The sequence below is a fragment of the Tenacibaculum aquaeponti genome, assembly GCF_057221555.1.
In genome coordinates this window covers 1,228,527-1,459,212 of record NZ_CM170147.1, presented here as the reverse complement: position 1 = coordinate 1,459,212, position 230,686 = coordinate 1,228,527, and the positions used below count along the sequence as shown (strand labels likewise).

Below are 230,686 nucleotides of genomic sequence, written 5' to 3'. Positions count from 1 at the left end.
CTAAAACGTGGGCAGATGAATGCCAAAATGCTTTTTTACCCTCAGGAGAGTCAAAAGTATATAGTGTAAGATTACCATCGGTTGTTAAAGGTGTGGTAGTTTCAATAGTATTGTTATTAAAGCTAGCTGAAATAATATTTCTAGCCAACCCTTCACTAATGCTCTTAGCAACTTCAATAGGAGTTGTGTTTTGTTTGTACTCCCTAATACTTCCGTCAGGTAATGTGATTTTTATCATTTTTATTTAATATTATGTTATGATTTTCCTACAAGTGAAAATCTTAATGCGCAAATATATTGTAAATCGATTTTTAATACAATATATAGTATGTTATTGTTTGTGTTTTTTCAAACATTGATTAAGAGGTGAAAAAGTCAAAATCACAAATGATTGATTATTTACTTTTTATAGAAAACTTTCAAAAAAGTGTAATTTTTTTGGTTTAAAAGTTTGTGTAGATTAAAAAGAGTGTGTAGTTTTGCCCCCGCAAACGGAGAAACGCAGTTTAGAAGTTTGCAGAAGTTCATAAACAGATTGTAAATAAAGAGTAAAATTAAGGTTAAAAAATAATTAAAATTTTACTTGCGGAATTAGAATTAAAGTTTCTATATTTGCAGTCCGTTTTTGAGGCGTGAGTTCATTGATTTTTTGGTGCAAGATTAGGTTTAAAATTAATCGAAAAAAATTTCAAAAAAAGTTTTGTCAGATTAAAAAAAGGTTATAGTTTTGCATCCGCTTTCGGAAATGAAAGCAACGATCACAGAGATTTTGGAATAACAAATAATAGTGTTAATCAGTTCGATTCTGGTGTCTTTACAAAGATTAGATTAGTTGAAGTTTCGGTTGAAACAGATTGAGTGCTGAGATTAATTAAGTTCATTGATAATATTGAAATTGACAGCGTAAATATAGAGAGTAAAGTAACATAGCTTTAACAAAGTTAAATTCTTTTGAAACTTATTCATAAATAATATTAAAGATTATACAATGAAGAGTTTGATCCTGGCTCAGGATGAACGCTAGCGGCAGGCTTAACACATGCAAGTCGAGGGGCAGCATCAATTGCTTGCAATTGGATGGCGACCGGCGCACGGGTGCGTAACGCGTATAGAATCTGCCTTGTACAGGAGGATAGCCTTTAGAAATGAAGATTAATACTCCATAATACTGGTGAGTGGCATCGCTTATTAGTTAAAGATTTATCGGTACAAGATGACTATGCGTCCTATTAGCTAGATGGTAAGGTAACGGCTTACCATGGCTACGATAGGTAGGGGGTCTGAGAGGATTATCCCCCACACTGGTACTGAGACACGGACCAGACTCCTACGGGAGGCAGCAGTGAGGAATATTGGTCAATGGGCGCAAGCCTGAACCAGCCATGCCGCGTGTAGGAAGACTGCCCTATGGGTTGTAAACTACTTTTATATGGGAAGAAACCCCTCTACGTGTAGAGGCTTGACGGTACCATAAGAATAAGCACCGGCTAACTCCGTGCCAGCAGCCGCGGTAATACGGAGGGTGCAAGCGTTATCCGGAATCATTGGGTTTAAAGGGTCCGCAGGCGGTTAATTAAGTCAGAGGTGAAATCCTACAGCTTAACTGTAGAACTGCCTTTGATACTGGTTGACTTGAGTTATACGGAAGTAGGTAGAATAAGTAGTGTAGCGGTGAAATGCATAGATATTACTTAGAATACCGATTGCGAAGGCAGCCTACTACGTGTATACTGACGCTCATGGACGAAAGCGTGGGGAGCGAACAGGATTAGATACCCTGGTAGTCCACGCCGTAAACGATGGACACTAGTTGTTGGATTATTTCAGTGACTAAGCGAAAGTAATAAGTGTCCCACCTGGGGAGTACGATCGCAAGATTGAAACTCAAAGGAATTGACGGGGGCCCGCACAAGCGGTGGAGCATGTGGTTTAATTCGATGATACGCGAGGAACCTTACCAGGGCTTAAATGTAGAGTGACAGGTCTAGAGATAGATTTTTCTTCGGACACTTTACAAGGTGCTGCATGGTTGTCGTCAGCTCGTGCCGTGAGGTGTCAGGTTAAGTCCTATAACGAGCGCAACCCCTATCGTTAGTTGCTAGCAGGTAATGCTGAGGACTCTAGCGAGACTGCCGGTGCAAACCGTGAGGAAGGTGGGGATGACGTCAAATCATCACGGCCCTTACGTCCTGGGCTACACACGTGCTACAATGGTATGGACAATGAGCAGCCACTATGCGAATAGGAGCGAATCTATAAACCATATCACAGTTCGGATCGGAGTCTGCAACTCGACTCCGTGAAGCTGGAATCGCTAGTAATCGGATATCAGCCATGATCCGGTGAATACGTTCCCGGGCCTTGTACACACCGCCCGTCAAGCCATGGAAGCTGGGGGTGCCTGAAGTCGGTGACCGCAAGGAGCTGCCTAGGGTAAAACTGGTAACTAGGGCTAAGTCGTAACAAGGTAGCCGTACCGGAAGGTGCGGCTGGAACACCTCCTTTCTAGAGAAAGATGGTGAGTTACAAGAGTAATTGTGTGTTATTTTACTACTCTGCTGTTAATTTTATACTAAAGACTAAGATCTTAAAATAGTCTCGTAGCTCAGCTGGTTAGAGCGCTACACTGATAATGTAGAGGTCGGCAGTTCGAGTCTGCCCGAGACTACTATTTAAAGATTAGGAAATTCTAGAAGTTGAGGATGTAGTTGTTAGAAACTACTAACTGCTATGTACTAACTACTAGTATATGGGGGATTAGCTCAGCTGGCTAGAGCGCTTGCCTTGCACGCAAGAGGTCACCGGTTCGACTCCGGTATTCTCCACAAAGAGTTATATAGGTTTAGTTTCCTGTGATGACTCATAACAAGTTCATTGACATATTGGTAAAATGATATCGTAAAGAATCAAGATAGAGAGTTAGAGGTTATACTCTAACAAAAATATTTTTATAAAGAATTATAAAGAGCTCGTTTTGACGCAAGTCAAAGCAAAAAGTACAATAAGCTAAATAAGGGCGTATGGCGGATGCCTAGGCTTTCAGAGGCGATGAAGGACGTGATAAGCTGCGATAAGCTACGGGGAGGGGCACATACCTTATAATCCGTAGATTTCCGAATGGGGCAACCCACTATACTGAAGGTATAGTACCGAAAGGGGCAAACCCGGTGAACTGAAACATCTAAGTAACCGGAGGAAGAGAAAACAATAGTGATTCCGTTAGTAGTGGCGAGCGAACGCGGATTAGCCCAAACCAATGTTGTTACGGCAATATTGGGGTTGTAGGGCTGCGACATTAGAATCTTAGTGAACTAGAATCGTTTGGAAAGACGAACCATAGAGAGTGATAGTCTCGTATAGGTAAGCGAAGATGATATAGCAGTACCCTGAGTAGTGCGGGACACGTGTAATCCTGTATGAATCTACCGGGACCATCCGGTAAGGCTAAATACTCCTGAAAGACCGATAGTGAACTAGTACCGTGAGGGAAAGGTGAAAAGAACCCTAAGTAAGGGAGTGAAATAGAACCTGAAACCGTACGCCTACAAGCGGTCGGAGCCCATTAACTGGGTGACGGCGTGCCTTTTGCATAATGAGCCTACGAGTTACTGTTGCTAGCAAGGTTAAGGATTTAAGGTCCGGAGCCGAAGCGAAAGCGAGTCTGAATAGGGCGTATAGTTAGTAGTAGTAGACGCGAAACCGAGTGATCTATCCATGGGCAGGTTGAAGCTGTGGTAACACATAGTGGAGGACCGAACCAGTTGACGTTGAAAAGTCTTTGGATGACCTGTGGATAGGGGTGAAAGGCCAATCAAACTCGGAAATAGCTCGTACTCCCCGAAATGCATTTAGGTGCAGCGTTGAGTAAAAGTTTTATAGAGGTAGAGCTACTGATTGGATGCGGGGGCTTCACCGCCTACCAATTCCTGACAAACTCCGAATGCTATAAAATGTTTCTCAGCAGTGAGGGCATGGGTGCTAAGGTCCATGTCCGAGAGGGAAAGAACCCAGACCATCAGCTAAGGTCCCCAAATGTATACTAAGTTGAATAAACGAGGTGAAACTGCTTAGACAGCTAGGATGTTGGCTTGGAAGCAGCCATTCATTTAAAGAGTGCGTAACAGCTCACTAGTCGAGCGGTTTTGCATGGATAATAATCGGGCATAAGTATACTACCGAAGCTATGGACGAGAGTGGTAGGGGAGCATTCTATATGTGTTGAAGGTGTGCTGTGAGGCATGCTGGAACGTATAGAAAAGAAAATGTAGGCATAAGTAACGATAAAGGGGGCGAGAAACCCCCTCACCGAAAGACTAAGGTTTCCTCAGCGATGCTAATCAGCTGAGGGTTAGTCGGGACCTAAGGCGAACCCGAAAGGGGTAGTCGATGGACAACAGGTTAATATTCCTGTACCTGCTCACATTAAAAGTGACGGATCTCCCAGGTGCTTACGGGGTGACGGAAGTCCCCGTTGAGCCTAGGCTTCGGCTAAAGCGAAAGCAAGTAAGAGGTTCCAAGAAAAGCGAGTGAAGCAGCCCGTACCGTAAACCGACACAGGTAGTTGGGATGAGAATTCTAAGGTGCTCGAGAGATTCATGGCTAAGGAACTAGGCAAAATCGACCTGTAACTTCGGGAGAAAGGTCGCCTACTTCGGTAGGCCGCAGTGAAAAGATCCAGGCGACTGTTTATCAAAAACACAGGGCTTTGCTAAATTGAAAGATGATGTATAAGGCCTGACACCTGCCCGGTGCTGGAAGGTTAAGTGGAGGGTTTAGCTTCGGCGAAGATCTAAAATGAAGCCCCAGTAAACGGCGGCCGTAACTATAACGGTCCTAAGGTAGCGAAATTCCTTGTCGGGTAAGTTCCGACCTGCACGAATGGTGCAACGATCTGGATACTGTCTCAGCCATGAGCTCGGTGAAATTGTAGTATCGGTGAAGATGCCGATTACCCGCAGCGGGACGAAAAGACCCCGTGAACCTTTACTATAGCTTCGTATTGACTTTGGATAAGTAATGTGTAGGATAGGTCGGAGACTTTGAAGCAGTGTCGCTAGGCGCTGTGGAGTCAACCTTGAAATACGACCCTTTGCTTATCTAGAGCCTAACTCAGCGATGAGAACAGTGCGTGGTGGGTAGTTTGACTGGGGTGGTCGCCTCCAAAAGAGTAACGGAGGCTTCTAAAGGTTCCCTCAGCACGCTTGGTAACCGTGCGTAGAGTGCAATGGCATAAGGGAGCTTGACTGAGAGACATACAGGTCGATCAGGTACGAAAGTAGAGCATAGTGATCCGGTGGTTCCGCATGGAAGGGCCATCGCTCAAAGGATAAAAGGTACTCCGGGGATAACAGGCTGATCTCCCCCAAGAGCTCACATCGACGGGGGGGTTTGGCACCTCGATGTCGGCTCGTCACATCCTGGGGCTGGAGAAGGTCCCAAGGGTTGGGCTGTTCGCCCATTAAAGTGGCACGCGAGCTGGGTTCAGAACGTCGTGAGACAGTTCGGTCTCTATCTGCTGTGGGCGTTAGAAATTTGAGTGGATCTGACTTTAGTACGAGAGGACCGAGTTGGACGAACCTCTAGTGTATCTGTTGTCTCGCCAGGGGCACTGCAGAGTAGCTACGTTCGGAAGGGATAAGCGCTGAAAGCATATAAGCGCGAAACCCACCACAAGATGAGATTTCTTTAAAGGGTCGTTGAAGATGACAACGTTGATAGGCTATAAGTGTAAGTGCAGTAATGTATGTAGCTGAGTAGTACTAATAACCCATAGGCTTATGTACGTACTTCCCCTCTTAATGAGGGGAAGACAACTCTTTTGATTATTTAAAATACCATTTTACTAATATGTTAACTTATACAGTTGAAATATACTGAAACAACTTAAGGTGATTATAGCAATGGGGCTCACCTCTTACCATTCCGAACAGAGAAGTTAAGCCCATTAGCGCCGATGGTACTGCCACTGGTGGGAGAGTAGGTCGTCGCCTTTCTTTTAAACAAAAATCCGATTAGTTTTTTACTAATCGGATTTTTTGTTTTTTAATATTTATTATAAATATTAAAATAGATATTATCCTTTTAAATTAATTACTTACCTGAAGGCTTTATAAACAGTAATTTAACGAAATCGTTATATTACCTTATTTTTAATATTCAAGGTTAATAATCGTATTCGTATTGTTAAATTGATAATTTTAATAGCTTTTTTTTAATATTAATTTCATTCTTTTTTTTGAGCTATTCACTAACTTTATAAGTGAACTTTTAATGCCTCCATAATGAAAATACTTCATACAAGTTTTGAATGTTATCCAATAGCTAAAGTAGGTGGTCTTGCAGATGTAGTTGGAGCTCTGCCTAAATATCAGAGAGATCTTAAAGCTGATTCTATTGTTGCCATGCCGTATTACAAGAATTCTTTCGTACAAAAGCAAAAGTTAAAAGAAATTAGTAATGGTAAAATAGAGCTTAACGATAAAAGTTATGATTATAGCATACTAAAGTTTAGTTCTAAGGAAATAGTTTTTGAGTTGTATGTTATTCAAATTGATAACCTGTTAGATACTGAAGCTGTTTATGGATATCAAGATGAAACTCAAAGATATATTGGGTTTCAATTAGCATTATTAGATTGGATTATAAATAAAGAATTAGAATTTGATGTTATTCATTGCCATGATCATCATACTTCTTTAATTCCTTTTTTTATTAATTATTGTAATAGTTTTAAATCATTAGAAAAAATTCCTACAGTATTAACTATTCATAATGCGCAATATCAAGGTAGCTTTTCCCATGATAGATTAAATCTTTTCCCTGAATTTGATTTTTCTAATGTTGGTTTATTAGATTGGTATGGATCAGTTAACCCATTAGCGGCAGGCATTAAATGTGCTTCAAGAGTAAATACTGTATCACCATCTTATATGGAGGAGCTTAAAGAACAAGCAAATGGATTAGAAGGTCTATTAAGAAGTGAAAGTGAAAAGTGTGTTGGGATTTTAAATGGAATAGACACTGAAATATGGAATCCTGAAACTGACAAAATATTAAAGAAGAATTATAAATCTACAAATGCTGTTTCTGGAAAAAAAGCTAATAAAAAAGAGATTTGTGATAAATACGGATTTGATATCAATTTACCTCTATTTGGCTTTATAGGAAGACTCGTTGGAGAGAAATCAGCAGATTTACTTCCGCAAGTAATAAATGAGGCTATTGAAGAACATGGAGATATTAATATTTTCGTTTTAGGCTCAGGTCACGAACACATAGAACAAGAATTAATAGAGTTAAAAGAATTTTATAAAGGTAATTTTAATGCTCATATAGGATATGACGAAGAATTATCTCATTTGGTTTATGCAGGTTCAGATTTCTTATTAATGCCTTCTAGAGTTGAACCTTGTGGATTAAATCAAATGTATTCCTTGAGATATGGAACCATTCCAATAGTAAGAAGAACTGGTGGATTAAAAGATACAGTAATTGATATTGGAGATGGTGGTTTTGGAATTTGTCATGATCAAGCTTCAGTATGGGATATATGTTATTCTATCAAAAGAGCAGTAGAATTGTTCAACGACACTAAAACATTCAGAAAAATTCAGAAACAAATAATGAAAATAGATCATTCTTGGACTAAATCTGCTCAAGAGTATTTAGATCTTTATAAATCAATTTAACCTACCTACATGATTAACAAAAAAGTTCTCGCAATTATTTTAGGAGGAGGACAAGGAACCAGATTATCTCCTCTTACAGACAGACGTTCAAAACCAGCAGTATCAATAGCTGGAAAATATAGATTAGTAGATATTCCAATATCCAATTGCCTACATTGTGATATTAAGAGAATGTTTGTTCTTACTCAGTTTAATTCTGCTTCATTAAACAGACATATTAAAAACACTTATACTTTTAGCACTTTTAGCGAGGCTTTTGTTGATATAATGGCTGCAGAGCAAACTCCAGAAAATAAAACTTGGTTCCAAGGTACAGCAGATGCTGTACGTCAATCAATGCATCATATTTTAAATCATGAATTTGAATATGTATTAATTTTATCTGGAGATCAATTATATCAAATGGATTTCGATGATATGTTAGAAAAACATATCAGTAAGAAAGCAGAAATTAGTATAGCAACTTTACCTGTTAATGCTAAAGATGCTACTGGTTTTGGTATCTTAAAAACAGATGAAGAAGATTATATAACTTCATTCGTAGAGAAACCTTCAGCAGATGCACTTCCAGGTTGGGAATCTGAAGTAGATGAAGAAATGAAGAATGAAGACAGATATTATTTAGCTTCTATGGGAATTTATATTTTCAATAGAGATTTATTAGTAGAGTTAATGTCTAATCAAGATACAATTGATTTTGGAAAAGAAATTATTCCAGACTCAATAGGAAAAAATACAGTATTAGCATATCAATATAAAGGATATTGGACAGATATTGGAACGATTGCTTCTTTCTTTGAAGCGAATATTGGACTTACAGATGAAGTTCCAAAATTTGATTTATTTAATACTTCAAAAAACGTATTAACTCGCCCGAGAATATTACCACCGTCTAAAATTTATGGAACCAGATTGAATAAAGCCATGATTGCTGATGGTTGTATTATTAACGCAAATACAATTGAAAATTCTGTAATAGGAATCCGTTCAAGAATAGGAAAAGGAAGTGAAATTAATAATACCTATATGATTGGAGCTAACCTTTATCAAGATATTGAAGAAATAGAGAAAGATAAAAAAGAAGGTATTCCATACATTGGAGTAGGTGATAATTGTACAATTGAAAATGCAATTATTGATAAAGATGCTAGAATTGGAAATAACGTAGTAATAAAAGGAGGAAAACATCTTAAAGATGTAACAGAAGATGCTTATGTAATTAAAGATGGAATTGTAGTGATTCGTAGAAGAGCTGTAATCCCTCACGGATTTAAATTATAATAAGTTTTAGGACATCATATTTTATGAGTAAAGTTATAGCGTATAGTTTATTTTCAGATTTTGATATCAATTTATTTAAAGTAGGTAAACATTTCCGATTGTATGAGAAATTAGGTTCTCATATTATCGAAGTAGATGGAGTAGAAGGAACATATTTTGCTGTTTGGGCTCCATCGGCTAAATCTGTTTCAGTAGTTGGAGATTTTAATTACTGGACAGATCAAGAATATGTTTTAAATGTTCGTTGGGATGCTTCTGGTATTTGGGAAGGTTTTATACCTAAAGTTGGAAAAGGGAATTTATATAAGTATAAAATCCATTCTCATAACGATGGAATTGTTACAGAGAAAGCAGATCCTTATGCTAGAAGATGCGAACATCCACCTAAAACCGCTTCAGTAGTTTGGGATAATCCTTATACATGGGAGGATACCAAATGGATGAAGAAAAGAAAAAAGCATAACGCAGTCAACGCTCCATATTCTGTTTATGAAGTTCATTTAGGTTCTTGGAAAAAAAAGTTTAACGATAATAATAGATCATTATCTTATGTAGAATTGGCCGATGAATTAGTAAACTACGTGAAAGAAATGCAATTTACGCATGTCGAGTTAATGCCTGTTATGGAATATCCATACGATCCTTCATGGGGATATCAAATCACTGGATATTTTGCGCCAACTTCACGATTCGGTTATCCAGAAGATTTTAAGTTTCTAATAGATAAATTTCATCAGAATGATATTGGTGTAATTTTAGATTGGGTTCCTTCGCATTTTCCAGAAGATGATCACGGATTAGGTTTTTTCGATGGTTCTCATTTATATGAACATCCAGATCGAAGAAAAGGATATCACCCTGATTGGAAAAGTTTAATTTTCAATTACGGAAGAAACGAAGTCAAAAGTTTCTTGATTAGTAATGCTATCTTTTGGTTAGATCAATACCATGTAGATGGTTTACGCGTAGATGCTGTTGCCTCTATGATTTTCTTAGATTATTCTAGAAATTATGGAGAATGGGAACCTAATATGTTTGGTGGAAACGAATATTTAGAAGCCATAGATTTTTTAAAAGAATTGAATGAAGAAGTTTATGCTAGTTTTCCAGATGTACAAACGATTGCTGAAGAATCTACCGCATTTCCAAAAATATCAAGACCAACATATCTTGGCGGATTAGGTTTTGGTATGAAATGGATGATGGGATGGATGCACGATTCACTTAAATATTTCAAAAAAGAACCAATCTATAGAAAACATCATCAAAACGATTTAACGTTTAGTATGACTTATGCTTTTACTGAAAACTTTATGTTGCCATTGTCTCACGATGAAGTTGTTTATGGAAAACAAAGTATAATTGGTAGAATGCCAGGTGATGAATGGCAAAAGTTTGCAAATCTAAGATTACTGTATAGTTACATGTACACACATCCAGGAAGTAAATTGTTATTTATGGGTGGAGAATTTGGTCAGCATACAGAATGGAATTTCGAAGGAAGTTTAGATTGGTATATATTAGAATACGATTTTCATAAAGGAGCGCAAGATTTAGTTCGAGATTTAAATATTCTATATAAAAAATATCCGGCTTTACATGAAAAGCAGTTTGAACATGATGGCTTTGAATGGATAGCACACGACGATCACGAAAATTCAGTTTTAAGTTATATCAGAAAAGGAAAGTCAGCTGAGGATATTTTAATTACAGTATGTAATATGACTCCTATTCCTAGAGAAAATTATAGAATTGGATTACCTAAAAAAGGAAAACTAGTTCAAGTTTTTAATAGTGATTATAAAAAATATGGAGGTAGTGGTATTTCCAACAAAAAAAGTATAAAAATCGAGCAATTAAATTGGAATAGCAGAGAGCATTCTTGCGAAATTACAGTTCCTCCATTAGCGACTGTAATTTTTAAAATTGAAGCCTAATTTTAATCAATCGATTTCGTGAAAAAAGTAATACGATAAGTTCTTTAATTCAGGTATAAGTCGTTTTTTTATAACAGAATACAAGTACAACCCATCAAAATTGAAGTATTATGATTATTAATACAGAATTAGAAAACAAAGGAAATCTTTTCCCCGGAAAAATAAATTCATTCTCTCAAGATGTAGACAAAATCTACTTCAAAACAGAAAACGGAGTAATACTTCAAGTTACCGTAATTCGTGGAAGTGTAATTCGGTTTAGATATGCTACAGATAATAATTTCGAGAATGATTTCTCTTATGCAATTAGTGAAGATGCGGTTAGAGGTTACAGTAAATTAGAAGTTGAAGAACACGATACTTGTTATAAAATTATTACCATCAAGGTAATTATTCAGATAGATAAAGAAAGTTTAAATACATCAATATACGATATTCATGGAAACGTAATCTGTAAAGATGATTGGGGTTTCCATTGGGAACAAAGCTATGAGTATGGTGGAAATATTGTAAAAATGAGTAAATCTGCTCCACAAGGAGAATGTTATTATGGTTTAGGAGATAAACCCATGCATTTAAACTTGAAAGGAAAAAGAATTGAAAATTGGGCAACAGATCAATATGCTTTTGGTAAAGACCAAGATCCGCTATACAAAAGTGTTCCTTTTTATTTAGGAATGTACGAAGAAAGGGCGTATGGAATTTTCTTCGACAACACGTTCAAAACATTTTTTGACTTTTGTCACGAACGTAGAAATGTAACTAGCTTTTGGGCACATGGAGGAGAAATGAATTATTATTTCTTTTATGGACCAGATATGCAAGATGTCATTACTCGTTATACAGATTTAACAGGAAAACCAGAATTACCACCCTTATGGGCTTTAGGATATCATCAATGTAAATGGAGTTATTATCCAGAAGCAAAAGTTAAAGAAGTTACTAGTAAATTCAGAGAGTTAAGAATTCCATGTGATGGTATTTATTTAGATATCGATTATATGGATGGTTTCAGATGTTTTACTTGGAACAGAGAATATTTTCCAGATCCGAAACGTATGGTTACTGAACTTGCAGAAGACGGATTTAAAACGATTGTAATTATAGATCCAGGAATTAAAATTGATGACGATTATTGGGTATATAAAGAGGCCATGAAAAATGATTATTTCTGTAAACGAGCAGATGGTCCTTATATGCGAGGTAAAGTTTGGCCAGGAGAATGTTTCTTTCCAGATTTTACAAATCCGAAAGTAAGAACTTGGTGGGCAGGACTTTTTAAAGAATTAATTGATGAAATCGGAGTAAAAGGTGTTTGGAATGATATGAACGAACCAGCAGTAATGGAAGTTCCAGGAAAAACATTCCCGAATGATGTTCGTCATAATTACGATGGAAATCATTGTAGCCATAGAAAAGCACACAATATTTACGGAACACAAATGGCTCGAGCAACCTACGAAGGTGTAAAAAAATATGCATATCCAAAACGTCCGTTTATCATAACACGTTCTGCTTATTCTGGTGCACAACGTTTTACTTCTTCTTGGACAGGAGATAATATCGCTACTTGGGAACATTTATGGATTGCCAATATTCAAGCACAACGAATGAGTATGAGTGGTATGTCGTTCACAGGAAGTGATATTGGTGGTTTTGCTGAGCATCCAACAGGAGAATTATATGCACGTTGGATTCAATTAGGAGTTTTCCATCCGTTTTGTAGAACACACTCTTCAGGAGACCATGGAAATCAAGAACCTTGGACTTTTGGTGAAGAAGTGATTGATGTTACTCGTAAATATGTAGAATTACGATACCAACTATTACCATATTTATATACTATGTTTTGGGAGTATGCTGAGTTCGGAATTCCAATGTTAAAGTCATTGGTGTTATTCGATCAGTATGATCCACAGACACATTATAGAACTGATGAATTCGTTTTTGGAAATCAAATTTTAGTTTGTCCTATTCAAGAGCCAAATGCTAAGGGAAGAAGAATGTATATTCCTCGTGGGCATTGGTATAATTACTGGACTAGAGAATATGTTACTGGTGGATTAGAAAAATGGGTTGATGCCGATTTAGATATTATTCCAATTTTTATCAAAGAAGGCGCTATAATTCCAAAATATCCAGTGCAACAATATGTTGGTGAAAAAACTATAGATGAACTAAAACTTGAAGTGTATTTTAAACTAGGAGAAAAAGAAGTTTCTAAAGTTTACGAAGATGCTCAAGATGGTTACGATTACACTAAAGGGCGTTATAGTTTACGAACATTTACATTTACAGGTAAAGAGAATGAAGTAATTATTCAACAGCATGTAGATGGAACTTTTGTTACGGAATATGAAACTATGGAGTTCGAAATTATTGGTTTACCTTTTGAAATTAAAGAAGTAGAAATCGATAATGTAGATATAGATTTGAAAAAGGTATTGAGTAAAACAAAACCAAATACATTAATGATTCCAAAGAACTTTGCTGAAATACATATCGAAGGATAAAAGCTGACATTTAACAGCTTGCTTTATTAAATTTAGACTAATTTTGCCCAAAATTAGAATATGAATAAAGCTATTTATATCGCTGCAAGTGGAGCGAATTCAGGAAAATCGATGCTAAGTTTAGGTTTAATGCAACTGTTGTTGCGCAATAAACCTAAGGTCGGATATTTTCGTCCGATAATTGATAATCCTGTCGATGGTAAAAAAGATAATCATGTAAATACAATTGTTAATTATTTCAATTTAAAATGTGATTATGAAGATACCTACGCTTTCACAAGATCTGAGTTATTAGATTTATTAAATGATGATAAAGAAGATGAAGTCATTAATTTAATTCTTCGCAAGTATAAAAAACTAGAAGAAAAAAATGACTTCGTTATTGTAGAAGGAACTGATTTTTCAGATCACGGTGCGATAATAGAAATGGATTTAAATGTATTAATCGCTAAAAACCTAGGAATTCCTGTAATCATAGTTTCTGGTGGAATAGATAAATCACTAGAAGAATTTATTCAAGGTTTACGATTAACTTACGATTCTTTCAGTAATAAAGAAGTAGAAGTAATTGCAGTAATTGCTAATAAAGTTCAAGAGAAAAATGTAGATTTAATTATTGAAGGAATAGGAGAAAACTTACCTAAATCGTTATTAATTAACGCGATTCCAATCAATAGTAAATTAAATAATCCAACGATTTACGAAATTTCAAAAGCATTAGATGCAGAAGTTGTTTTCGGTGAAGAATTGTTAGATGCTACAACTGGTGAAATAAAAGTAGGAGCAATGCAATTGGCTCACTTTTTAAATCACTTAACAGATGAATGTGTTGTAATTACACCTTCAGATCGTTCCGATATTTTATTAGGTACATTACAAGCAAATATTTCAAATAGATATCCGTCAATCTCAGGAATTATTCTTACAGGAGATATAGAATTAAGTCCATCAGTAATAGAATTAATTACAGGTTTAGAGAGAATTGTTCCGATTTTGAAAGTAAAAGGAGGAACTTTTGGAATTGCATCTAGATTAGGAGCAGTTCGTTCTCACATCTATGCAGAAAATAAAAACAAGATTAAATTATCGATTAATACTTTTGAAAAGTATGTTGATGTAGAAGCATTAAGTGATAAATTAATCACTTACAAAGGAACAAATGTATTAACACCAAGAATGTTCCAATACAATTTATTCAAAAGAGCTAAGCAAGTTAAAAAACATATTGTTTTACCAGAAGGAAATGATGATAGAATTTTAACAGCAGCTGCACAGTTACAAAAATTAGATATTGTTGATTTAACCATTTTAGGAAAACGAGTTAATGTAGAAGCAGCTGTAAAGCGTTTACAACTTTCTTTTGATTTTGATAAAACACAAATTATAAATCCAAGTACTTCAGAATATTTCGATGATTTTGCAAGTACACTATACGAATTAAGAAAACACAAAGGCTTAAGTCCGGCTATGGCAGAAGATTTAATGGCTGATGTTTCTTATTTCGGAACAATGATGGTGTATAAAGGTTTAGCAGACGGAATGGTTTCTGGAGCTGCTCACACGACACAGCATACAATTAAACCATCGTTACAGTTCGTAAAAACTAAACCAGGTTTTTCTGTAGTATCTTCAATTTTCTTTATGTGTTTAGAAGATCGTGTTTCTGTATTTGGAGACTGTGCTATTAATCCGAATCCAACTTCAGAACAGTTAGCAGAAATAGCAATTTCATCAGCAGATTCAAGTATAGCTTTTGGAATTGACCCGAAAATAGCAATGCTTTCATATTCTTCAGGAAGTTCAGGAAAAGGAGAAGATGTTGATACCGTTAGAGAGGCTACAGAAATTGTAAAGCGTAAGCGACCAGATTTAAAAGTAGAAGGTCCAATTCAATATGATGCAGCTGTAGATCCTACCGTTGGAAAGAAGAAATTACCAAATTCTGAAGTAGCGGGACAAGCAAACGTACTAATTTTTCCAGATTTAAATACAGGAAATAATACATACAAAGCAGTCCAACGTGAAACTGGAGCTTTGGCAATCGGACCAATGTTACAGGGTTTAAATAAACCAGTTAACGATTTAAGTAGAGGATGTACAATCGAAGATATTTATAACACAATTATCCTAACAGCGATACAAGCTCAAGAATAGATTAAAAACAGCACATGAAAGTATTAGTTATCAATTCAGGAAGTTCATCAATTAAGTATCAACTTTTTGATATGCCGGAAGAAAAAGTAATTTGTTCAGGATTAATTGAAAGAATAGGATTAGAAGAAGGAGCAGTTCATTACGAATCTGAAGAGAATTCAATTAAAGAAACGATAAAAATTGAAAATCATAAAGTTGGTTTAGAGAAAGTAGTTTCGTTATTGCTAGATGCTAACGTAGGTGTGATTTCTTCTACAGATGAAATTGAAGTTGTTGGTCATAGAGTTGTACATGGAGGAAGTTCCTTTACTAAAACTACTGAAGTAACTCTAGAAGTAAAAAAAGAAATAGAAAACTTATTTTCTTTAGCTCCTCAGCATAATCCTGCAAATCTAGAAGGAATTAATGTTGCTGAAGCAATTTTTACGAAAGCAAAACAAGTTGCAGTTTTTGATACAGCTTTTCATCAAACTATTCCAGAAAAAGCATTCACGTATGCAATTCCAAAGCAGTTTTTAACAGACAATAAAATTCGTTTGTATGGTTTTCATGGAACAAGTCATAAATATGTTTCAGAAAAAGCTAATGCATATTTACAAACATCAAATTCTAAATTAATCACAGTTCATTTAGGAAATGGTTGTAGTATTTCTGCAGTAGAAAACGGAAAAAGTATCGATCATAGTTTAGGTTTTGGTCCGGTTACAGGTTTAGTCATGGGAACACGAAGTGGAGATATTGATCATACTTTAATTTTCTATTTGGTAAATACTTTAGGTTACGATATAAACGAAGTAAATACTTTGTTACAGAAAGAAAGTGGAATGTTCGGTTTAACAGGTTATAGTGATTTGCGTGATATTGAAGCTGAAGCTGAAAAAGGAAATATAGCTTGTCAACTAGCATTAGAGATTAATACTTATCGTATTAAAAAATACATCGGCTCATACATTGCTGCAATGAATGGCGTTGATGCTATTGTATTTACAGCAGGAATTGGAGAGAATTCTTCATTAATTAGAGAAAAAGTTTGTACTGACTTAGAGTTCTTCGGAATACAAATAGACACAGAGAAGAATAATATCAGAGCTAAAAAACTTACTGAAATTCATACTGATAATTCTAAAGTGAAATTATTAGTAATTCCTACAAATGAAGAAGTTGAAATAGCGAAGCAATCGTATGAATTGTAAATGATTTATAGAGTTTGATAAATCAATTTTAACATAGCTTTTTCATTGAGTTTATTTGTGTTAAATATAACTTGTATGTAAATTAGCTATGCAATATTTAAAAGTGAAAAATAAATTTTAAAACTATGAAAATGAGAGAAAAAGTACTTTTTCTATTATGCACTATTTTGTGTTTTTCTAAAATTCAATCTCAAACAAATTGGGAGTTGTTAAATCCTAAGCCTACAGTAAATAGAGGAAAAGTTGTTGAGTTCGTAACTCCTGATATAGGATTCATTATTACTGCTAATGAGCTGTTAGAAACTACAGATGCAGGAAATACTTGGTTGAAGAAACAGAATATTTCTAGTGGAAATGATATGAGTTTCTACAATGGAATAGGGTATATTGTTGGTAGTGGCGGATATGTATTAAAATCTAATGATAATGGAGCATCTTGGAGTGAAATATCTACAGGAGTTTATGGTAATTTTAATGCTGTTAGTATTATCGATAATAATAATATTATCTTATCAACATCAAATAGTATATTAAGTACTGATGATGGAGGAGTTACATGGAAAAATTTTAGTATTCCTAACTCTTCAGTTAATAAAACTTTCTTTACAAGTCATTTAATTGGACATGCTATTACAAATAATGGTTTTATTCTTAAAACAATAGATGGAGGACAAAACTGGTATGCTACAAAAGATGATAGTAATACCATGCCTTCTAATTTTTATACTATTGATTTTGTAAATGAGAATGTAGGTTTTGTAACGCAAGCTCATGATGATATTTACAAAACAACTGATGCAGGAGAAACTTGGATAGAAATGTCTACAAGAACCCAAACTATTTTTGATTTTCATTTTTTAGATGAGAATAATGGTTTTGCCACTGGTGAATATGGTGCAACATACAAAACAAATGATGGAGGTAATTCATGGAACCAAATCTTTTTTCAAAGTGGATTTTTTGAAGGTACTTCAATGTATAGTATCTATTTTCAAGACAATAACATAGGTTATGCAACTGGGGAAAGAGGTAGAATTATTAAAACTACTGATGGAGGTAACACATGGAGTTCTCATTCTGAAAATTACAATAGTTTTAGTGATTTAAAAATATTTGATAGTGGAACTGGGTTTGTTAGGTCAGGTGGTAACTACTATAAAACAACTGATTTTGGAGACAATTGGTCTTATATATCTTCAGTTAATCATTTTAGTTATTGTAGTGGTTCATATTTTGTTAGTGAAAATTTAGGGTATTCAATTGGTGGAGGCATAGGAGATGTTTTCAAAACTACTGATGGTGGAGTGTCATGGGATAAATTAGATATTAATGTTGACGAAGGGTTAAGGTCTATCTTTTTTATAAATAATAATGTAGGATTTATATCAGGAGGATTTAATCAAAAGAAAGTAATGAAAACGACTAATGGAGGTAACACATGGAGTCAAGTTTCAGATCAGTTGTTTGGTAATATTCAGTTTACAAGTGATTTAGTTGGTTATGGAAATAGAAAAGGCAATTCTTACGGAGCTATATATAAAACTATTGATGGAGGTAATACATGGAGAATAAGTGTTGAGCTAGAAGGAGAAGACATCAATGACTTTCATTTTGTTGATGAAAATAATGGCTATTTTGTAGGGGATCAAGGTTTAATTTATAAGACGAATGATGGAGGAACTAATTGGGAAAAATTGAAAATTCCATATGAATGGTATACTCAAGTTAAATTTTATTCAAAGAATATTGGTTATGTAGCAGATGAAGATGGGTTATTATATAAAACTCAGAATGGAGGGATTAGTTGGGAATATGTAACAAATCAATATAAAATCAATTCGATAGAAGTTGTTAATGATAAAATTTATACAGCAGGAACCAATGGTAAAATTTATAGGAGTGATATTGAATATGAAACAATTATTTTAATTATAAATTCTATTGAAAATGTTTCAAATTCTTCTGTTAAATTAACAGGTAATATTACTTCTAATGGAGCACCAGTTTCTAATATTCAATTTGAATATTACTCTAATAGTTCTAATACAAATGTTATTCCAGTAACACCAGCTAATATTAATTCTAATGAATCTTTAAATGTTGCTATTGATTTATCAGAATTAAAATCTAATACTACTTATTATTTTAACTTATCAGGAGTACAAAATTCAAATATTAGTTATAGTCAAACTTTAAGTTTTACAACGCTGCCCGACTATGAAATAAATACTAATTTTCCTGATAGTTATTCTGCAGTTTCAGCAGAAGTATCTAGTAATATAGTATCTAATGAGCATGATATTACCAATATAGTATTTGAATATGGTTTAAGTTCTGATGACTTAACTAATACAGTAGTTGGAATACCAGATTCAGTAAAAGGAAAGACAAGTGAAACTATAACTGGAAGTTTAGTTAATCTGCAACCATTAACAAAATATTTTTACAGAATTAAAGCTCAACATGAAGGTGAAAATATTTATGGAGAAATAAAATCTTTTACAACCTATCCAGAATATATCATAAATCTTTATGATGCATATATAGATGGAACAAACGTTACATTTTCTGCACATTTATTATCTTATAATGAAAGTATAGAAGATATTGTATTTGAATATGGAACTATTGATTATGAAAATAGTATTGAAGCTAATCCATCAGAAATTAATGCTTTTAGGTATTCATTGATTAATACTACTATAACCGATTTAGATTCAAGTTTAAATTACTATTACAGATTAAAAGCTACTCATAACGGAGAAACTATTTACAGTGAAGAAAAAGTTTTTAATTTTTCAGGAGATATAATCATGGTTAGTGGTTCAATAGAAGAAACACAAACAAATTCATTAGAATTAAAAGGTTTAATAAACAGTAGAGGTGCCTATTTAACAGATATTTATTTTGAATATGGTCTTACCGATAGTTTTGGGGAAACAGTAGATGGATCACCAAATTATGTTTTAGGAAATAGGACAAATTCGATAAAAGGAGTTGTTGATAACCCGTTACCAAATCAAACATATTATTATAGATTAGTTGCTACTAACAATGGGAATAAAATATATTCAGAGACTTATAATTATAGGATGTCTGATAATACATTAAGTTCAAATGAGTTTGATTTTAAAAATAATATCTCGATATATCCTAATCCAACTAAAGATTTTGTAAATATAAAATCTAATACACCTGAAAAAGTTAAATCTATTCATTTGTATAATTCTTTAGGGCAAGAAATATATTACAAAAAGATTGATAATAACGTTGATATGCAAATTGATTTATCAAGTTATGGAACTGGGTTATATTTTGTCAAAGTGAATTTTGAAAATTCCAAAAAAAAGATATCTAAATTAATTTTAAAATAATTTAATAATCTTTTTATTTTGAAATAACCAATAGAAGTTATTTTACCTATAGCAGTAACTAAATAAATCTTTTTGTTAATTCGAAAAAGAGTTTGCGCTAAAATTAGAAATTCTTCATAATGGAAAGGCTGTTTAATGATTATATCTAGGTTAAACAGCTTTTTTTATTTTACTTCAAGAATAATATGTAACATTTTTTTATTCCTGTATCTAAAGGGAAATCAAAAATTTTTAAAAATGAAAAATGTTATTTTATTATGTATTACATTCGTGTTTTCTGTATCAATTTTTGCACAGCATAAACCTATACATGTAAAAGTCACAGGAAAAGGGAATCCTATTATATTGATCCCTGGTTTTACAGTTCCGGGAGATATTTGGAATTCTTTAGTGACCAAGCTAGAAAATAATTATGAATGTCATACTGTAACGTTAGCTGGTTTTGGAGGAAAAGCGCCTATTGAATTTCCTTGGTTACCAAAAGTTAATCAATCGCTTAAAAATTATATAGTCAAAAATGATTTACAAAATACGACTATAATTGGTCATAGTTTAGGTGGTACAATTGCTACTTGGCTTGCTGCACAAAAAGAAATAAAACTTTCTAAAATTATAATTGTTGATGCACTTCCTGCTTCTGGCGCACTAATGATTCCTAATTTTAATCCTGAAAACTTAGTGTACGAGAGCCCATATAATAAACAGCAATTATCAATGGACGATACTGCTTTTGCACAATTAGCTGCTGGAATGTCAAAAGGAATGAGTCTTAAAATTTCAGCTCAAGAACAAATTAAGAATTGGATTTTACAAGCAGACCGAAAAACTTATGTATACGGATATACTGATTATCTTAAACTAGATCTTAGAGAAGATTTAAAAAACATTTCAATACCGGTTTCTATAATAGCAGCTTCAAAACCTTATGGCGCAGAAATGGTGAAGCAAACGTATAAGAATCAATATAAAAAATTAAAAAGCTATAATTTTATTTTAGCTGAAAATAGCGCCCATTTTATAATGCTAGATCAGCCATCTTGGTTTTTAGAACAAGTACAAATGATTTTATCATCTAAATAAATGAATACAGAACAAGAGTTTACCAAAACCTATAATGAATTCGCTCCGAAAGTACATCGGTTATGCTTGGGCTATGCTTCAGGTAATAAAGGACTTGCAAATGAGTGGTTGCAAGAAACTTTTATAAAGGTTTGGAAATATAGAAAAACATTTAAAGGTAAATCTTCTATTGATACTTGGATATATCGCATTGCAGTAAATGTATGTTTAGGAGATTTGCGAAAAATCAATAAAAATATTCCTATAAATGAAAACGTATTATCTGATCATACCAACGATGATAACACTAATAATACTGAAAAACATATTAAACAAATGTATCATTGTATTGATTTACTCAATGAACAAAATAGAGCACTAATATTGTTAGAACTCGAAAATATACCACAAGCTACAATTGCAGAAACTGTAGGTTTAGCTCACGGAACATTACGAACACGTCTGAGCCGTATTAGAAAATCACTTTTAAAATGTATCAAAAATGGAAAATGATAACTTAGATAAATTATGGGAGGTTCAAGCTGATAATAGCTCAAATATTACTCCTCAAAATATAATAGCAAAAGCAAAAAAACAACGTAACGGACAATACATTAACATTACAGTAATGTCTTTAACGGTTATAGTATTAATAACCTACGCTTTTTATTATGCATTTTATCAATGGAATACTTTTAATTTAGGTTTAGTTCTCATGATAGGTAGTCTTATCTTTCGAGTTGTTTTAGAGTTTTTCTCGCTATATCGTAAAGAAAAACAATTGATTTCAATGCCTCAAAAATCATATTATATTTATTTGAAAAAGTATTATAAAACTAGATTGTTAGTAAACTATATCGTAACGCCTATTTGTATTGCAGTATATATATTCGGTTTTTATTTATTATTACCATACTTTAAGCAAAAATTTTCTAGTGCTTTTTATAATTACATTTTAATTTCTGGTATTTTTTCTCTTACTGTTGTCATAATTATTATTGTGAAATACGTTATTAAAGAACAGCAGTTTTTAAAACAATTACAAACAAAATAAAAAGAAAGTATTTTTATGCTAAAAAATATTTTAAGTTTCATTTTCATCATATGCTTAATACAAACAATAAAAAGTCAAGCTTGTGGAGTTTATAAATTGAAATATGTAGGTAAAATCAAATCGAAAGAGACCTCAAAAATTAAAATAAAATTGCCGAATACATTTTTCTATCATGCATATAGTGAGAAGATTAATGTGGAAGAATATTGGAGTTTTAATTTTTTCACGATTAAAAACGAGAAAATAGATTTTACAATCATTTCTCATTTAGGATCATTATATACATCAAAAAAATTAATTGAATTATATAAAAAGAGTAGAGATTTTATTCCAATTTTAATTATTTCTATTAACGAAAAAGGTAAAGAGGAGAGGTTTATAAAAAAAGTATCATATGATCAGTTAAGGTTTTCAGGAAAAGATAATTTAAGTGAGCCAACACTTATTATAATTGATTTAGGAGAAATTAATTATCCTTAAACTTTTCTTTGAAAATTACTATAGATATGTTTTTTATAAAAAATTAAAAAGAAATAGGTGGTTTTAAATAATTTAAAAAACCACCTATTTATGAACGTTTAAAAAGACTTTTTAAATGTCAAATCGATCTAGATTCATTACTTTATTCCAAGCTTTCACAAAGTCTTTTACAAATTTCTCTTTTACATCTTCACTAGCATAAACTTCAGAGATCGCTCTTAATTCTGAATTTGATCCGAAGATTAAATCAGCTCTAGTGGCAGTCCACTTTACTTCGTTTGTAGCTCTATCTTTAATATTGAAAAGATCTTTTTTGTCTGAAGTAGCTTCCCATTTGTATTGCATACTTAATAAATTCACAAAGAATTCATTAGTTAATGTTCCAGGAGTTGAGGTCATAATTCCAATATTAGAACCATTATAATTTGCATTTAAAGCTCTCATTCCTCCTAATAAAACGGTCATTTCTGGAGCAGATAAAGTTAATAGTTGTGCTTTGTCTACTAATAATTGTTCAGCAGATAAAGTATAATCTGTTTTCTGATAATTTCTAAATCCATCAGCCATTGGTTCTAAAACAGCCATTCCTTCAACATTAGTTTGCTCTTGTGTTGCGTCAGCTCTTCCTGGTGTAAAAGGAACTTTAATAGTAACTCCTGCTTTTTTTGCTGCATTTTCAATGGCAACATTACCACCTAATACAATTAAATCTGCAATAGAAACTTTTTTATTTCCTTTATTAAATTCTTGTTGAATTTTCTCATAAACTCCTAATACTCTTTTTAATTGAGCAGGATTATTAGATTCCCAGTTAACTTGTGGTTCTAAACGAATTCTTGCTCCGTTTGCACCACCACGTCTATCAGAATTTCTATAAGTTGAAGCAGAAGCCCAAGCAGTAGAAACTAATTCGCCAGTTGTTAATCCAGAAGCTTCAATTTTAGATTTTAAATTGTTAAGGTCAGCAGTTGTGATCGTTGAAGAATTTTCAGTTGAAATAGGATCTTGCCATACAAAATCTTCTTTTGGAATTTCCGGACCTAAATATGTTGATTTTGGTCCCATATCTCTGTGTGTTAATTTAAACCAAGCACGAGCAAAAGCCTCATCAAATTCCTTTGGATTTTCATAAAAACGACGAGAGATTTTTTCGTAAACAGGATCTTTAATTAAAGCAACATCTGTAACTAACATTGTTGGATTGTGGAATTTAGTTTTATCAAATGCATCTGGAAATTTAATTACAGAATTCTTTGCTTCAAACTGATGTGCTCCACCTGGACTTTTAGATAACACCCATTCGTTTTCAAATAATGTTTTGAAATATCCTTGACTCCATTTATCTGGTGTTACAGTCCAAATCACCTCTAATCCAGATGTAATGGCATCTTTACCTTTTCCAGATTTATAATTACTTTTCCAGCCTAAACCTTGTTCTTCAATCCCTGCACCTTCTGGAGAAGCAGCTAAATGATCACCACCAGCTTGTCCGTGAGTTTTACCTAATGTATGTCCACCAGCTATTAAAGCTACAGTTTCTTCATCGTTCATTCCCATTCTTCCGAAAGTAACACGAATATCTTTTGCAGAAGCAATCGGATCTGGATTTCCATTTGGTCCTTCAGGATTCACATAAATTAATCCCATTTGAACAGCTGCTAAAGGTTTTTCTAATTCTCCGTCTTTATAACGTTCATCATTAGCTAACCATTCTGTTTCAGAACCAAAATACACATTTGTTTGAGGTTCCCAAGTATCTTCTCTACCACCAGCAAAACCAATAGTTCTAAATCCAGATTTTTCTAAAGCAACATTTCCTGCTAAAATCATTAAATCTGCCCAAGAAATTTTCTGACCGTATTTTTGTTTTACTGGCCAAAGTAATCTTCTTGCTTTATCTAAGTTAGCATTGTCTGGCCAACTGTTTTGTGGAGCAAAACGTTGTCTACCTTCTCTTGTTCCACCTCTTCCATCACCAGTTCTGTAAGTACCAGCACTATGCCAAGCCATACGAATGAATAAACCACCGTATGTACCATAATCTGCCGGCCACCAATCTTTAGAATCTTTTAAAGTTTTAGCAATGTCTTCTTTTAAAGCGAAGTAATCTAAGCTTTCAAATTCTTTTTTATAATCAAAGTCTCCTAATGGATTTGATAATGAAGAATTTTGTCTTAAAACAGTTAAGTCTAAATTGTTTCGCCACCAATCTTTGGTTGTTTTTCCTTCTCCTTTAATGGTTATGCCTGTGGATGGAGTTTTACCAAATCCGAAAGGACAACTTCCGCCTTCTTTAGTTGTTTCTTTATTGTCGTTAGCTGTATTACAAGAGACTAAAAACATAAGGAACATTCCTGTAAAAAAATGTAGTTTCATATTTACTCGATTAATTAAGAGGTTACAAAGTAAGAGGATCATTTTTATTTATAAAAACGATATTTGTGTATATAATATCTACAATGTAAATATTGTGTTATATTTGCTTCATTATGAATATACAACAATTTCAGTATGTATTAGCTGTGGTCGATTTAAAAAATTTTGAAGCCGCAGCGGAGAAATGTTTTGTAACTCAATCTACGTTGAGTACCATGATTGGAAGGTTTGAAAAGGAAATCGGAATTAAGATTTTTAATAGAAAAACTAAACCTGTTTCGATTACAGTAGAAGGAGAAGAAATTATAAAACGATTACGAATTTTAGCAAGTGAAGTTGATGCTTTAAATAATTTAATTCAGGAATTAAAAGGTGAAATGATTGGAGAATTAAAGATTGGAATTATTCCAACTGTTGCTCCGTATTTACTTCCCTTATTTTTAACAAATTTTGCTGAAGCTTTTCCTAAAGTAAAAATTATCGTTCGTGAAATGACAACAAGTGAAATTCAAAAAGCTTTAAAAATAAGAAGTATAGATGTTGGAGTTTTAGCGCTTCCTTTAGAAGATGATATGCTGAATGAAGTAGATTTATATTCTGAACCTTTTGTTTTATATGATTGTAGTGAAGGAGATATTACAAATAAGATTTCTGTGAATGATATTGATTATTCTAAGCTTTGCCTTTTACAAGAAGGACACTGTTTAAGAACACAAGTACAACGAATTTGTGATTTGTCTGATCAGTATACAAATCGAGATGAAAACTTTGAGTTTGAATCTGGTTCTATGGATAGCTTATTGAGAATAACAAGAGCCAGAAAAGGAATGACAATTCTCCCATATTTAGCAACTACAGATTTGTCTCCTGATATAAAACAAAGATTGGTTGAATTTGATAAACCGATTCCTGTTCGAAAAGTAGGTTTAGTTACGCATAAGTTTTTTGTAAAAAAGAAATTATTATCAGAGTTAAAATTACTGATTCAGAATTCTGTAATTGAACACTTACCGCAAAAAGAGAGTGAATATAAAATTTTAAAACCCTTGTAAAAGAACACAAGGGTTTATATTATTTTAAGCTAAGCTCGATAAAAATATTCCAACACTTTTACCAAACTCAAAGTTGTAGTTTTGTTTTTGTAAAGCAGATTCTATAGCGCTCAATGTGGCAACAATATCGCTTTTAGTAATAGCGCCCATATGACCAATTCTAAAGTATTTGGTTTTAATTTCAGTATGTAAACCACCAGCTAAAACTACTCCGTATTCAGAAATATCTTTTCTAAATAAATTTCCATCAATTCCTTTAGGGTAATAAATAGCAGTCATTGTATTAGCGGCAATATCATTAGTTTTAGGAACTAACTGTAAACCGATAGCTTGCACAGCTTTTCTAAATGCTTTTGCATATGTAATATGCGTTGCTACTCTATTTTCTATTCCTTCTTTGTTGATTAAATCTAAACTTACTTCTAAAGCACGAATTAAATTTACCGGAGGTGTACCAAAATAAGAAGGTTTCCTTTCTTCGTAAGCTTGCATAATTGGCAACCAATTTGTAAAACTTCCATAATAGTTTTGTACTGGAGTTGTTCTATTTTTCCAAACGTTCATTGCTTTTTCAGAAGCAACTAATAAAGCCAAACCAGGAGGAACTCCAATAGCTTTTTGGGAACCAGTTAATACTACATCGATTCCCCAAGTTTCTTGTTGTGTTTCTTCTCCAGCTGTTGCACAAACTCCATCTACAATGCTTAATGTATTATATTTTTGAGCTAATGCAGCAATCGCTTTGGGATCTGTTAAAACTCCGGTTGAGGTATCAACATGAGTAATAGTTAATAATTTGTAATCTTTGGAAGATAATTCTGCTTCAATTTTATCTAAAGAAATCGTTTCACCAATTTCAGCCTGAAGTACAGTTACGTTTGCACCATATGTTGCTAAAATATTTTTATAACGTTCTCCAAAATATCCTGTTGAAATTACTAATGCATTATCACCAGATTCGATAAGATTACTTACAGCCATATCCATAGCTAAAGTTCCGCTACCAGCAATAATAAATGGCTGACCTTTTGGAGCTAACCAAATTTTACGCATTAACTCTAGTGAGTTTCCAAAACTTTCTATAAAATTAGGAGCAATATGACTGGTAGTCACTTCTCCCATAGCTCTTAATACTGCAGGATCTATTTCGATTGGTCCTGGTATCATTAATAGTTTTCTATTTTTCATGAAAAAATGATATAGTAATTACAACGATTTCGTTGTAAGTTACATAATAGTTTTAAGCTGTAAGAAAGAATGAAAAATTTTACGAATTTTATATAAAACAAGTTTGTGTTTTTCATTTTAGTTAAAATGAGAGTATATATATTGTTATATAAATAAAATAAAAATATTTTAAAGATAAATACAAGCAAAGAGTATATGTATTAATATGTTCAACATTTTAAAAATAGTAACTTTGGCGTATGAATTATAATTACGCGTATTTAGTACGTTTTCAATATTTAGGATTTCGATTTCATGGATGGCAAAAACAGCCAAATTTGAAAACTGTACACTGGGCTTTAGATAAAACTCTAAAGTTTGTTTGTAAAGGAATTCGTTGTAAAACAATAGGAGTGGGGAGAACAGATGCTAAAGTTTCTTCTACAAATTATGCGTATCAATTATTCATAGATGAAAAGTTAGATGAAGATGTTTTTATAGAAACTTTTAATATAAACTCTCCTTCTGACATTAGGGTAGCAAAAATTGAAAGAATAGAAGACGAAAGTTTTAATATAATTCAACATCCAAAACAAAAAGAATATCGTTATTATTTTTCATTTGGAGAGAAAAATCATCCGTATTGTGCACCTTTTCTTGTTGGTTATTTAGATCATTTGAATATTGATTTAATGATAAAAGGAGCCAAATTATTTGAAGGATTTCATAATTTCAAACATTATTGTACAAAACCTTCAGAAGAAACAAAAGTCGAACGTAGTATTGACTCTTGTGAGATTATTGAGAATACAGAATTAACAGCTTCTTTTTTTCCTGAAAAGAGTTATGTTTTAATTATAAAAGGACAAGGTTTTTTAAGAAATCAAATCCGATTAATTATGGGGGCATTAGCCGAGTTAGGTAAAGGAAATTATGATTTGGATTTTATTAAACAAAGTTTAGATGAAAGTTCTAATCTTGAATTTCTTAAAACTATTGCGCCGGCTTCTGGTTTACATTTGCATGAAGTAAACTTTAAGTAGTGCTAATTTTTTATATAATGTCTCCAATACATAAAATCTAAAGTAGTGTAACCTAATTTTTTGTAAAGTTGAATTGCGCCTTCATTAATTTCTAGGACATGTAAAATTGGTTTTTTCCCTTTTCGTAAAACTTCCTCAGAAGTATAAGCAACTAATTGTTTTGCATATCCTTTTCTAACGTGATCAGGATGAGTAACAACACCACTAACTTCAATAAATTCATCACCTTGAATACGTTCGCCTGTAGCAGCTACTAACTCATCACCATCAAAAATTCCATAATAATCGCCAATATCGAAAGATTTTTTACGATAAGTCCCAGGCATAACAAGCATTATTAAATTATAAAGTTGCTGTTCGTGAGCCTTTGTTAATTTCACTATAGTTGAAGTATATTTTGGAATTTTAAAATCTTCTTGAGATAATATCATTTGTAAACAACGATATTCTCCTTTTAAGGTTAAACTTTTTGGATATGTTGGAGCTTCTTGACAAACAATAAAAAAATCAGAAGTTAGCTCAGCATAAGATTTCATGGCTTTTACAATATCTTTAGAATCGTTGAAGCTTCCAAACGGACAATAATCTGGATGATAAAACTTTGCATTTTTATAATTGATGAGATATTCTTTATGTGTTTCTTCTAAAGCAGACCAAACTGGATTTTTAAATTTTTTCTTTTCTATCATTAAGTAAAAATAAAAAAGACAATTCATCTATAGAACAAATTCTACATCAAATTACAGATGTATTTAGGTTTGAATTAATAACAAAAATTTTATAGTTTGAATCAAGGGTAAAACACTGAATATTATATTCTTCACTTTTATTTTTGAAATTATTATGTTATATTTAAGGTGTATGGCCTTAGGAGTAAATAAAGATTTATAAAATCTATTAATTTAAATATGATAAATGTATCATTATTTACCCCCGTTAAATTTACTTTATGCAAACAGCAAGTATTCCTAAGAATGAAGAAGAAAGAATACAGAGGTTAAAAAGCTATAGTATTCTAGATACGCTTCCAGAAGAAGATTACGATAATATAACTAAAATAGCTGCAGAAATTTGTAATACTCCTATAGCTTTAGTTTCTTTAGTTGATCCAGAAAGACAATGGTTTAAATCAGCATATGGTATTGATGCTACAGAAACTCCAAGAGAATATGCATTTTGTTCTCATACGATTCTAGATCCTGATGAATTGTTTATTGTACCCGATGCTACAAAAGATATACGTTTTAGAGATAACCCGTTAACACTTAGTGAGCCTAATGTAGTATTTTATGCAGGTGCTCCTTTAAAAACAAAAGACGGCTTTGCCCTTGGAACTTTATGTGTTATAGATAGTGAGCCTCGAATGTCACTCACAGAAGGACAAAAAGAATCTTTAAAAGCATTATCTCAACAAGTAATGAGTTTGTTAGAATTAAGAAAGCAAAATTTAAAATTACAAGAAGCAAATAATGAAATTTCAAGGTTAAATAACGAATTAAACCAATTTACACATAGATTAACGCATGATTTAAAAACTCCCGTTCGTGGTATTAATTCATTAGCTCTATTTATAAAAGAAGATATAAAAGATTCAAAAGAAAACTTAAAAACGATAGAGTTTTTAGATCTTATCTCTTCCAGAGCAACGTATATGGAATCTATGATTAATCAATTATTACTTTATTCTAAGGTTACAAATACAGATGTTTATTTAGAAAAATTTAATTTAAAAATACTTTTAAATGATGTTATAAAAAATTGTGATCTTCAAAATAAATTGACAGTTAATTTAGAAGAATTAGATGAAGAAATTTATCACTCTAAAATTTGCTTTATTCAAATTTTTCAAAATTTATTAACGAATTCATACAAGTTTAATGATAAAGAGATGTGTGAAGTGTTTTTGAGTTATAATAAAAAAGATAATATTTTAGAGTTTGTTTATGAAGATAACGGACCTGGGATTCCTGAAAAATACTATAATAAAGTTTTTTTAATGTTCGAAACTTTAGGAGAAACTAATTTTAAAAATACAGGAATTGGTTTAGCTACGATAAAATCAATAATAACTAGGTTAAATGGTACTATTAATTTAAGTAAAAGGAAAGATAACAAACAAGGTGTTCGGTTTACATTTTCAATACCTAAAATGAATTCATAGAAAATTAAAATAGAATTACCTTAAGAGTAAATATTATTTATTTTGTGAAGGATTTCTTTACGCATATCTTTTGTGTCGATAACTTCTGTTTTACTGTATGAATCAAGAATTTTATCTTCTAAATTATAAAAGAAAATTTCATGAGTAAATGTTAAGTTGTTACATTTTTTAGGGCAAAACTCACCATTAGCAAAATTATTTTCAATTTGCTTCCAATTAGCATGATTATCGGAAGAAAAGTTTTCAGAAATTTTTAAAAATTCTACAATAATAAATTCATTGGTTATTTCATGACGCATAAAGTGTTCTTTATGTAAAACATATTTTGATTTTGAAAATATTTTCTTTAAAACCTTTTTGGAAATAGACGTTTTACCGAGGTTAAAATAATAACCAGATTCTATATGAAGACCATAATTAAAATGAACTTTTATTATGTCATCTAAAATGTATTTGTAAAATCTATTATCAGATTCACAAATTAGTTTTATAGTATAAGTAAAGTCTTCTTGATCTTCTTCATTCGGAATTTGTTTTACGAGTAGATTACCATCTTTTTTTATAGAATTAATTATTTCATCTCTATTAATAACATTTTCAAAAGCATAGTTTTTATCTACTTCATAAAAAATTGTTTTAGTATTAGCACTGGAATCACTTTTTATATAATCTTCATATTCATTAAATAGTTTTATTTGATTTAAAATTGAGTTCGGGTAATAAACTTCAAATTTATTCAAATCATTTTGTTGAATTTCTATTTGATATCCTCTCTTAAATTCTTTAGATTCTCTATTCTTATATCTAAAATTATCTTGTTTTTCAATATCAAAAATTATTCGACCATTCCAATTTGGGGTTAACTTCATTTGAGATCGTTTTATTATCTAAAATAAAAAAAACCTGTTCATTTTGAACAGGTTTTTTCAGGTAAATTTATGTAGAAATATTATTCTTTGATTAAACTTCTAGATATTACAATCTTTTGAATTTCAGAAGTTCCTTCGTAAATCTGAGTAATTTTTGCATCACGCATTAAACGTTCAACGTGATATTCTTTTACAAATCCATTTCCACCATGAATTTGTACAGCTTCAACAGTTTGCTCCATGGCAACTTTAGAAGCATATAATTTAGCCATAGCTCCAGAGCGAGTATAATCGTTTCCGTTATCTTTATCACAAGCAGCTTGCATTACTAAATGACGTGCAGCTGTAATTTCAGTATACATATCAGCTAATTTAAAAGCAATAGCTTGATGGTTGCAAATTTCAGTACCAAAAGCTTTACGTTCTTTAGAATACTTTAAAGCTAGTTCATAAGCTCCAGCAGCAATACCTAATGCTTGAGAAGCAATTCCGATACGACCACCAGATAATGTTTTCATAGCAAATTTAAAACCAAAACCATCTTCACCGATTCTATTTTCCTTTGGAACTTTAACATCGTTAAATTGTAATGTATGAGTATCAGAACCACGGATTCCTAGTTTGTCTTCTTTGGGACCAATATGGAATCCTTCCATCCCTTTTTCAACGATAAAAGCATTAATACCTCTGTGTCCTTTTGCCCTATCTGTTTGAGCAATTACTAAATATACATCAGAACGTCCACCATTAGTAATCCAGTTTTTAGTCCCATTTAATAAATAATAATCACCTTTGTCTTCAGCAGTTGTTGCTTGTGAAGTTGCATCAGATCCTGCTTCAGGTTCACTTAAACAAAAAGCACCGATTTGTTCACCAGTTGCTAGTTTTGTTAAGTATTTTTGTTTTTGTTCTTCAGTACCGTAAGCTTCTAAACCATAACAAACAAGTGAATTATTAACAGAAACCATTACAGAAGCAGAAGCATCTATTTTAGATAATTCTTCCATAATTAATACATAAGAAATAGTATCCATTCCACTACCTCCGTATTTTGGATCAACCATTACTCCCATAAAGCCAAGTTCACCCATTTTTCTCACTAGTTCATCAGGAAATTGTTGTTTTTCATCTCTTTCAATAACACCTGGTAATAATTCATTTTGAGCAAAATCACGAGCTGCGTCTCGAATCATTAAATGCTCCTCTGTAAGATTAAAATCCATACTAAATCGTTATAGTTATATTAAATTTGTATAAAACGAGCCCAAAGATACCTTTTTAATATTATTTTTTCAATAGCTTTTATATTTTTACCTTATGCAGAATGAGTTTAGATACGCAATAGGATTAATGTCGGGGACTTCCTTAGACGGTTTGGATTTAGTTTACGTGAAATTCAACAACTTCGACTACAAAGATTTTAAAATTATACATGCTGAAACTAAGGCATACAATACTAATTTGAAATCTATTTTGTCAAATGCTATAACATTAAATAAAGATGAACTCCAAGAAGTTAATGATGATTATGGAGTTTATTTAGGGAAATGTGTAAATGATTTTATAGAAAAGTTTAATATTGAAACTGTAGATTTTATAGCTTCTCACGGTCATACAGTTTTTCATCAACCAGATAAGGGGATAACATTACAGATTGGTAATGGTGAAAAAATAGCCGAAGAAACTAATAAACAGGTCGTTTATGATTTTAGAACACAAGATGTTAATCTAGGAGGACAAGGTGCTCCTTTAGTTCCTATTGGAGATAAATTACTATTTGAGGAATATGATTTTTGTGTGAACTTAGGTGGTTTTGCAAATGTTTCTTTTGAGAATGATAAAGAAAGAATAGCTTTTGATATTTGTCCTGTTAATATCGTGCTTAATTTTTATGTAAGAAAATTAGGTTTCGAGTATGATGATAATGGTATAATTGCATCTAAAGGTAATATAAACTTAGATTTATTGAATAAACTAAATGCTCTAGATTTTTATAAAAAAGTACCACCAAAATCTTTAGGTTTAGAATGGGTTCAAGAAAAAGTTTTTCCGCTAATCAATGATTTAGAAAAAGATATTCCTACAATTTTAAAAACATTTGTAAGACATAGTGCGATGCAAATAAGTAAAGTTATTAAGAATTCTAAAAGAGTGTTGATAACAGGCGGAGGTGTTTACAATACTTTTCTAATTCAAGAAATTGAAAATATCACACAAACAAAAATTCATTTAGTTTCAAAAAACTTGATTGAATATAAGGAGGCACTCATTTTTGCTTTTTTAGGTTTATTAAAGTTAAACGGAGAAGTAAATTGTTTAAAATCAGTAACTGGTGCTAATAGAGATCATTCGTCAGGCGTTATTTACAAAAATGAGTAAACTTTTTACACTCTAAAAAAAATGTTAAAAGAAAAAGAAACTACGGAAACTTTTTTTGTATCAAAAGTTTCTTTGCTAAATTGCTACGATCTTCAAATACCATTATATATTTTATAGAAAGTGTTAATAACTAGAAGATTTTTATAAATAATGTGTGGGTATTTGTGCTATAAAAAATCTATTTTTTTGGTAAGTTTGCGAGATAAGTTAAACTAATTTTTTAAAAAGAATACAATGACACAACTTTAGCTTACATGATTTAATAATAAAAACAAAAGAAATTTCAACAAACAACAATCTTATTAATTATTTAAATCATGAAAGAATTATTAAAAAAATACGAAGAAAAGCAACCAGAAGTAGTTTTTAATTGGAAAGATCCAGAAACAGAAGCAGAAGGATGGACGGTAATAAACTCTTTAAGAGGAGGAGCAGCTGGTGGAGGTACTAGAATGCGACAAGGATTAGATAAATACGAAGTGATGTCACTTGCTAAAACTATGGAAGTGAAATTTACGGTTTCTGGTCCTTCTATTGGAGGAGCAAAATCTGGTATAAACTTCGATCCTAGAGATCCTAGAAAAGAAGGTGTGTTAAGAAGATGGTACAAAGCTGTAGCACCCTTATTAAAGAATTATTATGGAACAGGAGGAGATTTAAATGTAGATGAAATTCACGAGGTAATTCCAATTACTGAAGATTGTGGTGTTTGGCATCCACAAGAAGGAGTTTTCAACGGGCATTTTAAACCAACAGAAGCGGATAAAATAAATAGAATAGGTCAACTACGTCACGGTGTAATTAAAGTTATAGAGAGCGAAGATTTTTCTCCTAATATAACTAAGAAATATACGGTGGCTGATATGATTACAGGTTACGGTGTTGCTGAAGCAGTTAAGCATTACTATGATATTTATGGTGGAGATGTAAAGGGGAAAAGAGCAGTAGTTCAAGGATTTGGTAACGTTGGATCTGCTGCTGCATATTATTTAGCCCAAATGGGAGCTAAAGTAGTAGGTATTATTGATAGAGTTGGTGGAGTAATTAATGAAGAAGGGTTTACGTTTGAAGAAATTAAAGAGTTATTCTTGAATAAAGATGGAAATACTTTAGTAGCTGAAAATATGATTCCATTTGAAGAAATGAATGCTAGAGTGTGGAATTTACCTTGTGAGATTTTTGCTCCTTGTGCTGCTTCAAGATTAATTACTCAAAAACAAATTGATCAAATGATTAATACTGGTTTAGAAGTTATTTCATGTGGTGCAAATGTTCCGTTTGCAGATAAAGAAATTTTCTTCGGACCAATAATGGAGAATACAGATAAAAAAGTAAGTTTAATTCCAGATTTTATTTCAAACTGTGGAATGGCAAGAGTGTTTGCTTACTTTATGGAAAAAAGAGTTGCAATGAATGATGAATCAATTTTTAATGATACATCAGAAATTATAAAAAATGCTTTAGTAAAAGCACATGCTAATAATCCCTCTAAAACAAATATTAGCGAAACGGCGTTTGAAATCGCCCTAAAGGAATTAATTTAATCAAATAAGTACAATTATGTTAAAATACTTTTTAGGAAATAGTCCAAAATGGTTTAAAATGACCATGATTGGTTTTATAGTTTTTAATATCTTTTCCTATTTCGTTCTTGGTAAAACAATCACAGCTTGGTTATTTATAGGTGAGTTTATTTTTACATTAGCAATGGCATTAAAATGTTATCCTCTACAATCAGGAGGTTTGTTAGCTATAGAAGCTATAGCGTTGGGGTTAACAACACCTAAAAATGCTTACCATGAAGTAGATCAAAATTTAGAGGTAGTTCTACTTTTAGTGTTTATGGTAGCTGGGATTTATTTTATGAAACCTTTATTAATGTATATTTTTAGTAAAGTGTTTACTAAAATTAAATCAAAACTTATTCTATCACTTTTATTTGTTTTCCTAGCAGCAGTATTATCTGCGTTTTTAGATGCATTGACAGTTACTGCTGTTTTAATAAGTGTGGCAGTAGGTTTTTATGGTGTTTATCATAGAATATCATCAAGTTCTGCAGATCATGATAAAGATGGAATTTTAGATCGTAAAGAATTAAGTGGAGATACATTAGAGCAATTTAGAAGTTTCCTAAGAAGTTTAATTATGCATGGGGTTGTTGGTACAGCTCTTGGTGGGGTTTGTACTTTAGTTGGTGAGCCTCAAAATTTATTAATAGGGGAAAGATTAGGATGGGATTTTATAGATTTTTTCTTACAAATGGCACCTATAACAATTCCTGTATTACTAGCAGGCTTATTAACTACAGTTGTACTTGAAACCACAGGTTGGTTTGGTTTTGGAGCTAAATTACCAGAAGTAGCTGCCGAAATTATTGAAAATTATACTATAGAAGAAGATAATAAAAGAACTGATGGCGAAAAGTACGGTTTAATTGTACAAGGAGTTTCTGCAATTTTGTTAATAGCAGGTTTGGCTTTACATATTGCGCCAGTAGGTTTTATTGGTTTAGCATTAATTATTGTTCAAACTGCCTTTATGGGTATTATTGATGAGCATAAATTAGGACATGCTTTTGAAGAAGCTTTACCTTTTACAGGTTTATTGGTGGTATTCTTTGTAATTGTAGCAATGATTCACGATCAGCATTTATTTAGTCCTATTATTGCTTGGGCTCTTAAGCAAGATCCTGCATCTCAACCAGGATTATTTTACATTGCTAATGGGTTTTTATCTGCAATTAGTGATAATGTTTTCGTAGCAACAGTATATATTGGAGAAGTAGAAAATGCCTTTAAAAGTGGTGCAATCACTAGAGAACATTTTGAAAAATTAGCTGTAGCAATTAATACAGGAACAAATTTACCAAGTGTAGCTACTCCAAACGGACAAGCAGCTTTCTTATTCTTATTAACATCTTCTTTAGCGCCGTTGATTAATTTATCTTACGGGAAGATGGTGAAAATGGCACTTCCTTATACTATTGTTTTAGGTGTATTAGGTTATGTTTTAGTAAAAGTTATGCTGTAAGAAAATATAGTATTCTTTATAGAAAATCCTGAATTTTTAAAATTCAGGATTTTTTTTAGCTTTATAAGATATAATCCTTTAAATACGTTTTTAGTTAAAAATGAATTGTTTACTGTTATTTTTTTTATGAGTGATGGTAGGTTTTGTTTTATAAAGTGCTTCCCTTTTTAACTCTTCAAAACTGATGTAGAAAATCTCATTTTGTTGAATGCTATATAAAATTCTATTTCTTTTTAGCTTAGTTTTTTTAGATCAAGAACTCAACATGGGAAAAATAATTTCTATTTGTAACCAAAAAGGAGGCGTAGGGAAAACTACAACTTGTGTTAATTTGTCTGCGGCACTTGGTGTCTTAGAAAAGAAAGTTCTGATAATTGACACAGATCCTCAAGCTAATGCTTCTGTATCTTTTGGTTTTGGAGCAGATCAACTTAATAATTCAGCTCTCGAGTATATGGATTTTACATCAGTTATTAAAAATAACATCATAAAAACAAATGCTCCAAATGTTTGTTTATTTCCTTTTTTCGAAGATTTAAATTTTTTTGAGAAGCCTTCCGTAGTATCAAAATTTCAAAAAGCATTACATAAAATAAAATATTCTTATGATTATATTCTAATTGATTGTGTTCCTTTTTTTAAAGCGAAAAATTTAGAAATATTAGCTGCTTCAGATGCTGTTCTTATTCCTGTTCAATGTGATTATTATGCATTAGAAGGTTTACACAAGTTTTTGAAAACTGTACGTTTTGTACAAAAGAAAATGAATGAAAAGTTACATGTAGAAGGTTTTCTACTTACAATGTATGATAAACGATTAAATCTTTCTAATAAAGTTGTTGATTATGTGCGTAGTTATTTTAAAGATCTTGTTTTTAATACGTTGATAGAGCGTAATTCTAAAATTACTCAAGCGCCAAGTTTTGGTCAAAGTGTTATTGAATTTGATGTTGCTTGTGTTGGAGCGCAATGTTATTTACAGTTAGCTAGTGAAATTTTAGTAAGAAATAAAGATGTTAAAGAAGAGGTAGTAATAAATCATGAAGTAGAAACAACATTTAATTCAAGAACGTTTGGTGGTGTTTCTTCCGAAGAAACTAGAGGTGATGTTTTATATGAGAAAATTTTAGATAATTTTAAAAATTCCTCTGAATACCAATCATTTTCTTTTTTTAATAATTTTGATGATTTACTAAGTCTGAGTAAGAAAACCGTTGAAAATATTATGGGTTCATGTTATAAAAATCACTTTGGTAATACTTGGGTGTATAAGATTAATAACTCGAATTTTTTTAAGAAGAAGTTTCTTCATATCCATTTCGATAACGGAATTGTATCTAACTATACAACGAAATGGTTTAGCCGTTAAATTTTTAATTTCATTGTAAAAGACAACTTATTATTCAATCTATAATGAATATATTTGTTTATGTTGTACATAAGGTGGTATGACTTAAATAAAGTGGATTTTGGAAGTGTAACGTTGTTGTTATTTTTCTTTTAAAAAGTTAAAAAAAAGATAATACGTTTAATTTTAAAATCCTATGTTGAAATTTTCAAGCAAACAATTCGTTTAAATATTTAAAAGTAAGAATAGTATATGTTATTATTTATTCAGGAAACTGCTGAGCAAGTATTAGAAGAAGCATCACAAGAAAAAACATTATCAATTATTCAGTTAATAAAAGATGGAGGATTAGGAGGTCAGATTATAATCGCTATTCTTTTTGTCTTGTTAGGAGTTGCACTTTACATTTATTTTGAACGTTTTTTTGCTATAAAATCTGCTTCTAAAGAAGATAGTAATTTCATGAATCAGATTAGAGATTTTGTTTTAAATGGGAATCTAGATTCTGCTAAAGCATTATGCGAAAGTACAAACACGCCATCTTCTAGATTGGTTGGGAAAGGAATTTCTAGAATAGGAAAACCTTTAGATGATATCAATACAGCAATAGAAAATGCAGGTAAGTTAGAAGTATATAAATTAGAAAAAAATGTATCTGTATTAGCAACAATTGCTGGTGCAGCACCTATGATAGGTTTTTTAGGAACTGTAATAGGGATGATTGTAGCGATTCACGAGATTGCAAATTCAGGAGGTCAGATAGACATTAAAATGTTATCAGATGGTTTATATACAGCCATGACAACTACAGTAGCAGGTTTAATAGTTGGTATTGTGGCTTATATAGCATATAATCATTTGGTTGTAAGAACAGATAAAGTGGTGTACCAAATGGAGGCTAAGTCTGTAGAGTTTTTAGATTTATTAAATGAGCCAGTGTAATGAATTTAAGAGGGAGAAATAAAGTAAATCCGAACTTTAATATGTCTTCAATGACAGACATAGTTTTTCTACTGTTAATATTTTTTATGTTAACGTCTACATTAGTAACTGTAAGTGCTATAGATGTATTATTGCCAAAAGCAGGTGGAAAAACAGAGAACCAAACTTCAGTAGCAGTTACCATTACAAAAGATTCAGATTTTTATATAGATAAATCAAAAGTTTCTTCAAACAGTTTGGAGCAAGAATTGTTAAATAAAGTAGGTGTAAATAAAGAAAAAACAGTTGTAATCAGAGGAGATCAAAATGTTCCATATAAAAATGTAATGCAGGTAATTGATATTGCAAACAGGAATAAATTGAAGATGATCTTAGCTGTTAAAGGAAGATAAATGCAAGTATTTGATACAATACATAAAAGAAAGTCTGCTATAATTACAGCAATACTTTTACTATTAATACTTCTAATGATGTATGGTTTTGGTATGCGCTATATGGATCCTCCTGTTGAATATGGAGTTTCTATTAATTATGGAGATTCTAAGGTTGGAAGTGGAGAACTTGTTGAAAAAGTAAAAGCTACGCAACCTAAAGCCGAAGAAGTTCAAGAGGAAGAGGTTGAAGAGCAAATCGAAAAAGTTGAAGAGCAACCTAAAGAAGAAGTCGCTGAAGAGGTAATAACAGATGATACAACTAAAGAAGACGTTCCTGTTGTAGAAAAAAATGAAGAAAAAAAGGAACCTGTTAAAGAAGTTAAGGAGGTTAAAGAAGAAAAACCTAAAGAGAAGCCAAAACCAAAACCATCTAAAGCTGCAACAGATGCTTTAAATAGTTTATTAAAAGGAAGTTCACCAGATGGAGAAGTGAAAAAAGGAGAAGGGGATGATGCTCAAACTGGAGTAAAAGGTGATAAAAAAGGTGATCCTGATTCTAATAAATATTATGGAGAAGCTGGAGGAGGTTCTGGAGGTAATTATAATTTAGCAGGAAGAAAAGCTTTGTCTAAACCCGTGCAAAAACCAGATTGTGAAGAAGAAGGTACTGTAGTGGTAAGTATAGAGGTTAATAAAGATGGAAGTGTAATTAAAGCTTCACCTGGAGCAAGAGGAACAACTAATTCTGCTCCATGTTTATTTAAAGCGGCTAAAGAAGCAGCGTTAAAAACTAAATGGAACCCTGATGGGAATGCTCCAAATAAACAAAGAGGAACCATTATTTACAAATTCTCATTATCAAAGTAGTCTATAATTAATATGACATATCAAGAAACGGTTAATTGGATGTTTAACCAATTACCGATGTATCAGAGTCAGGGAAAAACTGCCTACAAAGAAGATTTATCTAACATTATTAAATTGTCTAATCATTTAGGTAATCCAGAAAATAAGTTTAAGTCGATTCATGTAGGAGGAACTAATGGAAAAGGCTCTACGAGTCATATGATTGCTTCAATTTTACAGGAAGCGGGTTATAAAGTTGGATTATACACTTCTCCTCATTTAAAAAGTTTTACTGAAAGAATTAGAATTAATGGGAAAGAGATTCAAGAAGATAATGTTGTCGATTTTATAACAAAGAACAAAAGTTTTTTTGAAGAAAATCACTTGTCTTTTTTTGAAATGACAGTAGGAATGGCTTTCGAATATTTTTCTAAAGAAAATGTTGATATCGCTGTTATTGAAGTTGGGCTAGGTGGACGTTTAGATTCTACAAATATCATAACTCCTGAAGTTTCTGTAATCACCAATATAGGATTAGATCATGTACAGATTTTAGGAGATACAGTTCAGAAAATAGCTGTAGAGAAAGCAGGAATCATTAAAAAAGGAATTCCTGTAGTTATTGGAGAGCGAGATGAAGATACAGAAAGCATTTTTAAAAATAAAGCACAAGAGTTATCTTCTGAAATTGTATTTGCTTCAGATAATAAAGGAATTAGTTTTGAAACCGATTTACTAGGGTCATATCAACAGAAAAATATAAAAACAGCAGTTACAGCAATTACTAAACTTTCTAGTTTTAGAGTAAATGAAGAACATATACAAAAAGGGTTAAGTAATGTAGTTTGTAACACAAATCTAAAAGGAAGATGGCAGATTTTACAAGAATCTCCAAAAGTAATTTGTGATACTGCACATAATAAAGAAGGTCTTCAATATGTGTTAAAACAACTTCAAGAAGAAGATTATGAAACATTACATATTGTTTTAGGAGTTGTTTCAGATAAAAATTTAGAAGAGATTTTACCAATGTTTCCTACTCAAGCAACATATTATTTTTGTAAACCAAATATTCCAAGAGGACTTTCAGAAAAAAAATTAAGTGAAGAAGCAAAAAAATATAATTTAGAAGGAAATGTTTTTGATTCTGTTCAAAAGGCTTACAATGAGTCTCTTATTTTGTCTTCAGTTAAAGATTTGATATATGTAGGCGGAAGTACTTTTACTGTGGCAGAAATTTTATAGTAAAAAAATGAAAAAAAATATTGCTATTATGAAAAACAGTGTTATATTTGCACCCGCAATAACGATTTAGGGCGCGTAGCTCAGTTGGTTCAGAGCACTTGGTTTACACCCAAGGGGTCAGGGGTTCGAATCCCTTCGCGCCCACAAAACTTAAAAGTTATTAGGGCGAATAGCTCAGTTGGTTCAGAGCACTTGGTTTACACCCAAGGGGTCGGGGGTTCGAATCCCTCTTCGCCCACAAACAAAACCTCAATCTATATAGATTGAGGTTTTTTGTTTTCTTACCCTGAATTAAATATGCTTTTTGTAGGTTTGTTAATTCAAACAAACGGTTTTAATTTTTTGAAAAATCCAATAAATTATTTTGCTCATGAAACTGCTGTAATTGATCAGGGTTCTCAGATAGGAAAGGGGACTAAGATTTGGCATTTCTCACATATTATGTCTGATAGTAAAATCGGAGAGTTTTGTAATTTAGGGCAAAATGTAGTTGTTTCACCAAAAGTGATTCTAGGAAATAATGTAAAAGTTCAAAATAACGTTTCTATATATACAGGTGTTGTTTGTGAAGATGATGTTTTTCTAGGGCCTTCCATGGTTTTTACAAATGTGATTAACCCAAGGAGTTCAATAAATAGAAAATTAGAGTTTAAAAAAACGTTAGTCAAAAAAGGAGCGACAATTGGTGCGAATGCTACAATAATTTGTGGAAACACTATAGGAGAATATGCATTTGTTGGTGCTGGAACCGTTGTAACAAAAAATATAAAACCTTTTGCTTTGGTTATAGGTAATCCTTCGGTTCAGACAGGTTGGGTAAGTGAATATGGCCATAAGTTAAATTTTAATAATGAAGGTATGGCTGTTTGTAAAGAAAGTGGTCAATTGTATAGATTGATTAATGAAAATGTCGAGAAGGTAAATTAATATTTGCGAATAGAAGCTAAATGAAAAACTTTGCAGTTATAGGTGTTGCTGGTTATATTGCAGAAAGGCATTTAAGAGCAATTAAAGATACAGGAAATAATCTAATAGCGTCATTAGATAAAAATGATAGTGTCGGTATTTTAGATAGTTATTTTCCTAAATCAAGTTTTTTTGTTGAGTTTGAAAGGTTTGATCGTTACATAGAAAAGTTAAAGAGACAAGAAAACGTTCAGTTGGATTATGTGAGTGTTTGTACTCCGAATTATCTTCATGATTCGCATATTAGAATGGCTTTGAGAAGAGGAGCAGATGCTATATGTGAAAAACCTTTGGTATTAAACCCTTGGAATATTGATGCTTTAGAGGCTATTGAGGCTGAGGGTGAGAATAGTATTAATGCTGTTTTGCAATTAAGATTACATTCGAGTGTAATAGCGCTTAAGGATAAAATTATAAGTCAAAAAAAGACGAGTAAATACGAAATAGATCTAACTTATATAACTTCTAGAGGAAATTGGTATGGAATTTCTTGGAAAGGAGATGAAAGTAAATCAGGAGGGATAATTACCAATATCGGAATACATTTTTTTGATATGTTAACTTGGATTTTTGGTAAAGAGCAAGAAAGTGATGTGTATTTAAGAGAGTTTAATAAAGCTAGTGGTTATTTGGAACTCGAAAATGCAAGGGTAAGATGGTTTTTGTCTATTGATGAATGTGATTTGCCAAATGAAATCATTACATCAGGGAAGAGAACTTATAGGTCCATTGTAGTTGATGGAGAGGAACTTGAGTTTAGTGATGGATTTACAGATCTTCATACTAAAACATATCAGGAGATTTTAAGCGGGAAAGGATTTTCTTTACAAGAAGCTAGAGCTTCAATAGAAACCGTTTATAATATCAGAAATACGAAAATTATAAATAAAGGATTTAAACATCCTTATTTGTGTAAATAAAGAGAATTAAATTAATATAGTTTTGGAAATAAATTCAAGTACAATTCAAAATAAAAAAATATTAGTTACTGGCGGAGCAGGTTTTATAGGTTCTAACTTATGTGATAAACTTATTCAATTAGATAACGAAGTGGTTTGTCTAGATAATTTTGCAACAGGTAAAAAAAGTAATATAGAGCACTTATTAAATCATCCTAAATTTACGCTCATAGAAGGAGATATTCGAAATTTAGAAGATTGTAATAAAGCTGTAAAAGGAGTTGATTATGTTTTACATCAAGCGGCTTTAGGTTCGGTTCCAAGATCGATAAAAGATCCTATTACTTCTAATGATGTGAATGTTGGAGGTTTTTTGAATATGTTAGTAGCTTCTAGAGATGCAGGTGTTAAGCGTTTTGTTTATGCAGCTAGTTCATCCACTTACGGTGATTCTGAAGCTTTGCCTAAAGTTGAAGATAAAATTGGTAAACCATTATCTCCTTATGCGATCACAAAATATGTGAATGAATTGTATGCTGATGTTTTTTCAAAAACATATGGTATAGAAACTATTGGGTTAAGGTACTTTAATGTCTTCGGAAGAAGGCAAGATCCTAATGGGGCTTATGCTGCTGTAATTCCTAAGTTTGTTAAATTATTGATGGATAATGAGTCTCCAGTTATTAATGGTGATGGTACTTACTCTAGAGATTTTACTTATATTGATAACGTCATAGAAGCAAATCTTTTATCTCTAGTTGCAAATAAAGAAGAAGCTGTAAATACAGTTTATAATGTAGCCTTTGGAGAAAGAAATACATTACTTGATCTTGTTGGGTATTTAAAAGAATATTTGTCAGTTTTTGATAAGTCAATTGAGAAGATAGAAGTAAAACATGGTCCTAACAGACAAGGAGATATTCCTCATTCTTTGGCAAATATAGATAAAGGTAGAGAGTTGTTAGGTTATGATCCAAAATTCTCGCTTCAAGAGGGGTTAAAAGAATCTGTAAAATGGTATTGGGAAAATTTATAAAGTAATGAGTCAACCAAAAATAGGAATTATAGGATTAGGATATGTAGGTTTACCTTTGGCTAGGTTATTCGCTACTAAATATTCAGTTGTTGGATTTGATATAAATAAAGAAAGAATAGCGGAATTAAAATCGGGTGTGGATTCAACTTTAGAAGTCGATAACGAGGTGTTGAATTCTGTTATAGTTGATGAGAATACTAGTTCAAAAGGTTTGTATTGTTCTTTTGATATAAATGATTTAAAAGATTGTACCATTTTTGTTGTAACAGTACCTACACCAACAGATAAAAATAATCGTCCAGTTTTAACACCTTTAATAAAAGCTAGTGAAACAGTTGGTGGAGTTTTAAAGAAAGACGATATAGTAATTTATGAGTCTACAGTTTATCCAGGAGCTACAGAGGAAGATTGTGTGCCTGTTTTAGAGAAAGTTTCCGGTATGAAATTCAATCAAGATTTCTTTGTTGGATATTCACCTGAAAGAATAAATCCTGGGGATAAATTACATACGGTAGATAAGATTTTAAAAGTAACTTCTGGATCAACTCCTGAAATTGGAAAAGTAGTAGATGATCTTTATAAATCAGTAATTTCTGCTGGAACACATTTAGCTCCAACAATTAAAGTAGCAGAAGCAGCAAAGGTAATAGAGAATTCTCAAAGGGATATAAATATTGCTTTTGTTAATGAGTTGGCTAAAATCTTTAATTTAATGGGGATAAACACTCATGATGTACTAGAAGCTGCAGGGACAAAGTGGAATTTTTTACCTTTTAAACCTGGGTTAGTAGGAGGGCATTGCATTGGTGTAGATCCATATTATTTAGCGCAAAAGGCACAAGAATTTGGTTATCATCCTGAGATTATTTTGGCAGGAAGAAGATTAAATGATAGCATGGGGCAGTATGTAGCGTCAGAGGTTATAAAACTAATGATTGGTAACGATTTAAGAATTAAAGATGCTAAAGTTTTAATTCTAGGAGTTACGTTTAAAGAAAACTGTCCAGACGTTAGAAATACTAAAGTGGTAGATGTAGTTCGTGCTTTAAAAGAATATGGGTTAAATGTAGATATTTATGATCCTTGGGCAAATGAAGAAGAAGTGTTTTTAGAATATGGATTAAAATCAACGCAAGAAATTCCAAAAGAAAAATATGATGCTATAATCTTAGCAGTAGCTCATAAGGAATTTATGAATGTTGATTTAAGTATTTTAAAGAAAGATAAAGCAGTTGTTTATGATGTAAAAAATACTTTAGGGGTACATTTAAAAGATAAAACACTTTAAATTATTTGCTTATAGATGAATTAATCGTTAATTAAGAGCAAAAAGGCTTTTCAAAATAAATTAACTTAATATATTTGTTTATTAAAAGAAACAGAAATTATGAAAGTAGGTATAACTTTTAGTGCCTTTGATTTGCTACATGCAGGTCATATAAAAATGTTAGAAGAAGCTAAACGTCAGTGCGATTACCTAATCTGTGGACTTCAAACAGATCCTACATTAGATAGACCTGAGAAAAATAAACCTGTACAATCTGTAGTAGAGAGGTATATTCAATTAAGAGGGTGTAAATATGTAGATGAGATTGTACCTTATGCTACAGAACAAGATTTAGAAGATGTTTTAAGGTCTTTTCATATTGATGTTCGAATTATAGGAGATGAATATGCAAGTAAAATGTTTACGGGAAGAGATTATTGTGAAAAAAAAGGAATTAAATTATATTTTAATAAAAGAGAGCATAGATTTTCTAGTAGTGGCTTAAGAAAAGAAGTGGCTGAAAAGGAGAGTTTAAAAGCTAAGGATAAATAATATATGAATATTGCTGTTATAGGTACAGGTTATGTTGGATTAGTTTCTGGAACCTGTTTTTCTGAAATGGGTAACAAGGTTACCTGTGTAGATATAGATCAAAATAAAATTAATAACCTTCATAAAGGTATAATACCAATTTACGAACCAGGTTTAGAAAAAATGGTTCTTAAAAACGTAGATAAAAAGACACTGTTCTTTACTACAAATTTAGAGGAGTCAATTAAAGATGCAGAAGTGGTTTTTATTGCTGTTGGTACTCCAATGGGAGATGATGGTTCTGCCGATTTACAATATGTTTTGTCAGTAGCAAAAGAAATAGGAGAGAAAATGACAAAATCTCTTATTGTAGTTGATAAATCTACAGTTCCTGTTGGTACTGCTGATAAGGTTAAAGAAACGATAGTAAAAGAGTTAGATAAAAGAGGTTTAGATATAAGTTTCGATGTCGTTTCAAATCCAGAATTCTTAAAAGAAGGAGATGCGATCAATGATTTTATGAAACCAGATCGTGTTGTTATAGGGGCAGAATCGGATAAAGCCTTTAAGAAAATGAAGGAATTGTATAGTCCTTTTTTTAGAACACATGATCGTTTTGTAACTATGGATGTTCGCTCTGCTGAAATGACAAAGTATGCAGCGAATGCAATGTTGGCAACTAAGATTTCATTTATGAATGAAATGGCAAATATTTGTGAAAGAGTAGGTGCTGATGTTGATAATGTTAGATTAGGTATAGGATCAGATTCTAGAATCGGATATAGTTTTATTTACCCAGGTTGCGGTTATGGAGGGTCTTGTTTTCCTAAAGATGTAAAGGCGTTAAAGAAAATAGCAGAAGAACACAATTATAGAGCTCAACTTATAGAGTCTGTTGAGGAAGTTAATAATAGGCAAAAGTTTGTTATAGCTGAAAAAATTGTAAAGCGTCACGGAGAAGATTTAACAGGAAAAACGTTTGCTATATGGGGACTTTCTTTTAAACCGGGAACAGACGATATGCGTGAAGCTCCTTCAATATACGTGATAAAAGAATTAGTGAAAAGAGGAGCTAAGGTTAAAACTTACGATCCTAAAGCAATGGAAGAAGCTCAGCATTTTTACTTAAAAGGGGTGGAAAATGTTGAGTATTTTGATAAAAAATATGATGTTTTAAATAATGCTGAATCTTTAATTTTATTAACTGAATGGAAAGAGTTTAGATCTCCTGATTTTGAGGAAATAAAAAAAGAATTAAATCAGCCAATTATTTTTGATGGAAGAAATCAGTATATGGCTTATAATCTAGAAGAAAAAGGCTTTGAGTATTTTAGAATAGGGAAGTAATTCGTTTCAAAACAACCAGAAAATGAAAAAAGTATTAATTACAGGAGGGGCAGGTTTTATTGGTTCTCATGTAGTGAGGTTGTTAGTTAATAAATATGAAAATTATCATATTTTCAATCTTGATGCACTAACTTATGCTGGTAATTTAGAGAATTTAAAAGATATAGAAGATAAACCTAATTATACTTTTATAAAAGAGAATTTAATAAATGAGAATGCTATAAATGAACTCTTTAAATTGTATGAATTTGATGGAGTAATTCATTTAGCTGCAGAATCACATGTAGATCGCTCTATTCTTGATCCTTTATCTTTTGCAAAAACTAATATTTTAGGAACATTAAATTTACTTAATGCTTTTAAAAATACTCATCAAGCAGATTTTGTAGGTAAAAGATTTTACCATATAAGTACAGACGAAGTTTATGGGGCTTTAGGCGATGAAGGTTTTTTTACGGAAGAAACTTCATATAGCCCAAATTCTCCATATTCAGCATCAAAAGCAAGTTCAGATCATTTCGTAAGAGCTTATGGAGAAACTTATAAATTACCATTTGTAATCACTAATTGTTCTAATAATTATGGGCCTAATCATTTTCCTGAAAAATTAATACCACTATGTATTAATAATATTATCAATAAAAAAAGTTTACCTATTTATGGAGATGGAAAATTTACTAGAGATTGGTTATATGTAATTGATCATGCAAGAGCTATAGATTTAGTTTTTCATGAAGGAAAAAATGCTGAAACATATAATATAGGAGGTTTTAATGAATGGAAAAATATCGATCTTGTAAAAGAATTGTGTAAGCAAATGGATGAAGTTCTAGGAAGAGATGAAGGAGAAAGTGAGAAATTAATAACATTTGTTAAAGACAGACCAGGACATGATTTAAGGTATGCTATAGATGCTTCAAAAATAAATAAAGAATTAGGTTGGAAACCATCAGTTACTTTTAAAGAAGGTTTGGCCAAAACTATTGCATGGTATATGGATAATCAACAATGGTTAAATAATATTACATCTGGAGATTACCAAGAATATTATAAAGCTCAATATAGAAAATAAATACTATGAAGATAGAGGAAACTCACTTGAAAGGTTGTTATATAATAGAACCCAAAAAGTTTGAAGATGATAGAGGTTATTTTTTTGAAAGTTTTAACAATAAAATATTTAAAGATGTAACTAACCTAGATGTTAATTTTGTTCAAGACAATCAATCCTTTTCATATAAAGGAGTAGTAAGAGGATTACATGCACAGAAAGGAGAAAACGCTCAAGCAAAATTAGTAAGGGTTTTGAAAGGAGAAGTAATTGATGTAGCAGTTGATGCTAGACCAAATTCTTCAACTTTTGGTCAACATGTAGCAGTTAAATTATCTGCAGAAAATAATTTGCAACTTTTTGTTCCTAGAGGCTTTTTGCACGGGTTTTCTGTTCTTTCTGAAGAGGCAGTGTTTTTTTATAAATGTGATAATTATTATAACAAAGAATCTGAGCAAGGTGTTAGATATGATGATCCTTTTTTAAATATTAATTGGGGGGTAAACAAAGAAAATATAAAGGTATCAGACAAAGATTTAATTTTGCCTAATTTTAATGAGATCTTCAGAAAATAAAATACTTGTAACGGGTAGTAATGGACAGTTAGGTTCAGAATTGAGAGATTTAGAGAAAGAGTTTAATAACTTTGAATTTGTATTTGTAAATAGAAGTTTAATGCCTCTAAATGATTCATATTCAGTATTGAAGGTGTTAAGTAAAGAAAAGCCAAACTACATAATTAACGCTGCAGCTTACACAGCAGTTGACAAAGCTGAAGATGAAAAAGAGATTGCGTTTTTAATAAATGATAAAGCTGTAGATACTATTAGTAAGTGGTGTGCATTAAATAAATCTCGATTAATTCATATTTCAACAGATTATGTTTTTGATGGGACAAGCAGTTTGCCAGTCAAGGAAGACGATATAACAAACCCAATTAATACTTATGGAGCTTCAAAACTAGCAGGAGAGAAAAAGGTAATACAGAACTGTAATGAGTATATGATTTTTAGAACATCTTGGGTTTATTCTCGTTATGGGAATAATTTTGTAAAAACAATGTGCAAACTTATGGAGAGTAGAGATGAAATTTCTGTAGTTTCAGATCAAATAGGAAGTTCGACATATGCAAAAGATTTAGCTGAAATTATTTTACAAATTATAGCATTTAAAAAATGGAAGTCAGGAATTTATAATTATTCTAATGAAGGACAAATATCTTGGTATGATTTTGCTGTTGAAATACAGAAAATTATGAAATTCGATTGTAAAGTGAATAAGATTTTAACTAAAGATTTCCCAGCTAAAGCTAAGCGTCCTAGTTTTTCTTTATTAAACAAAAACAAAATTAAAGAAACATTTGATATTGAAATACCAAACTGGGGTGATAGTTTGAGAAAAATGCTTAATAAAAACATATAAAATGAAAGGAATAATTTTAGCAGGAGGTTCAGGAACAAGGCTTCACCCTTTAACTTTAGTTATAAGCAAACAGTTAATGCCTATTTATGACAAACCCATGATATATTATCCTTTGTCTACATTAATGTTGGCAGGAATTAAAGAGATTTTAATAATTTCAACGCCACATGATCTACCTCATTTTGAAAGATTATTAGGAGATGGTAGTAAAATAGGATGTAAATTTTCATATGCAGTTCAAGAAAAACCAAATGGTTTAGCTCAAGCATTTGTTATTGGCGAAGAGTTTATAGGTGATGATAAAGTAGCTTTGATATTAGGCGATAATATTTTTTATGGAAGTGGAATGTCTAAATTACTTCAGAATTCTACAAAAGAAAAAGGAGGTGTTATTTTTGCATATCAAGTTCATGATCCTGAAAGATATGGAGTGGTAGAATTTGATGATGATAATAATGTGATTTCGATTGAAGAGAAACCAGAGAATCCGAAATCGAATTATGCAGTTCCAGGATTGTATTTTTATGATAATGATGTAGTAGAAATAGCAAAGAATATAATGCCTTCAGCTCGAGGTGAATATGAAATTACAGATATTAATAAAGAGTATTTAAAGAGAGACAAGTTAAAAGTAGGAGTGTTCGACAGAGGAACAGCCTGGTTAGATACAGGAACTTTCACTTCGTTAATGCAAGCAGGTCAATTTGTTCAAGTTATTGAAGAAAGACAAGGATTAAAGATAGGTGTAATTGAAGAAGTAGCTTATAGAATGGGATATATTACCAAAGAACAATTAAATGAAATTGCTGAACCCTTATGTAAAAGTGGATATGGGAGTTATTTAAAAAGAATAAAATGATAGTAATTATTCAAATAATATTCATGCAATAGAGAAAGAGGGAAAATTTATGAGGATAAATAAAATAGAAGAATATTCACAACAGAAATTACATAAAATTAAAGCGATTAGAAGTAATCAGTTTTATGTAAAAACAATTTTAAATAAAGCTTATTAATAAAAATAAAGATGTCATTATTAAAGAATAAAGCTTTAGGTTTAATTTTAGTCCAAGTTACGTCTAAAATTTTTGGAATTTTAAGAGAGATAATTATGGCTAATTTTTTTGGTAGTTCTGTTATTTTTGCAGATTATTTGAAATTAATGAGCTACAGTCAGATTATTTCTATCTTTTATTCTGAAGGAGGGTTAAGTGCGAATTTAATGAGGAAATTTTCCATAATAAATAAAAGGGATTACTCTTTTAAAGAAATTAAGAAACAGGGATTGTATCTTTCATTTATTATATTCGCTGCTGTTTTAATAATTCAGTTTTTAGCCCAAAAATATATTATTAAATCAGATTATGATTTTAATTTAATCATTCTTCTTTGTGCAATAACATCTGGTATAGTTTTCTTTTTTAACATAGGTCAAATTGTTTTAGTTTCTAAAGCAGAATACAAATATTTATATAGATCAACTTTCTTTAGGTCATTTACTTACTTAGTGTTATTATATCCTTTAATTTTTGTCTTTAATATTTTAGGAGCAGTTTTAGATAGATTATTTTCTGTGTTAACTCAATATTTTAACACTTGGTTGATTATTAATAAAATAGAAAAAAATAAGGAAAGGAAATCTAAGTTAAAATTATCAGCTTTAGATTTTAATATTTGGATTTTCTTAACTAATAATAATATTTTTCTATTATACACTCTTTTTAGGGTTTTATATTCTTTCTTTCCTGGAAAAGAAATAATTTATCTTACATATGGATTTATTCTTTCTTTAGCATTTGATGGAGTAATAATAAAGTCTTTATCTTTATATATTTTAGAACGATCAGTTAATAGTACGATTAACTTAATTAATGTTTTGAAAAAAATAACAATGATTGGTTTAGCTTCTTTATTAGCAATAATATTTTTAGCCCGACCAATAATAGATATTGTTTTTAATTTAAATAAGAAATTTTCAGAAGTTGATGTAAATAATATTCATTATTATTTAATAGTTATATTTATTCTAGTATTTTTTAATGGATTATTAAATTTACTTTTTCAAAGAGTTTTTTCTGAAAAAAGAAATACTCAATTTTTTTATTCAAAAAGATATGTTATTTCAATCTTAACCTCAATAATTATCACTTCGTTTATCTCATTTGTATTTACTTTTGACTTTTTTTCAAATTTACTTTACCCTTTGTCAATTATGGTTTTTGGAATAGTACTGGTGAATATATATTTTATGAATAAGTTAATAAAGTTGATTAGATAATGTTCAGAAGAGAAAACTTAATGGGCTTTTTAATAGTCCCAATTTTTGTAATAGGTAGCTTTTATGATAGTAGATTGGCTATTGGAAATTTTAATCTTACAATTTTATTGTCTTTTTTGTTTTTCCTAGGAGTATTACTTTCTCTAAGAAAAGGATTAAATAAAACAATGTTTTTAAGTTGGTTAAGTTTTTCTACTTTTATTATTGTAGTAGCTGCTATAAATTCAATTTTTTGGGGGATAAATGAACATAATGATTATTCAGTTAGTAAATTCATAACTTTCACTTTTCTAACCTTTTCAGTAGGAGTTTATGTAAGTAGTCTTAAAAGTCAAGAACAAATAAATATATTTTTGAATCAAATAGCAGTGGTGCCTTTCTTTCTGTTTCTTTTAGGTTTAATAACACTTTTGAGAAATGGTTTTGGTCAAGATCGTTTAGCTGTTTTAGGTGGTGGCCCCATAGTATTTAGTAGATGGATGGGGTATTTGTTTCTGATTCTATTTTTTCAATCAAAATTTAAAAATATAATAAAAATACCCATAATGATTTTGTGTGTTTTATTAATGCTTTCTTCAGGAAGTAAAGGCCCAATATCGTTTTTATTATTACTAATTATATTAGTAGGTATTAAGAACAGAAAAATTATCTTTAGTTTTTTTGTTATTTTCATAATCGCTTTATTTAATGCAAACTATCTATTAGGTAAGATCGATGATTATCCAATAATAAAAAGAGTTTTTGGAATAGGTGATTCAGCAAGTTATACAGGAGGTTCTTCTACATCTGCAAGACTAAAATTATTAAATGATGCAATAGAATCTATATTCGCAAATCCTTTTGGATACGGTTTAGGAAATTATTCTGTTTACAGTGACTTTAAAAAGATTAACGGATTATCAGGTTACCCACATAATTTGTTTGTAGAAATATGGTTAGAGCATGGTATATTAATACTTTTGTTGTTTGTTATAATTTTTATAAAATGTTTAAGAATTGTTAAATCAGTTTTAATAGGTAAAAAAAGAGGTGCAGATAATCGTCAATTAGCGGCAGCAATTTGGTTTTTTTATTTGTTGAACTCTATGGTAAGTGGAGATTTTAATGATAATAGATTATTATTAGTTTTTACACTCTTGCTAATTTTAAGTAATAAAATATATAAAAAAAAGAATGAAGATATTATACATACATCAATACTTTAGAACTCCTCTGGAACCAGGAGGAACTAGATCTTATTGGATAGCACAAGAATTGATAAAAGAAGGTCATTCAGTAACTATGTTAACTACTAGTAGTACCATAGAAAATAAGATAGAAAGAAAAATAATTGATGGTATAAATGTTATTTATTTAAGGGTACCATATAATCAGAAAATGTCTATTTTTCAAAGATTGATCTCTTTCTTTAGTTTTATGATGAAGTCTTCATACTATTCATTAAGAGAGAAAAACGTAGATTTGGTCATAGCAACATCCACTCCTTTAACGATTGGTTTTCCAGCTTTAGTATTAAAGAAACTTAAAAGAATACCATATCTTTTTGAAGTTAGAGATTTATGGCCAGAAGTACCTATTCAAATGGGAGCTTTAAAGAATAAAGTTGTTAGAAACTTAGCAATTTGGTTCGAAAAAACGATTTATAAAAATGCAAAACATATTGTAGCGCTTTCACCAGGAATGGAGAATGGAGTTTTAAAGTTTGAAAAACAAGAAAAAGTATCGATGATTCCCAATATGGCAAAAATAGATGCTTTCTTTCCAAGACCTAAAAATATAGAACTAGTTGAAAAGTTAGGGCTAAAAAAAGACTCGTTTAAATTAATACATTTTGGAGCCTTAGGTATCGCAAATGGAATCGATACTATAATAGAATCAGCTACTTTATTAAAAGATGATGATTCAATAGAGTTTATTTTTATAGGAGGAGGTTCTACTGAAGAAGCTATGAAAAATAAGTGTGAAAAAAATGGACTTACAAATGTGCATTTTCTAGGTAGATATGCAATGCAAGAAACATCAGAGATAGTTAATTTTTGTGATGTATCAATAGTTAGTTTTTTAGATTTACCTATTTTATATACAAATTCACCTAATAAATTATTCGACTCGTTATCTGCTGGGAAACCTTTAATAGTAAACTCAGCTGGTTGGACTAAAGATTTGGTAGAGAAATATGAATGTGGGTATTATGCTAATCCAAAAGATCCTAATGAGTTAGTTGTTATTATAAAAGAACTTCAAAATGATTTAGAAAAATTGAAGTTAATGGGAGAGAGTTCTAGAAAATTAGCAGAAAATGAGTACGATAAAAGTATTTTGTGTGCTAAATTTGCTAATGTTGTTTCTAAAATAAATTAAATTGGAAAGTTATTTTTTTGTTCCAGGTACACGTTTACATAAAATTAAAGATGTAATTAAACTTGGTGTTTCAGAAATCATTATTGATTTGGAAGACGCAGTAAAGTTTTCTGAAAGATTAGTTTTACTTGAAGAGTTGATTAAAGATGAATCTTTAAAACAGTTTTACGTTAGAGTTCCATTATATGATGATAAAGAAAAATTAGATTTAACATTATTAAATAAACTCATCCTTTCTGGTTTCTCTAAGTTTATTTTTCCTAAAATAGAGAATAAAAAAGATTTTAAGAAAATTATAAAAGATTTAAATAGTAATCAAATACAAATTATTCTTTTAATTGAAACTTCAAATCTCTTTATTGATGTGAAAGATATACTTTTTAAGTATAAAGACTTTTTCACTGGTATAAGTATTGGAAGTCATGATTTAATGGGAGAAATAGGAGGTGTACATGATTTACAGAATTTAGAGTTTTTAAGACAACAATTATTACTTTATGCTAGATCAATAGATGTTCTAGCTATAGATATAGCCTCTATGGAGTTGAAAAATGAAAGCGAATTTAAAAATGAAATTTTAGATGGAGTAAGAAAAGGTTATGATGCAAAATTTTATATACACCCATGGCAAATATCTATGTTGAAAGAACTCAATCTTTATTCTGAAAAAGAGTTTCTTTGGGCAAGGAAAATAAAAGAAGAATTAAATAAGGTTTTAAATGAAAAAGAATTTTCTCCAACTGTTATTGATGGACAAATTATAGAAAGACCACATTTAAAAAAAATGAATAAAATTTTAAGATATTATGAAAGCAAGTAATTTGGGGAATTATTTTGAAGATTTTAATGTAGGAGAAACAATTCAACACTCTTTAACAAAAACTATCTTCGAAAGTGATAATAACTTTTTTAGTTTACTAACGATGAATCATCATCCAGTACATTTGAGTTTAGAACATGTTAAAGATCATCAACATGGACAAATACTTGTTGTAGGAACTTTAGTTTTTAGTTTGGTAGTAGGAATGACAGTTCCTGATATTAGCGGTAAAGCTATAGCAAATTTAGAATACGAAAGTGTTAATCATTTAGGGCCAGTTTTTGTGAATGATACTATATCAGCTAAAACTACTGTATTAGATAAAAGAGAGTCAAAGTCAAAAAATGATAGAGGCATAGTTTATGTTGAAACTGTTGCTTACAACCAAAAAAACAATCCAGTTTTAAGTTTTAGAAGAAAAGTCTTAATACCAAAGAAATAAAATTTCATGAAAGATTATTTAATGAGAAGCTTGATGTTCGTTCCAGCTCACTCAGATAAACTATTAGAAAGTGCGTCGAAAGTAAAAGCTGATGTTCTATTATTTGATATAGAAGATTCTGTTCAACCTGAAAGAAATAAACAAATAGCTAGAGACAAACTATTAGAAAAGATTAAAGAAAAGAAATATGAAGGACGAACCATATTTCCTAGGATAAATGATAGAGAGAGCGGTCAGTTACTGAAGGATGTTTTACAATTAACAGTTCCAGAAGTTGATGGTTTTATGTATCCTAAAGCAAAAAGAGGAGAGGATATATATTTTTTCGATAAATTATTGGAAACAATTGAATTTGAAAAGGGATATGAAATAGGTACTTTTAAAATAATTCCTTTAATAGAAACTGCTTCAGCCGTAATGAATGTTCAAGAAATATGTAGCGCTTCAAAAAGAGTTGTAGCAATAGCTTATGGGTCTGAAGATTTTATCACGGATTTACAAGGAATTCACGATGAGGAACATCAAAGTTTATTTACTCCAAGAGCAATGATTGCAATGGCTGCTAGAGCTCATGATATTATTCCTATAGATACAGTACATGTAAGGGTTAAAGATTTAGAAGATTTAGAAGTAAATTTAAAAGTATCTAAAAACTTAGGATTTGAAGGAATGTTAGTATTAAATCCAATTGAATTAGATTTAGTTCATAAATATTATTCTCCATCGGAAGAAGAATTAATACATTCTAGAGAAATACTGAAATTAGATAAAGAAGCTAGGGAAAATAATCAAGGTGTAGCAATTATGAAAGGGAAATTTGTTGGGCCTCCTTTTGTAGCTAAAGCTAAAAGAATCTTAAATAAGCAACTTAAAATAGAGCAAAATAATGGGTAAAAAGATAATTATTATTGGAGGTATTGGTACTGCGGTTAACATAGCAGAACAAATACAAGATGCAGTTGATAATTATGATTATGAAGATGAGTTTATTGGTTTTGCTTTTGATGATGAATCGTTTGGTAAAGAAATAAATGGTTTTCCTATATTAAGTAAAACAAGAGAAGTGTATGATAAATATGAAAAATACGATGATGTGTTTTTTATTTATCAATTATACAGACCAGATAAGTTAAAGGAAAGAGCTTCATGGTTACCTCAATTTAAAATTCCTTTAGAAAGATATGGTAACTTTATCCATCCTACCGTAACTGTATGTAGAAGTTTTAAAATGGGTTATGGAAACGTAATTCAAGCTGGCTCAGTAATAAGCTCTAATACAGTAATGGGAAACCATAATACATTTAATTCAATGTGTTTATTTGGTCATGATACAATAATGGGAGATCATAATTTTTTTGCAGCTCATAGTTTAATAGGAAGTAATATAAAAATGGGAAGTTACATTTTTATGGGATTAAACTCTTCTTTAAATAATAAAATTGAAGTTGGAGACAATATTATGGTTGCTATGGGAAGTAATGTGATAAAAAGTATTGAAGATAATCAGGTAATAATGGGAAATCCTGCTAAATTTGCTAAAAACTTATAAATACAATCAATGTACAAAATATTTTTAAAAAGGTTATTAGATCTGTTTCTAGCATTTTTTGTATTAATCATACTATTACCTTTCTATATTATAATAACAATAGTACTTACATTTTTAAATTCTGGTAAACCTTTTTTCACTCAAAAAAGAGTAGGGCTTAATAATAAAATTTTTAAACTGATAAAATTTAAGTCGATGAATGATAAAAAAGGAAAGGATGGGGTATTGTTAAAAGACACTGAAAGATTAACCCCTTTTGGTAAGTTTATAAGAAAAGCTTCATTAGATGAATTACCTCAGGTTTTTAATGTTATAAAAGGAGATATGAGCTTTGTAGGACCAAGGCCACTTTTGATAGAGTATTTACCTTATTATAATGATTATCATATTCAAAGACACAACGTAAAACCAGGTATCACAGGATTAGCACAAGTATCAGGAAGGAATAACTTGAAATTTAGCGAAAGATTTAATTTAGATGTAGAATATGTAAAGAAACAATCATTATTTCTTGATATAAAAATATTATGGGGTACCTTTTTAAAAGTTTTTAAATCTAGTGATATTCAGCTTGGTAGACCAATGTCTGAAGTAGACGATATAGGTATAAGTAAAGGATTAAGTAAAAACTATTTTAATCCCGAGAAAAAAAATGATAAATAAAGAGTTTGGTTCAGATTTTCATTCTTGTAATCAAGAGTTTTTTTTAGATAAAAATCAGAAAAATTTTTTCGAAGATGAAAACTTTTCTTTTTTTCTATCAGGAAGATCTGCTTTATATGCATTACTTCAACAAGGGATAAAAAATAATGGATGGAATAAAGTTTATATCCCATCATATTATTGCCAAGATGTAATTGAAAATTTATCAGATTTAAATATTCAAGTTATAGTATTTCAGTCTAATCCAAATAATTTGATATTGGATTATGAATTTTTTGAAGATGAAGTAACCAATGTTTTTATAAATGTAAATTATTTTGGTGTAAGAGATTTTAATACTCAATTATTCAAAAAAATTGTAGTGATTGATGATTTAACACATAATATTAATGCGATAAAAAAAAGTAATGCAAATTATGTTTTCGGATCATTAAGAAAACAATTACCAATACCTTTAGGAGGTTTTTTATATTCTCCGAATAAATTTCAGCTTCCAAAAGGTAAGGAAAGTATTATAGCAGATCAAGCAGCAGAGAACAAAACATTAGGAATGTTTTTAAAAAAAGAATACTTACAAAATAGATTTTCAAACAAAGATTTATATAGAAGTTATTATTCTAAGGCTGAAGAACAATTAACCAAACTTTATAAAGATTATAAATTACCTGTTTTAGCAGAAAATATTTTAGAAAAATTAAATATTCAAGAGATTTTAAAAAAGAAAGAATCTAATATTAAATTGGCTTTAAAGTATCTTAAAGATTATTTAAATTATGTTTTTAGCGTAGATGAAAATTCATTAGGATTATTACTTTTTTTTGACTCAAATATTCAAAGAGATTTTGTTCGAAACAAATTAATAAAGTCCAGTATCTATCCTGCTATTTTATGGCCAAACCAGAAAGAAGATAGTGATATTAGGTATCAAAATAGATTTCTGTTTTTACATACAGATTATCGATATTCCAAAGAAGATATTATTTACATAACCACAGTATTAAAAAATTCAATTCAAGAATGTCAGAAACAAAAATTATAAGACCAACAGAAGAATCTTGGAAAGAGTATGTTAACGAATCATTTGTTCATGATTTTTACCATACTTCATCTTATAATAAACTAGAAAAAGAAGGTGAGCCAATATTGTTTGTATATCAAGAAGATAATAATTTTATAGCTTTACCATTAATTATTAGAGAAATACCAGATACAGATTTATTTGATTGTACTTCAGTTTATGGTTATGCAGGTGCTATATCTAATCTCGATATTAATACAATTTCCGAAAAGTTAAAAATTACTTTTCAAAATAAGCTAAATGAATTTTTTGCTGAGAAGAAAATAATATCTGTATTTTCAAGATTACATCCTATTTTAGAAAATGACAAAATAGTAGAAGGACTTGGAGAAATAGTTAGTTTAAATAAAACAATTGCGGTTAATTTAACAATTAGCCCCGAAGAACAAAGAAGACAATATAGAAAATCTAATAAATACGAAATAAATAAATTAAAGAAGAATAATTTTGAAGTTGTTGAAGCAACTACAAAAGAAGAACAAGATGAATTTATTGAAATTTATTATGAGACAATGAAAAAAGTAGAAGCAAATGATTATTACTTTTTTCCAAAAGAATATTTCTATCAGTTTTTAAATAATAATTGTTTTGAAACAAAACTGTTACTAGCAAAAAAAGAAGGAGAAATTACAGCAGGAGCAATTTTTACAATTACTAATAAAATTATTCAATATCATTTAGCAGGAACTAAACAAGCTTTTGCAAGAGACACACCAATGAAGTTAATACTAGATGAAGCTAGGTTATTAGGAAATGATTTAAATGCTGAATTTTTACACTTAGGAGGTGGAGTAGGAGGTAGCGATGAAGATCCATTATTTAGATTTAAATCTGGATTTTCTAAAGAGAATTTCCAATTTAAAATATGGAAGTATATAGTTAATAAAGAAAAATATGATGAACTAGTTAGAGAAAAAGGTGTTTCGACTGATAATAGTTCATTTTTCCCATTATATAGAGCTTAAAAACATGGAAGAAAAAATCTGGTTATCATCTCCTCATATGGGAGGTGGAGAACAAAAGTATGTTCAAGAAGCATTTGATACTAATTGGGTTGCACCTTTAGGTCCTAATGTAAATGGCTTTGAGAATGATTTAGAAAATTATATTAAAGAAAATACTAAAGTAGCCTGTTTAGCATCTGGTACTTCTGCTTTACATTTAGCATTAATTTTAGCAGGAGTATCATATGGTGATGAAGTTATTTGTCAAAGTATGACATTTTCAGCTTCTGCTAATCCAATTGTATATCAAGGAGGGGTTCCTATTTTTGTAGATAGCGAAAAGGAAACTTGGAATATGTGTCCTGATGCTTTAAAAAAGGCCATAGAAGATAGAATCGCTAAAGGAAAAAAGCCAAAAGCAATTATTGTAGTGCATTTATATGGAATGCCAGCTAAAATTGATAAAATAAAAGAGATAGCAAATCACTACGATATAAAATTAATAGAAGATGCAGCTGAAGCTCTTGGTTCAACTTTTAAAGGTCAAAAATGTGGTACTTTTGGAGATTTTGGTGTGCTTTCTTTTAATGGAAACAAAATTATAACTACTTCTGGAGGAGGGGCTTTGGTTTGTAAGACTGAAGAGAATAAACAAAAAGCGATTTTTTTAGCAACACAAGCAAGAGATAATGCTCCCCATTATCAGCATTCTGAAATTGGTTATAATTATAGAATGAGTAATATAACTGCAGGAATAGGTAGAGGTCAAATGGAGGTCTTAGACAAACATATTCAGCTCAGAAGAAATAATAATTCTTTTTATAGAGAATTATTTAAAAATATAGACGGTATAGATCTTTTCATTGAACCTACATCAGATTATTTTTCTAATCATTGGTTGTCATCAATATTAATTGATCAAAACAAAGTTGGATTTTCTCGAGAAGATTTAAGACTTGCAATGTTAGAGGATAATATAGAATCTAGGCCATTATGGAAACCAATGCATTTACAACCGATTTTTAAAAATTGTAAATTTTATGGTAATAATGTATCAGAAATTTTATTCGATAATGGTTTATGTCTTCCATCTGGTTCAAATTTGTCAGATAAAGACAGAGAAAGAATTAAGGAGTCAGTACTTAAGTTACTATAAATAAAAAAGGTGTCTAAATTAGACACCTTTTTTATTTATAGTAACTGTCTCGTCCTGAAATAGCGTTACACAAATTTGTAACCTTATGAACGACAACATTTACCGCAAACGTACTCAGAAAGATTATACGATGAGTTTTAAACTTTCGGTTGTATCGGAAGTAGAAAAAGGCGAATTAACCTACAAACAAGCTCAACTTAAATATGGGATTCAAGGAAGAAGTACTGTTTTAGTATGGTTGAGAAAATATGGTAACTTTGATTGGACTGATCAAACACCATCTAATATGCCAAAATCACCAGAACAAAAATTATTAGAGTTAGAGCAAAAATTACGTCAATTAGAAAAGCAAAACAATCGTTTAAAAGCTCAAGCAGCAGCATCAGAGAAGAAAGCGATACTGTTTGATATGATGATTGATTTAGCTGAGAAAGAGTATAATATTCCTATTAGAAAAAACTCCAAAACCGAGTAATTGATATGTTTGTTTTACAAAAGAAAGAAAGTATTTCTTCTACCTGTAAATTACTTGGGTTTAGCAGACAGGTCTATTATCGAGCTAACTATAGAGTTAAGAAATCTCAATCAATAGCCAATAAGGTTGTTGAATTGGTTAAGCGTGTAAGAATGGAACAACCAAGTATTGGGACAAGAAAACTGTATTATCTTCTTTCGGAGGAATTAAGCAGTTTAGCTGTTGGAAGAGATCGATTATTTGATATTTTACGAGCTAATAAACTATTGATAAAACGACAAAAGAGTTATCACATTACAACCAACTCTCATCATCGTTTTAGAAAACATACTAATCTTATTGAAAATCTGGAAATAAATAGACCAGAACAAGTATGGGTAGCAGATATTACATATTTAGGCAATCGTAAGAACCCTATGTATTTATCATTAATTACAGATGCATATTCTAAGAAAATCATAGGATATCATTTGGATAAAACTTTAGAAGTAAGCTCAACGGTAAAAGCCTTGGAGATAGCTATGAAAAATAGAGTATATCCAGAGAAGGAACTTATCCATCATTCAGATAGAGGATTGCAGTACTGTAGTAACATCTATCAAAATATTTTATCAAAACATAATATTAAATGTAGTATGACAGAATCATACGATCCATATCAAAATGCGATAGCTGAACGGGTTAATGGAATCTTAAAACAAGAGTTCTTTATTGCTACCACAAATCTAGATATTAAGATAATGAAGAAAATAGTAAAGCAATCAATAACTATTTATAACTCTAAAAGACCGCATTGGTCATGTCATTTTAAAACTCCTAACCAGGCACATCAACAAAATAAAATGAAGATAAAATCATATCGAAAAAAAACATCATCTAAAGCTATAGCTTTAGATGATGTTTAATATATTTAATCAATAAATAACTGTAACGGTTATTTAGGACTAGTCAAACTTAGTTAAATTATTTATTTAATTCTTTCTAAAGTTAAATCTGAATTGTATTTTACAATGAATAACCCTTTGTTATATATACTTCCAAAAAGTTTTTTGTCAAACTCAAATTTATTTTCTAAACGAATTGAAGCTCCTTGTTTATAAGTGTCTAAAAGTTTCTCTCCTGAAGCTAAACGCATTAAAGTATCAAAAGTGATGTCGAAACCTCGAACAGCATATTCTGTAGGTATATCGTTATTTTTATTTTTATAACTATTTATAAATCTTTGTAAGTGCAGATCTTCATAGTTAGCATAACTATCAGTTACATAAGTGAAACCAATTCTAGCTAAAGTATTATTATCTACATTTTCATAAGATCTACCATTTTTCTCAATTGCAAATACTTGAGCAGAAATACCTTCAGGTAATACAATCATGCTATTAATAGCATTAGCTACCACTGCAGTTTGATCAGAAGCTATTATTAGCCAATTATGAGAATTAGGCTTCATTTTATCTGTAAAACGTTCTTTTTTAATAAAATTATTTTCTGGTTTTAATACAAAAACATTTTTAATAGAGTCATTACTTTTTAATATTTTTGTTATTTCCTTAGCTTGAGAATCTGAAGATCCTGTTCCGTCTGAAACAATAAAAATATTTTCTCCATTATAAATCTTACTTAAGTAATTTCCTAAAGTTTGACTTCTAGTGATTTTATCTGGAGCAGATTTTACAATTTTTGAAGAAGAAAATTGATCTTGATTTCTTGAGAAATGAGGAAAAATTACAGGGGCATCTGATGCTTTAGCAACTTCCTTAACTTTGTCTGAATAAAATGGGCCAATAATAGCATTCATATTATTCAAAAGTTTTTTCTCTAAAATACCTTTTATATTTTTTCCTCTATTTCCAGTATCAAATACAGAAACATCTACTTTTATTCCTAAACTCTTAATGGAATCGATAGCGATTTCAGAACCCATATAAAAATCTGTAACTAAGTTAGCAAGATTTGCACTTCCTCTTTTTCCTTTAGAAGTATCGAAAATATTTTCATATGAAATACTGTCGTATTCTTTCGCTCTAAATGGTAAAAGTAAAGCTAGTTTTATGTTTTCATTTATTTCAGCAATACTGTCAATAAACATTTCGGAAGAATATCTTTCTATATTATCAGCAATATTTCGAATTCTTAATACCTGACCAACTTGTAAATTATTATCCTCAATCTCTGGGTATTCAGGATTCAAATTCATTAAATCTTCTTTAGTAATATTATAGAATCTTGTTAAACTATAAACAGTTTCTTTTGATTTTACCGTATGAGTTATATGATTTTTTAAATCATCTTCTCTAGATAAATAAACTATTTTCTTTTGTTCTATTTTAACTTTTAGTACCTGACCAACATCCAAGTAATTTTCTTTTAATCTTGGGTATTGCGGGTTAAGATTAATTAATTCATCTTTTGAAATGTTATAATCTTTTGTAATTCTGTAAACAGTTTCTCCTGGTTTTACCGTATGTTTTTTATATTCAATAACAGTTCTAACAATTTGAGTAGAATCAGGTTGTTTTACAGTATTATTTTTATCTTCAGTAGTAACTTCATTTTCAGAAGAAGATTCATCAGTGTTTTCATCTTTATTTTCCTCAGACTGTTTGTCACCTTTTGGTTCTTGTATTAAAGGAATTGATTTTTTATACTCTGGATTAGGTATAATAATAACACTATTTGTCGATGGGGTTTCACCTACATCTGGGTTTAAACGAACTAAATCTTCCGTTTTAACATCGATACGATTTGCGATATCTCGCATAGTTTCCCCTTCTTTTACTTTATAAGAGATATATCTTTTTTGTTGACTACAAGAAGATACTAGTATAGTTACTATTAAAGTAAAAGACCAAATTTTAATCTTATTCATATAATTCAATTACTGCTTAGTATGATTATTCCCATTCTATTGTTGCAGGTGGTTTAGAACTAATATCGTAAACAACTCTATTTACACCTTTAACATTATTAATTATTTTATTCGATATATTTTGTAAGAACTCATAAGGTAAATTTACCCAATCTGCTGTCATACCATCAGTACTTTCAACAGCTCTTAAGGCTACTACTTTTTCATAAGTTCTTTCATCTCCCATTACTCCAACAGAGTTAACTGGTAATAAGATTGCACCAGCTTGCCAAACCTTATCATATAATCCATACTCTTTTAATCCATTTATAAAAATGGCATCAACATCTTGCAAAATACGAACTTTTTCTGAAGTAATATCTCCTAAGATTCTAATAGCTAAGCCTGGTCCTGGGAAAGGATGTCTTCCTAATAGTTCTTTATCAATTCCCATAGAAGCTCCAACACGTCTAACTTCATCTTTAAAAATCATTCGTAAAGGCTCAACAACTTGTAATTTCATAAAATCTGGTAATCCACCAACATTATGATGACTTTTTATTGTTGCTGAAGGACCTCCATTTACAGAAACAGATTCGATCACATCTGGATAAATAGTTCCTTGTGCAAGCCATTTTGCATTTTCAACTTTAGCTGCTTCGTCATCAAAAACTTCAATAAATACTCTACCAATTGTTTTTCTTTTAGTTTCAGGATCACTAATTCCCGCTAAGGCATTTAAAAATCTTTCAGAAGCATCTACACCTTTAACGTTTAATCCCATGCCTTCGTATTGCTGAAGTACACTTTTAAACTCATCTTTTCTTAATAATCCATTATTTACGAAAATACAGTGTAAATTATCACCAATTGCTTTATGTAATAAAACTCCCGCAACTGTAGAATCTACACCTCCAGATAGTCCTAATATTACTTTATCATTTCCAATTTTCTCTTTCAAATCAGAAACTGTTGATTCAACAAAAGAGTTTGGCGTCCAATTTTGTTCAATGTTAGCAATATCAACCAAGAAATTTTTTAATAATAATGTACCATCTGTCGAATGGTATACTTCTGGGTGAAATTGAATAGCAAATGTAGTTTCACCTTCAATTTTATAGGCAGCATTTTCTACGTCTTTAGTACTTGCTAATAAAACAGCGTTTTCAGGTAATTCCTTAATGGTGTCAGAATGACTCATCCAAACTTGGCTTCCTTCAGAAATACCGTTTAAAAATTGCTCTTCATTTTTTATGAATGATAAATTTGCTCTACCATACTCTCTTGTATTTGATGGAGCGACTAAACCACCAGAAAAATGAGCTAAATACTGTGCGCCATAGCATACAGCTAATAAAGGTTTTTTACCTCTAATTTCTGATAAATCTGGATGTGGTGCTTCATCTGAACGAACAGAAGAAGGACTTCCTGATAAGATTACAGCTTTAAAATCGTTTAAGTTTTGTGGAATTTTATTGTAAGGATGAATTTCACAGTAAATATTCAACTCTCTTACTCTACGCGCAATTAACTGAGTGTATTGCGAACCAAAATCTAATATTAATACGTTGTGTTGTTGCATCCGCAAAAATAATAGTTTGATTTTTATTTTTGCATGAATTTTTCACTTTTTAATAACGATATACTATTGCATTGATATTCATACCCGCACCAACAGAAGCTAAAATGAAAATATCTCCTTTTTGTAAGTTATGTCCCTCAATTTTTCCTTTAAGAACTAAATCTAGTAATGTAGGAACTGTAGCTACTGAACTATTACCAAGTTTGTGGATACTCATTGGCATAATATCTTTTGGAACAGGTTTTTTATAAAGTCGATAAAAACGTTTGATAATAGCCTCATCCATTTTTTCATTTGCTTGATGGATAAAAACTTTTTTCACTTCATCAATATCTATATTACTTTTATCTAAAGCAACTTTCATCGCTTGAGGAACGTTCGTTAAAGCAAATTCATAAATTTTTCTTCCATGCATTTTAATGTATCGTACATTTTCATCTTCATTTTTATTATAAGAATTACCAAAAAATAAATGATAAGCTTCGTCTTTAGAAAATGTTTGAGTTGCATGACCTAAAATTCCAGTTTCTATATCAGTTTCTACGCTTTCTACAATACAAGCGCCAGCACCATCACTGTATATCATAGAATCTCTATCATGTTTGTCAATAACTCTTGATAAAGTTTCTGTTCCAATCACTAATACTTTTTTTGCGATATTAGCTTTAATAAAAGCTTGAGCTTGTATGACACCTTCTACCCAACCAGGACATCCAAATAAAATATCATAAGCAACACAATTTGGATTTTTAATTTGTAGCAAATGTTTTATTCTGGTAGCTAAACTAGGGATAATATCACTTTGTATTCCAGTTTTTTTTACATCTCCAAAATTATGAGCTACAATAATGTAATCTATACTTTCTGCGTTTATTCTTGCATTTTCTATTGCTTTTTTACTAGCAAAATAACCTAAATCAGATGCAGTGTAATCATTTTTAGCATATCTTCTTTCTACAATTCCAGTTATTGATTTGAATTTTTCAATGATTTCTGTATTAAAGGAATTAAAAGCGGTGCCATCTGAATTTAAGAATTTATTGGAAATAAATTTATTATTCTCTTTTTTTACTTTTGGAATATAGCATCCTGTACCTGTTATTACTGCCTTCATTGTAAAAATATATTTAGGGAGATAACAAATAAACAGGTTTTGCTCTTGTAAACCTATTTTATTTTAAAATGAATATTTATTTTTGTTAGATTCTTATTATAAATCTATTATTTTTTAAATATGATAATTTGATTGATATATAAGTGAATATTTAATAAAGGTTTTTTTGTTGATTTTTTTGTTTTTTTTATTTTTTATTATGAAAACAATAAAAACTTAACCTAAGTTAACAAAAAATCACAAGTATGAACTGTCAAAAGAAAAAGGAAGTAAAGAGACTAAAGATTCTGTTTTAACTATTTTTCCTATTTCACCCATAAATATAACTTCATATGGAGCTTTTTGATTGATTTCGTATTCAAGTAAAGTTTGTCTACATGCTCCACAAGGGCCAACAGGTTGATCTACTTTTGTATTTTCAGAAGATGCTACTATAGCCAGTTTTTTTATTTTCATGTTAGGGTATTCAGAACCAGCTTTCCATATGGCAACTCGTTCTGCACACATGCCGGATGGATAGGCTGCATTTTCTTGATTATTACCATGAATTACAACACCATTTTCTAGTAATAATGCAGCTCCTACATTAAATTTTGAATAGGGAGCATAAGATTTACTTTTAGCTATGTTGGCTTCCTCTATAAGTTTTTGATCTTCTATGTTTAATTCTGAAAAATTATCATAAATAATTGCTTCAGAAGAAATATTGATTTTTTTCATGAATATGGTTCTATGCTAGCTAAAAAAAGCAGTCGTAAGACTGCTTTTTTAATGTTTTATAATGGAAAGATACTAATAATCTTCGTAAATTTCTCCTAAATCAAATGATATTGAAAAGCGTAGTGTATTTTCTAAAGGATTGTTCACATCTGAAACGTTCACTAAATAAGATAAATCTACGTTAAAAGCATTAGCTGTAAAACCAGCACCTAAAGTGAAAAATTTTCTATTTCCCTTTTCTTCACTTTCATTAAAGTATCCAGCCCTTACTGCAAAAGCGTTATTGTATAAATATTCGGCACCTAATGACCAATTTACTTCCTGTAATTCTTCGCTAAAACTACGATCTACCAAAGATGTAAACATTCCTTCAAACCAACCTCTTTCTGATCTAGATCCACTAGAAGGAACTAATAATTTTCTAAATTCTACATTAAGACCTAATGTGTTGTAATCATCAAAAATGAAATCGAAACCACCACCTAATTTAGCAATAGTTGGAATAAAGTCTTCATTTCCTGGGGTATATTCAACTTTAGGTCCAATATTGGCTACATTTAATCCGATTCTGTATCGTCCATTAAAAGTGCCATAATTTTGTTCATCAGATTGATAGTAAGCGGCAACATCAACAGCAAATGAATTTACTGCTTCTAAAGTACTGTCTACATCTAAATTAGAGTTAATATATTTTAAACCAACAGCCATAGATAGCTTCTCACTTAATTTTAAAGAATAATATCCTGAGATAGCTAGTTCAGTTGGGTTAATACTTCCGTTACTTGAACCATCAGTACTAGTTAAATCGATTCTACCTAAAGAGAATAATTTTAAGTCTGCTCCCCAAGCACTATTCTCGCTAAATCTATTAATTACAGATAGATTTCCTGCGAAAATATCATCTGTTAAGTTTCTTAACCAAGGAACATAACTAGCTCCAATACTTAGTTTGTTACTGTTAAAAGCAATTTTTGCAGGGTTATGATATAAAGAGAATGCATCGGATGAAGTTGCTACACCAATGTCTCCCATACCTCCAGCTCTTGCATCGGAGTTTATCTGTAAAAATGGAACTGCGGTAGTAAGTGCTTTAGCGTCTAGCTGAGCATTTAGCTTAATACCTGTAATAGAAATAGCTAAGGTTAGTAATAGTATTTTTTTCATTTTGATTTTAACATTATTTTGACAAATATATGATTTTATTATAGGATAACTAATTTCTCATACTTCTCTGATGATAAATTATTAACAGATGAAGTTACTTTAATTTTATATATATAAACACCTTTACCTATTTTATTACCAAAATCATCTAAACCATTCCAATTTATAGATCTAGATAACGCTCCATTCGTTTGTACAGTTTGATTAATCGTTTTTACTATCTTACCTGAAACTGTAAAGATTTGTATCTGAACTTCTAATGGTTCATTGGGTTTGTTGTGGTTAAACCAAAATTCAGTGTAATTGGTAAATGGATTAGGGTAGTTTAATACATTTTCTAATGAGAGTTTAGTGTCACTTATAACTTCAAAAGTTAACGTGATTTCTGATGAATTATTATAAGTATCCCAAGCTTTTATTTTTAAAGTGTGTGTGCCTATAGATAAATTTCTAAATTTAAAGTTTACTTCTCCTTTGGTAAAATCATTTAGTTCAGTTTCATAGAAATCATTTAAAATAAATGGTTCAGATTCATTTCCATCAAGAATAGCAACAATATCATGATCTACAGCAGTTATGGAAGTGTTAATTCCACTAATATCAGATAATTTTATAATTAAATTTGGAGATGAGTTTGTTGTTCCTCCATCTATAAATGATTCATCGTTCATAAAAGCTTTTAACTCAGGGCCAGTATTGTCTTCGGTTGCATTTTCATTTATTCCGCCTACTGTTATGTCGAAATTAACTCCACCTTTATCTTCATTTTCATTTTGAGCATACAAGCTAATTTTTCCTTTACCATTAGCGATTTTTATATCTTTAGGAACTATAAATTCAAATTCGAAACGACCATTTTCAACAGAAGATTTACCTCTGAAAATTTTACTATCCTGAGAATCGAAAGTATTAATAATACCAAAGCCATCATTATCTAATGTAGTTTTATCAATTGGTTTATCAAAAATTGTAGTAAATACGACACCATTAAAATCGGTTAAAGGATTTCCTACATTATCACTAACGATACCTTCTAGTTTAATTTTAGATAAAGCTTTTAATGTATCAATCGGTTGAGAAATATCAACATCATTTACTTTTGTGATTCTTACATCTGGTTTTGGAATTGCTAATTTCATAGCTGGATCTCCAAAAAAGAATATGAAAAAGCGTTGATTACTTGAGGTTTCATTTTTAGTTTTTATAAGATTAGCAGCAATACTGTCATCAGAATTATCAAAATCAAAAACATATTTAGCTAATTCTTTATTAAATGCCTCTCCTAAAAAAATAAAAACATCTCTTGTTGTTGTTATCATACTAACAGCTCCTCCGTTAGGATTTAAGAATAACTGCTCACCTGCTGTATCTCTTAGTGGGTTGTCAAATCTTGAAAACTCGCAAGTAACTGTTATAAATAAGGGTAAGGTGTTAAGGTTATTGAATCCTTGAATTTGTGGTACTTCTAAAATACGTTCTAAAGCTAGTCCATCTTCACCACCATGACCAAAATAATCAAAAGCAAGTACTCCTTTTTCCATTGCATTTGTAATAGCGTTTTTTACATCAGGATAACGCTCACCTCCAGAAGAGTTTTCTTGTTTAAAAGCATCTGCATAAATTTTATTAATATTTAAAACGGGTTTATATTTTTTTATACTATCAGCAACTTCTTCTAATCCAGACTGAAGAGTTCGATCTGAATTTTCATCTATATCGTCGGCTATTAAGGCAATATTATTTCTCCAATCACCAAAAGCATCAGTTTTATAGTAACTTAGTATTTTATCAATAACATTACTAGCTTCTTGAACAGTAGTAACAGGAATTCTACCAGAAACAATGTCTATGTCATCAGTTGCTAACATGCGACCATCATTATCATCTACCATTACATAAAAATCATCAGTAACATAAGAAGCAACTAAATCAAAACTTTCTTCAGCATGAAAAGTTGGAACTATATTGTTATTACCAGTAAGTCTATTTTTAAAATCATAAGAAGAGTCACCAAAAAAACATACATACTTTAATTTTTGGGAGCTAGTATCATGTAAATATTTAATAAAATCACGTATTCCAACTATATCAGGTGAGCCTGAAGAAAATTCATTGTATATGTCTGAAACATTTACAACTTTAGTGTTTAAATTTGAATTTTTTTGATGATAATCTGCTAAACGTTGTGCTTGGTTCTTTAATTCATCATTAGTTATTACTAAATATTCAATATCAGTTAAACTTTGTAAGTTTTGATTTTTAACTACAGAAACAGCGATTTTTTCTGGAGAAAAATAATCGTTTTCATTTAAAACTACATATTCTTTTAAATTTCCGCCTAAGGCTTTAAAAGAAAAGATGTTAGAATCTGGAGTTTCATTTATAATTATTGAAGGATTTAAAGGGTCTGTTATATCCCATAATTGAGAAATACTATTTGAATTTTGAACTTGATAAGATACAATATTTGTGTTTTTAGCTTGGTCAAAACTTCTGAAATTAAATTGTTTATCTCCAGCAATTAATTGTTTTTTTCCTATTATTTCAATATAATCTAAGAAAGCATTAGCAGATGGATTCCCGTTATTGTTGTAATTAATGTTAATGGAAATATCATTAGCAGCATTTATATTTCCTGAACTAACACCGTATCTTGCTAGTCCTGAAGATGTAGAGTTGGAAACTGGGGGGAAACTTATAGTTGGAATATTATTTCCATTTACAGTAATATTCATGTTTGAAGTAGTTGTAGATTGGGTAACGGCTGTTACCCTAACTAAAAGATCGGAACCAGTAACAGCGTTTTCAAAAGATAAATTGAAATCCTGATTAGAATTAATACTAAAGTTTTCACCAAACCACAATCTACCAACAGCTAAAATATTTGTTTCTTCTTTTTCATGAAATATGAAGTCGTCAAATTCACTAATGTTTAAAGTAGCATTATTTGTAATAGGTTGATTATTAGTGATTCTTTTTCCTGGGTTATCTGATATATTTATAAAGTAATATGCTTTATTAGAATATATATTTTGAATATGATTTGCAGTTTCATTGTTAATATCGATATTCCAACTATGAGGCCCAACACCATAAAATAGTATGTAATCATTATCATTGAATTGTCCATCTTCTTCACCTTTTACAAAAATTGAGTTTTCTTGTAAATCTTGATGTCGAAAATCTGAAGCTAATTCAGGTAATAATTTTCCTCCATTCCCATATATTTTAATATTTTTGGGCTTTAAAGAATTTATATTAATTCCTAGGCTAGATAAAAAGTTAGCATCTATTTTGAATACGCCAGAAACGTCTATTGAAAATTTATACCATTCTCCATTTGCAAGAGCAGAGTTTCTTGTTTGACTAAAAAGACAAACAGAATAGAAGATTAGAATTAAAAGTGACTTTTTTTTCATGAAATGTTCTAATATAACGAGACCTTTTGTAGGTTAGTATTCATTTTACAAGATTAATATAATAAAGTGAAAAAACAATCGTTAAGATTTAGTATTCATTAATGATTCAAAATTATTATATTTATATATTAATATGAATTTTAAATGTTGTAAATTGGCAGACCCTAAAAAAAGAAATTAATACATGAGAAGTACGTTAAAATTATTAGGTTTACTAGTTATCTCCACAATCATTTTTTCTTGTAATAGTTCAAGAAGAAGCTCTGGTAAATCTTCTCTTACAGGATGGAATTTTAATGATCCTAACTATGGTAATTATGTTAAAGGAGATTTTAAAGATGGAAATACTCCTCCTGGTATGGTTCATATTGAAGGTGGAACTTTTACTATGGGACTAGTTCAGGATGATGTTATGTTTGATTGGAATACTACACCAAAACAAATGCATGTTCGTTCTTTTTATATGGATGAAGCAGAGGTGACAAATTCTGAGTATAGTTTATTCATGCAATATACTAAAGATGTATTTCCTCCTTCAGATCCTCAATTTAAACATATTTATCCTTCGATTTTACCAGATACTCTAGTTTGGAGAAAAGGTTTAGGAAATACAAACTTACTTTCAGAAAGTTATTTAAGACACCCAGCTTACTCAGATTATCCAGTGGTTGGAGTTACTTGGATTCAAGCAAATCAATATTGTAAATGGAGAACAAATGCGGTGAATCTTAAAATTTTAATGGATAAAGGAGTTATCACTAATATATTTAAAGAAGATTCCTTAGAGTTTAGAGGAAGAAATAATTTCGATACGGATGTGTATTTAACAGATCCTTACGTGTTATTTGATGGAGACTCAACAATTTATAAAAAAGGGATTCCAGTACCTAGAAAAAAAGGAGATCCTAAACCAGAGAAAGGAGCTTTTACTGGTAGACAAGTAACATCTTCTGATGGTATTCTTTCACAAAAATTTAGGTTACCTACAGAAACAGAATGGGAATATGCTGCTAAAGCTATTTTTGAAAATAGAGAATATAACAATATCCGAGGTAGAAAAAAATATGCTTGGGGTGGTAAATATACAAGAAACAGATCAAGATCTAGAAGAGGCGATCAATTAGCTAACTTTAAACAAGGAAAAGGAAATTATAGTGGTATTGCTGGTTGGAGTAGTGATGGAGCAGATATTCCTAATGCAGTTAGAAGTTATCCTCCAAATGCGTTTGGGTTATATGATATGTCGGGTAATGTGGCTGAATGGGTTTCAGATGTATATAGACCTTTAGTAGATTCAGAGGCAAATGACTTTAATTATTTTAGAGGAAATATTTACACAAAAAAGTTAATTGACGCAAATGGTAAAGTAGTGATTGTAGATGATAGTGAGGTTGAAAATGATACCTTAGTAAATGGTAATATTGTACCAAAAGCTTTACCAGGAACAATTAAATATATCCCTATTACTAAAGATGATACTTACATGAGAAGGAATTATTCTTTTGCAGATAACTCAGATTTAAATGATGGAGATAAAAAATCTACAAAAAATTTCGATGCTGATGAAGATCAAAGAGTTCCTAGAATGTATGATTCTCCTATAAGACCTCAAGCTGAAAGAGATACTTTAGGAAATGTAATTTCTAGTTTAGAGTACGATAAGAAAAGAAGAACAACTCTTATCAGTAATAAAACAAGAGTATATAAAGGAGGTTCTTGGGCAGACAGAGAATACTGGTTAGATCCAGCTCAAAGAAGATATTTCCCAGAATATATTTCTACTAACTTTATTGGATTCAGATGTGCTACAGATAAGGTAGGTCCAATGGTTAGAGATCAAAAAAAGACGGCAACACCAAGATATAGTTATTCAAGAAATTAAACATTTATCTTGTAAAACATAAATTAAAGCCTCACTTTTTAAGTGAGGTTTTTTTATTTTTACATTATGAATATAGAAGATATTTATAATTTATATAGCCAATATTATTTGGTTGACACAGACACAAGAAAAATTAGAAAAAACACAATTTTTTTCGCATTAAAAGGAGAAAATTTTAATGGAAATAAATTTGCTGAAGAGGCTTTAAATAAAGGTGCTTTATATAGTATTGTTGATGAAAAAAAGTACAAAACTAATCCTAATATTATAGTAGTAGATAATGTATTAAAAACTCTTCAAAAATTAGCTAATTATCATAGAAAAGAGTTAAATATACCTATAATATCTTTAACGGGCAGTAATGGTAAAACAACAACTAAAGAATTAATTGATGTAGTTTTAAATAAAAAGTTTGTAACTAATGCAACTAAAGGAAATCTAAATAATCATATAGGTGTTCCATTAACTTTATTGTCTATGACTACTGAAACAGAAATTGGTATCGTTGAGATGGGAGCAAATCATCATAAAGAGATTGCTTTTTTATCAAGTATAGCTGAACCAGATTATGGTTATATAACGAACTTTGGAAAGGCTCATTTAGAAGGATTTGGTTCTGTACAAGGTGTTATAGAAGCAAAATCTGAATTGTATGAGTTTTTAATTCGTAATAATAAAAAGATATTTGTTAATCAAAATGACCCTATTCAATTAGAAAAAACTAAAAATGCTAATGTAATTTATTTAGATGATACGATTTCATTTATAAGTTCTAATCCAACAGTTACAGTACTATTTAATAATACAAACATTAGAACAAATTTAATTGGGAGATACAATTATGATAACATAGCATGCGCTATAACTATAGGAAAATATTTTGGTGTATCAGATGAACTAATAAAAAATGCTGTAGAGAGTTATATTTCCAATAATAATCGTTCTCAAGTGCTTAAAATGGGAAGTAATGAGGTTATTTTAGATGCTTATAATGCTAATCCAACAAGTATGAAGGCTGCTCTTGAAAGTTTTTATCAAACAATCACAGATAATAAAAAGATTGTTATACTTGGTGATATGTTTGAGTTAGGTGAAAAAAGTGAAGAAGAGCATCAAGAAATAGCTAATCTATCAAATGAGTTATCGTTCGATAAAGTTTTTTTTATTGGTGAACATTTTTTTCAAACTGAAATTGATTCAAAAAATTTGAAGTTTTCAAATTTTGAAAACTTCAAAAATTATTTAAAACAACACGATATAAGAAATTGTAATATTCTAATTAAAGGTTCTAGAGGAATGGCTCTAGAAAGAGTTATAGAGTTATTAGGTTAAATATTAGCTTTATGATACTCTAGAAGTTTATCAATAGGTCTTTGTATTACTCCAGTAATTTTTAAATCATATTTTTTTGCTATTTTTCCCAAAATATCACCAAAGTAATATGCAATAGAACCTATAAAGTAAATAGGAGTTGAGCTATCTTTTTTATAGGGTAAAACTCTATATTTAAAGAATTCCTCAAAGCCTTTTTTTATAGTTTTCTTTATGTATTTTTCTTCTTTAAATTCAAACATAAATTTAGCAAACGTAGCTAAAAACATATTAGGATTTGGCTGTTTATATAAGTTATGTTTTATATGATCAGCATCTAAATTGAATTCATTTGAAAATTTTTGAGCAATTTTTTTTGGCATTTGGTTATAATAGTAATCTCGTATAAGTTTTTTACCAAAATAATTACCACTTGCTTCATCCATAATTGTATAACCTAATGAAGGAGCTATCATTTCTAATTCATTACCATTAAAATAACAACTATTCGATCCAGTTCCTAAAATGCAAACAATAGCAGGCTCTTTTCCAGAAGCTGCATAAACAGCAGCTAACATATCTTCAGCAATATTAATCGTTGCATTTGTGAATATTTCTTTCATAACCTTATGAAGAACTTCTACAGGTTTAGGTGTACCACAGCCAGCACCATAAAAATGAATTGCGCTAACTTCATCTTTAATATTTATTAACTGAAACATATTTACAATACGATTTCTCAGTTCTTCTTCTTGAACAACTGCAGGATTTAACCCTAAAGTACGCACTCTAAATATTTCATTCTTATTATTGTCTAAAGCAATCCAATCTGCTTTAGTAGATCCTCCGTCTGCTATTAAAATCATTGTTTTAGTTGATGTTTAAATCAAATATATATTTTAGAATCTGGATATACAATAGGTAAATTAATTTCAAACGTTTTCGTCGAAATAAAAGTTGAATTTTTGATTAAATACTTTAATTTTACAGAGATTTAATATATGTTATGTTTTTTTTAAAAGAAAAGAGTGTACCATTAACTACATTTTTCAATGATAGTTTTGTAGACATACATTCGCATTTACTACCTGGAATTGATGACGGAGCAAAGAATATCGAGCACACAATATCTTTAATTTCTAAAATGAAATCTTATGGGATAAAAAATTTCATTACAACGCCACACGTTTTAGGTGATGTGTATCCAAATACTTCTATAATTATTAATGAAAAATTAGAAGTTGTAAGAGATGTATTAAATAAATCCGGATATAATGATATAAATATTAATGCAGCAGCAGAATATATGATGGATGAAAAATTCTCAGAACTTTTAGAGAAAAATGATATACTCACTTTAAAAGAAAATTTTGTCTTAGTTGAGATGTCTTATTTTAATGCACCATATAATTTATATGAAGTTTTATTTGAGATTCAATTAAAGGGATATAAACCTGTTTTAGCTCATCCCGAGCGTTATATTTTTTATCATAATGATTTTCAAAATTATTATAAACTAAAAAAATCAGGTTGTTTATTTCAATTAAACCTATTATCATTAACTGAACAATATGGTAAAGGAGTAAAGAATACAGCTGAAAAGTTAATAAAAGAGAACTTATATGACTTTGTAGGTACAGATACTCATCACGAGAATCATTTAAGATTACTGAAAAAAATAGGCACAAAGAAAAATTATAAAAAAATTGAAAATTTATTAAAGAATAATACTAAATTTTTAATATAAAAAAAGGATGAATTTTAAAATTCATCCTTTTTTATTTACTTATTAAATATCCTTTTATACCAAGGTTTTTTTGTATCATCTACGTTTCCATATCCGTATCCATAACCATATCCATAACCATATCCATAACCTCTAGTCATATCGGTATCATTTAATACAATAGCCATATTAGGTAATTTTTCTTCTTTATATAAAGTGTCAGGTACAGTTAGTAGTCTTTTATCTAGATAGTTAGCTCTTGTTATGTACAAGAAAACATTAGCGTGTTTGGCAATTAAAAGTGTATCTGTTACTAAGTTTACAGGAGCTGTATCTACCAATACATAATCGTAATCCGTTGTTAATTCATCAAATAATTCTTGAACTCTACCAGACATTAATAATTCGGCAGGATTAGGAGGGATAACACCAGAGGCAATAATGTCTAAATCTTTTAATTCTGGAACTCTAAATTTTAAATCGTTTAAAGTAATGTTATTATTTGTTATATAGTTGGTTACACCTTTTCTATCAGGGATTCCTAAATATTCAGTTACCTTAGGAGCACGAAGATCCATACCCACGAGAACTACTTTTTTACCAGATAAAGCTAAAGTGGAAGCAAGATTAATTGAAATAAAAGATTTTCCTTCTCCACTTGTAGTAGAAGTAACAAATATTGTCTTTCCTTTTTCAGATTTAGTATTAGATAACATAAAATCTAAGTTAGTTCTAATCAATCTAAATGCTTCAGCAGTGCTAGATCTAGCATCAGAATTAACTATAATTTTTTGTCCAGTTTCATTATGAGGAACATCTCCAATGAAAGGAACTGAAGTAAGCTCTTGAATATCTCTTTTAGTATGCACTTTGGTATCTAAAAGATCTCTCAAGTAAATTATAATAAAAGGTACAATGACTCCAAGTAATAATGCAGCTAAAAAGATAATCTTCTTTTTAGGAGAAACAGGAATATCAGAACCATATGCTTTATCTATTATTTTTGCATTATCTACAGTAACAGCTAGTGAAATTGCTGTTTCTTCTCTCTTGCGTAATAAATAAGAATATAAAGTTGCAATAATCTCTTGTTGTCTAGCTATATCTAAAAACTTTCTTTCCTTAACAGGGATAGACGATATTTTAGAGCCCATAATTTGAGCTTCCCTATTTAAATTATCTAGTTTAAATTGTACAGCTTTTTCTTGATTAATTAACCCTATTTTTATTGATTTTCTTAAGTCATCAATATTACGCTGAATCTCTACTACAGCTAAGTTTTTTAACCCTGCACTTTTTAATAGGTTGTTTTTTCTTAATAATAGTTGGTTGTATTCATTAATAGCTTTTCCAATATTAATGTCTTGTAAACCTAGGTTAGGAGGTAATGTTCCTTCGCTTTTTTCAAGCTCTTTTTGAAGAGATTTAATAATGTTTAATTCAACATTAGATTGTATTATTTTCTGACGATTATTAGTACTTGATTCTAAAACTAACTTTGCTTCAGATTCAATATTCGTAACGTTATAATCTTTTTTAAAATCTTTTACCTTATCTTCAACAATAGCTAATTCTTTACCAACTTCATCTAAACGTTCATCTATAAACTCAACAGTTTTTGTAGAAACTTCTGTTTTATCTTTTATAGCATCTAAATTGTATTGACTTACAATAGCGTTTAAAATATCTTCTGCTTTTTGAAGAACTGCTGATTGTAATGAAAGCTTAAGAACACTAGAGTTTTTGTTAATTGGAGAAATTGAAACACTTTTTATAAGCTGATCTATAATTTTATCTTTTGGATATAATACAATTACGATTTTTTTATTGATGTGTTCTTCTTCAAAAAAAGAGGTTTTGGAAATAGAAAAATCTCCTAATTCTTCAATTTTAAATGTTTCATTAAAATTTAAATTGTCATGAGTTAAATCATTCTTTCTGTCGTAAATCTGAAAAGAATCTTTAGATTTTAATTTGATAAAAAATGAAGTTGTTTTTTCAATTTTATCGAAAAATAGACTATCAGTAACAGATAAAGTAATCGGGGTATTTTTATATGTCTCAGAATTTTTAACTCTACCTTCAGAAATATATTTAGTTGTTAAATTCAATTTGTTAACAACATCACCTAAGATTTTACGAGATTTTAAAATTTCAATTTCGTTATCAGGATTATTACTTGAGCCACCACCTATAATACCTAAATCTTCGAAAGCAGCTAATTCAGCTGAGATTCCAGACTTTTTATTGTCTTTTATCATTATAGTTGTACTAGCCGAATACTTTGGTGTAGAATATCTTAAATATAAAAAGGCAAAAGTAATACTAAGAATAGTACCTATAACAAACCATTTCCAATGGATTAAATATTTTTCAATTTCAGCACGTATATTTATAGTTTCATGATCATTAATTTCATGAGTGTTTACATTTATATTACTACTCATTTTCTAGAATCTTGTTATAAGTGTTATTAATGATATTACTATAGATCCTACAGAAACCATTAGCCCTGTGTTTCTGTTGAATGCGGCGTCTTGTGAAGAAGCTTTATTTTGATCTACATAAACTAGATCATTTTGTTGTAAATAATAAACAGGAGAAGTAAAAATATCATTAGATCTGATATCAATATCAAATTGTAATTTTTTACCATTAATTTCTCTAAATACTTTTATAGTATTTCTTTTTCCTGTAATATTTAAATCACCTGCTAATCCTATCGCTTCAAGAATAGTAATTCTTTCATTTGGAATAGTGTAAGTGCCAGGTCTTCTTACATCTCCTAATACAGTTACACTATAATTAGCTATTCTTATGTTTATTGTTGGGTTTTTTACATAGTCAGGATCCAGTTTTTCCTTTAACATTTTAATTACTTCATCTCGAGTTAGTCCTCCTATTTTTAATTTACCAATTACAGGAAAATCAATATAACCATTATTGTCTATAAGATATGTTTGTTGTTGAGGGGTACCTATTGCTCTATTTGTTGTAGTTGCAAAGTTAACAGCAGGTAAATTAAAAGTTTTTACAGATTCAAAATCAAGAGCAGAAACTGTTATTTGAAGTAAATCATCAGGCTTAAATATAGTTTTGTATGAGTTTGAAACTTTATTTTGATCTATTTGATCGTTTTGAAAATAAGTAATATCTTTTTTAGAGACACAAGATGTTAATGTAACACTTAAAAAAAGTATAAAAAAAACAACTTTATAAGCTTTTTGCATTTGTCAAATTTTTTGGCGAAAGTAATAAAATTAATTTAAAATCTTTTTATCTAGTTTTTCATAGATAGAATTATTAGATTTAAATTCAGGTACAATCTCTTTAATTAATTTTACAGATTTATTGTTTTCATATTTAATATTTTCCACACAAAGATTTTCTATTTTCTTTTTAACGTCGTTAACATTTAAATCTTGTGTTTTGGCAATCATAATTTTTTCATGATAGGTTGGTGTTGTGTTTTCACCATTTGCTAATAATTCTTCATAAAGTTTTTCACCAGGTCTTAATCCAGTTATTTTAATGTCAATGTCCTCTGGATACTTCAATCCAGATAAATGAATCATTCTTTTAGCAATATCAAATATTTTTACAGATTTACCCATGTCAAAAATATAAATTTCACCACCTTCACCCATTGTTCCAGCTTCAATTACTAACTGACAAGCTTCAGGAATTGTCATGAAGTAACGAGTTATATCTTTATGAGTAACAGTCAAAGGGCCACCGTTTTCTATTTGTTTTTTAAATAAAGGAATTACTGAGCCATTAGATCCTAACACATTTCCAAAACGTGTAGTAGTAAATTTAGTTGTTTTACTAGTGTTACTCAAGCAACTAATATACATTTCAGCAACTCTTTTTGTCGCTCCCATTACATTTGTTGGATTTACAGCTTTATCTGTAGATACCATAACAAATCTATCTACACCATATTTTATTGATAAGTCTGCTATGTTTTTTGTGCCCTTAATATTTATTTTAATAGCTTCATAAGGACTATCTTCCATTAAAGGAACATGTTTGTATGCTGCTGCATGATATACTTTATCGGGTTTAAATTCCTTAAATACAGCTTCCATTCTTACATGATCCCTTACATCTGCAACAATAGAGGTAAAGTTTTTAATTCCGGTTCTTAATAGTTCTTGTTGAATTTCATATAATGGAGATTCTGCTTGATCGATAAGAACTAAATGTTTATGATTATATTTACAAATCTGTCTAGATATTTCACTACCTATTGAACCAGCAGCTCCAGTTACCAATATAACTTTATCGTTAACATCTCTTTTAACTATTGGATTGTCAATAGAAATAGGTTTTCTATCTAACAAATCTTCAATCTTTACTTGCTTAATTTGATTTGCTTCGAAGTCACCTCCAATCCACTTAGCAAATGGTGGAACAATTTTAGGTTTTACATTGAGTTGTAAAAGTTTATCTGTAAGATATAGAAGTCTCTCAGATTTTATATTTTGAATAGAAAAGATAATTTCGTGGATTTCTTTATCGTCAACAAATTTCTTAGTTATTTGAGATCTACTGTAAATTTTTACTCTATCTATTTTTTTTCCAACTTTGTTTTTATCATCATCGATAAAACCTACAACTTCATAGTTGTTTCTTGTATCTCTATTAAGTGCTCCATATGTAATTAAACCAGAATCTCCAGCACCATATATCATTACATTAGTAATATCTTTTAATTCGGAAGATATAATTTCATAAAAAGCTTTGAAGATAAATCTACAAACTACAAGTACAAAAATTGTGATAAAATAATGAATTAAAACAATAGTTTTAGGTATTGTAAACCATGGGAAAAACTTAAAAACATTATTTGTTGCAACAAAAAAGACTATTCCCATAGAAGCTATTGTGACCCCTATAAAAACATTAAAAGCATCTCTGGTTCCTGTATGTCTTATTATTCCTTTATTGGATCCAACCAACCAAAAGCTAATCAATGAAATTAAAGAAACAAAAGGTATTTGATAGGTTAAATTAGATACATTAAAATCTAAAGATGCAAATCTTATAGTGTACGCCAATATAAAAGATAAGGCAACTAAAATAGTATCTATAAAAAGCACAACCCAATGTGAAGCATGCTTGTTAAGAGCTTTTAAAAGAAAATTTCTAATCATCGATCTAGAATGAATTCGAGTAAAGATACAATTAATTAAATAATATCAGAATCAGATATTAAATTCTCTTCATCTGTTGTTTTAACATCTGAATTTGTTCTTTAAGCATTCCGTGTTTATCTAATTTTTTAGCTTCGTTCATTAAAACAGTTGCTTCCCTTTTTCTTCTTTTAGACATCGCAATACTTGCCAATTGTAATTTAGCCATAGCCATATCATGATCCATAGATAATCCAAGTTTTACAGCTTTTTTTAAGAATTTCTCGGCCTGAGTTAAATTCGTTTGGGAAAGCATAGTACCATGTAGATAATTATAATAACCTTGTTGTTTTAAAGTAAGTGCAGTTTCTGGTTTTTTTATGTATGCCAACCACTTTTTAGCACCGTCAAAATCTTGAGTTCTTAACTTTAAAAAAGCAAGTAGAATAAATTCATTTTTGAAATAAAATAAGATGAAAATTCCTGTTAAAAGTAAGATTGAAATTCCATTTCCGATATGACCTTGAGTAAATTCATATACAGCCCAAGCAAAAGTTATTACGGCTAGAGCTAATTTTATATTCTTATTAAACATATTAATTCTTTCTTATTTTGCGACAAATGTACATTTTTCCTAACATAAAAAGGGATTACTTCTTAGAAAACTTTTTGTTTCTAAGCCATGCTATAATAGTTATAAAAATAAGTACAAAAGTATAAATATATGCTTCTTTAGGAGTTACTACTCTATCACCGCTAGCATAAGAGTGTAACCCTGATAAATAAAAGTTAACACCAAAGAAAGTCATCATAATAGATAAATAAGATAAAGCAGACATAAAATTGAAGGCTATTTTCCCTCTAAGTCCTGGTATTAAACGCATGTGTAAGACAAAAGCACAAACCATTATGGAGATTAAAGCCCAAGTTTCCTTAGGATCCCAACCCCAATAACGCCCCCAACTTTCATTAGCCCACATACCGCCTAAGAAATTTCCAACAGTAAGCATTACTACACCAACAGTTAAAGACATTTCATTAATTATAGTAACTTCTTTAACATTCTGATCTATTTTTTTATAATTTTTATTGTTTTTAAATATTAATAATATTAATGCTAAAACACCTAAAATCATACTCAAAGAGAAGGGACCGTAACTAGCAACAATAATAGAAACATGTACTAAAACCCACCAAGAATTCAAAACAGGCTGCAAGTTGGCTATTTCTGGATCTATCCAATATTGATTTGCAAAAGCAAGTATTATGGCTGAAACAAATGTAGCAGCACCAATTGTTAGTGATGATTTTCTACCTAAAGTTAAACCAAATAACATTGTTGCCCATGCAACATAAATTACACTTTCATATGCATTACTCCAAGGTGCATGACCTGAAATATACCATCTAATAATTAATCCTGAAGTTTGAATTAGAAATAATCCAATTATAGAGTAAATTAAAATCTTTGATATTAGCTTGAATATTTTCTTGGTATAAAAGATTTGAAGAATTACAAATAGAATTAAAAGTACACTTACTAAGCCATAATATTTAGCAAGTTTTGGGAATATTTTAGCTTTATTGTAAAGAATTTCGGTATTTATTTTTCTTTCCGAAGGCAGTACTTCGCTACCGTATTTCTTTTGGAATTTTTTTATGCCATCTAATACCTTTCCTGCTTCTTCATAATTTTTAGATTGTTTTGCTTCCTGAAGTAATTGTAAGTAAACAGGTAAAGATTGTTTTACAAAAACAGAGTCTGTACCCTTAAAAGGTACTTGAAAAGTTTCAGGTTGAGATACCCATTTGTTATTTTCGTCGTTAGGAATAGGGTAAATTTTTAAAATTCCTCCACCAATTGCTTGGTTTAAAAGCCACAAACGTTTTTCAATTTTAATAACATCTTGCTCAAACTTATTTTGAATTTTTTTCTTTTGAGCTTGATCTATTAATTTATTGATTTTTGAGTTTCCTTTTGTGTCATAAAAATCAATAAAACGAGCATGAGTTGCACTTTTAGGTAAGCCTAATACTTCTCTAATTTTATAATTCCCTTTTTCAAGGTATATAAATGGAACTTGAAACCAGAATCTTGGATATTCTGTCATTGAAAGTAATATCTGACTTGGAGTCATGCCTTTGAAGTTTTCTGCATGAGATACTTTTCTTACTAATTCTGAAGCGAAAGTATGTGCAGGTTTCATTCTACCTCCAGCATCTTGAATTACTAATTTACTGAATTCATCTGCATGTTTGCCGTCTACAATATTAACTTGAAGAAGACTATCTATTTTTTCTTCAGATAAGAGATTTTTATGAGTTTCGTGTTGACCAAAAGTTAATCCAAAAGAAAATAAAATAGGAAACAAAACTATAGTTCTTTTTTCTTGAACTTTTTTTAATTGCTTTTTTAAGCTGTCAAATCGTGTGTGTTTTGAGAATAGCATAGAAATCAAACCAATATATAAAAGAGAATATCCTAAGTAAGTAACAAATGTTCCCCAGAAATCATGGTTTACAGAAAGGTGAGTTTGTTCAATGGCTTCTCCTTCATTTCTATAACTTGCTTGAAAGAATTTATAGCCTCTATAATCTAAAATGTGATTCATGTAAATTCTGTAATCAAAAGTATCTTCATTGTCAATCACTGTAACTTCACTTGCAAAAGATGATGCGCTTTCAGAGCCTGGATACTTCTCTAATTGAAAATCGTTAAGTTTAACCTTAAATGGTGTTTGTAGTAATTTAGCTCCGTACCAAGCTCTAATATTTAAACCTCCAATGGTTAAATCTTTTTTATTACTTGTATTAAATTGTCCTCCGGTAAATTCAACTTGTTGAGTTTCTCCATTGCATGAAATATCGAAAACTACAGTGTCGAATTTTTTATCATCTTTTTTTCCTCTAATAATTTTCATCTCACCTTTTTCTGCAGGACGAGGAACTACGAATTGTAATCCTTCTATAGTGTTTAAAGTTAAAAATTGGAAATTTTGTACACTATCTTTAACAATTTGTCCACGTTTTTGATCAGCCATTCGTAGCCAGTTCCCGTCTGCTTTAGACAAGATTTTTAAATTATCTCCTTCATAAAAAAAGTTGATATTGGCATTTTTATTTGGAGCATCAAAACCAACTAAAATATTGTGAATATTTTGAATAGTTCCTCTTTTGATGTAATGTTCATGACGACTACCACTAGAACTTTCTACAAAGAATAAATGTTCTACTCCATTTTCATCTAAAACTAATTTTTTCTCAGACCAAGGAATATAATCAACGAGTTTAAAGTTAACTTCATTAGCTGGTTTACTCTTATCTGGTTGAAATTTAAAAGTGAAATCTTTGCTGTTTTTACCCCAAGCTGATAATAATAATTTTTCGTCATATGTTTTTTGAGAGGTATTATCATCAATGGTAGCATTTAGATAATTTACATCTGACAAGAAAATGTTGGTAGATTCTCCTTCATCAATAATCATCATTCCTTCATACCCGATATATCTTGTAATTCCAGCTCCAATTATTATGAATAAGAAAGCAATGTGAAACATAAAAACGGTCCATTTTTCTTTTCTTAATAATTTATATCTGAAAATATTTCCAAAGAAATTAATGATAAAGAACAACATAATAACCTCAAACCACCAGGTGTTGTATACTAGTTTTTTTGCTGTTTGAGTTCCAAAGTCGTTTTCTATAAATGTAGCAATCCCCATTGCGGCTGCAAAAACAAAAAATAAGACAGCCATTAAACGAGTAGAATATAATATATTTAAGATTTTCTTCATTGTAAGTTGCGTAGATAAAACTGCGCAAAGTTACGGAAAGTTATAGGAATTAGCTTGTAAGCTGATGTGATTTTTAATGTTTAGAATTAGTTAAAATTATAACAATTTAAAGTCCAATTTTTTCACCCATTTTGACAAAGGTTTCAATCTGATTTTTAGTGTTTTCTAAAATATCATGATCAATTTGAATTTTATCTTTATCAACTAAGATTACAATTGTAGATCCACCAAAAGCAAAATACCCCATTTCATCACCTTTGTTAACAGGAGTGTTTGCTGTGTAAGTTTCTAAAATACTTCCTACCATTGTAGCTCCAACAGGAGCTAATAAAATATCACCTTTATCTTCAGTTTTTAAAATACAATACTCACGTTTGTTTTCGCAAAATACAGTTGTAAAGTTAGATGCTAAGGCGTAAGGTGAAACAGACAAATAATCTCCTTTTATTTTTATTGAAGAAGATGGAATTCCTTCATACGGAAAATGATATCTGTGATAATCATTTGGAGCTAATCGTAAAATTAATAAAGAAGCATTTTTATATTTTTCTGCTAATGCTTTGTTATTTAAAAATTCATTTAAAGTAAATTTTCTTCCTTTAACGAAAAAGTTGTGTACATCTTCGATATTCTCAAATGCTAATAATTTTCCATCACCAGGAGATATGAATCCGTTTTCTATAGGTCTAGCTTCAGGTTTTAATTCACGATAGAAAAAGTCGTTAAAAGATGTGAACTCATCAATAGATTTTTTAGCTTCAGAAATATCAATATTTAGATCGGAAATAAAACCTTCTATTTTTTTTGTAGAAGACTTTTTATTCATTTTTCTTCCGTACCATTCAGATAAAAACTTACGTTTTACTAAAGGAAGAAATAACATTTTTCCAAATGGATTGTTATATAAAAGTTTTAAAAAACCTTCTCCAGGAGGAGTTTCGATTTCTGTTTTGCCTGTTTTTCTATTGATGAATTTTATTTGCATGATTATTCTTCTACGCTATCAATTAAAATTTCTAACATGTCAATTGCAGCTTGTGCAATTTTTGTTCCTGGTCCGAAAACTCCAACAGCACCAGCATCGAATAAAAATTGATAATCTTGAGCAGGAATTACACCGCCAACAATTACCATAATATCTTCACGACCATAATTTTTTAATTCTCCAATTACTTGAGGAACTAATGTTTTGTGTCCCGCAGCTAATGATGAGATTCCTAGAATATGAACATCATTCTCAATAGCTTGTTTGGCAGCTTCTTTTGGTGTTTGGAAAAGTGGTCCAACATCTACATCAAATCCTAAGTCAGCATAACCAGTAGCAACAACTTTTGCGCCACGATCATGACCATCTTGTCCTAATTTAGCGATCATTATTCTTGGTCTTCTACCTTCAAGTTCAGCAAAATTATCGGCTAATTCACTAGCTTTTTTGAATAACGAATCGTCTTTTATTTCTTTACTATACACGCCAGATATGGTTTTATGTACTGCTTTATGTCTACCAAAAATAGATTCTAAAGCATCTGAAATTTCGCCTAATGTAGCTCTTTTTCTAGCAGCTTTAACAGCTAAGTCTAATAAATTTCCGTTACCAGTTTCTGCACATTTTGTTAAATCTGCAAGACATTGATCAACTTCAGCTTGATTTCTTTTTGCTTTCAAATCGTCTAAACGATCAATTTGAGATTTACGAACGGCTTCGTTGTCTACCTCTAAAATATGTAAAGGATCTTCTTGTTCTAGTTGATATTTATTCATACCAACAATCACATCCTGACCGCTATCAATTCGAGCTTGTTTAATTGCTGCAGCTTCTTCAATTCTCATTTTAGGAATTCCTTTTTCGATAGCTTTGGTCATTCCTCCTAATTCATCAACTTCTTGAATTAATTTCCAAGCTTTGTTAGTTATTTCTTCAGTAAGTTGTTCTAGGTGATAACTTCCAGCCCAAGGATCAACAGTTTTTGTAATATAAGTTTCTTGTTGTAAATAAATCTGAGTATTTCTTGCTATACGAGCAGAGAAATCTGTAGGTAATGCAATCGCTTCGTCTAGAGCATTGGTGTGTAAACTTTGTGTTCCTCCAAAAGCAGCAGCCATTGCTTCAATTGCAGTTCTCGCTACGTTATTAAAAGGATCTTGTTCTGTTAAACTCCAACCACTTGTTTGACAGTGTGTTCTTAATGCTAAAGATTTTGGATTCTTAGGGTTAAATTGTTTTACCAATTTAGCCCACAACATTCTACCAGCACGCATTTTTGCGATTTCAGTAAAATGATTCATTCCAATAGCCCAGAAAAAAGATAATCTTGGAGCAAAAGCGTCAATATCCATTCCAGCAGCTAAACCAGTCTTAATATATTCCAATCCATCAGCTAATGTGTAAGCTAATTCAATTTCAGGAGTTGCTCCGGCTTCTTGCATATGATAACCAGAAATAGAAATTGAATTGAATTTTGGCATATTATTACTAGTATATTCGAAAATATCTGCAATAATTTTCATTGAAGGAGTAGGAGGGTAGATATAAGTATTTCTAACCATGAACTCCTTTAAAATATCATTTTGAATAGTTCCTGCTAATTGTTCTGGTTTCACACCTTGTTCTTCAGCAGCAATAATATAAAAAGCAAGAATAGGTAATACGGCTCCGTTCATTGTCATAGAAACCGACATTTTATCTAGAGGTATTTGATCAAATAATACCTTCATGTCTTCAACAGAATCTATGGCAACACCAGCTTTTCCAACATCACCTTGAACTCTTTCGTGATCTGAATCGTAACCTCTGTGTGTTGCTAAATCGAAAGCTACAGATAAACCTTTTTGTCCTGCTGCTAAGTTTCTTCTATAAAAAGCATTACTTTCTTCAGCAGTAGAAAAACCTGCATATTGACGAATAGTCCAAGGTCTTCTAACATACATCGTAGAATATGGTCCTCGTAAATTCGGAGCAATACCAGCTACAAACTTTTCATGTTCGAAACTCTTTTTTTCAGAAGTTGAACTGTTATCTATTTTTATATTGGAAATATCTTTTCTACTCATAAGTTACATGTGAGTTTAGGTAAGCGTAATATAATTGAAAAGCTATAAAGGTTTTTATAGCTAGGTTTTTGTAATCTTCTTCTTTTAAATTTAATAAAGCAGATGCTGTTATTTGAGGTGAGTAACCTGAAGTTTCTCTAAAGGAGGTAATTAAATCAGTCAAATCTTTATTGTTTGCTTCAGTCATTATTTTTTCAGAAAAAGAGTCAAAATAATTTATAACTAATATGTCGTTCCTTTTTTCTTGTTCCTTGAACCACTTTAAAGTAGTTGGACTCATTTTATTTATAGTTTCAGAGTCAAGCTCTGATAAACTTTTAAATCCTTGTCGAGTTCTATTTTCTTTTTCTTTTATCCAAATATAGTCTATTAATATTCGGTGTGAATTTAAAAGTAGTTTGATAGATTTTTTAGTAACAAAAGTGCTGTCGATTGTTTTCTTTTGCTTTGAATCTTGAGTTATAAAATGAAAGTTATTATTTAAAGCAATTATATATTTTTTAAATGCATTGTGAGCATGATTTTTATCTATTCGGTATTTTTTACAAATAATATCTTCAAAATGATCAACCATGTTATCTATTAAACGACTTTTTCTGGAAGAGAATGAATCTCTTTTAGGATTGATTATTTGTGAGTAAGTTATTTGAGTAATAAATACAAAAAATAATATATGTAAGAATTTACTCATCTTCTAATCGTTGTTGCTCAAGTTTTTCTGCTAATCGTTTTTGAATGATTGGCTGGATTAAAGTTTTTTCTGAACGTTTTTTTACAAACGGAAACAATTCTAAATCATTTTTCATTTGATCTTTGTCGTTCTGGATTTTATTAGTTCCTAATAAAACTAGATCTCCGTTGTCAAAAAGCTCTTGTTCTTTTTGAGCTGATTCTTCTATTTTTCTTTGAATTACACCTTCTTTTAACTGTTTTAAAAATCCACCACCTTGTTCAATTAATTTGAAAATTTCTAAAGCGTTTTCAGCTAATTGCTCAGTGATAGCTTCAATATAATAACTTCCGTCAGCAAAATGTTGTGCATCTTCAAATCCACTTTCTTCTTTTAGTATTAAAAGTTGATTTCTAGAAATTCGTTCACCAAATTCATTTGACTTGTGAAAAATTTCATCATAAGCAATATTAGAGATAGTATTTGCTCCACCAAGAACAGCACTCATACTTTCTGAAGTTGTCCTTAACATATTTACATTATAATCGTATAATGTTTTATTACGAAGTGAAGGTTGAGTGAAAATGTGGGTTTCAGTACTTTCAACGCCATATTCTTTTAACAACGAACTCCACAAAATACGGAAAGCTCTAAGTTTAGAAATTTCAAAAAAGTAATTGCTTCCTAAAGAAAAATTGAAATGAATTTTATTTGTAATTCCGCTTCCGAAATGATTTAAGTATTCGTTAGCATGTGCTAATGCATATGCTAATTGTTGAGTGCAATTTGCACCAGCATTTTGATAAATTGATGCGTTTACAGCAATACTGTTATTTATAGAGCTTAGTTTTTCTAACTGTTTATGATCTGATTGTAGGTTAGAAAACCAGTTTCCGGTTTTTGCTAAATTTCCAATAATGTCATTATTGTAATAAACGTTTTGATTTTTAATGAAATTGGATATTTTTTTTGTGAAAAGAGCATCAATAAAATTAAATTTGAAATAAATTTTCACATTAGAACTTAACTCAAGTTTATTTAGTAATTTTTTAATGTCAAATTCAGAATTTACAATAAACTCAATAGCGTTAGCTCCCCTTTTTAGTGCGTCTAAAGCTAGTTTGTTGGCAATGTTTACATCATCAATAAAAATGGTTTCACAAATAGAAAAATTTGTAGTTGGAAGTTTTATTTTTTGATGAGTTTGATCTTCTTTAGTATAAAAAGGTTTAACAGTTATCCCTTCGTTAGTGTACCAAAGTAGAGTTTCATTATAGTCAAGCCCTTTTAAATCTACATGTATTTTTTGTTTCCAAGCTTTTTCAGAAACTCCTTCAAATTCATCAAATAAAAACTTATCCATTATTTTTTTATAGTATCAAATTCAATTATATAAATATCTTCGTTTTTCTTTTTCATTAAATATTTTTCTCTAGCAAATCTTTCGAGCTCAATCGAGTCTTGAAGTTTTTTTATAGTTTCTTTATCTTTTGCAATTTTTTTCTCGTGATATTCTATCCATGTTTCTAGTTCTTTTATTTCGTTGTTAAACTCTTTGTGTCTTAGATAAGAGTTTTCGTCGAAAAAAAGCATCCAACCTACAAATAAAGTAAGTATTAAAGTATAGGTTATTCCTATGGTAATACCTAGTGTTTTTATTTTTTTGTTGAATTTCATGTTATAAACGTTCGCTAATTACGGTTCTTACAATATCGATAGCTACAGTGTTGTATCTATCATTAGGTATAATAATATCAGCGTAAGTTTTAGTTGGTTCAATAAACTCTTGATGCATAGGTTTTAAGGTGTCTTGGTAGCGAGATAATACTTCGTTAATATCTCTGCCTCTTTCTGTAATGTCTCTACGAACTCTTCTTATTAAGCGTTCATCAGCATCTGCGTGTACAAATATTTTAATATCACATAAATCACGAAGGGCTTTATTGTTAAAAATTAAAATGCCTTCAACAATAATGACTTTACGTGGGTGTGTTTTAATTGTGTCTTTAGTTCTGTTATGTGTTACAAATGAATATACAGGTTGTTCAATAACTTTGTTGTCTTTTAGCTCAGTTAAGTGGTTAACCAATAATTCGAAATCGATAGCTCTTGGGTGATCAAAATTAATTTTTGATCGCTGGTCATAGGTTAAGTTATCTGTAGCGTTGTAATAAGAGTCTTGAGAAATTACACAAACTTCATCAGGTGGTAACTCGTTAATTATTTGGTTTACTACAGTAGTTTTTCCACTTCCTGTTCCTCCAGCAATTCCTATGATAAAAATGTTTTTCATTTGTAGTTAAAAATATAAGCAAATTTAGAAAAAATAGGGCATAAAAAAAGACATCTTTTAAGATGTCTTTTTAATTCTGAGCCGATAGAGGGACTCGAACCCACGACCTGCTGATTACAAATCAGCTGCTCTAGCCAGCTGAGCTATATCGGCTGTTGCCTTTAAAAGCGTGGCAAATATATAACGTTTTTTGAAACTGACAAACTTTTTTTAAAAAAATTATTTTCTCTCTGATTTTGGAAGAATTTTAAAAGAAATAACGGGGATGTCTACATGATTTACGATGTCTTCAGTAATACTGTGATCGAAGATTTGAGAGAAACTACTTCTACCATGTGTAGTCATAATTATAATATCTGCATCGTAACTCTTTGCGTAGTTGATAATTCCGCTTTCAATAGTGTAGTCTGAAATGTAAGCGACATCTTCTAAATAATCGGAATTATTATTTGCTTTATCTAAGAATTTTTTAACTGTAGTTCTCATTTCTGAAGAGCTAGAAAAAGATTTACCGGGTGTATTCACATAAATCATTTTTGTTTTTAAACCAATAAAGTCACAAAATTGTTTAATTCTTTTGTACGGGCCTATTGAGTCTTCTGTGAAATCACAAGCAAAAATAGCCTTCTTAAATCCTTTGTCTATAGGTTCGTCTTTGATTACTAAAACAGGAACATTAGAATGCCTTATTACTTTTTGGGCGTTAGAACCAATTATAAGTTCTTTAAACCCTGTAGCACCTTTTGACCCCATCATTACTAAATCTATCTTTTCTTCTTTGTAAAGATTGTTTAATTCAGCAAATACTTTATAGTGTTTTAATATAGGAGTTACTTTAATACCATCTAAGTAATCTTTATCTAGAAATTCATTAAACTTGTTTTCAGCTAGTTTGAGATAGAGTACTGTTTCTTTTGTGGTGTTTGAATTATTCATCATTGCAGTAGATAATTCTAACATATGCACAGCTACTATTTCATAATTGAAAGTTTTACCATAATAAGCGGCTGTTTTTAATGCATTCTCAGATTGGATAGAAAAATCTACGGGGACTAATATTCTTTTCATAAAATATGGGTTTGAAGTTGCATCCATTAAATTACAAAAAAAAAGTGGTTTCCAATTATTTTGTTGAGGTAAAAAGTTGGTTTTCTGTAGTTGTATAGTTTTTTTAAAAGGATGAAATGCTTTTGTAGTTTCGTTAAAAGGGAAAAACTAGTGTTATTTTAAACCGATTAAATAAAATATTTTTTTTGATGATTATAAATGAGAGCAACTAATGGTTTTTAACCATTTATGAACTATTTTTAGATTAAAAGAATAAAAAATGTAACGTTTTTAAAAAATTACAGTTCTTCCTATCAAACAACTAACTAACATTATTTTAAAAATTTGGATTCATTATCAGATAGTGCATTAATGCTGAAAGTAAAATCAGGTGAAAGTCATACGTTGGGACTTCTATATGAGCGTTATAAAAAACGATTGTTTGGTTTTTTCTTTCAGATGAGTAAAGATACTAGTTTATGTGAAGATTTAGTACAAAACGTATTTATACGAGTTATTAAATATAAACACACATATACAGAGGAAAGTAATTTTTTATCATGGATTTTTAAAATCGCAAGAAATGTGTATTACGATCATTTCAAAGGGAAAAACAAAAATAAAACCTATCATATAGAAGAACAATATGATGTTTGTTCTTTCGAAAATGCGGAAAATACAATAGAGGAGACAGAAAGAATAATGCTTTTAAAGAAAGCGATAAATCAATTACCTGAAGCAAAAAAAGAGTTAATTATTCTAAGTAAAATGAAAGAATTGAAATATAAAGAGTTGGGAGAAATCATAGGATGTTCTGAAGGTAATGCTAGAATTAGAGTTCATAGGGCATTACATGATTTAAAAAAGATTTATTTAACATTAGACAAGAGATAGTATGGGAAATTTAGATGTTAAAGCAAAGATGATAGATTACTTGTCAGGTAATTTATCTGAAACAGAAGAAAGAAGTTTTGAAATACAATTGGAGAAAGATCCAGTTTTAAAAGAAGAATTTTTAGAAATGAGTTTTTTCTGGGAAGCAGAAAATATAGAAATTCCAGAACCTACTATGGAAATGGATAGAAAGTTTTATGAAATGCTGAATGAAGAAGTAAAGGAAGAACAAAAAGATTCATCATTAGTACGATTTGTAAAACGTATAGAAGTATTACCATTTAGAAAAGTGTTTTATGCATTTGGTATTTTAACTATTGGTTTCTTTTTAGGAAAAGAAATGAATAATGTAAAAGAAATACATATTCCTGAGGAGGTAAGAGTAGCTCAAAAAGAAACAGAACAAGTACGATCTCAGTTGGTATTGACATTATTAGATCAACCTTCTGCAAATCAAAGATTACAGGCTGTTAATGAGGTGAGTAAATTAAATGAAGTAACAGAGACAATTATAAAGGCATTATTCGCAACGTTAAATAATGATGAAAATGTAAATGTTCGTTTATCAGCAATAGAATCTTTAAAAAAATACACAGACATGCCTATTGTAAGAGAAGGATTGGTTGCTTCGATAGTACATCAGAAATCACCATTAGTACAAATAGAATTAGCAGATGTGATGGTTTTATTACAGGAGAAAGAAGCCGTAAAACCATTTAAAGAATTAATAGATCAAGAAGGAATAAATTCTAGCGCAAAACAAAAAATAGAAGAAAGTATATCTAATATATACTAAAAGAATTTGATGTAAATGGCAAATCCTAGGTCGCTTTTTACAGAGATACACATAGTCATTCATCAAAACCAAAAAACATGAAAACAATTAAAATCAGTTTACTAATACTATTTTTCAATATCCTATATGCAAATGCACAATATCTTAAAGGAGAAAAAAAATACAATCAAGTTGAAACAATAAAAGAAGAATATCAATTTTTAGAACAATCACCAGACAATATTGTGGTAATCGATAATGTTTACGGTTCTATAGATGTGGAAGGTTACAACGGAAAAACAATCAAAATTGAAGTGGTAAAGAAGGTTTCAGCAGATACAAAACAAGATGTTGCTGAAGGTTTGCAAGAAATCGGAGTAAAATCTGCAAAAAAAGGAGATGCAGTTTATATCTATATGGATTCACCGTATTCTAAGTTTGATTTAGAAACAGGAAATTTTGAACATCATGAGTTTAATTTCGGAAGTAGAAGGAATTACAAGCATCGTAAGAAAAGAATGTACAAATATCGTTTAGATTTTAAGGTGAAAGTTCCTAAAAATGTTAGTATAGATGTTAAAGCAATTAATAAAGGAAACATTACGGTAGATAATGTTCATGGAAAATTATTAATCGTGCATAATGTGAATGGAGCAATTGATATGACCAATGTTTCTGGACAAACAGATGTAAATGCTTTGAATAAAGATATTAATATAACCTATGCTAAAAATCCAACTAAAGAAAGCTGGTTTAAATCACTAAACGGAGATATTAATGTGTTATTTAAAAATGGATTAAATGCAGAAATTAGTTACAAAACAATGAATGGAAACTTTTATACAAATTTTGATGTTGAGAAAACAGAGCCACAAGTTTTCAAAATAAAACAGAATTCAAAAAGAGGAGTGAAATATAAACTTAATAAAAGAAAGAATTTTAAAATAGGAAATGGTAAAATTCCTTTTCATTTTGATCAGTTGAATGGAGATGCCATTGTAAAAAAATAAAAGAAGTATGAGATTTATTAAAATAATAATTAGCATTGTTTTCTTAGTTGTTTTTCAACTTTCAGCTCAAGAAACTGTAAAAGTACCATTAACAGACCCATCTAAACCAGGGTTTTTGAAAGTGAAGATTCTTAATGGTTCTATAAAAGTAAAAGGTTCTAATACTAAAGAAGTAATTATAAAAGCTTCCGTAAGAGAAGGAAATAAATACAGAAGTAGGAAAAAGAAAAATCGAAAAGATTTACAAGGTTTAAAACAGATTTCTAATGTGGGATTGGATTTCAGTGTGAAAGAATATAATAATGCAATTGATGTAGATTCTGATAGAAATGGTATTACAGATTTTGAAATAGAGGTGCCAAAAAACTTTTCTTTAAAACTATCAACCTATAATAGTGGAGAAATTTATGTAGAAACTGTAAATGGTATTATGGATGTAAGTAATGCGAACGGAAAAATCACATTAAAAGATATTAGCGGAGCTGTTAGTGCAGATGCTTTAAATAAAGATATTACAGTTAATTTTATTAAAGTTACTCCAAATACACCTATGGCTTTTAGTAGTTTAAATGGAGATATAGATATTACTTTTCCAAAAAGTTTAAAAGCAGATGTAAGAATTAAATCTGAACGAGGCGATATTTTTACCGATTACGATTTAAAATCGAAGCCTGTTAAAAGTAAAACTTCTAAAAGTGAAAGAACTGGTAATGGTTATAAAGTAAAAATAGAAAAATGGATAGAAGGAGCAATTAATGGTGGAGGTCCAGAAATATTATTCAAAAATTATAATGGCGATGTAATTATTCGTTCTAACTAATAGAAAAAAGATCACTTTTTCAGTGATCTTTTTTGTTTATTGTCTTATCAAATAGAACTAGAAAATTCTATGTTGTTACTGATGAATTTTTTAGGTGTGATTTGAGTTTCGGATTTAAAAATTCTATAAAAACTGGCTTCAGAGTTAAAACCACATTCTTTGGCAATTCCTAAAAGAGATAAGTTGTTTAGCTCTCCGTTGAGTAATCGTTTTTTTACTTCTTCAACCCGAGCTTCATTAATTAACGATCTAAAGTTTTTTTTATAATAAGCGTTTATTGTACAGGAGAGTATAGTGTCGTTAATTTCTAGTTTTTTAGCCAAAGAATTTAAAGTCAATTTTGGATCTAAAAAAACCTTATCTGAAGTAATAGCTTTGTTTAGTTGCTGAATAATAGTAAGATCTATATTGTTGTTTTTTTTAGTGTTTTTAAGAGTTAAAATAACATCAATATTCTTAAAACCATTTATGGCCATATAATACACTATAATAGCTATAAGTGAATGATGTAAATCCCAGCGCCAATTAAAAGAAGAATCTAAAACTGAATTCAAAGAGAGGTTAATAATATGAAGTATTGATACGGTGCTTAGTAAAGCAAATAAGGTGTTTAAAAATTTTCTTTCAGAATTTTGTGAAATATTAACTTTAGAAAAATTTTTATTAAAACTTTTTAATTCAATTCCCACTAAGTATAAATAACAAAAACTCATAATTAGTAAAAGGTATTCATCTATATTTTTAGCTTCATTAAAGTACATTGCATTTGTTATCTTTCTTTTTTCTGAAAAAATGCGAGTTTGCATTGCTGCGATATACATTATTATTGAGTATGATTGAGAAATTAGAAATGGAACAAAATGGAGCCAATCTTTTTTTCTAAATTTAAAATCGACATTTTTGATTGATAAAAAATAGAAATAAAATAGTGGAGGTATTGCTAACTCTACACTATTAGGGAAATATCCGAAACCATGAATTTCCCAAAGATTTAAAGATAACAATAACATTTTTGTATTTAACCAAACAAAAGCTAAAATACCTAAAGCGAGAAATTTATTAGATTTTTTAAGAGTTGATTTTTTTAATAATATAATACTACAAACTATTCCTGTTGTAATTCCGATTAACACAGATAAATCGAAAAAAGATAATTGTATATGCATATCTTAATTTTATAAAAGAGTAGATTATTATAATAACAATTAAAAATATAATTTGTTACAGTAATTTTATTTTTCAATTATAAACAAGCGTGTATACAATTATCTTTTATTAATAGATATTTAACAATATTCTAGTTCTTTAACGAAAGGCTTTGTTTCCATTTCGTTTTTTACATCTTGAATAAATAAATCTATTTGTTCTTTGGTTACGTTTGGCATACAAATAATATGGGTTATATCATCTTCTGTAGCTAATTGCCACTTGTTTTTTAAATTGTCAGATATTTTTGGGAAAACTATAGTTATAGATCCCGGATTACTCCAAGCATTAATTCCTATATTTTGTAGTTGTTGTCTACAATAATTTGCAGTTTCAATACTATGTTTATATCTGGTTTTTAGCCCTTCGACTCCCATTTTTTGAATTGCATACCATAAAAATAATGGACTATGACCATTTCTAGAACCTGTGATTGTGGTGTCTAAAGAGCCGATATATGAAATTCCTTTAGATACACGATCTCTTAAAGATTTCTTTGTAATAATTACTCCAGCAGGTATTGGTGAACCAATAAATTTATGCCCGCTTATAGAAATACTATCTGCTCCGTCTATGAAATCAAAAGGGCTTCGAGGTTCTGCAAAAGCACCAAATGTTCCTGATAAAGCACCATCACAATGGATGTAATGATCTTGTATTGCTAATTTTTTTAATATTAGTTTTATTTTAGAAACATCATCTTTAGCTTCTTTCATGGTAGTTCCGTGAGTTGCTAAAATGATTGCAGGCTTATGTCTGTTAAATTTTAAAGTTTCTTCTAAATCTTCATAATCTATTTCACCATTTTCTTGAGATCGAATAACGATACTAGGGATGTTTAGTAAATGAATGTTTTTTTTAACGCTATAATGTGTAGATTCAGAGTAATATACCATGGCTTTAGGATACATTTCTCTAGCTATATATAATCCATATAAATTACTTTCAGATCCTCCATTTGTGACATATCCCCAATAATCTTTTGGGTTTGCTCTAAATAATTTAGCAAAGAAATCTACAACTTCACGCTCAATTTCATGGGTATGTACTTTGTATGTGCTGTCTTCAAAAGGATCTCCTAAATTATTTATAGGATATTTTAAGAAATCATATAAAGTTGAGTAATCAAAATCTTTTGATACAGGATATCCTAAAAACGAATCTCTAGCATTTTTTACCTTATCTAATAAATTACTTAAACGGTCATTTAAAGAGTTATCAATCTTCATTAGTTGTTGTGAATAAAATTGTCTTCAAATATATGTATATGAAGAATATTAAACTATTTTACCTGTTAAATTAGATAAAAAATCTATTTTTAAATTTTTAAGTAAACTTTATTTCTTTTTGAAATATATTAATGTCTAATTTTTAGAAATATCTTCTGATTATGGATGCTGTAGATAAAAAAATACTAAATGAATTACAGAATAATGCAAAGCAAAATACAAAGCAAATTGCAGCTAAAATAGGATTGTCAGTTACTCCAACTTATGAAAGAATAAAAAGGTTGGAGAAAAATGGTACTATTAAGAAGTATGTGGCTTTAATTGATCGTGAAATCATCGGGAAACAAATCATAGCTTATTGTCAAATTACATTGTTCAAACATCAAAAAAGTTTGATTGATGAGTTTAAAAAAAAGATGCTCGATTTATATGAAGTTATGGAGTGTCATCATGTTTCTGGTAATTTCGATTTTCTGATAAAAATAGTGGTAAATGATATGAATAGTTTTCAGGTATTTATTAATGAAAAATTATCGGTAGTGGAAGGTATTTCAATAATACATAGTTCTTTCGTATTAGATTCTTTTAAGGAATCAACAAAGTATTCATTATAACTTATGTTTTTATTTTTGAAAAAAAGATCATTAAGTATTCTTAATGATCTTTAGATTAATCGGGTGTGTTTTATTGGTTGTTTTCTAGTTAAAAAACACGTTTATTAGTGTTTTAGTGAGTGGTTTTTTGCTTTTTGTTTTAATCTTTGAAGTTAAAGTTATGTGGTTTCATTTTAACTAATTTTGCTTTTTATATTAGTTCGAGTTTTTTAATTTTTTCCAATACAGAAAACCGAAGATTAAAATTAAATCAATACAAATAAAGTTACTTATTAACATGTAATTAAAGTTATCGATTACTTCTGTGGTTGATAATACAGTAACCTTAAAGTGATTGTTAGCGGCGTGAAAAAAAGCAGCAATAAATATTGAATTTTTGTTGAAACCGATGTAGGCAATAATTATAGATGAAGCAATACAAATAAGAGGATACGTTATAAAAGCTTCTATATAAGGATAATGTTGAAAATTGTATCCTTGTAAAGCTGCGGGTAAATGCCAAATTCCCCATACAAACCCGAGTATAAAAACACCTTTGAATTTTCCGTATGAATTAAAAAGTTTGTCTTGTAAATAACCTCTCCAGCCAATTTCTTCACCCATTACTAATATCGTCATAGCTAAATAACCAAATAATAAAAGTGCAGCATTTTTAGGGAAAGTTCCTAAAATAGACCAATCAGGATTAGTTCGAAATCCTAGTGAAATTTGAATAAAGAAATCAATACTTACATAAACTAAAGGTATTAATATTGCTAGAAATATTCCTTTTGCAGATGGCTTGTAAAAGTTTAATGATTTCCAATTACCACCTTCTCGTTTATTAATTATTATGGCTAATAAAGCAGGCATAATTGCTAACAATAATTCTGATACAGCTCTAACAATAATACTTGTTGACGTATCTAATAAATTATATGTAGTAAAACCAATTGCCCAAGAAATAATAAGAATTAAAAGAATGTAATTTAAAGACTTTTTTAGGTCTGATTTTTGTTTTGTTTTTGTCTGAATTGTAGTGTTCATAGTTGATACTCATTTTAAATTTTGAGCAAATCAACTGATAAACAAGAATCAAATCGACTCATTGGAAGCAATGATACCTTTTTCTATGCTTTTTTTATATTGAAGAGGTGTAATGCCTTCACTATTTTTAAATACTCTATTAAAGGTTGCTTTGGAATTGAATCCAGAATCGAATGCAATGGCAAGTAAGGTTAGTTGATTGGAATCACCTTTTTGAATACTTTCTTTAAAATTTTGAATTCGATATGAATTTACATAATCATAAAAGTTAGTTTTCAAATACTGATTGATGAAATTAGAAAGTTTTTTATCTGAAACCTCAAGAGCATCCGCTGTTTCTCTTAATGTTAAATTTTGTTGTTTAAATAACCGTCTGTTTTCAAATAATTCTTTCATTTTTTTCTCTAATTCTATAAACTCATCAGAATGAATTAGAGTAGGAGATTCGACATATAGTTTAGTGCCTTTTTTTTCTATTTCTTGAGTTATCAAAAAAACTTGAGATTGATTTAATCCATAATATCCCATATACCAGATTAACCCTGTTAAGTATAAGAGATTAATAAAAAGTACCAATTGAAGAGAAGGGTATGCGAATAAGATTCCACCGCAAATTATATCAATTATTAACAAAGAAATCAATCCATTTACCCATATCGAAAACCATTTTAAATCGATGTTTTTTGTAAAAGAGTAATTCTTTTTAAGGGTAGTTCTATATTTTTTTAAAGTTCTATAGCAATTGTACAAACAGTAAATAAAGTAAATAGAACCTAAAAATGGAATAATGTAGATTAGAGTACTATAATTAAATCCTTGTTCATTTGTTGGAATTTTAAGAATATAACTAGGCAACGTAAACGTTAGTAACCCAATAAAGAAAGGGATTAAATCCTTAATTACTTTTTGGATAGTGATTTTACTATAAATAGCTTGTACATAATTTAATAATAATGGACCTAAAGCCATATAAATAATTGACCCCAGTGGTAGTATTATAGCACTAATAGCATCACTTTGGATATATGAAGAAGCATAAGTTAAAAACAAAACAAGTAAACATACTAATATGTATGCTAATATCTGATTTGAAAATTGCTTTTTAAATCTGTTTATAACAAGAAGAATCAATAAAAGATTTAATGTGATTCCGGAATAAACTATAAATAGGAAGAAATCTTGCAATTTGTTTGTTTTAATTAGCTGTAAAAGTATTAATATAAAGTTGTGTTTTTGTCCTTTTTTTGAAGTTCTTTAATGAAATAAGAAGGGTATAATTTTGTTTTCTTTTGGAAAGCTAAAGAGAATGTTTCTTGATTATTAAAGCCACATTCTAAGGCTATCGACTTTATTGTATATGCTCTAAATTGAGAATCTTTTTTTAGTTTTTTTATAGCATAATCGATTCTTAAATTATTAAGGTAAGTAGAAAAGTTTGTTCCTTTCTTTGAGTTGATAACTTTAGATAAATAAGAACTGTTAGTATTTAATTTTTTGGCTAATGAACTAAGTGTAGCTCTTTTATTTAAATAAAATTTAGTGTTTTCATAGTCATTTAATTTTTGAAGGATTTCTTTGGCTAATTCTTCCGATATTCCTGAAGTTTTTTTCTGAATTATTTCGGGTTTGGTATTTTCTTCAGAATTCAGAATATCTTCAAATCTTTTTTTATAATCTCTATTGCGTTTTATTAAAAATAAAGTAACTAATGTAAGGATAGAAATTACAGATATAAAAACTCCTTTGAAAACTGAATTTTTTTTCTGATTATCTTTTAAACTAGAGATAATATTTTCTTTTTCTTTGATTAAGTTAGGAATCTCATAACCTTTGGTAATTTGTTTAGAAACTGTTCTATATTTTTCATTATAAACAGAGTCAAAATTCATTAGAGCATTAATGTAAAAGAGTTGATTTTTATAATCTTCTTTATTTTTATAATAATCAATAATAAAATCATAGCCTTCTAAAATTTCTAGAGCTACATCATTAGTCTCTAAAAGAAATTCATGAGATTCTTTTAAGTATTTAATTCCTTTTTCTTTTTCTCCTAACGCATAATAAGTTTTACCTATATAAGAATTATTAATAGCTGTGGTTAAGTGATCATGCTGATTTTTTATAATTTCTTTACTTTTTAAAAGTAAACTTAAAGCTTTGTCATAATTCTTCAAATAATAATTGTTTATACCAGAGTTCATAACAAATCGAATTCTGACCATATCATCCTTGCTATTTTTCATTCCTGCAATACCTTGATTAATAATTATCTGTGCAGAATCATGTTTTTTGGTGTAAATTAAAGCGTCGCAATATGCATACAAACCTCTGTAATAGTAGTATTTCTTTCTTGGGATTTGAAGTTTTTTTATATCGTCTATATGTTTTTTGAACAACTCTTTGGCTTCTTCACGAAAGCCTAGCCTGTATTTTAAAGCAGCGATATCAAATTTTATACTCGCACGTTCAAAAGTATTGGGTAAAGAAAATTGTAAAGCTTTCAGATAAAATTCTAATGCATCATTAAATTCACCAAAAGTATGATAAATTATACCGATATGCTCGTAGGCAATTGCAGGATATTTAGGATGATTTTTTATCTTTTTACTAATATTTAAAATACTATCAGAATAAGCTATTCCTATTTCTTTTTCATTAGAGTGAAGTCGAGAAAGGAAATAGTAACCATTGCATATTTTTAAAGTATCTTTCTCTTTTTTTGCTTTTAATAGATAAGCTTCGGCATGATTAAAAGCAATCGTAGAATCTATTCGTGTTTTTTGAAAACTAACTTTTAAATCTTCGTAATTAAGTTTAGATAAAGAATCAATATTATTTTGAGAATATATAGTAGTATTACTATTTAGTAATATTTCAATAATTAAGAATATAACAAGTTTTATTTTTAACATATTTTAAACATAAAAAAAGATCACTAAGTAAAATTAGTGATCTTTAAACAAACAACTAAATTCTAAAACCTATAAAAGTTGAAGAAATTGTTAAGCCCGAAGGCTAATATTGTTAGAAGCAGTATTTATTTTCTGCTTTTAATTTTTCAGCAATAGTATTGCGTAACTCAATTACGTTAGGGTAGTTTGTATATTTAGTGAAACGCTTAAGTCCCATTAACATCATACGTTGCTCATCACCTTCAGCGAAAGAAACAATACCTTCTCTAGCACTTTGAGTAATAATTTCTACAGCGTTATATAAATATAATTTAGCCATAGCGATTTTCTCCTTTTGAGCATCTTCACCAAAACGCTTAACGTTTTTCTCTGTTCTTAAAATACCAGATTCAGCCATGTAAATTTCGATTAAGATGTTAGAAGCAGCAGTTAATAACTGTTGGTGCTTTTCTAAATCTGGACCGAACTTTTGTAATGCAGCTCCAGCAACCATTAAGAATACTTTCTTTAATCTTCCGATAAGATCTTTTTCTTCAGAGAATAGCTCAGAAAAATCTGGAACATCGAAAGAAGGAATACCCATTAATTCATTTCCAACAGCAGTTGCTGGTCCTAATAAATCAACATGGCCTTTCATTGCTTTCTTAACTAACATTCCTACAGAAAGTAATCTGTTAATTTCGTTAGTACCTTCGTAAATACGTGCAATACGAGCATCTCTCCAAGCTGATTCCATTGGAGTTTCTTCAGAGAATCCCATACCACCAAAAATTTGGATTCCTTCGTCTGCACAGTTTTGAATATCTTCAGAAACAGCAACTTTTAAGATAGAGCATTCGATTGCATATTCTTCAACACCTTTTAATTCAGCTTCTTGATGCGTATTTCCTTCAGATTCACGAATAGCGATTCTATCTTCAATGTTTTTAGCAGCTCTATAAGAAGCAGATTCACCAACGTAAGCGTTAGTAGCCATTTCAGCTAACTTAGACTTGATAGCTCCAAATTCAGAAATTGGAGTTTTAAATTGCTTACGCTCGTTAGCATATTTTACTGCTTCAGTAATAACTCTTCTTTGAGAATCTAAACAAGCAGCAGCTAATTTGATACGACCAACGTTTAATGCGTTCATCGCAATTTTAAATCCACCACCACGCTCAGATAACATGTTTTCAACAGGAACTAATGTGTCGTTAAAGAAAACCTGACGTGTAGAAGAAGCTCTAATACCTAATTTGTGCTCTTCTTCACCTAAAGTTACTCCATTAGGATTGTCTTTATCGTATTCTAAGATAAATCCAGTAATATTTTTATCATCTTCGATACGAGCAAAAACGATGAAAATCTCAGCGAATCCTGCATTAGAGATCCACATTTTTTGTCCGTTAATTTTATAATGCTTTCCGTCTTCAGTTAACTCAGCAGTAGTTTTACCAGAGTTAGCATCAGATCCTGCACCTGGCTCAGTTAAACAGTAAGCTCCAAAACGCTCACCCATAGCTAAAGCTGGTACATATTTTTTCTTTTGTTCTTCAGTACCATATAAAGTAATTGGCATAGTACCAATACCTGTATGTGCACCAAAAGCAGTACTGAAAGAACCTGTTCCACTAGAAATGTAATCACAAGTTAACATTGTAGAAACAAATCCCATTCCTAATCCTCCATATGCTTCAGGAACAGCAACGCCTAAGAAACCTAATTCTCCTGCTTTGCGCATTGTTTCTTCAGTTAATGCATAATCTTTAGCCTCGAAACGAGTTTTATGAGGAATAATTTCACGATCGTTAAATTCGATAACCGCGTCTCTCATCATTGTTTGCTCCTCAGTAAAATCTTCAGGAGTAAATATATCTTCGCAATTAGTTTCTTTTACTAAGAATTGTCCTCCTCGTAAAATGTCTTTATTTAATGTTTCAGCCATCTTTTTGTATTATAATTTTTTGTTACGTTAGTTTAAGAATTCAAAAATACCAGCAGCTCCCTGTCCAGTACCTACACACATAGTTACCATTCCGTATTTATTCTTCATCTCACGCTTACGCATTTCATCGAATAATTGAACAGATAACTTCGCTCCTGTACATCCTAACGGATGACCTAAAGCAATAGCTCCACCATTTACGTTGATTATATCTGGATTTAATCCTAATTCTCTAATTACAGCTAATGATTGAGAAGCAAACGCTTCATTTAACTCAATTAAGTCAATATCGTTTTGTTGTAAACCAGCTTGTTTTAATGCCTTTGGAATAGCAGCAACAGGTCCGATTCCCATAATTCTTGGAGGAACACCAGCGGCAGCATAACTTACCATGCGAGCAATTGGTTCAAGGTTTAATTCTTTCACCATATCTTCACTCATAACCATTACGAAAGCAGCTCCATCACTTGTTTGAGAAGAGTTACCAGCAGTAACAGATCCGTTAGCAGCAAATACTGGACGTAATCTTTGTAAACCTTCAATAGTAGAACCTTTACGAGGTCCTTCATCCTTAGTTACAGTAAATTTACGAGTCGCTTTCTTTCCTTTACTATCGATGTATGTTTCCTCAACTTCGATAGGAACGATTTGATCTTGGAAACGATCTTCTGATTGTGCTTTTAATGCTTTTAAATGAGAATTTAAAGCAAACTCATCTTGATCTTCACGAGAAATTTTATACTCTTGAGCTACAGCTTCAGCAGTATTTCCCATTCCCCAGTAATAATCTTCATGACCAGCATTCACAATGTTGTAGTTTAATTCTGGTTTGAAACCTGTCATAGGAACAGAAGTCATACTTTCAGCACCACCGGCAATAATACATTCAGCCATTCCTGATTGAATTTTTGCCACAGCCATTCCAATTGTTTCTAATCCTGAAGAACAGAAACGGTTAACAGTAACACCAGGAACATCAACAGAGTTCAATCCTATTAATGAAATGATACGAGCCATGTTTAATCCTTGAGATCCTTCTGGCATAGCATTTCCTACAATTACATCATCAATACGTTTTACGTCAAACTCAGGAAGTTTTCCCATCATGTATTGAATTGTCTCAGCAGCTAACTCATCTGCTCTCTTAAATCTAAAACCACCTCTTTTTGACTTTCCTACGGCAGTTCTATATCCTTTTACTATATATGCTGTTTTCATTGTTTAGTTTCTTAATGGTTTACCAGTTTTTAACATGTGCTGAATACGCTCTAATGTTTTACGTTCTGTAGTTAGACTTAAGAACGCTTCACGTTCGATGTCTAATAAATACTGTTCAGAAACTTTTGTTGGTTCTGATAAATCTCCACCAGCCATTACATAAGCTAGTTTGTTTGCAATCTTTTGATCGTGTTCTGAAATAAAGTTACTTGCTTGCATAGAATCAGTAGCTACCATAAATGCACCTAATGCTTGTTTACCAAGAACTAATACATCGTTACGGTGTACTGGTTGTGTATATCCTGCATCAGCTAATAATAATGCATGTTTTTTAGCTTCAGCGATTTGACGATCTCTATTTACTACAACAACATCTTTACCTTTTTGTAATAAACCTAAATCAAATGCTTCGTAAGCAGAAGTAGATACTTTAGCCATACCGATAGTTAAGAAATACTCTTGTAAAACATTTAATTGAACATCTCCAGTACGGAAAGTATCAGATGCTCTTAAAGCCATTTCTTTAGATCCACCACCACCAGGGATAACTCCAACACCAAACTCCACTAATCCCATATAAGTTTCAGCAGCAGCAACAACTTTATCTGCGTGTAATGACAATTCACATCCTCCACCTAAAGCCATTCCATGAGGCGCAGCAATAACTGGAATAGATGAATAACGCATACGCATCATAGTATCTTGGAAATACTTAATAGCCATGTTTAACTCATCGTATTCTTGCTCAACAGCCATCATAAAGATCATTCCGATGTTTGCACCTACAGAGAAGTTTGCTCCTTGGTTACCAACAACTAATCCTTCGAAGTCTTTTTCAGCTAGGTCAACAGCTTTGTTTAATCCAGCTAAAACGTCTCCACCGATTGTGTTCATTTTAGATTGGAATTCACAGTTTAAGATACCGTCTCCTAAATCTTCAATTACAACCCCAGAGTTTTTGAATACCTCTTTAGATTTTCTAATGTTATCTAAGATGATAAATGCATCTTGACCAGGCTTTTTAACCTGAGATTTTTCATTTACATCATAGTAATATGTAGCTCCATCTTTAACGGTATAGAAAGCAGTTTCTCCTTTAGCTACCATTTCAGTAACCCAAGCAGCAGGCTCTTTTCCTTCAGCTTTCATTAATTCGATACCTTTTTCAACTCCAACAGCATCCCAAATTTCGAATGGTCCATTTTCCCAACCGAAACCAGCTTTCATGGCATCATCAATTCTATATAATTCGTCAGAAATTTCTGGAATTCTATTTTGAACATAAGCAAACATTGAAGCAAAGTTCTTACGGTAGAATTCTCCAGCTTTATCTTTACCACCAACTAATACTTTAAAGCGATCAATTGGCTTATCTATAGTTTTCGTCAATTCTAAAGTAGCGAAAGAAGCTCTTTTCTTAGAACGATATTCCATCGTGTCTAAATCTAATGTTAAGATTTCTTTTTTTCCTTCAGCATTTACCGACTTCTTATAGAAACCTTGTTTTGTTTTACTACCTAACCATTTATTTTCCATCATTGTGTTGATGAAATCTGGTAATTTAAATAAGTCGTGAGCTTCGTCGTCTGGACAATTATCGTAAATTCCATTAGCTACATGTACTAATGTATCCAAACCTACAACATCTACAGTACGGAAAGTAGCTGATTTAGGACGACCAATTACTGGTCCAGTTAATTTATCAACTTCTTCAACTGTTAAACCTAATTCTTTTACTTGGTGGAAAAGTGATTGAATTCCGAAAATACCAATACGGTTTCCTATAAAAGCTGGTGTATCTTTAGCTAATACTGAAGTTTTTCCTAAGAACTTATCTCCATATTCCATTAAGAAGTCAGTAACTTCTTGTTTACAGTCTGGTCCAGGAACAACTTCGAATAATTTTAAGTAACGAGGTGGGTTAAAGAAGTGAGTTACAGCAAAATGTTTTCTGAAGTCTTCGCTTCTTCCTTCATTCATAAATTTGATAGGAATACCAGAAGTATTAGAAGAAATTATAGTACCAGGAGTACGATATTTTTCTACTTTTTCAAAAACACTTTGTTTAATATCTAAACGTTCAACAACAACTTCCATTACCCAATCAACATCTTTAATTAGGTGTAAATCATCATCAATATTACCTGTAGTAATTCTATCAGCAAACTTTTTGTTGTAGATAGGGGACGGTTTAGATTTTAAAGAAGCCGTTAAAGCATCGTTTACTAAACGATTACGAACAACTTTGTCTTCTAGAGTTAATCCTTTTGCTTTCTCTTTGTCTGTTAGTTCTCTTGGTACAATGTCCAAAAGTAATACATCAACACCGATGTTAGCAAAGTGACAAGCGATACCAGATCCCATAATACCTGATCCAATAATCGCTACCTTTTTAATTCTTCTTTTGCTCATTACTTATATAGGTTTGAATTTTTATACAGCTTGAGAAGATATATCTCCGTATATCTTTTTTTCAGCTATAAGCTTGTTTATAATTTCTGTTACTTTAAAGAAATTTTGAATTTCTTTATCCGTTAAACGTTCTCGAACTTTATTATTAAATTGGTAAACATGACCTTTGGAAATTTCACGCTTTTCTTTACCAAATTCTGTAAGTTTAATTATTACACTTCTACCATCCTCAGGATTTTTCTCTCTTAGGATTAAACCTTTATCTTCCATAGATTTTAAAATTCTAGAAAGACTTGTCGGCTCCATTCCCATTAAAGGACCTAAAGAAGTAGAAGGTGTTCCGTTCTCGTAATCAATATTTAATAGTACAAAAGCCATAGCCATAGTACTATCGTGTTTTGATGCTTGTTCATTATACATCTTAGCTACAGCTTGCCATGTAGCTCTTAATTGGTGATCTATTGATTTACTTTTATCCATATAACATTTTCAAAGATATAAAATTTTATTATGCATGCATAGTAAATTGATAAAAAATTATGCATGCATAATAAAATTTAACGATTATTTATAGGTAAGTGTTGAGATTATGGGATTGTAACTTTAATATTTTTAATAGATTATCATTTTTTTAAGCAAAACAAAAAAATTAAATGATTGATTCTTTTAGATTGTGAATTGGTGTTGAATTCGTTTTTAAAGCTTTTTTATTAAAGATTAAGTTTTTGAAAAGAATAATTTTTTGTAACATATTTTAATATAATATTACTAATACTCTTAAAAGTGTGTAAGTTTGTGATAAAACTTGATCAAGCTATAATCAAACAACCAAAAATCAATGAATAATTTATTAGAAATTAATAATGTAGTAAAGAGCTATGGTGACTATACTGCATTAAACAATGTATCGATGCACATTCCTAAAGGAAGTGTTTTTGGACTTCTTGGTCCTAATGGTGCTGGGAAAACATCATTAATTAGAATAATTAATCAAATTACAATGCCTGATAATGGAGAAGTAATTTTAGATGGAGAAAAACTTGCTCCTCATCATATAGAACAAATAGGCTATTTGCCAGAAGAAAGAGGGTTGTATAAATCTATGAAAGTAGGAGACCAAGCTTTATACCTAGCTCAATTAAAAGGTATGAGTAAATCTGAAGCCAAAAAAAGATTAAAGTACTGGTTTGAAAAGTTTGAAATTACAGCTTGGTGGAATAAAAAGATAGAAGAATTATCTAAAGGGATGGCTCAAAAAGTACAATTTATTGTAACGGTACTTCATCAACCTAAATTATTAATTTTCGATGAGCCATTCTCTGGTTTCGATCCAATTAATGCTCAATTGATAGCTAAAGAAATTTTACAATTAAGAGATGAAGGAGCGACTATTATTTTCTCTACACATAGAATGGAAAGTGTAGAGGAAATGTGTGACTACATTGCATTAATAAATAAATCTAATAAAATTTTAGACGGTAAGTTAGATGATATCAAGCGTCAATACAGAACTAATGTTTTTGAGGTAGGTTTAAAAACTGATTCACCTGAGGAAGTAAAACAAAAGTTGAGTCAGAATTTTGAAGTTTCTCCAGCGGATTTTAAATCTTTAAATGAAGGGTTAAAATTAAATGTAAAACTAACAGGAGAAAATAAGGCTAATGATTTGTTATCGTTTTTAACTTCAAATGGTCAAGTAAACCATTTTGTAGAATTAGTACCTAGTGCAAACGATATTTTTATTCAAACAATAAACAAAACAATTTAAGATGAACAAGTTAAAGTTAATTATACAACGCGAGTTTATTGCAAAGGTTAAAAATAGATCATTTATAATTATGACTTTTTTAAGTCCATTATTAATGGTAGGAATGGGAGCTTTAGTATTTTTCTTGACCAAGAAAAATGAAGAAAAAGTTAAAAAAATAGTTTTTGTTGATGAGTCAGGAATTTTTTCTAAAGATGTATTTAAAGATTCAAAAACGTTACAATTTGAAGATTATACAAAGTTAGGTATAGAAGAAACTAAGAAAAAAGTAGAAGAAGGTGATTATTATGGAGCGTTATATATTCCAAAAAAAGATAGTTTAGAAGTTTTAGCGAAATCAATAGAATTTTACTCAAAAGATTCTCCTGGATTAACTATAATGGATAATATTGAAAGAAAGGTGGATGCGCGTTTGCGTAACCTTAAATTAACAGATTTTGGTATAGATTTAGAAAAAATTAAAGCATCTAAAATTTCTTCAGATGTTAAAATGTATAATTTTTCAGGAGAAGAATCATCAAAAGCTAAAAATGTTGCTAGTATTATTGCTGGTGGTGCTGCTGGATATTTATTGTTTATGTTCGTTTTAATTTACGGAACATCTGTAATGCGTAGTGTTATCGAAGAAAAAACAAGTAGGATTATAGAAGTCATTGTTTCTTCCGTGAAACCTTTCCAGTTAATGCTAGGAAAAATTATAGGTAATGCTTCTGCAGGATTATTACAGTTTTTTATTTGGGGACTTATATTGTTGGTCTTGAGTGTAGTGTTACCAGCAATTTTTGGTGTTAGTTTTACAGAAATGCAAACAGCTCAAGTTTCTGCAGAACAAATGGAAACTATTAAACAAGCAGCAGATATGAGTAAGTTTGAAAAGATAATTCAAGGAGTTTTAGATTTACCATTACTTAAAATGTTTATATTATTTATCTTCTATTTCTTTGGAGGATATATGTTATATAGTTCTTTATTCGCAGCCATTGGTGCAGCGGTAGATAATGAAACAGATTCACAACAGTTTATGACACCAATAATGTTACCTTTAATATTAGGAGTTTATGTAGGTTTCTTTACGGTAATAAATGATCCTCACGGGCCAATTTCAGTTATATTTTCTTATATTCCATTTACTTCACCTATTGTAATGTTAATGCGTATACCATTTGGTGTAGCTTGGTGGGAAATTTTAATTTCGTTATTAATATTAATTCTTACTTTTATGAGTGCAGTATGGGTTGCAGCAAAAATATATAGAGTTGGTATTTTAATGTATGGAAAAAAACCAAACTATAAAGATCTATGGAAATGGATTCGTTATAGTTCATAATAAAAAATAATGAAAGAAATTAATAAAGTATTAAACTATACTTTTCATTACAATGATCATATTAGTATAAGTGTAAAGTCATTACTAATACTAATAGCTGTAATTATGCTAGCGTCATTTCTTTTAAAATTATTTAAAAGATATATAAATGGAAAATTACAAGATCAGGATAAAAATAAATTTGACACTGTTTTTTCTTTTGGAAAATGGTTGTTATACATTATTATTTTCTTAATAACATTACAAAGTTCTGGAGTTCAAATTACAGCAGTTTTTGCAGCATCTACTGCTTTATTAATTGGTGTTGGTTTGGCGCTCCAGACTTTTTTTCAAGATATAATCTCTGGAATCTTCATTATTATGGATCAGAGTGTTCATGTTGGAGATTATATAGAAATTGATGGCAAGGTAGGTAGAGTTGTTGAAATAAAATTAAGAACAACAAGAGCTGTAACCATCGAAAATAAAGTCCTTGTGATTCCTAATCACATGTATTTAAAAAACAGTTTATATAATTGGACACAAAATGGAAGTAAAACTAAAAGTACTGTTGAGGTAGGAGTTGCTTATGGTACAGATGTTCAACTGGTAAAAAAAATATTACTTCAAACAGCCGATGAACATAGACAAATTCTTAAAACTCCAGAACCAATAGTTTTGTTTAAAAATTTTGGAAATAGTTCACTAGATTTTGAATTGATTTTTACAATTCATAATAGTTTCCAATTACCAATTATACAAAGTGATTTGCGTTTTCGAATAGATGAATTATTCAGAGAGCATCAAATTAGTATTCCTTTTCCTCAACGAGATATTCATATTATTGGTAGAAAAGACTAAAATGAAAATAAGAAAAGTTTTAAAAACATTATTATTTGTTTGCTTTGGATTATTTTTTTTGTTCGGTATAATTGATTTTAAAGTATCTGTAGAAATTATTTTATTTTTTATTATTGCTTTAGTAGTAGTTAAATTGTATGAATTACTCATGATTTTTTTGGGGAGTTACAATAGAAAATTATTAGGTAAAATTGAATTGTTTAGATCAAAATTTTGGGATTACTTAATTTCTATGATAACAGTAGTTCTGTTGTATTTAATTGTAAGATATGACTATTTACTAGAGTTTAAAACTAATACTTTTATTAATTTCTTTTTTGATTCTACATCCCACTATTTCGCATACTATATAATTTTTTCAACTTACCTTATTAGTTTGTTAATAAATGATAAACACATTTTTTATTTTACGAAGAAAGGTTTAGTTACTAAAGGAAATTATTTTGAAGATTATCTTTGGGAAGATTTTAAAGCTTATACATTAATTGAGGAACAGTCTTTGATTAGGTTTACAAAGAAAAATGATAAATTTCTTTTTGTTAAGTATGAAGAATCGTATTTTCAAGAAAATAAAACAGAGATTTTAAACGTGTTGAATAAAAACATACTATATGTCTAAAATATTAATTATAGAAGACGAAGCTGCTATTCGTCGTGTACTGAAAAAAATTATTTCAGAAGAAAACGATAGTTATCAAGTAGAAGAAGCAGAAGATGGATTAGCAGGAATTGAGCTAATTAAGAACAATGATTATGATCTTGTACTTTGTGACATTAAAATGCCAAAGATGGATGGAGTAGAGGTGTTAGAGAAAGCAAAAAAGATTAAACCAGAAATTCCAATGGTAATGATCTCTGGTCATGGAGATTTAGATACAGCCGTAAATACGATGCGTTTAGGAGCTTTCGATTATATATCAAAACCACCAGATTTAAATCGTTTGTTAAATACAGTTCGTAATGCTCTAGATAGAAAAGAACTTGTTGTAGAAAACAAACGTTTAAAGAAAAAGGTGAGTAAGAATTATGAAATGATTGGGGAAAGTGATGCAATTACTCACATTAAAGATATTATTGAAAAAGTAGCAGCAACAGATGCACGTGTTTTAATTACTGGTCCTAATGGAACAGGAAAAGAATTAGTGGCACATTGGCTACATGAAAAATCAGATAGAGTTAAAGCACCGATGGTTGAAGTTAATTGTGCAGCTATTCCTTCAGAATTAATAGAAAGTGAATTATTTGGTCATGTAAAAGGAAGCTTTACAGGAGCAAATAAAGATAGAGCAGGAAAATTCGAAGCAGCTAATGGAGGAACAATTTTCTTAGACGAGATCGGAGATATGAGTTTATCAGCTCAAGCGAAAGTATTAAGAGCTCTACAAGAAAACAGAATTTCAAGAGTTGGTTCAGATAAAGATATTAAAGTTAATGTTCGTGTTTTAGCAGCAACAAACAAAGACTTGAAAAAAGAAATAGCAGAAGGACGTTTTCGAGAAGATTTATATCATCGATTAGCTGTAATTTTAATCAAAGTTCCAGCATTAAACGATAGGAGAGAAGATATTCCTTCATTAGTAGAGTTTTTTGCAAATAAAATAGCAAATGAACAAGGTACACCTAAGAAAGAGTTTGCTAAAGAAGCGATTAAATTATTACAAGAATACGATTGGACTGGTAATATTCGTGAGTTACGAAATGTAGTTGAACGTTTAATTATTTTAGGAGAAAAAACAGTGTCAGCAAATGATATTAAATTGTTTGCAAGTAAATAACAAAAGATATATTGAAGAATTTTTATAATTATTACGAAGATTTTAAAATTCTAAAATACATGGTAACACAAAAAAAGAAGAGTTTTAACTCTTCTTTTTTTGTTTATGATAATTTTAAGAAAATTATCGTACTAACTTTTTTGCTAGATTATATATTCCTATTCTAGTAATTGTTTTTATGACTGTAGTTATCCAATTATTTATAGATATATCTTCTTTAAATTCATGCTTAATTAATTTTATTTCTTCAAAAGCTATTTTGCGTTGTAATTTTAATTTTCTTAGTTCTTTTGTTATTTCTTTCTGATTACTATAAGATTTCTTCATCGTCAAAATATTTTTTAGATAAACTTTCTATTACTTTATTCTCGATATAATTCTTTGCTAGATATCCTACAAAAGCAAAAAGAATAAAAATAATAGCTACAATTATATATCCTAAAATTTCACTATCAAAATAGTTTCCAATAGCAGAAGATGCGAAGACTGCTAAAAAAATAAAAGCGATAAGTAAGAAAATTCCTACAATGGCAAATCTGAAAATTAGGCTAATAGATGAAGTTAGTATTTGAAAAATCTTTAACTCATAATATTTTTTTGAATGATTTAAAAACTCTTCGGTTTTATGAACAGCTTTTTCTGATGTAGTATCTATAGATTTTAAAATAGACATTACTTTGATTGTAGTTTTTTGTTCTTAGCTTTTAAAACTTTTAATTTTTCTTCTAAGTTCGTGATAATTTCATCAGTTTTATAACTAGTATCTTCTATGATTTCCTCTATTTTATCTTCTAAACTACTCTTTTTCGAATGAATTGAATCAGAAATGTTATTAGATAAACTTTCTACTTTATTACTTAATTCGTTGCTTATAGAATTAGCTTCATCGATAATCGTGTCTTTAGTAGCTATAGCGCTATCAGTTATTTTTTTTCTTGTTTTACTTCCTTTATCAGGAGCAAATAAAATACCTAAGCCAGCTCCAGCTGCGACACCTAAAAGTACTCCTAAAATATTATTGTTGTTACTCATGTTAATTGTTTTTAATGTTAATAATTACGATCACAAAATTATAACCAGAATATGTTTATTCTTAACTCAATACATGTTAACATTAACTCAATAACTATTTTTAAATGAGTTAATCAAAAAATGATTAGGGATAAACTATTTTAATTCGAGAGATTACTTTTGAATGACAATTAATCGATTTATATATGTATTCCAATCCTTTATCTAAGACAATAAAAATAACAAGTATTATAGTATTAATATTATTACTAGTATTGTTTCTAATTTTTTCTTTTAGGATTTTGCTTTTGATTTTAGGTGGTGTATTAATAGCGTTAATATTTAATGGTATTAGTAATGGAATAAAAAAACATATACCAAGAGTTAAAAAATCAATTATTACATCAATGGTAATTATCGTAAGTTTTATTTCAATTAGTTTTTTACTGTATTTACTTTATCCTAGAGTTGCAGAACAAATTTTAGATTTAAAAATAGAATTGCCACAAGCTATAAATCAAGTAAAAGAAAAAGTAAAGTCCAATGAAGCTTTAAGTTTTATAGCTGATACAATTAATCAAACTACCAAGAATAAAGATTTTACAAAAAATATAAAGTTTTTCTTTAATTCTATTTTTGGATTCGTTGGTGATTTTTACATCATAATTATTTTAGGACTATTTTTTTCTATGGAACCTTCGGTATATGTTAAAGGAATGACAGTATTGTTTCCAGTGGAAAAAAGGAGTATAGTCTCTAAACATATAAGAAGAATAGGGACTATTTTACAAAGATGGTTGGTAGGTAAAATTTTGTCAATGTTAATAGTAGGTGTTTTTACAGGAATTGGTTTGTATTTATTAAAAATACCATTGGCTTTATCGTTAGCTATAATAGCTACTTTATCAGCTTTTATTCCTAATATTGGACCGATAGTTGCATTAGTTCCAGCATTACTAATAGCATTTGTAAAAGGTGAAGAATATGTATTATACGTTTTTGTATTATATACAGGAATACAAATTTTAGAGAGTAATATAATCACACCGTTAATACAAAGAGAAGCTATATCTTTTCCAATGGCTTTAATTTTAATTGCTCAAATAGTTTTAGGAATATTCACTGGCTATTTAGGTTTAATACTAGCTACGCCAGTTATGGCAATACTGTTGTTTCTTGTAAAAGAGATTTATGTTAAAGGGTATTTAGAAAAAAGTAATTAGATGTTTTTTATGGGGTGATTATATTCCTAGTTTATTTTTTAAAATACATAAAAGGTTTTATTACTATGAAACTATAAGTTAATAAAAGGGTTAGGGTATTTTTAACCTGTTGAATTTATTTTATTTAAAAAAGTAACTAATTTGAAAATTCTAGAGTAGAAATTTAAACACTTTTTTGAAGGAAATATGATAGTGTTTTGATATTTATGGAGTTAAGTATAAGTGATGACTAGTCTTAAATAACTGTGGTAGTTATTTAAGACTAGTCAATATTAAAAAAGATTATAAATCAAATCTATCTAAATTCATGACTTTAGTCCATGCTTTTACAAAATCGTTAACGAATTTTTCTTGTCCATCATTAGCACCGTAAACTTCACAAACTGCTCTTAATTCTGTGTTCGAACCAAAAATTAAATCGGCTCTAGTTCCAGTGAATTTAGTAGCGCCAGTTCTACGATCACTACCAGCAAATTTTTTATCATCAGATGAGGTAGCTTTCCAAGTTAGAGCAAAATCTAAAATATTAGTAAAGAAATCGTTAGTTAAACTTCCTACATTATCAGTAAATACTCCATGTTTTGAGTTATCGTAATTTGCTCCTAATACACGTAAACCTCCAACTAACACTGTCATTTCAGGAATAGAAAGCGTTAACAAATTAGCACGATCTACAAGTAAATCTTCATCTGCAACGTTTTTTAGTTTCGGATTGATATAATTTCTAAATCCGTCTGCTAAAGGTTCTAAATGGCTGAAAGATTCTAAATCTGTTTGTTCTTGAGTAGCGTCACCTCTTCCTTGAGAAAAAGGAACACTAACATCGTGCCCTGCATTCTTAGCAGCTTCTTCCACACCTGTATTACCAGCTAAAACAATTAAATCGGCAATTGAAATTGTTCCATTAAATTCTTTTTGAATTCCTTCTAAAACTGATAAAACTTTATTTAATTCTTCTGGATTGTTTACTTCCCAATTTCTTTGAGGCTCTAAACGAATTCTTGCTCCGTTAGCCCCACCACGTTTATCTGAACCTCTATATGTTGAAGCAGAAGCCCAAGCTGTTTTTACTAGTTCAGAAATTGATAATCCTGAAGCTAAAATCATTTTCTTTAAAGATGCGATATCTTCTCCAGTTAATGTATAATCAACTTTAGGAATTGGATCTTGCCAAATTAATTCTTCAGAAGGAACTTCAGGACCTAAATAACGATCGATTGGTCCCATATCACGGTGTGTTAATTTAAACCAAGCACGAGCAAATGCATCTTCAAAAGCAGCATGATCTTTATGAAAACGTTCTGAGATCTCTCTATAAACAGGATCTATTTTTAAAGCCATATCAGCTGTAGACATCATTAAAGCTTGTTTCTCATTCGGATTTCCAGCTTTTGGTGCCATTCTAGCATTAGAAGCGGCAGTTGGTGTCCATTGATGAGCTCCTGCCGGACTCTTAGTTAATTCCCATTCGTAATTTAATAAAACATCAAAATAATCATGATCCCATTGAATTGGGTTTGGAGTCCAAGCACCTTCTAAACCGCTTGTAATTGTATCGTCTAATACTCCAGTTCCATACGAATTTTTCCAACCTGTACTCATTTGATCAATTGGAGCTCCGTGTGGTTCTACACCAACGTATTTATCAGGATCAGCAGCACCATGTGCTTTTCCAAAAGTATGACCACCAGCGACTAAAGCAACAGTTTCTTCATCATTCATCGCCATACGACCAAAAGTGATTTTAATATCGTGAGCAGATTTTAAAGGGTCTGGTTCTCCATTTGGTCCTTCAGGATTTACATAAATTAATCCCATGTGTACAGCTCCTAAGTGTCCTTCTAATTCACCATCGCTAGTATCGTAACGTTCGTCGTTGCCTAGCCATTGGTTTTCGCTTCCCCAGTATATATCTTGTTCTGGTTCCCAAACATCTTCTCTTCCTCCCGCAAATCCAAAGGTTTTGAACCCCATAGATTCTAAAGCACAGTTTCCAGCTAAAATCATTAAATCTGCCCAAGAAATTTTATTCCCATATTTCTTTTTTACAGGCCAAAGTAATAAACGAGCTTTATCTAAATTTCCATTATCTGGCCAGCTATTTAATGGAGCAAAACGATGTGTACCAGTTCCTGCGCCACCTCTTCCGTCACCAACACGATATGTACCAGCACTATGCCAAGCCATACGAATCATAAATCCTCCATAATGTCCATAATCTGCTGGCCACCAATCTTGAGAATCTGTCATTAAATTAATAACATCTTGTTTTAATGCAGCATAATCTATACTGTTAAACGCTTCAGCATAATCGAAATCTTCTCCCATAGGATTAGACTTTGTAGCATTTTGACGTAAAATGTTTAATTTTAATTCATTTGGCCACCAATCTCTATTGGTTGTTCCTCCACCAGCAGGCTTTTTTTGAGCGCTATGAAAAGGGCATTTTGAAATGTCTCCAGAGTGTTTGTTACTATCGTTCATTATTATAAGACTTTTTTTAAGTTAGTTCGAATTCAAAATTACAATAAAAGCATGTATTATTTTTATCTATAAATTTTATATTAAAATAAATTTTAGCTATTTCATGATTTATTTATTTGTTTTTTAGTGTTTTATAAAGATACAATAAAAGCGATTTGGTTAGTATTGAATTTTCTTATGATTAAATAAGATTTTCATTTAGAATTTGATTTGTTTCGGGCCAATAAGAATGTAATTTTGCACCTGTTTTTGAAAAACAATGTAAATAATAATTCAATTTTAAAAATAATAGAATGGCAACATTAGTTGGAAAAAAGTTCCCAAACTTAAACGTAGATGCAATGAACGAAATGGGAGACACGTTCAAATTAAACGTTTTAGAAGAAGCAGTAAATAACAAGAAGAAAGTAGTATTATTTTGGTACCCAAAAGACTTCACTTTTGTATGTCCTACTGAATTACACGCTTTCCAAGCTGCTTTACCAGAGTTTGAGAAAAGAAATACTATAGTAATTGGAGCTTCTTGTGATACTCCTGAAGTACACTTCGCTTGGTTAAACCAATCTAAAGATAACGGAGGAATTGAAGGTGTTACTTACCCATTATTAGCTGATAGTAACCGTAACTTATCTTCTATATTAGGAATTTTAGATATTACTAATGAAGTATATGACGAAGCTACAGGAACTGTACAAGTAGAAGGTGATAACGTAACTTACAGAGCTACATATATTATTGATGAGGAAGGAACTGTTGTACACGAAGGTGTAAACCACATGCCAATCGGTAGAAATGTAAACGAATATTTACGTTTAATCGATGCTTATACTCACGTACAAGAAAAAGGAGAGGTTTGTCCAGCTAACTGGGAAGAAGGAAAAGCAGCTATGCAACCAAATGCAAAAGCTACTGCTGAATACTTAGCTGTAAACTAATATTATAATAATATATCAAAGGAGAGTTTCAGGTTTTCTGAACTCTCTTTTTTTAAAAGAATACAAAAATGGTACAAGAATTAAATAGCGATAATTTAACGAATATCGTTTCAGAAAATAAAACTGTAGTAGTACAATACTCTGCAACTTGGTGTGGTAACTGCAGAATAATGAAACCAAAGTTCAAAAAATTAGCAAACGAGAATGAAAATGTTTCTTTTGTAATTGCTGATGCTGAGAAATTTCCTGAAAGTAGACAATTAGCTACTGTAGATAACTTACCTACTTTTGCAACCTTTGTTGATGGTAAATTTGTAAATCAAGTTCAAACAAATAAGTTTGATGTTCTTAAAGAATTAGTAGAAGAAGTATTATAGTTATGAAATTACCAGTAATTAAGCATTTAACTTCGTTTATCGAAGAAAATGATCAGGATTATATTATTGAAACTATCGAAACTTTAGAAGCTTTAACTGAAGTTCCATCATTAAAAGATGAAGAATTAGATGTTATTGGAGAGTTAATCTCTAATATGTATGGAGCAATTGAAGTTGATAAAATGATAAAAGAAGGAACCCCAAAGAAAGAAGCTTTAAATAACTTTATGAAAAGAGTTCTTGGTTCAATAGACAAATAAAAATGAGTAATTATAGTTATTGATTAACTTTTAATAGTTTTAAAATTTCTGTTTTTTGATTTGAATGAATTCTTAAGAAATAATTTCCCGGTACATTAATATGAGATCCTAGGTTTTCTATTTTATTTTGATTTTCATTATATTTTTTATGATAAATTATTCTTCCTACAATATCATAAATACTAATTTCAAACTTAGTTTTATTAAAATGAGTTACATCCAAAATAAAACTTTCGTTAAAAGGGTTTGGAAATAAGGTTGATCTGTTTTTTTTACTGTTAAATACGTCAAAGTTAGTATTTGAATCAATAACATTAATAGTATAATCTTCTACTTCGTCACCATCAGTTGAAGAAGTTCCACATGGATTAGGATTACTATACCATTTGTAACGTACTCTTAATCTAGTAGCACCAATTAAAGCATCATTAGGAACAGTTATATTTTTAGTTTCACCTCCAATACCTCTTGTTTTTAGGAGCACTCTTTCATTAGGATCATCAAAAGAATTATTTTGATTCCAATCTATCCATGCCGCTACTACATTATTATTCCAATTACTACTACTAATTCCAGGAGTAATAGTAAGTGTTATAGACTGCCCTTTCGATACAGTTGTAGTTTGTGTAGTTGTATAATCACTATATGCATTATTACCACTAGAATTATTAATATTACCGAAGGTAACTTGTGCTATATAATTAGTTCCTCTATTACCAGCTTCGCAATAAGAAGTATTTGTAGGAGGCAACGTTTTTACTGTTACAGTGTTACTATTATTAATTGATGAGTTTCCGGCAGCATCTTTAGCTTTTACAAAGTAAGTTGTTGTTGTGTTAGGAGTTAAGTTAGTTAATAGAAAGCTATTGGTTGTTGAAGTTTGAAAAGGAGTGGTTTCATTATTTCTAAAAATATCATAACCAGTTACACCTACATTATCTGTAGCAATAGTCCAATTTAAATTAGCTGTTGTTTGTGTAATATCGGTAACTTGTAAGTTAGTAACATTAGATGGAGGAGTAGTGTCTGTATTTGAATCAATAACATTAATAGTATAATCTTCTACTTCGTCACCATCAGTTGAAGAAGTTCCACATGGATTAGGATTACTATACCATTTGTAACGTACTCTTAGTCTAGTAGCACCAATTAAAGCATCATTAGGAACAGTTATATTTTTAGTTTCACCTCCAATACCTCTTGTTTTTAGGAGCACTCTTTCATTAGGATCATCAAAAGAATTATTTTGATTCCAATCTATCCATGCCGCTACTACATTATTATTCCAATTACTACTACTAATTCCAGGAGTAATAGTAAGTGTTATAGACTGTCCTTTCGATACAGTTGTAGTTTGTGTAGTTGTATAATCACTATATGCATTATTACCACTAGAATTATTAATATTACCGAAGGTAACTTGTGCTATATAATTAGTTCCTCTATTACCAGCTTCGCAATAAGAAGTATTTGTAGGAGGCAACGTTTTTACTGTTACAGTGTTACTATTATTAATTGATGAGTTTCCGGCAGCATCTTTAGCTTTTACAAAGTAAGTTGTTGTTGTGTTAGGAGTTAAGTTAGTTAATAGAAAGCTATTGGTTGTTGAAGTTTGAAAAGGAGTGGTTTCATTATTTCTAAAAATATCATAACCAGTTACACCTACATTATCTGTAGCAATAGTCCAATTTAAATTAGCTGTTGTTTGTGTAATATCAGTAACTTGTAAGTTAGTAACATTAGATGGAGGAGTATTGTCTGTATTTGTGTTTTCAACAATAATAGTATAATCTTCTACTTCACCTATTCCAGTATCTGTTCCACAAGGTGTTTTAAAATGTGAATAACCTGCTCGAACTCTCATTCTTAAGTTTGTGTTAATAACTGAATTATTAGGTGGAGTAACGTTAATTGTGTAAGGTCCTTTACCAGAAATTTTCATAATAACATCTTCGGTATTGAAAAAATCATTATCATTAAACCAATCTATCCAAACTTGAACTTTATTAAGATCCCAGTTATTATTTAATGTAACTGTTAATTCAGTTGATTGTCCTTTTTTAAGAGTAGTAATTTTATTCGTAAAGTTGTTGTAAGGATTGTGGGAAGTACTGGTGTTATTAATCTCTCCAAAATTAACATTAGTGATATTTAAAGTATTGTTTATATCGTTTGTTTGTGCATCACAAATATTGGTAAATACTTCACAGGGTTTACAAGACCCACCACAATCTATTTTTTCTTCATCTCCATTTTTAATACCATCATTACAAGTAGCTATTTCCGTATTTGAAACAAAAATAGTATAATCTTCAACTTCACCACTTCCTGTGTCTTTTCCACAGGGGTTATTATTATTGTTTCTTGAAACTCTTAATCGCATTCTTGATCCACCGATAATTGCATTAGTTGGAACATTAATGGTAGCAGTGGCATTTCCATTATTATCAACACTGAGTTGAACTTTTTCATTAGAATCGTTAAAATCCTTATCTTGATTCCAGTCAAACCAAGCGTAAACTTCATTTGTACTGTTTCCCGTAATTATTGTTTTTAGGTTATAACTTTTACCTTTTACTAGTTTTGCAGTAAATCCTGTTTGATTGCTATATCCGTTATTTGATCTTGTTGTTGAATGATCTAGATTTGCAAATGTCACTCTCTTAATGTGATCTGGTTCATGGGTAGCAGAAGCATCACAATAATTGTTAACATCATCAGAGAATAATTCTCCAGCTCGAATACTTGCATTTGGAATCCCATTTATACCGTATTCTTCCATAGTAATTTGGGTACCGTTTGAACTTACTCGCATTTTACCCCAACCATAATACATTCTTCCAGATCTTCTGATTCGTACTCCAAAATATGCAGATCTACCATGCCAAGCTTTATAAGAGTCGGAAACTATCATATGTTGTCCTCTACCAATGTGAGGTTCTTGACCATTTTGCCAAGAACTATTAGGACCAATAATTGTTCCTTTAGTTAATGGAGTTAATTCATAATTATTATTTGCTATAGCATCTTTTCTCCAAGTAATTAATTTGATACCAGGATATTTGTTGGCTGTATTTGAAGCAGGGTATTCTTGAATTTGAAATGTAGAACTAATTAAGGGAATTAAATCATATGCATTTATTAATGTAAATTGTCCTCCTGTAGTATTACCGCTATTAAAAATAGGTTTGTTAATATTAGTTCCAATAAAAGATTTTCCAACTCTTTCAACACTAAATTTAAACGCTTTCATTTCTACTTGTTGATTTGTAATAAAAGCTTCGTTCAAAAATTTAAAGTTAATGTTTCTAGATACTAACCAGTCACTTCGACCATTTACGCCATCTATAATTCCTTCCATTTTTAATTTAACTTGATTAGAATTGATAGAATTTACTTTAAAAGTTAAACCAGAAGGAACATTTTCTACAGAATAATGTATCCCTCTTTTTAAAGCACCAATTTTAGCAAAAGTTGCATTTTTAAGATTAACTATGATTTCATTCTGTATGGTATTGTCATTTTGGCTTTTTTCTATAAATCTGTCATTATCATATAATAAATGAGGCCTTAGAAATTGCGTTATAATTGCTTGTTCAGGTTCTGGATTGAGACCTAAATTCATTATAGAAGCTTCTTCTCCATTTGAAGAAACTTTGGTTCTAAGCCATCCGTATACAAATCCTGCAGTCAAAGTGTTTATTCTAATAGCAATATATCCAGTTTTATTACGCCAATTAGTATATGAACTACTGGTTAATATAGGGGGAGAATTTACTCCTTCTGGCTTACTAGTCCATGTACCAGAGATACCATCATTAATATTAATTCCTTCAGAAAGGTATTTAATATTATTAGTATTTGTATTACATAAAATTTGAAAGTTTTGAGAAATATTATCTAAAGTAATAGTATTACCATTATACACCCTTAGTTTAGTTCTAAATTTACCTCCAATAATTAAGGAATTAAAACTAGAGTTTACATCTGAAGCAAAATTGGTTCCTGAATACCCTATATGAATAAAAGGAGAATAGGCTTCGTAATATGTTTGATAGGGATTTATAAAATTTATTTTAAAGGTACCTGTTGTTGAAAATAATGAAGAAACACCTCCCGAAATGGCAGAATCTAATAAGGTAATTTTTATAGTAGCATTGTCATTTTCATTGTGGTTTTTAGCATTACCTGAGAAAGAAATAATGGCATTAGTAGTGTCAATTACATTAATAATTGGAGTTAAACCATTTGGAACTCCTTCTGTTGTAAAATGAACACCTAATTGTAATTTTCCAGTAGCAGCAAATGTAGCTCCATCAATAGCTTTTAATCTTTTTTTGTTTTGAATTGTTCCATTATTTGTGAAGTCTTCTAAGAAAGTTAAAGCTTTATCAATTTCATCATCTTCTTTTTTTTGATAATTAAATAGAATTCTAGGTCCTAAGTTAACTTTTGTACCTGTAGAGATTAAATTTGTTTCTGCCCAAATAGTTTTTCTTGCAGGATGATCTAAGAATGAAATCATACGTGTAATTTGTCCCTTAGTAAACATAGATTCGCAAGGGTTATAGTCCATGTGGTTTTGATAGTTTATTAATTGATTAAAGCAATTTCTAACTCCCGTTTTACATGATTTTCCGCCAGCTTCCGAAGCCAAACCAGAAGTACAAGGAGGTGTGTCTGCTACTTTATCTCCACTAGTAACTTCTCCATTTTCAAAAACATCAGCTACACATCCACCATTAAATGTATGGTGTAATCCTAACCAGTGTCCAAATTCATGAGTAAGTGAAGATGCTGGAGGAGTGTAAAGCATGTATCTACCATTATATACAACTCTTGCAGTTCCTTTATCTGACATGTTTTCTGCAGGAAACCAAGCAATACCAGAATTAGTTCTACTTCCAGATTTAAGAATTAGTTGAATGTGTACATTCATGTATTTATAATTATCCCAAGCGAATTTTGCAATTTCTGTATCATTAATACCATTTAAACCAAAACCTTCTTTTGTTTCATGCCAAATAATTCCGTTTGTAGTATTTCCATCCGGATCAATTTGCGCTAGTTTAAATTCAATGTTCATACCACCTTCAAGATTCGCAAAAGCTGGATCTACAAAATCATTAAATCCTTTAAAATCTTCATTAATGTCTTTTAAGGCTTGAGTTACAACTTCTTCATTTACGTTAACTTTCGTTCCGTCACTTAAATCTGGAAATTCACTTCCATAGATATGAAAAACAACAGGAATAATGTATTTAGAGTTTTTTCTATTTGAGCTGTTTTTTAATGATCTTTGTTTTTGTCGAACTTTTTTTTCAAAAGCGATTATCTTTTTTAATTCTTTAGGATTGTTTTGGTAATATTCTTGATTTATTTCGTCAAAAGAACAATTTTGTTGTTGTGTTATTAAATTGATTGAGTGTAAAATCAATAAAATGAATATTAATTTTTTAAAGGTTAATGTTTTCATTATAAAGGGTTTATTTGTTATGTCTATAAAATTATTTTAAACCCTTGTTTGTTGATTATACTATTTTAATATATATGTACACTATATTATTCGTTTTTTTGTTTTTTAATCTGATAATCAGTTTGTTATTTTTTTTTTTTTTTTAGGTGAGTAGGTTAACTATAATTTTTGAAATTTAGTACAAAAAAAACACCCTTTCATAAAGTTGAAAAGGTGTTTTAATTTGAAAAAAAACTCTTTTATTTTTTAATAATTTTTAAAATTTCTGTTTTTTGATTTGAATGAATTCTTAAGAAATAATTTCCCGGTACATTAATATGAGATCCTAGGTTTTCTATTTTATTTTGATTTTCATTATATTTTTTATGATAAATTATTCTTCCTACAATATCATAAATACTAATTTCAAATTTAGTTTTATTAAAATGAGTTACATCCAAAATAAAACTTTCGTTAAAAGGGTTTGGAAATAAGGTTGATCTGTTTTTTTTACTGTTAAATACGTCAAAGTTAGTATTTGAATCAATAACATTAATAGTATAATCTTCTACTTCGTCACCATCAGTTGAAGAAGTTCCACATGGATTAGGATTACTATACCATTTGTAACGTACTCTTAATCTAGTAGCACCACTTAAAGCATCATTAGGAACAGTTATATTTTTAGTTTCACCTCCAATACCTCTTGTTTTTAGGAGCACTCTTTCATTAGGATCATCAAAAGAATTATTTTGATTCCAATCTATCCATGCCGCTACTACATTATTATTCCAATTACTACTACTAATTCCAGGAGTAATAGTAAGTGTTATAGACTGTCCTTTCGATACAGTTGTAGTTTGTGTAGTTGTATAATCACTATATGCATTATTACCACTAGAATTATTAATGCTGCCCAATGTAACTTGTGCTATATAATTAGTTCCTTTATTACCAGCTTCGCAATAAGAAGTATTTGTAGGAGGCAACGTTTTTACTGTTACAGTGTTACTATTATTAATTGATGAGTTTCCGGCAGCATCTTTAGCTTTTACAAAGTAAGTTGTTGTTGTGTTAGGAGTTAAGTTAGTTAATAGAAAGCTATTGGTTGTTGAAGTTTGAAAAGGGGTGGTTTCATTATTTCTAAAAATATCATAACCAGTTACACCTACATTATCTGTAGCAATAGTCCAATTTAAATTAGCTGTTGTTTGTGTAATATCGGTAACTTGTAAGTTAGTAACATTAGATGGAGGAGTAGTGTCTGTATTTGAATCAATAACATTAATAGTATAATCTTCTACTTCGTCACCATCAGTTGAAGAAGTTCCACATGGATTAGGATTACTATACCATTTGTAACGTACTCTTAATCTAGTAGCACCACTTAAAGCATCATTAGGAACAGTTATATTTTTAGTTTCACCTCCAATTCCTCTTGTTTTTAAGAGCACTCTTTCATTAGGATCATCAAAAGAATTATTTTGATTCCAATCTATCCATGCCGCTACTACATTATTATTCCAATTACTACTACTAATTCCAGGAGTAATAGTAAGTGTTATAGACTGCCCTTTCGATACAGTTGTACTTTGTGTAGTTGTATAATCACTATATGCATTATTACCACTAGAATTATTAATGCTACCCAATGTAACTTGTGCTATATAATTAGTTCCTCTATTACCAGCTTCGCAATAAGAAGTATTTGTAGGAGGCAACGTTTTTACTGTTACAGTGTTACTATTATTAATTGATGAGTTTCCGGCAGCATCTTTAGCTTTTACAAAGTAAGTTGTTGTTGTGTTAGGAGTTAAGTTAGTTAATAGAAAGCTATTGGTTGTTGAAGTTTGAAAAGGAGTGGTTTCATTATTTCTAAAAATATCATAACCAGTTACACCTACATTATCTGTAGCAATAGTCCAATTTAAATTAGCTGTTGTTTGTGTAATATCGGTAACTTGTAAGTTAGTAACATTAGATGGAGGAGTAGTGTCATTTGGTTGAGATCCTTCCGTAGTAATTGAAGCAGAATTACTAATGCTAGATCTATTTCCAGCAGCGTCAAAAGCGATTATTTGAAAAGTATATTGAGTCCCTGGAGTTAGAGATCGCATGGTTATTGCTGTACTTTGGTTATTCCAAGTGAATACCTCCTCATCGTTTTGTACGATAATATATCCTCCAATACGAGTATCATCAGTAGAAGCTGTCCAAGTTAAATCTACAGCAGTTTGCGGATTTTCATTTTGAGATTGTGGAACTGTAGCGGTTAAATTTGTTGGAGTAGAAGGAGGGGTGTTATCTTCTAATGTTTTAATTTCTATTGGAACAGAATTTCTTCTAGATCTTATGTTATTACCATCTACAGCTCCTACTGTAATGCTGTATGTTCTATCAGGATCTAGAGTTGTTAATTGAGCAAAAGTTAAATTATTAGGGGTTTCGTTTTTTGTATATAGAGTAAATACACCATTTACAAAAACGCTATATCCATCAATATTAGTACCAGAGCTGGTAGAAGGATCCCAATTTAAAGTTACTCCAGTTTTAGTTACATTTGTTGCTATTACATTTTTAGGAGCAGTAGGTGCATTTCCAGTAGTTTTTATTGTTGCAGATGTACTAATGTTAGACCTATTTCCAGCAGCATCGAATGCGATTATCTGAAATGTATATTCAGTACCATCATCTAAACCACGCATTGTAATTGAAGTGTTTTGACTATTCCATGTAAATATTTCTTCTCCATTTTGTACTATAATATAACCAGCCACACCTACATTATCCGTAGAAGCTGTCCAATTTAAATTTGCAGAAATATGAGAATTATTGTCAGGATTGGTAGCAACTAACCCTGTAGGAGTACTAGGAGCGGTAGTATCTGAACCATCAGAAATAAAAAAGTTTTTATTCGATATATCATAAAAAATATGATTTGTGCCTCTAACCATAATTCTGTTTAAATTACCTGTAATGTTTGGAACTGTAATTTGATGTAAACCATCGTTAGGAACATTAGAAGCTAATGTGGTATTAAAAGTAATTCCGCCATCCGTTGATAGTAATATATCTACGAAGGCAGCATTAATATCGTTGCTATTTGTTCCTGCAACATTCCATGTGATATTTTGATTTGTTCCAGGTGTCCAAATAATTTGATCGCTATTAGGAAAAGTTACAACAAAAGGACCAGCATTATCATTAATAGTAATTTTTGTGTTGTCTGAATTAGTACTTGCTCCACCGTTGTTATTATCTCTAACTGTAAATCTAAAATTCATTTCTCTTGATACGGCAGGAAGACTTTCCCATTGAGAAACGAATCCGCTGGAAACACCTGATATAGCTGGAAAGTACCTTTCAGAAGTAGACGAAGGAGGTAAAGATCTAAAAGCTGGACCAGATATTGCATAAGGAGAAATTGCTTCTATACCTATATCCATTTGTTCCCAAGTGTAGGTAAGGTTGTTTTGAGAATTATTAACATCACTACTAGATCCCTTTAAAACAAAAGGAGTTGATTTTGGTATAACATAATCTTTTCCTGCGTTTGCAGTTGGTGAAGAATTTCCTGTATTTATTCTTGTTTCACAGTTTGTGTTTGAAATAATATTCCACATTTCCTCAATACTTTTTGCATGAAAATAAGTGTCTCTATCATTAATTACATTAGGAGCACAAACACCAGAATACGACATTATACTTGATCCACTACCAGGTTCAATAGCGTTTGTGTTAACCCTATTTCCATTACAGTAATTATTAAAAGTATGATTAGCTCCTAGTTGATGGCCAATTTCATGAAGGAATAATCCATAAAAAAAATTACCGGTAGGATCATTGGCTGTAGAAACTCCTTTTCCTTTTCTTGAATTATCACATATTACACCCAAACCCCCAAAACCACCTGTATTAGATAAATCTAAAACATGACCAAGATCAAAACTGTTATTACCAATACTATTTGTAATAACATCATGAGCTTCATTTATTAAAGTACTACTGCTACCACTTGTTAATCCATCAGTATTTGAGTTAAGAAAAATAATAGCATCATTATTTGCTACTAATTGAAATCTAACACTTAAATCTCTTTCATAAACAGCGTTTATATTAGTCATTATTTCATTTAATCCTGCAAGTACTGCTGCTTTTTTTTGTTGATTAGTACCATTAATAACATTAGCTCTATTTATATAAAATTGAGAAAATTCTGCCGTTGTAGCTAAAGCAAACCGGTAAGTTCTTAATATACCATCATTAGCATTTCTATTTTTAAAATTAGAAGTTACTTTCTTTAATTTTCCTTTAATAGAAGATAAGTTGCGTTCATTGTGTACACCGCATTTAAAAGTATCATTTGTTTTCTCTTCAGTAATAGAAGTTATTGAATAGAGGTTTTTATTTGAATTAGATTGCTTGCCAAATGTTTCTTGGGTGTTATCTGGTTTTGTGATAACTCCATTAAGTTGATTAAAATTTAAGTTGATATGAATAGTATGTCTACTTCCATCTGTCGCAATTCCAGAATAAGATTTAATGCTAGGGAATTTTTTTGCTAAATCTGGGTTCAAATTTGATTTTTCAATCATTTTATATTCTTTTAATACTCCAGATTTATTAGGGAAAGTAACAATTGTTTCAGGTTTTATTAAAATTTCGCCTTGTTTAGGAGATTGAGAAAGAATTTTTTTTAGTTTATCAAAATCCAAATAATAGGAGTTAAAGGGAGTATTTTGTTGATGAATCTTGATTGTTTTATCAGTATTTTTTTTCCAGAAATTATTTGTCTGAGAATACCCAGTATGCAACATTAATAAAGTCGCTATTAGGAGTGTAAACTTATTTTTCATTATATAAATTATTTAATAGTTTTTAAAAAAGATATTACTTTTTAGTATTGATGAATTTTATTGCATAGTGTTGTTTTATATGTGATTATGATTAAATTTTTAATTGAATTCTATTAATTTGAACACCTTTACACAATTAGAATAGTTTAAGTTTTTACTTAATTTTGTGTTGCGTAACAGATAAGTTTTTTAGGTTAATTATCTGTTTTAAAGAGAATTAATCGGGGTAAAATTATTTAAAAAGGATAGCTTTTTTATGCACGATATTATTCAAAATGCATACAATATTAATTAATTGGTTAAGTTGTTTGAAAGTAGATATAAATCGAGATTAAGTTTTAAAATTACAATAGTGTTTTTGTTATTTAATACCTTCTGTTTTTCAATTTAAAAGTTGTACTTTTCGAAGTGTGAAAAATGAAAAACAATGAAAGCTACTTATTTTTGTTTACTATTATTTATTTGGGATATAAGCGTTAAAGCTCAGAAACCTGTTGCTGTGAGGTCAATTCCTGAGGCTGTTTTTGAAATTGAAAAAGGAAAAAAAGTTTCATTAACATTACTTGATGATCAATCAACAGAATTTCCAAAGGATTTTTTTAAAATTTCAAAAGAAAACTTAGTTGCTTTAATAATTGATGGTTGTAAATACAAATCTATTCCAAAGGAAATCTCAGAATATCAAGAGTTAACCTATTTTAGATATTCTTGGTTTGGTTTTTCAAAAGGGCCAATTACTAATATTCCTAAAGGAGTATTTAAACTTAAAAAATTAAAAGGATTAGTATTCGAATCAATCATAGAAAGAGATATTTCTGCTGATATTTCAAATCTTCAGAATTTAGAGTTATTAGAATTATATAGAACAAAGCTTAAACAATTTCCAAAAGCAATTTTAAAACTGAAAAAGTTAAAAATATTAAATCTTTCATGTGCTGAATTCAATGAAATTCCCGAAGAGATAATTGAGTTAAAAAACTTAACAAAGTTACAGTTTGATGGTGGTGGTTGCGGAGCTACTCCGATCAATAAAATTCCAGAATCTATAGGGAGTTTATCGAATCTTAAATCTATTAGTTTTGGTTATGTAAAAGGAGGATTAGGATATTTACCTAAATCATTTTTTAATCTTAAAAAGTTAGAATATTTTGGTTGTTATGGTTGCGGATTGAAAGCTTTTCCACCTGATTTAGAAAATTTAAAAGAGTTGAAAAGTATACAGATGATGAATATGGATGATTTCGGATTGCTACCAGAAAGTTTATTTAAATTACCAAATATGAAGCGATTTATGCTTTTAATTCCTGGAGGAAAGGCAAGTAAAGCGTTAGTGAAACAGAAAAAAAGATTAAATATTTGGGGAGCAAAATTAGATAAATACGAAGTTGAAATAGAGCATTGGGAATATTAATAAGTTGCACACAACTGAAAAACCAGCCGTACAAAAGCAAAGAGTGCTATTGCACACATTGATTTTTTCTTACCTCTGACTGATAATGCTAATTATAGTCTGTTGTTTGAGCTGAATACCAAAGTTAAATTTACATACTTTAATTAGCAATGGATTCAAAGCAAAGCATACTAATAAAATTTGGAAAAAGAGTTCGAGAAATCCGAAAACAGAAAGGTTTTTCTCAGGAAGAATTAGCGCATAAAGCTGATTTACACAGGACTTACATTGGTATGATTGAAAGAGCAGAAAAAAATATAACACTATTAAATATTGAAAAAATTGCCAATGCTTTAGAAATAAGTATTAAAGATTTATTCAATGATCTACAAGATAAACAAAACTTTCAATAGAAATTTAGGGTTTCAGGTTTCACATAATGAAATTTTAGAATCAGTTAATAGCCTAAATTTATTTTTAGAAACTTTACCTCCAAATTTATATCGTAGCATAGATTTTAAGACAACAGGTGCTTTGATTGGAGCTGTATTCTGCACTAAATTAGTGGAGAATATACAAGATTCAGTAGTTAATCCAATAGAAAAAGGGCATCCAGATATTATACCTACTTCAGGCTTAGGTTCGTCAGAAGAAATCTTAAGAAATTATCCTGAAGGTATAGAAATTAAAGGAACAATAGGGAATTTAAAAACTGGCTCAAATTTGAGGGCGGGAGAAGTTAGGGTATCAAAAATAAGCGGTATAACTTGGCAAGCACATCATCGCGAGGTTAATTATTTACTTGGTGTAGTTTGGGATTTTGTAAACGATAAAAATGGTTTTAATTTCCCTGCAATAACTGGTGCTTTCTTTTCAGATACATTAACACCTGACGATTGGGGTGAAATATCTGGAACAACTGGAAGAAATACTAAAGTTACAGGTATGCGTAAAAGTGGAAAAATCAAAATGGGTGAAGGTTGGATTCTACTTTATGACAACAAAGAGTACGTTAACAGGTATTCAAAATTACTAAACATTGATATTGGAGAACAAGGTAGTTTGTTCGGGAACTAAACATTAGATCTGTAATAAATCATTTCTTTATTTACTTTACCAGCTACACCTTTTAAATCAACTAACGGTTTAAAAGGTAAGTAATCACCTTCTTTACCTTCACAAAATATTACTTCGCCTTTTCTATTTAATGCCCATTCTGCTAATTTATCATAGTCCAATAATTTACTGCTATGTCTGTAACCTAAACCTGCTTCACCTTTATAAGGTGGATCAATAAACCAGGTAGCTTCTATATCTGGTGCATTTGAATAATCATCATTTAATATTTGCCAGTGTTTAACTTTATACAAATTTTGAGACATAATTCTCTTACTTATTTCCCAATTTCGTTCAAGAACAGCAGTAACTTTGATTGTTTTAAAATGAAAAGCCATTTTAGTTGCTGCGTGAATTATATGAAGAAAATCTGAACTTTTTTCACCAATTTTTAATTCAGGTAAATTTAGAATTTCTTGCTCAGTAGCTTCGTTAATTAACCAATTCCAGATATTGGAAACTTTTTCGTCTTTTTCTATTAATATTACATTTTTCTTCCAATTATCTTTATAAGCAGAATATGCGGCAGCACCAGCGAACGGCTCTACTATTGTATCAAATTGAGGAGCAGGGTAATATTTTGATATTTGTTTTTTTCTTCCGTAATAGTAGAACATTTTTTTCGCTAATTATAGTATGCAAATTTAAAAATGTTTTTTGAATTAAACAAATGAATTAATTAAATCTCCTTGCTGTTTTCAAGCACATTTGCTTTTATAGTGCCTCAATAACTAAAAGAGTTTTCAAGTCAGCTCTGTTGACAAACTGAACGAAAAAGCCAGTGGATAATAACGTATACAAAAAATAGCGATTTAGGTACTTTAACAAAATTTAATTTTATAAACTTAAGGTCAGTTATTAACCAAAAAGCTAGTGCTTAAAAATCCGCTACTTTTCACATATAAGACCGTTAACAATAAGATTTACACCCGTTAATTATAGCTTAACGCTTATAACTTTTTGTGAATTAATCTCTTTCTAATACTATAGAAACTTTATCATAAAATAAAATCAAATTCCCTTCAATAACATCATAACGATTTATTTTATTAATAGAAAATAATTGAGTCCATTCTGGTTCAGATATAAGTGTTGAAATAACAGAGAATGAAATATTTTTATTTTTAGTTACTTCATATTCGCCATTAAAAAGATTGGTAACTGTATGACCAGAGACAAATCTTTTACCTTCTTCATTAATTTTAGTGAGTTTTAGTGTAATTTCTCCATTATTAAAATCAGGCCAAGTTGGTTTTTCATTTTTTGTTATTTTATTACCGTTTTCCATATAGTAAGCAACTTTCCAGTTTCCATCTATATTATGAAGTTCAATATTATTTTCTTCATCTTTAGAACAACTTGTAAGACTTATTAAAAGCGTGAAAAATGTAATTGATAGAATAGTTTTAATTTGTTTTTTCATATTCATATAAAGTTTATACTCTATAGATATTAAAAATTAAAAAGGTTGCGTATTAAATATATCATCCAGGTAAATGAATTCTTTTTAAATCTTTTCCATGGAGTATTATCAATTCATTTTCTAAATATTGAAGTATTTCTGGACATCCGCATTTATAATCATCACAAGAGATAATTTTTTTCTTTCCACCTAGTTGGATTGTAATTTTTAAGTTACTCTTGCAAGATCGATCGCAAGAATAATTCTCATTGAGTTTCCAAATATTACTAGTTTCAATTTTTTGAATTAAACTCATCAATTGTGCTTTGGAAATATATTGCTCAGACTTTTGATAATATTTAGCTAATTCAGATTCATTTCCAAGAGCATTATTACTTAGTTTTTCTGGGTAAAAAGTAAGTAATGTATCTTTTAGAATAAAAGTATCGTAATGAAAAGCTCCTCTTTCTAATTTAATTTCAATACTATTTAGAATTTCATCTTTTTTTTCAATACTTCTAGAACAGTTGGTGAAGAAGATAATAATAAATAGAAAAAGAATTAATTTTTTCATTTTAATGATGTGTAAGTCGTGTAATAATTTCCTCGTGTTGTGGAAATAATTCTATTAATACCTTTCGTTCAGGCAATACAAAATCATTAAAGTCAAAACCAGGAGCAACGGTGCATCCTGTAAATGAAAAACTGTTTTCATCTACAACTTCAGCAGCAAACCAATATTGAGCAGGAACTACAAATTGCGGAATCTCGTTATTTACAATATCATTCCCAATAAGTACGAAAGAATATTCACCTTCAGGAGAAATCATATGTAATTTTAAGGATGTTCCTAAATAAAAGTGCCACATTTCATCTTGATTTATTTTATGAAATGCAGAAAAACTCTCTGAAGTCAATAGAAAATAGATACCAGTGCTGTGATTTCTGTCACCTATAAAATTCTCTGATAAATTCTCATTTTTTATAATTCCGTTACTTCTATAAGTTTCTTTAAAATATCCACCTTCAGGATGTTGTGTAAGATCAAATTTATTAACTATCTGTTGTGCTGTCATTGTTTTCTTCTGCTTTAGCTTCGTTTGCTTTTTTTATAATTGCTTTTAAGCGTTCTTTAGTTTTTTGTTTTTCTAGTCGAAGCTTGTTTTCTTTTTGCTTCATCAATCGACTATGTTTAGCCTTATTTACTGTGTTTTTAGCTTTTCCTTTTTTAGGCATGGTGTCTGTTTTTTATTGCTAATAATCCTAAGAAAGTTAATAATCCGTTTAAAATTAGAATGAAAAATCCAAAATCAAAATCTAAATTATGTTTCGTGTAATAACTAATTCCAAAGGTTAAAAATGGAGATAAAATACAGATATATGGAACTAATTCATCTTTTACATTAAATTTAGTGAATAACCCAAAAGCATACAATCCTAAAAGCGGACCATATGTATAGCCAGCAAACTGAAATATTTTCGCAATTACACTTTCATCTGCAATAAAATATTTGAAAATTAAAATAGTAATCACCAGAATAAAAGAAAATAATACATGAATTTTTTTTCTAGTTTTTTCTTTTTCAGCTTCATCTTCTTTTTTATCGATTTCTAAAATATCAATACTAAATGATGTAGTTAAGGAAGTTAAAGCACTATCGGCACTAGAATATGCTGCGGCAATTAAACCTAATAGAAAGAATAAAGAAGCAGCAATTCCTAATTCACCACTCATTGCAATAGTTGGAAATAACTGATCTTTATGAGCATCGATACCATTTTGAGCTGCAAAATCTGTAAGTAAAATTCCTAAGGCAAGGAAAAAGAAGTTAACAATAACTAAAACCAAAGTAAACCAAAACATGTTTTTTTGAGCATCTTTTAAACTTCTACAAGTAAGATTTTTTTGCATCATGTCTTGATCAAGACCAGTCATTACAACAGCAATAAAAGCTCCAGAAAAGAATTGTTTCCAAAAGTAATTTCCAGCTTTTACATCATCGAAAAAGAAAATTTTAGAGAGTTTATTCTCATTTACATAACTTAATAAACTTTCAATTTGTAAAGCGTCTTTTATTGCAATAATACACACACCAACAGCAATCAACATAAATAAGGTCTGTAAAGTATCTGTCCAAACAATAGTTTTTATTCCTCCTTTAAAAGTGTACAACCAAATTAATAAAATGGTAATGGTAACAGTTACCCAGAAAGGAATTCCATAAGCATCAAATAAAATTAATTGTAAAACATTAGCAACTAAAAATAATCGGAAAGCAGCTCCTATAGTTCTAGATATTAAAAAAAATGAAGCTCCTGTTTTATAACTCATTTTTCCAAAACGTTCTTCTAAATAAGTATAAATAGAAGTTAAATTGAGTTTATAGTATAGAGGTAATAAAATAAGGCCTATTATAGCATACCCTAATATATAGCCCAAAACCATTTGCATATATCCCATTTGTTGATTTTCTACCCAACCAGGAACAGAAATAAATGTCACACCAGATAAAGAAGCTCCAATCATTCCGAAGGCAACTAAATACCAAGGAGAGGAGTTATTTGCTTTAAAAAAGGTTTGATTGTTTGCGGATTTCCCTGTTAAATAGGCAATTAGTATAAGTACACTAAAATAGGATACAATTAAGAGTACAATATGTATTGGTTGCATTACTTTAAATTTATTAGAAGACTAAGATAGGAATAAATAAAAAGTGCCAACAATTATAAAATTGCCAGCACTTTTAAAAAATAGTCCCCAATTAAAATTTTTTTAGTTAGTTGAAGTCCAAGGTTACTTGGTCAATATTTTTGCGGACCTTCTTTAAATCTTTCATATAGTCGTCTTCAGCTCTAAAACCTAACGGTAAAACTAATACAGATTGTAAGTTTTTTTCATTTAGTTTTAAAATTTCATCATATTTTTCAGGAATAAAACCTTCCATAGGACATGAATCTATTTTTTCTAAAGCACAAACAGTTAGTAAATTACCAAGAGTAATGTAGGCTTGGTTTTTGTTCCAGGTTAGTAATTCTTCTTGAGTTTTTTTTGAAAAAGAATCTATTAAAAAATCTTTGAAAGGATTTAAAATTTCATCTGATGTATTTCTGATGTTTTTTACTAATTTGAAGTAATTTTCAACATCTTTTGTTGTTTGTTTTTTAGGTACACATAAAACTAAAACATGTGAAGCTTGTGCTACTTGTTGTTGGTTCCAAGAATGTTCCACTAACTGTTTTTGTAATTCTTTATTTTTAATTACTACTAAAGTTACTGGTTGTAAACCGTAAGATGTTGCAGTTAAATTAAAAGCTTCTTTTATAGTTTGTATCTGCTCATCAGATATGTATTTATTATCGTCAAATTTCTTTACAGCATAGCGCCATTTTAAACTTTCAATAGTTGTACTCATTGCTTTGTTTTATAAATGCATTGCAAAATTACAATTAACTTTTACTTGAAAATGAAAATGAATATTGAAAAAAACTATAGTGAAAATGAGGAATTTTATAGTGAATTTTTATCAATGATTTTCAGGAAAGTAGCTGGTTCTGGTCTAACTCTATAGTTATCTGTAAGGTCTGCAAAAATAACTTCATTTTCTTTATTGGTAATAATTACAGTAGGCATTACAACATCAGATTCATATCCAAAAACTTGAAATCCCATAGGCAATCCATTTTCATGAAGAATATTTAAATTTCTTGCATTTTCGTTGTTTTTATCAGTTAAATAATGAAAAGGAACATTATGTTTTTTAGCTAAATTTTCAGTAAATTCATGAGGTTGTGAACTAATTAAAAATACATCAGTATTTCTCTTGGAAAGTTCTTGATATTGATTTGCTATTTCCTTGATTTGTGCCATACAAAGTGGACACCAATTTCCTCTGAAAAAAAGCAAAACTTTATAATTACTATCAAATTCTGAAAGATTCACTTTTTGTTTCTGAATATTTTCGAAAGTTAGTGGAGGTAATTTTTTTCCAACTTGGATAATCTTTTGCTCTCTCTTTTCAAATTTAGAATACCAAGTCAAATATAAAAACCATCCTAAAGCTAATGCTATACTAATTACGATTGCATTTAAATTTAATGTAAAAAAAGTTACAGCTGTTCCAATTATTACAGGAACAGTAAAAGAAGTTAATGTTGTACTTGTTCTTGCTACAGGTTTTATAAATAAAGAGCTAAAGAAAATTATAATTGGTAATGTGTTAAGTAAAAGTCCAACATTAGTAAGATTACTATCGAATTGTATAAGTGTTTTTACAAAAATGATTAAAGCAAAAACGGGTAATACACTTATAAAAATTGACTTAAGTAGATTTTTCATAAATTTATTGTCGAAAAAAGAAAAAGAAATTACAAACTATGAAAGAAAATTTCCTTCATTATGTATGGCAGTACAAGTTATTTAACACACTCAACTTAAAACTGACATCAGGAGAAACACTTCAAATATTACATTCTGGATTATCTAATAAAAATTCTGGTCCAGATTTTTTCAATGCCAAAGCAATTATTGATGAAATTTTATGGTATGGTCATGTGGAAATTCATGTGAAATCATCAGATTGGTATCAGCATAAACACGAGGAAGATAAAAATTACGATGCCGTAATTTTACATGTTGTTTACGAACATGATGTAGATATTTACATGAAAGGAAACAAACAAATTCCAACTTTAGAGTTAAAAGAATTTATCGATAATTCTATTGTAGAAAAATATGCATCAATATTTCAACAACAAACAAATTGGATTTCTTGTGAAAAAGAAATTCACACGATTAATAGTTTTATATATCAAAACTTTACAGAACGGCTGTATTTAGAGCGATTAGAAAGTAAATCTAAGTTTATTTTCACTTTACTAGAAAATACAAATTATGACTTTGAAGCCGTATTGTTTCAATTGTTAGTCAAAAATTTCGGGCTTAAAGTTAATGGAGATTCTTTTCTAAAATTAGCAACTTCATTCGATTTTTCTTTGGTTCGAAAAATTGGAGCTAATGAATTTCAATTGTCAGCTTTGTTATTTGGTCAAGCAGGATTTTTAAATGAAATAGAGGAAAGTGAATATCAAAATAAACTTAAAAAAGAATATGAATATTTAAAGCATAAATACCAGCTGAGTTCATTAGATAAAAATGAATTTCAATTTTTTAGAATGCGACCTAATAATTTTCCAACTATACGATTAGCGCAAATAGCTACTTTGTATTCAAGTTACAGAAGTTTATTTTCTAAACTAATTCATTTAGAAAATATACATGGTTTTTATGAATTAATTTCCACTGGTGTAAATGAATTTTGGGAAGAGCATTATACGTTTATGAAAACATCAAAGAAGAATAAAAAACGATTAACAAAATCATTTATAGATTTACTTTTAATCAATACTATTTTACCATTAAAGTTTGTGTATTTAAAACACAGAGACGAATTTGATGAAGCTCCCTTTTTTAAATTACTAGAAAATATTCAGCCAGAGAAAAATACTATTATTCAAAAGTTTGAATCGTTAAAAATTAGCTCAAAAAATGCTTTAGAGAGTCAAGCTTTACTCCAACTAAAAACAAATTATTGTAATGAGAAAAAATGTTTGTCTTGTAGAATTGGAAATTCAATCTTATCAAAAAAATAAAAAACGCTAGTAAAAATGGTTTTAATTGTGTTTACAATAACTTAAAAAAGATAATGTTAGTTATAATTATATATTTGTAGTTAAAATTAAATAAAATGAAAAAAATATTTATTGCTGTAATTTCAATTTCTTTATTAGTGATTGGGTGTAAAACTGAAAACGGAACTTCAAAAAGTACTTCTGTAGAAACAAATAACAATTCTGAAACAGAAAAGACCTCTTCTGTAGATGATGGATCTGGAGATGCAATTTGTTTATTAGATAAGTTATCTGTTAGAGAAACTCCTTCTGGAAAAGGTAAGTGGATTACTTCTATGAGTTTAGGTGAAAAAGTGTATTTTACAGGAGAAAAATACATTGATTCTGTATCTAAGAAAGATTACTTTAAAGTAAAATTAATTGATGGTAAAGAAGGTTGGTCTAGAGCACCGTTTTTAGCAGTTAATGGTAAAGTAGGAGTAATGGTTAAAAATGCAAGTGTATACAAAAGACCAGATTTATTAACTAAGACTGAGAATGAATTTAGTCCAATGGATATTATTGCAGTTATTGGAAATCAAGACGATTGGATTCAAGTAAAAGGAAAAAGAACAACTGGGAAATATATTGAAGAAGTTTGGGTAAAATCAAACAATATTTCAGATAAATCTGTGGATATTGCAACTGCAAAATATGCTAGTATTGCAATGACGAAACCAACAATGACAGAAAGAATTAAAGCTTTACAAGAAATTGTAGAGAACAGTGATTTTTCTGAATCGATTTTTATTAATTTAATTAATGAAAAAATTAAAGATTACGAATCTAAAAATGTACCAGTAGATGTACAAGATGTAAAAGTAGAGGAATAGTATTCTTAAATTGAACTAACAATAAAAAATCCCGATGAATTTCATCGGGATTTTTTATTGTTAGTTTTTTGGATTTAGAATTGAATTAATTCTTTCTAAACAGTCTTTATAATGATATTTTGTAATTCTATTTGTAGCTCTTTTACTAGCTATGTTTAACTGACTTTTTAAAGATGTTAATTCTCCTCTTACAATAGACGGAATGTCAGTGTTAGTAATTTTATCGTTCTTTAATAACTTTTCCATTCTACCTATAAAACTCTTCTGTAAATTTCTTCGGTAAACATCTACATTTCTTAAAGCATTAGTTTCAGAAAACAATCCTTTTCTTAAATCTCTTATAAATTCTGAAACACTGTAGAAATCAGAACTTATAACTTCAGAGTTAATCATTCGTTCTAATCTACTTGTATTTAATAAACCTGAAAGCTGTCTGTTTTGTAGTGATAGCATTCTATTGGTATATTCTGTATGGTTAATTTTAGCTAGAATATTTTTGTCTAATAACCAATTTTGAGTAGTAAATACATTTTTAAGTAGCCAGTTTAAAGACTCTTTCTGTTTTGCTTTTGAAAGTACAGTGTATACATTTCCTGTTTGTTCAGGTTTTTTATTATCTTCAAAAACACCACCTACATTACCAACAACATGACCAGAATATCTGCTCCAAACACCAAGTAATTCTCGATATAATTCATTTAAATCATCATAATTATTAGTTTGATCAGAAGTCCATTTTTGTAAGTTTTTAGCAACTATTTTTAAGTTTTTAATTCCATAAGTACTAGCTTTTACTTGATCATTTCCAATGCCTTCAGTTTGAGAAGCCGGATCAAAACCATTAAAACGCTGAATTCCGAATTTGTAAATAGGATCTTTAGCTTTATCAGTAATCCATTTATCTAAAGTTTTTATTTCATCTTCAGGTTTACCAGCAAAAGGTAAATAACGATATCCCCAATTAATAGAATAATGATCGTAAGGGCCAATTTGACGAATAAAACGAATATTTTTATCACCAGGTTGTGCTACATAATTGTAACGAGCGTAATCCATTATTGTAGCAGCAATACCATACTTTTGAGTGAATTTTCCTGAACGTAATGAATCTACAGGGTAAGCATAACTAGCAGCCATATTATGAGGTAATCCTAATGCATGACCAATTTCATGAGCAATTACCATTCGCATCATTTCTCCAATTTCTTCGTCTGGAGTATTTAAAGTTCTAGCAGAAGGATTAGCAGCTCCGGTTTCTAATAAATATCTATTTCTGTATGAACGTAAGTGGTTATGATACCATACAATATCACTTTCAATAATCTCACCTGAACGTGGATCAGAAACACTTGGTCCCATAGCATTTCTGGTTGTGCTTGCTACATATCGGATAGATGAATAACGGATGTCTTCCATACTAAACTCAGGATCTTCTTCTTTAGTTGGTGGATACTTTGCAATAATTGCATTTTTAAAACCAGCTGTTTCAAAAGCTTTTTGCCAATCTTCAACTCCTTGTTTAATGTATTTTCTTAATTTTTTTGGAGTAGCAGGATCTAAATAATATACAATAGGTTTAATTGGCTCTACTAATTCTCCTCTGTTATACGCAGCCTTATCTTTAGGTTCTAATCTCCATCTTCTAATATACATTTTGTAGTCCGCTTTTAAAGCTTCAGAACTATAGTCTACAGTTCCAATAGGAAAATAACCTACGCGCTTGTCAAAAACTCTAGGCATCATAGGTTTTTCAGGAAGTATAATCATTGATTGATTCATTCTAATGCTAATACTTCCAGCGGCTCTTTGTGATGGAGGAGTAGCTGCATCGTAAGTAAAATCTTGAACAACTTCTATGTTTTTTGGGTAACTTTTAATAGAATTAATAAAACTACGTTTAGGATCTAATCTTCTAACTTTATATTGTTTTCGTGCTCTGGCTCCAATACCGCTTATTGCTTTAATATCTGAAGTGAAAAATTTAGAAACATCAATAAGAACTGCAGTAGAATCATTATTCTGAACTTTAATATCGAAAGCATGAATTATTGGTTCTAAGTTATTTGATTTTACAGATTTGTATATTGGTAATGAGTCGTGAGCAATTGCTTGGTAAGATTTTATTTTTAATAAAACTTTCTTTTTATAATGTTCCCAAACAACTACTTGTTCATTAGTTTTAGAACCAGCATTCATATAACCTCCTCCAAAGCCAGAAGGTAGAGCTTTAATTCTGCTAACTAATAACATTTCTTTTCCTAATAATGATTTAGGAATTTCATAATAATATTTTCCGTTAGTTTCATGAACTTTGAATAACCCATCGTCTGTTTTTGTTTTTTTAGTTACAAAATCTGAGTATTTAGGTTTTTTCTTTTTTGGAGATTTTTTAGTAACTTCTTTTTTGTCGTCTTTTTTAGATTTTCTTTTTTGTGCTTCTGATTGATAAGGTATATTTATACAGATTACAAGTAAAAGTAATAGTAGTCGTCGCATATTTAGTATTGGTTAATAAACCAACTAAATTATTAAAAACATATGAAATAGTTAGTTACTGTTAAGTTAAAATAGGAAAACAAAAAAACCGATGAAATTTCATCGGTTTTTAAATCTTATATATAAAATTTACTAGTATAAACTTTTAAATTTTGTTGGGTTTGCTTCATGCATAATTTCATAAACCTTTTCGAATATATCTTCTACTGAAGGTTTAGAGAAATAATCTCCATCAGTACCATAAGCAGGTCTATGTGCTTTTGCAGTTAGCGTTTGAGGTTTACTATCTAAGTGTACATATCCATTTTGGTTTTCTACAATTTCTTGTAATAAATAAGCAGAAGCACCACCAGGAACATCTTCATCTACAACTAATAAACGATTTGTTTTCGCTAAAGATTTTACAGTATCGTGGTTAATATCAAAAGGAAGTAAACTTTGTGCATCAATAATTTCAATGCTAATTCCAACTTGAGCTAAATCTTTAGCAGCTTCTTCCACCAATCTTAAAGTAGAACCATAAGAAATAACAGTCATATCTGTTCCTTCTTTAATTGTTTCCACAACACCAATTGGAGTTTTAAACTCACCTAAGTTATTTGGTAACTGTTCTTTTAAACGATATCCATTTAAACACTCTATAATTAAAGTAGGATCATCTCCTTCTAAAGCAGTATTGTAAAAACCAGCAGCTTTTGTCATGTTTCTTGGAACTAAAACATGAATTCCACGAACATTATTAATAATTCCTCCCATTGGAGAACCTGCATGCCAAATACCTTCTAAACGATGACCACGAGTTCTAATAATTAAAGGAGCTTTTTGCTTTCCATAAGTTCTGTAACGAAGTGTTGCTAAATCGTCACTCATTATTTGTAAAGCATATAATAAATAATCTAAGTATTGAATTTCAGCAATCGGACGTAATCCACGCATTGCCATTCCAATTCCTTGCCCTAAAATAGTTGCTTCTCTAATTCCAGTATCTGATACTCTTAATTCTCCGAATTTTTCTTGTAAACCTTCTAAACCTTGATTTACATCTCCGATGTAACCAGAGTCTTCACCGAAAATTAAAGTTTCTGGATATTTGTTAAAAATAGCTTCGAAATTATCACGCATAACAATACGTGCGTCTACCATTTTTTTCTCAGTATCGTAAGTTGGTTTAACTTCTTGAACTCTAAATGTAGATTTTTCAGTTTCGCTATATAAATGCGTAGAATATTTATTTGCTGCATCAACAATTCTTTCTTTTATAAAGTTTTGTAACTCTATTTTTTCTGGGAACTTTTCGTCAACAATTAATTGTAGTGTTTTTCTACAAGCAACTAAAATATCTTTTCTAATTGGCTCAACTAAAGCTTCTAAATCATTCTTGTATTTAGTGATAAAAGAACCATTTTTACTTTTTGAAGCTACACGATCTAAAATTTTAGTAGCACTATTTAATTCAGCCTTTATTTCATTTAAAAAAGCATTCCATGCATTACGTTTAGCAGCGCTTACTTCTCTTTTAATTTCTTTATCTATAGTAGTAAGTTCTTCTTCACTTTCAATGAAACGTAAGGTATTACCAGATTCATCTGTAAGTTCAAAATCTATAATCCAAGCTCTCATTTTAGCAATACAATCGAATTCTTGTTCCCATTGTAAACGCTCTTTAGATTTATATCTTTCGTGAGAACCAGAAGTAGAATGTCCTTGTGGTTGTGTTAATTCTTTAACATGAATTAAAACAGGAATATGTTTTTCCCTTGCAATTTCTCCAGCTTTATTATATACATCAACTAATTTCACATAATCCCAACCATTAACAACGAAAATTTCATAACCGTTGCTTTCATTTTCTCTTTGGAAACCTTTTAATATTTCAGAAATACTCTCTTTTGTTGTTTGATGCCTTGCGTGAACAGAAATACCATATTCATCATCCCAAACACTCATTACCATAGGTACTTGTAAAACTCCAGCAGCATTAATTGCTTCAAAAAATAAACCTTCACTAGTACTTGCATTACCTATTGTTCCCCAAGCAACTTCATTTCCTTCATTTGAAAAATTAGTAAATCCTTCAAGTCCTTTTACATTTCTATATATTTTTGAGGCTTGAGCTAAACCTAATAATCTAGGCATTTGTCCTGCTGTAGGAGAAATATCAGAAGATGAGTTTTTTTGTTGTGTTAAGTTTTTCCACTTTCCATTTTCATCTATAGAATGTGTTGCAAAGTGTCCACCCATTTGACGACCAGCAGACATTGGTTCTTGTACAATATCTGTGTGTGCGTATAAACCAGCAAAGAATTGTTGAGCAGTTAACTCACCAATGGCCATCATGAAAGTTTGATCACGATAATACCCCGATCTAAAATCTCCATTTTTAAAAGCTTTAGCTAAAGCTAATTGAGGTACCTCCTTACCATCACCAAAAATTCCGAATTTAGCTTTTCCGGTTAATACTTCTCGTCGACCGAGTAAACTGCATTCTCGACTCATTTTGGCGATTCGATAATCATTTAATACTTCTTTTTTAAAATCTTCGAATGATATCTGTTGTGAGTTTGGTACAGCTACTTTTACAGTCATAAATAAAAAGTTTTGTTTTGGCTATTGCTGCAAAGATAGGTTTTTTAAATGAAATTTAAAAATCTGCCTTAGAGTTTGAATAAATCGTAAAAAAAGCAAAAAAAGTGGTGTTTTGTTGAGTTATCTACAATAACCCGCGTCGTAAAAAGTTATAAACACGATCTAAACTTGTTGTAATCACAAAACGTATCTTACTTGGATATTCTGGTTGATTAATTTGAAATCCTTCGTTTGTATAAATAGGGAAGTAAAATTCGAAGATGTTTGGAACAAAATTTAAACGAATTCCGTTTTCATAGAAAAATCGAGCTTTCGTATTTTTACTCTTTAACATGGCAAAATCGTTATAAATTTCTGCCCATCTCCATACACTAACGCTTGTATTCCCAGAAAGCATTAATTGATTTGCAAAAGAATGTTCTTTGTAGAAAGATTTAAAACCTCCATCAGAAACTACAAACTGTTGACTAAATAATCCCGAGCGTTCAGATCTTCCAAATAAATTTTGTTCAAATAAATAATCTGAACTTCTGTTTAAACCGAAACTAAAGAAATCTCCTTGAGAATGGTTATATAAAAAGAAACCTCCAAAAAATCTTAAATTAAAACTCTGTTTTTCAGAAAAGAATCTTAAATAGCGAATGTCTGTTGAGAACTTAGTGAAATTGTCGGCAAATTCTCCATTAATGGCATATTGAAATCTTTTTACAACATCTGGTTTGCTGTATATATATCTAAAGTTTACAATTTGATATTTGTCGCTTTCAATTTCTGTATCTGTTGGGTTAATTTCTCGATCGACATAAACAATTCTTGATAATAAAAATTTGGTTCCAACATCTCTAAGTGTATTTCTTCTGAATTGAATGTTTACAAATGGAGAGATTGTATTATAACTTAATTCTGGAGCGTAATGAAAGTTGCTACCACTAATTCCGTAACGAATTTTATAGATTTTAGATTTTTCGAAAAAGTGATCATATCCTAAAGAAAAAGAACCCGTTAAATTTTCACTTCTAAAAGCGTAATTCGGAGTAATACTAAAATCGAAATTATGTCGAATAATAGCTCTGTTATTAAAGTTAACTCCTAAGATCATTCCATCATATAAATTAAATTTCACATTCGGATTAAAGAAAACTTGATTGAAGTTTGGATCTTCAATGTCTTTTAAAAATCGAAATTGGATAGGTTTGCTAATTATAGCATTATTCGTTTTCTTGTAATTGTTTAAGAAGTTGTATTCTGGGTAAATTTGTTCATAATTTAAAGCTAACTTATCAAAATCACCTGCTTTAATTTTAATCGTTTTTATACTGTCAACATTTGTAACCCAAGTTTTAAATTTTATAGAATCATCTTTAATTCCGTACAATGAAACAGGAGCAGTGATATTACGTTTGTTTTTTATGGTAACTTCTAAGGAATCTTCAAATTTTATTTGTTTTACTTTTTTAATTTTATAGTCAATTTTTTTAGTGGTTTTTACATAATCACCAAAAAACCAATCTAAATTTCTGTCAGTATTTCGTTGTAAAATCTCTTTAAAACTTTCTGAATTTGTTATTCGTAATGATTGATTTTTATAAAATTCTTGGAATGATTTTTTTAGAACATCATCACCTAAAAAATCTTGTAAATATTTAAAGCCTAATCCAGCTTTGTATGGACTTACGATTTTTCTATTAAAATTAGATAGAGAATCTGCAGGTGTTGTTAAAGATTGATCAAAGAAACGTCTTGCGCTAAATTGATAAAAGAATGCTTGTTTATCATTTTGCTTTAGTTTAGCAAGATTATAATTTTTAAACCCCCAAATCTTAGAAAATCGTCCGAAAACAGTTACGTCTGGATAATATTTATTGATGTATTCCATCATTAAAAATGTTTCAATACCATCGCAAAGCCAATAATCTTTTCGATTATTCAATAAAAGAACATCGTCAATGTATTTACTAGTTAGAGCTTTAAAAAATCGGATTTCCCATTTAAAGTTTTCTGGATAAGGGCGTAACCAATTAGGAATACCATAAATATCTTTTAAAGAGTTTTTGTTTACTGTATTTCCATCTACTAAAATCTCTGTATGTGGATGAGAACCAATAAAATCTTCTATAAAAGCTATTTGCTTATTTACAATTTCATTTGCTTGTATTAATTCAATGCGTTTATCGAAAATATCTGTTTTTATTTGAGTGTTTTTAGTTTTAAAAACTCTAAATTTTTTACGGTTACTAATACTTAGTATAATGTCTTTCTTTTTCTTACCAACAAGGTAGTAATGATTAAAATTTTCCTTTTCCGTTTTATATTGATATAAATTACTTTCTAGATTTAATGTTTTAGGAATATCAATTTCTAAAGTGTAATCAGTAACATCTTCATAAAGATCGTCCATATTTAAATTACTCATTAACTGCCATCCATTTTCATAAATAGCAGGAACTAAATACCAAAATCGCAAATGATAACCATCATTAGTTCTACCATAACCTGTATAACGAGCTTTTGGGATTTTTAACGTGTATTTAGCTGTTAAAGTAATACTATCTTTAATTGCAAGTGCATTATTTAATTGAATTTGAATAATATCATTTGTTTCGCGAACTTCTTGAAAATCTAATTCTAAATTGTTAGAAGTAATACTATGTACTTTAGAATAACCACGTTCGCTTTCTTCTGAAAAATAATAATCTTTCTTATAATCTTTAATTAATCTTTTTCCTAGCGGAGTGCTATTATCTTTGAAACTATTCCCCCAATTATGTAAATAAATTTCTTCTAAAGGTTGGTTTGAGGTGTTTATGTAAGTTAATTTTTGTTGAATGATAAGTGTATGTTTTAAAGTATCTAAACTAGCAGTAATATGAGAAGAGTTTTCTTGTGCTATAGTATAGAAACAGAATAAGATAGAGGTAATATGTAGTATTTTTTTTATCACTTACATTTAAATAAAAAAACTCGTTGTTTTAAACAACGAGTTGAAGATAAAGTTTATTTTTTAATTAAAATTCAGTTCTACTTTTTTTACCCAAAAAAGATTAGAAATTAGGTTTTAATTGGTATTTAGCGTAGAATTTATTAAAATGTTCAACAGCTTCTTCAGCTGTATCTACAACTCTAAATAGTTTTAAATCATCTGGACTAATATTTCCTTCTTCTAAAAGTGTATTTTCAATCCAATCTAATAAACCACTCCAGAATTTTTTACCAACTAAAACAATTGGAAAACGACCAATTTTATGTGTTTGAATTAATGTGATTGCTTCAAAAAGTTCATCCATTGTTCCAAAACCTCCAGGCATTACAACAAAACCTTGAGAATATTTTACAAACATTACTTTACGAACAAAGAAATAATCAAAGTCTAAACTTTTACCTGGGTCAATCCAAGGATTATCATGTTGTTCAAAAGGTAATTCAATATTTAAACCTACAGAAGTTCCTTTTCCTCTATTTGCTCCTTTATTACCTGCTTCCATAATACCTGGTCCACCACCAGTAATTACTCCAAATCCACTTTGTGTAAGTTGGTAAGCAACTTCTTCAGCTAACTTATAGTATTTATGATCTGGTTTTGTTCTTGCAGATCCAAAAATAGAAACGCATGGTCCAATTTTACTTAATCTTTCATATCCATCTACAAACTCAGCCATAATTTTAAAAATAGCCCAAGAATCGTTTGTTTTTATCTCATTCCATGTTTTTTGTTGAAGTTTCTCACGGATTTTTCTATCGTCGTTTGTCATTTTATCAATTTTTAAAGGACTTGCTAATTTAGTGCTTTTTTTTAGATAAAAAATGCTTTTAAACAAACAAAGGAGAAACATTTGTTTCTCCTTTTGTTTTTGTAAAAAAGATTTCTTTTTCATTACTAACTTTTTTACATTTCCCTTTTCATAACTTTTCCCTTCGCAATTTCCCCGTAAGACGTTTCACAGCAATTTTGTTTTCTTTTTCTAGCAATAATGATTAAACCAAACAAACATTATTATGAGAAATAACTCTTGAAATTTGTTATTTACACCTATACGTTCTGTTTAAGGAAAATTGTTACCCATTTTTTTTACAAAAAGAAGAAAAAAATAGAATAATATTTTTTTGAGTTTAATGAGGTATTAATGAGTAAGTAGTTTTTGATTTCGAGGAATGGGAATTTCTTTAAAAACAAACAAAGAGGAAACATTTGTTTCCCCTTGTGTTTTGTAAAAAAGACTTCTTTTTCAATACTAACTTTTTTACGTTTTCCTTTTCATAACTTTTTTCCATCGTAATTTCCGCGAATAACATTCATAACAATTTATGTTCTTTTTCTAGCAATTATGATTAAACCAAACAAAATGTATATGTTATGAGAAATAACTCTTGAAATTTGTTATTACACCCTTATGTTCATCTTGTTTGAAATTGTTACCCTCTTTTTTTAAAAAAAATAAAAAAAAGTATAAGTAATATGGAAAAAGCTATGATATAGTGTATTGTATAATTCACTTCAAAAGTAGGAGCAGTGTCTCCAATTAAAATAAAAGATGCCCAGTAATAAGGAGATTTTTCTGAAAGTGAATGAGTTTTTAAATACTTTCTTTTGGCATTGTTTAACGCTTCTGATTTGGATTGATGATCTTTTAAGTTACTGTAAAAGTTTGTCATTAACTCTGTAGTGGCAGCATCATTAACTTTCCATAAAGAGGAAACCACCGATTTAGAACCAGAATAAAAGAAACCACGAGCTAAGTTTAAAATACCTTCTCCTTTTTTTAGCTCTCCAACATTGGTTTCACAAGCACTTAAAACAACTAAATCCGCATTGTTTTTATAAGTGTATAATTCATGTAGATTCAAAGAATCTTTGCTAAAATGAATTACAGGTTTTTGGGAAACATCTGCATGAGTTGCTAAATGAATAATTTTAGCATTAGAAGCATTGGTAAAAAAACTATCTTTTGTAACGTCTGCACCTGTAAAGATTGTTCCGTTTAAATTATTATTAATCGAATTGATTTCTTCTGCTGAATATTGTAACGTAGTTAGATTTTTATTCTGGAATTCAATAGGAGCAAACCCAGCAAAATCTTTTTCAGAAACTCTAGAGATGTTATTATTCACATTTAAGAATGACATAGAATAAGCGTAGCTAATATCAGTATCTTCTATTAAAAATTTATTTGAAGTTGTATCAGTAATAAAAGCTTCAAAAGGAATATTCTGAAGATTATCATCTGGAATAATAACAACTTTTTTATTTTGAATTAAATTTTTGATTTCTTCACTTGGGAATAAACTATTGTACAAAGAATTTGCAATCGTATTGTATTGTTGAATCTCTTTTTTGCTATTTAAAGGTTTTGAAATAAGTTTAGAGAATGTTTGTAGTTTGTTTTTGATAGCACTACTTTTTAAAGAAAAAGGAATACTATTGTTTTTGCTGATACATAAACCAATAGAAGTATCTACAGAATTTTCTTCAATATTATTTTGAATAGAATAAGAAATAATAACAGTATTATCGTCTAAATTTTTTTGAACCTCTTGAAGAGAAATTAAGTCCGTTTTACTTTTTAATTGAAAATACTTAGGAAAAACAGTTCGGATTGAATCTTTAAATTGTTGGTAAGAAAACCTAAGATCAAATAGAGAATCTTTTGTGGATTGAATTTCTTTATCAACAAGTTTATATTCTAAGTTTAATATATCTTTTTTAAAGCTTTTGTCTTTATCTAAAATTACTTTAGGAAGCTCTTTGTTTACATTGTTATGATCTATATTTTGAGCTAATAAAAAAGCCTTGTTTTTTTCTAAATAGCTAAAAGCAGATTGATAATCTTGTTTTAAATAATAAATATAAGCTGCGTAATTATAAATTTCAGAAGCATCTTTTCTCCATTGAAACTGAGATTCTGTATTCGTATCATTATCAAGTATAACAGAAATTAAATTATCAAAGTTTTTGATAGAGATAATAGCATCATTAATATATTTTTCTTTTTGATTTGATTGTTCTATTAGAGCTATTAATGTTTTTAAATTGAATTTATAAGTGATTAAAGAACTATTTTTTCTGTTGTTTTTTTGATGTAAAACATCTGGATATATTTTCTTAAACTGTTTATTGTTTGAAGTGTAAAAAAAATCAAAAGCTAAGTACGAGTTTTCTAAAGCTTTTATGTATTTTTTTTTGTTGTAATAAAATTCACTTAAATTTAAATATGCGTTTGCTTTAGTTAACCTTGAATCATCATAACTTAATTTCTTACAATATTCTAGACTTTTTTCCAGAAAGTAGATAGCACTATCTTTTTTATGGGTAATATAATGTTGACCTTGATTTCTAATTATAGTAGAAATAAAGCTTATGTCATTGTAGAGTTTTGCTTCTTTTAAAGCTTCATTATAATAAAAGTTAGCTTTTAAAAAACTGTCCATTATTTTTTTAGAGTACACATTTCCAAAATATAAGTTTACCCTTGTTTTTTTATCTTTTATTTTATTGTTTTTTTCAATAATGCTGTCAGCAATTTTTAAAAAGATAATAGATTTTTTAATATGGTTAATATTTAAGGTGAAGTTAGAATTTTGAGAAGCATTAAAGCAATGTTTAACAATATTAGTGGGGGTACTACATTTAAGTAAAATATTAATCCCTTTTTCATAATAATTGATTGATTTGCTATAGTCTCCTTGCAGATAAAAACACCTGCCTAGATAACAAAAAGCTTGTCCCTTTCTTTTTTTGTCATAATTTAAAAGAGAAGCCTCACTGAAGAGTTTTATGGCATTTTCTAAATTATTGTTTTTAATATGAAAATACCCCAATTGCATTAATAATAAATGATAAGATTTATGTCTTTTATTTATTAGTTTGTACTGAACAGTAGCGTATTTTATAGCTAAAGAAATGTTATTTTTCTTATAAAAATATTTAAAAATAATAGAAGAAGTCTTTATTAATTGGGTGCTATCTTTTCTTAATGTAAAAAGAATACTATCAGCTTTTTTTTCATTAAAAAAAGTACTATCATTTTTAGTAGAAACTTGTCCTTCTACACAAAAAGGTAGAAGAACAATAAAAAATATAAATAAAATTAAATGCTTTTTATTATTTGACGATGACATCAATGTTTTTATCATTATCATTATCATTATCATTATCATTACACTCTTGGTCATAATTTTCAGTAAATTGGCAATCATATGATAAAGAATAAGATACGATAAAAGAATCATTGAAAGATCGTGGTAAAATAATATTTTGTTTTCCAACTAGATCTAAAATTAATTCATCATCATCATTGTTTTTATCATCATTATCATCATCATCGTTTGGTCCAGCTGGTCTACCATAAGACCATATTTCACAATCGGAGCAATTTCTAGAAATTTTTATGAGAGCACCTTGGATCTTTGACTTAATTTCAGGTTTTGAATCGTAAAAATTGTCAACTGCTTTATATTTTTGAAGATTAGATAAACCTTTTTTAAAACAGAATTTTACACAGTTATAAATTAGTAGTGTATTCTTGTCACTTTGATCTTCTGAAATAATCCCATCAGTTGTAAAACTATTTTCTCTACCCACTAACTCAAGTTCTGGTTCAATAATTTCGTCTAAATTTTCATTATCATTACAGCTAAAAGCTAATATTAAGATAGAAAATATTACGGCTAACTTTAAATAATTAAATAATTTCATAGTGTTTTTGTTTTTATATATTTCCCCTTTGTTTAAAAAACATAAAATTGTTACCCGCGCAAAAGTATAAAAATTTTATTTCCCTCTATTTATTAGTTTTTTAGAAATAAAAACAAGAAGAAATAAACTTACAAATCCTAGGAAAACCCAATATATGAAGTTATTATTTTCAAAAGTAGGAGCAGTGTCTCCAATTAAAATAAAAGATGCCCAGTAATAAGGAGATTTTTCTGAAAGTGAATGAGTTTTTAAATACTTTCTTTTGGCATTGTTTAACGCTTCTGATTTGGATTGATGATCTTTTAAGTTACTGTAAAAGTTTGTCATTAACTCTGTAGTGGCCGCATCATTAACTTTCCATAAAGAGGAAACCACCGATTTAGAACCAGAATAAAAGAAACTACGAGCTAAGTTTAAAATACCTTCTCCTTTTTTTAGCTCTCCAACATTGGTTTCACAAGCACTTAAAACAACTAAATCCGCATTGTTTTTATAAGTGTATAATTCATGTAGATTCAAAGAATCTTTGCTAAAATGAATTACAGGTTTTTTGGAAACATCTGCATGAGTTGCTAAATGAATAATTTTAGCATTAGAAGCATTGGTGAAAAAACTATCTTTAGTAACATCTGCACCTGTAAAGATTGTTCCGTTTAAATTATCATTAATCGAATTAATTTCTTCTGCGGAATATTGTAATGTAGCAAGGTTTTTATTCTGGAATTCAATAGGAGCAAAGCCAGCAAAATCTTTTTCAGAAACTCTAGAGATATTATTGTTTACATTTAAGAATGACATAGAATAAGCGTAGCTAACATCAGTATCTTCTATTAAAAATCTATTTGAAGTCGTATCAGTAACAAAAGCTTCAAAAGGAATATTCTGAAGATTATCATCTGGGATAATAACAACTTTCTTATTTTGAATTAAATTCTTGATTTCTTCACTTGGGAATAAACTATTGTACAAAGAATTTCCAATCGTATTGTATTGTTGAACTTCTTTTTTGCTATTTAAAGGTTTAGAAATAAGTTGACGGTAAAGATGTAAATCCTCTTTTAATTTCTTGATATTTGGAATAGAAAAAGGAATAGTTTTATCTTTTGCGATGAGTAAACCAGAAGAAATATTAATAGCTGTGGTTTCGTTATTTTGAATAGCATAAGAAACAATTACAGTTTTATCATTTATTTGTTGTCGAACATTTTGTAAAGAAGTTAGTTTTACTTTAGCCTTACTTTCAAAATGTTGTGGATAAACTTTTTGTATAGAATCTTTAAAGTTTTGATAAGCGAATTTTAGATCAAACAAAGAATCTTTTAGTTGTTTTGTTTCAGTGTTTGAAACTTGATTTTCTAACTGTAAAATTTGCTTTTTATAGTGTAATTCTTCATTAACAATATGATTAGGTAAGTTTAAAGAATAGTTATTGTCATTTATACTTTGGGTAAGTAAAAAGGCTTTATTTTTCTCTAAGTATTGAAACTGTAAATTATCATCACCTAATAATTTTGCCGCATATATACCATAATTATAAATTTTTGATACATCATTACGCCAAGAAAATTGAGTGCTAGCTTCTGTACTGTCTTCTAAGATGATTTCTATAAGCTGATCACTAATATTAACCGTTTCAATAATTTGTGTTAAGTATCTTGAATCTTTGTTTTCTAAATACAATCGATTTAAAATCTTAATTTTTGTATATAAAGCCTTTAAAATATTAGATCTTCTATTGGTTTTAATAAGTTTGATCTTTTCAGGAATAGCATTATGAGTATTAAAGCTTAAACTTAAAGAGTTATTAATGTTTTTTAAACTCTCATTATAGTTTTCCTCTATTAAATAAAATTCAGATAAGTTTCTGTGACTTTCAGCTTTAACAATTGTGTCGTAAGCTGAAAGTGAAGGGTTTTTATTTATACTTTTAATTAAATAATATTTAGAACTATCTTTATTGTTTTTTAATAAAAACTCTCCATAATTCATGTAGTTTAAATAAATAAAGAAATTATTTCTATTTAGTATAGCCTTTTTAATAGCTAAAGAATAATAAAATTTAGCTTTATTATAATTAGATATTTGTGGTTTAGCATATAAGTTAGCTAAATTTGTATAAATATTATTTATTAGACTTCTTTTTATCTTTTTAGGATTAGCTTTTATTAAACTATCTGCATAAATAAGATATCTTATTCCAATTTTAATTTTTGATTTTTCATCAATGAAGTTACTTGAAGCGGACATGTTTATACACTGGGCTACAATACTTGATTTTTTGCCTTCCTTTTTTAATATTTTTATTCCCTTTTCAAAATAATCAATTGATTTTTTTAGATCACCAAGATACTGATAACATGTCCCTAACTGACAAAGAGCTTGTCCCTTTTTTTTGATGTATAAATTTAGATTAGAAGCTTTTTTAAAATGTATTATTGCGTTATCTACTTCATTATTATATAGTTTGAATAGGCCTAAAAGATATAATGAGTTATGATATTCCTTACTTTTTATGTTGTTTTTTTCAAATAATTTTACACTTTTTTCTGAATAGTTTATTGCAGATTTTAAATCTTTAATACGATAAAAAAAACGACTAAAGAGAGAGGTTTTTAAAGCTTTTATTTCTTCAGATTTATAATTATTTGATAAAATACTATCTGTTTTTTTAACATTAAGACTATAGTGTTTGTTGTATTCAAAAATATCCTTAGCAGAATTGAATTGAGAAAAAATCTTAAAATTAGTGAATATTAAAAATAAGATCAAAATTGAGATTTTGATCTTATATGATTTTTTTAAAATAAGTTTTTTAAATTCCGAAAATACTAGGTACATAATCGAAGTTTCCATCATCGTTAGAGCATTCTATATTTTTTACATAATAAGAAAAACTAATAGCTACTTCAGTGTTTGGTATATCTAGGTCTTCATCTAAAGTCGTAGCGTTTTCAGTACCATGTATTCTCTTCCTAACTTTAATACCAGCTTTATTATAATATCGATAAAGAGTTTTAATTAATATTAAGTTATTAGATTTTAAATAATGTTGAATTGATTCTGTAGCTTTTTCAGGTGTATAATAATTTATTTCAACACAAAATTCATAAGTTACAGTACTTTTAATATTTTTTATGCTCTTGTAGCTGTCTGTATTGTTGTTATCAATACTACTCGTAAAACTAAAAACAAGCAAACACTAATAAAGCTAAAATTGTTCAATTAACTTATTGTGATTATTTCATAATATTTTGTTTTTGTATATATTCGTTGTCCCCTTGTTTATAAAACTTTAAAATGTTACCCGCGCAAAAGTATAAAATTTTATTTTTGCGTATCAGATTGTAAAAATGGATAGTAGTTTATATTTAAATGCGCTTGTTGAAGGAGATTCAAGAATTATCTCAAAAATTTATAGTACTAATTTTACCCAAGTAAAACGATTTATACTTCAAAATAGAGGAGGAGTAGAAGATGCTGAAGATGTTTTCCAAAAAGCGTTATTGCAAATTGCAGTTCGTCATAAAAAAGAAGGCATAGAAATTAATAGTAGTTTCGATGCTTATTTGTTTACTGTTTGTAAAAATTTATGGCGAAGAGAATTAAATAGTAAAAAAAATAGGGTAACAAATCAGGAGGTAATTGAACTAGTAAGTGAAGCTAAAGATAATGCAAACGCTTTAGTGGAACAAAAACGACACGAGTTGTTTTTAGAAAAACTAAATCTGATTTCAGATAATTGTAAGAAAATACTATCACTTTTCTTTGCTAAAGTACCCTATGCTGAGATTGTTGAAAGTACAGAATACAATTCTGAAACAGTAGTAAGACAGCGAGTATTTAAATGCAAAAAGAAATTAACCGACCTAATTAAAGGAGATAAAAGATATCTCACGTTACAAGAATTATGAATTTAGAAGACGATATATTAATAGAACGTTTTTTAAGAAATGAGCTTTCAGAAGAAGAAAAGTTGAGTTTCTTAAAACGTTTAGAAGATGATCTCAATTTTAAAGAGCATTATCTTCTAGAAAAACAATTGTTCGAATCTTTAAATGAAGAAAGTTGGAGTTTTATTGATAATGTTGATGATGCTGAAGTTAAAGAGTATGAAGAATTATACAATAGTGCAGAAGTAAAAGCGATTAGAGAAGCAATTAAAGGAGTTGCTAAAACGAAAACGACAAATAATAGAAGTAAAGTTATAGCATTAGTTTCTGGTTTTGCTGCTGCAATTATTTTCATTTTAGCATCAAATATTTTTCTTAAAGAAACCGTAGATGCAGAAACTTTATATGCTAATCATATTCAACTAGAAAAATTACCATCATTTGTTACTAGAAGCGAAACTGAGAATGCAAAATTAATTGATGCAGAGATATTGTTTAAAGCGAAACGATATGAAGATGCTCTAGCAATTTTTTCTATTGAATTAGAAGAAAATAAAAAGAGCGCTGTTTTTATTTATAAAGCACTTTCTGAAATTGAATTGAAAAAGTTCGATGAAGCCAAAAATACTTTAAAAACATTAATTAATAGTGATTTAATAGATGCGGAAAAAGGACAATGGTATTTAGGTTTGTTGTATTTAAAATCGAATAATAAAAAAGAAGCTAAGAAAGTATTCAAGAAAATAACGAAAGAGAAATTATATAAAGCAAAAGAAGCCGAAGATATTTTAGATAAAATGTAAAAAAAGGAGAGTTTTAAACTCTCCTTTTTTATGTATAGTTTCTCCTTTGAAAGTAGTATTAAATTGCATTTTAGTGTACTGTTAAATTAGTAGATTAATTGCAATCTAATTTTTCTCTTATTGATAACTTGAAAAATTATGAAATAGTATTTTCTGATGAAGAAAAATAAAAAAGAGCCAAAACGAATTCATTTTGGCTCTGATAATAATAAGAATATATATGTTATTCTAATTCTATACTAACACAAACACCAGGAAGCCCAGCACCTCTTGATTCACAAATATGCATTGGATCACAGTACCCACCTATATTTTTACAATATCTAATTGGTCCGAAACCACCGTTAATAGTTTTTTGTTCTACTTTGTTTAAAGCTTTACCTAGATTTAAAATTGATTTTTTCATAATATTAAAATTAAAAATAATTAAATCCTCGAATATTTTAAGACACTCAAGGTTCATGTCTATTTTCGCGATAAATATTTTTATTTTAATTCAGCAATCTTTAAGATGTAATTTGAAACTAAATTCATAGCTATTAGATTCAAGCAATTTGTAAATGAAAATATTCACTGTGAATATAATAAAAAAAAATTAAAGTACTATTTATTGTCAGGATAATGATAAACCCCAAAAGTGTTATTATTTATCACTAATGGGGTTAAAACTTTTTATTAAATGGTAATAATATTAAAGTTCTTTCTTTAAAAATTTAGCGGTGTAACTTTCTTTATGTTTTGCTACTTTTTCTGGAGTTCCGGTGACAAGAATTTGTCCGCCTCCTTTTCCGCCTTCCATACCAACATCTATAATATGATCAGCCAATTTTATAACATCTAGGTTGTGTTCAATAATTAAAACAGTATTTCCTTTTTCTACAAGTTTATTTAAAACTTCCATTAAAACACGAATATCTTCAAAGTGTAAACCAGTTGTAGGTTCATCTAAAATATAAAAGGTATTTCCAGTATCTCGTTTAGAAAGTTCAGATGCTAGTTTAATACGTTGAGCTTCTCCTCCAGATAAAGTAGTAGATTGTTGCCCAAGTGTTATATAACCTAAACCAACATCTTGAATGGTTTTTAATTTTCTATAAATTTTAGGAATGTGTTCAAAAAATGCAACAGCTTCGTTAATGGTCATTTCTAATACATCGGAAATTGATTTTCCTTTATAACGAATTTCTAAAGTTTCTCTGTTGAAACGTTTTCCTTGACAAGTTTCACATTCTACATGAACGTCGGGTAAAAAATTCATTTCAATTACTCGTAAACCACCACCTTGACAAGTTTCACATCGTCCACCTTTTACATTAAAACTGAAACGCCCTGGTTTATAACCTCGAATAGAAGCTTCAGGTGTTTTAGCAAATAAACTACGGATTTCACTAAATACTCCTGTATAGGTGGCAGGATTTGAACGTGGCGTTCTACCAATTGGAGATTGATCAATATCAATTACTTTATCCACATGCTCTAATCCTTTAATACTTTTATAAGGCATTGGTTTTTTTACACCTCTATAAATATGAGCATTTAAAATAGGGTATAGAGTTTCGTTAATTAAAGTAGATTTTCCACTTCCAGAAACACCAGTAACACAAATCATTTTTCCCAGAGGAAATTCTACTGATACATCTTTTAAGTTGTTTCCAGAAGCACCAGTTAATTTTATTTTATTTCCATTTCCTTTTCTTCGTTCTTTAGGAACTTCAATACTTTTTCGTTTTGCTATATAATCTGCAGTTAAAGTTTGTTGTTTAGTTAAATCTTCAAATGATCCTTTACTTACAATTTCACCTCCATGTCTTCCTGCGCCAGGACCAATATCTAAAACATAATCGGCATGTTTTATCATGTCTTCATCATGTTCTACAACTAAAACTGAATTACCAACATCTCTAAGTTTTATTAAAGAATCAATTAATTTCTGATTGTCACGTTGATGTAAACCAATACTTGGTTCATCTAAAATATAAAGTACACCGACTAATTGAGACCCGATTTGAGTTGCTAAACGAATACGTTGCGCTTCGCCACCAGATAAAGATTTTGAAGTTCGATCTAAGGTTAAATAATCTAAACCAACATCTAATAAAAACTGAATTCGAGTACGAATTTCTTTTAAAATCTCTGAAGCGATTTTTAATTGCTTAGCACTTAATTTATCTTCAATATTGGTGAACCAATTAGCTAACTCGCTAACATCCATTTGTGCTAAATTACTAATGTTTTTGTCTGTGATTTTAAAGTTTAAAGCTTCTTTTTTTAATCGTTTGCCTTCACAACTTGTACATTTTACTTCATCCATAAATCCTTTCGCCCATCTTTTGATAGATGAACTGTCGGAGTTTTTATATTGATTGGTAATGAATGAAATGATTCCTTCAAAGTCGATATCGTAACTACGTGTAACTCCAGCTGTTTTAGATTGAATTTTAAAACTCTCTTTCCCTCCATTTAAAATAACATATACTGCTTCTTCAGGAATTTTATTGATAGGATCTGTCAGTTTAAACTTGTAGCGCTCTGCTATATTCTGAAGTTGTTTGAAAATCCAGCTATTTTTTTGTTCACCTAGTGGAACAATTCCTCCATTTTTAATGGAAATAGAATCGTCAGGTATTACTTTTTTAAGATTAACTTCATTGTTAATTCCAAGACCATTACATTTTTCGCAAGCTCCTTTCGGAGAGTTAAATGAAAAAGTATTTGGTTCTGGATTTGGATATGCAATTCCAGTAGTAGGACACATGAGTTCTCTACTGAAGTATCGAGGTTTTACATCATCAACATCAATAACCATTAAAATATTATTTCCTGTGTAAAGGGCAGTTTTAATGGTTTCTTCTAATCTTTTATCAGCTTCATTGTTTACAACAAGTCGATCTATAACTACTTCTATATCGTGAGTTTTATAACGATCGAGTTTCATGCCCTTTTCTATTTCTTTGATTTCTCCATCAACACGAACTCGAACAAAACCTTGTTTAGATATTTGTTCAAATAATTCACGATAATGTCCTTTTCTAGATTTAATTAAAGGAGCAAGAATAGCAATTCGTTTATTCTCAAAATCGTTTAGAATTAATTCCTTAATTTGATCATCAGAATAACTAACCATTTTCTCTCCTGTGTTATAAGAGTAAGCATCAGAAGCTCTCGAAAACAAAAGTCGGAGAAAATCATAGATTTCTGTAATTGTTCCTACAGTAGAACGCGGACTTTTATTTGTTGTTTTTTGTTCTATTGAAATTACAGGAGATAATCCGTCAATTTTATCAACATCAGGTCGTTCTAATCCACCTAAAAATTGTCGTGCATAAGCAGAAAAAGTTTCAATATATCTACGCTGTCCTTCAGCATATATAGTATCAAAAGCTAGTGAAGATTTTCCGCTACCGCTCAAACCAGTAATTACAACTAGTTTTTCACGAGGAATTTTAATATCTATATTCTTTAAGTTATGAGCTCTGGCTCCGTAAACTTCAATGAATTCTTGTTCTTTCAAAGTAATATATTTGACAAAAAGCAAATTTACTGAATACAAACTGATTTTTAAATTGATATTGATAACAAATAAAATTCGATGTATCTTGCGTTAAATAATAAATGTAATGGTTGATTCAATACGACATTTTTTTGAACGATATGGTTTTGATGTGTCTTCTAGGTTAGGAGATAGGCTAGGAATGCGAGTAGTAAATGTTCGTTTGTTTTTTATTTACTTTTCATTTGTAACAGTTGGTTTATCTTTTGGTTTGTATTTGGTGTTAGCTTTTATTCTAAAATTGAAAGATAAAATTTATACTAAAAGAACTTCAGTATTCGATTTATGATACGATTTGTTTTAAAATCTCGTCTTTATAAAGCTTTCTTCTTTACAGGATTAATTTTCGCTATTGGAGTTTTAAGTTATTTGTTTTTATTTGATTATTCTTTTGTTGATGCATTTTATATGACAGTAATAACAATAACAACTGTTGGCTTTGGAGAGGTTCATCCTTTTTCTACAGAAGAGAAATTATTTACTACATTTTTAATTTTATCAAGCTTATTTACTTTTGGATATGCAGTGTCTTCTTTTTCTGAATATTTAATAAGTGGAGACTTTTTTCAACGACTTAAAATAAAAAGAGTGCAAAAACAGATTGAACAATTAGAAGGACATACTATTGTATGTGGTTTTGGAAGAAATGGGAAACAGGCTTTAGTCAAATTAAAAAGCTATAACAGAAAAGTTGTAATAATAGAAAAAGATAAAGAGCTTATTAAGCATTTAGATGAAAATCGTGTTTTAAATGTAGAAGGAGATGCGACTTCAGATGAAACTTTACTTAAAGCTGGAATTAAAAAAGCAAAATATTTAATCACAGCATTACCTTCTGATGCAGACAATTTGTTTGTGGTTTTAACAGCTAGTCAGCTTAATAAAGAATGTAAAATTATAAGTAGAGCATCTAAAGAAACAACGTACAGTAAATTAAAAATTGCTGGAGCTCATAATGTTATAATGCCAGATAAGTTAGGTGGTGCACATATGGCTTCATTAGTTGTAACTCCTGATGTTATTGAGTTTGTAGATAGATTAACTATTGAAGGAGACACAACTGCTAATTTAGAAGAAATAGCAATTAACGATTTGCCTAAAGAATATTTAAATAAAACAATTTTAGATTTAGATCTTAGAAAAAAAACAGGTTGTACTGTAATAGGCTATAAAACTTTAAATAATGAATACATAATTAATCCAGACGCTTCTTTAAAATTAGAAACAGACGGAAATTTAATAGTATTAGGAAGACCTGAACAAATCAATAAATTAAGGGAGTTGTTTTAATCAATAAAAAATCATTATTTCTTTTTACTTGAAACAATAAAAATAGTTTTAACGAGAAAAACTTGTTAAAAGATCAGTTTTTTAAGATATTGCGACCTACTAATTCAACAAAACTATATATTTACACATGATGAATAAAAAACTAACGGCATTACTATTGGGGTTGATGCCGATGCTAACTTTCGCCCAGGAGAAAGGTTTAGACCAAAAAATAGATGAGGCGTTTCAACCAATTTCTAATTTCTTTAGTGATATTATCTTTTTCGATATTGCAGGGACACCTTTTGTTTTAATATTACTTGTTTTTAGTGCTGCATTTTTTACAATTTATTTTGGTTTTCCTAATATACGTCACTTTTTTACAGCAATTAATGTTGTTAGAGGAAAGTATGATGATGTTGATAAGGCTGTAGTAGAAGAAGCTTATGGTGATTCAACTCCAGGAGGAGATTCTATAGAAACGATTAGAGATGAAAGTAAAGAAGGAGAGGTAACTCACTTCCAAGCTCTAGCAACTGCAGTATCAGGAACTGTAGGTAATGGAAATATTGCAGGTGTTGCTTTAGCAATCGCTTTGGGTGGTCCAGGTGCTACATTCTGGATGATCGTTTGTGGTTTATTAGGAATGTCAACAAAGTTTGTTGAATGTACTTTAGGTGTACAGTACAGAGATGTAGATGAAGAAGGAACTGTATACGGAGGACCAATGTATTACTTATCTAAAGGTCTAAAAGAAAAAGGGTTTGAAACATTAGGTAAAATTACTGCTGTATTATTTGCAATTTTCTGTATTGGAGGTTCTTTTGGTGGAGGTAATGCTGCACAATCGAATCAAGCAACAGTAGTTATTAAAAAATTAATGAATTTAGAAAGTTCAAGTGCTGGAGCAATTATTGGTTTAGTATTAGCTTTAGTAGTTGGTATCATTATTATTGGAGGTATTAAACGTATTGCAACTGTAACTGAAAAAGTAGTACCATTTATGGCTTTACTTTACTTATTAGCATGTTTGTATATTTTAGGAGCTAATTTTAGTTTAGTTGATGATGCTATAAGTTTAATTTTTAGAGAGGCTTTTAATCCAACAGCTATTGGAGTTGGAGGTGTTATTGGAGTTTTACTCGTAGGATTCAAAAGAGCGGCTTTCTCTAATGAAGCGGGAGCAGGTTCAGCATCCATTGCTCACTCTGCTGTGAAAACTAAGTATTCTGCATCTGAAGGTTTAGTAGCATTATTAGAGCCATTTATTGATACGGTTGTAATTTGTACAATGACTGCGTTAGTTATTATTATTTTCAACTTTGGAGGAGAGTTTTCTTATGGAGGAGACGGAACAGGTGGAGTTTTAATTGACGGAGTTAGAGTAGAAGGTGCCGGTATTACAGCTTCGGCTTTTGCTAAATATATTCCATTCTCTGATTGGTTCTTAACTATCGCAGTAGTATTATTTGCTGTATCAACTATGATTTCTTGGTCTTATTATGGATTACAATCTTGGAAATTCTTATTTGGTAGAGGAAAGAAAGCTGATTTAACATACAAGATTTTATTCTTAACTTTCGTGGTAATTGGAGCAGCTGCAAGTATGGGGTCTATTTGGGCATTCTCAGATGCAATGATCTTTGCTATGGTATTCCCTAATATGGTAGGATTATATTTCTTAATGCCTGTTGTTAAGAAACAATTAAAAAGATATTTAGACGCTATCAAAGGATAGTGAATAAAATTATCATATGAAAAATTTCAAATCCCATTTCTGGTATTCTAAAAGCCAAAGAAATGGGATTTTATTTTTGGCTTTATTAATCATATTATTTCAATTATTATATTTTTTTATTGATGTTTCTCCTGAATCAGAACTTCCAATAAATACAGAAGAGATAGTAATGTTGCAGTCAGAAATAGATAGTTTAAGAAAAGAAAAAGAAGAAAAGCTAAATAAAATATATCCGTTTAATCCAAATTATATTTCAGATTTTAAAGGGGAGAAATTGGGTATGTCTTTAGAAGAGATTGATAGATTACATGCATTTCGTAAACAGAATAAGTTTGTGAATTCTGCATCAGAATTTCAAAATGTTACTAAAGTTTCTGATAGTCTATTAAATGTAATTTCGCCATATTTTAAATTTCCAGATTGGGTTGTTAAAAAGCAAAAACATAAATTAAAACAAACTTTAACTACACCTGTTATTGTAGAAGATAATCAGACTACTAAGAAAGAGATTTCTACAAATGATATCAATAAAGCTAGTGTAAATGATTTTACTATTGTAGATGGGGTAGGAGAAGTAATTTCTACAAGAATTATTAAGTATCGTTCTAAATTAAAAGGATTTAGTTTTAAAGATCAACTTTATGAAGTTTGGGGTTTAGAAAAAGAACTTGCTGATGAAATATTAAAAGCTTTTGTAATTCAAGAAAAACCTAACATTGAGAAAATCAATGTTAACACTGCATCATTCAAGGAAATACTTAATTTACCTTATATAGATTATAACTTATGTAAGAAAATTTTTGATTATCGAGATGAAGTTGCTGAACTCCAAGATATAAAAGAATTAAGAAATATTAAAGATTTTCCTCAAAACAAATACGACAGAATAGTCTTATATTTGAAAGCAAAATAACAAACAACAAACTTAATTAAAACTTATTTACAGTATGTACTTTACTGAAGAACATGAATCATTTCGTAAAAGTTTCAGAGATTTTTTACAGAAAGAAGTAGTTCCTCATATCGAGAAATGGGAGGAAACCGGTACTATAGATCGCTTTATTTGGGAAAAATTTGGTGAAATGGGATATTTCGGTTTATATCAACCTGAAGAATATGGTGGATTAGATCTTGATTTATTTTATACAATTATATTTTTAGAAGAATTACAAAGAATTAATTCTGGTGGTTTTGCTGCTGCTATGTGGGCTCATGCTTATTTGGCAATGACACATCTTAAAAAAGAAGGAGATCATAGAATTAAAACAGAATATTTAGCTCCAAGTATTGAGGGAAAGAAAATAGGTTGTTTATGTATCACAGAACCTTTTGGAGGAAGTGATGTTGCAGGTATGAGAACTACTGCAGTTAAAGATGGTGATAATTATGTGTTAAATGGTTCTAAAACATTTATCACTAATGGGGTTTATTCAGATTATCTTATAGTTGCAGCTAAAACTAATCCTGAAGACAAATATAAAGGAATGAGTATTTTCCTTGTAGATAGAGATACAAAAGGAGTTTCATCTACGAAACTAAATAAATTAGGTTGGAGAGCATCAGATACTGGTGAAATAGCTTTCGATAATGTAGTTATTCCAAAAGAAAACTTAATGGGTGAAGAAGGAAAAGGTTTTCCTTATATCATGCAGCATTTTGCATTAGAACGATTAATTATGGGAGTTAACGCACATGCAAGAGCAGATTATGCTTTAGAATATGTGTTAGAGTATATGAACGAACGTGAAGCTTTTGGTAAAAAAATCAACGAATTTCAGGCATTAAGACATAAAGTTGCAGAAATGGCATCTAAAGTTGATATGTGTAAAGAATATAATTACTCAATTACTAAAAGATTAAACGATGGAACTTATGTAGTAAAAGAAGCAAGTATGAGTAAATTACTATCAACAAAATTTGCAGATGAAGTAATTTATGATGCTTTACAGTTGTTAGGAGGTTATGGTTATATGGAAGATTATCCTCTTGCTAGAATGTTTAGAGATAGTAGATTAGGACCTATAGGAGGTGGTACTTCTGAAATATTAAAAGAAATAATAGCTAAAATGATTATTGATAAAAAAGAATATAAACCAGCAACATAATTTTTGTTGTTTTAAAATATAAAAGAGGATGTTTATGCATCCTTTTTTTTGTGTTTATTTTTTGCTGAAATTGTTTTTTAAAGGTTTGTGTATTGTTAATTATTGAATTTATTAACACGAAATCGATTTCGTTTCTAAACCGATTTCGTAATCTGAATTTCATTAAATAAATTGAAGCAAACAAATAAACCTAGTAAAAATGAAAACCCTTTTAAAACTTTTGTTAATTCTATTGTTTATCAATTTTTCTTGTTCAGATAATCAAGCAGAAGTAACACCGATTGAAGATGAAACTTCAAAGTTAAATGATACAGATAATAATATTTCAGCCCGACAAGGATTGAAACCAATTGGAACAGGAGTAATGATGCAAGCTTTCTATTGGGATGTTCCAGCAGGAGGGACTTGGTGGGAAAAAGTAGAAAGTAAAGTTCAAAGTTGGAGTAATGCTGGAATAGATGCTATCTGGTTACCTCCTGTGTCTAAAGCTCAAAACGGAGCTTTTTCTATGGGATATGATCCTTTTGATTATTACGATTTCGGAGAATATGATCAAATGGGAAGTATAGAAACACGGTTTGGATCGAAGTCAGAACTTCAAAGTTTAATCAGTGAAGCACATAATGCAAAATTAAGTGTAATAGCAGATATTGTAATTAACCATAATAGTGGAGGAGAATTAGAAGATAATCCATATACAGGTACGCCTTATTATACAGATTTTAATCCAAAATCTGGGAAATTTTTCAGGAGTAACAGTGATTTTCATCCTAATGCAAATTGTAATAGTGATTCAGGAGTATTTGGCGGCTTTCCAGATTTAAGTCATTGTCAGCCTTATGTGCAAGATTGGTTATGGAAAAGATCTAATAGTGTGGCGAAATATTATAAAAATGTTATGGGATTTGATGGTTGGAGATTCGATTATGTAAAAGGTTTTGAACCTTGGGTAGTAAGAGAATGGAAAAATGCTGTTGGAGGTTTTTCTGTTGGTGAATATTGGGATGGAAATGCAGGGACTTTAGACTGGTGGTCTAGTGAAGCTCAAGTATCTGCTTTCGATTTTGCTTGTTATTACAGAATGAGAGATGCATTTCAAGGAAATAATTTAAATAGATTAAATGATGATATGCTTTGGAAAAGAAATTCTAGTAAAGCAGTAACGTTTGTGGCTAATCATGATACAGATGAAATATATAACGGTAAACTTTTAGCTTATGCTTACATTTTAACACACGAAGGATATCCTACTATTTTTTATAGAGATTATGAAGAATGGTTAAATAAATCCAAATTAAATAATTTAATTTGGATTCATAATAATCTTGCTGGAGGTAATACATCTATTCTTCATGTAGATAACGATGAATATATAGCGAGAAGAAATGGTTATAATAATGCAGGTTTAGTAGTTTATATAAATAATTCCGATTCTTGGAAAGAAAGATGGATAGAAACTAATTGGTCTAATACAAGAATTAAAGATTATACAGGTCACTCAAGTTGGGAACCAGTCACTCAAGGAGGAAAATGGGTTAGGATACAAGCCCCGCCTAAAAGTTATACTGTTTGGTCACCAAAATAAATGACTGATTAATTGGAATATATAATATATTATGTATCTTTGCAGTCCGAAAAAATAAGAATATAACTATAAAAATTAGTTAAGCGACTGATTTTTAATTAAAAATATAAAAGAGACGTATGAGAGGAGGTGCAAAAACATGTTAATTATTCCAGTTAAAGAAGGTGAGAATATCGATAGAGCTTTAAAACGTTACAAACGTAAATTCGATCGTACGAAAACAATGAGAAACTTACGTGAGCGTAAGCAATATACAAAACCATCTGTTGCTAAAAGAGCTCAAAAAATTAAAGCTTCTTACATCCAAAGGTTAAGAACGCAAGAAGAAATTGGTTAAGCCAATTTTTACTATAAAAATTTAAGCCCATACATTTTGTGTGGGCTTATTTTTTTATTAAAATGTCTCGTCCTGAAATAGCGTTACACAAATTTGTAACCTTATGAACGACAACATTTACCGCAAACGTACTCAGAAAGATTATACGATGAGTTTTAAACTTTCGGTTGTATCGGAAGTAGAAAAAGGCGAATTAACCTACAAACAAGCTCAACTTAAATATGGGATTCAAGGAAGAAGTACTGTTTTAGTATGGTTGAGAAAATATGGTAACTTTGATTGGACTGATCAAACACCATCTAATATGCCAAAATCACCAGAACAAAAATTATTAGAGTTAGAGCAAAAATTACGTCAATTAGAAAAGCAAAACAATCGTTTAAAAGCTCAAGCAGCAGCATCAGAGAAGAAAGCGATACTGTTTGATATGATGATTGATTTAGCTGAGAAAGAGTATAATATTCCTATTAGAAAAAACTCCAAAACCGAGTAATTGATATGTTTGTTTTACAAAAGAAAGAAAGTATTTCTTCTACCTGTAAATTACTTGGGTTTAGCAGACAGGTCTATTATCAAGCTAACTATAGAGTTAAGAAATCTCAATCAATAGCCAATAAGGTTGTTGAATTGGTTAAGCGTGTAAGAATGGAACAACCAAGGATTGGGACAAGAAAACTGTATTATCTTCTTTCGGAGGAATTAAGCAGTTTAGCTGTTGGAAGAGATCGATTATTTGATATTTTACGAGCTAATAAACTATTGATAAAACGACAAAAGAGTTATCACATTACAACCAACTCTCATCATCGTTTTAGAAAACATACTAATCTTATTGAAAATCTGGAAATAAATAGACCAGAACAAGTATGGGTAGCAGATATTACATATTTAGGCAATCGTAAGAACCCTATGTATTTATCATTAATTACAGATGCATATTCTAAGAAAATCATAGGATATCATTTGGATAAAACTTTAGAAGTAAGCTCAACGGTAAAAGCCTTGGAGATAGCTATGAAAAATAGAGTATATCCAGAGAAGGAACTTATCCATCATTCAGATAGAGGATTGCAGTACTGTAGTAACATCTATCAAAATATTTTATCAAAACATAATATTAAATGTAGTATGACAGAATCATACGATCCATATCAAAATGCGATAGCTGAACGGGTTAATGGAATCTTAAAACAAGAGTTCTTTATTGCTACCACAAATCTAGATATTAAGATAATGAAGAAAATAGTAAAGCAATCAATAACTATTTATAACTCTAAAAGACCGCATTGGTCATGTCATTTTAAAACTCCTAACCAGGCACATCAACAAAATAAAATGAAGATAAAATCATATCGAAAAAAAACATCATCTAAAGCTATAGCTTTAGATGATGTTTAATATATTTAATCAATAAATAACTGTAACGGTTATTTAGGACTAGTCAATATTATTTAAAATTGAGTTTGTTTTATGTTTATTAATGCTTTTTTAGATTATCTGTCTTTTGAGAAAAAATATTCATCTCATACTGTTTTAGCATATAAAACAGATTTACTTGGATTTAAAGATTTTTGCGAAATAGAATTTGATCAAGTAGATTTAGAAACTATTCATTATAATCAAATTAGGAGTTGGATTGTTTCTTTGATCGATGAAGGTGTTTCAAATAGAACCGTAAATAGGAAAATAAGTAGTTTAAAAACATTCTATAAATTTCTTCAAAAAATAGAGGTAATAACAGCTAATCCTCTTTCTAAACATAAATCATTAAAAGTACAGAAGAAAAATGAGATTCCGTTTTCTGTTAAAGAAATGGAAAGTGTCTTTGAAGAATTAAACGATAAAGATTTTGTTTCTCTTAGGGATAAATTAATAGTAGAACTATTTTATTCAACAGGAATGAGAAGAATTGAATTAATTAATGTTAAAATTTGTGATATTAATTTCGATTTTAATACGGTTAAAATTTTAGGAAAAAGAAATAAAGAAAGAATAATTCCTTTATTAACTACTGTAATTCAAACCTTGAGAAAATATTTAATTAAGAGAGAAGAAATAAATGCAAATAATGAACATTTATTACTTACTGAAAAAGGAAATAAAATTTATGAAACTCTTGTTTATCGAGTAATAAATCGCTACTTTAGTAAGGTCTCGACAAAGACTAAAAAGAGTCCGCATATTCTAAGGCACACTTTTGCTACTCAATTACTCAATCAAGGTGCGGATTTGAATTCGGTTAAAGAATTACTAGGACATTCTAGTTTAGCCTCAACCCAAGTTTATACTCATAATAACTTGGAACAATTAAAACAAGTGTTTAACAAAGCTCATCCTAGGAGCAAAAAAAAAGACTGAAGATTATGAAGGTATTCACACAATCCGTAAATTTTAAAGTAGATGGAGATTTAATTAATTTCATTCAGAAGAAAGTGGGAGGTTTAGAAAAGTTCCACGATAAGATAGTTGATGCGGAAGTTTTCTTGAAAGTTCAAAAAACTAGTGATAAAGAAAATAAATTTACAGAGATTAAAATAAATATTCCAGGTAACGAATTAATCGTAAAAAAGATGAATAAAACCTTTGAAGAAGGTGTCAGTCTTGGTGTTGAGTCATTAAAAAGACAATTAAGAAAGTCAAAAGAAAAAAAAAGAGTATCTTTGGAACTATAAAAAGTTTATAAAAAAAATGCAAAAAGTTTTATAAATTCAAAATTACTTTTTAAATTTGCAGTCCGTTAGAAATAACGGATTGTTTTTTTAAACAAAAAGCCGATATAGCTCAGCTGGCTAGAGCAGCTGATTTGTAATCAGCAGGTCGTGGGTTCGAGTCCCTCTATCGGCTCAAAAAGAAACAAAAGTTCATTAAAATATTATTTAAGATTTAAAGGGGAGATTCCAGAGCGGCCAAATGGGACGGACTGTAACTCCGTTGTCTTTCGACTTCGCAGGTTCGAATCCTGCTCTCCCCACAAAATCTTGTTTTTTTGCGGGAGTAGCTCAGTTGGTAGAGCGTCAGCCTTCCAAGCTGAATGTCGCCGGTTCGAACCCGGTCTCCCGCTCAAAATCATTTGCGATTTTGTTTTTTTTGAAATTTGATTGAAAGAAAACTAAAACAGTAAATTGTAAATGTGATGCCGGTGTAGCTCAGCTGGTAGAGCGCATCCTTGGTAGGGATGAGGTCACGGGTTCAAGTCCCGTCATTGGCTCAATAAAAAAAAGAGTTTAAGATAACACTAAATATATTTAACTAAGAATTAAAATTAATAATCATGGCAAAAGCAACTTACGATCGTTCAAAGCCACACTTAAATGTTGGAACTATCGGTCACGTAGATCACGGTAAGACTACATTAACAGCTGCTATTACAAAAGTATTAGCAGACGCAGGATATTCAGAGAAAAGAGATTTTGATCAAATCGATAACGCTCCGGAAGAGAAGGAAAGAGGTATTACAATTAACTCTTCTCACGTAGAGTATGCAACTGCAAACCGTCACTACGCACACGTTGACTGTCCAGGTCACGCCGATTATGTAAAGAACATGGTAACTGGTGCTGCTCAAATGGATGGTGCTATCTTAGTAGTTGCGGCTACAGATGGTCCAATGCCACAAACTCGTGAGCATATCTTATTAGGTCGTCAGGTAGGGATTCCACGTATCGTTGTTTTCTTAAACAAAGTTGATATGGTTGATGATGAGGAGTTATTAGAGTTAGTTGAAATGGAAGTTAGAGAATTATTATCTTTCTATGAATATGATGGAGATAATAGTCCTGTAGTTCAAGGATCTGCTTTAGGAGCTTTAAATGGAGAGCAAAAATGGGTTGATACAGTATTAGAGTTAATGGAAGCTGTTGATACTTGGATTGAAGAGCCGCCAAGAGATACTGAAAAAGATTTCTTAATGCCAATTGAAGATGTGTTCTCTATTACAGGTCGTGGTACTGTTGCTACTGGTCGTATTGAAACTGGTATCATCAATTCTGGAGATCCTGTAGAGATTATTGGAATGGGAACTGAAAAGTTAACTTCTACTGTAACAGGAATCGAAATGTTCCGTCAGATTTTAGATAGAGGTGAAGCAGGAGATAATGCTGGTATCTTATTAAGAGGTATTGATAAGAATGATATCAAAAGAGGAATGGTAATTGTTAAGCCAGGTTCTGTAACTCCACACGCTAAGTTTAAAGCTGAGGTTTATATCTTAAAGAAAGAAGAAGGTGGTCGTCACACTCCTTTCCACAATAATTACCGTCCACAGTTCTATGTGCGTACTACTGATGTTACTGGTAATATTGCTTTACCTGATGGTGTAGAAATGGTAATGCCAGGTGATAACTTAACTATTACAGTTGATTTAATCCAACCAATTGCATTAAATATCGGTTTACAGTTTGCTATCCGTGAAGGAGGTAGAACAGTAGGTGCTGGTCAGGTAACTGAAATTTTAGACTAATAATTAATTAGTAATAAAGACTAGAGGCGTCCCAGCCGGGACGTCTTTATAATACGGGTTTAGCTCAGTTGGTAGAGCACTGGTCTCCAAAACCAGGTGTCGGGAGTTCGAGCCTCTCAACCCGTGCAAATTTTATAAGTGATGAACAACTTTATACAATATATTAAAGATTCTTTTGAAGAATTAAGTACTAACATGACTTGGATTTCTCGTGAAGAAGCACAGAAATCTACAGTAGTAGTTGCAGTTTTTACAATTGTTTTTGCTTTAGCTGTAGCGTTTATTGATAAAGTTTTTCAATCTAGTTTAGATAAATTTTTTAATTTATTTTAAGGATGGCTGATTCAGTAATGAAATGGTATGTCGTGAGAGCGATAGGTGGGCAGGAGAATAAAGTCAAGTCTTACATCGAAACAGAGATAGCTAGACATGGATTATCTGATTATGTTAATCAAGTTATCGTTCCTACAGAAAAAGTTGTTCAAATAAGAAATGGTAAGAAAATGAATCGTGAAAGGGTTTATTTTCCAGGTTATATCATGGTTGAAGCAAATTTAGCTGGTGAGGTTCCTCATGTAATTAAATCTGTTACTGGTGTAATAGGTTTTTTAGGTGAAACAAAAGGAGGTGATCCAGTTCCTATGCGTAAATCAGAAGTTAACAGAATGTTAGGTAAAGTTGACGAGTTATCCGTTAATGAAGAAAATGTTGCTATACCATATACAGTAGGAGAAACTGTAAAGGTTGTAGATGGACCTTTTAATGGTTTTGATGGTATAGTTGAGAATGTTAATGAAGAAAAACGTAAGCTTGAAGTAATGGTTAAAATTTTCGGAAGAAAAACACCATTAGAATTAAGCTACATGCAAGTAGAGAAAATATAACTGTTACATATATATTTTATTAAGATGTGTTAGCTTCCAAAATTAATGCATCGTTAAAACTTAAACAATGGCAAAAGAAGTAAGTAAATTAGTTAAACTACAAGTAAGGGGAGGTGCTGCGAATCCATCGCCACCAGTTGGACCCGCTTTAGGTGCTGCCGGAGTTAACATCATGGAGTTCTGTAAACAGTTTAATGCTCGTACACAGGACAAACAAGGTAAAGTATTACCAGTAGTGATTACAGTATATACTGATAAATCATTCGAATTTGTTGTTAAAACTCCACCAGCTGCAGTACAATTACTAGAAGCGGCCAAAATTAAGAAAGGTTCTGGAGAACCAAATAGAAAGAAAGTAGCAAGTGTTACTTGGGATCAAGTTAGAACTATTGCAGAAGATAAGATGGCAGATTTAAATGCTTTCGAAATTGAATCAGCAATGAGAATGATCGCAGGAACTGCTCGCTCTATGGGATTAACAGTAACAGGTGATGCACCTGCTTAAACTAAAAGAGAATTAAAATGGCAAGATTAACAAAAAAGCAAAAAGAAGCTCGTGCTAAGATTGACTACTCTAAGGTTTATGACTTAAAGGCAGCATCAGCATTGATTAAAGATATTACAAACGTAAAGTTTGATGCATCTGTTGATTTAGCAGTACGTTTAGGGGTAGATCCTCGTAAAGCTAATCAAATGGTACGTGGAGTTGTAACATTACCTCATGGAACTGGTAAAGATGTAAAAGTTTTAGCATTAGTTACTCCAGATAAAGAAGCTGAAGCTCAAGCAGCAGGAGCTGATTATGTTGGATTAGACGAATACCTTCAAAAAATTAAAGGAGGTTGGACAGACGTAGATGTTATCATTACTATGCCTAGTGTAATGGGTAAATTAGGACCTTTAGGACGTGTTTTAGGGCCAAGAGGTTTAATGCCAAACCCAAAGACAGGTACAGTTACTATGGATGTTGCAAAAGCAGTTGCTGAAGTAAAAGCTGGTAAAATTGACTTTAAAGTTGATAAAACAGGTATTGTTCACGCTGCAATCGGTAAAGCATCTTTCGATGCAGATAAAATTGCCGAAAATGCTAACGAATTAGTTCAAACACTTTTAAAATTAAAGCCAACAGCAGCAAAAGGAACTTATATTAAGAGTATCTTTATGTCTTCAACTATGAGTCCTAGTGTTCCTGTAGATGTGAAATCTGTTTCATAGGCAGTTAAAATCTATATATCATGACTAGAGAGGAAAAATCACAAGTAATACAAGATTTAACAGCGCAATTAGCAGATACAAGTACAATCTATTTAGCAGATATTTCTGGTTTAGATGCTACAACTACATCTAACTTACGTAGAGCTTGTTTTAAAGCTAACGTTACATTGGCTGTTGTAAAAAACACATTGCTTGAAAAAGCAATGGAAGCTTCAGATAAAGATTTTGGAGATTTACCAGAAGTTTTAAAGGGAAATACTTCATTGATGATTGCAGAGGCTGCAAACGCACCTGCAAAAGTTATCAAGGAGTTTAGAAAAAAGTCTAAAGATAGACCTTTATTAAAAGGTGCTTTTGTAGAAGAAGCTGTTTACATTGGAGACGATCAGTTAGACGCTCTTGTAAATATCAAATCTAGAGAAGAACTTATCGGTGATATTATCACATTATTACAATCGCCTGCTAAGAATGTTGTTTCAGCATTACAATCAGGAGGTAGTAAGTTATCTGGTATCTTAAAGACATTATCAGATAAATAATTAAGCGCACTAATAAACTAATAATAAAAAATTAAAACAATTAAAATGGCAGATTTAAAAGAATTCGCAGAACAATTAGTTAACTTAACAGTAAAAGAAGTTAATGAATTAGCAGATATCTTAAAGGATGAGTATGGTATCGAGCCTGCAGCAGCAGCAGTAGCAGTAGCAGCTGGACCAGCAGGAGGAGGAGATGCAGCTGAAGAGAAAACTGAGTTCGACGTAATCTTAAAGGCAGCAGGAGGTTCTAAATTAGCAGTAGTAAAATTAGTTAAGGAATTAACTGGTTTAGGATTAAAAGAAGCTAAAGGAATCGTTGATAGCGCACCAGCTCCAGTAAAAGAAGGAGTATCTAAAGATGAGGCAGAAGGTCTTAAGAAGTCTTTAGAAGAAGCAGGAGCTGAAGTAGAGTTAAAGTAAGCTTACTCCCCACAATAAAGTGGGATAACAAAATACAGGTTTAGGTTCTAAAACAAAAAGTTTTAGGCCTAAACCATTTTGTGTATATATTTGTTCTTAAAATCACATTCAATATAGTTTGTGTTTTTGCAACTTTTAATTAATGATTATCAAATAGTTAATTTTTAATTTAGTTGTAAAGTGTTAGAAAAAAAAACTTTATTAGTTTAATAAGATATTTTTAATTCAAAAATAGTTTCTCTTTTGGCAACGATAAAAACTACTGAAAGAATCAACTTCGCATCTTCACGCATTGGAGCAGATTATCCAGATTTTCTGGATATTCAAATTAAATCTTTCCAAGATTTTTTCCAATTACAAACAAAAGCTGAAGAAAGAGGAGAAGAGGGTTTATATAAAACCTTCATGGATAACTTCCCAATTACAGATACAAGAAATCAATTCGTTTTAGAATTTTTAGATTACTTTGTAGACCCACCACGATACAGTATACAAGAATGTATTGAAAGAGGTTTAACTTATAGTGTACCTCTTAAAGCAAGGTTAAAGTTATATTGTACAGACCCTGAACATGAAGATTTTGAAACCATTGTTCAAGATGTGTATTTAGGAACTATACCTTATATGAGTGGATCTGGAACATTTATTATAAATGGAGCAGAGAGAGTTGTTGTATCTCAATTGCATAGATCTCCTGGAGTTTTCTTTGGTCAGTCTTTCCATGCAAATGGAACAAAATTATATTCTGCAAGGGTAATTCCTTTTAAAGGTTCCTGGATTGAATTTGCTACAGATATTAATCAGGTAATGTATGCCTACATTGATAGAAAGAAAAAGTTACCTGTAACAACATTATTCAGAGCAATTGGTTACGAAAGAGATAAAGACATACTTGAAATTTTTGATTTAGCTGAGGAAGTAAAAGTTTCTAAAGCTGGGTTAAAAAAAGTATTAGGTAGAAAATTAGCAGCTAGGGTATTAAAAACTTGGCATGAAGATTTCGTGGATGAAGATACAGGAGAAGTAGTTTCTATTGAACGTAATGAAATCATTTTCGACCGTGATACTATTTTAGAAAAAGAACATGTAGATGAAATAATTGAAGCAGGAGCAAAAACCATATTATTACACAAAGAAGATAATGATATGGCAGATTATGCTATTATTCATAATACATTACAAAAAGACCCTACTAACTCTGAAAAAGAAGCAGTAGAGCATATTTACCGTCAATTACGTAATGCTGAACCACCAGATGAGGAAACAGCAAGAGGTATTATAGACAAATTATTTTTCTCTGAGCAAAGATATAATTTAGGAGAAGTTGGTCGTTTCAGAATGAATACTAAACTTCAATTAAATGAAGATATTGATCAAAAAGTATTAACGAAGAATGATATTATTACTATCGTTAAATACTTAATAGAATTAATTAATTCTAAGGCAGAAGTAGATGATATTGACCACTTATCTAATCGTCGTGTACGTACAGTAGGTGAGCAATTAGCAGGTCAATTTGGTGTTGGTTTAGCTCGTATGGCTCGTACAATTCGTGAGAGAATGAATGTGCGTGACAATGAGGTGTTTACTCCAATTGATTTAATTAATGCAAAGACATTATCTTCTGTAATTAATTCGTTCTTTGGAACGAATCAGTTATCTCAGTTTATGGATCAGACGAATCCACTTGCTGAGATTACACATAAACGTCGTTTATCTGCATTAGGACCTGGAGGTTTATCTAGGGAAAGAGCTGGTTTCGAGGTTCGTGATGTTCACTATACTCACTACGGTCGTTTATGTCCAATTGAAACTCCTGAAGGTCCAAACATTGGTCTGATTTCATCTTTAGCGGTTTATGCTAAAGTAAACCCAATGGGATTCATCGAAACACCATATAAAAAGGTAAATGAAGGTAAGGTATTAGACGAGGGGCCTATTTATTTGAGTGCTGAAGAAGAAGAAGGAATGAAGTTCGCTCAATCTAATATTGAAGTTACTGATGACGGATCTATTGATAGAGATAAAGTAATTGCAAGAGAGGAAGGAGATTTCCCTGTAGTTACACCTGAGGTTGTTAATTATATGGACGTTGCTCCTAACCAAATCGCTTCTATATCAGCTTCATTAATTCCATTCTTAGAACATGATGATGCGAACCGTGCATTAATGGGATCTAACATGATGCGTCAGGCTGTACCTTTATTAAGACCTGATGCACCAATTGTAGGAACTGGATTAGAGAGGAGAGTAGCAAAAGATTCTAGAATCTTAATAAACGCAGAAGGAGATGGAGTTGTAGAGTATGTTGATGCAAATACAGTTACGATCAAGTATGATAGAACTGATGAAGAGCGTTTAGTAAGTTTTGATTCAGATGATAAATCATACGATTTAATTAAGTTCAGAAAAACTAACCAAGGAACTAATATTAACTTAAAGCCTATCGTAAGAAAAGGTGATAGAGTAGAAAAAGGACAAGTTCTTTGTGAAGGTTATGCAACGCAGCAAGGAGAGTTAGCTTTAGGTAGAAATATGAAGGTTGCCTTCATGCCTTGGAAAGGATATAACTTTGAGGATGCGATTGTAATTTCTGAAAAAGTAGTTCGTGAAGATATATTTACTTCTATCCATATTGATGAATATTCTTTAGATGTTCGTGATACAAAATTAGGAGCTGAAGAATTAACAAACGATATTCCAAACGTTTCAGAAGAGGCTACTAAAGATCTTGATGAAAATGGAATGATCCGTATAGGAGCAGAAGTGAAGCCTGGAGATATTTTAATTGGTAAAATTACTCCTAAAGGAGAAAGTGATCCAACTCCAGAAGAAAAATTATTAAGAGCAATTTTTGGTGATAAAGCTGGAGATGTAAAAGATGCTTCTTTAAAAGCTTCTCCATCATTAAAAGGTGTTGTAATTAATAAGAAATTATTTAAGAGAGCTGTAAAAGATAAAAACAAAAGAGCAAGAGATAAAGAAGCAGTAGCAACTTTAGAAGCTTCTTTTGTGTCTAAGTTCGAAGATTTAAAAGATCAATTAATCGAAAAATTATTTCATTTAATTACTGGAAAAACATCTCAAGGTATATTTAACGATTTGGGTGAAGAAGTTTTACCAAAAGGTAAAAAATTCACTCAAAAAATGTTAAACTCTGTTGATGATTTTACACACTTAAATGGGGTTTGGACTACAGATAAAGAATTAAACGCTTTAGTTGTAGAGTTAATTCACAACTATAAGATTAAAGTTAACGATTTACAAGGAGTTCTTCGTCGTGAGAAGTTTACAATTTCTGTTGGAGATGAATTACCTGCTGGTATTTTAAAGTTAGCTAAAATTTATATTGCTAAAAAGCGTAAGTTAAAAGTAGGGGATAAGATGGCAGGACGTCACGGTAACAAAGGTATTGTTGCTCGTATTGTACGTCAAGAAGATATGCCTTTCTTAGAAGATGGAACACCAGTAGATATTGTATTAAATCCATTAGGGGTACCATCTCGTATGAATATTGGTCAGATTTATGAAACTGTTCTAGGATGGGCAGGTCAAAAATTAGGTCAGAAATATGCAACTCCAATTTTCGATGGTGCTTCTTTAGATGAAATCAATAAATTAACAGATGAGGCAGGAATTCCTAGATTTGGTCATACATATTTATATGATGGAGGTACAGGACAACGTTTCGATCAACCAGCAACAGTTGGGGTAATTTATATGATTAAGTTAGGTCACATGATTGAAGATAAGATGCACGCACGTTCTATCGGACCATACTCTTTAATTACGCAACAACCATTAGGAGGTAAAGCTCAGTTTGGAGGTCAACGTTTTGGAGAAATGGAGGTATGGGCTCTTGAAGCATATGGAGCATCTAGTATCTTACGCGAAATCTTAACTGTAAAATCGGATGATGTATTAGGTAGAGCTAAAGCATACGAAAGTATAGTTAAAGGTGAAGCAATGCCAGAACCTGGATTACCAGAATCATTTAACGTATTAATGCATGAGCTTAAAGGTTTAGGGTTAGACGTTAAATTAGAAGAGTAAAAAAGATAATCAAGATTGTTATATAGCAATCTTGGTTTCAGTGTTTATATAATTATAATTTAAGCATTATAGCTTAAAGCATTTTGCAAACTATTATGGCAAGAAAGAACGAAAAATACACTGTTAAGAAATTTAACAAAATTTCAATTGGTTTAGCTTCTCCTGAATCTATTTTAGAAGCATCTAAAGGAGAGGTTTTAAAGCCAGAAACAATAAATTACCGTACGCACAAACCAGAAAGAGATGGGCTTTTCTGTGAAAGAATTTTTGGTCCTGTTAAAGATTATGAATGTGCTTGTGGTAAATACAAAAGAATCCGATACAAAGGAATCGTTTGTGATCGATGTGGAGTTGAAGTAACTGAGAAGAAAGTTCGTAGAGATAGAGTAGGTCACATCAATTTGGTAGTACCAGTTGCTCATATTTGGTACTTTAGATCATTACCTAACAAAATGGGATACTTATTAGGTTTACCATCTAAGAAGTTAGATATGATCATCTATTACGAGCGTTATGTAGTAATCCAACCAGGTATTGCTAAAAATGCAGAAGGAGAACCATTACAAAAACTAGACTTCTTAACAGAAGAAGAATATTTAGATATAGCTGATTCTTTACCACAAGATAATCAGTATTTAGAAGATACAGATCCTAATAAATTTATAGCTAAAATGGGAGCTGAGTGTTTAATTGAGTTATTAGCTCGTATCGATTTAGATGAGTTATCTTACCAATTAAGACACAAAGCGAATACTGAGACTTCTAAACAGCGTAAAAATGAAGCTTTAAAGAGGTTAAATGTAGTAGAGGCTTTTAGAGATTCTCAAAAGAATAGAGAGAATAAGCCAGAGTGGATGATCATGAAAGTTGTTCCTGTAATTCCACCAGAGTTACGTCCATTAGTGCCATTAGATGGTGGTCGTTTCGCTACTTCAGATTTAAATGATTTATATCGTCGTGTAATTATTCGTAACAATCGTTTAAAGAGATTAATGGAGATCAAAGCTCCTGAAGTAATCTTAAGAAATGAGAAACGTATGTTACAAGAATCTGTAGATTCATTATTTGATAATACACGTAAATCATCAGCAGTTAAAACAGAATCTAATAGACCATTAAAGTCTTTATCTGATAGTTTAAAAGGTAAACAAGGTCGTTTCCGTCAGAACTTATTAGGTAAGCGTGTTGATTACTCTGCACGTTCTGTAATTGTTGTTGGACCAGAATTAAAGCTATATGAATGTGGATTGCCAAAAGATATGGCAGCTGAATTATACAAGCCTTTCGTAATTCGTAAGTTAATAGAAAGAGGTATTGTTAAGACAGTAAAATCTGCAAAGAAAATAATCGATAGAAAAGAGCCAGTAGTTTGGGATATTCTTGAAAACGTAATTAAAGGTCACCCAGTTTTATTAAACCGTGCTCCAACGTTACACCGTTTAGGTATCCAGGCATTCCAACCTAAATTAATAGAAGGTAAAGCAATCCGTTTACACCCATTAGTATGTACGGCCTTCAACGCCGATTTCGATGGAGATCAAATGGCGGTTCACTTACCTTTAGGACCAGAAGCTATCTTAGAAGCTCAGTTGTTAATGCTAGCTTCTCACAATATTTTAAACCCTGCAAATGGTGCTCCAATTACTGTACCATCTCAGGATATGGTATTAGGATTATACTACATGACTAAAGAGCGTAAATCTACTCCAGATTTGGTAATCAAAGGAGAAGGTTTAACATTCTATTCTCCAGAAGAAGTTACTATTGCTTACAATGAAAAGAGAGTAGACTTAAATGCTGGTATTAAAGTAAGAACTCAAGATGTAGAGGATGGTCAAGTAGTTACCAAAATTATAGAAACTACTGTAGGTAGAGTTTTATTTAACGAAGTTGTACCAGAAGCTGCTGGTTATGTAAACCAAGTTTTAACTAAGAAATCTTTAAGAGGAATTATTGGTGATATATTAAAAGTTACAGATATTCCTGCTGTTGGTAAATTCTTAGATGAAATCAAAAATATGGGATATAAATTTGCTTTCCAAGGTGGTTTATCATTCTCATTAGGTGATATCATTATTCCAGAAGAAAAGCACACTATGATTGCTGAAGCTAACAAAGAGGTGGATGGAATCGTAATGAATTATAACATGGGTATGTTAACTCAAAAAGAACGTTATAATCAGGTAATTGATGTTTGGGGTTCTACAAACAACAGACTAACTGAATTATCTATGAAGCGTTTACGTGAGGATCAACAAGGGTTTAACTCTGTATTTATGATGTTAGATTCTGGAGCTCGTGGTTCTAAAGAGCAGATTCGTCAGTTAACAGGTATGCGTGGATTAATGGCAAAACCTAAAAAATCGACTGCTGGTGGTGGAGAGATTATTGAAAACCCAATTCTTTCTAACTTTAAAGAAGGTCTTTCAATTTTAGAATACTTTATCTCTACGCACGGTGCTCGTAAAGGATTAGCTGATACCGCATTAAAAACTGCCGATGCTGGATATTTAACGCGTCGTTTAGTAGATGTATCTCAAGATGTAATAGTAAATGAAGTAGACTGTGGTACATTACGTGGATTAGAGATTATGCCATTAAAGAAAAATGATGAAATCGTTGAATCTTTAGCAGATAGAATTGAGGGTAGAGTTTCTTTACATGATGTTTATAGTCCTAATTCAGATGATATTTTAGTAAGTGCAGGTCAACTTATTACTGAACCTTTAGCTAAAGCAATTCAAGCTACAGGTATCGATAGAGTAGAAGTACGTTCTCCTCTAACTTGTGAGTCTAAGAGTGGTATTTGTGCTCAGTGTTACGGTAAGAGTTTATCTACAGCGAAGAAAGTACAAAGAGGTGAAGCAGTTGGTGTAATTGCTGCACAATCTATTGGAGAACCAGGTACACAGTTAACACTTCGTACATTCCACGTTGGAGGAGTAGCAGGAAATATTTCAGAAGAAAATAAATTAATTTCTAAATTCGACGGTAACGTAAAAATTGAAGATTTACGAACAGTTAATGGAAAGGATAGTAATGGAGAACCTGTAGAAATTGTTATCTCTCGTACAGCTGAAATTAAAATTATTGATAAGAAAACTGGAATTACATTAAGTACCAATAACATCCCTTACGGATCGGTAATTTTTGATAAAGAAAGAAAGACGATTAAAAAAGGAGATGCAGTATGTCAATGGGATCCATTTAACGGAGTTATTGTTTCAGAATTTGGAGGTAAAGTTAAGTTTGACAACTTAGAGCAAGGTATTAATTACTCTGTAGAAGTTGATGAACAAACAGGATTCCAAGAGAAAGTAATTACTGACTCTAAGAATAAAAAAATTATTCCTTCTTTAATTATTGAAGATGCAGATGGTAATGCTTTACGTTCGTATAGTTTACCTGTAGGAGCTCATTTAATTGTAGAGAATGGAGATGATGTAGAAGAAGGTAAAACTTTAGTTAAAATTCCACGTAAGTCTGGTAAAGCGGGAGATATTACAGGAGGTTTACCACGTGTAACGGAATTATTCGAAGCACGTAATCCTTCAAACCCAGCAGTAGTTGCTGAAATTGATGGAGTTGTATCTTTTGGAAAAATTAAGCGTGGTAATCGTGAAATTATTGTAGAGTCAAAAACAGGAGATATTAAGAAGTATTTAGTAAAGTTATCGAATCAAATATTAGTTCAAGAAAATGACTTTATTAAAGCTGGTATGCCATTATCTGATGGAGCTACAACACCAGCTGATATCTTAAGAATTAAAGGGCCTTCAGCAGTTCAAGAATACTTAGTAAATGAAATACAAGATGTATACCGTTTACAAGGGGTGAAAATTAACGATAAGCACTTTGAAGTTGTAGTACGTCAAATGATGCGTAAAGTTAAGATTATTGATTCTGGAGATACATTATTCTTAGAGAATCAATTAGCTCACAAGAACGATTTTATCGAAGAAAATGATAAAATCTATGGTATGAAAGTAATTGAAAATGCCGGAGATTCTGAGAATTTAAGAGAAGGTCAATTAATAACAGCACGTGAATTAAGAGACGAGAATTCTCTTTTACGTAGAGCAGACAAAGAATTAGTAATAGCGAGAGATGCTCAACCTGCAACAGCAGAACAAGTACTTCAAGGTATTACTAGAGCTTCGTTACAAACGAAATCATTTATCTCAGCAGCATCGTTCCAGGAAACAACGAAAGTGTTAAATGAAGCAGCTGTTAATGGTAAGATAGATACTCTTGAAGGATTAAAAGAGAATGTAATTGTAGGTAAACGTATACCAGCAGGTACAGGTCTTAGACATTATGAGCAAGTAATAGTTGGACCAAAAGATGAAATCCAACAAAGTTTATAGTACAAACTTAAAGGCCTCTTAATTTAAGAGGTCTTTTTTGATTTTAATATATAATGGAAGAAAATACAAAAGATCCACAAATTAATATTGAATTAGATCAAGATGTGGCAGAAGGAACATACAGTAATTTAGCTATAATTAACCATTCAGTTTCTGAATTTATAGTAGATTTTATAAATATTATGCCAGGAGTTCCTAAAGCTAAAGTTAAATCGAGAATTATTTTAACACCACAACACGCTAAACGTTTAACCAAAGCTTTAGCTGATAATGTTAGAAAATTTGAACAAGCTCATGGTGAAATTAAAGAGTATGAGCAACCGCCTATTCCTATGAATTTTGGAGGAACAACAGGTGAAGCTTAAAATATAAATTAAATCGAGATATTTCTCGATTTTTTTATTTTATAAAACATTCTAGAATAATTTTCAATATAAGAGGCTCTTACAACATTTTTTTAATTTACATAAATCAAAAAAAAATTAAAAGTTTATATTATTTTTTCATTTTAGGTAAAAAAATTATATTTGTTCTATAGAAGTTTAAATATTAACAAAAAAAGTTAATATATTTAAATTCTTAACAAACCAAACTAATACTACTTTATTTTTAATATTCTATCCCCAAAAAAAATGAGAAAATTAAAAATGTATATATTTTACAAACTATAATTTGAAGATGTAAAAAACAACTATATTCTAATCAAATAGAATAAATTGTTTGAATTTATAATACATATTAATAAGACCTTTTTAGGAAGAATAGATAGTAACTTTAGAAGTTTAAAACTTTTAAAATTAAACTAAAGTATTGAATGAAGAAATTTATTTTAATTTATTTATTATTAATAACTTCAATTGGTTATTCACAGCGAAGATATGCAGCTGATCGTTATTTTAATGAATTCGCATATAAAAAATCAGCTGAGTTATATAAAGCTTTATACGATAAAGGAGATGAATCTAAGTTGGTAATAAGTAGACTAGGAGATTCTCATTACTACAATACAGAATCTATAGAAGCTGAAAAATGGTACAAACTCTTAATGGAAAAGTATGCTGATAAAGTTTCACCAGAATATTTATTTAGATATGCTCAAACTTTAAAGAGTAATGGAAAAGTTAAAGAATCAGATCTTTGGTTGGAAAAATTGAAAGAGATTGATATTAATGATTCAAGAGCTTTAGAACTAGCAAAGAATCGTAATTACTTTGTTGAGTATTCTAATAGAAAGAAAACCTTTGTTAATATTAAAAATTTATCTATCAACACTAAATATTCAGATTTTGGTGGATATATATATGATGGTAAATTATACTACGCATCAACAAAACCCACAGGAAATAAATATGATAGAAGAAGATATAAATGGAATAATCAACCATTTTTAAATGTATATATAGCAGAAGAACAATTTAGTGATATAGCTGAAGGTTTAGAATTAGGAAACCTTAAGCAATTTAATGAAATAAGTACCCGTTATCACGAGTCAAATGTCATTTTTACTAATGATGGAAATACTGTATACTTTACACGAGATAATTTTGATGGAAAAAAGTTAAGAGGTGACAAACAAAAAATAACGCATTTAAAAATCTATAAAGCTGAGAAGATAAATAATGAATGGAAAAACTTTACAGAACTTCCATTTAATAGTGATTTATATTCTTGTGGTCATCCCGCGTTAAGCGCAGATGGTAAAACCTTATATTTTGTTTCAGATATGCCTGGAGGAATTGGAGCAACCGATATTTATTCTGTAGAAATTCAAGATAATAATACTTACGGAACTCCAATAAATTTAGGAAGAACTATAAATACAGAAGGTAGAGAAATGTTTCCTTATGTAGATAAAGAAAACACAATGTATTTTTCTTCAGATGGTCTTTTAGGAATTGGAGCTTTAGATATTTTTGAATCTAAAACAGATACAAATGGATCGTTTACAACTCCAATAAATTTAGGAACACAAGTTAATAGTCCCTTAGATGATTTTAGTTTTGTTATAAGTGAAGATAAATCTTATGGTTATTTTTCTTCTAACAGAGAAGGAGGGAAAGGTGATGACGATATTTATAGTTTTGTGATATACAGATGTAAAGAAGAAATTACAGGAATTGTAACTGATTCTAGAACAGGTGAACCTATTTCAGGAGCTAAGGTTAGATTAATAGACGAAAAAGGAGAACCGATTAAACAACAAATAACTAGTAATGACGGTAGATATTTATTTAAAGATATTACTTGTGAAAATAATTATACAGTAACAGCATCTAAAGAAGATTACAGGAATGATAAAAAGAATGCTATAACTGAAGATATAGATAAGAAAGCAATTCAAGCAGATTTAGTTTTAGAATCGTTAATAGTTGACGAACCTGAGGTAGATTCACAAATTGTAATCAACCCTATTTACTTTGATTTTGATTTATATAACATAAGAGAAGATGCGGAATATGAGTTAGAGCATATTGTGTCTGTGATGAATAATCACCCTGATATGGTGATTAAAATAGAATCTCACACAGACAGTAGAGGAACAAAAGCATATAATAGAACTTTATCAACTAATAGAGCAAAGTCAACAAAAGCTTATTTGATATCTAGAGGAATAGCTTCAAATAGAATTCAAAGTGCAATTGGTTATGGTGAAGATCAATTATTAAATCATTGTAATGATGTGAATCAAAGAAAATGTTCTGAAGCAGAGCATCAAAAAAATAGAAGATCATATTTTTATATAGTTAAAGGAGGTAAGAATGTTTCAACCAATCAATAATAAAAAAAAGAGTGTTAATTTTTTAGTTTTTTTTCAGAAAAAAGTTAACGTATGTTAAAAAAAATACTATATTAGTAATGTCAATAAGTAAAAATAATATTTGACAATAATAAAATAGCTCCCCTAAAAACAATTATATAATTTTGATATATATCATCTTAAGTATGGTAAATGCTTAATAGATGTAAGTTCCTTAAGTTTTTTTATTTAATTTTAATGTGTTAAAATTTGTTAAAAAAAAATAAGTGATTATTTTAGTATAAATTTTTAAATCGTAACACCCCCGGTCTATGCAAAAAAATACTTTTAGAAAACAAACTTCATTAACCTTTTCTTATAGTTATAAGTTATGTAAGTTTTTACTGTAAAAAAGGTATAACTAACCAACCATAAATTACTATTCATTTTTGAAAAAAAACTTTTCATACTGTCTATTTATAGATAATGTATGGTTTAAAAGTATATGACGTAAAAATAAAAAACCCCACAATTGTTACACTTTGGCGAGCGGAAACAAGAGTAGGGCATGAATATAACAATCAATTAATAAACTGATCATTATGCTAAAATGTCTTCAGGTTATTTTTTTAAGAATATGTGGCATATTTCTTAAAAAAATAAAAGCGAAATCATCTGTAGAAATAATAGATTTTTCACAAAAACTCGAAGCCTCGCAAGTTAGTGAAAATTATATTAACTCTAAGGGTTTTGCTCAAGTTTTAAATTACTTTTATAATTTGTTAAATAGAGTTGTAAAGAAAAAAGAATTCACCCCTTTTTTACTTAATAACAGTTTGAAATATCTATGTGTTTCATTATTCTTATTAATTACATCTTATAGTGTAAATGCTCAAGTAGTAACCAATTGGGGAGGGATTTCGTCTTTGCCTACAACTGGTTATCCTACAAATGTCTTGTCTTCAGTAGGAGATGGTACTTCTGTTGTTAATGCAAATATTGCATTAACAGGATCGGCTACTGTAGGAGGGGGAGCAAATGCAGTAACATTTCCACCAGCAAATATTTTAACAAATAGTTTCAATAATACAAGAGCTAGAGTAGGAGTATCAGGTAATACATATACATTTACCTTTAGTGAACCTGTTCATCTTATTTTAAGTTCTCAAGAGCATAGTCAGTTGGTTGGTACAGAAAACATTAAAGTTTCTAGTCCAGATGCAGGTGTTTTATTTACAGGAAAACTGATTAATGGTCAGGCTGGTCATTTTATTAATAACAATAATACGGGAGAGGTACATATAGGTTCTTCCAATGCGTTGGTAACTCCAGGTACATATTGGACAGTAGAAAGTAATATTCCTATAACTACTTTTTCTATAGAATATTATGTGACCGATGGTGCTGAAGCAGCTTCAGGTGAACCATTCACAGTAAGTTTGGCTCCTAAACCATTTGTAAGATTAGATAATGATAACTCTACAGGAGCTGGAGGTATAAATATTAATGCAACATCTTGTACTTCAGGTTCTGAACCATTAGACGGAACAGATTTGTTAATAAATGCTCCTCATGGAATTCAGAGAGTTGAATTTAACTTGTTAAATGAACAAAATGTAGGAGAAGAAGAGTTGTCTGTAGTTATAACTAAACCTGATATTGTAATATCAGGAAATGGAACAAATTCAATAATTGCTCTTAATAACAATCCTAGTTCAAATGATTTCGATGATTATGATGAAATTATAGACGAATTATACTATAGAAATACTGCAGCATCACCAGAAACAGCTACACCAAGAATAGTAGAAGTTGTAATGTATGATCCTTATGGGAATTCTTCAATTGTTGCAACTGCAACTATAACTTTAACGCAAGCTTCTAATTCGGGTAATTCAACAGGGCCTTTGGTAGTGTTTAGTACAGATACTTCAGCTGATTTAGCAACTGCATTAGATGGTTCACAGGACGCTGGAGGTACATGGGTAGATGTAGATGCCACTGGAGCTTTAACAGGAAGTGTTGTAGATATAACTTCTCCTTCAATTAATGTTGGGTCATATACATTTAGGTATGAGGTTGCTGGAACTGCACCTTGTAACAATGCTTTTACAACTGTTGTACTAATTGTTTTAGATGGAAATGAATTGGAAATGTCTTCTTCAACTTCCTGTGCTTTTGTAATGACAGAATATACAGATGCTACAAATTCAGCAGGATCCGATGATCCAATTTTTATATTTGATAGCCCGGGTAATGCAGGTGTGTTATCTTGTGATACAGCTGTTGGAGCAACTTATGACTGGTATGTGTATAATGCTACAACAAATTCTTACGACGATTACGCATTAAATTCTACACCAACTCAAACAAATCTTCCAGATGGAGGATATTTAGTAGTAAGAGATGATGCTGGTACAAAAACAGAAGGAAGGGCATGGGTTTGGAATTCTAGTTTAGATGCTAGTGCAGGTGGAGATTTAGCTATTTGTAACGGAGATAGTATTATGATTAATGGTACTGGTACAGTTCTTAATCCAACATTTACATACTATGATCCAGTAAAAAGACCTTTTAAAATTGATGGAAGTACAATATTTTCTGTAACATTTGATGCAACACATACTTATGTTTCAGATTTAGCTTTTTATTTAGTTTCACCCGATGGAGCAACTAGTATACCTTTAGCTTTAAATGAACCAGGAAATGCCTGTAATAGCGGAGATAATGTATCTACTTTAACGTTTACAAATGATTTTTCAGGAGGAGCTTCTCCTTTCAATCTTTGTACGGCTGCTACTCCTTTAACTGGAACTTACAACCAATATTATACAGATTATGCACCAGCATTGGTTGGTCCAGTAAATATAGATGTTACTCCACTTATTGGTGAAGATGCAGGTCAAGGAGGGTGGAAAGTTCAAATATATGATTGTGAAGATCAAGATTTTGGTACATTAACAGGAGCAACAATTGTTTTTAATGATGGTGCTGGAGATATAAGAACTTATACTAGTGGTAGTATTAGTGTCGCAATAAACGATAATTCTTGTACACCGGGTACAGCTTCTATATATGAAGTGCCTTTTGATGCTCCTACTGTACAAACAGATAATTCTATTACTATCAATCCAAATGTTGGTGTTGGAGTAAAAAGTATAGGTGGATATGAATGGTCTTTTAGTACTGTGGGACCAACAGGTCCTTGGAGTGGTCCATTTGAAAATGTATCTACTTCACCAACAGTTTCACCAACAGTAACTACATGGTATAGAATTCAAATGGATAACGGTTTAGGTTGTTCTACAGAAGATATTATGCAAATAACTGTAACTGATGCACCAGTTGCAGGAACAGCAACAGATGAGTATGCATGTGCAGGTGATGCAATAATAGATTTAAATACACTTATTTCAGGAGCAGGATCAGGAACATGGTCTGTATCAGGAGCTTCAACAGATAACCCTGGAGCAGATTTTAATGCGGGAGCTGGAACCTATAACCCTACTACAGGAGGTGTTTATACATTTGATTTTACAGAAACTGCAATTGTTCCTTGTACTGTAGATGCTGTAACTTCTGTTACAGTTCAAGTACAAGCTGCTCCAAATGCAGGAACAAATAATACAATATCCGCTACAAGTGCAGATGGAATAATTAATTTGTTTACAAATTTAGGAGGAACTCCAGATTCAGGAGGGACTTGGAGCTTAAATACAGGTTCAGATGCACCAGGAACAAATTTCGATCAAGGTGATGGAACCTTAGATACAACTGGATTAAGTAATGGAACATATATTTTTGATTATAAGATAATTAATTGTAATACATCTATAGCTACATTAACCGTAGAAATAGCAGGTTTACCGGATACAGATGGAGACGGTGTTACAGATTCTTTAGATATTTGTCCAGGAGGAGATGATAATGCTGATGTAGATTCAGATGGAGTACCTGATTTTTGTGATCAAGATGATGATAATGATGGTATTTTAGATGTTGATGAAGCCAATGGTCAACCAGATCCAAGTGCTGATGCTGATAGTGATGGAATACAAAATTATTTAGACGCAGATTTGGCAGGTTTTGTAGATGCAAATTCAGATGGAGTTAATGATAATTATGATACAGATAATGATAGTATAGCGAATCATTTAGATTTAGATTCGGATAACGATGGTATTTATGATGTAGTTGAAGCTAATGGGACTGATGCAAATAATGATGGTTTAGCAGATGGTGTTGCAAACACTACAACTGGTATTCCATCATCAGCAGGCACAGGTTTAACAGTTCCAAATACTGATGGAAGTCCAGATGGAGGAAATCCTTATGATTTGGATTCCGATGATGATGGGTGTTCAGATTCTAATGAATATTATAATGATGCTAATGCTGATGGAGGTGGAGGACAATATGGAAATGGTGTAACAGACCCTGCACCGTCTAATGCAAATGGTACTGTAATTGCAGCATCGTATCCAAACACAGCAGCAGATACAGATACTAATAGTACTGCAGATTATTTAGAAGGGTCTGCAGGAGTACCACTACCTAATATAGATGGGGATGGTTTAGCTAATACTTGTGATTTAGATGATGATGGCGATGGAAATCCAGATACTACAGATCCAAATCCAACAACTACTACAGTTTCAGATGATACAGCTACAGTAGCTTCAGGTACACCAGTCACGACTAATGTTTTAGCTAATGATGATTATGTAGGTGATACAGATCCAGCAAAACTAGCAGGAACTACGACTACTTTAACTCAAAGTGGTGGAACAGCGTCAGGTACAGTAACTATTGATCCAAATACAGGAGATATAACCTATACTCCGACTTCATCAGAAGCAGGAACAGATGTTACGATTATCTACGAAGTTTGTAGTGATGATGGGGTAAACGCACCGATTTGTCAAACAGCTACTTTAACAATTACCGTTACAGGAACCGATAGTGACGGAGATGGTGTAGTTGATGCACAAGATTTAGATGATGATAACGATGGAATTTTAGATACAGCAGAAGCTAATGGTCAACCAGACCCAAGTGCGGATGCTGATAATGATGGGGTTCCAAACTATTTAGATGCAGACTTAGCAGGTTTTGTAGATGCAAACTCAGATGGAGTAAATGACAACTACGATGCTGATGGAGACGGTATTGCCAACCACTTAGACTTAGATAGTGATAATGATGGTATTTATGATGTTGTAGAAACAGGCGGAACAGATGCAGACGGAAATGGAACTGCAGATGATACTGATGGAGATACAACAAACAATAATGGTATTCCAAGTACAGCAGGTACAGGAGTTGCTAGCCCAACAGATAGTGATAGTGGCACTGATCCAAACAGTCCAGATTTCTTAGATACTGATAGTGATGGAGATGGCTGTAATGATGCAGATGAGGCTTTCGGAGTTGCTACAGCAGATGCAGATGACAATGGAACATACGGAAGCGGAACGCTTACTTTAGGATCAGGAGTTGATGCCGATGGTACAGTAACTGCTGCAGATTATAGTACAGGAAGTAATTCAGATGTAACAACAGCAGGTCCAGATTCAGATGGAGATGGTATTGCTGCGGTTTGTGATTTAGATGATGATGGCGATGGAAATCCAGATACTACAGATCCAAATCCAACAACTACTACAGTTTCAGATGATACAGCTACAGTAGCTTCAGGTACACCAGTCACGACTAATGTTTTAGCTAATGATGATTATGTAGGCGATACAGATCCAGCAAAACTAGCAGGAACTACGACTACTTTAACTCAAAGTGGTGGAACAGCGTCAGGTACAGTAACTATTGATCCAAATACAGGAGATATAACCTATACTCCGACTTCATCAGAAGCAGGAACAGATGTTACGATTATCTACGAAGTTTGTAGTGATGATGGGGTAAACGCACCGATTTGTCAAACAGCTACTTTAACAATTACCGTTACAGGAACCGATAGTGACGGAGATGGTGTAGTTGATGCACAAGATTTAGATGATGATAACGATGGAATTTTAGATACCGCAGAAGCTAATGGTCAACCAGACCCAAGTGCGGATGCTGATAATGATGGGGTTCCAAACTATTTAGATGCAGACTTAGCAGGTTTTGTAGATGCAAACTCAGATGGAGTAAATGACAACTACGATGCCGATGGAGACGGTATTGCCAACCACTTAGACTTAGATAGTGATAATGATGGTATTTATGATGTTGTAGAAACAGGCGGAACAGATGCAGACGGAAATGGAACTGCAGATGATACTGATGGAGATACAACAAACAATAATGGTATTCCAAGTACAGCAGGTACAGGAGTTGCTAGCCCAACAGATAGTGATAGTGGCACTGATCCAAACAGTCCAGATTTCTTAGATACTGATAGTGATGGAGATGGCTGTAATGATGCAGATGAGGCTTTCGGAGTTGCTACAGCAGATGCAGATGACAATGGAACATACGGAAGCGGAACGCTTACTTTAGGATCAGGAGTTGATGCCGATGGTACAGTAACTGCTGCAGATTATAGTACAGGAAGTAATTCAGATGTAACAACAGCAGGTCCAGATTCAGATGGAGATGGTATTGCTGCGGTTTGTGATTTAGATGATGATGGCGATGGAAATCCAGATACTACAGATCCAAATCCAACAGCTACTACAGTTTCAGATGATACAGCTACAGTAGCTTCAGGTACACCAGTCACGACTAATGTTTTAGCTAATGATGATTATGTAGGTGATACAGATCCAGCAAAACTAGCAGGAACTACGACTACTTTAACTCAAAGTGGTGGAACAGCGTCAGGTACAGTAACTATTGATCCAAACACAGGAGATATAACCTATACTCCGACTTCATCAGAAGCAGGAACAGATGTTACGATCATCTACGAAGTTTGTAGTGATGATGGGGTAAACGCACCGATTTGTCAAACAGCTACTTTAACAATTACCGTTACAGGAACCGATAGTGATGGTGATGGTGTAGTTGATGCACAAGATTTAGATGATGATAACGATGGAATTTTAGATACCGCAGAAGCTAATGGTCAACCAGACCCAAGTGCGGATGCCGATAATGATGGGGTTCCAAACTATTTAGATGCAGACTTAGCTGGTTTTGTAGATGCAAACTCAGATGGAGTAAATGACAACTACGATGCCGATGGAGACGGTATTGCCAACCACTTAGACTTAGATAGTGATAATGATGGTATTTATGATGTTGTAGAAACAGGCGGAACAGATGCAGACGGAAATGGAACTGCAGATGATACTGATGGAGATACAACAAACAATAATGGTATTCCAAGTACAGCAGGTACAGGAGTTGCTAGCCCAACAGATAGTGATAGTGGCACTGATCCAAACAGTCCAGATTTCTTAGATACTGATAGTGATGGAGATGGCTGTAATGATGCAGATGAGGCTTTCGGAGTTGCTACGGCAGATGCAGACGACAATGGAACATACGGAAGCGGAACGCTTACTTTAGGTTCAGGAGTTGATGCCGATGGTACAGTAACTGCTGCGGATTATAGCACAGGAAGTAATTCAGATGTAACAACAGCAGGTCCAGATTCAGATGGAGATGGTATTGCTGCGGTTTGTGATTTAGATGATGATGGCGATGGAAATCCAGATACTACAGATCCAAATCCAACAACTACTACAGTTTCAGATGATACAGCTACAGTAGCTTCAGGTACACCAGTCACGACTAATGTTTTAGCTAATGATGATTATGTAGGTGATACAGATCCAGCAAAACTAGCAGGAACTACGACTACTTTAACTCAAAGTGGTGGAACAGCTTCAGGTACAGTAACTATTGATCCAAACACAGGAGATATAACCTATACTCCGACTTCATCAGAAGCAGGAACAGATGTTACGATTATCTACGAAGTTTGTAGTGATGATGGAGTAAACGCACCGATTTGTCAAACAGCTACTTTAACAATTACCGTTACAGGAACCGATAGTGACGGAGATGGTGTAGTTGATGCACAAGATTTAGATGATGATAACGATGGAATTTTAGATACCGCAGAAGCTAATGGTCAACCAGACCCAAGTGCGGATGCCGATAATGATGGGGTTCCAAACTATTTAGATGCAGACTTAGCAGGTTTTGTAGATGCAAATTCAGATGGAGTAAATGACAACTACGATGCTGATGGAGATGGTATTGCAAACCACTTAGATTTAGATAGTGATAATGATGGTATTTATGATGTTGTAGAAACAGGCGGAACAGATGCAGACGGAAATGGAACTGCAGATGATACTGATGGAGATACAACAAACAATAATGGTATTCCAAGTACAGCAGGTACAGGAGTTGCTAGCCCAACAGATAGTGATAGTGGCACTGATCCAAACAGTCCAGATTTCTTAGATACTGATAGTGATGGAGATGGCTGTAATGATGCAGATGAGGCTTTCGGAGTTGCTACAGCAGATGCAGACGACAATGGAACATACGGAAGCGGAACGCTTACTTTAGGTTCAGGAGTTGATGCCGATGGTACAGTAACTGCTGCGGATTATAGCACAGGAAGTAATTCAGATGTAACAACAGCAGGTCCAGATTCAGATGGAGATGGTATTGCTGCGGTTTGTGATTTAGATGATGATGGCGATGGAAATCCAGATACTACAGATCCAAATCCAACAACTACTACAGTTTCAGATGATACAGCTATAGTAGCTTCAGGTACACCAGTCACGACTAATGTTTTAGCCAATGATGATTATGTAGGTGATACAGATCCAGCAAAACTAGCAGGAACTACGACTACTTTAACTCAAAGTGGTGGAACAGCTTCAGGTACAGTAACTATTGATCCAAATACAGGAGATATAACCTATACTCCGACTTCATCAGAAGCAGGAACAGATGTTACGATCATCTACGAAGTTTGTAGTGATGATGGGGTAAACGCACCGATTTGTCAAACAGCTACTTTAACAATTACCGTTACAGGAACCGATAGTGATGGTGATGGTGTAGTTGATGCACAAGATTTAGATGATGATAACGATGGAATTTTAGATACCGCAGAAGCTAATGGTCAACCAGACCCAAGTGCGGATGCCGATAATGATGGGGTTCCAAACTATTTAGATGCAGACTTAGCAGGTTTTGTAGATGCAAACTCAGATGGAGTAAATGACAACTACGATGCTGATGGAGACGGTATTGCCAACCACTTAGACTTAGATAGTGATAATGATGGTATTTATGATGTTGTAGAAACAGGCGGAACAGATGCAGATGGAAATGGAACTGCAGATGATACTGATGGAGATACAACAAACAATAATGGTATTCCAAATTCAGCAGGTACAGGAGTTGCTAGCCCAACAGATAGTGATAGTGGCACTGATCCAAACAGTCCAGATTTCTTAGATACTGATAGTGATGGAGATGGCTGTAATGATGCAGATGAGGCTTTCGGAGTTGCTACAGCAGATGCAGACGACAATGGAACATACGGAAGCGGAACTTTAACAGTTTCAGGTGGAACAATAAATTCAAATGGTACAGTAACCGCTGCGGATTATAGCACAGGAAGTAATTCAGATGTAACAACAGCAGGTCCAGATTCAGATGGAGATGGTATTGCTGCGGTTTGTGATTTAGATGATGATGGCGATGGAAATCCAGATACTACAGATCCAAATCCAACAACTACTACAGTTTCAGATGATACAGCTACAGTAGCTTCAGGTACACCAGTCACGACTAATGTTTTAGCTAATGATGATTATGTAGGCGATACAGATCCAGCAAAACTAGCAGGAACTACGACTACTTTAACTCAAAGTGGTGGAACAGCGTCAGGTACAGTAACTATTGATCCAAATACAGGAGATATAACCTATACTCCGACTTCATCAGAAGCAGGAACAGATGTTACGATTATCTACGAAGTTTGTAGTGATGATGGGGTAAACGCACCGATTTGTCAAACAGCTACTTTAACAATTACCGTTACAGGAACCGATAGTGACGGAGATGGTGTAGTTGATGCACAAGATTTAGATGATGATAACGATGGAATTTTAGATACCGCAGAAGCTAATGGTCAACCAGACCCAAGTGCGGATGCCGATAATGATGGGGTTCCAAACTATTTAGATGCAGACTTAGCAGGTTTTGTAGATGCAAATTCAGATGGAGTAAATGACAACTACGATGCTGATGGAGATGGTATTGCAAACCACTTAGATTTAGATAGTGATAATGATGGTATTTATGATGTTGTAGAAACAGGCGGAACAGATGCAGACGGAAATGGAACTGCAGATGATACTGATGGAGATACAACAAACAATAATGGTATTCCAAGTACAGCAGGTACAGGAGTTGCTAGCCCAACAGATAGTGATAGTGGCACTGATCCAAACAGTCCAGATTTCTTAGATACTGATAGTGATGGAGATGGCTGTAATGATGCAGATGAGGCTTTCGGAGTTGCTACAGCAGATGCAGACGACAATGGAACATACGGAAGCGGAACGCTTACTTTAGGTTCAGGAGTTGATGCCGATGGTACAGTAACTGCTGCGGATTATAGCACAGGAAGTAATTCAGATGTAACAACAGCAGGTCCAGATTCAGATGGAGATGGTATTGCTGCGGTTTGTGATTTAGATGATGATGGCGATGGAAATCCAGATACTACAGATCCAAATCCAACAACTACTACAGTTTCAGATGATACAGCTACAGTAGCTTCAGGTACACCAGTCACGACTAATGTTTTAGCTAATGATGATTATGTAGGTGATACAGATCCAGCAAAACTAGCAGGAACTACAACTACTTTAACTCAAAGTGGTGGAACAGCGTCAGGTACAGTAACTATTGATCCAAACACAGGAGATATAACCTATACTCCGACTTCATCAGAAGCAGGAACAGATGTTACGATTATCTACGAAGTTTGTAGTGATGATGGGGTAAACGCACCGATTTGTCAAACAGCTACTTTAACAATTACCGTTACAGGAACTGATAGTGACGGAGATGGCGTAGTTGATGCACAAGATTTAGATGATGATAACGATGGAATTTTAGATACAGCAGAAGCTAATGGTCAACCAGACCCAAGTGCGGATGCCGATAATGATGGGGTTCCAAATTATTTAGATGCAGACTTAGCAGGTTTTGTAGATGCAAACTCAGATGGAGTAAATGACAACTACGATGCCGATGGAGACGGTATTGCCAACCACTTAGATTTAGATAGTGATAATGATGGTATTTATGATGTTGTAGAAACAGGCGGAACAGATGCAGACGGAAATGGAACTGCAGATGATACTGATGGAGATACAACAAACAATAATGGTATTCCAAGTACAGCAGGTACAGGAGTTGCTAGCCCAACAGATAGTGATAGTGGCACTGATCCAAACAGTCCAGATTTCTTAGATACTGATAGTGATGGAGATGGCTGTAATGATGCAGATGAGGCTTTCGGAGTTGCTACAGCAGATGCAGACGACAATGGAACATACGGAAGCGGAACGCTTACTTTAGGTTCAGGAGTTGATGCCGATGGTACAGTAACTGCTGCGGATTATAGCACAGGAAGTAATTCAGATGTAACAACAGCAGGTCCAGATTCAGATGGAGATGGTATTACTGCGGTTTGTGATTTAGATGATGATGGCGATGGAAATCCAGATACTACAGATCCAAATCCAACAACTACTACAGTTTCAGATGATACAGCTACAGTAGCTTCAGGTACACCAGTCACGACTAATGTTTTAGCTAATGATGATTATGTAGGCGATACAGATCCAGCAAAACTAGCAGGAACTACGACTACTTTAACTCAAAGTGGTGGAACAGCGTCAGGTACAGTAACTATTGATCCAAATACAGGAGATATAACCTATACTCCGACTTCATCAGAAGCAGGAACAGATGTTACGATTATTTACGAAGTTTGTAGTGATGATGGAGTAAACGCACCGATTTGTCAAACAGCTACTTTAACAATTACCGTTACAGGAACCGATAGTGACGGAGATGGTGTAGTTGATGCACAAGATTTAGATGATGATAACGATGGAATTTTAGATACAGCAGAAGCTAATGGTCAACCAGACCCAAGTGCGGATGCTGATAATGATGGGGTTCCAAACTATTTAGATGCAGACTTAGCAGGTTTTGTAGATGCAAACTCAGATGGAGTAAATGACAACTACGATGCTGATGGAGACGGTATTGCCAACCACTTAGACTTAGATAGTGATAATGATGGTATTTATGATGTTGTAGAAACAGGCGGAACAGATGCAGACGGAAATGGAACTGCAGATGATACTGATGGAGATACAACAAACAATAATGGTATTCCAAGTACAGCAGGTACAGGAGTTGCTAGCCCAACAGATAGTGATAGTGGCACTGATCCAAACAGTCCAGATTTCTTAGATACTGATAGTGATGGAGATGGCTGTAATGATGCAGATGAGGCTTTCGGAGTTGCTACAGCAGATGCAGACGACAATGGAACATACGGAAGCGGAACGCTTACTTTAGGTTCAGGAGTTGATGCCGATGGTACAGTAACTGCTGCGGATTATAGCACAGGAAGTAATTCAGATGTAACAACAGCAGGTCCAGATTCAGATGGAGATGGTATTGCTGCGGTTTGTGATTTAGATGATGATGGCGATGGAAATCCAGATACTACAGATCCAACCCCAAATGGAGCAACAGTTTCAGATGATACAGCTACAGTAGCTTCAGGTACACCAGTCACGACTAATGTTTTAGCTAATGATGATTATGTAGGTGATACAGATCCAGCAAAACTAGCAGGAACTACGACTACTTTAACTCAAAGTGGTGGAACAGCCTCAGGTACAGTAACTATTGATCCAAACACAGGAGATATAACCTATACTCCGACTTCATCAGAAGCAGGAACAGATGTTACGATCATCTACGAAGTTTGTAGTGATGATGGTGTAAACGCACCGATTTGTCAAACAGCTACTTTAACAATTACCGTTACAGGAACCGATAGTGACGGAGATGGTGTAGTTGATGCACAAGATTTAGATGATGATAACGATGGAATTTTAGATACCGCAGAAGCTAATGGTCAACCAGACCCAAGTGCGGATGCCGATAATGATGGTGTTCCAAACTATTTAGATGCAGACTTAGCAGGTTTTGTAGATGCAAACTCAGATGGAGTAAATGACAACTACGATGCCGATGGAGACGGTATTGCAAACCACTTAGACTTAGATAGTGATAATGATGGTATTTATGATGTTGTAGAAACAGGCGGAACAGATGCAGACGGAAATGGAACTGCAGATGATACTGATGGAGATACAACAAACAATAATGGTATTCCAAGTACAGCAGGTACAGGAGTTGCTAGCCCAACAGATAGTGATAGTGGTACTGATCCAAACAGTCCAGATTTCTTAGATACTGATAGTGATGGAGATGGCTGTAATGATGCAGATGAGGCTTTCGCAGATGCTACAGCAGATGCAGACGACAATGGAACATACGGAAGCGGAACGCTTACTTTAGGATCAGGAGTTGATGCCGATGGTACAGTAACCGCTGCGGATTATAGCACAGGAAGTAATTCAGATGTAACAACAGCAGGTCCAGATTCAGATGGAGATGGTATTGCTGCGGTTTGTGATTTAGATGATGATGGCGATGGAAATCCAGATACTACAGATCCAACCCCAAATGGAGCAACAGTTTCAGATGATACAGCTACAGTAGCTTCAGGTACACCAGTCACGACTAATGTTTTAGCTAATGATGATTATGTAGGTGATACAGATCCAGCAAAACTAGCAGGAACTACGACTACTTTAACTCAAAGTGGTGGAACAGCCTCAGGTACAGTAACTATTGATCCAAACACAGGAGATATAACCTATACTCCGACTTCATCAGAAGCAGGAACAGATGTTACGATCATCTACGAAGTTTGTAGTGATGATGGTGTAAACGCACCGATTTGTCAAACAGCTACTTTAACAATTACCGTTACAGGAACCGATAGTGACGGAGATGGTGTAGTTGATGCACAAGATTTAGATGATGATAACGATGGAATTTTAGATACCGCAGAAGCTAATGGTCAACCAGACCCAAGTGCGGATGCCGATAATGATGGGGTTCCAAACTATTTAGATGCAGACTTAGCTGGTTTTGTAGATGCAAACTCAGATGGAGTAAATGACAACTACGATGCCGATGGAGATGGTATTGCAAACCACTTAGACTTAGATAGTGATAATGATGGTATTTATGATGTTGTAGAAACAGGCGGAACAGATGCAGACGGAAATGGAACTGCAGATGATACTGATGGAGATGCAACAAACAATAATGGTATTCCAAGTACAGCAGGTACAGGAGTTGCTAGCCCAACAGATAGTGATAGTGGCACTGATCCAAACAGTCCAGATTTCTTAGATACTGATAGTGATGGAGATGGCTGTAATGATGCAGATGAGGCTTTCGCAGATGCTACGGCAGATGCAGACGACAATGGAACATACGGAAGCGGAACGCTTACTTTAGGTTCAGGAGTTGATGCCGATGGTACAGTAACCGCTGCGGATTATAGCACAGGAAGTAATTCAGATGTAACAACAGCAGGTCCAGATTCAGATGGAGATGGTATTGCTGCGGTTTGTGATTTAGATGATGATGGCGATGGAAATCCAGATACTACAGATCCAACCCCAAATGGAGCAACAGCTTCAGATGATACAGCTACAGTAGCTTCAGGTACACCAGTCACGACTAATGTTTTAGCCAATGATGATTATGTAGGTGATACAGATCCAGCAAAACTAGCAGGAACTACGACTACTTTAACTCAAAGTGGTGGAACAGCTTCAGGTACAGTAACTATTGATCCAAACACAGGAGATATAACCTATACTCCGACTTCATCAGAAGCAGGAACAGATGTTACGATTATCTACGAAGTTTGTAGTGATGATGGGGTAAACGCACCGATTTGTCAAACAGCTACTTTAACAATTACCGTTACAGGAACCGATAGTGACGGAGATGGTGTAGTTGATGCACAAGATTTAGATGATGATAACGATGGAATTTTAGATACCGCAGAAGCTAATGGTCAACCAGACCCAAGTGCGGATGCCGATAATGATGGGGTTCCAAACTATTTAGATGCAGACTTAGCAGGTTTTGTAGATGCAAACTCAGATGGAGTAAATGACAACTACGATGCCGATGGAGACGGTATTGCCAACCACTTAGACTTAGATAGTGATAATGATGGTATTTATGATGTTGTAGAAACAGGCGGAACAGATGCAGACGGAGATGGAACTGCAGATGATACTGATGCAGATACAACAAACAATAATGGTATTCCAAATTCAGCAGGTACAGGAGTTGCTAGCCCAACAGATAGTGATAGTGGCACTGATCCAAACAGTCCAGATTTCTTAGATACTGATAGTGATGGAGATGGCTGTAATGATGCTAACGAAGCATTCGCTAATTCAAATGCTGATGGTGGAGATGGTGCTCAATATGGCACAGGAGATCCATTAACTTTAGGTGCGGGTGAAGTAAATTCAGATGGAACCGTAACCGCTGCAGATTATAGTACAGGAACAAATTCAGATGTAACAACAGCAGGTCCAGATACAGATGGAGATGGTATTTCTACAGCTTGTGACACAGATGATGATGGTGATGGAGTGTTAGATACACAAGAAATTACTGATGGAACTGATCCGAATGATGCTTGTTCTTATAATATATCTAACCAAGTCATAGCTAATGTTTCAGCGTCATGGAATGCATTAGACTGTGATGGAGACGGAGTAACTAATGGACAAGAAGTAATTGATGGAACAGATCCTAACGATGGATGTACTTATAATGTAGCTAATCAAGTTGCAGGTTCAGTATCAGGTGCTTGGAGTGCATTAGATTGTGATGGTGATGGAGAGACAAATGGAGTAGAATTAGGAAATTCAACTGATCCATTAGATCCTTGTTCAGGAGGAAATGTAAATTCAGTTAACTTAAATGATACAACTTCTAATTGGTATACAGCAGATTGTGACGGAGATGGAGTAATTAATGGAGTTGAATTAGATCCAAATGGAGATGGAATTGCAGGGCCAAGTGGAACTGATCCAAATGATCCTTGTTCGTTTAATCCTTCAGCAGTAACATTAACTCAAAGCGGAGCTTATTTAGCTGCAGACTGTGATGGAGATGGTGTAACTAATGGGCAAGAAGTTACAGATGGAACAGATCCGACTAATCCATGTGAATATGATGTTGCAAATCAAGTAATAGCAAATGTAACGGCAACTTGGAATGGATTAGATTGTGATGGAGATGGAGAAACGAATGGAGTAGAATTAGGAAATTCAACTGATCCATTAAACCCATGTAGCGTAACTACAGTAACAATACCTGTGTCAACAGATCCAAATTATGCAGTTTGGGCAGCAGCAGATTGTGATGGAGATGGAGAAACTAATGGTGAAGAAAAAATAAATGGAACAGATTGTGCTGATCCTTGTAGTTATACAACAGCACCTATAGTAACAGACCCAGCTTATGCAACATGGTCAGTATTAGATTGTGATGGTGATGGAGTTAACAATGGCCAAGAGATTTCAGATGGAACAGATCCAGTAGATCCTTGTTCATATAATGTAGCAAGCCAAGTAATAGCAAGTGTTACAGGAGCATGGAATGCTGCAGATTGTGATGGCGATGGTGTTACGAACGGACAAGAAGTTACAGATATGACAGATCCTAACGATGTTTGTAGTTATAATGCAGCTAGTCAGGTGATAGCGAATGTAACATCGGCTTGGAATGCCGCAGATTGTGATGAGGATGGAGTGACTAATGGACAAGAAGTTATCGATAGCACAAATCCAAATGATGCTTGTAGTTATAATCCAACAAATCAAGTTATAGCAAATGTTGGTACTTCTTGGAATACTGCCGATTGTGATAGTGATGGATTAACTAATGCTGAAGAGACTACAGGAATAGATGATCCAACTACGCCAGCTGATCCAAATGGAGGAATTTCAGATCCAAATGATCCAGATACGGATGGAGATGGAGTTACCGATGGACAGGAGGCAATTGATGGAACAAATCCAAATGATCCTTGTGATTATAATGCATCTAGTCAGGTAATAGCAAATGTAGAAGCTACATGGAATACAGCCGATTGTGATAATGATGGATTAACTAACGCTGAAGAGACAACTGGAATTGATGATCCAAGTACACCAGCTGATCCAAATGGACAAACAACAGATCCACAAGATTCAGATACAGATGGAGATGGAGTTACAGATGGTCAAGAAGCAATTGATGGAACAAATCCAAATGATGTTTGTGATTATGAGGCATCTAGTCAAGTCTTAACAAATGTTGATGCAACTTGGAATGATTCAGATTGTGATGGAGATGGACTAAATAATGAAGAGGAAGTTACAGGGGTAGATGATCCAAGTACACCAGCTGATCCAAATGGAGAAACAACAGATCCACAAGATTCAGATACAGATGGAGATGGAGTTACCGATGGGCAGGAGGCTATAGATGGAACAAATCCAAATGATCCTTGCGACTATAATACTTCTAGTCAAGTATTAGCGAATGTTGAAGCTTCTTGGAATACTGCTGATTGTGATAATGATGGATTAACAAATGCTGAAGAGACAACAGGAGTTGATGATCCAAGTACACCAGCTGATCCAAATGGACAAACAACAGATCCAAATGATTCAGATTCTGATGATGATGGAGTTACAGATGGTCAGGAAGCAATAGATGGAACAAATCCAAACGATCCTTGTGATTATAATGCAACAAATCAGGTAATTGCTAATGTTGGCGCAACATGGAATACTGCCGATTGTGATGGAGATGGTTTAACAAATGGTGAAGAAACTACAGGAAATGATGATCCAAGTACACCAGCTGATCCAAATGGAGCAACAACAGATCCAACTGATTCAGATACAGATGGAGATGGAGTTACCGATGGGCAGGAGGCTATAGATGGAACAAATCCAAATGATCCTTGCGACTATAATACTTCTAGTCAAGTATTAGCGAATGTTGAAGCTTCTTGGAATACTGCTGATTGTGATAATGATGGGTTAACAAATGCTGAAGAAACAACAGGAGTTGATGACCCAAGTACACCAGGAAATCCAAATGGGGTAACAACAGATCCAAATGATTCAGATTCTGATGATGATGGAGTTACAGATGGTCAGGAAGCAATAGATGGAACAAATCCAAACGATCCTTGTGATTATAATGCAACAAATCAGGTAATTGCTAATGTTGGTGCAACATGGAATACTGCTGATTGTGATGGAGATGGTTTAACAAATGGTGAAGAAACTACAGGAAATGATGATCCAAGTACACCAGCAGATCCAAATGGAGCAACAACAGATCCAACTGATTCAGATACAGATGGAGATGGTGTTACAGATGGTCAGGAAGCAATTGATGGAACAAATCCAAACGATCCTTGTGATTATAATGCATCTAGCCAAGTATTAGCAAATGTTGAAGCTACCTGGAGTTCTTCTGATTGTGATGGAGATGGTTTAACAAATGCTGAAGAAACTACAGGAACTGATGACCCAAGTACGCCAGGAAATCCAAATGGAGTAACAACAGATCCACAAGATTCAGATTCAGACGGAGATGGAGTTACAGATGGTCAAGAAGCAATAGATGGAACAAATCCAAATGATGTTTGTGATTATGAAGCTGCTAGTCAAGTGTTAGCAAATGTTGAAGCGTCATGGAACGATGCAGATTGTGATGGAGATGGATTGAATAACGAAGAGGAAGTAACAGGAGTTGATGATCCAAGTACACCAGCCGATCCAAATGGAGTAACAACAGATCCTCAAGATTCAGATACAGATGGAGATGGAGTTAGCGATAGTCAAGAAGCAATAGATGGAACGAATCCAAATGACATATGTGATTATAATGCTTCAAGTCAAGTAGTAGCAAATATTGAAGCTGGATGGAATACAGCTGATTGTGATAATGATGGATTAACAAATGCTGAAGAATTAACAGGAGTTGATGATCCAAATACACCAGCCGATCCGAATGGAGTAACAACAGATCCACAAGATTCAGATTCAGACGGAGATGGAGTTACAGATGGTCAAGAAGCAATAGATGGAACAAATCCAAATGATGTTTGTGATTATGAAGCTGCTAGTCAAGTATTAGCAAATGTTGAAGCGTCATGGAACGATGCAGATTGTGATGGAGATGGGTTGAATAATGAAGAGGAAGTAACAGGAGTTGATGATCCAAGTACACCAGCCGATCCAAATGGAGCAACAACAGATCCACAAGATTCAGATACAGATGGAGATGGTGTTACAGATAGTCAGGAAGCAATAGACGGTACAAATCCAAATGATATATGTGATTATAATGCTTCAAGTCAAGTAGTAGCGAATATTGAAGCTGGATGGAATGCTGCAGATTGTGATAATGATGGGTTAACAAATGCTGAAGAATTAACAGGAGTTGATGACCCAAGCACACCAGCCGATCCGAATGGAGTAACAACAGATCCACAAGATTCAGATTCAGACGGAGATGGAGTTACAGATGGTCAAGAAGCAGTAGATGGAACAAATCCAAATGATCCATGTGATTATCAGGGTTCTAGTCAAGACACAGCTTTAGTTGATGCAGCTTGGAGTGAACTTGATTGTGATGGAGATGGATTAAATAATGGAGAGGAATTAACAGGAGTTGATGATCCAGATACTACATTAGATCCAGACGGAGTAACAACAGATCCTTTAGATGCAGATTCAGATAACGACGGTCATTCTGACGCTACAGATCCAAATCCAAATGATCCAACAGCTCAAGATGATACAAGTTTAGCAGAGTTAGGAGAATCTACGTTAATAGATATTTTAGGAAATGATGATTATCTTAATAATTCAGATCCAAATAACTTAGGCACTACAAGTATTGTAAATACAGGTAATGGAACTGCGCAAGGTACTATAATATTCGATCCAGGAACTGGTACTTTATTGTACACTCCATTAGCAGGTGAAGCAGGTCAAACTGTAACTGTTGAATATGAAGTTTGTAATAATGAGTCTGGTACACCAGTTTGTGATACAGCCATAGTTACTATAACAGTATCTGATGAAAATGATAGTGATGGTATTTCTAATGCAAATGATATTGATGACGATAATGATGGAATTTTAGATGTAGATGAAACGCCTGGTGGAGTTGATCCAGATACAGATGCAGATGGAGATGGAGTTCCATTGTATTTAGATGATGATGATAATGATCCAACAGTTGGAAATAACGATAATTTACCTGAGGAAGGTTTTGATACAGATGGAGATGGAATAGCAAATCATTTAGATATAGATTCAGATGATGATGGTATTCCAGATAATGTAGAAGTTCAACCAACAGAAGGTTATGTTCCACCTACAGGAAATGATACAGATGGAGATGGATTAGATGATGCATATGATCCAGATAACGGAGGTACTCCAATTGGAACGCCTGTGGATACAGATGGAGATAGTATTCCAGATTATCTAGATGAAGATTCAGATGGAGATGGAGTTCCTGATATAGTTGAAGCATTTGACTTTGATGGAGATGGAGTAGCTGATATCGATCCTGATAGAGTTGATACAGATGGAGATGGATTAGATGATGCATTTGAAGGAACTAATTTAGATGATGGTTTCGATGCTAACGATAATCTAGATAATGGAGCAAGTGATACACAAAATTCAGATGATGATAATATTCCTGATTTCAGAGATACAGATGATGATAATGATGGTGTAGCAACAGGAGAAGAAGATTTAGACGAGTTTGGTAACCCAACAGGTGATCCTACGGATGTGGATACAGATGGAGATGGTACACCAGATTATTTAGATCAAGATGATGATGGAGATGGTGTATTAACTGCTGAAGAGAATCCAGATGCAGATGGAGACGGTGACCCAACTGATGCGCAAGATACAGATGGAGATGGAGTTCCAGATTATCTAGACGAAGATGATGACGGTGATGGAAAAAATACTAGCGATGAAAATCCAGATCCAGATTCTAATGGTAACCCTGTAGACGCTATTGATACAGATGGAGATGGTATACCAGATTATTTAGATACAAGTGACGACGATATTGAAGTATTCAACATATTAACACTTAATGGAGATTCAGATAATAGTTTCTTTAATATCCAAGGTATTAATAATGATAGATACAGAAATAATACTGTAGAAATATTCAATCGTTGGGGTAATACTGTATACAAAATACAAGGTTATAATAATGCAGATAAAGCGTTTAGAGGTATATCAAATGGTAGAGCAACTGTTGTGGAAGATGATAAATTACCTACAGGAACTTATTTCTATGTGATAGATTTAGGAGATGGTTCAGAACCAATGACAGGATGGTTATACATTAAAAGTAAATAATTAATGAAAAGAGAAAATCATTATACAATGAAAAACATCATAAAGTATACAGTTGCCTTATTACTATTTGTAACTAATGCAATAAATGCGCAACAAGACCCACAGTTTACACAATATATGTATAATACAATGAGTGTTAACCCAGCCTATGTTGGTACAAACGGACATACTATTATTACAGCTATTGCCAGAACACAATGGGTTGGAGTAAATGGTGCTCCAGATTCACAAACACTAAGCTTCGATACTTCACTTGGAACAAGTGGAGTAGGCTTAGGTATTAATTTAATTAATGATGAAATTGGACCAGCAAGAGAGTTGTCTTTAGATGCAAATATTTCTTATGGCGTTAAATTAAGTGAAGATGCAAATTTGTCATTTGGTTTAAAACTAGGAGGACGAAGTTTAAATGTAGATCCTAGAAGAGGAAATCCAGAAGCACAATCCGATCAGTTATTAGGAGTTTTAGATCGTTTATTGCCTACAATTGGAGCTGGAGTATTTTATTATAAACCCAAATGGTATTTAGGTGCTGCTGTACCAAATATTTTACGAACTGAACATTATGATGATACTTTTAATGGAGGAAATGTAGCAACAGAACGTTTACACTTTTTCTTAATTGGTGGTTACGTTTTTGATTTAAGTGAATCAGTGAAATTTAAACCTGCAACATTAGTAAAAGTGGTAAAAGGTGCGCCTTTATCACTTGATCTTTCTGCTAATTTTCTTTTTAATGAAAAATTTAATGCAGGTGTAGCATGGAGATGGGATGATTCTATAAGTACACTTCTAGGTTTTAGATTTGCAAAAAACTTTAATTTAGGTTTTGCTTATGATCTCACTACATCTAATTATAGTAATTATAATTCAGGAACTTACGAATTAATGTTACGTTGGGAAGGTTCACCTAAGATAACAACGAAATCGCCAAGATTCTTCTAATCATTAAAATTTATACTGATGAGAAAAGTACTATTTATACTATCCATTTTTAGCATAGCTGTTAGTTTCGCACAGTTAAGAACTGCTGATCGTTACTTTAAAGAGTTTGCATATAAAAAAACAGCAGATATGTACCTCGATATTAATAAAAAAGGAGATAATTCTTATTTAGTATTGAGTAGACTTGCCGACTCTTATTATTTTAATAGTGAATTTGAAAAAGCTGTGCCTTGGTATAAAAAACTCATGAAAAATTATCCAAAAGAAGTATCAGTTACTCATATTTTCAGATTCGCACAGTCGTTAAGAAGTACTGGAGATATAAATGAATCAGATTCTTGGCTTTTAAAAATTGAAGATGTGCAACGAGATGATAGCCGACCTAAAGCTTTAGAAAAAAATTCTGATTATTTCAGTGAATACTCAAAAACAAATAACGCATTTTTAAATGTACATAATATATCTTCTAATACGAAATATTCAGATTTTGGAGGGTTTATATATGATGATGTATTTTATTTTTCATCAACAAAACCAGCAGTTGCAGAAGATAAATTAAAAAAGAATGATATTTATAAATGGAATGATCAACCTTTTTTAAATGTGTATAAAACGTATTTAGTAAAGTCCGATAAAAAAACTTTAGAAGTTGAAAATCCAATTAGATTGAATTCAATTAGTACAAGATATCACGAATCTAATGCAGTAATTACTAAAGACGGAAGAACAATGTTTTTTACTAGAGATAATTTCAATGGAAGTTCTCTGAAAGGTGATAAAAAGAATATTTCTCATTTAAAAATCTATAAAGCTAAAAAGGAAGGTAATGAGTGGAAAAATATTAAGGAATTACCTTTTAATAGTGATGATTATTCTATTGGACATCCAGCGTTAAGCCCAGATGAAAAAACTTTGTATTTTGTTTCAGATATGCCTTATGGTTATGGAGAGACTGATATTTATAAAGTTAATATTTACGAAGAAGATGTTTATGGTAAACCAGTTAATCTTGGAAGAGAGATTAATACTGAAGGAAGAGAAATGTTTCCATTTGTTGGAAGTGATAAAACACTATATTTTTCTTCAGATGGTCATTTAGGTTTAGGTGCTTTAGATGTGTTTGAATCTAAAATAGAAAACAATGAATATACTAAGCCTGTAAATCTAGAGAAACCAGTAAATAGTTCTAGAGATGATTTTGCTTTTGTAATTAACGTTGAGAGAACTAATGGATTCTTTTCTTCTAATCGTAGAGGAGGTAAAGGAGATGATGATATTTACAGTTTTACTATTAATAGATGTAAAGAAGATATTGAAGGAATTGTTACTGATTTAAAGTCAGGAGATCCTATTTCTGGAGCATTAGTTCGATTAATTGATGAAAATGGAGAACCTCTTTCTAAACAAGTAACAAAAGCAGATGGAAGTTATAGTTTTAAAAGTATCGATTGTAAAAAAGATTTTACTATAGCAGCTTCAAAAGATGATTATAGAAACGATCAGAAAAAAACTGCTACGCTTAATGTCGATAAAAAAGTAATTACAACAAATTTAACTTTAGAATCTTTAATTGTAGATAAGGAAGGCCAAGAATCTCAAATTGTAATTCATCCAATTTATTTCGATTTTGATTTATATAATATTCGTCAAGATTCTAAATATGAATTAGAAAATATTATTTCAGTGATGAAAAATAATCCAGATATGGTTATTCGAATAGAGTCACATACAGATAGTAGAGGAACAAAAGAGTATAATAGAAATTTATCTAGTAATAGAGCTAAAGCAACCAAAGATTATTTAATCTCTAGAGGGATAGCACCTTCTAGAATTGACAGTGCAGTTGGGTATGGAGAAGATCAATTATTAAATAATTGTAACGATGCGAATCAGAATAAATGTACAGAAGAACAACACCAACGAAATAGAAGATCGTATTTTTATATAGTTAGAGGTGGGAAAAATATCACCTCGAGTAATCAATAAATACATGTATGATAACTTGAAAACGCTTCTTTTTAGAAGCGTTTTTTTATTATTAACTATATTTACTACAATAATCAATTCAAAACTGTAATGAAATTAAATTTTAGTAAAAGTACAATGTTAATTTGTTCTTTATATGTTTTAGGGGCTTGTACAACTGAAGCCAAAAAAGAAGAACCAATTTCTCAAGATACTATTCAACAAGAATCAAAAAAAGTAAATAATTTCTTTCAACAACAATTTACAGCAACATTAGATCGCCACCCAATGTATCAAACGTATTTGGGAATGAATAAAGATGCTGATAAATGGGATGATATTTCTGATGAATTTCAAGACAAAGAATTAGAGTTCACAAAACAAGCTTTACAATGGATTAATGATTCTGTAAACGTAAAAGCATTAGATGAAGCTACTAAATTAAGCTATGACCTTTTTAAACAAAGTTTAGAGGAAACAATTGAAGATGATAAATATAGATTATATTCTTATCCTATAAATCAAATGCATGGTTCTCAGGCAGAAATTCCAGCATTTTTAATTAATATGCATCAAATTAGGTCTAAGAAAGATGCAGAAAACTATATCAGTAGATTAAAAGGAATTGAGCCAATGTTTGCTGAATTGGTTAAAGGATTAAAGAAAAGACAAGAAGCAGGAATTATGATTCCTAAGTTTGTTTTTGCTCGTGTTTTAGATGATTCAAAAAATTTAATTAAAGGTCAGCCTTTCGATACTTCTAACGAGAAAAGTACTTTATTAAATGATTTTGAAAATAAAGTATCTAAATTAGAAATTGATGCAGCTGAAAAATCAACTTTAATTACAGAAGCAAAAAAAGCATTAAAAGAGAATGTTTTTGCAGGGTATACAAATCTAATAAAAACATTAGAAGCACAAGAAAAAGTTGCAAGTACAGACGATGGAGCATGGAAATTTCCTAACGGAGATACTTTCTATAATAATGCTTTAAAAAGAACAACTACAACGAATTTAACAGCAAATGAAATTCATGAAATCGGATTAAAAGAGGTTGCCAGAATTCATGGTGAAATGAATGCTATTAAAGAAAAAGTTGGTTTTAAAGGAAGTTTACAAGACTTTTTTAAATTCATGAAAACAGATAAACAGTTCTACTATGCAGATAGTGATAAAGGTAGAAAAGAATACATGGATAAAGCCGAGTTTATCATCGATAGCATGAAAACTCGTTTAGATGAATTATTTATTACAAAACCAAAAGCTGATTTACAGGTGAAAGCTGTAGAAGCTTTTAGAGAGAAATCTGCTGGAAAAGCGTTTTATCAGCAACCTGCTTTAGATGGTTCTCGACCAGGAACATATTATGCAAATATGTACGATATGGCAAGTATGCCTTCTTATCAAATGGAAGCATTAGCATACCATGAAGGAATTCCTGGACATCATATGCAAATTGCTATCGCTCAAGAATTAAAAAATGTTCCTATGTTTAGAAAATTAGGTCGTTATACGGCTTATGTTGAAGGTTGGGGATTATACTCTGAGTTTATCCCTAAAGAAATGGGATTCTATTCAGATCCATATTCAGATTTTGGTCGTTTAGCAATGGAGTTATGGAGAGCTTGTCGTTTAGTGGTAGATACAGGAATTCATGCCAAAAAATGGACTCGTGAAGAAGGAATCAAATATTATACAGATAATACTCCAAATGCAGAAGCAGATGCTGTTAAAATGGTGGAACGTCATATTGTAATGCCTAGTCAAGCTACGGCTTATAAAATAGGAATGATAAAAATTATCGAGTTACGTGAAAAAGCTAAAAAGGCTTTAGGTGATAAATTTGATATTAGAAAATTCCACGACGTAGTATTAACAAATGGTCCATTGCCATTAAATGTTTTAGAAAACTTAGTTGATAAATATATTTCTTCAGAAAAATAATTCATACTATACATAAAACTAAATGCCGTTGAGTTTTCTCAACGGTTTTTTTTGTAATCATTTTTAAAATTTTCAGACTATAAAACTATATGATAAGTCTAAATAATATGAGTTTAACAGAAGCCTTAGAAGCACGAGTAGCTTTAGGAAGAAAGAAAATACCAACATCTATTTTAGAGGTGATGGATAAAACTACAAACGATTTAATTACACAAGAAATATCAGCTCAAGCGTTTAAAGTGGGAGATACTTTTCCTTCTTTTGAATTACTTAATGTAAAGTCAGAAGAAGTTAATTTAAATAGGGTAAAAGGAGAGAAGGCTACAGTGATTTCTTTTTATAGAGGTGGTTGGTGTCCGTATTGTAATTTAGAGTTACAAGCACTTCAACAAGTATTACCAGAGTTTAAAAGTTTAGGAGCAAATTTAGTCGCAATTTCACCTGAAACACCTAATAGTTCATTAACTACAGAAGAAAAAAATGGATTAACTTTTGAGGTTTTAAGTGATATAGATAATAAATTAGGAAAAGAACTCGGACTAGTTTTTAAATTGGATAAAGAATTAGAAGAAATCTATAGTAACGAATTTAAAATCGATTTAGAAAAGCATAATCAAAATACTACAGCAGAATTACCAATGGCAGCTACTTATGTGATAGATAATAATAATGTAATTCAGTATGCTTTTGGAAAAGAAGATTATACGAAAAGAGCAGAGATTTCTGAAATAAGAAAGGTCTTAGAAAGTATTTAATTATAATCGACAATAAAAAATCCCGCTGCTAAGCGGGATTTTTTTATTTTTTCTGAGTTTTGTTTTCAGATTTTTTAATATCATCTAAAAACTTTTGTAATCGTTTTCCGTAATTAGATGTTTTTATTTTGTCGGTTAAACTGTTATTTATAGTATCTAATAAATATAAATTCGCATCAAATAATTCAGATAAAGCTATATAAGGAGCAGCTTCAGAATCTCCATGTGAGACAGCAAAATTTGTTGTATATAAAAAACGTCTACGAACCATTTTTTTATACGCTTTTTCAAGACTATCTATTGCAGAAGAATCTTTTTTAGCTCTAGCTTCAATATCTTTAGCAATAAAATCTAAACGTTTCATTTTAAATTGTTGGTTGATTTGATTAAAATCATCCATTACTTTCTGATTTTCTGAACCTGTTATTGTTGGTTTAAAACCAAATTGTTCTATATTATCTTCAATAGTAATTTCTCCTTTTTCTCCAAAAAACATTAATTTTTTAGGTTCATTATCACCACTTTTAAAAGTTAAATAATACATTACTGGAGAATCAACATTATCAGAAAGTTCAAACTTATTATCTCCAAATAATTGAATAGAGTCAGAAGTAACTAAAATTGTATCAGCCATTTTCTGTAAGTATAAGGTTCCTTTTTTTAAACCTTTTATTTCACCTTTCACTACCATGTTTCCTTTTTTCTTACCATTACAAGAAAAAGCGATTAGAGAAACAATACAAACTATGATAATTTTTTTCATTGGATCTTTATTTTCGATTGCAAATATGCAGAATTCTATGAAACTTTAGAGGCTATTTCCATTAAAATTGTACATAATATAGCTCCGTAGGTTCCTACAACATAACCAAACACAGCTAATAAAACACCAACTGAGGCTAAAGATGGATGAAAAGCAGCGGCAACAACAGGTGCACTTGCAGCACCTCCAACATTGGCTTGGCTTCCTACAGCTAAGAAGAAATATGGAGCTCTAATCAATTTAGCAACTAAAATTAAAAGCCCTGCATGAATAGCCATCCAAACAAAACCAATAGCAATTAGTCCAGGCTTTTCTAAAATTCCAGATAAATCCATTTTCATTCCTATTGTTGCTACTAATATGTATATAAAAACACTACCAATCTTACTAGCACCAGCACCTTCGTAATTTTTTGCTTTAGTAAAAGAAAGAATAATCCCAACTACAGTTGCTATAGTTACCATCCAAAAGAATTTAGAAGAGAATGAAGATAGTGCTGAAGTTTTATCTGCTACTATTTCAAAATTATTTTTTAAAAATGAAGAAATATTTTCAGCGCCAAAATGAGCAATCCCAACAGTACCAAAAGCTAAAGCTAGAATTATCATTAAATCTGTTAAAGTTGGATTTTTTGTTACACTTTCAGAAAATGAACTTACTTTTTGTTTTAAGTTTTCTATGGCCGAATTATCTGCTTTTAACCATTTGTCAATTTTTTCAGTTTTACCAATACCAATTAAAAGTATGGCCATCCATACGTTTGCTACAACTATATCAACTAAAACCATTCCTCCATATTTTTCTGGATTATATTGGTAAATTTCTAACATAGCTGCTTGGTTTGCACTACCACCAATCCAACTTCCAGCTAATGTAGATAATCCTCTCCATACGGCATCAAAACCAAGTCCTCCAACTGTTTCAGGAGAAAAAATAGAAATTAATAGTATTGCTAAAGGTCCGCCAATTACTATACCTATAGTTCCAGTAAAGAAAATAATTAAAGCTTTTGGACCAAGATTAAAAACAGCTTTTAAATCGATGCTCAAAGTCATTAAAACTAATGCAGCGGGTAATAAAAAACGACTTGCTATATAATAAGTTTTAGATGTGTCTGCTGAAATGATTCCAAATGAATTAAAAATAGCAGGAATTAAATAACACATTAATACACCGGGTACAATTTTATAAAACTTCTTCCAAAAGCCTTGTTTAATACTTTCTGTGTAAAAAACAAAACCAAGAGAAATCATTAAAATTCCAAATACTATAGCATCGTTTGTAAATAAAGGTTGACTTTCCATGGAATTTGATTTGAATTTAGTAAAATTTAAAGGTAAATTTTATTTACCGCTCTTTTTTCTATGATCTGTACTAATAGAAATTCCCATTTGAATTCGATCGAAATTCTGACCTACATCTGTGTTAATACTCATATAACCTAATTGTAATTTTACAACTTTAGATAATTGATATTTTACTCCAGCACCTAACCAATTTTGGTTGTATGATTGTCCTGTAAAATCAAAGAAAACTTCATCATATAAATATGTAGACCATTTATTACTTAAAGGATAGCTTAACCCTAATTGATAACGAATAAAATGTCCTGTTTGTGATCTGAAAAATCGTTGCTCAGCACGTAAGCGATGTGCAAACTTTAAAGGACCCATGTTATGATTTGCTAATAAATCTTCATAAATTCTATGATCTCCAAAAGTTCCTCCATCTACTTCGTAAGATGTATCTGTATTTAAATACGCATATCCTAAAGTAGCACCAAAGGTTTTATTTATTTTATAATTGGCTCCAAAACGACCGATAAACTGTTGCATATCTTCACCAAATTCGAAAAAACGGAAATGTGCCATAGATTTAATACTGAATTTTTCTGATACTCGGTGTGAACCATTATACATATACCAAACTCCTAATTCTTCTACTGGATTAGGTAATGTTGTTTGGGCACTTATATTTGAATTCCAAATTATAATGGCTAATAGAATATATTTTTTCATATTAAATTTACAGGTTGTTTATTTTGAATAAAGTGATAAAAATACAGTTTTTAATATTGTTTATTCTTATCATGTTTTTTTGAATAAAAAAATCCGTTCATTCAAATAAGAATAAACGGATTTTAATGTAGAAGATGTTTCTAGTTTAAAGAAAATACTTTTGTTTCCTTAAAAGGAGAAATAGTAATTTTCTCTACTTCATTTTTGTAAGTTGGCCATTCATTATTAAAGAATGTATTGGTTTCAGTTAAAACTTTATTTAATGATGTTTTAAACTGTTCTATTAACCTTTTTTCAGTTGCAGTTTGTTTACCAAATCTGCTGCTAGAATACCAGTTAGCTGTTCCTAAACGTTGAACTACATTTACTTCTGGGCTTCTAATAATTCCTTGACGTTTATCAACTTTTCCTAAGAATGTATTTAATAAAGTATCAATCTTTTTGATAATCTCTTTTGAAGATTTTATTTGAGCTTCGTACTTCTTTTTATCTTTAGTAGATAATTCTTTTTGATAACCTTCTGCTATTTTTTTACTTTCTACCAATTGTTTCACAGCATCTGCCATAACTTTTTGATGTTTTTGAAGTGTTTTAGAAGTGTTGTATTTCTCATCAATAGCAGCTTGAGATATTTCTAATCTCGGATCGTATTTTACAGTGATATTTGTTTCTGCAGTTTGATCACCAAACGTTGCTTTAATTTTATAAGTTCCAGGTTTAACAGGAACTCCACTTGGTTCAGATTTAGATTTTCTAATTCTTCTTGAAGGACGAGCTACACCTTTTTCATTCATAAACCAAGTTTGAGTATGAATTCCATTTTCTTTTGGTGCTTTTCTCTTTAAAGTTCTTATTAAACGAGTTCCATCATAAATTTCAAACTTAATAGAGTCCCATTTAATTTTCTTCTTGTCTTCGTCTTTTTTCTTAAGGTCTTCTTTAGATTTCTTTACTGGTTTTTTTGTCATTTTAGGCTTGTTCATATAAAACTTGATTCGAGCTCCAAAAGGTCTGTTTTCACCATTATATAATGCATCTGCACCAAAACGACTTCCTGTTGGTTGTTGGTAACTCGCTTGATATGCAGTTGGTGGTGTAAATAAATCGAATTTTTTAGTTAAGATATTTTTATTCGAAGCAATAGCACGTAAAGGACGAATATCATCTAATACCCAAGCAGCTCTACCAAAAGTACCAATCACTAAATCGTGTTCTCTTGGATGTATAACTAAATCTTTTACAGAAACAGTAGGGAATCCCGCTGTCCATTTTGTCCATTTTTTACCAGCGTCTAAAGAAACATATAGCCCATCATCTGTACCTAAGAATAATAAGTTAGACTCTAAAGGGTCTTCAACAATACTTAATGCATAACTTTTTACATCATTTTCATCTACAATTCGTTCCCAAGTTTTTCCGTAGTTTTTAGTTCTATATGCATAAGGTGTGTAGTTAAAACGACGATAATCGTTAGCTACTAATAAAGCCTCTCCTTTATTTTTGTTAGAAGCCTTAACTTGAACAATCCAACTATTTGCTGGTAAACCTTTAATGTTTTTAGAAACATCTGTCCACGTTGAACCACCGTTTTGAGTTACGTGAACTCGTCCATCATCTGTAGCAGTCCAAAGCATATTTTTTTCAACAGGAGAAGGCTCAATAACTAAAACAGTACAGTGATTTTCTGCACCAGTAGCATCAATTGTTAATCCACCACTTTCATGTTGTTTTTGTTTACTTTTATCATCAGTAGTTAAATCTGGAGAAATTACTTCCCAAGTTAAACCTTTATCTGTTGATTTATGTACAAATTGACTTCCGAAGTAAATTGTTGAATTATCAAAAGGATCAATGTTAATTGCTGAATTCCAGTTGAAACGTAATTTTACTTCTGGATCAGGATGTGTTGGTTTTACAGTATAATTGTTTCCAGTTTTGTAATCGTAACGAGAAACAAAACCTTGCTGACTCATAGACCATCCGTAACGAGAATCATCTCTATCTGGAACAACATCAAAACCGTCTCCAAAACTAATTTCTTGCCAATATGAATTACGAATTCCTTGAGCTTTCCATACATAAGCTGGTCCTCTCCAAGAACCGTTGTCTTGCATTCCTCCATAAACATTGTACGGATATTCATTATCTACATTAATATGGTAAAATTGTGCTACAGGTAAGTTTCCTATAAAACGCCAAGTTTTACCACCATCACGGGTAATATTTAAACCACCATCATTTCCATCGATCATGAATTTTCCATTCTCTGGATGAATCCACCAAGCGTGATGATCCGGGTGTACACCATTATTTGCTCCATATGCAGGCATTAATTGCTTGAAACTTTTTCCTCCATCTTGAGAAACATTTACATAAGTGAAAATTGAATATAATCTATTTTCGTTCTGAGGATCAGCATAAATTTCTGAATAATAGAAAGGACGGTTACCAATTCCTGGTTTGTGATTTATTTTTTTCCATTTAAATCCACCATCTTCACTTTTATATAAAGCATTCTTTTTAGATTCTACTAAAGCATAAATTGTATTCGGATTACTTCTAGAAATAGCAACTCCAATTCTTCCTAAATCTCCCTTTGGAAACCCTTCTTTATCGGTTACTTTTTTCCAATTTTCACCACCATCATAGGTAATGTATAGTCCACTTCCTTTTCCTCCAGATTTAAAAAACCAAGGATCACGTTTGTGTTCCCACATCGCAGCAATTAATTTGTTCGGATTCGAAGGATCCATAACTAAATCAGCAGCACCAGTTTTGTTATTACTGTATAAAACTTTTTTCCAAGTTTTACCACCATCTATAGTTTTAAAAACTCCTCTTTCTGGATGTTCTCCCCAAGGAGATCCAATAGCGGCAGCATAAACAATATTAGGATTTGTAGGATCAACAATTACTCTGTGAATGTGACGAGTATTTTCTAATCCCATAGATTTCCATGTTTTACCACCATCTAAAGATTTGTAAATTCCATATCCACCATTTAAACTATTTCTTGGATTTCCTTCTCCAGTTCCAACCCAAATTACACTTGGGTTTGATTGTTGAATAGCAACAGCACCAATAGATGCAGTAACTTCTTTTTCAAAAATAGGTTCCCATTTAATTCCACCAGAAGTAGATTTCCATAAACCACCAGAGGCAGTTCCCACATACATAACATCTGGGTTTTTATGTACGACATCAATAGATGTAACTCTTCCACTCATTCCACCAGGACCAATATTTCTTGGTTTCATATTCTTTAGAACATCCATAGAAAGCTCCTGTGCGGTAACAAAACATGAGATGAATAAAAGTAGAGGTATAATAATTTTTTTCATCGAAAAATGAATTAGTTGATTAAGAAAGCTAAAAATACAGCTTAATGATTTGTAATTTCTTAAAAAACTGTTAATGACTTTGTATAGTTTTGTTTCACTAAAAAAGGAAAATTACTTTTGATTTAAATCAGATAAACTATGAAATATATTAAATATCTATTATTGCTATGTGTACTTTTTTATGGTACAGATATGAGAGCTGAAAATTCCTCAGATTCTTTGAATATTAAAATTAAGTTTTATCAAAAAATAAAACTTTCAGATGGAACTAAATTATCATCAAACATTTATCTTCCTGAAGATTATAACAACCAAAAAAAGTATCCAACAATTCTTGTAATTACGCCTTATGTTTCAGATGAAAATCACGAAAGAGGTTTGTTTTTTTCTCGTAATGGTTATGTATTTATTACAGTAGATTGTAGAGGTAGAGGTAATTCTGAAGGGAAATTTATTCCTTTTCAAGATGATGCTAAAGATGGGGCAGAAGTAGTTAATTGGATTGGTGAGCAACCATGGAGTAATGGAAAAGTTGGAATGATGGGAGGTTCTTACAGAGGGATGAATCAATGGTTTGTGTTAAAAGAATTTCCAAAGTATTTAAAAACTATTATTCCAACCGCTTCAGTTGGACCAGGTTTAGATTTTCCGAAATACAATAATATTTTCTATCCATATGTGATGCGTTGGTTAATGTTAACGAGTGAGAAAACTATCAATCAGAAATTATTTGGAGCTGATTTTTGGACACATAAACAGGAGGAATTATATAAGAAAAATGCAAAGTTCAATACTTATGATGATATTGTTGGATATCCGAAAGAAGTTTTTCAAAACTGGATTTCTCATCCAAGTCACGATGAATTTTGGCAACAATATTATTTTAAACCAGAGGAGTCTAAGCAAATAAATATTCCGATTTTAAGTATTACTGGTCATTTTGATTCTGATCAACCTGGCGCAATGAAGTATTATACAGATCATATGAAATATGGAAATAATCAAGCAAGATTAAATCATTATTTAATTATTGGGCCTTGGAGTCATGGAGGAACTAGAAGACCTAAAAAAGAACTAGGTGGTTTACAGTTTAAAGAAAATGCAGTTTTAAATATGAATACTTTGCATTTAAATTGGTTTGATTGGACGTTAAAGAAAGGAAAGAAACCAGAGTTTTTAAAAAATAGAGTAGCGTATTATACCATGGGTAAAAACGTTTGGAATTACACTTCTGATTTTAAAAATATTGCGAACGCAAAGAAAGAATTCTATTTAAGTTCTAAAAATACAGATGCTAAAAGTGTATTTAATTCTGGTAAATTGATAGATTCACCTGAGGATTCAGATAAAAACCCAGATGAAATTGTTTATAATCCTTTAGCGAATAACGGAATTAATAATACGAGTTACACTAGTGATAACAAAGATTTTTATAAAGATCAGAGTTATGTGAATGATAAAGAAGTTTTAATATATCATTCTGCACCATTACAAGAAGATTTAAATATTAATGGAAAAATTGCTTTTGAAGCTTATATTGAATTAAATGTAGATGATACAGATTTTGAAGTTTCAGTATATGAAATTACTAAAAATAATGAATCGATTTTTTTACAAACTGATCAACTAAGAGCACGTTATAGAAATGGACTAGAAAAAGTTGATTTTCCAAAAAGAAATACAATTAATAAATACCTTTTTGAAGGAGAAAATATGTTTAGTAGAGTTGTGAAAAAAGGAAGTAGGTTACGTTTAATTTTTTCAACTATTGACAACCCGAATGTTCAAAAGAATTATAATTACAAAGAAGATCCAGCGTCACAAATAGCAGAAAAAGCTAAAACAGCAATAATTAAGTTATTTCATAACAAGAAGTATCCTAGTAAAATTATAGTGCCAGTAAAAAAATAGAAGAAGAGGAGTAATTTACTCCTCTTCTTTTTTTTTAGGTTCTCTTTTTGCTTCTTTCAAGGCTTTCATAAGCATCCATTCTATTTGTCCGTTTGTAGAACGAAACTCATCTGCAGCCCACTTTTCAACAGCCTTAAGCATGTCTTCATTTATTCGTAACGCAAATGCTTTCTTTTTAGCCATAAGAATTTTAAATTATTAATTTTTCAACAATTTTTATATAAGTACAAAAGACCAAAAAATTGTAATGAAATACAATAGTAAAAGTAATAATAAGCGTATCATATCTCTTGATTGTTATAATGATTAATTGTTGTGTTAACTTGCTCTTGTAATTGTGTGCCAATTAAAATACGTTTTCCGTTTTTTAATTCGATTTGAATTCCAATATCACCTGATACATTATAAGCTGTTCCGTTTTTTTTCTTCCAAAACAAACCACCTTTCATTCCCCATCCTCCATATTCAGTAATTGCATCATATTTTCGGATGTAAATATTTTCAATATCACTCCAATGAATAGTTTGATTTTTAAAATGAAAAGGAATAAAACGATAATGAATTCCATGTTCGTCAATTCGAGTTTTTAATTTAAAAAAGAGTATTGCACTTGTAGGTATGATGATTAAGCACATGGCAAAAATGAAATCGTTTAATCCCATTTTTTCTTCAGCATATGCTTTAGAAAGTATGATGATAGGAACAATAAGACCAATTACTAAAAGTGCAATTAACCATTGTTGTGTAAAACGTTGCTCTTCTTTAAATATTCTCATAACTATCTGTTTTTATCTCTTTCTAAGATTATATGAATCCAACTTTCAGCGATATGTTTTACAATCCAACCTTCTCGTGCATATTGATTCAATAAATCTTCCATTTTTTGATATCTATTATTTAAGCCTAGTTTTGGTCTAACAACTTTATATTCTTTCATGATTTTACTTTTTAATGATTTAATGTTCCCGTATTTACTACTGGAGAAGCATCTTTATCCCCACAAAGAACGATCATTAAATTACTAACCATAGCAGCTTTACGTTCTTCATCTAGCTCAACAATTTCTTTTTTATTTAATTCTTCAAGAGCCATTTCTACCATACTTACAGCACCTTCAACAATTTTATGTCTTGCAGCTACAATGGCAGTTGCTTGTTGTCTTTTCAACATGGCATTGGCAATTTCTTGTGCATAAGCTAAGTATCCAATTCGAGCTTCTAAAACTTCAATACCAGCAATTGATAAACGTTCTTCAAGCTCTTTCTCTAAAGTCTCACTTACTTCATTTACGCTCGAACGTAATGTAATATCTTCTTCATGGCCTTCATCAGCAAAATTATCGTAAGGATACATACTGGCTAATTTTCGTACAGCTGCATCAGTTTGTACACGAACAAAGTTTTCATAATTATCTACATCAAATGCAGCTTTGTATGTGTCTGTAACTCTCCAAACTAGAATGGTACTAATCATAACAGGATTACCTAATTTATCATTAACTTTTAATCGTTCACTATCAAAGTTACTAGCTCGTAAAGAGATTTTCTTTTTAGTGTAAAAAGGATTAGCCCAATACAATCCATTTTGTTTAATGGTACCCATGTATTTTCCAAATAGCAAGACAACTTTTGATGTGTTAGGGTTTACTAGAATGAATCCGAATAACATAATTATTGATGCTATTAGAGAAATAACAAAAATTGGATTCTCTAATTTTATCATAGCAAGAATACTTCCAATAAATAAAATAAAGAATACGATTAACATTAAGTATCCACTGGCTGGTTTAATAATTTTTTCTGATTTCATAAGTTTTAATTTGAAATGATATTATTTTGATATCATAAAGATATAAAATATTTTTTGAATTACGCAAATATTGAGAATGAATTATATTGTATTTTTGCTTAAAACATAAAAAATGAAACTAAGATTATTAGTAGTTACTATACTATTATTTAACGTGTCGTTTGCTTTTGGATCAGACGATACTTGGGGACCTACAGGTCATAGAGTGACTGGAAAAATTGCAGAAAAACATTTAACTAAAAAAGCTAAAAGAAAAATAGAAAAACTCTTGCAAGGTGAAAGCCTGGCATTTGTTTCTACTTATGCAGATGAGATAAAATCGGATAGAAATTACAGAAAATATAGTGCTTGGCATTATGTAAATATGCCCTTAGATGGAGATTATGAATCGTCTAAGAAAAATCCTAAAGGAGATCTTGTAACTGGAATCAATCACTGTATTAAAATCTTAAAAGATAAAACTTCTAGTTTAGCAGATAAACGTTTTTGTTTAAAAATGCTAGTACATTTAATAGGAGATTTACATCAACCTTTACATATTGGTAGAAAAGAAGATAAAGGAGGAAATTCTATACAAGTTCAATGGCATGGAAGAGGTTCTAATTTGCATAGAGTTTGGGATGAAGATATTATTGCTAAATGGGATATGAGTTACGTTGAATTAGCTGAAAATGCTAAAGATTTAACTAAAGAACAAATTAATTATATTCAAAAAGGAAGTGTTTTAGATTGGGTAAAAGATTCTCATAAATTAACAAAAAGAATATATAACTCTGCCGAGTCTGGAGATAAGTTAAGATATAAGTATTCGTATGAATTTTTTCCTGTTGTAAGAGAGCAATTACAAAAAGGAGGTTTACGTTTAGCTAAACTGTTAAATGAAATATTCTCTTAAAATATTTATAAATAATTAAAAGTCTCTTTTTAAGAGGCTTTTTTAGTTAAAAAAGCGTTAATAATTCAATGATATGTTATACTTTAATTAAATTTAATGTGATGAAATCAATATTAATATTATTATTTAGTTCATTTTTTATATTCTCTTGTAATACCAAAAATAAAAAATCCGTTTCAACAAAATTAAAAGCTGCGAATGAAGTTGTAAAAGTTTTAAACTACGATCAACTAAAACCAATGCTAGAAAAAAAAGATGACAAAATTCATGTTATCAATTTTTGGGCGACATGGTGTAAACCTTGTGTTGAAGAATTACCAGCCTTTGAAAGGTTGAATGAAGAATATAAAGATAAAAATGTAGAGCTTTTGCTTGTAAGCTTAGATTTTCCTAATCAAATTGAGAGTGAGTTATTACCATTTATAAAAGAGCACCAATTAAAACCAGAAGTTGTGGTTTTAGACGATCCAGATCAAGATAAATGGATTAACGGAATTTCTACAGAATGGTCTGGAGCAATTCCTGCTACTATTATTTATAAAAATAATAAAAGAGCTTTTTACGAGCAATCGTTTAGTTATAATTTACTTCAACAAGAATTACAACAATTTTTAAATTAAATATTATGAAAACTTTTAAAACAGTATTTGCCTTATTAGTACTTTTAGCTAGTGTAGCCTTTACAACAAAAGATAAAGGAGCTTATAAAATAGGAGATAAAGTGGATAACTTTACACTAAAAAATATAGATGGAAAAATGGTGTCTTTAAGCGATTATAAAGATGCTAAAGGAGTTGTGGTTGTTTTTACTTGTAACCATTGTCCGTATTCTAAAATGTATGAAGACAGAATTATAGCTCTAGATAAGAAGTATAAAGGTTTAGGTTTTCCTGTGGTAGCTATTAATCCAAATGACCCTGAAGTTTCTCAAGGAGATGATTATGAGTCAATGAAAGTTAGAGCTAAAGAAAAAGGATTTACTTTTCCTTATTTATTTGATGCAGGACAGAAAGTTTATCCAAAATTTGGAGCGACAAAAACTCCTCATGTTTTCATTTTAAAGAATGATAAAAAAGATTTTGTGTTATCTTATATCGGTGCAATTGATAATAATGCACGTGATGCTAATAATGTATCTGAACGATATGCAGAAATTGCAATTAATGATTTGCTTGAAGGAGTTATGCCTACTAAAGTTCAGACTAAAGCTATCGGATGTTCTATTAAAACAAAAAAATAAGTTTTTGGATAAAGAATAAACTTAAAAATCACACATTTTGTGTGATTTTTAAGTTTTACTTTTCTGTTACTTTTAAACGAGCTTTTGCAGAAACAGAAAAATCTGTAAAATCATTGTTTAAATATTTTAAATAGCCAACTATAGCAATCATAGCAGCATTATCAGTTGTATATTGAAATTTTGGAATATAAGTTGTCCATCTCCAATGCTTCTCTGCTAATTGTAGTCGTTTTCTAATTTCAGAATTTGCTGAAACACCTCCAGCAATAGCAATATGTTTTATGCCCGTTTGTTTTACAGTGTTTTTTAATTTCTTCATTAATATTTCTACAATCGTATGTTGTATAGAAGCACAAATATCAACTAAATTTTCGTCTATAAAATTCGGATTCTCTTTTACATTTTTCTGAACAAAATATAAAATTTGAGTTTTTAAACCACTAAAACTAAACTCTAAATCACCAACTTTTGGTTGTGTAAAGGCGAATGCTTTAGGGTTTCCTTCTTTTGCATATTTATCAATTAAAGGTCCGCCAGGATAAGGTAAACCTAGAATTTTTGCAGATTTATCAAAGGCTTCTCCAACAGCGTCATCTATAGTTTCACCAAGCACTTCCATTTCAAAATGATTCGAAATTTTTACAATCTGTGTATGTCCACCACTAATGGTTAAACAAATAAAAGGGAAAGGAGGGATTTTACTACCTTCTTCTTCTATAAAATGTGCTAAAACATGACCTTGCATATGGTTTACATCTAACAAAGGAATGTTTAAACCTAGTGCTAAAGATTTGGCGAAAGATGTTCCTACAAGAAGTGATCCCATTAAACCAGGACCTCTTGTAAAAGCAATCCCACTTAAATCAGATTTTGTAATCCCAGCTTGTGCTATTGCCTGTTGAATCACCGGAACAATATGTTGTTGATGAGCTCTAGAAGCTAATTCAGGAACTACACCACCATATTTAGCATGAACTTCTTGGTTTGCTACAACATTACTTAAAACTTTACCGTTGTGAATTACAGCTGCACTAGTATCGTCACAAGAACTTTCTATACCTAAAATATAAATAGATTTTTCGCTCAAAACTGTTTGGATTTATCAGTGCAAAAATATTCATAATACGTTAGATATTCGTTAAAATTGGCGTTTCTTTGCAATAAGGCAGAATTTTTGTAGTTTCTTTCTGAAAAATTAGGAGGTCAATATCATTAGAAGAGTTAGGAAAATAGCGGTTAGAATTGTAGGAATCTTAGCAATACTTTTATTACTTCTCGTAATAGTTTTGTCTATTCCCGCTGTTCAAAGTAAGTTGGCAAAAATTGCGACAAAGCGAATTAATGATGATTTTAAAACAAATATTGTTATAAAAAGAATTGATTTATCTCTTTTAGGTAATGTTCAACTAAAAGATATAGAAATTAGAGATCATCATAATGATACTTTAATCTTTGTAAAAAACCTTAAAACTTCACTTCAAAATGCAAAAAAGATTGTCGATAATAAGGTGGATTTAAGTGATGTTAGTTTGTCTGGAGCTTATTTTTATATGAAAAAATATAAAGGAGAAGAAGAAGATAATTTAGCAGTTTTTATTGAAAGTTTTGAAGAAGATGATGATCAAGTAAAGAGTGAAAATCCATTTACTCTAAAAGCAAAAAATATTTATTTAGAAAACCTGAATTTTAAGGTTTCAGATGAAAATAATAAAGAACAAACACAATATGCAGCTTATAATGCTGGGGGAAATATACAGGATTTTAAAGTTGTTGGCCCAGATGTTTATGCAAATATTAGAGGGTTATATTTAATAGATAATAGAGGTATAAATGTAACGAATGTAACTACTGATTTCTTCTACAGTAAAACTAAAATGGATTTTAATAATACTACTATTAAAACCGACAATGGTTCATTTTTAAAAACTGATATTGTATTTAATTACAAGAGGAAAGATTTAGCAAGTTTTACAGATAAAGTTAATATAAAAGCTGACTTTAAAAAAAGCACACTCGCAGTTAAAGATGTGAATAAATTTTATGGAGAGTTAAGAGGAAATGATAAATTAATCTTTACGGGTTCCGCTACAGGTACATTAAATAATTTCAATGCAAATAATATAAACATGTATTCAAAAAACGGAATGATTATCCGTGGAGATATGGGATTTGTTAATGCATTTAATTCTGAGAGAGGGTTCTTATTTGATGCTGATATTGAAAATGTAGCCTCTAACTACAATCAATTGAAAAACATCCTACCGAATGTTTTAGGGAAAACATTACCTAGTAATTTTAAAAGAATTGGCAATTTTTCTTTATCAGGTTTATTAAGTTTAACACCAGATCAAATGGATGCTACATTAAATTTAGATTCTGAGTTAGGTAGCACTGTTTCTGATTTATTATTCAC

Annotated in this window: 166 protein-coding genes, 10 tRNA genes and 3 rRNA genes (2 of these 179 only partly in view); 111 read left to right on the top strand and 68 right to left on the bottom strand. The window is 30.9% G+C overall.

From position 1 onward, the window contains the following. Nucleotides 1-238, bottom strand: the 5' end (the start) of a protein-coding gene (thrS, locus tag AC2TEO_RS06300) for a threonine--tRNA ligase (RefSeq protein ID WP_442267292.1). The gene continues 1,715 nt to the left of window position 1, outside the view; only the first 238 of its 1,953 coding nucleotides appear in the window; its start codon is at nt 236-238; the stop codon falls past the left edge of the window. A gap of 747 nt (nt 239-985) precedes the next feature. Between thrS and AC2TEO_RS06295 the strand changes: the two genes are divergently transcribed. From AC2TEO_RS06295 to AC2TEO_RS06220, 16 genes are all read left to right on the top strand, one after another. After that, nucleotides 986-2,505: ribosomal RNA gene (locus AC2TEO_RS06295) — 16S ribosomal RNA — on the top strand. An 89-nt stretch (nt 2,506-2,594) separates the two neighbouring features. Continuing rightward, nucleotides 2,595-2,668: transfer RNA gene (locus AC2TEO_RS06290), tRNA-Ile, on the top strand. 83 nt (nt 2,669-2,751) lie between these two features. Then, nucleotides 2,752-2,825, top strand: a tRNA-Ala gene (locus AC2TEO_RS06285). 174 nt (nt 2,826-2,999) lie between these two features. Further along, nucleotides 3,000-5,783, top strand: a 23S ribosomal RNA gene (locus AC2TEO_RS06280). Nucleotides 5,784-5,884: 101 nt separating this feature from the next. Continuing rightward, nucleotides 5,885-5,993: ribosomal RNA gene (gene rrf / locus AC2TEO_RS06275) — 5S ribosomal RNA — on the top strand. Together the 16S, 23S and 5S rRNA genes with 2 tRNA genes alongside form the textbook arrangement of a ribosomal RNA operon. Nucleotides 5,994-6,281: 288 nt before the next feature. Beyond that, entirely contained in the window at nt 6,282-7,688 is a 1,407-nt protein-coding gene (locus tag AC2TEO_RS06270; protein ID WP_442267291.1) for a glycogen synthase, read from the top strand. A gap of 9 nt (nt 7,689-7,697) precedes the next feature. After that, a complete protein-coding gene (locus tag AC2TEO_RS06265; protein ID WP_442267290.1) occupies nt 7,698-8,969 on the top strand; it encodes a glucose-1-phosphate adenylyltransferase in 1,272 nt (423 codons plus the stop codon). Between the two features lie 23 nt (nt 8,970-8,992). Next, nucleotides 8,993-10,906, top strand: coding sequence for a 1,4-alpha-glucan branching protein GlgB (gene glgB, locus AC2TEO_RS06260; protein ID WP_442267289.1), 1,914 nt, complete (start codon nt 8,993-8,995; stop codon nt 10,904-10,906). A gap of 110 nt (nt 10,907-11,016) precedes the next feature. Further along, nucleotides 11,017-13,419, top strand: coding sequence for a glycoside hydrolase family 31 protein (locus AC2TEO_RS06255; protein WP_442267288.1), 2,403 nt, complete (start codon nt 11,017-11,019; stop codon nt 13,417-13,419). Nucleotides 13,420-13,479: 60 nt separating this feature from the next. Next, nucleotides 13,480-15,573, top strand: coding sequence for a phosphate acetyltransferase (pta, locus tag AC2TEO_RS06250; protein ID WP_442267287.1), 2,094 nt, complete (start codon nt 13,480-13,482; stop codon nt 15,571-15,573). Between the two features lie 14 nt (nt 15,574-15,587). Beyond that, nucleotides 15,588-16,766, top strand: coding sequence for an acetate/propionate family kinase (locus AC2TEO_RS06245; protein WP_442267286.1), 1,179 nt, complete (start codon nt 15,588-15,590; stop codon nt 16,764-16,766). Between the two features lie 125 nt (nt 16,767-16,891). Then, nucleotides 16,892-20,140, top strand: coding sequence for a YCF48-related protein (locus tag AC2TEO_RS06240; protein WP_484730882.1), 3,249 nt, complete (start codon nt 16,892-16,894; stop codon nt 20,138-20,140). 237 nt (nt 20,141-20,377) lie between these two features. After that, nucleotides 20,378-21,220, top strand: coding sequence for an alpha/beta fold hydrolase (locus tag AC2TEO_RS06235; protein ID WP_442267284.1), 843 nt, complete (start codon nt 20,378-20,380; stop codon nt 21,218-21,220). Further along, complete coding sequence (locus tag AC2TEO_RS06230) at nt 21,221-21,712, top strand: RNA polymerase sigma factor (protein WP_442267283.1); 492 nt, start codon at nt 21,221-21,223, stop codon at nt 21,710-21,712. It begins immediately after the preceding gene. Further along, nucleotides 21,702-22,253 carry a hypothetical protein gene (locus AC2TEO_RS06225; protein ID WP_442267282.1) on the top strand — a complete coding sequence of 184 codons (552 nt, stop codon included), beginning with the start codon at nt 21,702-21,704 and terminating at the stop codon, nt 22,251-22,253. The genes AC2TEO_RS06230 and AC2TEO_RS06225 overlap by 11 nt, the downstream gene beginning before the upstream one ends. A 15-nt stretch (nt 22,254-22,268) precedes the next feature. Next, nucleotides 22,269-22,733, top strand: coding sequence for a hypothetical protein (locus tag AC2TEO_RS06220; protein ID WP_442267281.1), 465 nt, complete (start codon nt 22,269-22,271; stop codon nt 22,731-22,733). Between the two features lie 111 nt (nt 22,734-22,844). On the opposite strand, the gene katG (AC2TEO_RS06215) is transcribed toward AC2TEO_RS06220, so the two are convergent. After that, nucleotides 22,845-25,109, bottom strand: a complete 2,265-nt coding sequence (gene katG, locus AC2TEO_RS06215) for a catalase/peroxidase HPI (RefSeq protein WP_442267280.1) — start codon at nt 25,107-25,109, stop codon at nt 22,845-22,847. A gap of 113 nt (nt 25,110-25,222) precedes the next feature. Here katG (AC2TEO_RS06215) and AC2TEO_RS06210 point away from each other — a divergent pair, with 113 nt between their 5' ends. Further along, nucleotides 25,223-26,161, top strand: coding sequence for a hydrogen peroxide-inducible genes activator (locus AC2TEO_RS06210; RefSeq protein WP_442267279.1), 939 nt, complete (start codon nt 25,223-25,225; stop codon nt 26,159-26,161). 24 nt (nt 26,162-26,185) lie between these two features. Here AC2TEO_RS06210 and AC2TEO_RS06205 read toward each other — a convergent pair whose 3' ends face one another. Further along, the gene (locus tag AC2TEO_RS06205) at nt 26,186-27,349 is read right to left on the bottom strand and encodes a pyridoxal-phosphate-dependent aminotransferase family protein (RefSeq protein ID WP_442267278.1); all 1,164 of its coding nucleotides are present in this window, start codon (nt 27,347-27,349) and stop codon (nt 26,186-26,188) included. A 239-nt stretch (nt 27,350-27,588) separates the two neighbouring features. Here AC2TEO_RS06205 and AC2TEO_RS06200 point away from each other — a divergent pair, with 239 nt between their 5' ends. Further along, nucleotides 27,589-28,371: a tRNA pseudouridine synthase A gene (locus AC2TEO_RS06200; RefSeq protein ID WP_442267277.1), complete on the top strand. Its 783-nt coding sequence runs from the start codon at nt 27,589-27,591 to the stop codon at nt 28,369-28,371. A gap of 2 nt (nt 28,372-28,373) precedes the next feature. Here AC2TEO_RS06200 and AC2TEO_RS06195 read toward each other — a convergent pair whose 3' ends face one another. Beyond that, nucleotides 28,374-29,060, bottom strand: coding sequence for a GNAT family N-acetyltransferase (locus AC2TEO_RS06195; RefSeq protein WP_442267276.1), 687 nt, complete (start codon nt 29,058-29,060; stop codon nt 28,374-28,376). A 260-nt stretch (nt 29,061-29,320) separates the two neighbouring features. Here AC2TEO_RS06195 and AC2TEO_RS06190 point away from each other — a divergent pair, with 260 nt between their 5' ends. Next, nucleotides 29,321-30,532: a sensor histidine kinase gene (locus AC2TEO_RS06190; protein ID WP_442267275.1), complete on the top strand. Its 1,212-nt coding sequence runs from the start codon at nt 29,321-29,323 to the stop codon at nt 30,530-30,532. Nucleotides 30,533-30,552: 20 nt separating this feature from the next. Here the strand turns inward: AC2TEO_RS06190 and AC2TEO_RS06185 are convergent, their stop codons facing one another. Both AC2TEO_RS06185 and AC2TEO_RS06180 read right to left on the bottom strand, forming a co-directional pair. Beyond that, on the bottom strand, nt 30,553-31,401 hold the full coding sequence (locus tag AC2TEO_RS06185; RefSeq protein WP_442267274.1) for a hypothetical protein: 849 nt from the start codon (nt 31,399-31,401) through the stop codon (nt 30,553-30,555). Nucleotides 31,402-31,481: 80 nt separating this feature from the next. Continuing rightward, on the bottom strand, nt 31,482-32,624 hold the full coding sequence (locus AC2TEO_RS06180; protein WP_442267273.1) for an acyl-CoA dehydrogenase: 1,143 nt from the start codon (nt 32,622-32,624) through the stop codon (nt 31,482-31,484). Nucleotides 32,625-32,718: 94 nt separating this feature from the next. Here AC2TEO_RS06180 and AC2TEO_RS06175 point away from each other — a divergent pair, with 94 nt between their 5' ends. The 32 genes from AC2TEO_RS06175 (at nt 32,719) to AC2TEO_RS06020 (ending at nt 62,755) form a co-directional block, all read left to right on the top strand. Further along, a complete protein-coding gene (locus AC2TEO_RS06175) occupies nt 32,719-33,780 on the top strand; it encodes an anhydro-N-acetylmuramic acid kinase (protein ID WP_442267272.1) in 1,062 nt (353 codons plus the stop codon). A gap of 317 nt (nt 33,781-34,097) precedes the next feature. Next, nucleotides 34,098-35,324: a Glu/Leu/Phe/Val dehydrogenase dimerization domain-containing protein gene (locus AC2TEO_RS06170; RefSeq protein WP_442267271.1), complete on the top strand. Its 1,227-nt coding sequence runs from the start codon at nt 34,098-34,100 to the stop codon at nt 35,322-35,324. Nucleotides 35,325-35,340: 16 nt separating this feature from the next. After that, a complete protein-coding gene (gene nhaB, locus AC2TEO_RS06165) occupies nt 35,341-36,810 on the top strand; it encodes a sodium/proton antiporter NhaB (RefSeq protein ID WP_442267270.1) in 1,470 nt (489 codons plus the stop codon). Between the two features lie 265 nt (nt 36,811-37,075). Further along, nucleotides 37,076-38,179 (top strand): ParA family protein, encoded by a 1,104-nt coding sequence (locus tag AC2TEO_RS06160; RefSeq protein WP_442267269.1) that lies wholly within the window; start codon nt 37,076-37,078, stop codon nt 38,177-38,179. Nucleotides 38,180-38,410: 231 nt separating this feature from the next. Continuing rightward, nucleotides 38,411-39,100: a MotA/TolQ/ExbB proton channel family protein gene (locus tag AC2TEO_RS06155; protein WP_442267268.1), complete on the top strand. Its 690-nt coding sequence runs from the start codon at nt 38,411-38,413 to the stop codon at nt 39,098-39,100. Continuing rightward, entirely contained in the window at nt 39,100-39,492 is a 393-nt protein-coding gene (locus AC2TEO_RS06150) for an ExbD/TolR family protein (protein WP_299675134.1), read from the top strand. Before AC2TEO_RS06155 ends, AC2TEO_RS06150 begins: the two co-directional genes overlap by 1 nt. Beyond that, entirely contained in the window at nt 39,493-40,341 is an 849-nt protein-coding gene (locus AC2TEO_RS06145) for an energy transducer TonB family protein (RefSeq protein ID WP_442267267.1), read from the top strand. A gap of 12 nt (nt 40,342-40,353) precedes the next feature. Continuing rightward, nucleotides 40,354-41,565: a bifunctional folylpolyglutamate synthase/dihydrofolate synthase gene (locus AC2TEO_RS06140; RefSeq protein WP_442267266.1), complete on the top strand. Its 1,212-nt coding sequence runs from the start codon at nt 40,354-40,356 to the stop codon at nt 41,563-41,565. 69 nt (nt 41,566-41,634) lie between these two features. Beyond that, nucleotides 41,635-41,709 (top strand) — tRNA-Val (locus AC2TEO_RS06135). 19 nt (nt 41,710-41,728) lie between these two features. Further along, nucleotides 41,729-41,803: transfer RNA gene (locus AC2TEO_RS06130), tRNA-Val, on the top strand. A 104-nt stretch (nt 41,804-41,907) separates the two neighbouring features. Then, entirely contained in the window at nt 41,908-42,492 is a 585-nt protein-coding gene (locus AC2TEO_RS06125) for an acyltransferase (protein WP_442267265.1), read from the top strand. A gap of 20 nt (nt 42,493-42,512) precedes the next feature. Further along, the gene (locus AC2TEO_RS06120) at nt 42,513-43,451 is read left to right on the top strand and encodes a Gfo/Idh/MocA family oxidoreductase (protein WP_442267264.1); all 939 of its coding nucleotides are present in this window, start codon (nt 42,513-42,515) and stop codon (nt 43,449-43,451) included. A 22-nt stretch (nt 43,452-43,473) separates the two neighbouring features. Beyond that, on the top strand, nt 43,474-44,466 hold the full coding sequence (locus AC2TEO_RS06115; RefSeq protein ID WP_442267263.1) for an SDR family oxidoreductase: 993 nt from the start codon (nt 43,474-43,476) through the stop codon (nt 44,464-44,466). Nucleotides 44,467-44,470: 4 nt separating this feature from the next. Further along, the gene (locus AC2TEO_RS06110; protein ID WP_442267262.1) at nt 44,471-45,754 is read left to right on the top strand and encodes a nucleotide sugar dehydrogenase; all 1,284 of its coding nucleotides are present in this window, start codon (nt 44,471-44,473) and stop codon (nt 45,752-45,754) included. 99 nt (nt 45,755-45,853) lie between these two features. Next, the gene (locus tag AC2TEO_RS06105) at nt 45,854-46,285 is read left to right on the top strand and encodes an adenylyltransferase/cytidyltransferase family protein (RefSeq protein WP_299714660.1); all 432 of its coding nucleotides are present in this window, start codon (nt 45,854-45,856) and stop codon (nt 46,283-46,285) included. Between the two features lie 3 nt (nt 46,286-46,288). Then, nucleotides 46,289-47,611, top strand: coding sequence for a UDP-glucose dehydrogenase family protein (locus AC2TEO_RS06100; RefSeq protein WP_442267261.1), 1,323 nt, complete (start codon nt 46,289-46,291; stop codon nt 47,609-47,611). Between the two features lie 22 nt (nt 47,612-47,633). After that, nucleotides 47,634-48,683 (top strand): dTDP-glucose 4,6-dehydratase, encoded by a 1,050-nt coding sequence (rfbB, locus tag AC2TEO_RS06095; protein WP_442267260.1) that lies wholly within the window; start codon nt 47,634-47,636, stop codon nt 48,681-48,683. A 5-nt stretch (nt 48,684-48,688) separates the two neighbouring features. After that, complete coding sequence (gene rfbC / locus AC2TEO_RS06090) at nt 48,689-49,237, top strand: dTDP-4-dehydrorhamnose 3,5-epimerase (protein WP_442267259.1); 549 nt, start codon at nt 48,689-48,691, stop codon at nt 49,235-49,237. After that, nucleotides 49,218-50,084, top strand: a complete 867-nt coding sequence (gene rfbD / locus AC2TEO_RS06085) for a dTDP-4-dehydrorhamnose reductase (protein ID WP_442267258.1) — start codon at nt 49,218-49,220, stop codon at nt 50,082-50,084. The genes rfbC and rfbD overlap by 20 nt, the downstream gene beginning before the upstream one ends. A gap of 1 nt (nt 50,085) precedes the next feature. Beyond that, a complete protein-coding gene (rfbA, locus tag AC2TEO_RS06080; RefSeq protein WP_442267257.1) occupies nt 50,086-50,943 on the top strand; it encodes a glucose-1-phosphate thymidylyltransferase RfbA in 858 nt (285 codons plus the stop codon). A 168-nt stretch (nt 50,944-51,111) separates the two neighbouring features. Continuing rightward, nucleotides 51,112-52,362 carry a hypothetical protein gene (locus tag AC2TEO_RS06075; RefSeq protein ID WP_442267256.1) on the top strand — a complete coding sequence of 417 codons (1,251 nt, stop codon included), beginning with the start codon at nt 51,112-51,114 and terminating at the stop codon, nt 52,360-52,362. Between the two features lie 20 nt (nt 52,363-52,382). Continuing rightward, complete coding sequence (locus AC2TEO_RS06070; protein ID WP_484730881.1) at nt 52,383-53,567, top strand: O-antigen ligase family protein; 1,185 nt, start codon at nt 52,383-52,385, stop codon at nt 53,565-53,567. Continuing rightward, on the top strand, nt 53,536-54,723 hold the full coding sequence (locus AC2TEO_RS06065) for a glycosyltransferase family 4 protein (protein WP_442267254.1): 1,188 nt from the start codon (nt 53,536-53,538) through the stop codon (nt 54,721-54,723). Before AC2TEO_RS06070 ends, AC2TEO_RS06065 begins: the two co-directional genes overlap by 32 nt. 1 nt (nt 54,724) lies before the next feature. Beyond that, nucleotides 54,725-55,543, top strand: a complete 819-nt coding sequence (locus AC2TEO_RS06060; protein WP_442267253.1) for an aldolase/citrate lyase family protein — start codon at nt 54,725-54,727, stop codon at nt 55,541-55,543. After that, nucleotides 55,530-55,985 (top strand): MaoC family dehydratase, encoded by a 456-nt coding sequence (locus AC2TEO_RS06055; protein WP_442267252.1) that lies wholly within the window; start codon nt 55,530-55,532, stop codon nt 55,983-55,985. The genes AC2TEO_RS06060 and AC2TEO_RS06055 overlap by 14 nt, the downstream gene beginning before the upstream one ends. Before the next feature lie 6 nt (nt 55,986-55,991). Continuing rightward, a complete protein-coding gene (locus AC2TEO_RS06050; RefSeq protein ID WP_442267251.1) occupies nt 55,992-56,879 on the top strand; it encodes an HpcH/HpaI aldolase/citrate lyase family protein in 888 nt (295 codons plus the stop codon). Beyond that, a complete protein-coding gene (locus tag AC2TEO_RS06045; RefSeq protein ID WP_442267250.1) occupies nt 56,872-57,534 on the top strand; it encodes an LbetaH domain-containing protein in 663 nt (220 codons plus the stop codon). Before AC2TEO_RS06050 ends, AC2TEO_RS06045 begins: the two co-directional genes overlap by 8 nt. Nucleotides 57,535-57,543: 9 nt before the next feature. Next, on the top strand, nt 57,544-58,197 hold the full coding sequence (locus tag AC2TEO_RS06040) for a sugar transferase (protein ID WP_442267249.1): 654 nt from the start codon (nt 57,544-57,546) through the stop codon (nt 58,195-58,197). Beyond that, nucleotides 58,187-59,236, top strand: a complete 1,050-nt coding sequence (locus AC2TEO_RS06035; protein ID WP_442267248.1) for a hypothetical protein — start codon at nt 58,187-58,189, stop codon at nt 59,234-59,236. Before AC2TEO_RS06040 ends, AC2TEO_RS06035 begins: the two co-directional genes overlap by 11 nt. Beyond that, complete coding sequence (locus AC2TEO_RS06030) at nt 59,215-60,240, top strand: GNAT family N-acetyltransferase (RefSeq protein ID WP_442267247.1); 1,026 nt, start codon at nt 59,215-59,217, stop codon at nt 60,238-60,240. The genes AC2TEO_RS06035 and AC2TEO_RS06030 overlap by 22 nt, the downstream gene beginning before the upstream one ends. 4 nt (nt 60,241-60,244) lie before the next feature. After that, a complete protein-coding gene (locus tag AC2TEO_RS06025; RefSeq protein ID WP_442267246.1) occupies nt 60,245-61,375 on the top strand; it encodes an aminotransferase class I/II-fold pyridoxal phosphate-dependent enzyme in 1,131 nt (376 codons plus the stop codon). A gap of 85 nt (nt 61,376-61,460) precedes the next feature. Then, a protein-coding gene (locus tag AC2TEO_RS06020) for an IS3 family transposase (RefSeq protein ID WP_442265571.1) occupies nt 61,461-62,755 on the top strand; the annotation gives its coding sequence in 2 pieces (ribosomal slippage) (nt 61,461-61,827 and nt 61,827-62,755; 1,296 coding nt in all). A gap of 62 nt (nt 62,756-62,817) precedes the next feature. On the opposite strand, the gene AC2TEO_RS06015 is transcribed toward AC2TEO_RS06020, so the two are convergent. From AC2TEO_RS06015 to porU, 6 genes are all read right to left on the bottom strand, one after another. After that, nucleotides 62,818-64,719, bottom strand: coding sequence for an amino acid ABC transporter substrate-binding protein (locus AC2TEO_RS06015; RefSeq protein ID WP_442267245.1), 1,902 nt, complete (start codon nt 64,717-64,719; stop codon nt 62,818-62,820). A gap of 25 nt (nt 64,720-64,744) precedes the next feature. After that, entirely contained in the window at nt 64,745-66,280 is a 1,536-nt protein-coding gene (gene guaA / locus AC2TEO_RS06010) for a glutamine-hydrolyzing GMP synthase (RefSeq protein ID WP_442267244.1), read from the bottom strand. Between the two features lie 49 nt (nt 66,281-66,329). Next, the gene (locus AC2TEO_RS06005) at nt 66,330-67,394 is read right to left on the bottom strand and encodes a 3-oxoacyl-ACP synthase III family protein (protein WP_442267243.1); all 1,065 of its coding nucleotides are present in this window, start codon (nt 67,392-67,394) and stop codon (nt 66,330-66,332) included. A gap of 237 nt (nt 67,395-67,631) precedes the next feature. Then, nucleotides 67,632-68,114 carry a cytidine deaminase gene (gene cdd / locus AC2TEO_RS06000; protein ID WP_442267242.1) on the bottom strand — a complete coding sequence of 161 codons (483 nt, stop codon included), beginning with the start codon at nt 68,112-68,114 and terminating at the stop codon, nt 67,632-67,634. Between the two features lie 72 nt (nt 68,115-68,186). Beyond that, nucleotides 68,187-69,278 carry a type IX secretion system outer membrane channel protein PorV gene (gene porV / locus AC2TEO_RS05995; protein ID WP_442267241.1) on the bottom strand — a complete coding sequence of 364 codons (1,092 nt, stop codon included), beginning with the start codon at nt 69,276-69,278 and terminating at the stop codon, nt 68,187-68,189. A 38-nt stretch (nt 69,279-69,316) separates the two neighbouring features. Continuing rightward, nucleotides 69,317-72,697, bottom strand: a complete 3,381-nt coding sequence (gene porU, locus AC2TEO_RS05990) for a type IX secretion system sortase PorU (RefSeq protein WP_442267240.1) — start codon at nt 72,695-72,697, stop codon at nt 69,317-69,319. A 184-nt stretch (nt 72,698-72,881) separates the two neighbouring features. On the opposite strand from porU, the gene gldJ reads away from it, so the two are divergent. Beyond that, nucleotides 72,882-74,579: a gliding motility lipoprotein GldJ gene (gene gldJ / locus AC2TEO_RS05985; protein WP_442267239.1), complete on the top strand. Its 1,698-nt coding sequence runs from the start codon at nt 72,882-72,884 to the stop codon at nt 74,577-74,579. Between the two features lie 66 nt (nt 74,580-74,645). Beyond that, entirely contained in the window at nt 74,646-75,911 is a 1,266-nt protein-coding gene (locus tag AC2TEO_RS05980) for a UDP-N-acetylmuramoyl-tripeptide--D-alanyl-D-alanine ligase (protein WP_442267238.1), read from the top strand. Here the strand turns inward: AC2TEO_RS05980 and AC2TEO_RS05975 are convergent. Beyond that, on the bottom strand, nt 75,908-76,756 hold the full coding sequence (locus tag AC2TEO_RS05975; protein WP_442267237.1) for an N-acetylglucosamine kinase: 849 nt from the start codon (nt 76,754-76,756) through the stop codon (nt 75,908-75,910). The genes AC2TEO_RS05980 and AC2TEO_RS05975 overlap by 4 nt on opposite strands. A 140-nt stretch (nt 76,757-76,896) precedes the next feature. On the opposite strand from AC2TEO_RS05975, the gene AC2TEO_RS05970 reads away from it, so the two are divergent. Beyond that, entirely contained in the window at nt 76,897-77,637 is a 741-nt protein-coding gene (locus AC2TEO_RS05970; RefSeq protein WP_442267236.1) for a tyrosine-protein phosphatase, read from the top strand. A gap of 35 nt (nt 77,638-77,672) precedes the next feature. Here AC2TEO_RS05970 and AC2TEO_RS05965 read toward each other — a convergent pair whose 3' ends face one another. The 13 genes from AC2TEO_RS05965 to AC2TEO_RS05905 form a co-directional block, all read right to left on the bottom strand. Continuing rightward, a complete protein-coding gene (locus AC2TEO_RS05965; RefSeq protein WP_442267235.1) occupies nt 77,673-80,063 on the bottom strand; it encodes a GumC family protein in 2,391 nt (796 codons plus the stop codon). Between the two features lie 3 nt (nt 80,064-80,066). Then, complete coding sequence (locus tag AC2TEO_RS05960; RefSeq protein ID WP_442267234.1) at nt 80,067-80,846, bottom strand: polysaccharide biosynthesis/export family protein; 780 nt, start codon at nt 80,844-80,846, stop codon at nt 80,067-80,069. 30 nt (nt 80,847-80,876) lie between these two features. After that, a complete protein-coding gene (locus AC2TEO_RS05955; RefSeq protein WP_442267233.1) occupies nt 80,877-82,775 on the bottom strand; it encodes a polysaccharide biosynthesis protein in 1,899 nt (632 codons plus the stop codon). A 58-nt stretch (nt 82,776-82,833) separates the two neighbouring features. After that, nucleotides 82,834-83,349: a DUF2892 domain-containing protein gene (locus tag AC2TEO_RS05950; RefSeq protein ID WP_442267232.1), complete on the bottom strand. Its 516-nt coding sequence runs from the start codon at nt 83,347-83,349 to the stop codon at nt 82,834-82,836. Between the two features lie 55 nt (nt 83,350-83,404). Further along, nucleotides 83,405-86,548: a cytochrome c biogenesis protein gene (locus AC2TEO_RS05945; protein WP_442267231.1), complete on the bottom strand. Its 3,144-nt coding sequence runs from the start codon at nt 86,546-86,548 to the stop codon at nt 83,405-83,407. 106 nt (nt 86,549-86,654) lie between these two features. Beyond that, nucleotides 86,655-87,533, bottom strand: coding sequence for a phosphatidylserine decarboxylase (locus tag AC2TEO_RS05940; protein WP_442267230.1), 879 nt, complete (start codon nt 87,531-87,533; stop codon nt 86,655-86,657). 2 nt (nt 87,534-87,535) lie between these two features. Then, nucleotides 87,536-89,599, bottom strand: coding sequence for a methylmalonyl-CoA mutase (gene scpA / locus AC2TEO_RS05935; protein ID WP_442267229.1), 2,064 nt, complete (start codon nt 89,597-89,599; stop codon nt 87,536-87,538). Next, on the bottom strand, nt 89,592-90,290 hold the full coding sequence (locus AC2TEO_RS05930) for a hypothetical protein (protein WP_299714562.1): 699 nt from the start codon (nt 90,288-90,290) through the stop codon (nt 89,592-89,594). Before AC2TEO_RS05930 ends, scpA begins: the two co-directional genes overlap by 8 nt. Beyond that, entirely contained in the window at nt 90,283-91,632 is a 1,350-nt protein-coding gene (locus tag AC2TEO_RS05925; protein WP_442267228.1) for a methylmalonyl-CoA mutase subunit beta, read from the bottom strand. Before AC2TEO_RS05925 ends, AC2TEO_RS05930 begins: the two co-directional genes overlap by 8 nt. Next, a complete protein-coding gene (locus AC2TEO_RS05920; protein ID WP_442267227.1) occupies nt 91,632-91,946 on the bottom strand; it encodes an FtsB family cell division protein in 315 nt (104 codons plus the stop codon). The genes AC2TEO_RS05925 and AC2TEO_RS05920 overlap by 1 nt, the downstream gene beginning before the upstream one ends. Before the next feature lies 1 nt (nt 91,947). Then, the gene (udk, locus tag AC2TEO_RS05915; protein ID WP_442267746.1) at nt 91,948-92,553 is read right to left on the bottom strand and encodes a uridine kinase; all 606 of its coding nucleotides are present in this window, start codon (nt 92,551-92,553) and stop codon (nt 91,948-91,950) included. 88 nt (nt 92,554-92,641) lie between these two features. Beyond that, nucleotides 92,642-92,715: transfer RNA gene (locus tag AC2TEO_RS05910), tRNA-Thr, on the bottom strand. Nucleotides 92,716-92,781: 66 nt separating this feature from the next. Further along, on the bottom strand, nt 92,782-93,630 hold the full coding sequence (locus AC2TEO_RS05905; protein WP_442267226.1) for a universal stress protein: 849 nt from the start codon (nt 93,628-93,630) through the stop codon (nt 92,782-92,784). Between the two features lie 324 nt (nt 93,631-93,954). Here AC2TEO_RS05905 and AC2TEO_RS05900 point away from each other — a divergent pair, with 324 nt between their 5' ends. From AC2TEO_RS05900 to AC2TEO_RS05885, 4 genes are all read left to right on the top strand, one after another. Then, nucleotides 93,955-94,503: an RNA polymerase sigma factor gene (locus tag AC2TEO_RS05900; protein WP_442267225.1), complete on the top strand. Its 549-nt coding sequence runs from the start codon at nt 93,955-93,957 to the stop codon at nt 94,501-94,503. 1 nt (nt 94,504) lies between these two features. After that, nucleotides 94,505-95,299, top strand: a complete 795-nt coding sequence (locus AC2TEO_RS05895) for a HEAT repeat domain-containing protein (protein WP_442267224.1) — start codon at nt 94,505-94,507, stop codon at nt 95,297-95,299. Nucleotides 95,300-95,376: 77 nt separating this feature from the next. Further along, nucleotides 95,377-96,288, top strand: a complete 912-nt coding sequence (locus tag AC2TEO_RS05890) for a DUF4097 family beta strand repeat-containing protein (RefSeq protein ID WP_442267223.1) — start codon at nt 95,377-95,379, stop codon at nt 96,286-96,288. A gap of 7 nt (nt 96,289-96,295) precedes the next feature. Then, complete coding sequence (locus AC2TEO_RS05885) at nt 96,296-97,108, top strand: DUF4097 family beta strand repeat-containing protein (protein WP_442267222.1); 813 nt, start codon at nt 96,296-96,298, stop codon at nt 97,106-97,108. Between the two features lie 47 nt (nt 97,109-97,155). Here the strand turns inward: AC2TEO_RS05885 and AC2TEO_RS05880 are convergent, their stop codons facing one another. Both AC2TEO_RS05880 and AC2TEO_RS05875 read right to left on the bottom strand, forming a co-directional pair. Next, on the bottom strand, nt 97,156-98,274 hold the full coding sequence (locus AC2TEO_RS05880; RefSeq protein WP_442267221.1) for a helix-turn-helix domain-containing protein: 1,119 nt from the start codon (nt 98,272-98,274) through the stop codon (nt 97,156-97,158). Between the two features lie 120 nt (nt 98,275-98,394). Beyond that, complete coding sequence (locus tag AC2TEO_RS05875) at nt 98,395-99,543, bottom strand: histidine decarboxylase (RefSeq protein ID WP_442267220.1); 1,149 nt, start codon at nt 99,541-99,543, stop codon at nt 98,395-98,397. Between the two features lie 161 nt (nt 99,544-99,704). On the opposite strand from AC2TEO_RS05875, the gene AC2TEO_RS05870 reads away from it, so the two are divergent. Continuing rightward, nucleotides 99,705-100,157: an Lrp/AsnC family transcriptional regulator gene (locus tag AC2TEO_RS05870; protein WP_442267219.1), complete on the top strand. Its 453-nt coding sequence runs from the start codon at nt 99,705-99,707 to the stop codon at nt 100,155-100,157. 195 nt (nt 100,158-100,352) lie between these two features. Here the strand turns inward: AC2TEO_RS05870 and AC2TEO_RS05865 are convergent, their stop codons facing one another. The 7 genes from AC2TEO_RS05865 to AC2TEO_RS05835 all read right to left on the bottom strand — a co-directional run bounded on the left by AC2TEO_RS05865 (nt 100,353) and on the right by AC2TEO_RS05835 (nt 110,129). Next, nucleotides 100,353-101,183 (bottom strand): CPBP family intramembrane glutamic endopeptidase, encoded by an 831-nt coding sequence (locus AC2TEO_RS05865; protein ID WP_442267218.1) that lies wholly within the window; start codon nt 101,181-101,183, stop codon nt 100,353-100,355. 48 nt (nt 101,184-101,231) lie between these two features. After that, the gene (locus AC2TEO_RS05860; protein WP_442267217.1) at nt 101,232-102,368 is read right to left on the bottom strand and encodes a helix-turn-helix domain-containing protein; all 1,137 of its coding nucleotides are present in this window, start codon (nt 102,366-102,368) and stop codon (nt 101,232-101,234) included. Nucleotides 102,369-102,397: 29 nt separating this feature from the next. Then, nucleotides 102,398-104,095, bottom strand: a complete 1,698-nt coding sequence (locus tag AC2TEO_RS05855) for a helix-turn-helix domain-containing protein (protein WP_442267216.1) — start codon at nt 104,093-104,095, stop codon at nt 102,398-102,400. Between the two features lie 112 nt (nt 104,096-104,207). Continuing rightward, nucleotides 104,208-106,019 carry an acyl-CoA dehydrogenase FadE gene (locus tag AC2TEO_RS05850; RefSeq protein WP_442267215.1) on the bottom strand — a complete coding sequence of 604 codons (1,812 nt, stop codon included), beginning with the start codon at nt 106,017-106,019 and terminating at the stop codon, nt 104,208-104,210. Nucleotides 106,020-106,046: 27 nt separating this feature from the next. Beyond that, nucleotides 106,047-107,237: an acetyl-CoA C-acyltransferase gene (locus tag AC2TEO_RS05845; RefSeq protein WP_442267214.1), complete on the bottom strand. Its 1,191-nt coding sequence runs from the start codon at nt 107,235-107,237 to the stop codon at nt 106,047-106,049. Between the two features lie 3 nt (nt 107,238-107,240). Next, nucleotides 107,241-109,649 (bottom strand): 3-hydroxyacyl-CoA dehydrogenase/enoyl-CoA hydratase family protein, encoded by a 2,409-nt coding sequence (locus tag AC2TEO_RS05840; protein WP_442267213.1) that lies wholly within the window; start codon nt 109,647-109,649, stop codon nt 107,241-107,243. 21 nt (nt 109,650-109,670) lie between these two features. Next, nucleotides 109,671-110,129, bottom strand: coding sequence for a MarR family winged helix-turn-helix transcriptional regulator (locus AC2TEO_RS05835; protein ID WP_442267212.1), 459 nt, complete (start codon nt 110,127-110,129; stop codon nt 109,671-109,673). A gap of 358 nt (nt 110,130-110,487) precedes the next feature. Between AC2TEO_RS05835 and AC2TEO_RS05830 the strand changes: the two genes are divergently transcribed. From AC2TEO_RS05830 to AC2TEO_RS05810, 5 genes are read left to right on the top strand one after another with little or no spacing between them, the layout of a single operon-like run. After that, the gene (locus AC2TEO_RS05830) at nt 110,488-111,417 is read left to right on the top strand and encodes an ABC transporter ATP-binding protein (RefSeq protein WP_442267211.1); all 930 of its coding nucleotides are present in this window, start codon (nt 110,488-110,490) and stop codon (nt 111,415-111,417) included. 1 nt (nt 111,418) lies between these two features. After that, nucleotides 111,419-112,744 carry an ABC transporter permease gene (locus AC2TEO_RS05825; protein ID WP_442267210.1) on the top strand — a complete coding sequence of 442 codons (1,326 nt, stop codon included), beginning with the start codon at nt 111,419-111,421 and terminating at the stop codon, nt 112,742-112,744. A 9-nt stretch (nt 112,745-112,753) separates the two neighbouring features. Continuing rightward, nucleotides 112,754-113,584 carry a mechanosensitive ion channel family protein gene (locus AC2TEO_RS05820; protein WP_442267209.1) on the top strand — a complete coding sequence of 277 codons (831 nt, stop codon included), beginning with the start codon at nt 112,754-112,756 and terminating at the stop codon, nt 113,582-113,584. Nucleotide 113,585: 1 nt separating this feature from the next. Beyond that, nucleotides 113,586-114,203: a hypothetical protein gene (locus AC2TEO_RS05815; protein ID WP_442267208.1), complete on the top strand. Its 618-nt coding sequence runs from the start codon at nt 113,586-113,588 to the stop codon at nt 114,201-114,203. Beyond that, nucleotides 114,196-115,359 (top strand): sigma-54-dependent transcriptional regulator, encoded by a 1,164-nt coding sequence (locus AC2TEO_RS05810; RefSeq protein WP_442267207.1) that lies wholly within the window; start codon nt 114,196-114,198, stop codon nt 115,357-115,359. The genes AC2TEO_RS05815 and AC2TEO_RS05810 overlap by 8 nt, the downstream gene beginning before the upstream one ends. 123 nt (nt 115,360-115,482) lie before the next feature. On the opposite strand, the gene AC2TEO_RS05805 is transcribed toward AC2TEO_RS05810, so the two are convergent. From AC2TEO_RS05805 to AC2TEO_RS05795, 3 genes are read right to left on the bottom strand one after another with little or no spacing between them, the layout of a single operon-like run. Further along, on the bottom strand, nt 115,483-115,686 hold the full coding sequence (locus AC2TEO_RS05805) for a hypothetical protein (protein ID WP_442267206.1): 204 nt from the start codon (nt 115,684-115,686) through the stop codon (nt 115,483-115,485). Beyond that, entirely contained in the window at nt 115,670-116,032 is a 363-nt protein-coding gene (locus AC2TEO_RS05800; RefSeq protein WP_442267205.1) for a hypothetical protein, read from the bottom strand. Before AC2TEO_RS05800 ends, AC2TEO_RS05805 begins: the two co-directional genes overlap by 17 nt. After that, a complete protein-coding gene (locus AC2TEO_RS05795) occupies nt 116,032-116,391 on the bottom strand; it encodes a YtxH domain-containing protein (protein ID WP_442267204.1) in 360 nt (119 codons plus the stop codon). The genes AC2TEO_RS05800 and AC2TEO_RS05795 overlap by 1 nt, the downstream gene beginning before the upstream one ends. 185 nt (nt 116,392-116,576) lie before the next feature. Here AC2TEO_RS05795 and AC2TEO_RS05790 point away from each other — a divergent pair, with 185 nt between their 5' ends. Then, nucleotides 116,577-117,593, top strand: coding sequence for an AI-2E family transporter (locus AC2TEO_RS05790; protein WP_442267203.1), 1,017 nt, complete (start codon nt 116,577-116,579; stop codon nt 117,591-117,593). A gap of 282 nt (nt 117,594-117,875) precedes the next feature. On the opposite strand, the gene katG (AC2TEO_RS05785) is transcribed toward AC2TEO_RS05790, so the two are convergent. Next, nucleotides 117,876-120,077, bottom strand: a complete 2,202-nt coding sequence (katG, locus tag AC2TEO_RS05785) for a catalase/peroxidase HPI (RefSeq protein WP_442267202.1) — start codon at nt 120,075-120,077, stop codon at nt 117,876-117,878. Nucleotides 120,078-120,370: 293 nt separating this feature from the next. Between katG (AC2TEO_RS05785) and AC2TEO_RS05780 the strand changes: the two genes are divergently transcribed. The 3 genes from AC2TEO_RS05780 to AC2TEO_RS05770 all read left to right on the top strand — a co-directional run bounded on the left by AC2TEO_RS05780 (nt 120,371) and on the right by AC2TEO_RS05770 (nt 121,649). After that, nucleotides 120,371-121,012, top strand: a complete 642-nt coding sequence (locus AC2TEO_RS05780; RefSeq protein ID WP_299625898.1) for a peroxiredoxin — start codon at nt 120,371-120,373, stop codon at nt 121,010-121,012. Nucleotides 121,013-121,080: 68 nt separating this feature from the next. Next, entirely contained in the window at nt 121,081-121,389 is a 309-nt protein-coding gene (locus tag AC2TEO_RS05775) for a thioredoxin family protein (protein ID WP_442267201.1), read from the top strand. Between the two features lie 2 nt (nt 121,390-121,391). Beyond that, complete coding sequence (locus AC2TEO_RS05770) at nt 121,392-121,649, top strand: DUF6952 family protein (protein WP_299674909.1); 258 nt, start codon at nt 121,392-121,394, stop codon at nt 121,647-121,649. 16 nt (nt 121,650-121,665) lie between these two features. Here AC2TEO_RS05770 and AC2TEO_RS05765 read toward each other — a convergent pair whose 3' ends face one another. Both AC2TEO_RS05765 and AC2TEO_RS05760 read right to left on the bottom strand, forming a co-directional pair. Further along, nucleotides 121,666-127,125: a GEVED domain-containing protein gene (locus AC2TEO_RS05765; protein ID WP_442267200.1), complete on the bottom strand. Its 5,460-nt coding sequence runs from the start codon at nt 127,123-127,125 to the stop codon at nt 121,666-121,668. Between the two features lie 239 nt (nt 127,126-127,364). Beyond that, nucleotides 127,365-131,960 carry a fibronectin type III domain-containing protein gene (locus AC2TEO_RS05760; protein ID WP_442267199.1) on the bottom strand — a complete coding sequence of 1,532 codons (4,596 nt, stop codon included), beginning with the start codon at nt 131,958-131,960 and terminating at the stop codon, nt 127,365-127,367. A 427-nt stretch (nt 131,961-132,387) separates the two neighbouring features. Here AC2TEO_RS05760 and AC2TEO_RS05755 point away from each other — a divergent pair, with 427 nt between their 5' ends. The 3 genes from AC2TEO_RS05755 (at nt 132,388) to AC2TEO_RS05745 (ending at nt 134,427) form a co-directional block, all read left to right on the top strand. Further along, nucleotides 132,388-133,371, top strand: coding sequence for a leucine-rich repeat domain-containing protein (locus tag AC2TEO_RS05755; RefSeq protein ID WP_442267198.1), 984 nt, complete (start codon nt 132,388-132,390; stop codon nt 133,369-133,371). A gap of 149 nt (nt 133,372-133,520) precedes the next feature. After that, complete coding sequence (locus AC2TEO_RS05750; protein ID WP_442267197.1) at nt 133,521-133,763, top strand: helix-turn-helix domain-containing protein; 243 nt, start codon at nt 133,521-133,523, stop codon at nt 133,761-133,763. After that, on the top strand, nt 133,732-134,427 hold the full coding sequence (locus tag AC2TEO_RS05745; RefSeq protein ID WP_442267196.1) for a hypothetical protein: 696 nt from the start codon (nt 133,732-133,734) through the stop codon (nt 134,425-134,427). Before AC2TEO_RS05750 ends, AC2TEO_RS05745 begins: the two co-directional genes overlap by 32 nt. Here AC2TEO_RS05745 and AC2TEO_RS05740 read toward each other — a convergent pair. From AC2TEO_RS05740 to AC2TEO_RS05705, 8 genes are all read right to left on the bottom strand, one after another. Beyond that, nucleotides 134,424-135,083 carry a DNA adenine methylase gene (locus AC2TEO_RS05740; protein WP_442267195.1) on the bottom strand — a complete coding sequence of 220 codons (660 nt, stop codon included), beginning with the start codon at nt 135,081-135,083 and terminating at the stop codon, nt 134,424-134,426. The genes AC2TEO_RS05745 and AC2TEO_RS05740 overlap by 4 nt on opposite strands. A 350-nt stretch (nt 135,084-135,433) precedes the next feature. Beyond that, complete coding sequence (locus tag AC2TEO_RS05735; protein ID WP_442267194.1) at nt 135,434-135,889, bottom strand: META domain-containing protein; 456 nt, start codon at nt 135,887-135,889, stop codon at nt 135,434-135,436. 61 nt (nt 135,890-135,950) lie between these two features. Next, the gene (locus AC2TEO_RS05730) at nt 135,951-136,442 is read right to left on the bottom strand and encodes a hypothetical protein (protein WP_442267193.1); all 492 of its coding nucleotides are present in this window, start codon (nt 136,440-136,442) and stop codon (nt 135,951-135,953) included. 1 nt (nt 136,443) lies between these two features. Next, entirely contained in the window at nt 136,444-136,944 is a 501-nt protein-coding gene (locus AC2TEO_RS05725) for a cupin domain-containing protein (protein WP_442267192.1), read from the bottom strand. Beyond that, complete coding sequence (locus AC2TEO_RS05720; protein WP_442267191.1) at nt 136,922-137,104, bottom strand: hypothetical protein; 183 nt, start codon at nt 137,102-137,104, stop codon at nt 136,922-136,924. The genes AC2TEO_RS05725 and AC2TEO_RS05720 overlap by 23 nt, the downstream gene beginning before the upstream one ends. Next, entirely contained in the window at nt 137,097-138,539 is a 1,443-nt protein-coding gene (locus AC2TEO_RS05715; RefSeq protein WP_442267190.1) for a sodium:solute symporter, read from the bottom strand. Before AC2TEO_RS05715 ends, AC2TEO_RS05720 begins: the two co-directional genes overlap by 8 nt. 106 nt (nt 138,540-138,645) lie before the next feature. After that, a complete protein-coding gene (locus AC2TEO_RS05710) occupies nt 138,646-139,281 on the bottom strand; it encodes an NAD(P)H-dependent oxidoreductase (RefSeq protein WP_442267189.1) in 636 nt (211 codons plus the stop codon). 95 nt (nt 139,282-139,376) lie between these two features. Continuing rightward, nucleotides 139,377-140,204, bottom strand: coding sequence for a redoxin domain-containing protein (locus tag AC2TEO_RS05705; RefSeq protein ID WP_442267188.1), 828 nt, complete (start codon nt 140,202-140,204; stop codon nt 139,377-139,379). A 38-nt stretch (nt 140,205-140,242) separates the two neighbouring features. Here AC2TEO_RS05705 and AC2TEO_RS05700 point away from each other — a divergent pair, with 38 nt between their 5' ends. Together AC2TEO_RS05700 and AC2TEO_RS05695 are read left to right on the top strand one after the other, a co-directional pair. Then, nucleotides 140,243-141,517 (top strand): DUF2851 family protein, encoded by a 1,275-nt coding sequence (locus AC2TEO_RS05700; protein WP_442267187.1) that lies wholly within the window; start codon nt 140,243-140,245, stop codon nt 141,515-141,517. Nucleotides 141,518-141,612: 95 nt separating this feature from the next. Then, entirely contained in the window at nt 141,613-142,368 is a 756-nt protein-coding gene (locus tag AC2TEO_RS05695) for an SH3 domain-containing protein (RefSeq protein WP_442267186.1), read from the top strand. A gap of 60 nt (nt 142,369-142,428) precedes the next feature. Here AC2TEO_RS05695 and AC2TEO_RS05690 read toward each other — a convergent pair whose 3' ends face one another. From AC2TEO_RS05690 to AC2TEO_RS05655, 8 genes are all read right to left on the bottom strand, one after another. After that, on the bottom strand, nt 142,429-144,864 hold the full coding sequence (locus tag AC2TEO_RS05690) for a zinc-dependent metalloprotease (RefSeq protein WP_442267185.1): 2,436 nt from the start codon (nt 144,862-144,864) through the stop codon (nt 142,429-142,431). Between the two features lie 132 nt (nt 144,865-144,996). After that, nucleotides 144,997-147,450, bottom strand: coding sequence for an alpha-ketoacid dehydrogenase subunit alpha/beta (locus tag AC2TEO_RS05685; protein ID WP_442267184.1), 2,454 nt, complete (start codon nt 147,448-147,450; stop codon nt 144,997-144,999). A gap of 124 nt (nt 147,451-147,574) precedes the next feature. After that, nucleotides 147,575-150,391 carry a gluzincin family metallopeptidase gene (locus tag AC2TEO_RS05680; RefSeq protein ID WP_442267183.1) on the bottom strand — a complete coding sequence of 939 codons (2,817 nt, stop codon included), beginning with the start codon at nt 150,389-150,391 and terminating at the stop codon, nt 147,575-147,577. Nucleotides 150,392-150,491: 100 nt separating this feature from the next. Next, a complete protein-coding gene (locus AC2TEO_RS05675; RefSeq protein WP_442267182.1) occupies nt 150,492-151,199 on the bottom strand; it encodes an LOG family protein in 708 nt (235 codons plus the stop codon). Nucleotides 151,200-151,860: 661 nt separating this feature from the next. Beyond that, entirely contained in the window at nt 151,861-154,563 is a 2,703-nt protein-coding gene (locus AC2TEO_RS05670; RefSeq protein ID WP_442267181.1) for a CHAT domain-containing protein, read from the bottom strand. Beyond that, nucleotides 154,547-155,140, bottom strand: coding sequence for a hypothetical protein (locus tag AC2TEO_RS05665; protein ID WP_442267180.1), 594 nt, complete (start codon nt 155,138-155,140; stop codon nt 154,547-154,549). The genes AC2TEO_RS05670 and AC2TEO_RS05665 overlap by 17 nt, the downstream gene beginning before the upstream one ends. A 75-nt stretch (nt 155,141-155,215) precedes the next feature. Then, nucleotides 155,216-157,909, bottom strand: a complete 2,694-nt coding sequence (locus tag AC2TEO_RS05660; RefSeq protein ID WP_442267179.1) for a CHAT domain-containing protein — start codon at nt 157,907-157,909, stop codon at nt 155,216-155,218. A gap of 43 nt (nt 157,910-157,952) precedes the next feature. Then, nucleotides 157,953-158,336 carry a hypothetical protein gene (locus AC2TEO_RS05655; RefSeq protein ID WP_442267178.1) on the bottom strand — a complete coding sequence of 128 codons (384 nt, stop codon included), beginning with the start codon at nt 158,334-158,336 and terminating at the stop codon, nt 157,953-157,955. Nucleotides 158,337-158,490: 154 nt separating this feature from the next. Here AC2TEO_RS05655 and AC2TEO_RS05650 point away from each other — a divergent pair, with 154 nt between their 5' ends. Together AC2TEO_RS05650 and AC2TEO_RS05645 are read left to right on the top strand one after the other, a co-directional pair. Continuing rightward, a complete protein-coding gene (locus AC2TEO_RS05650) occupies nt 158,491-159,051 on the top strand; it encodes an RNA polymerase sigma factor (RefSeq protein ID WP_442267177.1) in 561 nt (186 codons plus the stop codon). Further along, complete coding sequence (locus AC2TEO_RS05645; RefSeq protein WP_442267176.1) at nt 159,048-159,833, top strand: tetratricopeptide repeat protein; 786 nt, start codon at nt 159,048-159,050, stop codon at nt 159,831-159,833. Before AC2TEO_RS05650 ends, AC2TEO_RS05645 begins: the two co-directional genes overlap by 4 nt. 223 nt (nt 159,834-160,056) lie before the next feature. Here the strand turns inward: AC2TEO_RS05645 and AC2TEO_RS05640 are convergent, their stop codons facing one another. Next, on the bottom strand, nt 160,057-160,239 hold the full coding sequence (locus tag AC2TEO_RS05640) for a hypothetical protein (RefSeq protein ID WP_442267175.1): 183 nt from the start codon (nt 160,237-160,239) through the stop codon (nt 160,057-160,059). A 285-nt stretch (nt 160,240-160,524) separates the two neighbouring features. Continuing rightward, on the bottom strand, nt 160,525-163,344 hold the full coding sequence (gene uvrA / locus AC2TEO_RS05635) for an excinuclease ABC subunit UvrA (RefSeq protein ID WP_442267174.1): 2,820 nt from the start codon (nt 163,342-163,344) through the stop codon (nt 160,525-160,527). A 106-nt stretch (nt 163,345-163,450) separates the two neighbouring features. On the opposite strand from uvrA, the gene AC2TEO_RS05630 reads away from it, so the two are divergent. The 31 genes from AC2TEO_RS05630 to AC2TEO_RS05480 all read left to right on the top strand — a co-directional run bounded on the left by AC2TEO_RS05630 (nt 163,451) and on the right by AC2TEO_RS05480 (nt 216,296). Next, nucleotides 163,451-163,672 (top strand): PspC domain-containing protein, encoded by a 222-nt coding sequence (locus AC2TEO_RS05630; RefSeq protein ID WP_442267173.1) that lies wholly within the window; start codon nt 163,451-163,453, stop codon nt 163,670-163,672. Further along, complete coding sequence (locus tag AC2TEO_RS05625) at nt 163,669-164,673, top strand: potassium channel family protein (protein WP_442267172.1); 1,005 nt, start codon at nt 163,669-163,671, stop codon at nt 164,671-164,673. Before AC2TEO_RS05630 ends, AC2TEO_RS05625 begins: the two co-directional genes overlap by 4 nt. 130 nt (nt 164,674-164,803) lie before the next feature. Next, a complete protein-coding gene (locus AC2TEO_RS05620) occupies nt 164,804-166,390 on the top strand; it encodes an alanine/glycine:cation symporter family protein (RefSeq protein ID WP_442267745.1) in 1,587 nt (528 codons plus the stop codon). 16 nt (nt 166,391-166,406) lie between these two features. Then, complete coding sequence (locus AC2TEO_RS05615; protein ID WP_442267171.1) at nt 166,407-167,303, top strand: ComEA family DNA-binding protein; 897 nt, start codon at nt 166,407-166,409, stop codon at nt 167,301-167,303. A gap of 34 nt (nt 167,304-167,337) precedes the next feature. After that, nucleotides 167,338-168,495 (top strand): acyl-CoA dehydrogenase family protein, encoded by a 1,158-nt coding sequence (locus AC2TEO_RS05610; RefSeq protein WP_442267170.1) that lies wholly within the window; start codon nt 167,338-167,340, stop codon nt 168,493-168,495. Between the two features lie 199 nt (nt 168,496-168,694). Further along, nucleotides 168,695-170,080 (top strand): alpha-amylase, encoded by a 1,386-nt coding sequence (locus tag AC2TEO_RS05605; protein ID WP_442267169.1) that lies wholly within the window; start codon nt 168,695-168,697, stop codon nt 170,078-170,080. Between the two features lie 139 nt (nt 170,081-170,219). Next, nucleotides 170,220-170,417 carry a 30S ribosomal protein S21 gene (gene rpsU / locus AC2TEO_RS05600; protein WP_442267168.1) on the top strand — a complete coding sequence of 66 codons (198 nt, stop codon included), beginning with the start codon at nt 170,220-170,222 and terminating at the stop codon, nt 170,415-170,417. Between the two features lie 103 nt (nt 170,418-170,520). Further along, nucleotides 170,521-171,815, top strand: a protein-coding gene (locus tag AC2TEO_RS05595; protein WP_442266462.1) for an IS3 family transposase whose coding sequence is annotated in 2 segments (ribosomal slippage) — nt 170,521-170,887 and nt 170,887-171,815 — 1,296 coding nt in all. Because the reading frame shifts where the segments join, the coding sequence is not laid out codon by codon here. A 72-nt stretch (nt 171,816-171,887) separates the two neighbouring features. After that, a complete protein-coding gene (locus tag AC2TEO_RS05590; protein WP_442267167.1) occupies nt 171,888-172,775 on the top strand; it encodes a phage lytic cycle repressor MrpR family protein in 888 nt (295 codons plus the stop codon). Between the two features lie 5 nt (nt 172,776-172,780). Next, on the top strand, nt 172,781-173,089 hold the full coding sequence (locus AC2TEO_RS05585; RefSeq protein ID WP_442267166.1) for an HPF/RaiA family ribosome-associated protein: 309 nt from the start codon (nt 172,781-172,783) through the stop codon (nt 173,087-173,089). A gap of 98 nt (nt 173,090-173,187) precedes the next feature. Then, nucleotides 173,188-173,261 (top strand) — tRNA-Thr (locus AC2TEO_RS05580). Between the two features lie 44 nt (nt 173,262-173,305). Then, nucleotides 173,306-173,388, top strand: a tRNA-Tyr gene (locus tag AC2TEO_RS05575). A 17-nt stretch (nt 173,389-173,405) separates the two neighbouring features. After that, nucleotides 173,406-173,478, top strand: a tRNA-Gly gene (locus AC2TEO_RS05570). Between the two features lie 74 nt (nt 173,479-173,552). After that, nucleotides 173,553-173,625, top strand: a tRNA-Thr gene (locus tag AC2TEO_RS05565). Nucleotides 173,626-173,688: 63 nt separating this feature from the next. Further along, nucleotides 173,689-174,876, top strand: coding sequence for an elongation factor Tu (gene tuf, locus AC2TEO_RS05560; protein WP_442267165.1), 1,188 nt, complete (start codon nt 173,689-173,691; stop codon nt 174,874-174,876). 53 nt (nt 174,877-174,929) lie between these two features. Next, nucleotides 174,930-175,002: transfer RNA gene (locus tag AC2TEO_RS05555), tRNA-Trp, on the top strand. Nucleotides 175,003-175,017: 15 nt separating this feature from the next. Then, the gene (gene secE, locus AC2TEO_RS05550; protein ID WP_299625778.1) at nt 175,018-175,209 is read left to right on the top strand and encodes a preprotein translocase subunit SecE; all 192 of its coding nucleotides are present in this window, start codon (nt 175,018-175,020) and stop codon (nt 175,207-175,209) included. A 2-nt stretch (nt 175,210-175,211) separates the two neighbouring features. After that, nucleotides 175,212-175,760, top strand: a complete 549-nt coding sequence (gene nusG, locus AC2TEO_RS05545; protein ID WP_442267164.1) for a transcription termination/antitermination protein NusG — start codon at nt 175,212-175,214, stop codon at nt 175,758-175,760. Nucleotides 175,761-175,827: 67 nt separating this feature from the next. Beyond that, nucleotides 175,828-176,265: a 50S ribosomal protein L11 gene (gene rplK / locus AC2TEO_RS05540; protein WP_299674768.1), complete on the top strand. Its 438-nt coding sequence runs from the start codon at nt 175,828-175,830 to the stop codon at nt 176,263-176,265. A gap of 17 nt (nt 176,266-176,282) precedes the next feature. Continuing rightward, the gene (gene rplA, locus AC2TEO_RS05535; RefSeq protein ID WP_442267163.1) at nt 176,283-176,975 is read left to right on the top strand and encodes a 50S ribosomal protein L1; all 693 of its coding nucleotides are present in this window, start codon (nt 176,283-176,285) and stop codon (nt 176,973-176,975) included. A 20-nt stretch (nt 176,976-176,995) separates the two neighbouring features. After that, nucleotides 176,996-177,514, top strand: a complete 519-nt coding sequence (gene rplJ, locus AC2TEO_RS05530; RefSeq protein WP_442267162.1) for a 50S ribosomal protein L10 — start codon at nt 176,996-176,998, stop codon at nt 177,512-177,514. A gap of 45 nt (nt 177,515-177,559) precedes the next feature. Continuing rightward, the gene (gene rplL, locus AC2TEO_RS05525; RefSeq protein WP_299674759.1) at nt 177,560-177,934 is read left to right on the top strand and encodes a 50S ribosomal protein L7/L12; all 375 of its coding nucleotides are present in this window, start codon (nt 177,560-177,562) and stop codon (nt 177,932-177,934) included. A gap of 243 nt (nt 177,935-178,177) precedes the next feature. Continuing rightward, entirely contained in the window at nt 178,178-181,987 is a 3,810-nt protein-coding gene (gene rpoB / locus AC2TEO_RS05520) for a DNA-directed RNA polymerase subunit beta (RefSeq protein ID WP_442267161.1), read from the top strand. A 95-nt stretch (nt 181,988-182,082) separates the two neighbouring features. Further along, a complete protein-coding gene (rpoC, locus tag AC2TEO_RS05515; RefSeq protein ID WP_442267160.1) occupies nt 182,083-186,354 on the top strand; it encodes a DNA-directed RNA polymerase subunit beta' in 4,272 nt (1,423 codons plus the stop codon). Between the two features lie 53 nt (nt 186,355-186,407). Further along, a complete protein-coding gene (locus AC2TEO_RS05510; RefSeq protein ID WP_442267159.1) occupies nt 186,408-186,719 on the top strand; it encodes a DUF3467 domain-containing protein in 312 nt (103 codons plus the stop codon). A 449-nt stretch (nt 186,720-187,168) separates the two neighbouring features. Next, nucleotides 187,169-189,133, top strand: coding sequence for an OmpA family protein (locus AC2TEO_RS05505; protein WP_442267158.1), 1,965 nt, complete (start codon nt 187,169-187,171; stop codon nt 189,131-189,133). Nucleotides 189,134-189,927: 794 nt separating this feature from the next. Continuing rightward, entirely contained in the window at nt 189,928-210,687 is a 20,760-nt protein-coding gene (locus AC2TEO_RS05500) for a T9SS type B sorting domain-containing protein (protein ID WP_442267157.1), read from the top strand. Between the two features lie 27 nt (nt 210,688-210,714). Beyond that, nucleotides 210,715-211,632, top strand: a complete 918-nt coding sequence (locus AC2TEO_RS05495) for a PorP/SprF family type IX secretion system membrane protein (protein ID WP_442267156.1) — start codon at nt 210,715-210,717, stop codon at nt 211,630-211,632. Between the two features lie 18 nt (nt 211,633-211,650). Next, nucleotides 211,651-213,618, top strand: a complete 1,968-nt coding sequence (locus AC2TEO_RS05490) for an OmpA family protein (protein ID WP_442267155.1) — start codon at nt 211,651-211,653, stop codon at nt 213,616-213,618. A 90-nt stretch (nt 213,619-213,708) separates the two neighbouring features. Next, complete coding sequence (locus AC2TEO_RS05485) at nt 213,709-215,541, top strand: DUF885 domain-containing protein (RefSeq protein WP_442267154.1); 1,833 nt, start codon at nt 213,709-213,711, stop codon at nt 215,539-215,541. 107 nt (nt 215,542-215,648) lie between these two features. Beyond that, a complete protein-coding gene (locus tag AC2TEO_RS05480; protein WP_442267153.1) occupies nt 215,649-216,296 on the top strand; it encodes a peroxiredoxin-like family protein in 648 nt (215 codons plus the stop codon). Nucleotides 216,297-216,339: 43 nt separating this feature from the next. Here the strand turns inward: AC2TEO_RS05480 and AC2TEO_RS05475 are convergent, their stop codons facing one another. The 4 genes from AC2TEO_RS05475 to AC2TEO_RS05460 all read right to left on the bottom strand — a co-directional run bounded on the left by AC2TEO_RS05475 (nt 216,340) and on the right by AC2TEO_RS05460 (nt 222,418). After that, on the bottom strand, nt 216,340-217,059 hold the full coding sequence (locus AC2TEO_RS05475) for a DUF4369 domain-containing protein (RefSeq protein ID WP_442267152.1): 720 nt from the start codon (nt 217,057-217,059) through the stop codon (nt 216,340-216,342). A 35-nt stretch (nt 217,060-217,094) separates the two neighbouring features. Next, nucleotides 217,095-218,363: a DUF819 family protein gene (locus AC2TEO_RS05470; RefSeq protein WP_442267151.1), complete on the bottom strand. Its 1,269-nt coding sequence runs from the start codon at nt 218,361-218,363 to the stop codon at nt 217,095-217,097. A gap of 39 nt (nt 218,364-218,402) precedes the next feature. Further along, on the bottom strand, nt 218,403-219,077 hold the full coding sequence (locus tag AC2TEO_RS05465; RefSeq protein ID WP_442267150.1) for a DUF2490 domain-containing protein: 675 nt from the start codon (nt 219,075-219,077) through the stop codon (nt 218,403-218,405). Nucleotides 219,078-219,217: 140 nt separating this feature from the next. After that, nucleotides 219,218-222,418: a VPS10 domain-containing protein gene (locus AC2TEO_RS05460; protein WP_442267149.1), complete on the bottom strand. Its 3,201-nt coding sequence runs from the start codon at nt 222,416-222,418 to the stop codon at nt 219,218-219,220. A gap of 138 nt (nt 222,419-222,556) precedes the next feature. Between AC2TEO_RS05460 and AC2TEO_RS05455 the strand changes: the two genes are divergently transcribed. After that, nucleotides 222,557-224,329, top strand: a complete 1,773-nt coding sequence (locus AC2TEO_RS05455) for a CocE/NonD family hydrolase (RefSeq protein WP_442267148.1) — start codon at nt 222,557-222,559, stop codon at nt 224,327-224,329. A 15-nt stretch (nt 224,330-224,344) separates the two neighbouring features. Here AC2TEO_RS05455 and AC2TEO_RS05450 read toward each other — a convergent pair whose 3' ends face one another. The 4 genes from AC2TEO_RS05450 to AC2TEO_RS05435 all read right to left on the bottom strand — a co-directional run bounded on the left by AC2TEO_RS05450 (nt 224,345) and on the right by AC2TEO_RS05435 (nt 226,138). Further along, on the bottom strand, nt 224,345-224,512 hold the full coding sequence (locus AC2TEO_RS05450) for a type II toxin-antitoxin system antitoxin (protein ID WP_095070432.1): 168 nt from the start codon (nt 224,510-224,512) through the stop codon (nt 224,345-224,347). 98 nt (nt 224,513-224,610) lie between these two features. After that, on the bottom strand, nt 224,611-225,105 hold the full coding sequence (locus tag AC2TEO_RS05445) for a hypothetical protein (RefSeq protein WP_442267147.1): 495 nt from the start codon (nt 225,103-225,105) through the stop codon (nt 224,611-224,613). A gap of 2 nt (nt 225,106-225,107) precedes the next feature. Then, nucleotides 225,108-225,266: a DUF4177 domain-containing protein gene (locus AC2TEO_RS05440; RefSeq protein WP_442267146.1), complete on the bottom strand. Its 159-nt coding sequence runs from the start codon at nt 225,264-225,266 to the stop codon at nt 225,108-225,110. Between the two features lie 11 nt (nt 225,267-225,277). Beyond that, nucleotides 225,278-226,138, bottom strand: coding sequence for an SPFH domain-containing protein (locus AC2TEO_RS05435; protein WP_442267145.1), 861 nt, complete (start codon nt 226,136-226,138; stop codon nt 225,278-225,280). Nucleotides 226,139-226,250: 112 nt separating this feature from the next. On the opposite strand from AC2TEO_RS05435, the gene AC2TEO_RS05430 reads away from it, so the two are divergent. The 3 genes from AC2TEO_RS05430 (at nt 226,251) to AC2TEO_RS05420 (ending at nt 228,273) form a co-directional block, all read left to right on the top strand. After that, nucleotides 226,251-227,033: a S1/P1 nuclease gene (locus AC2TEO_RS05430; protein WP_442267144.1), complete on the top strand. Its 783-nt coding sequence runs from the start codon at nt 226,251-226,253 to the stop codon at nt 227,031-227,033. A gap of 101 nt (nt 227,034-227,134) precedes the next feature. Then, nucleotides 227,135-227,653 carry a TlpA disulfide reductase family protein gene (locus AC2TEO_RS05425; protein WP_442267143.1) on the top strand — a complete coding sequence of 173 codons (519 nt, stop codon included), beginning with the start codon at nt 227,135-227,137 and terminating at the stop codon, nt 227,651-227,653. Nucleotides 227,654-227,658: 5 nt separating this feature from the next. Continuing rightward, nucleotides 227,659-228,273, top strand: a complete 615-nt coding sequence (locus AC2TEO_RS05420; RefSeq protein WP_442267142.1) for a thioredoxin family protein — start codon at nt 227,659-227,661, stop codon at nt 228,271-228,273. A gap of 55 nt (nt 228,274-228,328) precedes the next feature. Here AC2TEO_RS05420 and tsaD read toward each other — a convergent pair whose 3' ends face one another. Further along, nucleotides 228,329-229,360, bottom strand: coding sequence for a tRNA (adenosine(37)-N6)-threonylcarbamoyltransferase complex transferase subunit TsaD (tsaD, locus tag AC2TEO_RS05415; RefSeq protein ID WP_442267141.1), 1,032 nt, complete (start codon nt 229,358-229,360; stop codon nt 228,329-228,331). A gap of 226 nt (nt 229,361-229,586) precedes the next feature. Between tsaD and AC2TEO_RS05410 the strand changes: the two genes are divergently transcribed. Further along, nucleotides 229,587-230,686: the start of a translocation/assembly module TamB domain-containing protein gene (locus tag AC2TEO_RS05410; RefSeq protein ID WP_442267140.1), read on the top strand. The gene runs 3,274 nt beyond the window's last position; the window shows 1,100 of its 4,374 coding nt (coding positions 1-1,100); it begins with the start codon at nt 229,587-229,589; its stop codon lies off the right edge, out of view.

Coding starts and splice junctions, on each gene's coding strand:
- AC2TEO_RS05760 (WP_442267199.1), bottom strand. CDS start 131,960: ATGAAAAATAAGTTTACACTCCTAATAGCGACTTTATTAATGTTGCAT.
- AC2TEO_RS06110 (WP_442267262.1), top strand. CDS start 44,471: ATGAGTCAACCAAAAATAGGAATTATAGGATTAGGATATGTAGGTTTA.
- AC2TEO_RS05920 (WP_442267227.1), bottom strand. CDS start 91,946: ATGAAATTCAACAAAAAAATAAAAACACTAGGTATTACCATAGGAATA.
- AC2TEO_RS05930 (WP_299714562.1), bottom strand. CDS start 90,290: ATGAGTAAATTCTTACATATATTATTTTTTGTATTTATTACTCAAATA.
- AC2TEO_RS06185 (WP_442267274.1), bottom strand. CDS start 31,401: ATGAAGTTAACCCCAAATTGGAATGGTCGAATAATTTTTGATATTGAA.
- AC2TEO_RS05715 (WP_442267190.1), bottom strand. CDS start 138,539: ATGCAACCAATACATATTGTACTCTTAATTGTATCCTATTTTAGTGTA.
- tuf (WP_442267165.1), top strand. CDS start 173,689: ATGGCAAAAGCAACTTACGATCGTTCAAAGCCACACTTAAATGTTGGA.
- AC2TEO_RS05970 (WP_442267236.1), top strand. CDS start 76,897: ATGTTTTTTTTAAAAGAAAAGAGTGTACCATTAACTACATTTTTCAAT.
- AC2TEO_RS05710 (WP_442267189.1), bottom strand. CDS start 139,281: ATGAGTACAACTATTGAAAGTTTAAAATGGCGCTATGCTGTAAAGAAA.
- AC2TEO_RS06265 (WP_442267290.1), top strand. CDS start 7,698: ATGATTAACAAAAAAGTTCTCGCAATTATTTTAGGAGGAGGACAAGGA.
- AC2TEO_RS05730 (WP_442267193.1), bottom strand. CDS start 136,442: ATGAAAAAATTAATTCTTTTTCTATTTATTATTATCTTCTTCACCAAC.
- AC2TEO_RS05965 (WP_442267235.1), bottom strand. CDS start 80,063: ATGAGTAGTAATATAAATGTAAACACTCATGAAATTAATGATCATGAA.
- AC2TEO_RS05650 (WP_442267177.1), top strand. CDS start 158,491: ATGGATAGTAGTTTATATTTAAATGCGCTTGTTGAAGGAGATTCAAGA.
- AC2TEO_RS05755 (WP_442267198.1), top strand. CDS start 132,388: ATGAAAGCTACTTATTTTTGTTTACTATTATTTATTTGGGATATAAGC.
- rplJ (WP_442267162.1), top strand. CDS start 176,996: ATGACTAGAGAGGAAAAATCACAAGTAATACAAGATTTAACAGCGCAA.
- gldJ (WP_442267239.1), top strand. CDS start 72,882: ATGAGAAGTACGTTAAAATTATTAGGTTTACTAGTTATCTCCACAATC.
- AC2TEO_RS05620 (WP_442267745.1), top strand. CDS start 164,804: ATGAATAAAAAACTAACGGCATTACTATTGGGGTTGATGCCGATGCTA.
- AC2TEO_RS05925 (WP_442267228.1), bottom strand. CDS start 91,632: ATGGATAAGTTTTTATTTGATGAATTTGAAGGAGTTTCTGAAAAAGCT.
- AC2TEO_RS05945 (WP_442267231.1), bottom strand. CDS start 86,548: ATGAAGAAAATCTTAAATATATTATATTCTACTCGTTTAATGGCTGTC.
- rplA (WP_442267163.1), top strand. CDS start 176,283: ATGGCAAGATTAACAAAAAAGCAAAAAGAAGCTCGTGCTAAGATTGAC.
- AC2TEO_RS05615 (WP_442267171.1), top strand. CDS start 166,407: ATGAAAAATTTCAAATCCCATTTCTGGTATTCTAAAAGCCAAAGAAAT.
- AC2TEO_RS05590 (WP_442267167.1), top strand. CDS start 171,888: ATGTTTATTAATGCTTTTTTAGATTATCTGTCTTTTGAGAAAAAATAT.
- AC2TEO_RS05905 (WP_442267226.1), bottom strand. CDS start 93,630: ATGAAAAGAATATTAGTCCCCGTAGATTTTTCTATCCAATCTGAGAAT.
- rpsU (WP_442267168.1), top strand. CDS start 170,220: ATGTTAATTATTCCAGTTAAAGAAGGTGAGAATATCGATAGAGCTTTA.
- AC2TEO_RS05480 (WP_442267153.1), top strand. CDS start 215,649: ATGAGTTTAACAGAAGCCTTAGAAGCACGAGTAGCTTTAGGAAGAAAG.
- AC2TEO_RS05825 (WP_442267210.1), top strand. CDS start 111,419: ATGAACAAGTTAAAGTTAATTATACAACGCGAGTTTATTGCAAAGGTT.
- AC2TEO_RS06040 (WP_442267249.1), top strand. CDS start 57,544: ATGTACAAAATATTTTTAAAAAGGTTATTAGATCTGTTTCTAGCATTT.
- AC2TEO_RS05735 (WP_442267194.1), bottom strand. CDS start 135,889: ATGAAAAAACAAATTAAAACTATTCTATCAATTACATTTTTCACGCTT.
- AC2TEO_RS05705 (WP_442267188.1), bottom strand. CDS start 140,204: ATGAAAAATCTACTTAAGTCAATTTTTATAAGTGTATTACCCGTTTTT.
- AC2TEO_RS05465 (WP_442267150.1), bottom strand. CDS start 219,077: ATGAAAAAATATATTCTATTAGCCATTATAATTTGGAATTCAAATATA.
- rplL (WP_299674759.1), top strand. CDS start 177,560: ATGGCAGATTTAAAAGAATTCGCAGAACAATTAGTTAACTTAACAGTA.
- AC2TEO_RS05840 (WP_442267213.1), bottom strand. CDS start 109,649: ATGAGCAAAAGAAGAATTAAAAAGGTAGCGATTATTGGATCAGGTATT.
- AC2TEO_RS05720 (WP_442267191.1), bottom strand. CDS start 137,104: ATGCCTAAAAAAGGAAAAGCTAAAAACACAGTAAATAAGGCTAAACAT.
- katG (WP_442267280.1), bottom strand. CDS start 25,109: ATGAAACTACATTTTTTTACAGGAATGTTCCTTATGTTTTTAGTCTCT.
- scpA (WP_442267229.1), bottom strand. CDS start 89,599: ATGAGTAGAAAAGATATTTCCAATATAAAAATAGATAACAGTTCAACT.
- AC2TEO_RS06200 (WP_442267277.1), top strand. CDS start 27,589: ATGAATTATAATTACGCGTATTTAGTACGTTTTCAATATTTAGGATTT.
- rpoC (WP_442267160.1), top strand. CDS start 182,083: ATGGCAAGAAAGAACGAAAAATACACTGTTAAGAAATTTAACAAAATT.
- AC2TEO_RS06055 (WP_442267252.1), top strand. CDS start 55,530: ATGAAAGCAAGTAATTTGGGGAATTATTTTGAAGATTTTAATGTAGGA.
- AC2TEO_RS05630 (WP_442267173.1), top strand. CDS start 163,451: ATGGTTGATTCAATACGACATTTTTTTGAACGATATGGTTTTGATGTG.
- AC2TEO_RS06120 (WP_442267264.1), top strand. CDS start 42,513: ATGAAAAACTTTGCAGTTATAGGTGTTGCTGGTTATATTGCAGAAAGG.
- AC2TEO_RS06015 (WP_442267245.1), bottom strand. CDS start 64,719: ATGAATAAGATTAAAATTTGGTCTTTTACTTTAATAGTAACTATACTA.
- AC2TEO_RS05895 (WP_442267224.1), top strand. CDS start 94,505: ATGGGAAATTTAGATGTTAAAGCAAAGATGATAGATTACTTGTCAGGT.
- AC2TEO_RS06145 (WP_442267267.1), top strand. CDS start 39,493: ATGCAAGTATTTGATACAATACATAAAAGAAAGTCTGCTATAATTACA.
- AC2TEO_RS05820 (WP_442267209.1), top strand. CDS start 112,754: ATGAAAGAAATTAATAAAGTATTAAACTATACTTTTCATTACAATGAT.
- AC2TEO_RS05585 (WP_442267166.1), top strand. CDS start 172,781: ATGAAGGTATTCACACAATCCGTAAATTTTAAAGTAGATGGAGATTTA.
- AC2TEO_RS05845 (WP_442267214.1), bottom strand. CDS start 107,237: ATGAAAACAGCATATATAGTAAAAGGATATAGAACTGCCGTAGGAAAG.
- AC2TEO_RS05950 (WP_442267232.1), bottom strand. CDS start 83,349: ATGTTTAATAAGAATATAAAATTAGCTCTAGCCGTAATAACTTTTGCT.
- AC2TEO_RS05740 (WP_442267195.1), bottom strand. CDS start 135,083: ATGTTCTACTATTACGGAAGAAAAAAACAAATATCAAAATATTACCCT.
- AC2TEO_RS05805 (WP_442267206.1), bottom strand. CDS start 115,686: ATGAAGAAATCTTATAGTAATCAGAAAGAAATAACAAAAGAACTAAGA.
- pta (WP_442267287.1), top strand. CDS start 13,480: ATGAATAAAGCTATTTATATCGCTGCAAGTGGAGCGAATTCAGGAAAA.
- porU (WP_442267240.1), bottom strand. CDS start 72,697: ATGAAAAAAAAGTCACTTTTAATTCTAATCTTCTATTCTGTTTGTCTT.
- AC2TEO_RS05495 (WP_442267156.1), top strand. CDS start 210,715: ATGAAAAACATCATAAAGTATACAGTTGCCTTATTACTATTTGTAACT.
- AC2TEO_RS06160 (WP_442267269.1), top strand. CDS start 37,076: ATGGGAAAAATAATTTCTATTTGTAACCAAAAAGGAGGCGTAGGGAAA.
- AC2TEO_RS05450 (WP_095070432.1), bottom strand. CDS start 224,512: ATGGCTAAAAAGAAAGCATTTGCGTTACGAATAAATGAAGACATGCTT.
- porV (WP_442267241.1), bottom strand. CDS start 69,278: ATGAAAAAAATACTATTACTAACCTTAGCTATTTCTATTACAGGTATT.
- AC2TEO_RS06230 (WP_442267283.1), top strand. CDS start 21,221: ATGAATACAGAACAAGAGTTTACCAAAACCTATAATGAATTCGCTCCG.
- katG (WP_442267202.1), bottom strand. CDS start 120,077: ATGAACGATAGTAACAAACACTCTGGAGACATTTCAAAATGCCCTTTT.
- AC2TEO_RS06225 (WP_442267282.1), top strand. CDS start 21,702: ATGGAAAATGATAACTTAGATAAATTATGGGAGGTTCAAGCTGATAAT.
- rfbB (WP_442267260.1), top strand. CDS start 47,634: ATGAAAAAAGTATTAATTACAGGAGGGGCAGGTTTTATTGGTTCTCAT.
- rplK (WP_299674768.1), top strand. CDS start 175,828: ATGGCAAAAGAAGTAAGTAAATTAGTTAAACTACAAGTAAGGGGAGGT.
- AC2TEO_RS05750 (WP_442267197.1), top strand. CDS start 133,521: ATGGATTCAAAGCAAAGCATACTAATAAAATTTGGAAAAAGAGTTCGA.
- AC2TEO_RS05775 (WP_442267201.1), top strand. CDS start 121,081: ATGGTACAAGAATTAAATAGCGATAATTTAACGAATATCGTTTCAGAA.
- AC2TEO_RS06195 (WP_442267276.1), bottom strand. CDS start 29,060: ATGATAGAAAAGAAAAAATTTAAAAATCCAGTTTGGTCTGCTTTAGAA.
- AC2TEO_RS05505 (WP_442267158.1), top strand. CDS start 187,169: ATGAAGAAATTTATTTTAATTTATTTATTATTAATAACTTCAATTGGT.
- AC2TEO_RS05690 (WP_442267185.1), bottom strand. CDS start 144,864: ATGCGACGACTACTATTACTTTTACTTGTAATCTGTATAAATATACCT.
- AC2TEO_RS06035 (WP_442267248.1), top strand. CDS start 58,187: ATGATAAATAAAGAGTTTGGTTCAGATTTTCATTCTTGTAATCAAGAG.
- AC2TEO_RS05425 (WP_442267143.1), top strand. CDS start 227,135: ATGAAATCAATATTAATATTATTATTTAGTTCATTTTTTATATTCTCT.
- AC2TEO_RS05890 (WP_442267223.1), top strand. CDS start 95,377: ATGAAAACAATTAAAATCAGTTTACTAATACTATTTTTCAATATCCTA.
- AC2TEO_RS06025 (WP_442267246.1), top strand. CDS start 60,245: ATGGAAGAAAAAATCTGGTTATCATCTCCTCATATGGGAGGTGGAGAA.
- AC2TEO_RS06155 (WP_442267268.1), top strand. CDS start 38,411: ATGTTATTATTTATTCAGGAAACTGCTGAGCAAGTATTAGAAGAAGCA.
- AC2TEO_RS06235 (WP_442267284.1), top strand. CDS start 20,378: ATGAAAAATGTTATTTTATTATGTATTACATTCGTGTTTTCTGTATCA.
- AC2TEO_RS06270 (WP_442267291.1), top strand. CDS start 6,282: ATGAAAATACTTCATACAAGTTTTGAATGTTATCCAATAGCTAAAGTA.
- AC2TEO_RS05865 (WP_442267218.1), bottom strand. CDS start 101,183: ATGAACACTACAATTCAGACAAAAACAAAACAAAAATCAGACCTAAAA.
- rfbA (WP_442267257.1), top strand. CDS start 50,086: ATGAAAGGAATAATTTTAGCAGGAGGTTCAGGAACAAGGCTTCACCCT.
- AC2TEO_RS06150 (WP_299675134.1), top strand. CDS start 39,100: ATGAATTTAAGAGGGAGAAATAAAGTAAATCCGAACTTTAATATGTCT.
- AC2TEO_RS06030 (WP_442267247.1), top strand. CDS start 59,215: ATGTCAGAAACAAAAATTATAAGACCAACAGAAGAATCTTGGAAAGAG.
- AC2TEO_RS05940 (WP_442267230.1), bottom strand. CDS start 87,533: ATGCAAATAAAATTCATCAATAGAAAAACAGGCAAAACAGAAATCGAA.
- guaA (WP_442267244.1), bottom strand. CDS start 66,280: ATGCAACAACACAACGTATTAATATTAGATTTTGGTTCGCAATACACT.
- AC2TEO_RS05975 (WP_442267237.1), bottom strand. CDS start 76,756: ATGATTTTAATAGCAGACGGAGGATCTACTAAAGCAGATTGGATTGCT.
- AC2TEO_RS06170 (WP_442267271.1), top strand. CDS start 34,098: ATGAAAGAATTATTAAAAAAATACGAAGAAAAGCAACCAGAAGTAGTT.
- AC2TEO_RS05430 (WP_442267144.1), top strand. CDS start 226,251: ATGAAACTAAGATTATTAGTAGTTACTATACTATTATTTAACGTGTCG.
- AC2TEO_RS05440 (WP_442267146.1), bottom strand. CDS start 225,266: ATGAAAGAATATAAAGTTGTTAGACCAAAACTAGGCTTAAATAATAGA.
- AC2TEO_RS05875 (WP_442267220.1), bottom strand. CDS start 99,543: ATGAAGATTGATAACTCTTTAAATGACCGTTTAAGTAATTTATTAGAT.
- AC2TEO_RS05850 (WP_442267215.1), bottom strand. CDS start 106,019: ATGGCTGAAACATTAAATAAAGACATTTTACGAGGAGGACAATTCTTA.
- AC2TEO_RS05830 (WP_442267211.1), top strand. CDS start 110,488: ATGAATAATTTATTAGAAATTAATAATGTAGTAAAGAGCTATGGTGAC.
- AC2TEO_RS06205 (WP_442267278.1), bottom strand. CDS start 27,349: ATGAAAAATAGAAAACTATTAATGATACCAGGACCAATCGAAATAGAT.
- cdd (WP_442267242.1), bottom strand. CDS start 68,114: ATGAAAAAAATCAATATTTCTTCTGAAGCAATTATTTATGATAATTTT.
- AC2TEO_RS06220 (WP_442267281.1), top strand. CDS start 22,269: ATGCTAAAAAATATTTTAAGTTTCATTTTCATCATATGCTTAATACAA.
- glgB (WP_442267289.1), top strand. CDS start 8,993: ATGAGTAAAGTTATAGCGTATAGTTTATTTTCAGATTTTGATATCAAT.
- AC2TEO_RS05510 (WP_442267159.1), top strand. CDS start 186,408: ATGGAAGAAAATACAAAAGATCCACAAATTAATATTGAATTAGATCAA.
- AC2TEO_RS06255 (WP_442267288.1), top strand. CDS start 11,017: ATGATTATTAATACAGAATTAGAAAACAAAGGAAATCTTTTCCCCGGA.
- AC2TEO_RS05685 (WP_442267184.1), bottom strand. CDS start 147,450: ATGACTGTAAAAGTAGCTGTACCAAACTCACAACAGATATCATTCGAA.
- AC2TEO_RS05420 (WP_442267142.1), top strand. CDS start 227,659: ATGAAAACTTTTAAAACAGTATTTGCCTTATTAGTACTTTTAGCTAGT.
- AC2TEO_RS05880 (WP_442267221.1), bottom strand. CDS start 98,274: ATGCATATACAATTATCTTTTTTCGATTTATCTGTGTTAATCGGAATT.
- AC2TEO_RS05665 (WP_442267180.1), bottom strand. CDS start 155,140: ATGAAATTATTTAATTATTTAAAGTTAGCCGTAATATTTTCTATCTTA.
- AC2TEO_RS05790 (WP_442267203.1), top strand. CDS start 116,577: ATGTATTCCAATCCTTTATCTAAGACAATAAAAATAACAAGTATTATA.
- AC2TEO_RS05625 (WP_442267172.1), top strand. CDS start 163,669: ATGATACGATTTGTTTTAAAATCTCGTCTTTATAAAGCTTTCTTCTTT.
- AC2TEO_RS06075 (WP_442267256.1), top strand. CDS start 51,112: ATGTCATTATTAAAGAATAAAGCTTTAGGTTTAATTTTAGTCCAAGTT.
- AC2TEO_RS06140 (WP_442267266.1), top strand. CDS start 40,354: ATGACATATCAAGAAACGGTTAATTGGATGTTTAACCAATTACCGATG.
- AC2TEO_RS05745 (WP_442267196.1), top strand. CDS start 133,732: ATGATCTACAAGATAAACAAAACTTTCAATAGAAATTTAGGGTTTCAG.
- AC2TEO_RS05485 (WP_442267154.1), top strand. CDS start 213,709: ATGAAATTAAATTTTAGTAAAAGTACAATGTTAATTTGTTCTTTATAT.
- AC2TEO_RS05670 (WP_442267181.1), bottom strand. CDS start 154,563: ATGTCATCGTCAAATAATAAAAAGCATTTAATTTTATTTATATTTTTT.
- AC2TEO_RS05780 (WP_299625898.1), top strand. CDS start 120,371: ATGGCAACATTAGTTGGAAAAAAGTTCCCAAACTTAAACGTAGATGCA.
- AC2TEO_RS05490 (WP_442267155.1), top strand. CDS start 211,651: ATGAGAAAAGTACTATTTATACTATCCATTTTTAGCATAGCTGTTAGT.
- AC2TEO_RS05980 (WP_442267238.1), top strand. CDS start 74,646: ATGAATATAGAAGATATTTATAATTTATATAGCCAATATTATTTGGTT.
- rfbD (WP_442267258.1), top strand. CDS start 49,218: ATGAGATCTTCAGAAAATAAAATACTTGTAACGGGTAGTAATGGACAG.
- AC2TEO_RS05955 (WP_442267233.1), bottom strand. CDS start 82,775: ATGATTAGAAATTTTCTTTTAAAAGCTCTTAACAAGCATGCTTCACAT.
- AC2TEO_RS05435 (WP_442267145.1), bottom strand. CDS start 226,138: ATGAAATCAGAAAAAATTATTAAACCAGCCAGTGGATACTTAATGTTA.
- AC2TEO_RS05700 (WP_442267187.1), top strand. CDS start 140,243: ATGAAAGAAAATTTCCTTCATTATGTATGGCAGTACAAGTTATTTAAC.
- AC2TEO_RS06240 (WP_484730882.1), top strand. CDS start 16,892: ATGAAAATGAGAGAAAAAGTACTTTTTCTATTATGCACTATTTTGTGT.
- AC2TEO_RS06100 (WP_442267261.1), top strand. CDS start 46,289: ATGAATATTGCTGTTATAGGTACAGGTTATGTTGGATTAGTTTCTGGA.
- AC2TEO_RS05795 (WP_442267204.1), bottom strand. CDS start 116,391: ATGAGTAACAACAATAATATTTTAGGAGTACTTTTAGGTGTCGCAGCT.
- AC2TEO_RS05765 (WP_442267200.1), bottom strand. CDS start 127,125: ATGAAAACATTAACCTTTAAAAAATTAATATTCATTTTATTGATTTTA.
- AC2TEO_RS06190 (WP_442267275.1), top strand. CDS start 29,321: ATGCAAACAGCAAGTATTCCTAAGAATGAAGAAGAAAGAATACAGAGG.
- AC2TEO_RS05885 (WP_442267222.1), top strand. CDS start 96,296: ATGAGATTTATTAAAATAATAATTAGCATTGTTTTCTTAGTTGTTTTT.
- AC2TEO_RS06175 (WP_442267272.1), top strand. CDS start 32,719: ATGCAGAATGAGTTTAGATACGCAATAGGATTAATGTCGGGGACTTCC.
- AC2TEO_RS06210 (WP_442267279.1), top strand. CDS start 25,223: ATGAATATACAACAATTTCAGTATGTATTAGCTGTGGTCGATTTAAAA.
- AC2TEO_RS06065 (WP_442267254.1), top strand. CDS start 53,536: ATGAAGATATTATACATACATCAATACTTTAGAACTCCTCTGGAACCA.
- AC2TEO_RS05835 (WP_442267212.1), bottom strand. CDS start 110,129: ATGGATAAAAGTAAATCAATAGATCACCAATTAAGAGCTACATGGCAA.
- AC2TEO_RS05460 (WP_442267149.1), bottom strand. CDS start 222,418: ATGAAAAAAATTATTATACCTCTACTTTTATTCATCTCATGTTTTGTT.
- AC2TEO_RS06050 (WP_442267251.1), top strand. CDS start 55,992: ATGAAAGATTATTTAATGAGAAGCTTGATGTTCGTTCCAGCTCACTCA.
- AC2TEO_RS06070 (WP_484730881.1), top strand. CDS start 52,383: ATGGGCTTTTTAATAGTCCCAATTTTTGTAATAGGTAGCTTTTATGAT.
- AC2TEO_RS05800 (WP_442267205.1), bottom strand. CDS start 116,032: ATGTCTATTTTAAAATCTATAGATACTACATCAGAAAAAGCTGTTCAT.
- AC2TEO_RS06245 (WP_442267286.1), top strand. CDS start 15,588: ATGAAAGTATTAGTTATCAATTCAGGAAGTTCATCAATTAAGTATCAA.
- AC2TEO_RS05695 (WP_442267186.1), top strand. CDS start 141,613: ATGAAAAAAATATTTATTGCTGTAATTTCAATTTCTTTATTAGTGATT.
- AC2TEO_RS05675 (WP_442267182.1), bottom strand. CDS start 151,199: ATGACAAACGACGATAGAAAAATCCGTGAGAAACTTCAACAAAAAACA.
- AC2TEO_RS06045 (WP_442267250.1), top strand. CDS start 56,872: ATGGGTAAAAAGATAATTATTATTGGAGGTATTGGTACTGCGGTTAAC.
- AC2TEO_RS05870 (WP_442267219.1), top strand. CDS start 99,705: ATGGATGCTGTAGATAAAAAAATACTAAATGAATTACAGAATAATGCA.
- nhaB (WP_442267270.1), top strand. CDS start 35,341: ATGTTAAAATACTTTTTAGGAAATAGTCCAAAATGGTTTAAAATGACC.
- AC2TEO_RS05475 (WP_442267152.1), bottom strand. CDS start 217,059: ATGAAAAAAATTATCATAGTTTGTATTGTTTCTCTAATCGCTTTTTCT.
- AC2TEO_RS05640 (WP_442267175.1), bottom strand. CDS start 160,239: ATGAAAAAATCAATTTTAAATCTAGGTAAAGCTTTAAACAAAGTAGAA.
- AC2TEO_RS05455 (WP_442267148.1), top strand. CDS start 222,557: ATGAAATATATTAAATATCTATTATTGCTATGTGTACTTTTTTATGGT.
- AC2TEO_RS05610 (WP_442267170.1), top strand. CDS start 167,338: ATGTACTTTACTGAAGAACATGAATCATTTCGTAAAAGTTTCAGAGAT.
- rfbC (WP_442267259.1), top strand. CDS start 48,689: ATGAAGATAGAGGAAACTCACTTGAAAGGTTGTTATATAATAGAACCC.
- AC2TEO_RS06180 (WP_442267273.1), bottom strand. CDS start 32,624: ATGGATTTTAATCTTACAGAGGAGCATTTAATGATTCGAGACGCAGCT.
- AC2TEO_RS05770 (WP_299674909.1), top strand. CDS start 121,392: ATGAAATTACCAGTAATTAAGCATTTAACTTCGTTTATCGAAGAAAAT.
- AC2TEO_RS05645 (WP_442267176.1), top strand. CDS start 159,048: ATGAATTTAGAAGACGATATATTAATAGAACGTTTTTTAAGAAATGAG.
- secE (WP_299625778.1), top strand. CDS start 175,018: ATGAACAACTTTATACAATATATTAAAGATTCTTTTGAAGAATTAAGT.
- AC2TEO_RS06105 (WP_299714660.1), top strand. CDS start 45,854: ATGAAAGTAGGTATAACTTTTAGTGCCTTTGATTTGCTACATGCAGGT.
- AC2TEO_RS05725 (WP_442267192.1), bottom strand. CDS start 136,944: ATGACAGCACAACAGATAGTTAATAAATTTGATCTTACACAACATCCT.
- AC2TEO_RS05605 (WP_442267169.1), top strand. CDS start 168,695: ATGAAAACCCTTTTAAAACTTTTGTTAATTCTATTGTTTATCAATTTT.
- nusG (WP_442267164.1), top strand. CDS start 175,212: ATGGCTGATTCAGTAATGAAATGGTATGTCGTGAGAGCGATAGGTGGG.
- AC2TEO_RS05960 (WP_442267234.1), bottom strand. CDS start 80,846: ATGCAAAAAGCTTATAAAGTTGTTTTTTTTATACTTTTTTTAAGTGTT.
- AC2TEO_RS05810 (WP_442267207.1), top strand. CDS start 114,196: ATGTCTAAAATATTAATTATAGAAGACGAAGCTGCTATTCGTCGTGTA.
- AC2TEO_RS05815 (WP_442267208.1), top strand. CDS start 113,586: ATGAAAATAAGAAAAGTTTTAAAAACATTATTATTTGTTTGCTTTGGA.
- AC2TEO_RS05855 (WP_442267216.1), bottom strand. CDS start 104,095: ATGTTAAAAATAAAACTTGTTATATTCTTAATTATTGAAATATTACTA.
- AC2TEO_RS06005 (WP_442267243.1), bottom strand. CDS start 67,394: ATGAAGGCAGTAATAACAGGTACAGGATGCTATATTCCAAAAGTAAAA.
- AC2TEO_RS05445 (WP_442267147.1), bottom strand. CDS start 225,105: ATGAGAATATTTAAAGAAGAGCAACGTTTTACACAACAATGGTTAATT.
- AC2TEO_RS05470 (WP_442267151.1), bottom strand. CDS start 218,363: ATGGAAAGTCAACCTTTATTTACAAACGATGCTATAGTATTTGGAATT.